Consider the following 221,269-nt stretch of genomic DNA (forward strand, 5'->3'; position numbering starts at 1 on the left):
GTCCATGTAGTAGGAGAAGCGGCCCGCGCAGCCGATGCCGCTGACGAAGACGATCTTCTCCGGCGGAATCCCGAGCTCGGGCATGAACGACTGGACGGCGGCGAGGATCGCGTAGTCGCCGCAGCCCGGGCACCAGCGCGTCTCCGCGCCGGACTGGAAGTCGGCCTTCGTGAGCTCACGGGTCTCGGGAATGGTGGACATCAGATGCGCTCCAGGATCGCGGTCTCGATCTCGGGGGCGAACAGCGGCCGCCCCTCGACCCGGCTGTAGGACTCGACGTCGACGAGGAACTTCGCGCGGAGGACCGACGCCAGCTGCCCGCAGTTCATCTCCGGCAGCAGGACGCGGTCGTAGGCCCGCAGGACCTCGGCGGTGTTCGCCGGCAGCGGGTTCAGGTGATGGAAGTGGGCGGTGGCGACGCGCGCGCCGCTCTCCCGGGCGCGCCGCGCGCCTGCCCGGATCGCGCCGCGGCTCGAGCCCCAGCCGATGACCAGCAGCGACGCGTCCTCCTCGCCGTGGACCTCGAGGTCGGGCACGTCGATCCCGGCGATCTTCGCCGCCCGCAGGTCGGTCATCCGCTGGTGGTTCGGCCCCTCGTAGGAGATCGCGCCCGTCAGGTCGGCCTTCTCCAGCCCGCCGATCCGGTGGGCGAGGCCGGGGGTCCCGGGGACCGCCCACTCGCGGGCCAGGTCGGCGTCCCGGGCGTACGGGTGGAACACCTCGTCGTCGCCGGGCGGTGTGGTCCGCTGCCGCGCGTCGATCGGGGCCAGCGCGCCGGCGTCCGGGATCAGCCACGGCTCGCTCGAGTTCGCGAGGAACAGGTCGGTCAGCAGGATCACCGGCGTGCGGTACTTCACCGCGATCCGCGCTGCCTCGTAGGCCGCGTCGAAGCACTGCCCGGGGGTGGACGCCGCCACGACCGGGATCGGCGACTCGCCGTGCCGGCCGTGGAGCGCCATCAGCAGGTCGGACTGCTCGGTCTTCGTCGGCAGGCCGGTCGACGGGCCGGCCCGCTGCACGTCGACGATGACCATCGGCAGCTCGAGCATCACCGCCAGCCCGATGGTCTCGGACTTCAGGTCCATGCCCGGGCCGCTGGTCGCGGTCACGCCCAGGCGCCCGCCGAACGACGCGCCCAGCGCGATCGACGCCGCGGCGATCTCGTCCTCGGCCTGCACCGTCCGCACACCGAGCTTGGCGTGGCGCGAAAGCGTGTGCAGCAGCTCGGAGGCCGGCGTGATCGGGTAGGCGCCGAAGACCAGCGGCAGCCCGCTCGCCGAACTGGCCGCGACCAGGCCGAGCGCCGTCGTCGTCGTGCCGTTGACGTTGCGGTAGACCCCGGGCGGGACGTCCGTCGCCTTCGGGACGTGGATCTGCACGTCGATCAGCTCGCTGGTCTCGCCGAAGCTCCAGCCCGCCTTGAAGGCCGCGACGTTGGCCGCCGCGATCTCCGGCTTGGACGCGAACTTCCCCTCGATCCACTGCTGCGTGACCTCCGTCGGCCGGTCGTACAGCCAGGAGATGAGCCCGAGCGCGAACAGGTTGCGGGCCTTCTGCGCGTCGCGCGAGCCGACACCCTCGAGGGCCTCGACGGCCGCCGCCGTGAGCGTGGTCATCGGGACCCGCCGGACGACGTAGGCGTCGAGCGACTCGTCCTCGAGCGGGTTCGTCGTGTAGCCCGCCTTCTGGATCCCGCGCACGGTGAACGCGTCCTCGTTGAGGATGATCGTCGCGCCGCGGTCCATCAGGCCCATGTTCGCCCGCAGCGCCGCGGGGTTCATCGCGACGAGGACGTTCGGACGGTCGCCGGGCGTCAGGATGTCGCGCGAGGCGAAGTGGATCTGGAAGGCGCTGACGCCGCCGATGGTGCCGGCCGGGGCGCGGATCTCCGCCGGGAAGTCCGGCAGCGTCGCGAGGTCGTTCCCGAGGGCGGCGGTCGCCGCGGTGAACCGGTCACCGGCCAGCTGCATGCCGTCCCCCGAGTCCCCGGCGAATCGGACGACGACACGTTCGGCCGTCTCCTGGCGCGTCACACCGCGCTCGAGTGTGCTCATCAGACGACGCTACAGACGCGTCGCGCCGTCGTGGTTGGGTGCGGGCGCCAGATTGCCCCCATCCGGGGCATGGATTCCCCCAAACGAAGCACGTCGTCGGTCTGTGTGGCCCGGCGCTGCGCCGACCGGCTGCGACAATCGACCGCGATGCCGCCGCTCGCGTCCCCCGTCCCCACCCTCGCGTCGCGCAACCCCGCCACGGGCGAGACCCTCGGCGAGGTCCCGCTGACGTCGCCCGAGGCGATCGACGCGGTCGTCGCCGGCGCCGCGGCGGTGCAGCCGCTGTGGTGGGCGCTGCGCTCGCGCGACCGCGCCCGGTACATGCAGCGCGCCGCGCAGGCGGTCATCGACGAGGCCGACGAGCTCGCGGACCTGATCTGCGCCGAGCAGGGCCGGCCGCGGTCCGAGGTCGAGCTGCTGGAGATCCTGCCGGCCATCGAGACGCTGCAGTGGCTCGCCGAGGCGGGGCCGAAGATCCTCGCCGGCGAGCGCGCGGGCATCATGCGCGCCCTGCGCCCGCTGACCCGCGCGCGCTGGACCTACGAGCCACTCGGCGTCGTGGCCGTGATCGGTCCCGCGACCGAGCCGTTCAGCACGCCGCTGGGGGACGTCGCCGTCGCGCTCATGGCGGGCAACGCCGTCGTCCTGAAGCCGTCGCCGCAGGCTGCGCTCGCGGGCGAGCGGATCGCGCGCGTGTTCGCCCGCGCCGGACTGCCGGAAGGGCTGCTGCGCCTCGTCCACGGCGAGGACGACACGGGCCGCGCGCTCGTCGACTCGCGCGTGGCGCAGGTGCGGTTCACGGGCTCCTACGACGCCGGCCGCGCGGTCGGCGAGGCGTGTGCCCGGGCCGTCAAGCGCAGCGTGCTGGAGCTCGGCGGCAAGGACGTCGCGCTGATCTGCGCCGACGCCGACGTCGACCGGGCCGTCCACGGCACCGTCTGGGCGGCGTTCGCGAACGCCGGCCAGGCCGGCGGCAGCGTCGAGCGCGCCGTCGTCCTGCGCGAGGTGTCCGAGCGCTTCCTGAAGGGCGTGATCGGCGCGGCGACGGCACTGCAGGTCGGCGACCCGCGGGACCCGCGCACCGCCATCGGCCCGCTGCTGACGGCCGAGCGCCACGACCGCGTGCGCGCGCTCGTGGAGGAGGCCGTCGACGCGGGGGCCACGCTGCACTGCGGCGGCCCCGTGGAGATCGCCGGCCGCGCCGACGGGACGTTCTTCGCGCCGGCCGTCCTCACCGGCGTGACCTCGGAGATGCGCATCGCGCGCGAAGAGCTGCCGGGCCCCGTCCTGGTCGTAACGACGGTCGAGACCGAGGACGACGGCATCCGGGTCGCGAACGACTGCGGCGCGGGCCTCGGGGCGTCCGTCTGGACCGCCGACCGTTACAAGGGCGCCCGCATCGCGCGCGAGCTGCACGTCGGGATGGTCTGGATGAACGACCACCTGATCACGCGCAGCGCCCCCCAGCTGCCGTGGGGCGGCGTGAAGGGGTCGGGGATCGGGCGCGCCCGCGGGGCGATCGCGCTGCGGACCTGTGCCGAGCCCAAGGTGCTGACCTGGAGCCCGCCGTCCCCGGGTGCCGCGCGGCCGTTCTGGTGGTTCCCGTACGACGCCGCGCTGGAGCGCACCGCACGCGCGATCAGCGAGCTGCGCTCGGTCCGGGACAGCGACCGCGAGCGCGCGCTGCGGCAGGGCAGCGGCCCGATGCTGGCCGTCGCGCGGCGGGTGCTGCGGCGCCGCTGAGCCGCGGCCTCAGAGCTTGAAGGTGATCGTCGCGGTCTTGCCGCCGAGGACCCCGCCCACGCTGACCGCCTGGACGTAGGCGCGGTTGCGGCCGCGCTTCAGCCTGAGCTGCCCGGTGTAGGTCCGGGTGGTCGTCGACAGCAGCCGGCCGTTGACGTACACGCGGTACCGGCGGCCCTTCTCGGTCGAGTTCCAGACCAGCTGCGCCTTGCCGCCGGCGAGTTTGACGCGCAGCGACACCGGCGCCTTCGGCTTCTTCACCGCGGTCGCCGCGGACGACGAGGACCCCGTGACGCGGTCGTCATCGTCGGACGAGGCGACGGGGTCGCTGCCGGTCTTGCCACCGGAGGAGCCGGACGAGGAGGCCGTACCCGTACCCGTTCCCGCCGAGGAGCCGGACCCGGTCACGGTCACGGGCGGCCCCGGCCGGCCGTCTGCGCTGCGGTCCGGCTCGACGCTCGTGGCGCCGGGCCCGCAGGTCGCCGCCGGGCGCTGCACGAACGGCTGGCTCGTGCCGAGCGTCGTGAAGTCCGCGGACAGGACGCGGAAGCGGTCGGTCGGGACGCCGCTGAGGCTGTCGCCGGTCACCGCGGCCGCGGTCCACGGCAGGTCGGCGCCCCGGGACTCGCGCAGGTAGAAGACGAACGCGCCGGATTGGTCGCGGAGGTAGGCCCCGTAGACCTGCAGCGTGCGGGCGATCACGCGGGCGGCGGGCAGCAGCATCGACACGTCGAGGGACGGGTCGAGCTGGATCCGGGCGCCTTCGGGCAGCCCGCCGGCCGTGCCGCCGTCGGACCCGAGCGCGGGATAGACCCAGCAGCGCCCGTCGACGTTGGGCGCGCCGAAGGACAACGCGTGCGGGATGAGGTAGCTGCCGTCGGTGATCGCCGTCAGGACCTCCGGCACCGAGATGGCCTGCGAGAGCGGCAGGTGGGAGGCCGTGGCGCTGCCGCCGCCCAGGACGTTGTCCTGGTGGCCGTCGCCCTTGAGGTTGAAGTGCCCCGCGCCGCCCGCGTTCCACGAGCCGTCCGAGTTCCGGCTCGCCTGGAAGAGGTTCCACTCCTGGCCACGTTCGGCGTCGACGAGCGCGAGGTGCCCGTCCGCGCTCGGGTCCGGGACTGCGTTGTCGGGGATCGGGACCTGGACCGTGTCGGCGTAGTCGGTCCCGCCGCCCCCGGTGTACGCCCCGCAGAACTTGCAGCGCACCGTGCGCAGCGGCGTCTGGCTCGTGACCGGGTAGACGGGCGGAGCGAACCGGTTGTCCGGCCCGTTGAGGTAGGGCGTGCTGCGCCCGAGGCCACCGATCCACTGCGACGAGCGGGCGTCGAGCGGCGCGCCGCTCGCGATGGGCGTCGTGAAGAACGCGCGGCCCCCGGAGTAGTCGGCCGCGTGGGCCGGCGCGGCGGCCAGCAACCCCGTCAAGATGCAAATACCGGCTGCGCCCCTGCGCAGCCACCTGTGCCCGCGTTCCATGCCTGGCCCCCCAGAAAAGGTCCGGCGACTGCCCCCTGCAGCGCCGTCGACGGTTCCCAACGTAGGCCGCGAATCGACCGATCGCAAGGACGGATTTGACGCACTCCGCCCGCCGAAGCCGGCCCGCGACCGCGGTACTCCCTGGAAATCGGCGGTTTCAGGGCAGGCGGAGCGGGACCGGCTGGACACCGTTCTGGCGCCCCACCGCGATCACCGTGCGCCGATACGACGCCCTCAGGGCCGCTCTGTCGCCCAGGCCGCGGCGCAGGGCGTCGCCGATCGGCAGCACCGTGAAGTCCGAGCGGCGCACCCAGGTCGGGACGTACCGGATCCCTGCCACGCGGGACCCGCGGGCGTCGACGACGACGTCGAGCTGCGCGATCAGCCCGTCCTGGCTGCCCGCCGGCGAGGACTGGTTGGAGATGAGGTTGCCCTCGCCGAAGACGACGAGCTTCCCGTTGACCCGGCGGATCGGCTGCACGACGTGCGCGTGCTGGCCGACGACCCCGGTGATCGCGCTGGAGCGGGTCAGCGCGTTCGCGAGCCGCTTCTGGAACGGGCTCGGCTCGGTCCGGTACTCGGCGCCCCAGTGGATGTTGACGATCACGACCTGTGCACCCGCGCGGCGAGCGCGCTTGGCCTCCGCGATGATGCGGGCGGCCTTCGCGACGTTGACGGACCAGGGGTTCGGCAGCGGGATGCCGTTCGTCATCTCCGTGTACGAGAGGAAGGCGACCCGCACGCCCTTCACGGTCTTGATCAGCGGCGTCCGCTGCGCCGCGGCGGACGGGAAGCTGCCGGTGTGCTCGATCCCCTGGGCGTCGAGCTTGCGGCCCGTCGCGGTCACGCCGCGCTGGCCGCGGTCGACCGAGTGGTTGGACGCGGTGCTGCACGCGTCCCAGCCGGTCTCCCGGATCGCGCGCGCGAGGCCGCCCGGGGTGTTGAACGCGGGGTAGCCACTCGGCGCACCGGGCGCCATCGGCGTCTCGAGGTGGCAGAGCGCGAGGTCCGCGGCGCTGACGTAGGGCCGGACGAGCCGCAGCATCGGCGCGAAGTCGTACCGCCGCCCGCCGCCGAGTGCGTGGGCACGCTGGTAGATCGGCGAGTGGATCAGCAGGTCGCCGGTCGCGACGATCGACAGGTGCTTCGCGCGCTTCGGTGCCGGGGCGCCCGCGGCGCCGGTCGTCCCGACCGTGAGCGCCAGCACCGCTGCCGCGGCCGACGCGACGGCGGTCCGGCGACGGCTCACGCTGCGCGCAGGGCCCGGGCGGCCTGGGCGCTCGGCACGCTGCGCACGCGGCCGGGGAGCAGCGGGATGAGGACGCGCTTGATGTACTCGGCGCCGCCGGCGACCGCCACCGCCCGGAGCGGGTCCCAGCCCAGGCGGTACTGGCGCCGGACGTCGGGCGGCAGCAGGCCGACCGTGATCTGGTTCACGAGCTCCACCAGCGGACGCGCGGCGAGCGGGACCGGCGGGCGCAGGACGATCCGCTTCCCGAGCTCGCGGGCGGTGTCCGTGACGGTGAGGTCGCCCGAGGCGAGCATGCGGTCCATGTAGTCGGTGAAGTCCACGGCGGTCTTCGGCATGTCGCGGGCCTTGAGGCCGAAGAGCCGCCCCATGATCTTGAAGTCCTGCCAGTAGGCCTCGCGCTCAGCATCGCTCAGCGTGCGGACGTAGCGCTCGTACGCCAGCTGCGAGGAGTCCGCGAGGGACGCGAGGATCCACAGCAGGAGCTCCGGGTCGTCGGCCGCGTAGGGCGTGCCGGCGGGGAACCGGCCCGCGTCCGCCGGCAGGACGCCCGTGACCTGCGCGTGCCGCGCGCGCACGTGGCGGCACATCGTGTCCGCCCGCGCCTTCGGGCCGAACGTGATGGCGTCGAGGACGTCGGCTGTCCGCCGCAGCCGCGCGTAAGGGTCGTCGAGGTCCCCGGTCGACATGAAGAAGCCCTCGAACGCGACAGGATGCGCGGCCATCATGAGCAGGGCGCGCGGGCCGCCGAGGCCCACCGCGCGCTCACCGTGCACCTGGCGGATGAGGGCGCCTTCCTTGAAGTAGGTCGCAGCAGGGCGCATCGCATACAAGGTACGACGACTACGCTAGGAAGGACCATGCCTGCCGCCGCCTATGCCGGGAAAGAGTGCGTCTGCCAGTTCAAGCGCGGGATCTGCGATCAGACCTGCGTCAAGGACATGCTCGAGACGCCGTTCTACATCGCCTGCCTGAAGCTGCGCGGCCGGCGCTGCCTCGTCGTCGGCGGTGGCGCGATGGGCCTGGAGAAGACCGAGGGCCTGCTCGCGTGCGACGGTGACGTGACCGTGATCGCCCCGGAGGCCGGGCCCGAGCTCGAGGCGCTGGCCGCCGAGGGCTCGATCAGGTGGGAGGCGCGCGAGTACGCCGGGATCGAGGACCTCGAGGGCATCTTCATGGTGATCGCCTGCACCGACGACACCGACATCAACATCCGCATCTACGACGACGCCGAGCGCCGCGCGATGCTCGTGAACATCGTCGACGTCCCGCCGCTGTGCAACTTCATCCTGCCGGCGATCGTCCGCATGGGGCCGCTCGCGATCGCGATCTCGACGGCCGGTGCGTCCCCCGCCCTGGCCAAGCGGATGAAGTCCGAGGTCGCGCAGCTCTTCGGCGAGGAGTACGCCACGCTCGCCGTGATGCTGAACGACGCCCGTGGCTGGGCGAAGGGCACGCTGCCGACCTACCAGGACCGCAAGGCGTTCTTCGAGGAGATCGTCGGCGGCGACCCGGACCCGATCGAGCTCCTCCGCGCCGGCAACCCGGGCGCGGTGGCCGACATCATCGCCAGCGCGCAGCGGGCACATCAGCCCGCCTGACCGACGGTCGGGGCCGCGCCGGCGGGTCAGCCGTCAGGGCCGAGGACGAGCATTAGGCCCACGGCCAGCAACACGCCGCCGACCACGCAGGCCGTGACCACCGACTGAAGCAGGCCGAACGCCACCCGGCGGGTGCGCGCGCCCGTGGCGGCGATCGCGGGGTCCGCCACCCGCCACAGCACGACGGCCTCGACCGCGAGGGCCGCGATCCACGCCGGTGACCCCAGCCACCGCGGGACGCCGAGGAGCTGCACGAACACCAGGCCGAGTAGGACGAGCGGCGCGACGCCGAGGGCTATGAGCCGGAAGCGGCGGTCGGCGTGCACGTGGACGAGTACGCCGCGCCCGGTGCGAGGTCACACCGGCGCGCTCAGCGGAAGCACGTGTCGCAGTCGAGGATCATGGAGAGAGGGTGACCGCACGGCCGCTCAGGCTGGTTCAGCTCAGGCACTTCTCGACGCCCGCGCAGGCGACAACGAGGACCAGGCCGAGCGCCAGATAGCCGACCATGACCCAGACCGCGGCGCCGAACGCCGCGAGCGGCACGCTGATCGCGAGCCAGGTCCGCCGCCGTGCCGCGGCCATCCGCTGAAGGCCGGCACCGCGACCGAGGACGGCGACCTGGGCGGCGAGCAGCCCGATCCAGACGGCGTCCGCCAGCGCGGCGCCGATCAACCCGCCCGCCCCGATGGCCGACAGCGCCCACGCGGCGGCGGCCAGGTGCGCCAGGCCGAACGCGGCGCTCCCGAGCAGCCAGTAGCCGGCGCCGGGGCCGTCGCTGGCGGGCTTCGCGGCGGGACCGACGGGGACTGCGACTGGCTGCGACATGGTGGTCGTCTCCTCTTCAGATGCTTGCTGACCGATGGTTGGCAGAGTAGCTGACCGATGGTCAGCAATGCAAGCACCCCGTGTTCACGCCCCGACTGCGAGCATGCGACTCATGGCCGACCGCCTCACCCACCTCGACGAGCACGGCGCCGCGCGCATGGTCGACGTCGGCGCGAAGGCGGTGACCGGCCGGCGCGCCGTCGCCCGCGGCACCGTGGCGATGAGCCCGCAGACCGCGGCGGCCGTGGCCGCCGGCGACGCGCCGAAGGGCGACGTGGTCGGCGTCGCGCGGATCGCCGGCATCCTCGCCGCCAAGCGCACCGGCGACCTGATCCCCCTGTGTCACCCGCTCGCGCTCGACCATGTCGACGTCGACGCTGTCGTCGACACTCAGGCCGGGACCGTCACCCTGACGGCCACGGCGTCCACCACGGCGCGCACCGGCGTCGAGATGGAGGCGATGACCGCCGTCAGCATCGCCGCGCTCACGGTCTACGACATGGTCAAGGGCCTCGACAAGGGCGTCACGATCCGCGAGGTCTGCCTGCTGGAGAAGACCGGCGGCAAGTCCGGCGCGTGGCGCCGGGCCGAACCGCACTGACGATGCGCACCGCGGTCCTCACGATCTCCACCTCGCTCGCCGCCGGCCAGGGCGACGACGCCTCCGGCCCGCTGCTGGCGCAGCTGGCGACCGACGCCGGGTGCACGGTCGAGCTCGCCGAGGTGGTGACCGACGCCACCGCAGCCATCGCGGCCCGCCTGCGGGACCTGGTCGCCGACGACTTCGCCGTGATCCTCACCACCGGCGGGACCGGCTTCACCCCCGACGACCACACCCCGGAGGCCACGCGCGCCATCATCGAGCGCGACGCGCCCGGCATCGCCGAGGCCCTCCGCGCCGAGGGCCTGAAGCACAAGCCGCACGCGATGCTGACCCGCGGCGTAGCCGGGCTGGCCGGCCGCACGCTGATCGTGAACTTCCCCGGCAGTCCGAAGGCCCTGAACGAGACCTTCGGGGTCCTCGCCGCCGTGCTCCCGCACGCCGTCGGCTCCCTCCGGCAGGACCATGGACGCCGCAGCACCGGCCATTGAGCTCGACGGCCTGCGCCGCCGCTACGGCCATCGGCTCGCGCTCGACGGCGTGACGCTGACGCTCGCGGCCGGCCAGACGCTCGTCGTGTTCGGCCCGAACGGCGCGGGGAAGTCGACGCTGCTGCGCGTCCTCGCGACCCTGCTGCGCCCGACGGACGGGGTCGTCCGCATCCTCGGGGAGGCGCTGCCCGAGCGCGCCTGGATCGTCCGCGGGCACCTCGGCCTGCTGACCCACGAGCCGCTCCTCTACGGCGACCTCAGCGCGCGCGAGAACCTGCGCTTCCACGCCCGCCTGCGCGGCGTCCCGCTGCAGCGCGTCGACGACCTGCTCGCCGAGGTCAAGCTCGAGCGCCGTGCCGACGAGCCGGTGCACACGTACTCGCGCGGGATGCTGCAGCGGACCGCCGCCTGCCGCGCGGTCCTCCACGACCCGGCGCTGCTGCTCCTCGATGAGCCGCGCGCGAACCTCGACCCGGGCGCGATCGAGCTGCTCGAGCCGCTGGTCGGGCGCCAGTCCGGCCGCAGCCGCGTCGTCACGAGCCACGACCCGGCTGCGGGCCTGGCCGAGGCCGACCTCGTCCTGGGCCTGAAGGACGGCCGGACCGCGTTCCTCGCCGCCCCGGACGAGCTGACGCCGGGCGCGATCACGGACCTGTACCGCACATGAGCCTCGAGCCCCGCGGCATCACGACCCGGAAGGCCGTCGGCGCGCTGCTGCGCAAGGAGCTGCTGCTCGAGCGCCGCGTGCCGCAGGTCCTCCCCGCGATGGCGCTGTTCAGCATCACCACGTTCGTCGTCTTCCGCTTCGCCCTGGACGCCACCAGCGTCGAGGGGGACACCGCCAGCGGCGTGCTGTGGGTGACGCTGCTGTTCGCGGCGATGCTCGGTGCAGGGCGTCTCTATGTGGCCGACCACGAGGAGGGCGGCATCGACGCCCTCCTGCTCGCGCCGGTCGACCGGACCGCCCTGCTGATCAGCAAGGCCGTCACGTTCCTCGTCTTCCTCGTCCTCGTCGAGGTCGTGGCGCTCCCGGCGTTCGTGATCCTGCTGCTCGGGCCGGGCCTCTCGCCGGGTGACATCGCCGCCCTGGCGCTGGTCCTGCTGATGGCGGACGTGGGTATCGCCGTGATCGGCACGCTTTTCGGTGCGTTGGCCATCCAGACCCGGGCGCGCGACCTGATCCTGCCGCTGATGGCGCTGCCGCTGCTCGTGCCCGTGATCATCAGCGCGGCGAAGGCGAGCGCGCCACTGCTCGCCGCGACTGGCGCGGACAGCCTGCCGGGGCGGTATCTGGCCCTGCTCGGCCTCTATGATCTCGTCTTCGGGCTGCTGGCCTATGCCGTCTTCGACTACCTGTTCGACGACTAGCCCGCCGCCCTCAGCGAGAGAGGTCACGTCCCGGATGTACTCCAGCAAGCTGCGCATCTACACCCTGGCCACCGTGGTCACGCTGGCGACCGCCTTCGGGCTCGCCGCGCTGTACGCGCCCATCGAGGCCGATCAGGGCTTCTCGCAGAAGATCTTCTACGTGCATGTCCCGATGGCGATCGTCGCGCTCGGCGGCTTCGTCTACGGCGGGATCGAGGGGCTGCGGTACCTGCGCACCCGCGACCCGAAGCACGACCTGCGCTCCTACACGGCGATTCACATGTCGGTGATCCTCGGGCTCGGCGTGCTGATCACCGGGTCGATCTGGGCCAAGGTCGCCTGGGACGTGTGGTTCGAGTGGCGCGAGGCGACGCTCGTCAGCTTCCTGATCGTCTTCCTGCTGTATGCGACCTACCAGCCGCTGCGCTTCGCGATCCTCGACCCCGAGAAGCAGGCGCGCTACGCCGCCGTCTTTGCGGTCACCGCCGGGGCGTTCGTCCCCCTGAACTTCATGGCGGTGCGCCTCGCCGAGCCGTTCATCCACCCGCGGGTGCTGAACAACACGACCGGCGGCGCCCTCCCAACCGAGATGAAGATCCCGTTCTACATCGCGCTCGTGGGAATGACGCTGCTGTTCATCACGCTGTGCAAGCTCGAGATGACCCACAAGCTGACGCGCGGCCGCGTCAAGGGCCTGGAGCGCCGCCTGGACGCGCTCCGCGGTGAGACGGACGACAGCACGCTGCCGCCCCGCTCGGCCGCCCCGCAGGTGGTCGCCTGATGCTGCTGGCGGCGAACTTCCCGGACGGCTCCGGATACGTCCTCGCGGCGTACCTGGTCTTCTTCGCCCTGCTTCTGATCTACCTGGGCATTACGGTCTACCGGATGCTGGGACTGGAGAAGCGGCTGACGACGCTCAGCGAGGAGCTCGACCGGGCGGAGGGTCGCACCGCCGCACCCCCTCTGGCCGAGCCCGTGGCCGACACCCCGAAGGACAAGATCCTGTGACGTCCTCCTCGTCCGAGCTGCTGACGCTCGGCATCTCCTACAAGACCGCCCCCGTGGCCCTGCGTGAGCGGCTCGCGCTCACCGAGGTCGAGATGGAGCGGTTCGTCAAGCAGCTCGTCGAGGAGTCGGTCGTCCACGAGGCGGTCGCGATCTCGACCTGCAACCGGACCGAGATCTACCTCGTCAGCCAGGACCCAGTCGAGGCGGAGACGTCGCTGCTCGGGGCGCTCGCCAAGCGCGCGGACATCCGCCCGACCGAGCTCGCCGGCCTGATCTACTCGCCGCGCAACTGCGACGCGGCGCGCCACCTGTACCGGGTGACGAGCGGGCTGGAGTCCATGATCGTCGGCGAGGCCGAGGTCCAGGGGCAGGTCAAGCGCTCGTACGACTCGGCGCTGAAGGCCGGCACCACCGGCCCGCTGACGAACAAGCTGTTCACCGCCGCGCTGCAGACCGGCAAGCGCGTGCGCTCGGAGACGGGCCTGGGCTCGTCGCGGACGAGCGTGTCGACCGTCGCGGTCGACCTGGCGGCGGACGTCGTCGGCGACCTCGCAGGCCGGGACGTCGTGATCATCGGTGCCGGCGAGACCGCGGAGCTGACGGCGCAGGCGCTGGCCGCCCGCGGCGTGAGCACGCTGTTCGTCGCCAACCGCAACGCCCACCGCGCGCTGTCGCTCGCCGAGCGCTTCGGCGGCGCGGTCGTGTCGCTCGACGAGCTGCCGGCCCGCCTGGCGACCGCGGACATCGTCGTCTCCTCGACGTCGTCGCCGCATCCGATCGTCGGCTGCGAGGAGCTCGAGCTGGTCATGCGCGAGCGCGGCGGCCGGCCCCTGGTGCTGATCGACATCGCCGTCCCGCGCGACATCGAGGCGGCGTGCGGCGAGCTGACCGGCGTGACGCTGTACGACATCGATGACCTGCAGGCCGTCGTTGCGCGCAACATGTCCGTCCGCGAGGGCGAGCGCACGCAGGCGAACGCGATCGTCGAGGACGAGATCGTCCGCTTCGCCCGCTGGATGGGGCAGCTCGACGTCCGCCCGACGATCACCGCCCTGCGCGAGCACGGGACCGACATCGTCGAAGCCGTCCTCGCCGAGAACGCCTCCCGCTGGGAGTCCGCGTCGCCCCGCGACCTGGCGCGCATCGACGCCGTCGCCCGCGCGGTGATGCAGCGGCTGCTGCACGAGCCGACGGTGCGGCTGAAGAGCATGCAGGAACACGGCACGTCGACCGGCCACGGCCGCCTGCAGCTCGTCCGCGAGCTGTTCGCCCTGGACGAGGCGGCGGACGTGGTCCCGGCCGCCGCGGACGGCTGCCCCGTGCCGGCGGACAACGTGCGGGCGCTCGGCGGGCGCCGGCGCGGCGCGTAGCCGGCGCAGGCTCACCGGCATGCGGATCGGGACGCGGGGGTCGGCGTTGGCGCTCGCCCAGGCGCAGATGGTGGCGGACGCCGTCGGCGGTGACGCGGAGATCGTGGTCATCACGACGACCGGGGACCGCAACCGCGCGCTGGCCGACAAGGCCAAGTGGGTCACGGAGCTCGAACGCGCGCTCGCGGACGGTGAGATCGACATAGCCGTGCACTCGGCGAAGGACGTTCCGACCGTGCTGCCCGAGGGCCTGGACCTGGTCGGCTGCCTGCCGCGCGAGGACCCGCGCGACGCGGTCTGCGGGCGGCTGGAGGCCGACGGACGGCCCGCCCGGGTCGGGACCGCGTCGCTGCGCCGGGCCGCGCAGCTGCGGTCGCTGCCGGCGATCGGCGACGGGCAGATCGAGGTCGTCGAGATCCGCGGGAACGTCGACACCCGGCTCGGGAAGCTCGCCTCCGGGGAGGTCGACGCGGTCGTCCTGGCGCTCGCGGGCCTGAAGCGCCTGGGCCGCGAGGCGGCCGTCGACAGCGTCCTGGACGACCTCGTCCCCGCCGCCGGCCAGGGCACCGTCGTGATCGAGGCGCGGACCGGCTTCACGCTGGACCTGCGCGACGACGCGACCTGGCGCGCGCTGACGGCCGAGCGCGCCTGCGTGCACGCGCTGGGCGCCGACTGCGCGTCTGCCGTCGGCGCGCACCTGCGCCCGGACGGCACGCTCGTCGCCTGGGTCGGCGCGATCGACGGGTCGGCCTGGCTGCGCGACGAGCTGCGCGTCGCCCCGGACGCCGACCCGCACGCGCTCGGCGTCCAGGTGGCCGAGCGGCTGCTTGCCTCCGGCGCCCGCGACCTCCTGGACAACGGGACGACACAGGTATGAGCGACGACGACATCACCGAGCGGCTCGCGCCCGGCACCGCGTACCTCGTCGGCTCCGGCCCGGGCGACCGCGGGCTGATGACCGCCCGCTCGCTGGAGCTGCTCGCGACGGCGGACGTCATCCTGTACGACAAGCTGATCCCCGACGGCGCGCTGTCGGACGTCCGCGAGGACGCGATCCTGGTCGACGTCGGCAAGATCGGCGGGGGCAAGCAGGTGCCGCAGGAGACCACGACGGCGCTGGTCGTCGAGCACGCGCTCGCCGGCCGCTCGGTCGTGCGGCTGAAGGGCGGCGACCCGTTCGTCTTCGGCCGCGGCGGCGAGGAGGCGCAGGCCTGCGCTGCCGCCGCTGTCCCGTTCGAGGTCGTCCCCGGCGTCACCGCCGGCATCGCCGCGTCCGCGTACGCCGGCGTTCCGGTCACCCAGCGCGGGGTGGCCGCGGCTGTGGCGTTCGTCACCGGTCACGAGGACCCCGCCAAGCCCGAGACCCAGATCGACTGGCCCGCACTGGCCGCGTTCCCCGGGACGCTGGTCTTCTACATGGGCGTGCGACAGCTGCCGCGGATCGCGGAGCAGCTGATCGCGGGCGGGCGCAGCGCCGACGAGCCCGTCGCGATCGTCCAGCGCGGGACCTATGGCGATCAGCGGTCGATCCGCGGCGTGCTGTCCACCATCGCCGCCGACGCCGAGGCGGCGCAGATCAAGCCGCCGTCGATCACGGTCATCGGGCCCGTCGCCGCGCTGCACGACGAGCTCGCGTGGCTCGACGCCGCCCGGCCCCTGGCCGGCGTGACCGTCGCGGTCACCCGGGCCCGCGCCCAGGCCAGCGCGCTGGCGGCCCGGCTGCGCACGCTCGGCGCGACGGCGATCGAGGCGCCGGCGATCCGGATCGAGCCGCTCGAGGCGGAGGTCCCCGACCTCACCACCTACGACCTCGTCGCCTTCACGTCGCCGAACGCCGTCGACCGCTTCTTCGCCCTGGTCCGCGACGCCCGCGTCCTGGCCGGGCCGACCGTCGCCGCCATCGGCCCCGGCACCGCGCGCGCGCTCAGGGCCCACGGCATCGCCGCGGACGTCGTCCCGCCGCGGTCGATCGCCGAGTCGCTCGTCGACGCGCTGGCCGAGGTCCCCGTCACCCGCGCCCTGATCCCCCGGGCCGAGGAGGCGCGCGACGTGCTGCCGGACGCCCTGGCCGCCCGTGGCGCCGAGGTCACCGTGCTGCCGCTTTACCGGACCGTCGCCGAGCCGCTGGACGACACGGCACGGGACGCCGCGCTCGGCGCCCGCTACGCGACGTTCACCTCCGCGAGCTCCGTCCGCTTCTTCCACGCGGCGGCCGGCACGCTGGAGGGGCCGCGGATCGTCTCGATCGGCCCGGCGACGAGCGCCGCGCTGCGGGAGCTCGGCTGCGAGCCCGACGTGGAGGCCGAGGTCCACACCCCGGACGGGCTCGTCGCCGCCCTCGTGGCCGACGCCGCCCATCACGCGCAGACGTCTGAATAGACTCGCGCGGTGCCTGTCCCACCCCGCCCGATCAGCTTCCTGTCCGACTACGGGATCGCCGACGAGTTCGTCGGGGTCTGCCACGGGGTGATGGCGCGGATCGCGCCCGGCGTGCAGATCATCGACCTCGCGCACGGCCTGCCGCGCCACGATGTCCGTGCGGGCGCGCTGATGCTGCGGCGCGCGCTGCCGTTCATGCCGCCCGGGGTCCACCTGGCCGTCGTCGACCCCGACGTCGGGACCAAGCGCCGCGCGATCGCGCTGCGCACCGCGGAGGAGGACCGCATCCTCGTCGGGCCGGACAACGGCCTGCTTGCACTCGCCGCCCAACGCTTCGGCGGCGCGATCGACGCGGTCGACGTGAGCCGCTCCCCGCATCGCCTCGAGCCGGTGTCGGCCACCTTCCACGGCCGCGACATCTTCGCCCCGGTCGCCGCGGCCCTGGCCGCCGGTGCCGAGCTGCTGGACGCCGGCGACCCGATCGACGCCGACGAGATCACGCTGCTGCACATGCCGATGGCGATGGTGGAGCCCGAGGGCCTCGCGGCGCACGCGGTCGGCTTCGACCGCTTCGGGAACATCACGCTCGACGTGGAGCACCAGGAGCTGACCGAGACCGGCCTGCGCCTGGGGCGGCCGGTGACGATCAACGGGCATCCCGCCCACTACGCGGTCACGTTCTCGGACGTGCGCGCCGGCGAGCTGCTGCTGTACGAGGACGCGTACCGCACGCTCGCGATCGCGGTCAACCGCGGCTCCGCGCGCGACACGCTGAACGTCGTCCTGGACGACGAGCTGACGATCAAGCCGGGCTGACCGTGTCGGTCCTGGGGCGACCGCGCCTGCACCTGCGGGAGACGACGTCCACGAACGAGCGGGCGCGCGCGGCGGCTGCGGCCGGCGCGCCGCACGGGCTGCTCGTGACGGCGGACGCGCAGACGGCGGGCCGCGGCCGCCAGGGCCGGACGTGGGCGGCGCCGCCCGGCCACGCGCTGCTGCTGTCCGTCCTGCTGCGGGACCCGGTCCCCCTGCTGCCCCTCTACGCGGCGGTGGCGGTGGCGGAGACGGTCGCGTCCGTCGCCCCCGATCGCGCCCCCGGGATCAAGTGGCCGAACGACGTCCACCTCGACGGCCGCAAGGTCGCGGGCATCCTGGTGGAGGGCCGGCCGCAGGAGCGCTGGGCCGTCCTCGGGATCGGCCTGAACGTGGCCGTCGACATCGAGGAGCTTCCCGCCGAGCTGCACGGGACCGCCGCCACGCTCGGCCTGCAGCCCACGCAGCGCGAGCCCGTCCTGGCGGCGCTGCTCGACCGGCTGGAGGAGGTCCTCGCGCTCACGACCTCGGACCTGCTCGAGGCCTGGCGCGCGCGGGACGTGCTGCGCGGCCGCGAGGTCCGCTGGGCGAGCGGGAGCGGGACGGCGGCGGGGGTCGACGGGGACGGCCGACTGGTGGTCGAGCTCGACGGCGGGGGCCGGACGGCACTCGACGCGGGCGAGGTCCACCTCGGTCGCGGCGCCGGCTGACACGGCGTCATCAGGAGTTCCGCCACCGCCCGGGGGCGGGAACGCGGGGTCAGCGAATGTTGGCTCAGAACGTCTGCAGGCCGACCGCGCCGAGGAGGGCCAGCGCGTCCGCGTCCGGCGAGCCCGGCGGCGCGGTGTGGATGACGATCCGCAGGTCGCTGCCGTGGACGGTGAGCACGTCGCAGTCGACGGTGATGCGGCCGACCGCGGGGTGGTCGAACGTCTTGTGCTCGGCGGTGCGCTTGGCGACGGGCCGTTGCTCCCACAGGTGGGCGAACTGCGGGCTGGCGGCGCGTAGCGCAGCGATGAGCTCGCGGAGCCCGGTGTCGGCCGGGAAGCGCCCTAGCGCGTCGTGCAGGTCGCCGACCGCACTCGCGGCGAACACCGCATCCTCGTCCGCCGTTCGCACCACCCGCGAGGGCAGCCCCAGGAAGAAGCGCCACAGGACGTTCCGCTCCAGTCCGGTGTAGTGGGACTCGTCGCCCAGCAGCGCCGCGCCCAAGGGGTTGGTGGCGACGATCCACCAGGCGGGGTCGGACACGAAGACCGGCACGTCCGTGAAGCGGTCCAGGACGCGGTGGACCGCCGGCGTCAGGTGCTGGTCGATCTGCCCGGTCCCCGGCGGCAGGTGACCCGCGAGGCGATAGAGATGGTCGCGCTCGTCGTCGGTCAGCCGCAACGCCCGGGCCAGCGGCGCGAGGACCGAGGGGGACGGGCTGTCGGCGCGACCCTGCTCGAGCCGGGCCAGGTAGTCGACGGACAGCCCGGCGAGCTGCGCGACCTCCTCACGGCGTAGGCCGGGCGCGCGGCGGCGGCGGCCGGCGGCGAGGCCCGCCGACTCCGGGTTCAGCCGGTCCCGCCACGAGCGCAGGCAGCCGGCGAGCTCGTCGTCGTCCATGCCGCCCACTATGGCGCGTGCCACACGGCGGAGGGTCGCCCTGCGAGTCCCAGGCTCCGCCATCCGCTTGTGCGGGAGCCCGCCGGGACACACCATGGGGACATGCCGAACACACTGATCACCGGAGCGAACAAGGGCCTCGGGAAGGAGGCCGCCCGCCGCCTGCTGGCGGCCGGACACGACGTCTGGGTCGGGGCCCGCGACCCCGAGCGCGGCCGCGCCGCCGCCGACGAGCTCGGCGCGCGGTTCGTCCAGCTCGACGTCACCGACGACGCCAGCGTCGCTGCCGCCGTCGCCACGATCGAGGCGGACGGGGGCCTGGACGTCCTCGTCAACAATGCCGGTGTCGCCACGACCTTCGGCGTCCCGGTCGGCGACGTCACGGCGGAAGCGGTCGAGGCGGTCCACGCCACGAACGTGATCGGCGTGGTCCGCGTGACGCAGGCGTTCATGCCGCTGCTCGAGCGGTCCGCGGCGCCGGTCGTCGTCAACGTCTCCAGCGGTCTTGGGTCGTTCGCGAGCGTCCTGGACGAGTCGCGGATCGAGAGCAAGGTGATCGACCTGGCGTACCTGTCCTCCAAGGCCGCGGTGAACATGCTCACCGTCCAGTACGCGAAGGCCTATCCCGGCGTGCGCATCAACTGCGTCGACCCGGGCTACACCGCGACCGACCTGAACCACAACCAGGGTCACCAGACGGTGGAGGAGGGGACGGACGCCATGGTGCGGATGGCGCAGATCGGGCCGGACGGGCCGACCGGGACCACGAGCGACCGCGAGGGTCCCGCACGCTGGTAGGCCGACCGACTGCGTCGGTCGCCTTGGGAGTCCTCAGTCCAGGCGGGAGCGGAGCGCGCGCGGTGGCTCGGGCGAGTCCATGAGCAGCTGCAGGCCCAGCTGACGCAGGACACCCAGCCGCTCCTCCGGGCGCAGCGAGAAGGCGTACGCGTGGGCGTCCGCCTCCGACGCGACCCCCATCGCGCTGGCCTGCTGAGCCGGCACCGCGTTCGCCAGGATCAGGCCGAGCAGGAAGCCGTCGACGTCCTCCGGGTCCAGGTCGCCGCGCAGCCCGCCGGCCTGGGCGGGCGCCGCGTCCGGCCGCGCAGGCCCGCGCAGCCCGGCCGCCGCCGCGCCGGTGGTCGGCGCCGGCGCCCGCGAGGACTCCCACTCGCGCTGCTCGGCGCCGTCGCGGCGATCGGCCGCGGCCGCGTCGGCGCCCGCCCAGCGCGCCTCGTCCAGCTGGCGCGAGAGCTCGTCGTAGTTCTTCGGCTTCGGCGGCTGGTAGCCGACCTCGCGCTTGAGGCTGTTCGTCGTGATCTCCCCCTCGACGTGCTGCTCGACGAGGTCGGCGGCGGTCGCCTCGGAGACGTCGCCGCGCGCGATCCCGCGGCGGACGACGTCGGCGACCGTGAACGAGAGGTCACCCTGCTCCACGCGCTCGATGATCGACTCCGGCAGGTCGAGCATCCGCAGTGCCTTGCGCGTCCACGCGATCGGCGCGCCGACCAGCTGCGAGACGTCCGCCGCCGTCAGCTCGTCGTCCTCGGCCATGATCGCCCGCGCCGCGCGGGCGAACTGGACGGGCTCGGGTTTGTTCTGGTGGAAGTTCTCCGCGAACTGCATCGTCAGCGCCTCGCGCCGGGAGATGCCGTCGACGAGCGTGAAGCGCCAGTCCTCACGGGCGCCCTCCGCCTCGTCCAGCAGCGCCATCGCCGCGTGCCGGCGGCGTCCGGCCAGCAACTCGTAGGGCTGGCCCTCGTCGCCCGTGGCCCGGACGAGCGGCGGGTGCAGCACGCCGCTCTCCTTGATCGACAGCGCCAGCTCGTGGATGTCGGGCAACGCGCCGGTCCGCATGTTGACCATCGTCTTCACCTTCGCGAGCGGCGCCACGACCACCTCGTGGGCCTTCGTCGCCGTGTCGCCGAAGGGCTCACGCCGCAGCTCCGCGGAGCGCTCGGCCCGCTCGGCGCGGTCCGCCTCCTGGCGGTTCTGTTCGACGGCCTCTTCGGCGTTCTGGAGCTGATCGACCTGTGACATGAGCGGGGCATGGAAGCAGACCGGCCCGACGGCGTGCAACGCCCCTGCCGATCACAAGGCGCGGATCGGCCGATTCGCTACCTTGGGGTGCATGAATCTCAAGCGCCTCACTGATCAGGCCAAGAAGGTCGTCGACAAGCGCGGCGGCAACGAGTCCGTCAAGCAGGACCTCGGCGAGCTCAAGGACATCGCGAAGGGCAAGGGCAGCTTCAAGGACAAGGCCAAGGCCGCCGGGGCCGCCATCAAGGAGCCCGGCGCGCCGAACAAGCAGCCGCCGCGCCCGCCGGCCGCCTGATCTAAGCGGCGTCGGCGGCCGGCTTCTTCGCCGCCGCCGGCTTCTTCGCGGCAGCGGGCTTTTTCGCCGCAGCGGGCTTCTTCGCCGCAGCGGGCTTCTTCGCCGCAGCGGGCTTCTTCGCCGCTGCCGGCTTCTTCGCCACGGGCTTGGCCGCGGCTCCGGCGGCCTTCGTCGCGGCCGGCTTCTTCGCCGCCGCGGGCTTCGCGGCCGCCGGCTTCTTGACCGCGGCGGGCTTCTTCGCGGCGGGCTTCGCCGCGGCGGCGGGTTCGTCCGCGGCCGCCGTGGCCGTCTTCGCCGCCGCCGGACGTTTCGCGGCTGCCGGCTTCTTCGCCGCGGCCGCCGTCTTGGCAACCGCCGTCCTGGCCGCAGCCGGCTTGCGCGGTGCCGCGGGCTGCTTCGCGGCCGTCGCAGCGGCGACCGACGACCCCTCGGCGACGACCGTCTCCTTCGACGCAGCGGCGGTACGCGGCGCAGCGGGACGCTTCGACGCGGCCGCCGGCTTCTTGGCTGCGGGCTTGCGGGCAGCGGGCTTCCTGGCCGGCGGCTTCGCCGGCGCGGGCCCCGCGCGGCCCGCGATCAGATCCACGATGTCCGGTGCATCGGCCACCGGCTCCGGCTCCTCGTTCGTCACGACCCGCCGCACACGCGGCTTGCCTGCCGGCTTCACCGGCGGGGAAGGGGAGTCCGCGTCCGCCGCCGGCGCCGGGATCGCACCCGTCGCCTCGGCGCTGCCGTCGGGGGCCGCCTTCGCCGCCGACGGCTTGGCCGACCGGGCCGAGCGGCGCGACCGCGGGCCCTTGCGGGACGAGCCCTCGTTCTCGAACGCCTCGGCCGGCGCGGACGCGGCCGCCGGTTCGTCGTCCCGCACTGCCGCCACGGGCTCCGCGTGCGCCTCGGGCGCGGGAGCGTCCGGGGCCTGGGCCTGGGCGACCGCCGGGTCACCCGTCTGCCGCGCACCGTTGCGGCGCCGGCGCCGGCGGGCGGAGCGCGACTGGCCCTGACCGGGCGGGTTCACGACCCCGCCACCGAGCGACGCGGCGGCGGCGGCGATCGCATCGCCGCCCCCGCTCGCAGCAGCGGTGGCGGTGGCGGCCGCGACCGCCGGGGTCCGCGGCGCGCGCCGGGTCTGCGTCTTCGCCTGCTCGACCGAGGTGTCGACGACCGTCTCGACGGCGACCGGCGGCTGCCCGTTCTTCTTCTGCTTGCCCCGGCGGCGACCGCGGCGGCCGCGCGCCTTCGGGAAGTTGCGCAGCAGCTCGCGCGACAGCGCACTGGGCTTGCGGGCCATGCGCGTGCGCGCCCCGCGGATGACCTCCATGGCTTCCGGCGTGTGAGCGACCGCGGCCGCGAGCAGCGCCGCCGACAGACGGCGGTCCTGCTTGCGGGAAGCGTGGACGAGCCGCCGTGCGTTGCGGGCGTGCGCACCACCGGACGAGTTCACGAGCAGGCCCAGCAGCCGCTTGGTCTCGGGCCAGCGCTGCACGGCGTACTCCTCGTGCACGTCGCGCGTCATGTCGGCGAGGTCCCAGATCCACTGCGACGCCTGGTCACGGCGGCCGATGCGCTTCTCCGCGAGCGCCTGCAGCAGGACCTTGACGCCCTCGCGGCGCTCGTCGCGCGTCCACATCCCCACGATGTCGACCGACTGCACGAACGCCTCGGGGTCCTTGGCTGCAGCGATCTCCTGCAGCGCGCGGATGCGCAGCTGGGCGTTGCGGTTGCGCTCGAGCGCGGTGATCAGGAAGCGGCGCTTCAGGTCGCCCGAGCGGTCGAACTGGAGCATCGCGCGCGCCCGGCGCCAGCCGGACGGTGCCACCCGGGCGCCGGCCAGTGCGGCCCACATGTGCTGCTCGCCCCAGTCCAGGAACTCGACGGCGATCCGCCAGAGCTCGCGCTCGAAGACCTCGTGGCGGCGGTCCTCCTCCGCGCAGACCGGGACGACGCGACGCTCGACGCGCAGCCGCCGTCCGCGTCCCCGGCGCACGGGGCCGACGACGATGGCGCCGCCGCGGTAGACGTCGCGGTCCAGGAGCGAGTGCAGCGTGACGACCGGGTCGTCGTTCTTCGTCGCGGGGTGGACGAAGTCGACGACGACGCCGGCCTCCTTCCCGGGATGGGTCCGGGTGACGCGGCCCACGCGCTGCTGGTAGATGCGCTTGGACGCCGTCGGCGCGAGGTGCATGCAGACCGTGGCGCGCGGCGAGTTCCAGCCCTCGGCCAGCAGCTGCGCGTTGACCAGGACGTCGATCTCGCCGGACTCGTAGTCGGCCAGGATCTGGGCCAGCTCGCGCTTGGGCGTCTCACCCGAAACGGCGCGGGCCTTGATGTCGAGGGCGCGCAGTGACTCGGCGACGTTGTAGGCGTGGCGCACGCCGGCCGCGTAGATGACCCCGGGAACACCGTTGAAGCGCGTCTTGTAGAGGTCGGCGATCGCCATGTTGAACGGCAGCTGGTCGAGCAGCTCGGCCAGCATCTCCTGGTCGAACTCGACGTCCACGTCGCCGCGCCGCAGGGGCACGTTGGCGATCGTCTTGACGTTCACGCCCGGGGGGATGCGGATCCCGCGCAGGGGCGCGATCACCCCGCGGCGGGCGGCCTGCGCGAGGTCGAAGCGCGAGGTCTGCGTCGGGAAGAGGTCGGTGACGTGCCGCGCGATCAGCGCGCCGGTCGCCGTCATGCCGACGAAGACGGGCCCGGTCCACTCGCGGATCGCGGCGGACGTCTTCTCGCCGAGCGCCGTGTGGGCCTCGTCGCAGATGACGATCGTGTAGGCCGGCGAGATGTTGCCGGCGTGCCGGACGAACCACTGGTACGTCTCCACGGTCACCGGACCGTTCGCCAGGTCCGCCCCGTCGCCGCCGAGCAGCGCGGGAGAGATGCGGTCCTCGTAGCCGCGCTGCTTCAGCTCGCCGTGGAACTGGTCCACGAGGTTGCGGCGGTGGGTGAGGATCAGGATGCCGCCGGTGCGCGAGGCGTCGACGAAGCCCATCGCGGCGACGGTCTTGCCCGCGCCCGTCGCGTGCTCGAACCAGAAGCGCTTGGCGGCGTTCGGGTCGTCGGCCGCGCCGGGGGCGATGTCGTCGTCGAGATCGTCGTCGGCGTCGTCCTCGTAGGAGGCGGCCTCGTCGTCGTGGTCGTCCTCGGGGAGCTCCTCGATCTCGACCGAGCCGAGGTCCTCGTCCTCGTCGTCGTCCTCGTCGGGGGCGGCCTTGGAGAGCGGGACGTCGTCCTCGTCCAGGTCGTCCGGGTCCAGCTCGAGGTCGAGGTCGTCGTGGTCGTCGTCGGCGTCGTCCTCGAGCGCCTCGGGGTCGGGGTCGGCCTCGTCGGCGGACGCGTCGGCGGCGTCGTGATCGGCGGGCGACTCGTCGACGGCGAGGACCGGCGCGGCGGACGCGCGCTCCCCGGGGGCGGCGTTCGAACCCTGCGCGGCGGCGAGCAGCGCCGTGAGCGTGCCGGACAGCGCGTCGACCTGGTGCGGGTTCAGCAGCGTGCCGTCGGCCAGGCGCGCCTCCTCCGTGTGCAGGACGCGCTCGAGGCCGAGCAGCAGCGAGTACCGGCGGCGCCACTTCGTCGACGGGACCTTGGCCCCGTCCTCCAGCTCCCGTGCCGCGCGATCGAAGGCACGCCGGCGGGCGGTGCCGGGACGAAGCGCGGTCGCGAGGTCCTCCCCGTCGTGGACGAAGGGTTCGCGCGTGAACTGCTCGACTGCCTGCAGCAACGCAGGATCGGGAAGCGGTGGGGCCTGGTGGGCCACCGACGTGGACTCAGCCATAGGCGGCTCGGGATCTCGATGGAAGGTCGCGGCGAAGGCCTGCGACCGTGGACGGGCCGGGAACCAGCCGGCAAGACGTGAGGACCTCTCCCAGAAGCGGCGCCTCATCTAGCGCGGTTCGGGCGTGAGGATATCGCACCACGCGGGTGATGCGACGCCTGCTCCCGACACGCCAGGGCAACGGCGCCGCAACGCAGAGGAACTACCCTTCGGCTCATGCGTCGCAAGCTCATCGCCGCCGCCGCCGCGGCCGCGGTCATCGTCGCCGTCGTGATCGGCCTCTCGCAGGCGCCCACGACGGACACGGACCCGGAGCCGACCACCTTCTCCCTCGCCCAGGCGCGGAAGGACCTCGCCGGTTCGCCGGTGGAGCTCGCGGCGCTGCACGTCCAGAGCTCGCAGCTGCTCGACGGCGGCAAGGACGCGGTGAAGGCGCGCCTCACCGCGCTGAAGGGCACGCCCGTGGTGGTCAACAAGTGGGCGTCGTGGTGCGGGCCGTGCCGCGCGGAGTTCCCGTACCTGCAGCGGTCCAGCACGACGTACGGCAAGGAGGTCGCCTTCGTCGGCCTGAACTCGGGGGACAACGACGACGACGCCGCGTCGTTCCTGAAGAAGTTCCCGGTGCCGTATCCGAGCTACAAGGATCCGCGCGAGAAGGTCGCGCTCGCGCTGAAGGCCAGCACGAACTACCCGATCACGATCTTCTACGACGCGTCCGGCAAGCAGGTCTACCTCCATCAGGGTGGCTACCCCACGCAGGAGAAGCTCGATGCGGACCTGAAGAAGTACCTGAAGCTCGGCACGTGACGCACGAGATCCGGGTCGACCCGCTGACCGGGCTGCGGGCGATCATCGCGCCCGCCCGCGCCGGCCGGCCGCAGGCGCTCGCCGCGGTCGCGCCCGCAGCGCCGATCGTCCGGGCCGACGACCCGTTCGCGGCCGGACACGAGGACCGCACCCCGCCGGCGATCCTCGAGCGCGGGGCGGGCGGGTCCGCGGCGCCCGGCGGCGGCTGGGCCGTGCGCGTCGTCCCCAACCTCTACCCGGCGCTGACGCCGGACGCCGCGGACCCGGAGCCCTCGCACCGCCCCGACCTGTTCGGCGCTGCCGCCGCGACGGGTGCCAGCGAGGTGATCGTCAATGCGCCCGACCCCGTCCACTCCCTGGCCGACCTAGACGCTGCGCAGGTGGCCCTCGCGGTCGACGTCTGGCGCGAGCGCATGCGGGCCCACCCCGACGCGGCGTACGTCCACGTGCACGTCAACGAGCGCGCCGAGGGCGGCGCGACGCAGCCGCACACGCACGCGCAGCTGCTGGCGCTCGACTTCGTCCCCGCCCTCGTGGCCCGCGAGCGCGAGCGCTTCGGCGCCTACGCCACGCGCACGATGGGCGGCGACCTGCTCAGCGACCTGCTGCAGGAGGAGGTCCGCCAGCGCGACCGGATCGTCGCCATCGACTCCGAGGCCGTCCTGCTGGCGCCGTACGCGTCCGCGTCCCCGTACCGGCTGATGCTGGTCCCGCGCCGCGGCCGCGACCGGTTCGAGGCGGAAGGGCCGTCCGGCGCCGCGCTGCTCCACGACGGCCTGCAGCGCCTCAAGCGGCGGTTCGGCAGCTCGCCGCCGCTGACCCTCTGGGTGCGGACCGCGCCGCAGGGCGCGACCCGCTTCTGCTGGCACATCGAGATCGCGCCGCGGCTCACGGCGCTGGCCGGCCTGGAGCTCGGCACGGGCGTGCACCTGAACCCCGTCGCACCCGAGCTGGCCGCCGCCGAGCTCCGCGACGCGTGATCCTCGTCATCGCCGGGATCCTCGCGTCGGCGGGGCTGGGCGCGGCGTTCGAGCACCGCTGGCGCGAACGGACCATCCCCGTCACCGACCGGGCGATCCAGCTCCTGCTGTACGTCCTGATGCCGTTCGTGACGTTCTTCTCGCTGGCCCGGCTGGACCTGGGCAGCGGCGTCGGACTCGGCCTGCTGGTCGGCTGGATCGAGCTGCTCGTGGTCGGCGGGATCGGGTGGCTCGTCGCGACGCGGCTGCTCGGCCTGGACCGCGCCGGGGCCGGCACGCTGACGATCTGCTGCCTGCTGGCGAACACCGGCTACCTCGGCGTCCCGCTGAACGCAGCGCTGCTGGGGCACGACGCGATCGGGCCGGCGATCGCGTGGGACGTGGCGATCAGCGGGCCGATGCTGTTCGTCTTCGGCTTCGGGATCGCCGCCGCCTGCGGGACGAAGGCCGGGGAGACGGCGCGCGAGCGGGTCCGGGCGTTCCTGACGCGCAACCCCCCGCTGCTCGCGCTCGTCGCCGGCCTGGTCGCGCCAGACGTGCTGGCCCCGGACATCCTGGTCACGATCGCCCATGACGCCGCGATCGCCCTGCTGCCCGTCGGCTTCTTCGTGCTTGGCGTGCACCTCGCCCGCGAGCAGGACGAGGGCGTGGTCCGGTTCCCGCCCCCGCTCACCCGGCCCATCGGGGCGATCATCGGGCTGCGCCTCGTCGCCGCCCCGGTCCTCTTCGGGGTCCTGGCGCTGACGCTGGCCGACGTCCCCGACGCCTACCGGCTGCAGGCCGCGATGCCCTGCGGCATCAACGCGCTGATCGCCGCGCACACCTACGGGCTCGACCTGCGGATGGCCGCGAGCGCCGTCGCCTGGACGACCGGGCTGGCCGTGGCCGCGTCCGGCGTCGCGGGTGTCGTGACGTAGCCTGCGGCGATGCGTGCCGTCGTCCAGCGGGTCTCGTCCGCCTCCGTCAGCGTCGGCGGGGAGGTCGTCGGCGCCATCGACGCCGGGCTCCTCGTCCTGCTGGGGATCACCCACGAGGACACGGCCCAGATCGCGGACAGGCTCGCGGACAAGCTGCTGAAGCTGCGGATCTTCTCAGGTGCCGACGGGCGGATGAACGAGCCGCTCGGCCCGGACCGCCGCGTGCTCTGCGTCAGCCAGTTCACGCTCTACGGCGACGCCCGCAAGGGCACGCGCCCGTCCTACGTCGCTGCCGCCCGGCCCGAGCAGGCCGAGCCGCTCTACACGCGGGTCTGCGACGCCCTCGGCGCCGAGCGGGGCGTCTTCGGGGCGGACATGCAGGTGGCGCTGGTGAACGACGGGCCGGTGACGCTGGTCCTCGACGTCGACTGAACGGCGCGCTCGATGTGCCACCACACGCCACCCGCGCACGTGGTGGCACATCGACGGTGGCGGGACGCCGTCCGCGGGCCGAACGTAGACTGCCCGCCATGCCGCCGACCGATCGCTACGTCTGCTCCTTCGCCGCCGAGCCGCCGCAGGATCCGCTGCCCTACGGCCGCTGGGGCGACCGCCTGCGGGTCGAGTTCCTCGCCGCCTGCCTGCGCATCGACGACGAGGGCGAGGACCTGGGCGAGGCCGGCGAGATCGTCTGGTACCCGGACCGCACCTACAACGGCCGCACGTACGTCCCCGCGTCGACCCGCACGACGACCGACTACGAGCTCTACGGGTACGTGTCCTTCCAGCCCGCGACCGACGGCGGGGACGCGACCGACCTGCAGGCGACCGCCGACTTCACGGCCGAGACCGCCGAGGCGAACCCCGACTGGCAGCTCGACCTGTGCGAGGACGTCATCGACGGCTGGCGCGGAGAGGGCGGGAACGTCGCTGCGATGACGCTCGTCTGGGGCCGGCCGATGGTCGGGGACGGCGCGATCGTGACGGCCGAGCTGGCAGGCCTCGCGGTCGACCAGTGCGTCCTGGAGGACGGCCGCTTCACGCTGATCGCCCCGGACAACTACCGGGGGGACATCCTCGACATCAAGCTCTTCAGCGACGCGGGCAAGGAGCTCGCGTCGGAGTCGCTCTACGAAGAGGACGACGAAGACGAAGACGAGGAGGAGTAGCCAGGCCTCCTCGCCCGTCTGACGACCAGTTCTGGTCGCTGCAACGACCAGAACTGGACGTCAGACCGCCCGGGGGACCGCCGGCGCGCAGTCCACGGCAGTCAGGCCGCTGCGGTCGGGACCTGCGCGCCGACCTCGCGGTCGGTCAGCGGGAAGTGGCAGGCGGCGATCGACCCGCCGTCCTTGACCTCGAGCTGGGGCTCGTCCACGTCGCAGGTCCCCATGACCGCCTTCGGGCAACGGGTGTGGAACCGGCAGGCCGACGGCGGATTCGCCGGGGACGGGACGTCACCACCCAGGATCTGCCGCTTCTTCGCGGCGGCGAGCACCGGATCGGGGACCGGGACCGCGCTGAGCAGGGCGCCGGTGTACGGGTGACGCGGGCGGGCGTACAGCTCGTCGGCGGACGCCAGCTCGACGACCTTGCCCAGGTACATCACGGCGATCCGGTCGCACATGTGACGGACGACCGACAGGTCGTGCGCGATGAAGATGATCGTCAGCCCGAGGTCGCGCTGCAGGTCGCGCAGGAGGTTCAGGATCTGCGCCTGGATCGACACGTCGAGTGCGGACACCGGCTCGTCGGCGACGACGATCTTCGGCTTCAGGGCGATCGCGCGCGCGACCCCGATCCGCTGGCGCTGGCCGCCGGAGAACTCGTGGGGCAGGCGGTTGTAGTGCTCGGGGTTCAGGCCGACCTGGTCCATCAGCTCCTGGACGAGCTTCTTGCGCTTGTCCTCGTCCGTCTCGGTGCCGTGGATGATGAACGGCTCGCTGATGATCGAGCCGACGGTCTTGCGCGGGTTCAGCGACGAGTACGGGTCCTGGAAGATCATCTGCATGTCGCGGCGCAGGGGCTTGAGCTCCTTGCGCGACAGCGTGGCGATGTCCTGGCCCTGATACAGGATCTGGCCGCTGGTGGGGTCGAGCAGGCGCATGATCAGCCGGGCGGTCGTCGACTTGCCGCAGCCCGACTCCCCGACGATACCGAGCGTCTCGCCCGCAGCGACGTCGAAGCTGACGCCGTCGACCGCGCGGACGGCACCGACCTGGCGCGCGAGGATGATGCCCTTCTTGATCGGGAAGTGCTTCTTGAGGTCCTTGACCTCGATGATCGGCTCGCGCTTCGGCGGGACGGTCGCGCCTTTCGACAGGTTCGCGCCCTTGCCGAGGTCCGGGGGATCAGTCATCGGTCAGCTTCTTCTCGAGGGAGGGGGCATCGGTGGCCACGGTCTCGGGCTCGGGCTCGGCGTGCTCGAGGACGAGGGTCTTCTCGAGCGGTGGCGGCGCACCCGGGTCAACGCCCTGCGGCGTCTCGCCGGCCTTGAGCGCCGCCCAGATCGCCGTCCGCTCGGCGGACGGGATCACGCAGCGCACCACGTGTGCGGGGCTGGCCGCCGACGGCTCCAGCAGCACGTCCCCGGTGTCGCACTGTCCCGGCCGCGCGTACGGGCAGCGGGGATGGAAGTGGCAGCCGGCCGGCCGGTTGATGAGCGACGGCGGACGCCCCGCGATCGGGACGAGCTCCTGGTCGCGCGGCGTGTCCAGCCGCGGGATCGACGTCAGCAGGCCCCACGTGTACGGGTGCTCGGGCCGCGCGAAGATGTCCGCCTTCGGGCCGCGCTCGACGATCCGCCCGCAGTACATGACGGCGATGTCGTCGGTCACCTCGGCGACGACGCCGAGGTCGTGGGTGATCATGATGACCGCGGTGTCGAGCTCGCTCTGCAGGCGCTCGATGAGCTCCAGGATCTGCGCCTGGACGGTCACGTCGAGCGCGGTCGTCGGCTCGTCCGCGATCAGCATCTTCGGGTCGTTGCACAGGCCCATGGCGATCATCACGCGCTGGCGCATGCCGCCGGAGAACTCGTGCGGGTAGGCGTTCATCCGCGCCTTCGGATCCGGGATGCCGACCAGCGACAGCATCTGCGCCGCCCGGTCGCGCGCGGCGGACTTGGAGACCTTCTGGTGCATCCGCACCGCCTCGACGAGCTGCGTCCCGACCCGGTACATCGGGTGCAGCGAGCTCATCGGGTCCTGGAAGATCATCGCGATCGGCCCGCCGCGGACCACGCGCATCTGCGACTCCGTCGCCGTCACCAGGTCCTGGCCCTGGAACAGGACCTGCCCGGTGATGTCGGCGTTCTTGGCCCGCGTGAGGCCCATCACGGTCAGCGAGCTCACCGACTTGCCCGAGCCCGACTCGCCCACGATGCCCAGCGTCTTGCCGGCGTCGACGGAGTACGAGACGCCGTCGACCGCGTTCACGACGCCGTCCTCAGTCCGGAAGCGGACCGTCAGATCCTTCACCTCCAGCAGCGGCGCCATGTCAGTACCTCACGCGCGGGTCGAGGAACGCGTACAGGATGTCGACGACCAGGCTCGCCAGGCAGACGGCCAGTGCCAGGAACAGGGTCGTCCCCTGGATCATCTGCAGGTCGCCGCGGGAGATCGCGTCGAACGACAGGCGACCGATGCCCTGGATCGAGAAGACCGACTCGGTGAGGATCGCGCCGCCGACGAGGATGCCGACGTCGAGCCCGAGGACCGTGATCAGCGGGGTGATCGCCGATCTGAGCCCGTGGCGGATGACCGACCGGCCCGGCAGGCCCTTGGCGCGGGCCGTGCGGATGTAGTCCTCGCCCATCACCTCGAGCATGTTCGATCTGAGCAGCCGCGCGTAGATCGCGGCGAACGCGGACGCGAGGACGAGCCACGGCATGATCAGCGCGTGGCCCTTGTCGAAGAACCCGTCGGCGTTGCCGTACGCGCCGACGCCGGGTAGCAGCGGGAACTTGCCGAGGTCGTTCGAGAAGAGGTAGGTGACGACGAGGCCGAGCCAGTAGACCGGCGCCGAGATGAGGACGAGCGCGCCGCCCATCATCAGGCGGTCGAGGATCGACCCGCGCTTGATGGCGGAGATCGTGCCGATGACGATGCCGGCGAGGAACCAGATGATCGCCGCGCCGGAGATCAGGTAGAGGGTGTTGGGCAGCCGGTCGAAGATCGTCTCCTTGACCTCGACGTTGTTCACGTACGAGCGACCGAAGTCGAAGTGGAAGACGAGCCGCTCCATGTAGTTCTTGAACTGCTCCGGCTTGGACTTGTCGAGCCCGAGCTGCTCACGGATCGCCTCGACGGCGTCCGGGGTCGGGTTCTTGCCGGCACGCAGGAGGGCGGGGTCGGCGCTCGGCAGCAGGTTGAAGATGCCGAACGTGATCGAGCTGATGAGGAACAGCAGCAGGACCGTCCAGAGGACGCGGCGGATGATGTAGGTGCCCATTGGCGTCCTAGGTCCGGCGGATCCGGCGGGCGGGGATCGGTCGACCCCCGCCCGCCGTCACACGCGCGAGTCGACCTACTTCAGCGACGTGAAGCTGTAGTCGAGGAGCGTGTAGTAGCCGTTGACCGCACCGGCCACGTCCTTGGACCAGATGATGGTCGTCTTGTCCCAGATGAACGGGATGGCCGGCGCCTGGTCGACGATCAGCTTGTCGATCGCGGCCCACGCCTTGAAGCGCTCGTCACCGGTGAGCAGCGCGGCCTTGTCCATCGCCGCGTCGATCGCCGGGTCCTGCAGCGCGCCGAGGTTGTTGTTGCCGCCGTCGGGGTTGTAGGACGACCCCTTGAACGTCGGCTCCAGCATCGACTGCGGGTCGTTGAAGTCCTTGAACCACCCAGCGGCGCCGCAGATCGCGACCTCCTTCTTCGGCACCTGGCAGTACTCGGTGTAGACCGCGTCCTGCGGCACCTGGCGGAGCCGGATCTTGAAGCCGAGCTTCTCGAGCTGCGCCTTGGCGACGAGCGCCTGCGCCTTGCCCGGGTCCGCGTTGGCCGTGATCATCAGCAGCTCTTCCTTGCCGGTGTACTTGCCCGACGGGTAGCCGGCCTTCTTCATGTACTCGGCGGCGAGCGCCGCGTCGCCGCGGGGGTTGGCCAGGAAGTCCTGCCCCGGGCCCTTGGCGCCGCCGGCCTCCTCGAAGCCGGGGACTCCCGGCGGGATGAAGTGCGTGCCGGGGTCACCGACGAACTTGCCGCCACGGGCCTTGATGGCCGCGGTGCGGTCGAAGCCGGCGAGGATCGCCTTGCGGACGTTGATGTTGTCCAGCGGCTTGATCTTCTGGTTCAGCGGGAACCAGCGGAAGCCACCGGACGCGACCTGCCCGTATTGCTCCTTGTACCGCGTGACCGCGAGCTTCAGCTCGGCCGAGGGCGGGTTCGTGTCGATCGCCATGTGCGATCCCTCGAGGATCTGCTGGGCCGCGACCGACATGTTCGACTCGTTGGTCGTGATCTTGATCTCGTCCAGGTAGGCCGGGCGGTAGTCCGTGGCCTTGTTCCAGTTCGGGTTGCGGACGAGGTTGATCGACTTGCCGGCCTGGTACCCGGTGGTGTTGCCCTGGGCGTCGTTCTTGACCATGTACGGGCCGGACGCGACGACGTGGGTGTTGTACGTCGACGGGTTCTTCGCGTCGAACTTCTCCGCGTACTCCTGCGGCACCGGCGCCGTGATCGGCATGACCAGGGCCGGGGCGACCGACGGGGCGGAGGCCGTTGAGAGCTTGAAGACGATGGTGTTGTCGTCCGGCGTCGTGATGCCGCTGATCGGCTTCACGCCCGTGGTCGGCTTCTTCGGGGCGCCGACGATGGACGCGAAGAAGAAGGTGTACTGGCCGCCGACGTTCTTGGAGAAGGCCCGCTCGAACGCGTACTTGACGTCCTTGGACGTGATGACCCGGTTCACCGGGGGCGCGAACTTGACGTTCTTCTGGAGCTTGACCGTGATGGTCTTGTTGTCCGGCGCGATCTCGGGCTCGCCGTCCGCGAGGTCGGGCACGGGGACGTCCTCGCCCGGCTTGAACGAGTAGAGCGTCTTGTTGGTCGCGTAGATGACCTGGTAGCCGCCGGTGTAGTACGAGTGCCCGGGGTCGAGGTAGTCGACATCGCTGGCGCCGAGCTGCGTGAGGACGCCGCCCTGCTTGCCCTCGGTCGGCGCCTTGGCCGGCGTGCCGGTGCTGGCGGTCGTCGCCGACCCGGCCGGGGTGCTGCTGGTGTCGTCGTCGCTTCCGCAGGCGGAGACGCCGAGCGCGAGCGCGCTGACCCCTCCGGCGAGAACGAGACGCATCATGCGACTGGTCATGGTTGTCCTTTCGGTGGTGAGGCCCGCGGGCCTCGATGCGAGACGTACGGCAAGTGCACTGCGGTGGTGCTGCGATGAGCGGTGTTCATGCGTCGCATGCGAAGGGGGCGGCCGGTGGGCCTACTTGCCGGCCTTCGAGTTGAGCGCGTCCTGCAGGCCGTCGCCCACCAGGTTGAAGGCGAGCACGGTGATGAGGAGCGCTGCTCCGGGGAAGGTCATGTACCACCAGGCGTCGCGGAAGATCCGGGACGCGTCCGAGAGCATCTGCCCCCAGGAGGCGGCGTCCGGGTCGGCGCCGACGCCGAGGAAGCTGAGCGCCGCCTCGTAGAGGACGTTCTGCGGGATCAGGACCGTCGCGTAGACGATGATCGGCGCGACCAGGTTGGGGAGGATCTCGCGGAAGATGATGCGCCGGTCGGAGGCGCCGAGCGACCGGGCCGCGTCGACGAACTCGCGCTCGCGCAGGGACAGCACCTGTCCGCGCACGATCCGGGCCATGTACGGCCAGGACGTGAGCACGATCACGAAGATCACCACGCCGAGGCCCGGCTGCAGGACGCCGCCGAGGCAGCCGTCCTTGCCGGAGCAGGCGACGCCGATGCCCACCGCGAGGACGAGCACGGGGAACGCCAGGACGAGGTCCATCGTGCGCGTCAGCAGGCTGTCGACCCAGCCGCGGTAGTAGCCGGCGATGAGGCCGACGCTGACGCCGATGATCACAGTCAGGAACGTCGCGATGAAGGCGGTCTGCAGCGACACGCGCGACCCGTACACGACGCGCGAGAAGACGTCGCGGCCGAGGTCGTCGACCCCGAACGGATGCGCGCCGGTCGGGCCGAACGGCTGGCCGAAGTCGTCGGTGAGGTCCGAGTTCGTGACGTTCGGCTTCGGCGTCCCCACGATCTTGATAATCAGCGGCGCGAGGATCGCCATCAGGATGACGAGCACGACGACGATCAGCGCGGCGAGCGCGACCTTGTCGCTGCGCAGGCGCCGCCAGAAGAGCTCGAGCGGCGAGCGCGCCGCGATGACGCTCACGCCGGGATCGAGTGGCTCCAGGCCCCCGGCGTCCCCTGCCACCTCGGTCATCGGGGTGCTCAAGAGCGATGGCTCCGAGCGGGGACGGACGAGGCGAGGGTGAGCGGCATGGGGGTGGGGTGTGGCCTGGGTACTCGGGCGCAGACCGGCGCGGCCCGCCGACTTGGTGAGCTGAGCGGACCATACCCCGCACGGTCTGGTCGCGTCACGAGAAACTCACCCTGCAACGCAGCTTGTCAGCATGCGAGCGCCAGGTGGTTGGACCATGTGGCAGAGACGGGGCGCCCTGGTTTAGCCCGTCCGGCGCGAAGGGCGCTCGAAAGGCCTGCATCACGCCGGGATTCGACCTGCACGACACCCGCCGGATCGTCGCCTCGGCGCGTCCGACGACGCCCCGGGGCGCGGTCTACTTCGGCCGGGCAGCCGGGCGGCGCGGGGTCTTGAGCTTGAGCGTCACGGTCCGCGAGACCGGCTTGATGCCCCGGTTGGTCGAGGTCACGACGATCCGGACCTTGATGCCCCGTTTGCCCGCCTTCTTCAGGCGCGCGCGCCCGATCGCGTTGATCCTTATCTTGATCGAGCGCGCCCGGAACGCCGGGATCTTGAAGCCCGCCTTGCCGAGGATGATCGTCTTGAAGGTCCGCGTCGCGCGGAGCGCGCGCACGCCGAAGGGACCGGACGGACCGCTCTTGAGCTGCTGGAGCTTCACCGCGCCGCCGCACCCGAACGCGTTGTTGCAGGCCATGGGGAACCCGAGGACCGGGTCGTTGGCCTGGATCTGGAAGACCTGCTGCCCGTTGGGGAGGACGACCGGCGCGAACTGCGCCGGTATCACCGGGGGCGGGGCCGCGGTGGTCGCGGGTTGGCTTGCCGTCGTGGTCTGGGTCGCGGTCGTCGTCGTCGCCGCCGGCTCGGACGTGGTCGTCGCGGGCGTGGTCGTCGCGGGCTCGGTGGTCGTGGTCGCCGTGGGCTCGGTGGTGGTGGTCGTCGTGGGCTCGGTGGTGGTGGTCGTCGTCGGGGTCGTCGTCGTCGTGGTCGTCGTCGGGGTCGTCGACGTCGTCGTCGGCGGCCGCGGGGTCGGCCCGTTGCCGAACAACGGGTCGGTGAGGATCGCGAGGTTCCCCGCGGGACGCTCGGCCGTGCGGCTGAACGAGCCGCCCAGGACGACGGTGCCGCCGTTGACCACGACGGCGTTGCCGGAACGCATGCCGACGGCGATGTCGATCCCGGGGTTCCAGGCCGTGGCGCTGCCGACCGACGGGCTCGGCGCGAGCGCGACGAGCGCCCGCCTTCCTGCACTGCCGGCGACCGTGAAGGTTCCGGCCGCGTAGACCGCGCCGGCCCCGACCGCGATGCCGCGGACCTCGCCGTCCGCATTCGGTGCCCAGGGGGTCGCGGTCCCGGAGAACACGTCGACGGCCGCGAGGTTGTTCCGCACCTTCCCACCGGCCTCGGTGAAGACGCCGCCGATGTAGACGGTCGACCCCGACGGCGCGATGGTGTTCACCTGCGCCCCGACGAGCGCGGGGTTCCAGCTCGTGGCGGACCCGGTTGTCGGGTCGACCGCGCCGACCCGGGCATGGGCATCACCGCTCAGCGTGCTGAACGTCCCGCCCAGGTAGACGACGCCGCTCCCGGCCGCGACGGTCGTGGCCGATCCGCCGTCGATCGCCGGCGTCCAGCCGGTGAGCGTCCCGTCGCCGACGTTGAACGCGGCCGCACCCGCGCGGGCCTGGAGGGGGCTTCCGGCTTCGGAAAAGCCGCCGACGGCGTAGAGCGTCGAACCGTCGACCGCAAGGCCGGAGACCGCCCCGGGCAGCTGCGGCGCGTCCGGCGCCGGCAGGCCGTCTGCCACGTTCAGGGTCGCCAGGCCGGCCGACCCGCCGACATACACCTTGGTCCCGGACACCGCCAGGGCGCCGCGAGCGGGGGTCCCTCCGAACTGCGGCTGCCAGGACGTGTCCAGCGCCCCGGCCGCGGACAGCTTCGCGACCTTCGCGACCGATGTCGCGGGGCCTGCGGTCCGGAACGACCCGCCCGCGTACAGCGTGGCCGTGCCGGAGGTCGCCAGCGCCGCGACCGGGCCGTCCGGGTCAGGCGCCCACGTCACAGCGTCCCCGTTGATCGGGTCGAGCTGCGCGAGCCTCGGCGCAGCCTTGCCGCCGATCGACGTGAAACCACCCCCCGCGAAGACCGACGCCCCGTTCGAGGCGATGGCCGTCACCGGCCCGTCGGCCGATGGCGTGAAGCTCGACACCGTGCCGTCCGCGGCAGCGACCGCGGCGATGTTGGCGCGGGTCTCGGCGCCGATCTTCGTGAAGTCGCCGCCGACGTACAGGGTCGTGCCCGCCAGGGAGAGCGCGTTGACGCCCGCACCGGTCACATCCGCAGCGAACCCGTCGACGGTGTTCCCAGCAAGGTCGATCGCCCCGAGGCCGGCGCGGTCGACGGCGAGGACGTCGGAATTATCGGAATCGATCCGTGTGATGACCTGCGCGAAGTCGCCGCCGACGTAGAGCTTGTCCACCGCTACCGCGAGTGCGCGCACCTGCCCAAGACTGCTGACGCGCGGGAAGTTCGGGACGGATGCCCCGCCTGTGGTCACGGCCGCGAGGTTCGTGCCCGAGGCACCGACCTTGTTGAAGTCTCCGCCGATGTAGACGACTCCGTCCGCGACAGCCAGCGCGTCCACAGAAACCATGGTTGTCGCGCCCGGGTTCCACGTCGTGCTGACCACCCCCGTGATCGCATTGACGGCGGCGATGCCGTCCCGCTGCAGGCCGCCGACCGTGAAGAAGTCCCCGCCGGCGTACACGACGCCGTTCGCGTACGCGATCGCCCGCACCTCGTCGCCGGGGGTGACGCCCGGGTTCCACGAGTCGACGCCCCCGGTAGAGGTCACATGCGCAAGCCCCGCCCGCGGCAACCCGCCGACGTGCGAGAAGTCCCCCCCGATGTACCAACCCCCCGCGCCGTCCGACGCGACTGCCAGGACCGACCCGCGCACCGGCGGGAAGCTCGCGACCGGGGTCGCGCTCCCCGGCGTCAGCTGCATCCCGCCACCCGTCAGCGTTCGTGCCTGCGTGAACTGCCCGCTGACGAAGAGCTCGCCGCTGGGCGCGCGCACCACGCTCTCGACCGGCGCGTCGAAGGCGTAGGCCCCGGCGGGAAGGTCCGCCCGGGCGGCCGGCGCGATCACCGCGGCAGCGCCCGTCGCCACCAGCGCTGCGAGGATCGCCGTGCGCAGCCGCGCGCCTGCCCGGCCCAGGATCTGAGTCATGGTCGCGACGCTACGCGGCCCTCCGCGTCCCCTCCACGCAGTCCTGGACGCTCCCAACGTCCAGTTCTGGACATCCAAGCGGCGACACCGGACGTCCAGAATTGGGTGCCCGGCGGCGCCCGGCCGTCGTAGCGTCCCGGGGATGCCGGAGGGACGCACCACCACCTGCTGCCCGGTCTGCGGCCAGGCGCCGTCGACCGCCGCGCGGTTCTGCCGGCGCTGCGGGGCACGGCTCGCCGCTCCGCCGAGCCCCGCCGAGCGTCCGGCCGTCCCGGCGACACCCCCGGAGGCGGAGCCCCGGCCGGGCGCGGGATAGCATCGGCCCGTGACGGTCCAGCGGCCCGAGCCGGGCACCTTCCTCGCGCTCCTGCCGGACGACGACCGCGAGGCGCTGCTCGCCCGCGGCGGCCGGCGGCGCTTCGCCCGCGGCGAGCGGCTCATGCACCAGGGGGAGCCCGGGGACCGCGTCCTGCTCCTCCTCGCCGGCCACGTCAAGGCCAGCGCCAGCGACCCGCTCGGACACGAGAGCGTGCTCAGCTTCCGCGGGCCGGGCGACGTCCTCGGCGAGCTGACCTTCATCCACGCGGACCCGCGCTCGGGCCACGTCACGGCGATCGAGCCCGTCTCCGCCCACGCGATCGCCGCCTCGGAGTTCCGCGGGTTCCTGCTGGAGCGGCCTACTGCCGCCCTGGTCCTGATCGACGTGATCGGCCGGCGGGTACGCGAGGCGAATTCCGCCCGCGCGCAGTTCAGCGATCTCGACACCCTGGGACGCGTCGCCGCGCGCCTGGTCGAGCTGAGCGAGCGCTACGGCACACCGACCGCGGAGGGCATCGAGATCGGGCTTCCGGTCACGCAGGAGGACCTCGGGAGCTGGACCGCGTCCTCGCGCGCCGGGGTCGCCGGTGCGCTGCGCACCATGCGCGACCTCGGCTGGATCCAGACCGAGCGACGGCGGATCACCGTGGTCGACCGCGACGCGCTGACGCAGCAGCTGCGGCCGGCCTGAGCGCCGCGCGTGACACGGCGCCCCGCGCCCCGTAGCCTCACCGGCGGGGGTGGGGAGGTCTTGACGCCGCGACATTGCAAAGACTGCGGGCACCGCGCGACCGCTCGCGCGCGGTTCTGCGAGCAGTGCGGGGCCGCCCTGACGCCGACCGCCACGCCGCTGCGGGCGCCGACCGCCCTCGAGGCCCGGATCCTCGACGAGCGGACCGCGATCCAGGGCGAGCGCAAGCAGGTGACGGTGATGTACGCGGACATCGTCGGCTCGATGGCACTGACGCACGCGCTGGACGCCGAGCGCTGGGGTCTGCTCCTGGATCGCTTCCTGAGCATCGCCGCCGCCGCCGTGCACGCGTTCGAGGGAACGGTCAACCAGTTCACCGGCGACGGCCTGCTCGCCGTCTTCGGGGCGCCGCTCGCCCAGGAGGACCACGCGCGGCGCGCCTGCCTCGCGGTCCTGGACCTCCAGCGCGAGGCGAACCGCCTCGCCACGGAGGTCGCCGGCCTGGACGGAGTGCAGTTCGCGGTCCGCTGCGGCCTGAACTCCGGCGAGGTGGTCGTCGGCGCGATCGGCGACGACGTCCACATGGACTTCGTGCCGATCGGCAACACCACCGCGCTGGGCAAGCGGATCGAGTCGTTGGCCCCGCCGGGGTCGACCGCCATGAGCGCGGCCACTGCCGCTCTCGTCGCCGGCGAGTTCGAGGTGCGGCCGCTCGGCGAGTTCGAGCTGAAGGGGGTGGAGGGACGCCAGCACCTGCTCGAGCTGGTCGGTCCCGGCGTGGCGCGGACCCGCCTGGAGGCGAGCGCGGCGACGCGCGGCCTGTCGCCGTTCGTCGCCCGGGACGCCGAGGTCGCGGCCCTGCGGCACGCGCTCGAGCGGGCGCTGGACGGGGACGGACGGGCAATCGGGATCGCCGGCGAGCCGGGCGTCGGGAAGAGCCGCCTCGTGCACGAGTTCGTCGCCGCGTGCGAGGCGCGCGGGCTGGCGGTGAGCCGGACCCACGGCGTCGGCCACGGCCGCTTCGTCCCATTCCTGCCCGTGCTCGCCCTGCTGCGCGACGTCTTCGGCATCACCGAGCAGGACTCGCCCGTGGCCGCCCGCGAGCGGATGGGCAGCCGGCTGACCGCCCTCGACCCGGAGCTGGCGATCGACCTGCCGCTCGTCCACGAGCTCCTCGGCATCGCGGGCGCCGCGCAGCCGGCGGTGGCCCTGGACGCCGCGGCCCACCGGCGCCGCCTGCTCGCCGCCGCGACCCGCGCCGTCGTCGCTCCCGGGGACTTCCGGCTCATCGTGGTCGAGGACCTGCACTGGTTCGACGACGCGAGCGACGCCTTCCTGGAGGAGCTCGTCGCGGCGGTCCGCGGCACGCGGACGCTGCTGATCGGCACCTACCGGCACGAGTACGACGCGGCCTGGGCGGCCCACGGCCCCCACGCCGAGCTGCGCCTGGACCGCCTCGACGGCGCCGCGAGCGACGATCTGCTCACCGGCCTGCTCGGCGGGGACCGCACCCTGGAAGGGCTCGTCCCGCTGATCGAGGCGCACGCCGCCGGCAACCCCTTCTTCATCGAGGAGCTCGTGCGGGCGCTCGACGAGGGTGGCCACCTGACGGGTCGCCGCGGCGCCTACCGGCTCGAGTCGCCCCTCTCGAGCGTGGTCCTTCCGACCACGGTGCAGGCGGGTCTCGCCGCGCGCATCGACCGGCTGCCCGCACGCGCCAAGAGGCTGCTGCAGACGATCTCGGTCATCGGCGGCGAGGTCCCGGGCCCGTTGCTGAGCGCCGTCTCCGGGCTGACCGCCCACGAGCTGGCCGAGACGGTCGAGTTGCTCACCGGCGCGCAGTGGCTCGTGCCCGGCGGGGTCGGCGGCATCCGCAGCCACGCGCTGCACCATCCGCTCAGCCAGGAGGTCGCCTACCGCTCCCAGCTGTCGGAGCCCCGGGCGCGCACGCACCGCGAGGTCGCCGCCGCGATCGCGCGGGCCTACCCCGCCGCCCTGGACGAGCGCGCCGCGCTGCTCGCCCACCATCACGAGGCCGGCGGCGACCCGCTCGGCGCGGCGGGCTGGCACGCACGCGCTGCCACCTGGGCCGGCGCGGCGTCCCCCGCCGACGGGCTGCGGCACTGGCGTCGGGCCCGTGACCTGGCGACCGCGCTCGACCCGTCGCCCGAGCGCAGCGCGCTGATCGCCGAGGCCGGTGTCGGGATCCTGGGCCTGGCCTGGCGGCTCGGCGTCTCCCCGGAGGAGACCGCCGCGCTGCACACGGAGTCGCAGGCGGAGGGCGAGCAGCTGCTGCCGGGCCTCTACTACGCGGGTGCGCTGCTGCACAGCGGCCGCGAGCGGGACGGGCTCGAGCAGTTCCGGAAGGTCAGCCGACAGGCGGTGGCGGCCGGCGACGTGGGGGGCGCGCTGCTCGCGTCGACCGGCGTCGCGTACGCCACGTGGGTCTCGGGCTCCCTGTCCGAAGGGGTCGCGACGATCGACCGCGCCCTCCCGGCGACGGGCGACGACCCGCTCACCGGCGCGGGGCTGGCGTTCACCTGCCCGCTCGCCCACGCGTACGGTCAGCGCGGGCTGTGCGTCGGCTACCGCGGCGAGCTCGAGCAGGCGCGCGGCGACTTCGCCCGCGCGGTCGCCCTCGCTCGTGAATACGACGACCCGGAGATCGAGTCCGCGGCCCACTCGAACCTCGCGCTCGTGGAGGCGGAGACGGGCGACACCGACGCTGCGCTGCGCAGCGCAGCGCTCGGCCTGGCGATCGCCGAGGCGGCGGGCAACGCGGCTCACGTGCTCGCCGGGGCGACGGCGACGGCGACGGCGCTGGCGGGTGCGGGACGGTACGCCGCTGCGCTCGAGCGCGCCCGCTCGACCCTCGCCGCCGCTCGCCGGGACCGCATCGGGCTCTACTACGAGCCGCTCCTGCTCGCGACGATCGCGCGGTCCGCGCTCGCGCTCGGCGACAGCGCCGAGGCGCTGGCGGCAGCCGAGGAGGCGGTGGCCATCGCGCACGCACGCACCTTCGGGAGCTGCGCGCTGTCGGCGCCGATCGTCCTTGCACAGGTTCTGATGGCGACGTCGGGCGCGGAGGCGGCCGGGCGGATCGACGCGGTGCTGGTGCATGCGCTCGAGGTCGCCCGGAGCTGCGACGCCCACGCGTTCACCCCGCTGATCGAGCGCGAGCGGACGGCGCTGGCCCGGTGGCGCGCCCCTGACCCGGCTGTCACGGCGTCGGCTGCATACCGCCCGGGGTCAGACGGGGATGACGACGCCGGCTGATGCGCCGGATCGTCTCGGGTTCGCCCGCAGCTCGACCTCGACCTCGGCATCGCCGCACGGCGCGCGGCGGCCCGGTCCGCCGATGCCCGGCGCACCTCACACGACGCGCGCCCGGGACGGCCGCGCCGCAGCGGTGGTGCGAAGGGCGTCCGCGACCTGTCGAGCGCGGGGATGATGGTCGCCCGGTGGCAACAGGGCGTAGATGTCGCGACGGCGGATCTCGTCGCGGACCGGGCGGACCGCGACGCCGTCGTAGTCACCGGCCAGCAGGCTGGGGACCCAGCCGACGCCGATGCCGCGCATGACGAGGCCGCGAGTGGCGAGGGGCTCGGTGGTCGTGGCCACGATCCGAGGCTCGAAGCCGGCGTCGCGGCAGGCCTGGACCAGGAAGCCGTCGGTGGACGCGAAGATCCAGTCCTCGCCCGCCAGTTGCCGTAGCGCGACCGGGCGGGCGCTTCGCGCGAGGCGGTGGCGCGGGGGGAGGCAGAGCAGGAAACGCTCCTGCAGCAGGTCGATGCGCTCGCAGCCAGGCAGCTCGCGACGCGTCTCGTCCGTGTCCTGGTAGGTGACGGCGACATCGAACTCGCCGCTGAGCAGCCGCTCCTCGACGGTGCCCGGCGTGACCTCGCCGATCCGCACCTGCAGCTCGGAGTCGATGCGCCGGAGCTCCGCCACCGTCGCCGGGACCAGGCTCGCCAGCGCGGTGGGAAAGGCGCCGAGGCGCAGGTGCTCGCGGCGCTCACGCGCGTATGCGGCGACCTGGGTGTCGGCGAGCGCCAGCCGCCACGCGATCTGGTCGGCGTGCACGAGGAGGACGGCGCCGGCCGGCGTCAACCGCAGACCTCCCCGGGCGCGGTCGAGGAGCCTGACGCCGACCTCGGTCTCCAGCAGCGCGACGGCGTGCGACACGGACGGCTGGGTGATCGACAGGCTCTCGGCCGCGCGGGAGAACGATCGCTCATTGGCCACGGCCCGGAAGGTCAGCAGGCGACGCGGATCCATAGATTCTATCTATAGCAGTGCAGAAAGACGTCTCGCCATCTATGGGACGGTGCGTGAAGCTGGAGGCATGAGCAAGACCTTCACGTGCAAGCCGCCGGTGACGCCATGAGCGGCCCGACCTACGACCTGACCGGCCGCGTCGCACTGGTCACCGGCGCCGCCGGCGGGATGGGGCTGGACACCGCCCGCGCCTTCGCCGCCGCCGGCGCGGCGACCGTCCTCTCCGACGTCGACGGGGACGCGCTGGACCGCGCCGCCGGCCAGCTGTCGGCGGCGGGCCACCGCGCGCTCGCCGTCCGCTGCGACGTGTCCGACGAGGACCAGGTCGCGGCGCTCCTGCAGCGGGCCGTCGCCGAGTTCGGTCGGCTGGACATGGCCTTCAACAATGCCGGCATCATGCCGCCGCTCGCCGACGCCGCGGAGGAGCCGGCCGAGGCCTTCGATCGCGTCACGGCCATCAACCTGCGCGGCGTGTGGGCCTGCATGAAGCACGAGCTGCGCGTCATGCGCGAGCAGGACGGCGGCGGCGCGATCGTCAACAACTCCTCCCTCGGCGGCCTCGTCGGGAACCCAGGTCGCGCCGCGTATCACGCCACCAAGCACGGCGTCCTCGGCCTGACCAAGAGCGCCGCGCTGGAGTACGCCGGGCGGGGGGTGCAGATCAACGCGATCTGCCCAGGCACCATCGAGACACCGATGGTCGCCCGGATGATCGCCTCCGGGCAGCTGACCGAGCAGGACGCCATCGCCGGCACCCCGGCTGGTCGCCTCGGCCGCGGTGCGGACATCGCTGCGGCCGTGCTGTGGCTCTGCAGCCCTGCCGCGAGCTTCGTCCACGGCGTCGCGCTCCCCGTCGACGGCGGCTACACGGCCCGATGACCGTGCGCACCCTCCGCATCACCGCTCTCGCGGCCGCCTCGCTCCTCGCGCTGTCGTGCGGCGAGAGCTCCCAGGCGACCTCGGCCCCAGGCGCCGCCGTCGCACCACGCGCCACCCTCACCGTCACCCCCCGCGCGCCGGCCGCACCAGCGGCGGCCCGCGCCCGTGTGCGGGGCGCCGTCGTGCGCTTCAGCGCCCGTGGCGTCCACGTCGACGTCACGATTCGCTCCGACAGCCCGACCACCCGTGACCTGCTCGCCCGGCTGCCGCTGCGCATCGACCTCGAGGAGCTCTCCGGCCGCGAGAAGATCGCCTACCTCAGCCCCGGCCTGCGCACCAAGGGCTCCCCGGGATCGGATCCGAAGGACGGCGACCTCATCTACTACAGGCCCTGGGGCAACCTCGGCTTCTACTACGACGCGGCGGGCATCGGCTACTCCGACGAGACGATCAACCTCGGGACCTATCGCGCCACCCGACGGCAGCTCGACCGGCTGCAGGGTCGCGGCGTCACGGTCCGCGTGCTCCGCCGCTGATCGCCGCGACGCGTCCAGCGCTGCACGGCGCCCGAGTACCCCCGCCAGGAGTCGAACCTGGATCCACCGCTTAGGAGGCGGTTGTCTTATCCATTGGACTACGAGGGCTGGCGGACCGGCGGCCCTGGGTAAGTCTGTCATCCCGGCGTCGCGGGGGTCAGGCGACCGGACACGTGAGCGGATCCTCACGGGCGCCGCGCACCATCGCCGACGGCGGGGGGTAGTCCACGCGATGACCGACAGACCGATCAGCCGGGATCTCCGCGCCCGGCGCCGGGGCGACCGCGTCCCCGCCCTCGTCGGGCTGGTGGTCGCCGTCGCCGGCGGCGTCACCGTCGCCAGCGCCCTCACACCCGAGCTGCCGCAGCGCTTGGACGCCGTCGACGACGTCCTGCCCCGCGACGTCGTCCTCGCCGCGCACGGCCTGTCGCTGCCGGCCGGGCTCGCCCTCGTGCTGATGGGCTACTACCTGGCCCGCCGGCGTCGCCGTGCCGCCCGCGTCGCGCTCGCGTTGCTGCTCGGGTCGGGCGCCCTCAACCTCATGAAGGGGCTCGACGTGGAGGAGGCTGCCGCGTCGTGGGCCGCCGCCGCACTCGTCTGGTGGGCGCGCGACGCCTTCTGCGCCACGCGCATCGACGGGCGGCTGCGGACCGCGCTCGTCCGGGTGGCCGCCGTCTGGGCCGGCACCCTCACCGCCGCCTCGCTGACGGCCCTCGCCGCCGGGCACTGGATCACGCCGACCCCGAGTCTGGGCTCCGCGGTGGCCGACGCGGCCCGGATCGTCGGCCTGGTTGGCCCGCGGCTCGAGGTCAGCGGGCCCGTCGCCTGGCTCAACTGGGGCCTGGCCGCGCTCGGTGCGAGCGCCCTGGTCACCAGCGCCTGGGTCCTCTTCCGGCCGCTGCGCGATCCCGTCCACCTACCCAGCGCCGGGGCCCGTGCCGCGGCCGCGCAGCTGGTCCGCTCGCACGGCGTCGACACCCTCAGCTTCTTCAAGCTCCGCGACGACGTCGACTACCTGCGCTCGGAGGACGGACGCGCGCTGCTGGCCTACCGGGTCGAGAACGGCGTGCTCCTGGTGGCCGGCAACCCGGTCGGCGCCCCGGACGCGGTGCCGCAACTGGTGCGCGAGGCGTGCGTGCTGGCCGAGGTCCGCGGGCTGCGGCTCGGTGTGGTCGGTGCCTGCGGGAAGATGGCGGAGCTGTGGGGCGCTGCCGGCCTGCGGTCCTTCTACCTCGGGGACGAGGCCGTCGTGGACACCCGTGTCTTCGCGGTCGACAAGAAGCGCCGCAAGAAGGTCCGCCAGGCGGTCAACCGGGTCGAGCGGGCCGGCTACACGATCGCGCTGGCCCGGGGCGAGGACCTGGACGACGCCGCCGTCGCCGAGCTCGAGGCGGTCAGCGACCGGTGGCGCGCCGGTGCACCGGAACGCGGCTTCTCGATGGCGATGGACTCGATCGGGGGCGCGCACCTGCCCGCGAGCCTCGTCGTCACCGCGCGCGACGAGCACGGGGCAGTCCGCGGGTTCCTCCACTTCGTCCCCACCTACGGGCGCGCCGCGGCGTCGCTCAGCTTCATGCGCCGGGACCGGGAGGACGTCCCGAACGGGCTCAACGACGCGCTCATCGTCCGCTCCGTGGAGCTGCTTCGCGACGAGTGCGGCGTCGAGGAGGTGTCGCTCAACTTCGCGGCCTTCGCCCGGCTGCTCCACAGCCCGGAGGGGACCTGGGAGCGCTGCCTCGGCCGCCTCGCGAAGGTGCTCAACCCGTTCTTCCAGATCGAGTCGCTGTACCGCTTCAACGCGAAGTTCTCCCCGCGCTGGGTCCCGCGGTACCTCTGCTACGAGGGCTCGCTCCTCGGCTGGACGCAGACGAGCCTGGCCGCCGCGTGGGCGGAGGGGCAGATCCCGAAGCCGTCACTCGGCCGCAGCTGAGCGACGGGGCCCGTCAGCGGTCGGTGCGCTCGGGGTGCACGTCGTCGATCGTCGCGAGCGGGACGTACGGCACCCCCGGAGCGGCGGCCGCGATCGCCTCGCCACCGCCGGCGAGGCGGTCCAGGACGCTGATGATCCCGACGATCGGGATCCCCGCCTCCTTGAACGCGTCGATCGCCTTGATGGTCGAGCCGCCGGTGCTGACGACGTCCTCGACGATGCAGACCGTGTCCCCGTCCTCCGGCAGCGGGCCCTCGATGCGCCGGGAGAGGCCGTGCTGCTTGACCTCCTTGCGCACGAAGAACGCCTTGCCGGGGAAGCCGCCGGCCAGCGCCGCGCAGGCGACCGGGTCCGCCCCCATCGTGAGCCCGCCGACCGCGGTCGCACCCCACGCCGTGGCCTGGGCCGCGACCAGCTCGCCGAGGGCCGCGAAGCCCGCCGGCAGCAGCGTCGCGCGCTTGGCGTCGACGTAGTACTGGGCGACGATGCCCGAGGTCAGCGTCACCTCCCCGAGGACCAGCGCGTGGGTCCGCAGCTCGGCGATCAGCCGCTGCCTGGCGTCCTGGGAGGCGTCCATCGTCGGCGGGACCCTAGTCCAAACGCTTCGTCGATCGCTCACGGTCGGCCGCCGTTCTGCCGTTACCCGCCGGGAGATGTTCGCCACCCCGCTCCGGTTCCTCTCCATCTTCTGCTCCGCCGTCGTGCTGCTGTCGCTCGGCGGCTTCGCCATCGACCAGGCGCGCGCCGGATCCAACGAGAGCCAGGCCGGCATCGCCCGCAGCGGCGAGCAGGTCGACTCCGAGGACGCGGCGAGCTACGCGAAGCCCACGCCCGCCGAGGAGAAGGCCCGCGAGACCGCGAACTCGAGCGTCCGCGAGGTCCTCGACGACGCCAACGACGTCGTCATCGCGCCGTTCGCGTCGATCGGCGACGGGAGCGACAGCGGCTGGGGCCGGCGCGGCATCCCCGCGCTGATCGCACTGCTGGTCTACGGCTTCGGCTTCGGCTTCCTGGCGCGGTTCGCGACCGGCCGCGGCTGACCCCGGGTCGTCCGGCGGCTAGCCCGCGAGGGCCGCTGCGGCCTTCGGCGGCAGCCCGTCCGACCCGAGCTCCACCCGCTGCTCGCCGATCCAGTCGTCCAGGACCTGCCACTGCGCGTAGAGCCACTCGGTCCGGCCCTGCTCGTCCGCCGGTACGGCGGACCCCGGGTGCCGCCAGAGCTTCACGCGGACCGTCGTCCCCACCAGGCCGCCGGACCAGATGTCGCTGATGTACTCGAACCCGTCGAGGCCGACGTGGCCGCAGAAGACCACGTCCGCGCGCCCGGCCGACTCGTCCAGCAGTGCCAGCGGACCACCGAGGCGCGGCGGCAGGACGTGCCGCAGCCGGTTCGCCAGGGGCGCGACCAGCGGCTGGCGCTCGGCGATCGTCGCCTGCGCCTTCGCGAGCTTCGCCGCCGTGTGGCGGGTGCCCTCGGGGTAGATCAGGATGCCCTCGTCCGGCCCGAGGTCGACCGCCAGCTTGCGGACCTGCGCGAGCTCGGCGTCCGGGTCCTTCGAGGCCCGGCGCACGAACGTCGTCGGCACCATGCGGCCGCCGACGTCGATCGTGGGGATCATCTGCAGCTCGCGCTTGAGGACGAAGCGCAGGCCGATCCCGTGCGCCTTGCCGATCACGGCGTCCGGCATCGTGTTGTCGATGATCGAGGCGTGCCGGATGAAGATGAGCACCGGCCCTGGCCCGCCGTGCTCGATCCCGTCGACCTCGAGCTTGAGGCCGAAGAGGACGCGGACGCCGCCGAAGTGGCCGCCGGCCCAGCGGATGCGCGTGCGGTAGACCCAGCGGCGCCGGCGCGGGTGATCGGCCACGAACGGGCCGCCGGTGGTGAGCCAGCTCACCAGCAGCGACGTCATCCCGAGCATCTCACCGGCCAGGAACCACCAGGCGAAGAGCAGCAGCCGGGTCGCCATCCACGGCTTGCGCCGCCGCAGCCACAGCGCGGCGTCGACGACCACGGCCGCGACCAGCAGCACCGGGAACAGGACCGTGACGAGGACGAACGCCAGCGCCTCGGCAGCGATGCCCCGGGTGCGGCGCACGTAGCGCGCGCCGGCGGGACCGTCGTCAGGCAGGAGAGGACCCACGCGGCGGAGCCTATATCCGCCGCGTCACGAGACGGCGCGTCAGCGGTAGTAGGTGTCCACGATCGTGCCGTGGTCGACCCAGTCGAAGATCGACTTGGCGTCCGGGACCGGGACCCGCAGGCAGCCGTGACTCGCGTTGTAGGTCGGCACCGACGAGTACCCGTGGATCGCGTACCCGCGGATGAAGTAGCTCGAGTGGACCATGCCCTTGGCGTTCGTCCCGAAGTCCTTGCGGTAGACGCGGAAGGTGCCGAGGATGGTCGGCGTCGAGGGGGCGCCCGAGGACGTCGGGTAGATGCGCTCGACCTTGCCGCCCTTGCCGATCAGCGCCAGCACCTGGTGGGTGATGTCGCCCTCGATGTGCCGGCCGTGGTTCGGGAACTTCACCTTGAACCCGCCGCCGCCGGCCGCCATCTTCTGGAAGAAGGGCTTGTCGGCGCTGGCGATCCGGCTCATCCCGGTCAGCTTGCGGAACGCGACGACCGCGCGGATCGTGTGGCCGTCCATCCGGCCGTTGACGTCGACGACGTACTTGAGCGCCTTCAGGCGGCTCTGCAGGATCCGGACCTTGCGGCCCTGCGACCCCTGCGGCACGGCGCGCGGGAGGACGTCGACGGCGACCTGCTTCGCGCGGGCCGAGGCCTGCGCGGGCGTCGTCAGGTGCGAGGCGTTGACGTGCAGCGTCCCGGCCGACTTCGGCTTGTAGGCGATCAGGAAGCGGCCGGCCTGGCCGTTGCCCATCTTCTGGATCGTGCGGCTGACCGACATGACCGACTTGCCGGCCTGGTCGATGCGGACCGTGACCTTCTGCCCGGGGACGTAGGGCGTGACCGTGCCGCGCAGGCGGATGCTGCTGCCGGTGAGCACGGTCGCCCGCTTGCCGACGCGCTCGGCGACGACGACGATCTTCGCCTTCTTCTGGACGACCGCCGGCTTGGCCGGCGGCGACGCCGGCGCGGGCGTCGTGGGCGTCGTCGGGGCGGGCGGGACCCCGGGGAGCTGGGCGCCGGCGGCCGCCGGGGCCAGCAAGGCAGGGACGAAGGCGAGGGGGAGCAGGCGGCGCGGAGTCATGGGCGGCGCGCATCGTATCGCGAGACGGCACGGGTTCCGCGCTGGTCGGCCTGCGATTCAGACCGGCGAGAGCTCTGGTGGTGCGGGCCCGAACCGCTGCCTGACGAGCCAGGCGAGCGACGTCAGGACCGCCATGACCGCGACGGCGAACGGCAGGATCTGCCAGTCCCAGCCCACGTCAGGGGCGCTGCCGAAGGCGACGCAGTTGTTGAGCGCGTGCAGCGCGATGCACGGGTAGAGCGAGCGCGTCCGCAGGTAGAGCAGGCACAGCAGGGCTCCGAAGACCGACAGCGGCGCGAGCGCGTAAAGCGGCGAGGAGGCGACGTGCAGCAGGCCGAAGAGCAGCCCGGTGAGGGCCACCGCGGGCCACGTCCCCTTCCAGTTGCGCAGCGCCGGGAACACGTAGCCGCGGAACAGGATCTCCTCGGCGATCGGCGCGAAGATCGTCACCAGGACCGCCGTGGCCACCAGGGCGGCGGTGCTCTCCTCGACCCCGAGCGACTCCGGGAGCTTCTCCGCCTTGGTGTTGCCGGTGATCACGCCCCACGCGAGGCTGAAGACGAAGATCGCCAGGAACGCCAGGGCCGTCCACCCGATCGCGGGCTTCAGCCGGGTCGACCGCAGGCCGAACTGCCACGCGAAGACCGGCTTGCGCAGGGACGCGAACAGCACCACGGCGACGACGAACACGATGTCCTGGGCGTAGGTCGCGGTGATGGAGACGGACGGGGGGACGTCGTCCAGGTCGGCGCCGAAGATCGCCGCGATGATCCCGATGACCAGGCCGGCGGCCAGAGAGCCGAGCAGCGCCGCGGGGATGATCGCGATCGCGGTGATCGGGGACCACAGGGGGCGGCCGCTGGCCGGCGCGACGGGGGCCGGGCGGTCGTTGGGGTCCGGCGGCAGCCAGTTGGTCGGGGCCTCGGCGGGCGGCGGCGGCGTGCTCATCGGCCTGCCGAGGGTAGAGGACGGGCGCCTGGACCGGCTCCGGTGATCGGGCCTACGGCGCGTGCCTCACGGGTGAAAGGCCGCTTCAGCGGGCGGCGCTGACGGTGCGCGAGTCGTAGAGCGAGCTCGTGACCTCGCCGGTCTCGTAGGCGACCTGCGCGAGGAAGCTGGTCGCGGGCCGGCCCTTGACGCGGCGCGGCGCGGCGACGCGGCAGATCAGGTATCCGTCCCCGTCGGTGGCCCTGGCGCAGGTGCCGGCGACGCGCCGGCCGCCCGTGCGGTCGAACGCGGTGACGGTGACCGTCACGTAGCGGCCGGGCACCGCCTCGGCGGCGGCGGCCGATGCCCCGCGGAGCGTCCGCGTGGCGGCGTAGGTCCGGACCTTGACGGTGATCTTCCCGGCGGGTCCGGCCTGCTGGACGGCGGAGACGACGCTCAGGCGGGTGGGCCACGGCGAGGACGGGACCGTCTCGTCGGCGGCGGCGGCGGCGCCCGGCAGGAAGGCGAGGACAAGAGCGGAGGTGGCGGTGATGAGAGCGGTGCGCAGCATGGTGATCCTCGGGCGGGGTGGTGTCAGCAGCCTCCTGGCGGCGGGGCGCGCGATCTGTGCGCCCGCACACGCCTGGGCTGTGCCGTCGGTCACTCAACGGCCGGTCCGCGCGGGAATTACGCGGCCGCATTCCCACCCGACACCCCGCGCGTCCGTCTTCAGACCAGGTCGAGCAGGCCCCGTAGGTCCGGAAGCACCGGCACGCCCGCCGGGACCGGTCCCCCGTCGTCCACCGACCGCAGCTCGTCCCCGTCCCGCTGGACCAGCACCGGCCGGACCCCCGCGGCCAGGGCCCCGGCCACGTCGGCCGCGACGCTGTCGCCCACGTGCAGCGCCGCCGCGGGCTCCACGCCGCCGGCGAGCTCGAGCGCCCGGGCGAAGAGCCCCGGGTGGGGCTTCGCGACCCCCTCGACCGCCGAGACCGCAGCCCCGTCCAGCAACCGGTCGAGGCCCGTCTCCGCGAGGACGTCGTGCAGAGACAGGTCCCAGTTGCTGCACACCACGAGCGCGAGGCCCCGTGTCCGCAGCGCCCGGAGGACCGTCGCCGCCTCCGGATACGCGGTGAAGCGGAAGCAGCGCAGCAGGACGTCATCCACCATCGCCGCGTCCCCGATCGCGCCGAGGTCGTGGCCCGCGGCGCCCAGCGAGCCGCGCATCACCCGGCCGCACTCGGCGCGGACGTCCGCGAGCCCGGCCGCCGTTCCCGCCCGGTGGTGCTCGGCCCGGTAGTGGCCCATCTCGGCCGCGACGGCCCGGCCCGCCTCCGCCGGGGTCACGTGCACCCCGAATCCTGCGAGCGCGGTGACCAGCGCCGGCGCCGGCGGCTCGAGGCCGACCAGCGTCCCCAGCGCGTCCAGCAGCACCGCGCGCACCGGCGCTGCCTGCTCGCGGGGACCTGAAGTACCGTCAGCGACCATGGCGCCCATCCTCGCGCAGGCGTTCCTGGATCAGTACGGCGGCGCGATCACCGCCGGCGTCACGCTGATCGCGGCGATCGTCGGCGTCGCGTTCACCAACCGCTGGATCGCCCGTCACCGCACGCAGATCGCCGCGGCCGTCTCGGGTGGCCAGTTCAGCCAGGCGACCGACACCCGCCTGCGGTTCACGCAGCGGGCCATCGACGCGGCGATCGTGATCATCGCCCTCGCGATCGCGCTCTCGCAGTTCGCGGCGCTCGACAAGATCGGGTCCGCGGTCCTCGCCTCGAGCGCGATCGCCGCGGCGGTCGTCGGCTTCGCGGCCCGCCAGACGCTGGCCAACGCGATCGCCGGCCTGTTCCTCGCGGTCACCCAGCCGCTGCGGATCGGCGACCTCGTCACGTTCGAGGGCGAGACCGGGACCGTCGAGGACATCCGGCTCACCTCGACCTGGCTGCGCAACGGCGCGAACGCCCGGATCATCGTCCCGAACGAGCGCCTGGCGGGCGGTGTCCTGCGCAACGACTCGATCGTGGAGACGGTCGTCGAGGTGGAGGCGTCCCTGTGGCTCCCGGTCGCGATCGACGCCATCGACGCCGTGGACCGGCTGCGCGGCACGCTCGACGGCGTGCGCGTCCGCGTGGCCGAGACGACCTCCGAGGGCACCCGCCTGCTGCTGATCGACACCCCCGCCCCCGCCGGCGACCGGCTCGGCCGCGAGTCGCAGCTGCGCGAGGACGCGCTGCGGGCGCTGAAGTCCTGAGGCCGGCGGACCGGGCGCCGGGGCGCTCGGCGGCGCTGCATGAATCCGTCCGCCGACGTCGAAATGCAGCCGTGAGCACCGCGTCTGGCTACCATTCATGGTCTGCCGCGCAGGGCCGCCGTCGTGCCTTTGCTCCTGCGGTCAGCGCGCGCACCCGACCCGAAGGTTCCTGAATCATGGCCTCACGCCGCGAACGCCAACGTCGCCGAAACCGCAGCAAGAACGGCTCCGGCCTCTTCATCCTGCTCACGGGCGGCGTCATCACCGCGATCACCGCGATCGTCGCGTTGTCGTTCGTCGGCTACGTCGTGAGCGTCGCGAACTCGGCTCCGGACATCTCCGAGCTCAAGCCGCTCGACCAGGGCGAGAACTCGATCGTGTACGCGTCCGACGGCAAGACGCGCCTCGGCGTGATCCAGTCGGACGTCCTGCGCACGCCGGTCAACTCGACCGACATCCCGCAGGTGATGAAGGACGCGACGGTCGCGATCGAGGACCAGCGCTTCTACCAGCACAAGGGCGTCGACTTCGAGGGCGTCGTCCGCGCGGCGATCAAGAACTTCCAGTCCGAGGAAGGCAAGGTGCAGGGCGGCTCGACGCTGACCATGCAGTTGATCAAGAACCTCTACTCGCGGGACAAGAAGCGCGACTACAAGCGCAAGATCCGCGAGGCGAAGCTCGCCGAGGAGCTCGAGAACGTCCACCCCGGCCGGCCCGGCAAGACGTGGATCCTCACCAAGTACCTGAACTCGGTGCCGTACGGCAACGACCCGTCCGGCAAGGAGGCCATCGGCGTCCAGGCCGCCGCCCGCGTCTACTTCAACAAGCGCGCGAGCGAGCTGACGCTGCCCGAGTCGGCCATGCTCGCCGGACTGCCGCAGGCGCCCTCGCAGTACAACCCGTACGTCAAGAAGGACGCCGCGCTGGAGCGCCGCAACGAGGTCCTGAAGAAGATGCTGGACCTGGGCTACATCTCGACGGCGCAGTACAGCGACGCGCTCGACACCCCGATCCAGCTGCACAAGACGAAGTACTACGCCGCCACCCGCGAGGCCTACTTCTTCGAGTACGTCCGCAAGGAGCTCGTGCGGAAGTACACCAAGAAGGTCGTCGACCGCGGCGGCCTGAAGGTCTTCACGACCGTCGACTTCGACCAGCAGCGCAAGGCCCGCAACGCGATCGCCGGACGCCTCAGCGTTCCCGGCTCCCCGCAGGCCGCGCTCGTCTCGATCAGCCCGCGCACGGGCCACATCCGGGCGATGGCGTCGTCGACGCGGTTCGCCGACTCGAAGTACAACCTTGCCACGCAGGCCAAGCGCCAGCCGGGGTCGACGTTCAAGATCATCGTGCTGATGACCGCTATCCGGCGTGGGGTCGACATCAACAAGACCTCGTACGTCTCCAAGCCGCTGAAGTTCAACGACCCGACCTACGGCAAGATCGACGTGACGAACTCCGACCGCGGCAGCGGCGGCGGGTCCAAGTCGCTGTTCCAGGCCGTCGTCTCGTCCGACAACACCGTCTTCCAGCAGCTCGACCTCGACCTCGGGCCGCCCGCGGTCACCGCGACCGCCCGGCTGATGGGCATCCGCAGTCAGCTGCAGTCGCTCCCGGCCGAGGCGCTGGGCGGCATGCGCAACTGCTGCACCCCGCTCGAGATGGCCCGCGCGTTCACGTCGATCAACGACGGCGGCTATCGCATCAGCCCCGTCGCGATCACGAAGGTCATCAAGGCCGACGGCACGGTGGACACGTCGCTCGGCAAGCCGAACAAGGTGAAGATCTTCACCGACGGCGAGACCTACGAGGCGATCCAGGCCATGAAGGGCAACGTCCGCAGCGGCACCGGCACCGCGGCGAACCTCGGCTTCTGCCCCGCCGCCGGCAAGACGGGCACGACGTCCGGCTTCAAGGACGCCTGGTTCAACGGCATGACGTCGAACCTCAACACCACCGTCTGGGTCGGCTACAAGCAGCCGCGCCCGATGACCGCGGTCCCCAACTACGGGACGATGTTCGGCGGCGACGCCCCAGCCGAGATCTGGCACGACTACATGACCTCCGCGGTCGACCGCAAGACGTGCCGCGACTGGGAGAAGCCGGTGACGCCGTTCGTCAGCCAGCCGTTCGACGGCAAGTACGCGAAGTCGAGCCCCGGTGGCCCCGCGCCCCAGGACGACACCGGCGGCTTCCAGGACCAGAACGTCGCCCCGGTCGAGCCCGGGACCGGCGTGGGCACCGGCGGCGGCGGAACGACGTACGACCCGAACGCGCAGCCCGTCACGCCCCCGGCGAACGAGCCGGTCACGCCACCCGCAGCCACTCCGGATCCGGGCACCGCCGGCGGGATCGCCCCGCCCGGATGACGGGCGCGCCGCGGCGGCGCACGGCCTAAACCCTCCCTTAAGCGCTACCCTGGAGTCAATGGCCAAGGAAGACAAGGTCGAGTTCGAGGGTGAAGTCGTCGAGGCACTGCCGAACGCGATGTTCAAGGTGAAGCTCGATAACGATCACGAGGTGCTCGGTCACGTCGCCGGCAAGATGCGGCGTTTCCGCATCCGCATCCTCCCGGGCGACCGGGTGCGCGTCGAAGTGTCGCCGTACGACCTCAGCCGCGCCCGCATCGTCTACCGCCACCGGTAGGCCGCACCGTCGTAGCGAGCCGCCGGCCCGATGGGCGAGCGCTCGCTGATCACCGCGCTCGAGGAGCTGCTGGCCCCCGGGCGCAGCCGCAACCGGCGCATCGTCCGCTGGGTCGGTGACGACTGCGCCGTCGTCCGCGCGGGCGGCACGTGCGCCGTCACGTCGGTCGACGCGATGGTCGACGGCGTCCACTTCCGCTCCGGCCGGCCCGGCACGACCTACGCCGACATCGGCCACCGCGCCCTGGCCGCCGCCGTCAGCGACCTTGCCGCCATGGGCGTGCCCGCGGGCGAGGCCTATGTCGTGCTCGGCGCTCCGCCCGGGTTCACGGAGGCGGACGGGCTGGAGCTGATGCGCGGAATGGAGGCCCTGTGCGCGCGCACGGGCATGGTCGTCGCGGGCGGAGACGTGACGCGCGCCCCGGTCCTGCTGCTCAGCGTCACCGTCGTGGGCTGGGCGGACGACGAGGACACGGTCCTGCGCCGGGACCGCGCGCAGCCCGGCGACCGCGTCGGCGTCACCGGCCCGCTCGGCGCGAGCGCGGCCGGCCTGGCGTTGCTGGACGGGGCGACGACCGCCGCCGACTGCGGCCTGGACCCCGGCACCGCGGCCGGCCTCGAGCGCTCGCACCTGCGCCCCGAGCCGCGGCTGACGGCCGGGATCGCCCTGGTCGCGGCCGGGGTCCGGGCGGGGCTCGACCTGTCGGACGGCATCGCGACCGACGTCCAGCACCTCGCGAGCGCGAGCGGGGTCGGGATCGCGATCGACGTGGACGCCGTCCCCATCGCCGCGGGCGTCGTCGCCGTGGCCGCCGCCACCGGGCGCAGCGCGCTGGACCTAGCGCTGGCCGGTGGCGAGGACTACGAGCTCTGCGTGTGCGTACCGCCCGCGCTGACCGGCGCCGCCGAGGCGGCGGGGGTCGTCGCCTGGATCGGCGACGTGACGGCGGGCCGCCCCGCGGTCCGCCTGCACAGCCCGTCGGGGCAGCCGCTCACGGCGGCCCTGTCCGGGTTCGAGCACCCGCTCGACTGACCTCGTCCCCCGCCACCGGCACGCGCAGGCGCAGCAGGACGGCAGCGGCCACGAGCTGCGGGTCGACCTCGTAGTCACGGGCCTGGACGCGGTCGCGCAGTTCACGGACCCGCTCGCGGCGGGCAGGGGCGGTGGTCGAGGAGGGCATCGTCATCGGGGTGGTGATGAGGGGGTCGGGGCCGGCGCCTGCCGGACCCGCCCGTAGCTCGCCTATCGGGCTCCGCGGCGAATCGCCTGAGCGGCGAGGTGCCTGACTGGACGCCTTGTCGACCGCTCCCTCCCCACTCTCCGGTCGCGGCGTCATGAGCGGGCCAGGTAGCCCTCGGGCTGCACCCGGACGAGGCGGGCGAACACGACGAGCCGCTCCGCCGCGCTGAACAGGGGGTGGCACGCGGTCAGCACCAGCTGGTCGTAGCGGACGCGGCGCAGCGCCGAGATCGCCTGCGGCGCCACGATCCGGCGGCGGTCCACGCGGTAGGTGAAGCGCGCGTACGGCATGTCGACGGTGATGAGATCGCCGGCGTCGAGCCGGTCCAGGTGCCGGAACGGCGAGAGGTAGGTGGTCCGGTGGCCGGCGATCGCGACCGTCCCCGGCGACCCGGGCAGCGGGCTGCCGTCGTAGACCCCGGGGCCGCGCCGCAGATCGGGGCCCTGCGACCCCTTGACGATCACGAAGTCCACGTCCGCGTCGGGGATCTGGATGCGCCCGACCGCCTGGCCGTGCTCGGTCCGGCGCCGCAGCTTCTCCGACAGGAACGCGATCCGCGCGCGCTGCGTGGCGAGCCGGGCGAGCGCGCGCCGCTCGGCGGTGCTCGGCTGCTCGCGGCGGATCGTGCCGAGCTGGTCGCGCAGGACGTTCTGGCGGTGCGCGGTCCAGAGCGAGGTCAGCGGCTCCTGCCAGACCAGCGTCAGCCCGGCGTCGATCACGAGCAGCGCGCCCGCGACGATGCAGACGGTCGACAGCGCCCGCAGCGACCGCCGCAGCGGACGGTCGTCCGGGTGGACGGGCCGCCGCCGGACGGGCTGCCCCGCCCGGCGGCGGGTGGCGCTCACCGCCGGGTCCCGGACCCGACCGCGCCGAGCGAGCCGGGCCCCACGTAGCCGCCGGGGCCGCGGATGCTGCCGGACTGCTCGGGCATCGCCCCGGGCCGGCCGCGGTCGACGGGCCGCTGGCTCGGGTTCAGCGCCACGATCGCCGCGCACGTCGCGCAGCCCGCGATCGCGCTCCACAGCACCCAGGTGACCGGCCCGACGTCGCCGCCCGCGACCAGCAGCACGGCCTGCCACGCCCCGTCCTTCAGCGAGTAGCCGAGGGCCCCGGCGTCGAGCACCGCCACGAGGGCGAACGGGACGACGCCCGCCAGGACGGCCAGCAGGCGGACCGGCCGCGGCCAGCGCCAGTCCGGGGTGATCGCCAGCATCCAGAGGTGCAGCGCCGGCGCCAGCAGCACCGCCGCGAACGGGTTCAGCACCCAGACGACGACCGCGAGCAGGCACAGCACGATCAGCGTCGCGATCGCCGGGGCAGCCGTGTCGGAGCCAAGCCCGTCCGCGACCCCGGACAGCTTCAGCACCAGGGGGCGCACCAGCAGCCAGCCGAGGACGAAGACCAGGAACAGCGCGATCGACGCCGCGAGCGCGGCCCCGTCCGGTGGCAGCGCACCCGCGGGCACGGCCATCTCGGGCGCCGGGTCGACGAGGCCGACGAGCGCCAGGACGACGGCGGCCAGCGCGGTGAGGAGGAACGGCAGGACCGTGGCGCCGACCCAGGCCAGGCGGCGGCCCACCGGCTCGCGGCGGCGGCGGGCGCGGGCGAACCCGTCGATGCTGACCAGCAGCACCGGGATCAGCAGCGCGCCGCCGAGCAGCCGGATCGACCGTCCCGACAGCACCTTGCGGGCGATCTGCAGCGACGGCTCGGGGCCCCCGCCGATCGTCGGCCCGTTGTTGAGCGCGTTGATCGACCGCAGCGCCGCGCGGCCGAAGCCCTCCAGGCGAGCGCGGGAGATCGGCGCGTTCCCGGGCGGCCCGCGCTCACCGGACGCCGACAGCAGGACGGCCGGCAGCCCGACCTCGCCGAACGCGCCCTGCTCGCCGACGGTCAGCGGGAACGCCTGCCGGGCCCATTGCACGACGGCCCGGGCCCCGCCCGGATCGACGCGCGCCTCGGCACGGAGGGCGCTCTCGATCGTGCGGCGCAGCTGCATCGGGGCGACGCCGTTGCCGCTCGAGTACGGGATGACGAGTGGCCGCGAGGTGTTCGCCGACGCCATGTCCCCCAGCACCAGGACCGCCGAGATGTTGTCCGGCAGGTCGGCGACCGCGGCCCGCGCGCCGGCGGCCCCGCCGCTGCCGCCGCTCGTCGACACGAACGTCACGGTCCGCCGCAGGCGCCCGCGGCCGATGATCTGCGCCAGCGTCAGCATCGCCGCGGTGCCCGACAGCTCGGCCTTGGCGACCCGGGATGCCGCATCCCGGTGCGCGACGATCACGATCCCGGCACCGGGCCGACCGGGCCGCGTGGCGACGACGTTCGTCAGGTCCCGCCGCCCGTCGATGGTCTGCGCGCCGCGGACCCGCGTGATCTTCACGATCGGGTCGGGCGCCGCCGATCCGGCGGGCTGCAGCGACCGGCGCAGCGAGCCGGCCACCCGCCGGGCGAGCGCCTCGTCGTCGAGGCTGCCCGGCCGGCGGTCCGGGAAGTCGATCGCGAGCTCGTCGAGGAGCGCGCCGGCGGCCCGGCCGCCGAACGCGTCGGGAGCCAGGGTGGAGCCGATGGGCCGGGGACGGTCCTGCAGGGCGAACGCGACGACGAGCAGCGCGAGCAGGACCGGCAGGAACGAGGCCCGGTAGATGCGCGGGTCGAGCATGGGGCCCACCGAGGGTAGTTCTTGGAGGTGTCACCATGTAGCGCCGGGACGCATGTGTCCGCCCCGGCGCAGGCCTGTCCCCATGTCCGACCACATCCCGCGCATCCTCCTGGCCGACGACGAGCAGTCGATCCAGACCCTGCTCAGCTACCCGCTGCAGAAGGACGGCTACGAGGTGGTCCGCGCGTCGGACGGCCGCGAGGCGCTCGACCGCTTCGAGGAGCAGGCCTTCGACCTCGTCGTCCTCGACGTGATGATGCCGCGGATGGACGGCCTCGAGGTCTGCCGGCGGCTGCGCGCCAAGAGCTCCGTGCCGATCATCATGCTGACCGCCAAGGCCGAGGAGATCGACAAGGTCCTCGGCCTCGAGCTGGGGGCCGACGACTACATCACCAAGCCGTTCTCCATGCGCGAGTTCCGCTCGCGCGTGAAGGCGACGCTCCGGCGCGCCGGGATGAGCCGCGACGAGAGCGAGGACGGGGTCGAGGCGGAGGTCCTCGCCGTCCACCAGCTGAAGATCGACGGCGGCAAGCGGACCGTCCGCGTCCGCGGCCGCGACGTCCAGACGACGTTCGTCGAGTTCGAGATCCTGACGGCGCTGGCCAAGGCCCCCGGCCGGGTCTTCACGCGGGACATGCTGCTGACGCGGATCTGGGGCGACAGCGCCTACCGGGACCCGCGAACGATCGACGTGCACATCCGCCACCTGCGGGAGAAGCTCGAGCTTGAGCCCAAGGACCCGGAGTACCTGTTCACGGTGCGCGGGGTCGGCTACCGCTTCCGGGACCGCGCGACCGGGGACTAGTGCCCGACCGCCCGGTGCGCCTGGACTCCCTGCGCCTGCGGCTGTCGGCGCTCTTCGCGCTGACCGCGATCGCCGTGCTGGCGTTCGTCTACGTCGCCGTCGTGCCGGGGCTGAAGGCGCGGCTGGTCGACGACAAGCTCGAGGACCTGACGCAGATCGCGCGCCGCTACAGCCCGCAGCTGCAGGACTCCGTCGGGAGCAGCGTCCCCGCGCCGAAGATCAACAAGCTCGTCTCGCAGATCGCCGACGCGACCTCGGCGCGGGTGACCGTCCTGCTCGTCGTCTCCGGGACGCAGCTGCAGCTGACGCCGCAGTACGACTCGTTCTCGGAGGTCCAGATCCGGGAGCTCGACTTCGCTCCCGCGGTCCTCGCCGCGCAGACGCGGCGCACCGAGACGGGGACAGAGTCGACCTCGACCGGCCAGATCGGCGAGGTGGCGATCCCGCTGACCTTCGACGCGCCGCGCGGCGGCCGCGCGGTGGGGAACGTCGTGGTCTTCTCGACGCCGCTCCGGGACGCCACGCGCGCGGTGTCCGTCGTCCGCGGCCGGCTGCTGGCCGCGGCCGGCTTCGCGCTCGCGCTCGCGATGCTGGTCGGCGTTCTGGTGGCCCAGGTCCTGACGCGCCGGGTCGCCCTGCTGGAGACCGTCGCGCGGAGCGTCGCCGCCGGGGACTTCCAGACCTCCTTCCCGGTCGACCGCGAGGACGAGCTCGGCCGCCTCGCCGCGACGCTCGAGGACATGCGCGGCCAGCTCTCGGAGCTCGACGGCGCGCGCAAGCGGTTCATCGCGACGGCGTCGCACGAGCTGCGCACGCCGATCTTCTCGCTCGGCGGCTTCCTGGAGCTGATCCAGGACGAGGACCTCGACGACGACACGCGTGACCGCTTCCTGACGCAGGTGCGCGGCCAGGTGGACCGGCTGGGCAAGCTCGCCACCGACCTCCTGGACCTCTCGAAGCTGGAGGCCGGCTCCCTCGAGCTGCGGCCCGAGATGACCGACCTGACGCTCGTGGCGAAGGCCGTCGCCAGCGAGTTCGAGCCGCGCCTGCACACCCACGACTCGACGCTCGAGCTGCGCCTGCCGCCGGGCCATCTGCGGACCGTGTGCGACCCGGAGCGCGTCGCGCAGGTGATGCGTATCCTCATAGACAACGCTTTGACGCACACGCCATCGGGTACGGACATGGTCGTCAGCGCAAGCCGTCAGGGCCCGTGGGTCCGCCTTGGCGTCGGGGACTTCGGTCCCGGCATCCACCGCACCATGCTGCCCAACATCTTCGAGCCGTTCATCACCTCCGACGACGCCCAGGGCTCCGGCCTCGGGCTGGCGATCGCCCACGAGCTGGCGGAGCGGATGGACGGCGACCTCGTCGTCGAAAGCCGACCCGGCCAGACGACATTCACCCTGGAGCTCCCGGCATGACGCCACGTCCCAAGCTCGCTGCTGCCACCCTCGCCGCGGCCGCTGTCCTGTTCACCGCCGGCTGCGGCGACGACGACAAGTCCGCCTCGACCTCGAGCCCGGCCACCGCGCCCGCCAGCGCGGTCGCCGACGCCACCCCGTCGACCTCCGGCTCCGCCGACGAGGCGGTCGCGAAGGCGACCGGCTTCGACCCGTCCGCGATCTACAAGCGCGAGGGTCCCGGCGTCGTGACCGTCATCAGCGCCGGCCTGAAGGCTGCCGCCGCCAGCGGCGACGACGACAGCGCCGGCCTCGGGTCGGGTTTCGTCATCTCCTCCGACGGCGAGATCGCCACGAACGCGCACGTCGTCACCAGCGGCGAGGGCGACAAGATCACCGAGGCCAAGCGCGTCTACGTCAAGTTCTCCGACGGCAACGAGGTCGAGGCGAAGGTCGTCGGCTTCGACCCGTTCGCCGACGTCGCCCTGCTGAAGATCGCCCCCACCGGGCTGGACCTGCGTCCGCTGCCGTTCGGCTCGGTCAAGAACCTGAAGGTCGGCGCGCCGGTCGCCGCGATCGGCTCGCCGTTCGGCGAGGAGCAGTCGCTGTCGGTCGGCGTCATCTCCGCGACCGAGCGGTCGATCCAGTCCCTCACGGGCTTCTCGACGACGGGCGCGATCCAGACGGACGCCGCCATCAACCACGGCAACTCGGGCGGTCCGCTGCTCGACGCGAACGGCGACGTGCTGGGCATCAACTCCCAGATCCGGACCGAGAGCGGCGACGGCACGGGCGTCGGCTTCGCCGTCCCGGTCGACGTGGTCAAGCGCTCGATCGACCAGCTGCGCAAGGACGGCCAGGTGCGGTACGCGTACCTCGGCGTCTCCAGCCGCGCGCTCTACCCGCAGGTCGCCGAGCGGTTCGACCTCCCGGTCGACAAGGGCGTCTGGGTGCAGGAGCTCCCGAAGTCGGGCGGCCCGGCGAAGGAGGCCGGCATCACGGCCGGCACCCGCGAGGTCACCTTCCAGGAGCTGCCGTGGACCGTCGGCGGCGACATCATCGTCGGGGTCGACGACACGCCGATCGAGGACGACGCCGACCTGGCCCAGGCGCTGCTCCCGTTCGAGCCGGGGACGACCGTCACGCTCAAGATCTACCGCGACGGCAAGCAGCAGGACGTCGAGGTCAAGCTCGGCGAGCGTCCCCTGGCGGTCCCGCCGGCCGGGTAGCAGCGACCGGGATGTGAAGCATCGGCCGCGCCGCGCTTGGCGGCGCGATCGCGGGGTACCCTGCTGGGCATGACCGACTCCGGGGCAAAGGCCCCGCTCGTCCTCGTATCGAACCGCGGACCCGTCGCCTTCCAGGACGACGGGTCGACCGTGCGCGGCACCGGCGGCCTCGTGACCGCGCTCACCGGGCTGGCCTCCCACCGGCCCGTCACCTGGATCGCGTCGACGATGACGCCGATGGACGCGGTCCGGGCGCGGGAGGCGAACGGGCCGATCACCGTCCGCTCCCCCGCCGGCGGCGAGTACCAGGTGCGCTACGTCGCCTCCGATCCGGACGCGTACGAGGGCTTCTACAGCGTGTTCGCGAACCCGATGCTGTGGTTCATCCAGCACTACCTCTGGGACCTGTCGAACGCCCCGGACATCCGCTCGAACGAGGTCGCCGCGTTCCACGACGGCTACCAGGTGGTCAACGCCGACCTCGCGCGGGTCGTGGTGGAGGAGATCGAGGGCATCGAGGACCCCGTCGTGATGGTGCACGACTACCACCTCTACACGCTGCCGGCCATGGTCCGGGCAGCGCGGCCCGACGTCTTCCTGAGCCACTTCGTGCACATCCCGTGGACGCAGTCCGACGCCTGGCGCGTGCTGCCGTCCGCCGTCCGCAACACGCTCTACGAGGGGATCCTGGCCAACGACATCATCGGGTTCCACACGACGTCGTACAAGCGGAACTTCCTGCAGTGCTGCCGCGACCTGATGGATCTCGAGGTCGACTTCCAGCGCGGCCTCGTCCACTTCCAGGGCCGGGAGGTCTGGGTCCGCGAGTACCCGCTGCCGATCGACGCGGGCGCGACCCGCCAGATCGCGTCCTCCAGCCGCGTGCACAAGTTCGAGGTCGAGCTGCTGCGCCGCCGCCGCGACCACCTGATCCTGCGCGTCGACCGGGCCGACCTCTCCAAGAACGTCCTGCGCGGGTTCAGCGCCTTCGACCTGTTCCTGGACCAGCACCCCGAGTTCCGCGAGCGGGTGACGTTCATCGCGCAGCTGATGCCGTCCCGGACGGACGTGCCGGAGTACGCCGAGTACCTCGAGAAGATCGAGGCGCTCGTCGCCGTCGTGAACCACCGTCACGGGACGCCGGACTGGATGCCGATCCAGCTGAAGCTGCGCGACGACCTCGACGAGGCGATGGCGGCGTACAAGAACTACGACGTGCTGCTCGTGAACGCGATGTTCGACGGGATGAACCTGGTCGCCAAGGAGGGCCCGCTGGTCAACGAGCGGGGCGGGGTGTCGCTGCTGTCCGAGAACACGGGGGCCCACGAGGAGCTCGGCGAGTACGCGATCAGCGTGAACCCGTTCGACATCCAGGAGCTCGCGACGTGCATCCACGCGGCGCTGACGATGGAGACCGAGGAGCGCGAGCGGCGGCTGGCGGGCCTGAAGGAGATCGTGACCGCCCGGGACCCGGGGGACTGGATCGACGAGCAGCTGGCGGACATCCGCGCCAAAGGGGCTGCGGGGTAGCGATCAGCGGCCGCCGAAGTCCTGGCCTGGCGGGACGAACTCCCGGGCCGGAGGTCGCCTGACCCGGCGGCTCGGGGCAGCCCGTGCCGGGGGCCGGGGAGCGGGTGCGGCTGCCGGCCGCGCTGGGGCCGCGGGGGTGGAGGGCGGCGGTGGGGCCGCCGCGGCAGGTGTCTGCCGGGGCGCTGGGGCCTGCCGCCGACGCGCCTGCTTCGGAGCCGCCCCGCGCTTCGGCTTGGACCGCCTCCGGTTCGGCGCGGTGCGCTTGGCCGGCTTGGATTCGGGCTTCGCGCGCGGCTCCGGCGGCGGATCCGGCTCCGTCTGCGTCACGGCCGGCGGCGCGGTGGCCGTCGTGGCGGCGGGCTCCAGGATCACCTCGGGCGCCTCGCGGGTGGCCGGGACCGCTCCCGCCGGCGGGAGCGGAGGCGGGGGCGACGAGAGGTGCGGCCACAGCAGGATCACCGTCCCGAGCACCAGGAGGGCCAGGAGCGGGACGACGTTGCCCCAGCGCACGCGGCGGGCGAGGGCGGCCAGGGCTGCAGGATCCATGCCATCCGTATAGGCCCGGGACGCGGCAACTCGCCCCCCCTTGCTACCGTCCCTTGCCGCTATGCCCGCACACAAGCCCACGTACGACCTGATGCTGCTCCTCGACACGGCGATCGACGCCGAGGTGCGCACCAAGATCCTCGCCGATGCCACCGAGCACATCACCAAGCTCGGCGAGGTCGTCAGCTCGCACGACTGGGGCACGCGCCAGACGACCTACGAGGTCGGCAAGAACAAGAAGGACGCCGAGTACCACCTGATCCAGTTCCACGGCACGCCGGAGCTCCTGGCGACGCTGAACCGGACCCTGCGCATCACGGACGGCGTCAACCGCTTCCGCATCATCAAGCTGGCCAACGGCGTCGGCGCCCCGCCGGACCTGAAGGCCACGCCGGCCGTCATCCCCTCGACTCCGGTCGAGGAGCAGCGCGAGGTCGCGCTCTAAGCAGCCGCGCCGATCCGTCGTCCCGCTCTCGGGCGACGACGGATCACTCATCTGCCGCAGTGAGACCGGGTCGGGACTGACACGGGACGCCTCCGGGCTTACGGTCGCGCCATGCGCGCTCGTGTCGCCGTTCTCGCCGTCGTCCTCCCCGCCGTTCTCGCGTCCCCGGCCCTGGCCGGGTCGGCGACGTTCCCACGGACCCGCGTCCTGCTGCCGCTTCCCGAGGGCCGGGACGCCGGGCGACTCTTCGGATTGGCAGGCGCCGCACAGCGCGGTGACGGCGCGGTCGTCGTCGCCGGCGCCCGGGACCTGCTCGTGTTCGGGACGGACGGCCGGGCGGCCGCGCTCCCGCCGCTTGCCTACACGCAGAGCATCACCCGCCTGAGCGATGGCAGCGTCGCGGTCGCCGGGCCCCCGGACATCGACCACAGCCGCGACGGGGCGGCGTACGACCTCGACGTCGCGCGCCTCGCCGGCGGCACCGCCGACCCCGGCTTCGGCGACGGGGGACGCGCCCGGCTGGCCGGGCTGAGCCGCGACTGGGGGCCGACCGGCTCGACCGTCGAGCACAACACGCACCTCGCGCCCGCTGCGGACGGCGGGGTCTGGGTCGCGTCGGCCGGGGCGCCGTCCGCCCCCGGCCAGGTCGTCCGGTTGACGCCCGCCGGCGTACCCGACCCCGCGTTCAACGGCGGCGCCGGCGTCCCGCTCACGCGCTTCGCCTACAAGGTCACGACGGAGGAGCGCGGCGTCGTCGACTGGTACGCGGCCCCCGCCGGCATCGTCCCGCTGCCGGACGGCGGCGCGATCGTCATCTCGCAGTTCGAGCAGGGTCTCGGGGACGCGCGGGGCAAGCTGTTCGTCGAGCGCTTCGACGCCGGCGGCCAGAGCGTCGCCGGCTTCGGCACCGGCGGCCTGGTCGTCCTCGACGGCGCCGGCCCGCGGACCGCCGTGCTCCAGGGGTCGCGGCTGCTGCTCGTCGATGCGGCGACCGCGACCGGGGACGAGGCCCTCACGACCAGGGTCACCGCCCTCGCGACCGCGACCGGCGCGCTCGACCCCGGTTTCGGCCGCACCGGCGTGACCACCATCCCGGCCCAGGCGCCCGGCCCGGTGACGGTCGATCCTCGCGGCCGTCTGCTCGTCGACGACGGACGGAAGCTCACGCGCCTTGACGCAGACGGCGCACCCGACCCGTCCTGGGGCGCCGGCGGCCAGACATGCACGCCGTACGAGCCGGGCAGCCACAAGGTCAGCGCGCGAGTGCCGGTGAAGGTCGGCCACGGCCCGGATCGCGAGACGCCGGCGGCCCTGCTCGCCCCGGACGACAGCGGCGTCATCCGCGTGCAGTCCGTGCGGTACGGCGACCGCGCCCTCCAGCGGATCGCTCCGAACGCGGTCGTCGTGGGCGGCGTGTCCGGCGCCGGCCGCGCCTACTGCCTCGACCTGCGGGCCGTCAGCGTCCTCGACAACGGCATCGACGAGGTGATCTACGACCGCTTCGTGACCGGCTCGTTCCGGGCGCGGACGACGGTCGCGGTCGAACGTCTGCGAGCGACGACACGCCGCGTCAGAGGGCGCCGGATCACCACCTACAAGCGACTGTCGCGTTCCACGTTCACGAGCGGCCCGGGGCCGTTCGTCCGGAAGGTGGGGCGCATCGGCGACGGCAGGATCGTGACCCGGATCACGCTGACCTCCGGCGGCAAGGTGCTGCTGCGGACGTTGGTCTGATCCCCGGCGGCGGCCGGGCGGGAGGCCGTCGGGATGTCAGAGACCGGCACTCTGCGTCGACACGGGAACAAAAGTGCGCAAGAAGCGGGCGTTCGGGCGGTTGAGGGGGCGACCCCGCCGGACCCGACCCTAGACTCGGCGACACTCTTCATCGACTGACATCTCTCCCGAAAGGAGCGACGGCACATGGCCGGCTTCACCATCAATCACGTGGTCGTCAGTGGCAATCTGACGCGCGACCCCGAGACCCGCGCACTGCCCAGCGGCATGCAGGTCTGCAACTTCAGCGTCGCGGTCAACGAGCGCATCAAGGACCGCGAGTCCGGCGAGTGGACCGACCGCCCGAACTACTTCGACGTCACCGTCTGGGGCGGCATGGGCGAGTGGCTCGGCAACAACATCCGCAAGGGCCAAGCCGTGGTCGTCTCCGGTCGCCTGAACTGGCGCTCATGGGAGAAGGACGGGGTGAAGCGGTCGGCGGTCTCGATCGTCGCCGACTCCGTGGTCCCCGAGCGCAGCGGTGGGGGTGGCGGCGGCGGCGGGTCCTACGGCGGCGGCGGTGGCGGCGGCTTCCAGCCGCGCTCCGACGTCCCGGCGGACATGGGCGACTTCGCCCCCGCGCCGGCCCCGGTCGGCGGCGGCGGCGCACCCACGGCGGACGACGACATCCCGTTCTGATCCGCACAAGCGTGGTCGCCTGACCGGCGACCACGCCGCACCACCCTTCCGTCACGGCCCGCTTCCGGCGGGCCGTGTGCGTGGAAGGACCGTCCGACCGGCCTGGTAGCCCCAGCAGCCGTCGCTCGGCCGGACCTGCCACAATGGAGGTTCGCGCGCGCCCTCGGCGCGCGCTTGATCTGTCTCGAAGAACTTCCAAGAGGACGTCACGACGTGGCCAAGCAGCGCAATGCGGGCAAGACCGCCCGCCGCAAGGACAAGAAGGGTGGGATGGGCAGCGGCCGCCGCAAGCCCTGCCTGCACTGCAAGGACAAGGTCGAGCAGGTCGACTACAAGGACATCGCGACCCTGAGCAAGTTCGTCTCGGAGCGCGGCAAGATCCGGTCCCGCCGCCTGACCGGCGCCTGCCGCCGCCACCAGAACCAGATCGCGGTCGCCGTCAAGCGCGCGCGTGAGCTCGCCCTGCTGCCGTACGTCAACGATTCCGGCAAGGACGACCGTGAGACCACGGGCCGCGGCCGGCGCGAAGACCGGGGCCGGTAGCTCATGCCCCAAGCGATCCTGCTGAAGGACGTCGACGGTGTCGGCGCACAGGGCTCCGTCGTCGACGTGTCCAAGGGCTACCTGCGGAACTTCCTGATCCCGCGCCAGCTCGCCGCCCCGGCGACCAAGGGCCTGCTGGCCCAGGCGCAGGCGAACACCGCCTCGATCGAGAAGGCCCGTGCCGAGGCCGTCGCCAAGGCGACCGAGCAGGCCGACCTGCTCAACAAGACCGTGCTGACCATGCCGGCCACCGCCGGCGAGGACGGCCGCCTGTTCGGGTCGATCACGACCCAGGACATCGCGAACGGCATCAAGGAGGCGCGCGGCATCGACGTCGACAAGCGCAAGATCCTCCTCGAGGACCCGATCAAGAACGTCGGCACGTACTCGGTCGTCGTCGAGATCGACGCGGGCGTCACCGCCACGGTCAAGACGATCGTCATCGAGGGCAACTGAGGTTCCGCGCGGCTGCGCCTCGCGCAGCCACTGCATCTGACGGAGTACGACGGGACCCGGAAGGGTCCCGTCCTCGTTTCGGCGGGGGACCTTGCGCGCTGGTGCACGCATGACATGCGCTGGTGCACAAGGTCCCCCATCACCGCAGCCCGTGCGCGGCCGCCTACCGCCGCCGCGCCGCCTCGCGCGTGCCGCCGTACGCGCCGATGTCGCGACGGCCGCCGTGGGGCCGCGGCTCGAGGCCGACCGACGACGACGGGGCGGCAGCATCGATCCCACGGCTAAGGCGGCCCAGGTGGAAGTCGCCGCCCGCCGGCCGCAGGAAGCCTGCGGACCCGCTGCGCATCCCGGCCCCGCGCCGGACGTTCACCGCCCCCGGGCCGACCAGGCTGTAGGCGATCGTGCTGGGACCGATCAGCGGCAGCTCGCCGCACTCCGCGCAGACGTAGATCTGCGACCTGGAGCCGTTGCCGGTGATGATGCTGTTGGTCACCGCGATGCGCGATCCGCCCTCGGTGAAGATCGCGGATCCCCGCGCCTGCAGGCCGCAGCGGTGGCCGGTGATCGTGACGTTCTCGAGCGTGGCCACGGACCCGCGGGCCGGATCCCCGCCGCCGTCGACGTACAGGCCCGCCCCGCCGGTCTCCGGGCAGGCGTTGCCGTGGAACAGGTCCCCGGTGATCGTCGCGACGGCGCTGTCGTCGACGAACAGCGCGCTGCCCGCGGACGGGGCGCTGTTGCCGACCCAGCGGTTGCCCCCGAAGCTCGCGCGCGGGGACGGGCCCGCGCCGCCGTAGAAGATCCCGCCGCCTCCCCAGCCGTAGCCGGCCTGGTCGCCGACGCTGTTGCCGCGGATCAGGTTGCGGCGGACGGTCATGCGGGGCGCGTTCAGGTACAGGCCGCCGCCGTGGTCGCTGCCGCCGGCGTTGCTCTCGACCAGGTTGCCCTCGATGACCGCGGGGAGCCCGATGGCCATCCCGCCCCCGCGGTGCGCCCGGTTGCCGCGGATGACGTTCCCGCGGACCACGAGCGAGCTGCGGCGCGGATCGCCGGCGGCGCCGATGCCGCCGCCGAGCACCGAGCAGTCGCACGTGCGCACGTCGGTGCCGTCGTCGTTGGCGACGATCAGGTTGCGCGTGATGCTGACGCGTCCTGACTCCTCCACCTTGATCCCGGACCCGCCGCCGCCCCGGTCCTCGTTGAGGGTGGCGCGGCCGCGGGTGATCGTGAAGCCGTCAACCGATGAGTTCCCCGCCCCCGACAGCGTGACGGCCGACCCCTCGCCCGCGGCGTCGATGACCGTCTCCTCGGCGACGGGGCTGCGCCGCGCGAAGCCGGCGGCGAACCCGCCGCGGAGGGTCAGCGTCTTGCCGCGCACGACCACGAGCTCGCGGTAGGTGCCGGCCTGCACCTGGATCGTGTCGCCGCTGCGCGCGGCGGCGACGGCTTCGCCGATGGTCGCGAACGCACCCGACGGCCCGACGCAGCGGACGCTGTGGCCACAGGGCGCACCCACGCCCGCGCCGCCGCGGTCCGGGACGAACGACAGCGCGGGCGGCGGCAGCACCGCGTGGGCCGCCGGAGCGACCGCGGACAGCACCGCAGCGGCGGCCACGAGGACGGCGGAGCCGGTGGCGATGCGCACGGCCCGGAGCCCGGTGAATCGCCATTCACGTCGGGGTCGGGGGGCGATGGCGTAGCGCACGGCTAGGAGCCTGGTGAATCGGCATTCACTCGGCGTTCGGGGGGCGGCGTAGCGGGCGGGACGCGGCGAGCGGAGCACGGCCCGATCATCGATGGGGCGTGCCCGCACGGCCAGTCCACAAAGGGATGAAGCTCCCCAGCCCTAAGGTGCCTTCCCGCCGGTCCCGCCGGCCTGCACAATCGGCTCATGCCGCTCCGCGCCCTGCTCGTCGTCGCCGCGCTCGCCGCGACCAGCGTCCTGACGACCGCCGGCCCCGGCGCCGCCGCGTCCCGCACCACCACGGTCAGGACCTTCGTCGTCACGATCAAGCCCGCCGGCGTCAAGGCGCGCTTCGCGATCGTCCGCGACGGCAAGCGGGCGTACATGACCGCCCAGGTCCGGCGCGGCGGCGCGTACACGCAGGTCGACAAGGTCCGCCTGACCTGCGCGTGGGTGACGGGGACGGACGAGGTCACGTTCGAGCCCGAGGGGGCCAGCTCCGGCAACGCGATCACGGGCCGGGTCGGGTGGGACGCCCTGAACGACCCCCAGGACCGCCGTCCGTACGCCGAGTACTGGTCGTGGCGCCTGAGGGGTGGCCAGATCCGGCTCGACGGCATCGATCCCAGCGTCGGCTGCCCGGCGTCGTAGGACCGGCCGTCAGCGGCGTTTGCCGCTGGTTGCGGCAAAGGCCGCTGCTTGCTGTCCGACGCGTCGCTAGCGTCAGTGGGCCGTGAGCACGTACGCCGCCAGAGACGACCGACCCGCCGCATCGAGCCCCCTGCAGGGCATCGCGCCGCCGCACTCGATCGAGGCGGAGCAGTCGGTCCTGGGCGCGATCCTGCTTTCGGACAAGCCGATGTACCAGTTCGTCGTGTCGGACAACCTGAAGCCGGTCGACTTCTACCGCGAGCGGCACCGGCTGATCTTCGAGACGATGCTCGACCTCTGGAGCCAGAGCGAGCCGATCGACGTGCTGACGGTCAAGGAGCACCTGCGGTCCCGCGGGAAGCTCGACGACGCCGGCGGCGAGGCGGAGATCGACGGCCTCACCGGTGCCGTCCCCGCGGTCGGCGCGCTGCGCCGGTACGCGCAGATCGTCAAGGAGCACGCGCTGCTGCGCAACGTGCTGACGACGACCTACGAGATCCAGGCCGCGGTCCACAGCCACGAGCATGCCCCGCGCGACATCGTCGAGATGGCCGAGCGCTCGATCCTCGAGGTCGCGCACGACGACCATGCCAAGGACTTCCGCGCGATCGGCGACGTGCTCGTCACCGAGGTGCAGAAGCTCGAGGAGCTGTCGCGGTCCGGCACCGCGATGACCGGCACGCCGACCGGGTTCGCCGACCTCGACGCGATCACGGGCGGCCTGCAGCCCGGCAGCCTCGTGATCATCGCCGCGCGCCCCGGCATGGGCAAGAGCTGCCTGGTGACGAACATCGCCGAGAACGCCGCCATCGAGCACAACAAGCCGGTCCTCCTGTTCAGCCTCGAGATGTCCGAATCCGAGCTGGCGGGGCGGTTCCTCGCGTCCCAGGCACGCGTCAAGGGCGACGACCTGCGCAAGGGCCGCGTCAAGGACGCCGCCTGGAAGAAGATCTTCGATGCCGCCGGCAAGCTCACGAACGCCCCGCTCTACGTCGACGACTCGAGCGACATCTCCATGCTGGAGATCCGGGCCAAGGCCCGGCGCATGCACAGCCAGCACGGCTCGCTCGGCCTCGTGATCATCGACTACCTGCAGCTGCTGCGTCCCGACGGCCGGACCGAGAGCCGCGTCGAGCAGATCGGCCAGATGTCGCGCGGCATGAAGATCCTCGCCGGCGAGCTGCAGTGCCCGGTCATCGCCCTCTCCCAGCTGAACCGCGGTGTCGAGCAGCGCGCCGACCGCCGGCCCATGCTGTCCGACCTGCGCGAGTCCGGCTCGATCGAGCAGGACGCGGACATCGTGATGTTCATCTACCGCGACGACTACTACAACCCGGACTCCGAGGACCAGGGGCTCGCGGAGCTGCTGCTGGCCAAGAACCGCGCGGGCTCGCTGGACACCGTCAAGCTGAGCTTCCAGGGCGAGTACCCGAAGTTCATGTCGTACGTCGGCGAGGAGCACTACTGATGCCGCCCGTCCCGAATCGCGCCGGCGACCACTGGTCCTGCCCGTACGACGAATGCGACGGCTCGGGGATCCGGGTGGACGAGGCCCGCCTGGTCGCCCTCGACTGCCGCTGCCGCGAGGCGCGGCAGCGGTCCGTCCGCGTGTCCGGCCTGCGCAGCTCGATCCCGCGCAAGTACCGCGAGGTGTCCTTCGACCGCGCGCCGATGCCGTCGATTGCCGCTACCGCACCGGCACAGGTCCGGGCGGTGCGCGCGTACATCCGCGACCTCGCCGACAACCTGCGCCAGGGCCGTGGCCTGTGGCTCTACGGCACCGTCGGCACGGGCAAGACCACGCTCGCGATGCTCGTCTCCAAGGCGGCGATCGACGCGGGGCACTCCGTCGCGATCTACTCGCTGCCGCGCCTGCTCGCCGAGATCCGCACGACGTACGACGACGCCAGCGGCGACACGTACACCGCCCTGCTCGACCGCCTGGCGGACGTCGACCTGCTGCACATCGACGACGTCGGCACCGAGAAGACGTCCGAGTGGGTGCTCGAGCAGCTGTACTCGATCATCAACGCCCGCTACGAGGAGGAGCGCACGGTGATCATCACCACGAACCTCGAGCGCGAGGACCTCGCGACGCAGATCCACGAGCGCACCGTCTCCCGCCTGGAGGAGATGTGCGAGGTGCTGCCGCTGTACGGCGCCGATGCCCGCCGACAGCAATACGGCCGCACCGCCTAGACTGCCGCGTTAAATGCCAGGCATCGTGATCGTCGGCGCCCAGTGGGGCGATGAGGGCAAGGGAAAGGTCGTCGACCTCCTTGCCGCGCAGGCGGACGCGATCGTCCGCTTCCAGGGCGGGAACAACGCCGGCCACACCATCGTCCGGGACGGCGAGACGTGGAAGTTCCACCTGATCCCGAGCGGCATCCTCTACCCGGGGCTGAACTGCATCATCGGCAACGGCGTGGTCGTGGACCCGTCGGTGCTGCAGACCGAGATCGACGGGCTGCGCCGCAACGGCGTGGACGTCAGCGGGCTGAAGATCAGCGCCAACGCGCACATCATCATGCCCTACCACATCGCCCTCGATCACTCGGGCGAGGCGAAGCTCGGCAAGCTCGAGATCGGCACGACCAAGCGCGGCATCGGCCCGTGCTACGCCGACAAGGCGGCGCGGCTCGGCATCCGCGTGCAGGACATGCTCGACGAGAAGATCCTCAAGAAGAAGATCATGGCGGCGCTCGTCCCCAAGCAGCTGATGCTGCGGCCGTTCGAGCGCGACCCGGAGTGGGCGCCGAAGCTCGACCTGCAGCAGATGACCGAGGACCTGCTCGCGTACGGCCACCGCCTCGAGCAGCACATCGCGGACACCGGCACGATCGCCTGGAACTCGCTGCAGGACGGCAAGCTCGTCGTCTTCGAGGGCGCCCAGGCCGCGCTGCTGGACATCGACCACGGCACCTATCCGTTCGTCACCTCGTCCAACCCGACGGCCGGTGCGGCGTGCACCGGCTCGGGCATCGGGCCGCGGGCGATCGACGAGGTCTGGGGCATCGCGAAGGCGTACTGCACCCGTGTCGGCGCCGGCCCGTTCCCGACGGAGCTGCACGACGACACCGGGACGCGCATGCGCGACGCCGGCCACGAGTACGGCACCACGACGGGCCGCCCGCGGCGCTGCGGCTGGTTCGACGCCGTCGGCCTGCGCTACGCGGCGCGCATCAACACGATGAGCGCGCTGGCGATCACGAAGCTCGACGTCCTCACCGGGTTCGACTCGATCAAGGTCGCGACCCGCTACCGCTCGACCGACGAGATCGACGGCGCGACGTTCGACACGTTCCCGTACCACCAGACGGTCCTCCATCACGCCATCGGCGAGTACGAGGAGCTGCCCGGCTGGAGCGAGGACATCACCGAGTGCCGGAGCTGGTCGGACCTGCCGCAGACCGCGCGCGACTACCTGGACTACATCGCCGACGTCTCGGGTGTCCCGGTCGTCCTGGCCGGTGTCGGCCCGGGCCGCGAGCAGATCGTCTGGAACAACAGCGCCGCCGAACACACGGCGTTCTCCCCGGCCGCTGCAGCCGACTGAACGCGCCGCAGACCGTGGGCCCGGCCGCCTGAAGCTCGGTTAGGGTTCGCGGGGTGACAGGGACCCTCACGGCGCGGGCGCGCCTCGCGCTGCTGTCGCTGGCCCTCGTCGCCGCCGCCGTCGGCGCCAGCGCGCCCGCCGCCGGTGCCGGGATCACCGAGGCGCCGTGCTTCGGCGCCGCCTCGCGGGACCCCGCCCGACCGTGCCAGAACCCCGACCTGCGGCGTGTCGTCGTCCCCAGCCCGGCCGAGGCCCGCAGCGTCCCGCCGGCGGACTGCCGGGTCGCGTACCGCAGCCGCATCCTGTTCGTCTGCGGCTGGGGGGACGAGCCCGCGCAGGCGGGCCGCACCGTCGCCTTAATAGGCGACAGCCACGCGGCGCACTGGCGCCCGGCGATCGAGGCCGTCATCCGGCACCGGGGCTGGCGGGCCGTCTCGATGTCCCGCGCCGGCTGCCCGCTGACGGAGGCCTACGCGAAGCTGCCGACGGTCGCCCGCTCGAACTCGTGCCGGCGCTGGAACCGCGCGGTGCGGGCGTGGCTCGGCCGCCACCCGGAGGTGTCGGTCGTCTTCGTGGCGCAGCACCGCATCAAGGTCGTCCCCCGCCGTGGCCTCGGCCAGAACGCGACCGTCACGGCCGGCTACCGCCAGGCGTGGGAGTCGCTGCTGGCTCGCAACGTCAAGCGCGTGATCGTCCTGCGCGAGACGCCCCGCGACACGCCGGGGACCCTGGCGTGCGTGGCCGGCGCGATGGCGGCCGGCCGGCCCGCCGGGCCCGCCTGCGCCGTCCCGCGGCGGTACGCCCTGCCGCCGGACCCGGCCGTCGCGGCCGCACGGGGGATGCGCAGCGCGCGCGTGCAGGTCGCCGACTTCACGAACGTCTTCTGCAGCGCGCGGCTGTGCCTGCCGGTCATCGGTGGCGCGCTGGTGCACCGCGACACCGAGCACATGAACCGCCAGTTCGTGGCCTCGCTCGGGCCGCTGATGGTGGCGAAGGTCGACCGGCTCGCCGCCAGCTGGCGCGACCCGAGCCGCAAGGCGGACGCGTTCCAGCAGGACGGAGGAGCGCCGAAGCCCCTGGGGATCATCCATCCCCCGGGACGGCCGGCTACCTGAGCAGCTCGCCCTCGGGCACGTCGCGCACCCGCCGTGCCGGGACGCCCATGACGACCGACCGCGGCGGGACGTCGTTCGTGACGACGGCGCCGGCGGCGACGAACGCCTCCTCGCCGATCTCGACGCCGGGGACGAGGACGGCGCCGCCGCCGATCCGGCAGCCGCGGCGCAGCGTCGGGCCGCGGAGCTCGTGGTCGGGTCCCGGCCGGCCGATGGTGTCGTCGTTCGTCGTCATCGCGCACGGGCCGACGAAGACGTCGTCCTCGACGAGGCTGAACGCCGTGAGGTAGGCCTGCGACTGGATCCGCACGCGGGAGCCGACGCGCACGTCGTTGTCGATGCCGGTCCCGCGGCCGATGACCGTGTCCGACCCGACGGTGGCCCGCTCGCGGATGTAGGCCTGGTCCCCGATGATCGACCGCTCGCCGATGCGGGCGCCGGCGAAGATGATCGCCTGCGCGCAGATGCGGGCACCGGCTTCGATGATCAGCGGGGTGAAAGGTGCGCCTGCCGCCTTGGCCGCCGCCGCGCTGCGCGGGTGCAGGGCGGGCGACTTGCCCAGGATCGCGCCGTCCTGGACGACGACGTCGTCGCCGATCACGGTCCCCTCGTGGACGACGACGTTGGCCCCGAAGAGCACTCCGTCCCCGATCCGGGCCGTCGGGTGCAGGACGAGTCCAGGCGCGTCGGCAGGCATTGGGCAGGAGTCTATGACGCCGGGTGCGTCATATGACCTCCCGGCCTGCCGCGGGACGGGCGCGTAGAGTACGCGCCTCGTGGCGAGCCAGGACACAACCTCCGCGCTGCACGGGGCGGTGCTCGGGCTCGGGATGATCGGCCGGCACCACGCCAGGCTCCTGCAGGCCGGCCCGCGCGTCCGGTTCGCAGGTGCCGTCGACCCTGGTGGCGATCGGCACGGGGTGCTGCGCGACCCCGCGACGCTGCACGCGTCCATCCCCGCGCTGCTGGCGGCCGGGCCCGTCGACTTCGCTATCGTCGCCGTCCCGACCGAGGAGCACCTGCCGGCGGTCCGCGAGCTGGCGGCGGCCGGCGTGCACGTCCTCGTCGAGAAGCCGCTCGCCGCGACCGAGGAGGACGCGCTCGCGCTCATCGCCGCGGTAGAGGACGCGGGACTGCACGGCGCGGTCGGCCACGTCGAGCGCTGCAATCCGGCCCTGCTGGAGCTGCGCCGGCGCCTGAACGCCGGGGAGATCGGGCGCCCGTTCCTGATCGCGACCGAGCGCATCGGCCCGTTCCCCGACCGGATCCGCGACGTCGGCGTGGTGAAGGACCTCGCGACGCACGACCTCGACCTGGTCCGCTGGCTCGGCGGTGCCGCGGTCGCGCAGGTCGCCGCGCAGACGCAGCACCGGATGGGCCGCGCGCACGAGGACCTGCTGCTGGCGACGGGCCGGCTGGGCAACGACGTCGCCTTCAACTGCGTCGTCGACTGGCTCTCGCCGACCAAGGTCCGCCGCACGCGCGTCCTGGGCGAGGGCGGGATGTTCGTCGCCGACACGCTGAACGCCGACCTGACCTTCTACGCGAACGCCGCGACCCCCATCGAGTGGGACACCGCCCAGCAGGCACGCGGCGTCAGCGAGGGCGACATGACGCGCTTCGCGCTGTCCCGCCGGGAGCCGCTGCTGGTCGAGCACGAGGCGTTCTGCGACCTGCTGCTCGGGGTCGACGGGGACGGGGTCGCGGTCACCCTCCAGGAGGGCCTGGAGACCGTGCGGACCGCGGAAGCCGTGCTGCGCAGCGCCCGGACCGGCACCACCCAGAGCCTCACTCCGGCCTGATGCGGGCGGTCGTCGTCGCGCTCGGCAAGATCGGCCTGCCGATCGCCGCCCAGCTGGCCCGCACCGGGCACGAGGTCATCGGCTGCGACGTCGACCAGCGCGTGGTCGACCTGGTGAACGCCGGGCAGGAGCCGTTCCCCGGCGAGGCGCAACTGGCCGAGGTCCTGGCCGACGTCGTCGGGCGCGGCCTGCTACGGGCGACCACCGACACCGCGGCCGCCGTCGCCACCGCGCCGGACCTTGTCATCGCGGTCCCGCCGCTGATGGTCGACGCCGACGCCGAGCCGGACTGGTCGATCCTGGACGCGGTCGTCGCGGACATCGCCGCCGGCCTGCAGCGTGCCGCTTCCGAGGCGGTCGTCACCGTGAGCGTCGAGACGACGCTGCCGGTCGGGACGACCCGCGCGCGCATCGCGCCCGCGCTGGCGGCGGGGAGCGGCCTGCTCGCCGGCACCGGGTTCCACGTGGTCTTCAGCCCCGAGCGGGTCTTCAGCGGCCGGATCTTCCAGGACCTCGCCACGTACCCGAAGCTCGTCGGCGGGCTCGACGCGGCCGGCGAGGCGCGCGGCGTGGCGCTGTACGAGCAGTTCCTGCCGGACGTGGAGGTCCGCGCGATGGGCGGTGCGGAGGCCGCCGAGCTGACGAAGCTCGTCGAGACCACGTACCGCGACGTGAACATCGCGCTGGCCAACGAGTTCGCCCGCCACGCCGACGCGCTCGGGCTCGACGTGCAGCAGGTGATCGACGCGGCCAACTCGCAGCCGTTCAGCCACGTACACCGCCCGGGCGTCGCGGTCGGCGGCCACTGCATCCCCGTCTACCCGCGGTTCTACCTCGCCGGGGACCCGGACGCCGTGCTGCCCGCGGTGTCGCGGTCGGTGAACGAGGCGATGCCCGCCTACGCCGTCGGGCTGCTCGGGGACGACGTGCCCGCGGCGGGCCGCGTCCTGATCCTCGGCGTCGCCTACCGCGGCGGCGTGAAGGAGACGGCGTTCTCCGGCGCGTTCGGCGTGCGCGACGAGCTTCTGGCCCGCGGCCTGCACCCGGTCGCCGCCGACCCGCTCTACGACGCCGGCGAGCTGGCCGCGCTCGGTTTCGAGCCGTGGCTGCCGGGGACGCCCATCGACGCCGTCGTCATCCAGGCCGACCACCGCGAGTACGCGACGCTGACGCCGGTCGACGTGCCGGGCGCACGCGTGATCGTCGACGGCCGCGGCGTGCTGGACCCGGCGCCGTTCACCGCGGCCGGGGTCCCGGTCCGCCGCATCGGCAGCCCGGCCCGCTGATTCCGGCGCGCTCTGGCTGCGAACCCCACGCAGACGGTCGGGTTCGCTGCCGGTCGGCCGCGGCGGGCGGGAGCGCCCGGCTCAGGCCTTCGGCTTCGTGGCCTTCAGCGTCACGGCCTTCGTCCGCGGGCGGGCGGCCTTCACGCGCGGCGTCACGGTGAGGGTCGCCTCGAGCCGGCCGGCCGTCGCGGCAGCCAGCAGCTTGCGACCCGCGGCGTTCACCTTGAGCTTCACCGTGGACGACCGCCCGGCTTTCAGGCTGTAGGCGGTCGAGGCGACGGTCGTCCGCTTCGGCTTCTTCACGGCCGCCGCCGACGGCTTCGTCGCCGCCCGCGGGCCGGCCGCGATCGTCGACCTCGGCTTCGGCTTCGCGGACCCCTGCTTCGCCGTCGCGGACGTCGTCGCCGTGAGGCTGGCAGTGCCGCTGCAGGCGACCGTCCCCAGGCACCGCAGCCGCAGGGAGGCGACCCCGGCGGCGGACACCGTGACCGACCGCGGCACGCCCGTGAGCGAGACGACGGGCAGGACCGGAGCCGACGGGGTGGGCACCGTGACGGTCGGCGGGGGCGGTGGCGGAGGGGTGTCGACGACGTAGTTGACGGTCCGCGTCGCCCCGTGGCCCGCCGCGTCGAGCGCGGTCACGGTGAACGTCGCCGGACCGGCCTGGCTCGTGTCCAGCAGCGGTGGCGCGCTGCAGGTGACGACCCGGCTGCCGGTGACCTCCGGGCGGCACGCGACCGCCGAGGGGACGGCCGCCCCCAGGGTCACCCGCTGGCCCTCGACCGGGACGGCGATGTCGATCAGCGGATCCGGGCCGGCGATGGCGTAGCGGACGAGCCGTGCGCGCAGCCCCTCGCCGAACGGCGTCGGAGTCCCGTCGTAGCGGCTGATCAGCGCGGGCCCGCCGTGACCCAGGTCGTGGCGGCCGTCGCAGAACCAGTACCCGTCGTCGGTGCCGTCGCCGCCGAACCCGACCGGCGAGACGGGGTTCGTGTCGGTCGCGTTCCACGTCCAGCCCAGGTAGGAGACGCCGTGCGTGTCCGCCCAGTCGAAGAACTGGTCCGAGAAGTCGTGGTCGCAGTCGTACTCGCCGATCTCCCCCGCGACGACCGGCACGGCCTTGGCCAGCGGGGCCAGCGTCGCGTCCCACGCCGCCAGGCGCGCCTTCACCGCGTCCGCCGGGGTCGCGTCGCCGCGGCAGTGCTCGCGGCCCTCGGCGCCGAGCGAGGTCCCCGGCACGCACTGGTAGAAGTGCAGCGACGCGACGATCTGGCCCTCGGGATCGGTCGGCCGGAACTCCAGCCAGCGGCGCAGGTCGGACGCGTAGCCGAGCCCGCCGATCATGATCGGCTGCCGCGCCCCGGTGCTGCGGACCGCGTCGACCATCGCCTGCATGCCGACCGCCGGGTAGGTCACGGGCCCCGGGCCGCCGGTCCACGTCAGCGTGCAGCCGTCCCGCCAGCAGACCTCGGGCCGGACCCCCGAGGGGATAGTGACGTCGGCCGAGTCGGGATGGGGCTCGTTGTAGACGTCGAAGATCACGTCGTCGTCGGCCGCGAACGTCTGCGCGAGCGACGTGAGGAACGGCAGCACCGTGGCGTCAGGGAGCGGCGCGATGTAGCGCGACGCGGTGCCATCGACCGGGACCGACCCGAACTGGTTGTCCAGGATGACGAACAGGCCCTTCGCCTCGAGCGCCTGGACGAAGCTGACGACCCGGTCGCGGTACTCGGCCGCCGTCCCGCTGCCGGGGGCCGGCAGGCCGTGCGTCCCGAGCCAGCAGTCCTGGTTGATCGGCAGCCGGACGGCGGTGATGTGCCAGCGCACCATCGCGTCGATCGACGCCTCGTGCAGCGGGCCGTCCGAGATCCCGCCGAACGTGCACGCGTCGCCGAGCGCGCCGCGGTTCATCCCGAGCAGCCGGACGGGCTTCCCCGTGGCGGTGTCGACCAGCTGGTTGCCGCGGACGACGACGCCGCCCGGGCGCTTGCCGGGGACGGGCGTGGCGCTCACCTCCCCGGCGCGGACCGGGGCGGGCGCGGCCGCCGCCGAGGGGGGCAGCAGGGCCGGCGCCAGCGCCAGCACCGCGATCACCGCGGCCGCGAGGCGCTTCACCGCGACCGCCCTGCGGCCGGCCGCCGGACGGTGGGCCGCGCCGCCGCCGGACGGAGGGTGAGCTGCGCCGTCCGTGGCCGTGCCGCGGCGACCCGCGGCGTGACGGTGAGAACGGCCTTCAGCCCGCGGGCCGCGGCCTTCACCCGGGCCCGTGCGGTGCGGGTGAGGCGCAGCTTCACCGTCAGCGACCGGCCGGCCGGCAGCGCGTAGGTCCCCGTGGCCAGGGTGCTCGCGGTCCGCGGCCTTGTGCCTGCCACGCGCGCCGGGCGCGGTGTCGACAGGCGCAGCGTCCCGCGGCAGGCGATCGTCCCGAGGCAGCGCAGCCGCAGCCCCACCGTGCCCGCCGCGGAGGCCGTGAGCCCCCGCGGGACGCCCGCCAGCGAGATCACGGGCAGGACGACCGGCGTCCGCGTGGGCGTCGTGGCGGTCGTGGCCGGCACGGTCGTGGCGGGCACGGTCGCGGTCGTGGCCTGAGTCGGGATGACCGGAGGCGGTGGCGGCGGGTCGTCGACCACGTAGCGCACGACCTTGGTGCTGGCCTGGCCGGCGGCGTCGAGGGCGGACACCGTGAGCTCGGCGGGACCGAGGCGCGAGGTGTCCACCGTCTTCGGCGCGGCGCACGTCGCGATCACCGCCGCGCCCCCGGTGTCCGGCCGGCAGGTGACGTCGGTGGCGAGCGTGGTGCCCATCGGCACGCGCTGGCCCTCGGCCGGGACGGCGACCTCGATCAGCGGCTTCGGCCCGGTCGCGAAGCGCTGCAGGCGGTTCTTGAGGCCGACGCCGAACGGCGTCGGCGTGCCGTCGTAGTTGCTGATGAGCGCCGGCCCGCCGTGCCGCAGGTCGTGGCGGCCGTCGCAGAACCAGAAGCCGTCGTCCACGCCGTCGCCGCCGAAGCCACCGGCGACGGCCGGGCCGGTGTCGGTCGCGTTCCACGTCCAGCCGAGGTAGCCGACGCCATGGGCGTCCGCCCAGTCGAAGAACTGGTCGGAGAAGTCGTGGCCGCAGTCGTACTCGCCGACCTCGGCGGCGACCAGCGGCACCTGGGCGGCGACCGGGGCGAGGTACGTGTCCCACGCCTTCACGCGGGCGGTGGCCGCGGCCTTGCCGGCGCTGTCCTCGGGGCAGCCCTTCGTGCCCTCGTTGCCGAGCGAGGTCCCGGCCACGCACTGGTACAGGTGCGTCGCGGCGATGAGCTGGCCCGCCGGGTCGACCGGCCGGTACTGGAGCCAGGCCGACAGGTCGCCGGCGTAGTTCAGGCCGCCGACGATGAGCGGCTGCCTGGCCCCGGTCGAGCGGACCGCGTCCACCATCTGCTGCATGCCGACCGCGTCGTAGCTGACCAGCTCCGGGCCGCCCGTCCAGGTCCGGACGCAGCCGTCGCGCCAGCACTTCTCCGCCGGCCCGCCCGACACGATGACGCCGTCCCCCGACTCCGGGTGGGGCTCGTTGTAGAGGTCGATGATGACGTCGTCGTCGTCGCGGAACGTCTCCGCGAGCGAGGTCAGGAACGGGACGACGTTGCCGTCCGGCAGCGGCGGGATGTAGTCGGCGCCGGTCCCCGGGATCGGCACGGATCCGTACTGGTTGTCGAGGATGACGACGAGCCCCTTCGCCTCCAGCGCGCGCGCGTAGTCCACGACGATGGTGCGGTACTCCGCGGCGGTCATGATGCCGCGCGGGCGGCCGTGGATGCCCAGCCAGCAGTCCTGGTTGATCGGCAGGCGCACCGCGGTGATGTGCCAGCGGATCATGGCGTCGATCGTCTCGTCGTGGATCGGGCCGTCCGAGACGCCGCCGTAGTTGCACGCGTCGCCGAGCGCGCCGCGATTGACCCCGAGCAGCCGCATCGGCAGGCCGGTGGACGTGTCGATCAGCTTGTTCCCCCGCACGACCACGGCGCCGGGCCGGCCGCCGGCCACGGGCGCGGCAGCCCGCGGCGCCGTCCTGCTGCCGGCCGCTGCGCCGTGAGCGCTGAGGACCGCTGCTGCGCTGCGCGGGGACGCGACGGGGCCGGCCAGCGCGGCAGGCGGCAGCCCGGCGGCGGCGCCGAAGAGGCCGGACACCACCAGTGCTGCGATCGCGCCCCGCTTCCCCATCGGCACAGCGTACGTGCCCGATCTCACCCGCGTCGCGCTCGCAGCCACGCGAGCGCCGCGGTCACCGCCGGGCTGCGGCGCTGCCCACGGCGGTCGGAGAGGATCGTCCCCCAGACCGCAGCCTGCAGGACCCGGGCGTCGACCAGCAGGTCCAGGTGAACGGGGTCCAGCGCCACCCGGCCGTAGCCGGCGAGCAGGGACGCCGCCTCCGCCGGGGCGTGGCCGAAGACGCGGGCATTCGCCTGGCTGCAGGCGAGGTCCCAGCCGGGCGGGCCGTGGAAGCAGTCCTCCCAGTCGTTCCACAGTGGACCACGAGCGGTGTGCAGGACGTTGCCGGGATGGGCGTCGCCGTGGACCGTGTGCCGCGGCAACGGCGTCGCGGCGAGGTCGGCCGGGACCCGTGCCGCCCAGAACCCGAGCACGGTCGCCTCGTCGGGCGTGAAGATGCGCGGCCGGCGGGCGCAGAGGCGCACGGCCAGCCGGCACGCCTCCTCGATCGGCCCGTCCGCGGGCACGGCCGGTCCGCGGGCGGCGAGCAGGTCGTGGCACAGGCGCAGCGCCCGGCCCGCCGGGGCCAGGTCGACCGGGGCGGCGACCGTCGGCACGTACCGCCAGAAGCTGATCGCCAGGCCGTCCTCCTCGTGCGGGCCGGGCGGCAGGAGGTCGGTGGGCGGGACGACCGGCGCGCCCGTCGCCGCGAGGCTTCCGGCGACCGTCAGCTCGCGGGCCAGCCACCCGCCCCCCGGCCGCACGGTCCCCGTGGTCGTGGCCACCCGGGCGACCACCGGCGCGGGCTGCAGGTGCACGAGGGTGTTCGACCCGTCGTGCAGCACGCTCGGCGCCGTGCTGCGGATCCCCGCTCGCGCTGCGACCGCCAGCGCGGCGGTGACCGCCTGCTGCCTCAAGGCCCGACGGGACCCGCAGCACCGGGGCCGCCACCGGCACCCGGAACACCCGTGGCCAGCGCGCCCAGGGCGGCGACGACCCGCTCGGCGGCGTGACCGTCCCCGTACAGCTCGGGCCGCGCTGCAGGCATCGTCCGGTCCAGCGCCGCGATCGCGGCGTCCCGGTCCAGGTCGACGAGCACGTTCCAGCCGCTGTCGACCGTCTCGACCCACTCGGTGGTGTCCCGCAGCGTGATGCAGGGGACTCCCGCCAGGTAGGCCTCCTTCTGCACGCCGCCGCTGTCGGTGAGCATCGCGCGGGCGCGGGTGAGCAGCGCGGTGAAGGCGAGGTAGCCCAGCGGCGGGGTGAGCCGGATGTGGTCGGCCGACTGCAGCGTGTCCAGCAGCCCGGCCGCGTCCAGGCGCGCGCCGGTGCGCGGGTGCAGCGGCAGGACCGCCGGCAGCGGCAGGGCCAGGAGCAGGTCGACGAGCGCCCTCAGCCGGCCCGGATCGTCGACGTTGCCGGCGCGGTGCGCTGTGACGAGGACGTACTGCCCGGGCTCGACGCCGGCGTCGCGCAGCGGGACGTCGTCCGCCGCCGCGCGCGGCTGGAACAGCTGCGCGACGTCGACCATCACGTCCCCGACCAGGACGCGGTCGCCCACGGCGTGCTCGCGCGCGAGGTTGTCGATCGCCGTCTGCGAGGAGCACAGCAGCAGCTGCGACATGTGGTCGGTGAGGACGCGGTTCAGCTCCTCCGGCATGCGCCGGTCGAACGACCGCATGCCCGCCTCCACGTGGGCGATCGGCACGCCGGCCTGCGCGGCGGCGAGGGCGCCGGCGAGCGTCGAGTTGGTGTCGCCGTAGACGAGGACGGCGTCCGGCCGCGCGTCGGCGAGGATCGGCTCGATCGCGGTCAGCATGCGGGCGGTCTGCGCGGTGTTCGACCCCGAGCCGAGGCTGAGCTGGTGCTCGGGCCGCGGGATCCCGAGCTCGGTGACGAAGATCGTCGAGAGCTCGTCGTCGTAGTGCTGGCCGGTGTTGACGAGCAGCTCCTCGTGCTGCTCGCGCAGGACCCGGGAGACGGCGGCAGCCTTGACGAACTGAGGCCGGTTCCCGATGACCGTGACGAACCTCATGCGTCGCCGTCGCCACTCGCCGCGGCGGCGCGGTGCGCGGCGAAGCGCTCCGCGGCGGCCACGGTGTGCGGCCCCGGGGCCTGCGAGAGCGCGCGGCCGTCGATCGACACGACCGCCTGCACCTCGCGCGTCGTCGACGCGAGGAACGCCTCGCTCATCGACGTCAGGTCGTCCCGGATCGTGATCCGCTCCTGCGCGCCGGTGAGGGTGATCACGTGCCGGCGCGTGATCGAGTCCAGGATGTGGTCGTCCAGGGGCGGCGTGCAGAGCCGGTCGTCGATCACGCAGAAGAAGGACGAGGTCGGCGCCTCGAGGACCCGGCCGTGCGGGGTCAGCAGCAGCGCCTCCTCGGCCCCGGCCTCGACGGCCAGCCGCGTCGCGAGCATGTTCGACGCGTACGACAGCGACTTGATGCCGTCCATGATGCGGGTAGGCGCGAACTGGACGGTCGCCAGGCTGACCGTGGCCGTGTGCTGCTTGACGGCCTCCAGCAGCGCGACGCGGCGACCGCCGCGGGTGAAGAAGACGCGCAGCTGGCCGTCGAAGCCGGGCGCGCGCGCGAGCAGCGCGTCCACGTCGGCGCGGAGCGCGTCGACGTCGACCGGGAGCCGCAGGTTGCCGGCCGACAGCTCGAGGCGGGTGAGGTGCTCGTCCCATGCGAACGGGCGGCCGGCGTAGAGGCGCACCACCTCGAACGCCCCGTCACCCCGGAGCAGTCCCTCGTCCGTCACCGGGATGGTCGCGGCGGCGGCCGGCCCGATGGCGCCGTCGATCGATGCGAGGAGCTCCACGCGCCGCACGATACCCGCGCCCACGGCACGACCTCCGGTGCCGGTGGGGTCAGGACTGGCCGACCACGACCTTCATCTTCATCCCCGGCGCGTGCAGCGAGCAGACCAGCTCGTACGTTCCCGCCTCCTGGAAGCGGTACTTGAACGACCCGTCCTGGCGGACCTTGGACGCGAAGCGCTTCGGGCCCGTCCGCAGCTGGACCGAGTGCGACTGGCGCGAGCGCCAGCGCCAGGTGACGAGCGTGCCCGGGCTGACGAGGACCGTGGGCCGCTGCTCGCCGTCGACGAACGCGTTGTCGGTGACGAAGACCGTGCTCGGCGCGTCGACTGCGTCAGGCGTGGCGGGGAGGTCCGGCTGCGCCGGGGGCGGCGCTGCCGGCGGCGCCGGGGCGGGCTTCGCCGGCGGGAGCTTCTGCCCGGCGTAGGCGACCTCGGGATCGCTGACCCGCCGGGTCCGGCCGGTGCGGCGGTCGTGGACGTAGACCGCCCGCGCCCCGTCGCCCTCGCCTGCGCCCAGGTCGGTCGCCGTCGAGCCGAACGCGATGCGGCGCCCGTCGGCGGAGATCGACGGATCGCTCGAGAAGCCGTCCGCGGGCGCCGTCCCCGTGCCGCCGGCTGCGCTCACGACACGGGCCGTGCCGCGGTTCGCGTCCCACGCCATGACCTGTGCGGCCTGCTTGCCGACGGCGGTGAAGGCGACGGTCCGTCCGCGGCGTGCGACGGCGGGATCCAGGGGCCGGGCGGCCCCGGTCGGGATGCGCCGCGTGCGGCCGCGGTCCAGGTCCCGGAGGAACAGGCCGACGCTGCCGGCCTTGACCCCGAGCTCCGGCGCCGTCGACGTGAACGCCACGAAGCGCCCGTCCGGCGAGATGGCCGGGTCGGCCGAGAAGCCGCCCAGCGCCGCGCCGCCACGGCCGTCCGCGCGGCTGGCGACCTCGACCCGGCCCGTGCGCAGGTTGCGGACCCGAATCGACGACCGGGCCTGCGCGGCGTCCGCCACCGTCCCGGTGGCCAGCGTGTAGGCGACCCGCACCCCGTCGGCGCTGACCGTCGGCTCGAACGGGTCGCGGTACGTCGCCGCGCCGGCCTTCTGCCCGGCGACGACCGTCGTCTGCGCGCCCGAAGGCAGCGTGCGCGCGATCACGACGGTCCGCCCGCCGCGCACCGCCTGGTAGATCATGCGGCGCCCATCGGAGGCGACCTCGGGACCCCACGTCGACTGCGAGTCCGCCGTCCCCCGGATCGGCGTCCCGACCGCCCGGATGCGGCCGCTGCGCGTGTCGGCCAGCAGCGTGCCGATCCGCCCGTACCGCTTGGCGAAGTTCTGGTTGCCGGTCGAGGACTCGTAGGCCACGCGGCGGCCATCCCCGGAGATCCCCGGGTTGTAGGCGGAGATCGGGTTCGGGCCGCCGGTGCCCTTGCCCGGGATGGCGCTGACGAGCCGCGTGCGGCCGGTGCGCAGGTCCGCGCGCAGGACCGCGATCTCCCCGAGCTTGACCGCGAGCGGCAGCTTCTGGCGGTAGGCCTCGTAGGCGACGAACCGGCCCGTCGCGGAGATCGCCGGGTTGGACGCGTAGTCCTTCGGCTTCTGGACCAGGTCGCCGCGATGCGTGGTCGGCGGGCCGTTGTAGCGCGCCTGGTCGAGCCAGCGCGGCAGCTGCGTCAGCTGGCGGCGCAGGAGCAGCCGGCCCTGCTCCGCGCTCATCGCACCGCCCTTCACGCCGGACTGCACGCGCTCGTGGAGGACCGCGATCGCCTGGCCCTCGACTGCCGCGGGGGACCGGCCCTGCAGCCGGCCGATCGCCAGCGGGCTGAGCTCCTGCCGGCGCAGCTCGCGGAAGGTGGCGTCGGTCACGCCGAAGATGTCCGGGGCGGCGCTGGGAATCGCGAACTGGTGCAGCGAGTGGAAGAACAGGTGCTGCGCGAGATGCCCCTGGGTGATGGTGCTGACCGCCCGGCGCCGCAGCTCCGCTGCCCGGGTGGGCCCGACCGCGGCCGCGCGGGGGGCGACCAGCTCGGCCGCGAGCTTCGCGGGATCGGGGTGACCGTGCTCGGCCGCCAGCTGCGCGAGCGTGCGCTTGTCGTCGCGGAGCTGCGCCCACAGCTGCTCGCGCGTGATCCCCAGCAGCGCGTAGAGGCGGGACTCGTCGTACGGCAGCCAGTGGTTGTAGACCCAGGCGGCGGGCGGCAGCCAGTGCGCGGGCGCCGTCGCGGGCGCCTCCGAGTCCGGGGACTTCTTGACGACGGGCTTCGCGACCGCCAGTGCGGTCGAGCTCGTCGCCGCGGGGCTACTCACCGGCGCACCCGTCGTGGACGCGCCCGTCCGCGCCTCGTCGTCCCCGCACCCGGCGAGGGCCGCCGCAACCGCCACCAGCAGCGTCGTCGTCCCCCGTCGCCTCACCTGAAGCCGTGCCATGGCGCGCGAGCCTACCGACCGCCGCGGCCCACGACGAGCAGGCTCAGCCCTCCGGGACGCCGGCCAGCAGGCTCGACTCCAGCAGGCGCAGCTGCGTGCGGACCCGGGCCGGCGACGCCAGCACGCGCGGGTCCTGCGCACGGAGCTGCGCCAGGCCCAGGTAGTGGCTGTAGGCCAGCACCGCGCGGTGCTCGGCGGCCACGGGCGACAAACCGAGCTGCACGAAGATCCGCCGCAGGAGCGCCAGGCGGGCGGCGGCGGACCGCTCGAGCGTCGCGGCCACGTCGGGGTCGTCGGCCGCCGCCATCCACTGCAGGATGATCGTCGGCTGGATGCCGACGCCGGCGTAGAGCAGCAGCTCGTGCAGCCGGCGCCGAGGGTCGGGGATCGCGTCGAAGCGGACGGCGAGCTCCGTGACCTGCCGCTCCTCCCAGCGCGCGAGCGCCGCCTGCAGCAGCGCCTGCCGGCCGGCGAAGTGGTGGTAGAGCCCCCCCTTGCTCACGCCGAGGCGGCGGGCCACCGACTGCGCCGACAGCGCCCGCACCCCCGCGACCTCGATCTCGTCGAGGGCCGCCTGCGCCCACGCCGCGGGCGTCGTGACCGTCGGGCGGCCCATGCGCGTCCTCCGGGGTCAGACGTCGAGCGCGGTCGGCGACCCGGCGTCGAGCCAGCGCACGCGATCGGACAGCGGCGAGCCGCTGAGCACGCGCTCGGCCGGGCCGCGGCCCTGGCGGAAGTGCTTCCAGCCCTCGTAGTGGATCGGCACGATCGTCGTCGGGTTCAGGAGCCCGCAGAGCTCGACGGCCTCGCTTGCGTTCATCGTGTACCGCAGCGGCCCGGAGAGCCACGGGAAGGTCACCCCTCCGAGGTGGACGATGGCGGTGCCCACGTCGAGCTTCTGCGCGACCTCGCGCACGCCGTCGTAGAGGACGGTGTCGCCGGAGATCCACAGCACGCCGTGCTCCTGGCCGTCCCACTTCAGCGCGAAGCCGATGACGTGGCCGACGATCGGCTTGCTGCCGGGCGGGCCGTGGCGGCACGGGGTCGCGGTGATCTCGATCGGCGTGCGGCCGTCGGCCTCCAGGCGCGTGGTCGCCCACGGCGCCAGGCCGCGCGCGGTCCCGCCCAGGCGCCCGGCACCGGCCTCCGTGGTCACGATCGTCCCCATCTGCGGCAGCAGCTCGCGGCCGGTCGGGTCGAGGTTGTCGCCGTGGTGGTCATGGCTGATGAGGACGGCGTCGATCGGCCCGAGCTGGTCGAACGGGATCGCGGGCCCCTGGAGCTTCTTGGACATCGTCCCCCAGCCGAAGAAGTACCGCTTGCCGGGAGGGTCGAAGGTCGGGTCGGTCAGGATCCGCCAGGGGCCGATCTCGATCAGGACGGTCGGGCCGCCGATGTAGGTGATGCGCACGTCGGACACGGGTGGACTCCTGGGCTGGGAACTCGGGACGCGGCGGGCCGTTCAGACCCCGCGGGGATTTCATACGTTTGCGTATGTTATCGGGACGGTGACACCCGGCGTCAAGGCCACGGACGGGTGCGCCGCGGCTTCTCGTCGCGCCCGGTGGACGCATGTCGACCGCTCCGGGCGCCTTCGCGCACCGAAAAAATGGGACGAAAGGCGACTTTCACGATAGTTTTAGGCGAGGGCGACGAACGGAAACGCATGTCCGGGAAGTCAGGCGGGGGCCGTACGATGCGGCCCGCGAGGAGATACGAGATGGCCGGCGGCGCGTGCGCATCGCTCGGTGGTGCCCGCGATGCGGCTGCCTGATCGCCTCGGCTCGCGTGAGCAGGCCCCTCCCGGCGACCTGATCGCCCTCCGCAGCGAGGTCGCCCGCCGCGAGGCGCAGCTGACGATCCTGGGGGCCGAGCTCGCCCGTACCGCCCGCGGCGTGCAGGTGCTGGAAGCCGAGCTGCGCGAGCAGACCGAGCGCGCCGTGGCCAAGGAGCGCGCCGAGGCCGCCGCGGCGGCGAAGGCCGCGTTCCTCGCGCAGATGAGCCACGAGATCCGGACCCCGCTCGCGGCCGTGATCGGGATGATCGAGCTGCTGCTCGAGACGCCGCTGACCGACACCCAGCGCGAGATGGCCGACACGATCCAGATGTCCGGCGGGCACCTGCTGTCGATCGTCAACGACATCCTCGACCTCTCCAAGGTCGAGGCCGGGCGGATGGAGATGACGCGGGACGCCGTCGACGTCCGCCGCACGGTCGACGAGGCGCTCAGCCTGGTCAGCGGGAGCGCCGCCCCCGGGGTCGAGCTGCTGTCGCTGATCGACAGCGCCGTCCCGCAGCAGATCTTCGCCGACGCCGTGCGGGTGCGGCAGCTGCTGACGAACCTGCTCTCCAACGCCGTCCGCTTCACGGCGTCCGGCGAGGTCGCGGTCCGGATCTGGTGCCACACGCCCCAGGCCGGGCAGGCCGAGCTGATCATCGCCGTCACCGACACCGGCTGCGGCATCGCCCCCGACCACCTCGAGCTGATCTTCGACGCGTTCAGCCAGGCCGTATCGGGCCGCGGCGGCACCGGCCTCGGGCTGACCGTCTGCCGGCGCCTGGTCGAGCTGATGGGCGGGTCGATCCAGGTGACCTCCGAGGTCGGCCGCGGCTCCACCTTCACGATGCTGCTCCCGTTCGAGCCGGTCGAGGACGTCGCCGAGTGGCCGCCCCGTGCCCCCGTCAACAGCGGCCGCACGGCCGTCGTCGCCGAGCCCCATCCGGGGGTCGCGCGCATGGTGATGGGACTGCTGGCCGACCAGGGGATCGACGTGCGCCTCGCCACCACGCCGGAGAGCGTCCAGGCCGCCGTGGCCGCCGGGCCCACGAACCTGCTGGTGGTCTCCGACGCGCTGATCGAGCACCGGGCGATCCACGAGGCCCGGCGGGGCCTGCGCGCGGACGACGAGCCCGCGCTGCCGACCGTCGTGCTCGTCGCGGCGGGCGCCGCCCAGCCCGACCTCCCGGCCGACACCATCAGCATCCGCCGTCCCGTCCGCGGCGACCAGCTGCGGCGGGCCGTCTCCGAGGCGGTCGACGGGACCGCCGCGCCGGCCGTCCGCCCTACGCCGCACCTCGACATCGAGATGGCACGCGACCACCCGGTGCGGATCCTCGTCGTCGAGGACAATCCCACGATCCGCCACGTCGCGCTGCGCAAGCTCGCCCGCCTGGGCTACGAGCCGCACATCGCGAAGGACGGGCTCGAGGCGGTGAGCGCCGCCGAGCGCGAGGACTACGACCTCGTGCTCATGGACGTGCAGATGCCGAACCTCGACGGCGTCAGCGCGACGCGGCGGATCCGCGAGGCCGGCGGGCACCAGCCGCGGATCGTCGGCCTGACCGCCTCGGTGCTGGAGGACAGCCGCGAGGAGTGCCTGGTGGCCGGCATGGACGACGTGCTGATGAAGCCGTTCGACTACGCGAGCATCCTGCCGCTGCTGCGGGACGTCGCCGCGTCCACCACCACCGCGGGTCGCTGAACGGCGGCCGTGGGCCTTGCCTGACGCAGGGACGAGCCTCGTCGTCGAGCCCGGGATGACGGTGGGCGGGGCGGTCGCTGCGTTCGCCGCCACCTGGCCGGGTCTGAGGCTCGAGCTGAACCACGGCTCGGGTGAGTTCTACAAGGGCAGCGGGCACGACCCCGTCCCGGACGACGTCCCGGTGACCGCTTCCGCCTCCGCCGCGGTGCCCGTCGTCCTCAACGGCGCGATGGACCAGCACGCGCTGCAGCGCGCGCTCTACGGGACCCTCCGCCTGGAGCCGGTCGTGTGGCTGGTGCGGGGCATCGAGATCACCGGCCTGCGCTACGAGACGCTCGACGAGGCCGTCGCGACGCTCGCCGCCGAGCGCGGCTGAAGCCGGCCGCACCGGCGGCACGGAGCGGCATCTCCCCGATGCGGGGCGCGGCGGGGGATCCGAGGATGCAGGCCGGCGGGCCTGGGACCCGGACGGGCGCCTGGTCGCGAGCCACGCGATCGCGCCGGCCGCCTGACGGGCCATCCCGCCCGATCGTGGGGCCGGTCAGGGGGCCTGGCGCAGCTGCGGGTACTGCGAGGTCCGTCCGGCGACGGTGACGGGGCCTTGGGGGCGGCAGTCCGGGTAGGTCCCGGGGATCGGCGGGGTCGTGATCGGGTTGCCGACGTTCGCGCAGTCGAACGCCTTCAGGCCGCCCTTGGCCAGCTCGTCGATCCCGCTCGGCGCCATGTACGCGTTCGACCGCGAGTACGGCGCCTTGCGCGACGCGCCGATCAGCGCCTCGGCCGGGAAGACCGCCGGCGCCCTCAGGTAGTGGACGTTGCGGCCGTTCGCGTCGGGCGCGACCGCCTGGGTGGCCGCCGCCGTCTGCGTCCAGGCCTGCACGAGCTCCTGGCGGTAGACCTGCGCGAACTGGACCATCGGCAGCAGCTGGCGGGCGAACGGGCGCAGCTGGCCGATGAGCGGACCCGCGGCGTCGAGGATTCCGCGGGCCGCGTTCAGCCCGCGCGGGGCGACACCCGTCACCGCGTCGAGCGGCGCGGCGAGCGCCCGCAGCTCGCGGCCGGCGCTCGTAGCGGCGGTCAAGGTCGCCGGCAGGCGACGCGCCGCCGGACGCAGGGCCGCGAGGACGGGGGTCAGCGGCCGCGAGACCCGCGAGGTGGCGGCCGCCGCCGACTGCAGGCCGTCGAGGAAGCCCGGGAGCGCGGCGACGGTGCGCCGCAGGTCGCGCTCGGACGACGCCGTCGTGTCCAGCAGCGCGCGCGAGTTCGTGATGAGCCGGTCGACCGACGCCTGCTGGGAGCCGATCGCGCCGAACGTCACCCCGGTGTCGCGGACCAGCGTGCTCACCGCGGTCCGCTGGCGCCGCAGCTCGCCGAGCAGGTCGCCGCTCGTCTGGACCGCGCCGGGCAGCCGCCCGACGGCGCCGGACAGGTCCGCGGCACGCCCGTCCAGGCCCGCCTCCCAGCCCTGCAGCCAGCCGCGCAGCGCAGCGCGCGTACGCGGGTCGAACGTCGAGAGGACCTTGTCGACCGCGACCTCCTCGCGGACCTGCCGCGCAGGGATGAGGCCGCCCTCGGGAATCGCAGCGGCCGTCGGGCTCCCCGGGCTGAGCTCCAGGTACGCCTCGCCGAGCAGCGACTTGCGCCGCAGGACGGCGCGCACGTCGCGGCGCAGCGGTGCGTACCGCGACTCGATCTCGAGCACGGCCCGCGTCGTCGTCCCGGAGCGTTCGGTCGTGACGACGCGGCCGATGACGACGCCGGAGATCCGCACGTCGGTCTCCTTGACGACGTTCGACGCGTCCGGCAGGACCAGCGTCGCGCGGTAGCCCTTGGCGTTCAGCGGGAGCGTGCCGCCGAACGACGTCCACAGGAAGAACAGCAGGCCGATGCACGACAGCGCGAAGCCGACGGCGATGAAGATGCGGCCGGGGCCGGCGGGGCGGGCGCCCATGGCTCAGTCCCCCGTTCCGGGTGATCGGGGACAGACGCCGGCGCGCTCGACGATCGGCCCGAGGACCTTCGCGACCGGGGACAGCGCCGTCGTCACCGTCGAGCAGGACGCGATCACGCTGCCGTGCCAGAACACGCCGTTGGCGTCCTGGCCGGAGACCAGCGAGTTGCCGTTGTGCGCGAACCAGGCCAGCGAGAACAGGTACGAGTTCTGCTTGCCGCCGGGGACGTGGGCGAGCTCGTTGGTCAGCCGCTCGAGGACGTCGAAGACGGTCTTCAGGTCCCCGGTCTGGGCGGACAGCGACCGCAGCGCGGGCTCGAGCTGCTGCAGCACAGGGACGGCGCTGCGGGTCAGCGTGGTGGTGTCCCGCAGCGCCGGGGTGCCCTTGACCAGCAGCGGCTCGACGCCGCGCAGCGCGTCGGGCAGCGCCTTGGCGGTCGGGACGAGCGACCGCAACGCCGGTGCGGCGGCGTTCGCGAAGGGGGTCAGCGCGGTCAGCGCGGTCCGGGCGGTGTTCAGCGTGCCCGGGAGCCGGGCGACCGAGGTGCGCAGCGCCGCCGACTCGCCGGCGAGCGCGGCGAACGTGCGGTCGCCGCCGTCGACGAGCTGGGCGACCGACTCGTCCTGCTCGGCGAGCGCGCCGCTGAGCAGCTTCAGGTTGTGGATCGCGCGGCCGAGCTCCCGTCGCCGCGAGGCGACGGCGGCACTCACGCGGCGGGCGCTGTCGAGCGTCGGCGCCCCGGCCTGCAGCGCCTCGCGCAGCGCGACGCCGCGATCGCCCAGCCCGCGCCCGCCGGCCTGCAGCATGGTCTGCATCCAGCGGCGGGTGTCGGTGTCGAGCGACGCCGTGATCTCGTCGAGGTTGACGTTCGCGGTCGTGCGCGACGTGTCGAGGACGACCCCGTCGGCCAGCACCGGCTTCGACGGCGAACCCGGGTCGATGTCGACCGTCATGTCCAGCAGCGGCGTGCGCGGGCGCAGGATCAGGCGGGCGTCGGCGCGCAGATCGCGGCGCGGCAGCTCCCCCGGGTCGATCTTGAGGCTGACGAGCGCGACGCCGTCGCGGAGCTCCACCCGGGAGATCTCGCCGACCTTCACGCCGGCGACTGTCGCGGTCTGGCCCTGGCCCGGGGTCAGGGCCTGCCCGGTCGGCATCTGGACGCGGACGGTGTAGTCGTCCGCGAACGGCCCGCGGACACGCTGGTTCACGAGGATGTACCCGCCGACGACCGCCGCGATGATCGCCAGGCCGACGATCGCGATCATCGGCTTCAGCTGCTCCTTGACGCGCCGGCTCACGGACGTCCGGCCTTCTGGCGCAGCTTGCGGTTGGTGCGGGCGGTCTGGGCGCGCAGCTGGGACGGGGTCAGCGGCGCCGTCCGGCGGACCGAGACCGGGGTGATCGTGCCGGCGGGCGGGGCCGTCTCCGCCTCGAGCGACGTCAGCGGCTGGTCGAGGCACGGCGCGTCGGGCATGAAGGGGGACTGGTTGTTGCGGAACGCGGGCCGCGAGCCGAGCGTCTCCTCGCTGCCGATCTGCACGAGGTTGCTCGGCCCGGGCAGCCGCGTCGCGACGCCGTCGGTCCCGAGACCGAAGCTGTAGCGCGTCGCGTAACCGTCGCCGCCGAAGTTTTGCTGCGAGCTGAGCAGACCGGTCCCGAGGCTGAAGAGCTCCTGCCAGACGGTGCGGCCCTTCGCCGTGAGCGCGCCGTCCGGGACGGTGGCGTTGAGGATCGGGACGACCCGGGTGGTGAGGCACTGCGACACCGGCCGCACGACGTTCAGCAGCGGCGGCAGCGTGCGCTCGAGCGTGCTGAGCGTGCGGGCGGTCGGGCGCAGCTCGGCCACGAGCGCGGGGAGCCGGCCGGGGCGCGTCAGGTCCCCGAGGGCGGTCAGGAACGCGGGGGCGCGGTCCAGCACCGGCGGGGCGGCCTTCAGGCCCGGACGCAGCGCGACCGCGAGCTCCCGGAGCGGCGGCAGCGTCCGGTCGAGGGCAGTGACCGCTGCGGGCGTGCGCTCCAGCAGGCCGCGGAGGGCGGGCACCGTCGCCGAGAGCGCCCCCTGCTGTGAGGCGAGCGCGTCCATCGTCCCGCGGAAGCCGGTGAGCAGCCCCTGCAGCTGGATCCGGTGCGCGTCGAGGGTGGTGTTCAGCCGGGCCTGCTCGCGGATGACGCCGGCGAGGTCCCCGTCCTGGGTGCCGCGCGCCGCCTCGAGCGCGACCGCACCCTCGCGGAACGCGCCGGGGGCGCGCCGGAGGTTGGCCCGCAGCGCGCGGTCGCCGCCGTCCTTGAGCGCCGTCGACAGGCCGCCGAGGAACCGCTGCAGCGACGTGCGGGTGTCGGCCCGGTAGGTGTCGAGGACCTGGTCGAACTGGACGGGGATCGCGGTCCGGCCCAGCGGGACGGTCCCGCCGTCGTCCACCTCGGGCGCCGCCGGCGTCCCGGGGCGCAGCTCGAGGAAGTAGTTGCCCTCGAGGAACAGCCGCGGGCGCGCCTTGATGCTTGCGTCGGCGTGGATCGGCAGGCCCTTGTCCTGGATCTCCATCGTCACCCGGACGGTGGTGCCGGGGCCGCGTCCGACCTCCTTGACCTTGCCGACCTGGACGCCGGCGATGCGGACCGGGGCGTTCGGCCGGATGCCGTTGCTCAGCGCCGAGTCGAAGACCGCGTGCAGCTTGTAGGGGTTCGCGAACGGGTTCGTCTTCGTGAAGGCGAAGTAGGTGGCGACGATCGCGAGGACGACGACGATCGAGCCCGCGGCGAGGTTCGAGACGCGGTCGGTGCGGCGCCTCATCGCTTCTCCCTCGCGACCATCTCGGCGATGGTCCCCGGGGACGTGATGTCGGTCGCGCCGGGCTGCACGCCGGGGGCCTCCCCGATGCGCTGGCCGGGCGTGTAGGGGGTGTTGCCCGACTCGCACTCGCCGCCCTGGCCGACGTCCGGGGTGGTGAGCTGGTGCAGGTCGGCGGACGGCGTCGCGCGGGGCAGCAGCTGCGACGGGTCGCTCGGGTTCAGGAAGCGGAACCACGTCCCCTGCTGCGTGCCCTCGCTGGCGAGCGAGGCGACGTTGCGCCCCCAGACCGCGAGCGCGTTGCACTTGGTCTGGAACGGGTTGACGAACGTCAGCAGCGGCGTGATCCGCTGCACGGAGTCGTCCAGGCGCTGCAGGGCGCCGGTGGTGTCCTTAGACCGCGCGAGCGTCCGCAGCCGCGCGACGAGCTCGTCGACGGGCGGCAGGATCGCGCGGGCCCGTTCGACGGCGGGACCGGACACCCGCAGCGCCCCGGCGATGATCGGTGCGGCCACCGGCAGCTGCCGCACCCCGGGGGTGGCGTCCCGCACCAGGGCGGTCGCGCCGCTCAGCACGGGGTTCAGGTCGCGGAAGCCGCGGGTGGCGACCCGCTGGGCCCCGGACGCCTTCTCGATCGTGTCGCCGAGGGCCTCGCGCTCGGCGGCGAGCGCACCGAACGTCGTGGCGCCCGAGTCGAACACGCGGCGCAGGTCGTCGGCGCGCGGCGCGATCGCGGTGACCGCCGAGTCGATGCCGCGGACGAAACCGTCCAGGCCGGCGGCGCGGGACGACAGCGTCCGGGCGACGACGTCCAGGTCGGCGAGCGTGCCGGGCAGCGGCTCGAGCGCCCGGTTCAGGCTCTCGCCCCGGCCGGCGAGGCCGGCGCCGAGGTCGGACACGGTCCCGCGCAGCGCCTTGCGCGTGCGGGGGTCAAAGGTGTTGATGACGTCCGCGAGGTCGATCGCCTCACGGGCCGCGCTGAGCGGCAGCACGCCGCCGTCCGGCAGCGTCGTGCGGCTCTTGCCGGGTTGCAGCTCGAGGTACTTCAGGCCGACGTTCGACCGCTGGCGGATCAGGACCCGGGTGTCGCGCGGGAGCGGCTTCAGCGACGCCTCCACCTGCATCGAGACGACCGCGACCGGGCGCCCGCCCCGCACCTCAGCCTCGACCTCCGTCACCTGGCCGACCCGGGTGCCGGAGACGCGAACGTCGTTGCCCGGGAGCAGCTGCAGCGCGTCGGGGACCGTGGCCTTGAACGAGTAGGTCGGGACGAACGGCAGGCCCTTGTTGGCGTTGTAGGCCAGGAAGACCGCGACGGTCACGACCAGCACGGCGATCGCCCCGACGAGGACGGGCGAGGAGTAGACGGAGCGGCCCGGGCGGCGGTTCATCCGAGCAGGTATCCCAGGAGGTCGCGGACGGTCTTGGGTGCGGCGGACGGAGCGGCCGGTGCGGCCGGCGCGGAGTCGCGGCCGCCGAGCCGGCCCAGCAGGTCCTGCACGACCTTCGGCAGCGCGTCCACGACGGGCGGGCGGGACGGGCGGGACGGGCCCGGGGCCGCGGCGGGGCCGGACGACGGCGCCGGCGAGGCCGGGCGGCTGGGCTGCGCGGCCGGCACCGGCCGCTGCGTGCGCTCGGCCTTCGACGTGGCCGTTGCTGCCCGCTCGCGCTGCCGCCGGGCCGCCGCCTGGATCGTGCCGCGGGACGCTTCGAAGTGCGCGTCGCAGCCCGGCGTGGGGGTCGTCGCGTAGAGCAGGCACGGCCCGGGGAGCAGGTACGCCGGCAGGTAGTGCGAGTTCTTGTCGAAGCGGGCGATCGCACTGTGGGCGTAGTACAGGAAGCCCTGCAGCGCCTCGAACGTGCCGCGCTCGCGGAAGCTCGCGAACAGCTCGGCGGTCAGCTTGCCCGCGGGGGCCGCGTTGGTCGCGAAGCGACGCAGGCGGCGGGTCTGGGGCGCGATGTCCGGCAGGGCCTTCGTGGTCGCGCGCGCGGTCTCGCCCAGCCGCGTGAGGGTCGGCGTCGCGCGGTCTGCGAACGGCCGCAGCTGCGTGACCAGCTGCTGCAGCCCGGGGGCCGACCGCTGCAGGTCGCGCACGAACGGGGTCCCGATGGTCGCGAAGTCCGTCAGCTTGGCGAGCGACGGCTGCGCCTGGGCCAGCAGGGCCGGCAGGTCGCGGACCGCTGCCGCCAGGCGCTCCTTGCGCGCCCCGCTGGTCTCGGCGACCACGCCCGCCTGGCGGACGAACTCCGCGACGCGGCCGCGGCCGGCGGCCAGGCTGCGCAGGACGGTGTCGCTGCCCTGCACGAGCGACCGCAGCTGCGCGCGGTCGCGCTCGAGGATCGACAGCGTCTCGTGCGTGGCCTGCAGCGCCGGGGCAGCGCGGCGGATGGCCTGGTTCAGATCGTCGCCGCGCGACGTCAGGCCCACGCCGAGCCCGTCGAGCAGCAGCGTCAGCCGCTGGCGGACGGGGAGCTGGAAGGTGTTCAGGACCTGGTCGATGTCGACCGGGGCGTGCGTCCCGTCCAGGCCGAGCGTCGGCGTGCCCTCGCGCTCGGGGACGACGGGGGCGTCGGCGGTCCCCGGCGTGCAGTTGATGAACCGCTCGCTGATCAGCGACTGCGGCGCGATCGTGCAGTCCGCGTCGGTGTGGAACGGGCCGAACTCGCCGTCGATCGTGAGCTCGACGCGGGCCTTGTGGTCGCGCGTGACCGCGAGGTCGGTGACCTTGCCGACCTTCGCCCCGGCGATCCGGACGTCGACGCCGGGGGTGACGAACGAGGCGTTGTCGAAGATCGCCGCGACGCGGTAGTCGGCGCCCGAGCCGGACCCGGATCCGCAGCCCGCGACAGCAGCCGCCGCAGCGACGGCGAGCGCCGCGCCGAGCCCGCGCAGGCGCGTGTGGCGACGGGCGGTCATGGCCGGTTCCCCGGTTCGCAGGCGTAGCCCGGGTCGAACACGTTCGACCCGTCGGCGGCCGCGACGCCCGCCCCGCCGGGGCAGCGGGCGACGTTGCCGAACTTGACCGGGGACCCCGGGAAGGAGGGCACGAGGTTGCCGAGGATCCCGACGACCGGCGTGGACGTGGAGACGAAGGCGATCCGCGCGTACTCGCCGTTCGCGTCGTAGGACCCGCCCGAGGTGCCGCCGAAGCCGTTGGTCGCCCCGAGCGCGATGTCCGGGAAGGCCGCGCGGGCGGCGCTGACGATCGGCGCCGTCGCCTTCAGCGCGTCGGTGGCCGCCCCGATCGCCGGCACCGCCGTCGATCGCAGCGCGGGCAGTCCGGCGAGCGCGCCGCGCAGGGTCGGCAGCAGCGCCCGGACCGCGGGCAGGACGTCGGCGGTCTGCCGCAGCGCCGGCGCGGCGGCGGTCAGGGTGCGGCTCAGCCGCGGGGCGACCGGAGCCGCCAGGTCGACCGTCGGCTTCAGCTCGTCGAGCGTCCCGGCCAGCCGGTCCAGCGTGCGGCCGGCGCCGCCGAGCGCGGTCGGCGCGCGGGCGAGGACGTCGGCCAGCGCGCGCCGGTCGGCGGCCAGCGCGCCCGCGGTCGTGGCGGCGGACGAGAGCCCGCCCGCCAGGTCGTCCCGCCGCGCGGCCACCGCGGACACCACCCCGGAGGAGGCGACGATGAACTGCTGCAGCGCGCCGCGGTCGGCGATCAGCTCGCCCAGCGTCCCCTGGATCTGGCTCAGCGCCGGGTCCAGGTAGCGCAGCGAGGCGTTCATCCCCTTCGCGCCGCCCTGCTGGAGCGCCGAGTCGCTGCCCTGGATCGTGGCCTGAAGCCGCTGGCGGGTGTCGGCGTCGAGGGTCGACAGGACGGCGTCCAGGTCGGTCGACGAGGTCGACGCCGACGACGGGATCGTGTCGCCCGAGGCCATCGGCTCGGCGTTGTTCGGGCCGGGCTCGAGCGCGACGTACCGGTTGGCGACCCCGGACACCGACGCGGACCGGACGATCGCCCGGGTCCCCGTGTGCAGCGGTGCGAAGTCCTCGTCGTCGATCTCGAGGGTGACGTCCGCCTCGTTGTCGTCGGCCAGCTCGATCGCCGTGACAGTGCCCACCTGCAGGCCGCCGACCTCGACGAGGTTGCCCTTGACGAGCTGGCTCGCGTTCGTCAGGCGCAGGTGCAGCCGGTAGGGGTCCTCGCCGCGGGTCAGCAGGACGAGCAGGACGACGACGGCCAGGGCGAGCGCTCCGGCGGCGAGCGCCCGCGGGTCGGCGCGCCGTGGCTCACTCCCGGATGCAGTCCCCTCGCTCGCCATCTCCCGCCCGGAACCTAACGAACTTTCGTTCACAGACGCAAATATGTTCGGTAGCGTCCGCAACGTGGCACCGTCAGCACCAGCCCCCGCGCGCGCCGCTGCGCCACGCCGCAGCCAGCAGGAGCGGAGCGACACCACCCGCAGCGCCCTGCTCGACGCCGCGCTCGACGTGCTCGCCACCGAGGGCTACGCCCGCGCGACGACGAGCCGCGTGTGCGAGCGCGCCGGCCTGTCGCGGGGCGCGCACCTGCACCACTTCGGCACCCGCGACGGGCTCCTCTCGGCCGCGGTCGAGCAACTGGCGGCGCAGCTGATCGAGCTGCACCTGGGGTCGTTCCCGGACGACGAGCAGCCGGACCCGGGCCGCGGCCTGGACACGTTGTGGGACCTCTACACCGGTCGCCTGTTCGTGACCGGGATGGAGGTGATCATGGCCGCGCGGACGGACCCGGACCTGCTCCTGCGCCTGAAGCCGCTGGAGCGCCAGCTCAACGTGCAGTCGGCGCGCCTGTGCCGGCGCCTGTTCCGCGCCCACGGCACCCAGGACGAGTTCGACGAGCTGATGCTGTTCGTGCTCGCCGCCGTCCGCGGCGTGGCGATGCTCGACACGACGAACCCGACGACGGCGGCCCGCCGGGCGCGGCGCTGGCGGATCGTCCGGGAGCACCTGCTCGCGGTCCTGTCGCCGGCCTGACGGCCCGGGGACGCCGGTGCGACGACGTGGGATAGTCGGCGCATGAGCAAGCAGGGGATCGAGCACACGGACGTCGTCGTGGTGGGCGCCCGCTGCGCCGGGAGCGCGACCGCGATCGCCCTGACCCGGCGGGGCCGGAAGGTGATCGCGCTCGACGGCGCGTCGTTCCCGTCCGACACGCTCTCGACCCACCTGTTCTTCCCGAACCACTGGGCCGAGCTCGAGCGGCTCGGGGCCCGTGATCGCGTCATGGCGCTCGACCCGCCGCTGCACACGCACGCCGGGCTCGGCACGAGCGCGGTGGAGGTCGTGGGCCCGTTCCGCGCCTACGAGGGCTTCGCCGCCGGGTCGTGCGTCCGCCGCCCCGGTCTGGACCAGGCGCTCGTCGACACCGCTCGTGACGCCGGCGCCGAGGTCCGCGAGCGCACCCGCGTCCGGGACCTCGTCCGCGACGACGCGGGCCGCGTCGTCGGTGTGCGCTACAGGACCCGCGACGGCGTCGAGGGGGAGATCCGCGCGAAGCTCGTCGTCGGTGCGGACGGGCGGGGTTCGACGATCGCGCGGCTCGTCGGCACCCGCAGCCACCACGAGTGGGAGAACCGCCGCATGATGGCGTTCGCCTACTACGACGACCCGCGCGAGGCGGACCGTCACGTCGCGATGCAGTGGCGCCAGGACGACGAGCTCGTCACCGTCTTCCCCTGCGACGGCGGGCAGTCGCTGGTCCTGCTCATGCCGCCCGCGACCCGAGCCGACGAGTTCCGCGACGACGCCGAGGCCGCGTACGAGAAGACCGTCGCCGGGGTCGCGCCGCTGGCCGCGCGCCTGGAGCGCTGCACGCGGGCGTCCAAGATCCGCGCCTCCTACACCCACCCGGCGTACTTCCGGCACTCGCACGGGCCCGGCTGGGCCCTGACCGGGGACGCGGGCCACTTCAAGGATCCGGTCACCGCGCAGGGCATCCGCGACGCGCTGCGCTTCGGGCGGCTCCTCGGCGAGGCCGCGGCACCCGCGCTCGACGACGCGGCGTCGCTCGATCTCGCGCTGCAGGAGTGGGAGGCCGACCGTGACGCGCAGTGCCTGGCGATGTACCAGTGGGCGAACGGGCTGGGCCTGGCGGACGACATCTCCCCGATCGAGAACGCGGCCTACCGGTGGTTCGCGTCGCGGCCGGGCGGCCCGAGCGACGTGCTGGACGTCTTCTCGCGGCGGCAGGCTCCCGCGCAGGTCTTCTCGCCGGCGCGCGTGGTGCGCTGGGTCGCGCAGGCGGCGCGCGACCCCGCGGTGCCGCGGCAGCAGCTGTGGTCGACGCTGCGCCGTGACGTGCGGCGCGAGCTCGCCCGGATCGCCGAGGAGCGGCGGTTCGCCCGCCGGCGTGCCGCGTCCGCCCGGCAGCCGTTCGTCGTCCCCGCGCCGTCCGTGGCGCCCGCCGACCGACCGGAGGCCGAGCCGGCGGTCGGGGTCTGACGTCCGCCGGGCGACGCCCCGGCGTGCGGCAAGCGGGCGTCGGCGTCGGCCGGTCAGGCCGGCCGCGCCCCCGGCATCGGGCGCAGCAGTGCCAGCTGCCGGGACTGGAGCAGCAGCCGCCCGTCCGCCGACCACAGCTCGCCCTGCTCGTCGAAGATCCCGCCGCCGGCCTCACGGGTGTCCAGGCGGCAGAGGACCCATGGGTGCTCGCCGTCCGGCACCGGGGCGCGCCAGTGGATCGTGAGGTCGAGCGTCGGCATCAGCGCCGGCCCGTCCAGGCGCGGGAAGACCGCCGGCCACCAGGCGTCCGAGTAGGCCGCGAGGGCGATCGCGTCCAGGGGGCGCGGGGCGATCGTGCGGATCCAGCCGCCGACGAGCGATTCCTCCGCGCCGGTCACGGGCTCCGCGCCGAACGCGTGCCGCAGGTCGTAGTTGTCCAGCAGGGCCGACGTCGAGCCGCCCGGGCGGACGCGGGTGAGCCCCGCCGGCGGCGGGGCCTGCGGGAAGCCGGTGGCCGGCTGCACCAGCGCTCCGGGCCCGTCCGCGTCCACGGCCAGCACGCCGACGCCGGTGATGAGGACGTCGTCGCCGCGGCGGCCGCGCAGGGACACGAACGTCACCGAGCGGCCGGCGCGCTCGACCGTCAGCTCGTAGTCGATCGGCCCCTCGGTCGGCGCCTTCAGGTAGTGCAGCGTCAGCGATCGCGGCGCGCGGTCGGCCCCGGCGGCGAGCATCATCGCGCGCGTCGCGTGGGCGGCGATCAGCCCGCCGTTGACGCCGATGGCGGCGTACCAGCGGCGGGAGATGATGCCGCGCCAGCGCCCGGGGCCGATCGGCTCGAGCGCGGTGTCGTCGTCGAAGGAGGGATCCACGGCCGCCAGTCCATCAGCTTTCGCCCGGGGGGCGCTCGGCTGTCAGGCGTTGAGGAGCAGGACGCCCGCGACCGCGAGGGCGGTCCCGAACAGCGCGAACCCCGCCGCGAACACCACGATGAACCCCGACACGAGCCGCAGCGCCTTCCGGTCGACCGCGACCCGGACACGGTCGGGCGCGGCCGGGTCGTAGAGGACGTCGACCTCGGCCCCCACCTTGCCGGCCGCCGGCGACGAGGACTCGAAGCTCCAGGCGTCGGCCGGCCGCCCGTCCGCGAGCGTGTACGCCAGCCGCACCCGGGCGCGCATCGAGACTTCCGGCCCGTGCCGGTAGCGCGCCTCCCACTTGACGTCGGTGATGCGCCCGCGTCCCCGGGCGGCGATGGCCTCGAAGCCCCTGCGCGACCGGCGGATCCGGCTCGCCACGAACAGGATCACGACCGCGGCGGCGAGCATCACGCCGCCGCAGCCCAGCAGGATCCGGCCGAACTGGTCCTCGATGCCCATGGTGCCCGTGACCCTTCCCCGGGGCGGCCATCCCTACGCCCGCGCACCGGTCGAGGCCGAACGAGGGGCAGCTCAGGCGAAGACCTCGGCGGCGTCGGCCGGCCAACCCGGATCGCCGCCGCGGGCGAACGCCACCCACGCTCCGTGCATCCGGGCGGCGAGCTCCGGCGGCCCGCCCGCGTCCCCCAGGAGTGCCGCATCGCCGCGCAGCCCAGGTGCGTCGAGCGTGTCGAAGACGAACGGCAGCTCGACCGCGTGCGCGGCCCCGAGGCGCCCGCCGAGCGCCCCCGACGGCCAGGCGAACTCGTACACGAAGGTCGGCGCGCCCGAGGCCCGATGAGCGTCCGCGAGGGCCGCGATGGGGTCGCGGAAGAGGCTGCGCGTCAGCGGGACGGCGTGCGCCAGGTCGACGTCCGGGCTGCCCGCGACGTACAGGTTTCCCTCCTCGGTGGTGTCGCCGATCAGGAGCGGGACATCGCTGCCGGCGCGGCCCGAGACGGCGGCGAGCGGGTCGTGCGGGACGACGTCGCCGTCGCGGACGGGGAGCAGCTGGAGCATGCCGAAGGCCGGGTCGGCGTCGCTGTCCGTCTGCAGGTCGACGGTGCCCGGGAGGACCTTGGCCTGGGCGGCGATCACGTCCGCGATCGGCACGGCACGGAAGGCGTCGGCCGTCGGCTCGACCCCCAGGTGGCCGGCGACGGCCGCGGCCACCCGCGCACCCTGCTCGGCGCTCAGGATCACGTTCTGCCCGCCGCTCTGCAGCGCCGCGCGGTGGACGAGGCCGCGGCTCACCGGGGACGCGAGCAGCGCGCCGAGCGTCATCGCGCCCGCGGACTGGCCGAACGCCGTCACGTTGCCGGTGTCCCCGCCGAACGCGGCGATCTCCCGCTGCACCCACTGCAGCGCCGCGAGCTGGTCGCGGATCCCGGCGTTCGTCACCCCGCCGTCGAGCGCGAGGAAGCCCTCGGCCCCGAGGCGGTAGGTGACCGTCACGAGCACGATGCCGTCGCGGGCGAACGCGGCCCCGTCGTAGCACGGCGCCGCCGGGCTGCCGGCCACGAACGCACCGCCGTGCATCCAGACCATGACCGGGTGCGGGCCGTCCGCTGCCGGGGTCCACACGTTGAGCGTCAGCTGGGGATCCTCGCCGGTCCAGCGCGGGCCCATGAACGAGCGCGTGTCGAGCCCCGCCAGCGTGCGCTCGGGCTGCGGCGCGGGCGGGCCGAACGCCGTCGCGTCCCGCGTGCCGTCCCAGGCAGCGGCCTCCTGCGGTTCCGCGTACCGCAGGGCGCCGACGGGCGGCGCCGCGTACGGGACGCCGAGGAACGCCGCGCAGCCGTCCGGCAGCCCCCGGCCGCGCAGCGTCCCCGCGGGGATCTGGACCTCCGGCGCACTCATGGCGCGAGCCTAACGCGGCTTCCGTAGGGTCGCTCCATGGACGTGCCCTCCCGCGCGGAAGCGTCGATGGACCTCTCGGAGGCAGCCCGCCGGCTCGCCGACGACGTCGACGTCCGGGCGATGTCGCCGCGCGTCACGGAGCGCATCGCACGGGAGGTCTTCGCCGACCGCCTCGGGGACCGCGAGTTCCTGCATGTCCTCAGCCAGAGCGTGCACGACAACGTCCAAGCGGTCCTCGACGTGATCGCCGGACGCCTGCGGGTCACGAGCGCCGAGCCGCTCGGCGCGATCGCGTTGATGGACGTGTTCGCGGAGCTCGGGGAGCCGACGGCCTCGGTCGAGCGCGGCTACCGGATCGGCCAGTGGGAGATCTGGGAGCAATGGGTCGCAGCCGCCAGGCACGAGGCGGCCGGCGACCACGAGCTGCTCACGGACCTGGTCGTCGGCCCGAGCCGCACGCTGTTCGAGTACATCGACACGATCCTCACGACGGTGCTCGCGCGCTACGAGGAGCAGCGCCGGTCCGTGGACCGCGCCCGCGACCACGAGCGCAGCCGGTTGCTGCGGGAGCTCCTGGAGAGCGTCCGCGAGCCGGCCGCCGCCGAGGCATCGGCCGTGCTCCGGTACGACGTCGCGCTGACGCACCGCGCGGTCGTCGTGCACTCCGAGGATCGCGCGGTGGCCGAGGGCGCGCTCGAGCGCCTGCGCGAGGCGATCGGCGCATCCGACGCGCTCCTGCATCCGGAGAGCGTGAACCGCTGGGCGCTGTGGCTGGGCCGGCGCGAGCCGCCGTCCGCCTCGCAGCTGCGCCAGTTCCGGCGTGAGCTCGACGCGTTCGGGCTCACCGGCGGCGTCGGCGAGCCCGCCGCCGGCGTCCCCGGCCTGCGCGGGTCGTACGCGCAGGCTCGCGAGGCGCTGCGGGTGCGTCAGGCGCTCGGGGCCGGCGGGTCGCCGGTCGCCTGGTTCGCCGACGTCCAGCTCGAGGCGCTGCTGCTCGAGCAGCCGGAGCGGGGCCGGGCGTTCGTGGCGCTGACGCTGGGGACGCTGGCCGGGGCCGACGAGCGCGGGGTGAGGCTGCGGGAGACGATCGAGGCGTGGCTCGAGGCGGGGAGCCACGTGGGTGCGGCCGCGCTGCTCGACGTGCACGAGCACACGGTCCGCAACCGCCTGCGCCAGATCGAGGAGCTGCTCGACGTCACCCTGCCCGCCCGCCGGACGGAGCTGGCGGTGGCGCTGCGGCTGCACCGGCTCCTCGGGTGACAGGCCGGGGCCGAACAGGCCCCGTTCCTGTCACCGGGCATCGCCCTGCTAGAGCAGGCTGGCGGTCATGCCGCCGTCGAGGACGTAGGACGACCCGGTGGTCCAGCCGGCGCGGTCGGACGCGAGGAACGCGGCGGTCTCCGCGACCTCGGCCACCGTGCCGAGCCGGCCCTGCTTCGCGGCCACCAGGTCGGCGAACGACGCGCCGAGCGCCGCCTCCACGGCCACGCCGGCGCGGTCGACCATCGCGGTGTCGACGAACGCCGGGCACACGCAGTTCACGCGGATGCCGGCGTCGCGCAGCTCCAGCGCTGCGACGCGGGTCAGCTGGATGACGCCCGCCTTGGAGGCGCAGTAGGACCCGAGCAGCGGGCTGCCGTTGATGCCGGCGACGGACGCCAGGTTGACGATCGTGCCCTTGCTCTCGGCCAGCGGCGCGAGCGCGTGCTTCATCCCGAGGAAGACCCCGGTGACGTTGATGTCCATCAGCCGGCGGAACTCGTCCTCGGTCTGCTCCAGGAGCGGCTTGACGATCTCGATCCCCGCGTTGTTGACGAGGACGTCGAGCCCGCCGAGGGTGTCGACGGTGGCAGCGACCGCGGCGGCCACCTGCCCCGAGTCGGTGACGTCGCAGGTGACCGCGTGCGCCCCGATCGCCTCCGCGGTGGCGGCGGCCTCCTCGCCGTTGATGTCGGCGATGACGACGCTCGCACCGCGGGCGATGAACAGCTCGGCGATCGCGCGGCCGATGCCGCGGGCGCCTCCGGTGACCAGTGCCTTGCGGCCTGCCAGTTCTTCCATGTGACCTCTCCTGTCGTGGGGGTGGGGTGAGTCAGGGTGCGCCGAGGATGTGGACCGCGCAGCTGGCGGCGGCACCGTGGACGAACGCGCCCAGGGTGTGCGTGAGCGCGACGCGGGCGCCGGCCACCTGGCGCTCGCCCGCGTCGCCGCGCAGCTGCAGCACCGCCTCGCCGATCTGCGCGCAGCCGGTGGCGCCGACGGGGTGGCCGCGCGCGCCGAGCCCGCCGGACGGGTTGATCGCGACATCGCCGTCGAGGGCGGAGCGGCCGTCCTCGACGTAGGCGCCGCCGTCGCCCGGGGCGCAGAAGCCGAGGTCCTCGGTGTGGAGGATCTCCGCGATCGTGAAGCAGTCGTGGACCTCCGCGAGGTCCACCGCGTCCGCGTCCAGCCCGGCCTGCAGGTAAGCCCGCTCGGCCGCGTGGCGCGTCAGCGCGAAGCTCGTCATGTCCCCGAACGGCTCGTGCGCGCTCGACGTCTGGGCGGACGCGAGGATCCGCGGGTCGGTGGGACGGGCGAGGTCGCCGGCGACGACGATCACGGCTGCGGCACCGTCGGAGATGCCGCAGCAGTCCAGCAGCCCGAGCGGCGTGGCGACCCGGCGGGCGGCGAGGACGTCCTCCACGGTCACGGGCTGGTCGAACTGCGCGATCGGGTTCAGCGCGCCGTTGCGGTGGTTCTTGACCGTGACCGCCGCGAGCTGCTCGGGGGTCGTCCCGTAGCGGTCCATGTGGCGGCGGGCGATCATGCCGAAGACGCCGGGGAAGGTGACGCCGAACCGCGCCTCGGCCTGCAGGTCGCTGGCCCCGGCGAGGACCTCGATCGTCAGCGGCGTCGGCGCGCGCGTCATGTGCTCGGCGCCGAACGCGATCGCGACGTCGACCTGGCCGGTCGCGACGGCGAGGTAGGCGCTGCGCACGGCGACCGAGCCGCTGGCGCAGGCGTTCTCCACGCGCGTCACCGGGAGTCCGCCGAGGCCGAACGGGCGCAGGGCCAGCTGCCCGAGGGCGCACATCTGGCCGCCCAGCTGCCCGCCGGTGACGTTGCCGACCCAGGCCGCCTCGATCGCGGACGGGTCGATGGCGGCGTCGGCGATCGCGCGGTGGACGGCGACCTCGGCGAGCGAGCGGTCGGTCTCGCCGGGCAGGCGGCCGAACGTCGTCAGGCCGACGCCGCGCACGGCGACGGTCCGCAGGGTGGTGGAGCTCATCTTCCGGCCTCGCCCGCTCCGCCGGCCATGCCGGCCGGCTCGCAGTGGAAGGGCAGGTCGCTGCCCGAGTCGTGCGCCACCAGGACGAGCGGCAGCCCGTGCCGCAGCTCGCGGTCCGGGTCGCCGTCCACGACGATCGGGGCCAGGACGCGAGGACCGTCGTCGAGGTCGACGTACCCCAGCGCGTACGGCACGGGCAGCGGCGGGGCGGCCGCGCCGACGTGGACCACGGTCCAGGTGAACAGGCGGCCGGTGCGGGGCAGCGGCTCGACGCGCAGCGCGTCCCAGGTGGAGCACGCCGGGCAGTTGCGCTGCGCGGGGTAGTAGCCCGCGTCGCAGGCGGTGCAGCGGACCCAGGTGGCCTGCGGGTGCGCGGCGGCGGTCATGCGGCCGCCGCGCCCGGCAGCGCTCGGACGAGCTCCTGCACGCGTTCGGGCGACGCCGCAGCCGCGATCCGCGGCGCCAGGACGGTCGCCTCCGCCGGCGCGTTCCAGGGTGCGCCCCACTCCGGCACGGCAGCGCCCGAGACCGCGGCGCCGATCGCGGCATGGCCGTCCGCGAACGCCCCGGCACCATCGGCGTGGACCAGCGCGAGCGCCGGCCGCCGGTGGTGCACCAGCAGGTTCAGCAGCGGCGAGCAGAGGCCGAGCTCGTCGGCCGTCGGTGCGCGTCGCTCCTCGAGGACCACGTGCCCGCCCGCCTCCAGGATCAGCTTCGCCGCGTCGCAGACCACCAGGCCGCAGGCGTCGACGAGGTCCTCGTCCTCGCCCGCAGCGGCGCGCCGCTCATGACCGGCGACGTGCTCGGCGAGGGTGAGCGGCCCCGTCAGCAGGACGCCGACCGCACCCTCGCGGGCCAGCGCGGCGACGACCTGGAGCGCAGCCGCGAGCGCCGGATGGTCGTCCGCCGCCCCGAGCTCCAGCAGGTCCCACTCGTCGGGATCGACATCGGCGGCGCCCGCCACCCGCCAGCTGCCCTGCGCGGTCTGCGCCAGCGCGCACCCGAGCGCCTCGGGCAGCAGCGTGCCGTCGCCGCCGACCAGCGTCAGGTCCCCCCGCAGCAGGTCGCGCTCCTGCCGCGTCGCAAGGATGCCGCCTGCGGGATCGGTCCGCACGGCAGCGGGATCGAGGCCCAGGAGCCGGGCGCCGAAGCCGCACGGCCGCGGGACGAAGCCGCGGCGGCCGGCGGGCAGGTAGGAGAGCGTCACGACCCGGGCCGGCCTAGAACATCATCACCGGCATGAGCGCGTCCGCCGGCATCGTGATGTCGGGACCGCCGGCGTGGATGACCGTGCGGTCCGCCCACGACCCGTAGTACGGCAGCCCGGCGGGCGGCAGGTCCGTCGTCCAGCCCGCTTCGAACTCGGCGAACGGCACGGCGCGCGCCAGGCGGGCGGCCCGCTCGGCCGTCCGCAGCCGCTCCGTCTCGGCGGCGTCGTGGCTGCCGGTCGCCTCGTCGACCGCGACGAAGTAGATGTTCCGCGCGGTCCAGGCCGAGATGAGGTCCTGGCGCAGATCGCGGACGACCGACGCGGGATCGCGGTCCAGCACGTCGCCGTACCCGCCGCCGCCGCCCTGGCTCATCGCGTAGATCTCGCCCTCGGCGGCGATCTCGAACTGCATGCCGGTGTGGGCGGTCGAGTACTCGGCGCCGGCGAACGGGCGGTCGTTCATCAGCGCGACGGGGTCGTCGACGCGCAGCGTCGTGTCGGCGCGCATCGCCTCCAGGGTGTTCACGCCCTTGACCTTCATCAGCGGCTGGCACGGGGAGCCGTAGCCGCCGAAGAGGCCGAGCGCGAGCGGGAACTTGGAGCCGATCGCGATCGTCATCCAGCCCCACAGCGGCGAGTTCTTGTAGGTCATGACCTGCTGGTGGCCGTGGCCGCCGCGGAACTGGCCGAAGCCCTGGTTGTCGCGCATGACCCGCCGGTTGGAGAGGCACAGGACCGGCAGCTCGTCCTCGATCATCTCGTTCTCGCCGAGGTCGGACATCGAGCAGAAGATCGGCGCGATCGCATGCTCCCCGTCCCGGTTCGAGCGGGCGCCGCCGCCCATGCCGTTGATGTCGGTCATGACGTTGCCGACGAAGTAGCCGTGCTGCGTGTAGCCGCCGAACAGGAAGCCGTTGATCATCGGCCACCAGGACGCGTGGATCTCGGTCGACTTCGCGAGGTTGCCCGAGTGCTTGTCGTTGAAGAGGAACTTCTGCAGGCAGTGCTCGACCGCGGAGAAGCTCGGGAAGAACGTCATCATCGAGACGGCGTTCGGGACCTCGGCCGAGCAGTCGAACGCCGACCCCTCGTCGGTGAGGACGGTGACGGGCTCGAAGGCCGCCTGGTTGCGCGGCAGGTCGGGCCAGACGAAGGTCAGGAAGACCTGGGCGATCATCCCCTTGAGCGACGCCAGGACGGTGTTGATCGCCCGGTTCATCAGCTCCGGGCCGGAGCCGCGCAGGTCGATGATCATCTCGTCGCCGCGGATCTCGATCGTGCAGTTGATCTTCAGCAGCAGCGGCTCGCGGAGGGAGTTGTCGCAGAAGCGGACCACGCGGCGCTTGCCGTCGGGCATCGCCGCCAGGCGGCGGCGGACCTCCGCACCGGTGAATTCCAGGGTCCCGCGCACGACCCCGATCACGGCGTCGCGCCCGTACTCCTCGACCGCCTCCAGCAGCCGGGTGCGCAGCCGCATGGTGCCGGCCAGGCGCGAGCGCATGTCCTCGAGCTGCAGCTTCGGGTCGCGAACGGAGTTCTGGAAGAAGGTGACGAGGTCCTCCCGCAGCTTGAAGTTCTCGCCGATCTTCATCGGGCTGATCTTCAGGCCCTCGTCGTAGGGGCTCTCGGCGGCGGACGGCATGCCGCCGGGCTCGGTCGCCCCGTTCTCGCCCTCGTGGATGATCGTCCCCACCCAGGCGATCAGCTCGCCCTCGTGGAAGACGGGCATCAGGCAGCTCTGGTCGGTGTTGTGGACGTTCCCGAAGCGGGCGTCGTTGTGCATGAAGATGTCGCCGTCCTTGATGCCGACGGTCTCCTCGTCCTGCCAGTGCTTGAGGATGTACTTGATCGGCGGGCCCGCGAGGACCGAGAAGATCAGCACCCCGCTGGAGGACGCGATCGCCAGGTCGCCGCGGGCGGTGAAGATCCCGGAGATCAGGTCGCCCCACTTCGCCGACGGCGCGGAGGCGATGTGCATCAGCATGTCCTTGGCCTCGTTGGCCGAGGTCTGCAGGCGGTTGCGGATGATCGTCTTCGTCAGGTCATCGGTGTCCACCGCCATCGCCGCCTCCTCCAGCGGCGAGCGCGGGGCGGGCTTGTGGTTGCGCATGATCTCGCGGTCGGGGCCGCGGAACAGGACGGTCTTGTGGAGGAACTCCTGCACCTCCGCGTCGAGGGCGGCGGCGTCCTCCGCCTCGGTGAGGTCTGGGCTTGAATCGATGGCCATGGGTGTTCCTCCTACGCCGTGCGGCGCATCTCGATGAAGTAGCTGTCCAGCTGGCTCAGGCGCCAGCCCGGGTTGACCACGAACGTGGTGTGCGGGGCCTCGACCAGGGCGGGGCCGTCGATGACGTCGTCCGGCCCGAGGGCGTCGTAGTCGTAGACCTGCGTCTCGGCGAAGGCGCCGTCGAACCACGCCTGGCGGGTGCCCTTGGCGAGCCGGGCCGGCGCGGTGGCGAGGGCGGTGCCGCCGTCGCCGCCATGCTGGTCCCCGCCGGTCCCGGCGGTCGCGACCGAGGACCCCGCGGCGCCCTCGTCCCCGCGGAACGTGACCTTCTCCAGCGGGACGAACGCGACGACGCGGATCTGGTTGACCTTGATCCCCGTCTCCGGCGTCTGCGTCCCCTCGCCGAACCGGTCGCCGTAGGACGCGTGGTAGCGCTTGATCATGTCCAGTACCTGCCGCGCGGACGTGAAGCGGTCGAACGGCACGATCATCGACGTCAGCTGCAGCTGGTCGCCGTAGCGCATGTCGAACTCGACGCGGAACTGCACGCTCTCCGGCGCGTGGCCCTGGCGGACGATGTCCTTGCGACCCCGCTCCCGCAGCTCGTCGATGTGCCCGTTGAGCACCTCGTAGTCGGTGAACAGCGACTGGCTCAGCGCCTCGTACAGCGACAGGTACACCGACCGCTCGTGGATGTGCAGCTGGTCCATGTTCCCCGCGCCGACGGCCGAGAAGATCGCCGAGTTGCGAGGGACCAGGACACGCTGCACCCCGAGGTCCTCGGCGAACCCGCAGGCGTGCGTCGGGCCGTTGCCGCCGTAGGCCAGGATCGTGAACTTCCGCGGGTCGTAGCCCTTCAGCGCGACCTCCTTGAAGATCCCCTGCGCCATGTTGTTGTCCACGATCTTGCGGACCTGCGCAGCGGCCTCCTGACCGCTGATCCCCAGCGGCTTGCCCAGTCGATTCGCGAACGCCTGCTCGGCCCGCCGGCGGTTCAGCTTCAGCTTCCCGCCGTGGTAGTAGTCCGGGTCCAGGTAGCCCAGGACGAGGTCCGCGTCGGTGACCGTCGGCAGGCGACCACCCATGTCGAAGCACGCCGGCCCCGGGTCCGACCCGGCGCTGTCGGGCCCGACCTCGATGCTGGCGTGCGTCGAGTCGTAGCGGGCGATCGAGCCGCCGCCCGCACCGAGCGCGACCATCGACACCATCGGGATCTGCACCCGCCACCGATCGACGATCGGATCGAACTCGTAGAACCGGATCCCGCCCCCGGTGACCAGGCCGATGTCGAACGACGTCCCGCCCATGTCGACCGTGATCAGCTCGTCGATGTCGAGCTCGTCGGACACCTGCTCGGCCGCGTTCAGGCCCGCCACCGGGCCGGCGTGGATCGTCTGCAGCGCGTGCGTGCGGTTCAGCTGCGACATGCCGCCCGAGTTGTGGACGATCTGCATCGGCCTGCGATAGCCCCGTTCGCGCAGCGCACGCTCCAGCGACCGCAGGCCGTGCTGCATCTCGCGATGCAGGTAGGCATCGAGGATCGCCGACATCGAGCGCGTGTACTCGCCCTTCTTCAGCGACACGTCGTGCGAGCAGACGATCGGGAACGCACCGAGGTAGCTGCCCGGGTACTCCTCGAGCACGACCTGCTCCACGAGGTCCTCGTGCTCGGGGTTCATGACGGAGTGCAGCAGGACGACGACGAACCCGCGGACGCCCTGCTCGACCAGGCGCTGCACCGCGGCGCGGATGTCCTCGCGGTCGGCGGGGACGACGACCTCGCCCGCATGGTCGATGCGCTCGCGCACCCCGACGATGTGCTCGGGATCGATCAGCGGGATCGGCCGGTCGGCGCCGGGCAGGTCGGACTTCTCGAGGTCGGTGAGCCCGTCCCCGTACTGCAGCCCGCGACCGAGCGTGATCGTGTGCTCGTAGCCGAGGGTGGTGATCAGCCCGAGCTTCGGCCCGGATCGCTGGATCAGCGCGTTGGTGCCGAGGGTCGTCGCGTAGCGGACGGACTCCACGCCGGCCAGGACGTCGTCCGTCTCCTCCCCGAGCTCGGCGGCCGCGGTGCTCAACGCCGCCAGGAAGCCCTCGGACAGGTTGTGGTGGGTGGTGAGGGCCTTGGCCTCCACGCGGGCGTCGTCCCAGACCAGGAAGCAGTCGGTGAATGTGCCGCCGATGTCGACGCTGATGCGCCTCATGCCGCCTCCTCCGTCTCGGTGCCGGCCGCCCGTGCTGCGGCGCGGTCCTTCAGCCACTGCAGGTCGAGCTCGATGTCGTGGGTGATCGGGTGGCCCGGCGGGAGGTACTCGACCTCGACCATGACGGCGCAGCCGGGGCAGTAGTACTCCAGGAGCTGGCACCACTCCGCGTCCGGCGCGAAGGTGAACGCATAGGCGTCCGGGTCGATCAGCGGCCGGTGGATCTCGGCGGGGTCGCGGCGGTGGACGACGAGCCCGCGCTTGTAGCTCTCGCCGGCCGGGCCGTGCTCCCGCCCGCAGCGCGTGCAGCGCCACGCCTCGGCGTCGAGGTCGACCTCGAGGTACTCGGTGATGCGTTCGATCGTGGCCATCGGTCATCCCTCCCGGGTCAGGAACAGCTGGTCGTAGGTGTCGCGCTGCAGGGTCCAGCCGGGCGGGACGCAGACGGTCACGATGTCGCCGGCGACGACCGCCGGGCCCTCGATCCGCGCGTGCCGGGCGTCGACGTCGGCTGCGGCGTAGATCGGCGTCGACGTGGCGGCGTCGCCGTCCCACCAGATGTCGCGGTGGGACGCGGGCGCGGGTGGGTCGGTCGGCCGGTCGACCTGCGTGAAGGCGATGTGGGGCAGCGCCGCGCTGGCCGTGACCCGCACGTCGACCGCGTCGCCGCCGGCTGCGGCCTGGGTGGTCGCGAAGCTGACGTCGTCCAGGGAGAAGCCCTCCCCGCGCATGTCGATCCGCGCGCGTTCGGTGAGCTCCCGCTCGGCGGCCTGCGCCGATGCGTCGTCGCCCGCGGCGACGATCCGCCCGTAGCGGTGCTCGACGTCGGCGAAGCCGATGCCGAATGCGCTGCAGACGCTGGCCAGGCCGGGGACGAGCACGCGGTCGATGCCCGCGTGCTCCGCGATCCGCGCGGCGTGGACCGCACCGCCGCCGCCGAAGGCGACGAGCAGGCAGTCGCTGCCGGAGCGTTCGGCGATACCCGCCTTCAGGTGTGCGCCGATGCGGTGCTCGAGCGCCTCCCGGACGCGGTGCGCGCCCTGTTCGACGGACACGCCGAGCGGGCCCGCGACGTGCTCGTCGACGGCCCGCCGCGCGCGCTGCGGGTCGAGGGCCACGCGGCCGGCGAAGCGCTGCGCGACGTCGAAGATCCCCAGGGTGAGGTTGGCGTCGGTGACCGTCGCCTCCGTACCGCCGAAGCCGAAGCACGCGGGGCCGGGCGCCGCGCCGGCGCTGCGGGGCCCGAGCTGCAGCGAGCCATCCTCGGTGACCTCGGCGATCGTCCCGCCGCCGCCCCCGAGCGCGTCGATCCGGCGCATCGGCAGGGAGAACTCGGTCGCCTCGATCGTCCCGCGGGGACGCTCCTCGATGTGCCCGTCCGTGAGGAACGCGACGTCCGTGCTGGTGCCGCCGATGTCGATCGTGGCCAGCTGCGCGACGTCGTAGTGCCGGGCGAACGCCGCTCCCGCCTCGACGCCGCCGGCGGGGCCGGAGTTGTGCGTCTTCAGCGCGGTGACCTTTGCGACGCGGTTCGTCGTCCCGTCGTTGCAGAACACGAACAGCGGCCGGTGCAGCCCGCGCGAGCGCAGGACCGACTCGGCCTCGTAGAGGAACGTCTCCAGCTGCGGGTGCAGGTAGGCGTTGAGCAGCGAGGTCGCGATCCTGCGGCCGAGGTCGACGTCGTCGGCGAGCTCGCCGGAGAAGAGCACGGGCAGCGCGCCCAGGATGTGGCGCGGGTACTCGCTGAAGACGATGCGGCGCACCTGGTCCTCGGCGCCGTCCTCCCCGAGCACGACGACGAGCCGCTCGGCGCCGCCCTCGAGCAGCTCCTCGACGGCGCGCAGCACGGGCTCGGCGTCCTGCTCGTCGTCGCCGCTGAGGGCGACCGTGCGCACGTTCCAGTCCAGCGGCTCGAGCAGGTCGGCCACGAGCGACCCGGCCGGCGCCGCGGCCACGGTCGGCAGGGCGTCCTCCGCGATCAGCAGGCCGAGCCGCGGGCCCGAGCGCTCGATGATGGTGTTGGTCCCGAGCGTCGTCGAGTAGCGGATCGACTCGACCCGGTGCAGCAGCTCGGCCTCGTCGATCTGCAGGCGGACGGCCGCCTCCTCGATCAGCTCGCGGAGCGCGATCGTGAGGTCGTGCGGGGTCGTGAGGACCTTGATGGGCCAGGTCTCCGAGCCCGTGCTGATGACGCCGTCGGTGAACGTCCCGCCGGTGTCGATGTCGATGGTGATGCGGTCGGCTGTGGTGGACACTCGTGACCTCCCTTTAGTTGACGGCCCGCTGAAGGCCGCTCCAGTACTCGGCGCGGAGCGCCTTCTTGTCGGTCTTGCCGACGGCCGTCCGCGGGATCTCCGCCACGAACCGCACCTGCTTCGGGGCCTTCACGGACCCCAGTGCCGCCTTCGCGTGCGCGATGACGTGACCGTCGTCGGCCCACGTCGCGTCGGTCGGCACGATCACGGCCATCACGACCTCGCCCCATTTCTCGTCGGGGACGCCGATGACCGCGCACTCGCGCACGTCGTCGAGCGCGAGGATCGCGGCCTCGACCTCGGCCGGGTAGACGTTGAAGCCGCCGCTGATGACCATGTCCTTCTTGCGGTCGACGATCGCGACGTAGCCATCCGCGTCGATCTGGCCGACGTCGCCCGTGTGGTGCCAGCCGCCGGCGTGCATCTCGGCCGTCTCGGCCGGCAGGCCCAGGTACCCGGGCGCGACGAGGCGACCCCGGGCCACCAGCTCGCCGCGCCGGCCGGGCGCGAGCAGCTCGCCGTCGTCGTCCATGACGGCGACCTGCACCGAGAACGTCGCGCGGCCGCAGCTGGCCAGTCGGTCGCGGTCGCCGGCGGCCACGGCCGCTGCGACCTCCTCCGGCGACAGGTAGGTCAGCAGGAACGGCGACTCGCCCTGACCCCAGCACTGGGCGATGCACGGCCCGAAGACGGCGACGCCCTGCCCGAGCTTGTCCGGCGAGACGGGAGCCGCCGCGATCAGCAGCATCGCGAGGCTCGACATGTCCCGCGGCCGCTCCTGCTGCGCGGCCAGCAGCGCGTAGTACGCCGTCGGCGGCAGGAACATGTGCGTGACGCGGTGGCGCTCGATCTGGTCCAGGACGTCGTTCGCGTCGAAGCCCGGGCGGATGACGACGGTCGCGCCGAGCGAGCCGAAGATGACGCCCATGACGCCGGCGGCGTGGGTGATCGGCGCGACCATGAGGTTGACGGGGGCGTCGACGGTGGGCCAGTGACGCGTCGTCAGCTCGTTCAGCGTCGCCCAGACCTGGTTCGTCCAGGTCACGGCCTTCGACCGCCCGGTGGTGCCGCCGGTCGGCCAGGCGACGCAGCGCGCGTCGGGGGCGCCGAACGGATCGGACCAGTCGGGGACCGCGGTGCCCATGCCGGCCGCGAGGAACGCCGCGAGCGACTCGGCGCCGGGGAACGCGTCCCCGAGGCTGATGACGGCAGCCAGCGTCGGGACCGCCGCGCGGATCGCGTCCACGTCGGCGGCGAAGCGCTCGTGCACGAAGAGCCAGCGGCACCCGACGTCCGCCATGAAGTCGGTGTTGGCGCTCAGCGCGTTGAGATGGTTCAGCGGGGCCCAGACGCCACCGGCGCGCCAGACGCCGAGCATCGCGAGGAAGCCCGACGCCTCGTTGGGGGCCAGGACGCCGACGGTGTCCCCGAGCGCGAAGCCCTGCGCGTACAGGCCGGCTGCGACCGCCCACGAGTGCGCGCTCGCCTCCGCGTAGCCAACGGTGACCTCGTCGGTGACGAGGAGCGGATGCTCGGGGGCGAGGGCGACGCCCTTGTCGAAGTAGTCGATGACGCGCATGCAGATGACCTCTCGCCGACCGTACGCCGGGGTCCGCCGCCGGACTTCGCCGGGATCGGCGAAGTCGACGTGCGGAATTCGTCAATCCCGGTGACGGGTTCCGCCCTGTCGCTCGGCCCGCGGTCCGCGGTAGGAGTGACAGGCATGAACGCGACGCTCCTCGGCTCCGCTCCCGGTCGTGCCCGGACGGGCGCCTACGAGGCGCTCATCCAGATCGGCAACCGGCTCCACGGCGCGTCCGCCGACGTCGACCGGGCGCTCGACCTGATCGTTACCCAGGCCCAGGAGCTCCTGGACACCGACCTCGCCTGGCTCGTCCTGGCCGACAACGAGCGCGGCGTGCTGCGGCCGGTGGTCATCCGCGGGTTCCGCAGCGACGACTTCCTCGAGGTCGAGCTGCCGTCGGGCATCGGGGTCGGCGGCTGCGCCATCGCCCAGCAGCAGCCGCTCATCGTGGACGACTACGCGAACCACGAGCACGCGACCACGCCCGCGGTGCGCGAGGCGATGCTCGCGGAGGGCACCGTCGCGCTGATCTGCGCGCCGATGCTGAGCGACGAGGAGCTGGTGGGGACGCTGTACGTCGCCAACCGCCGGGCGACCGCGTTCACCGGCGAGGACGCGTGGCTGCTCGGAGCGCTCGCGGCGCAGGCGTCGGTCGCGATCGAGAGCCGGCGCCTGTACCGACGCCTGACGGTCCAGAACGAGCTGCTCGAGCAGGCGTTCAGCGTGCATCGCCGGCTGAACCAGGCGAGCCTGGACGAGTCGGGGCTGGTCGGGCTGGCGGGGGTGCTGACCGAGCTGATCGGGTTGCCGCTCGTGATCGAGCAGGAGATCTGCGAGCCGCGGGTCATCCACGTGATGAAAGGCCCGCCCGCCCCTGGCATCCCACCGGGCGCAGCGGCGACCGGGGACGCCATCGGTGCAGCCGTCCCGACCGTCGTGCGGACGATCGCCGCCGGCCCGCGGCGGCTGGGCACGATCGAGGTCGTCGGCACCTCCGCGCTGGACCCCCTCCAGCTGAAGGCGCTCGAGCAGGGCATCACGCTCCTGGCCCTCGAGCTGCTGAAACAGCGCGCGTCGCTGGAGGTCGGCTGGCGCATGAGCGGCGAGCTGCTGGAGGAGCTGCTCGACTGCGCCGGGCCGGTACCGGCGGCCCTTGCCCGCCGGGCCGAGCACCTCCAGGTCGACGTCACCGCGGCGCACCGGATGCTCGCGATCGCGCCGGCGGACCCGCGCGGCGAGCGCCACACCACGCTGCTGGAGATCGCCCGCGGCATGATCGCCCGGCGGGCCCCGGGAACCGGCAGCCGCGCGCTGGGGCTCAAGCGCGGGCACGAGGTCCTGCTCGCGCTGCCCCCCGCACTCACCGGCGACGCCGCGGCGATCGCCCGCGCCATCCAGGACGCGGCCCGGTCGACCATCGGCGAGCTCTACGTCGGCGTCGGCCCGTGCACGAGCGACTTCGCGCAGACCTGCCGCGGGGCCGTCACGTGCCTCAACCTCGCGCGCGACGCGCACCCGTCCGCCGCGATCGTCGAGTACGACACGCTCGGCTCCCTGCGCTTCCTGCTCGATGCCCCGGACCTGCGCAACGCAGCCGACATCGCGCGCGAGCCGCTCGCCGCCCTGATCGCGCACGACGCGCAGCACCGCACGCCGCTGCTGGAGACCGCGCGCGCCTTCGTCGAGTGCGGCGCGCACTACGGCCGGGCCGCCGAGCAGTGCTACGTCGCCGTGAGCACGCTCAAGTACCGGGTCCGCAAGATCGAGCAGCTGCTCGGGACCCACCCGGCGGATCCCGAGCTCGCCTTCCGGCTGGCGCTGGCGTTCAAGGTCCAGGACCTGCTGGCGGTCGCTGCCCCGCGCGATCAGCGGGCGAGCGCGACGCCGGCGCGTGCAGGCCTCCGGCCCCAGTCAGGAGGCGCCGACTCGTAGGCGACGACCGTGGCTCCCCAAGCGCCGCACCCGAACAGGCCGCTGCGGTCCTATGTCACGCGCCCCCGCCAGACATCGACCGTCTCCCCGCCGGTGTTCTCGGTCGGTTCCAGCTTCTGCCGGCGCGTGATCGGCAGCGGCGGCCGGCAGACGAACGAGAACTCCTCGTTCGCCTCGCGCTGCGCCGGCGAGGGTGGGGCGTCGGTCGCGCATACGGCACCGGGGCTGCACGGACGCCGCCTGACGGTGACCTTCGCCGTCGTGGGGTAGCTGATCTCGTAGTTCGCGGCGAGGCCGCCCGCGCAGCGGATGGTGTGCGTCCCGACGGCGAGGCGTGCATCGGGGTCGTCGACCGGGGCGTCCTGCACCTGGCAGGTGGGCTGCTGCAGCAGGACGGTCGGCGTGTCGCCGTCGAGGAAGCCCGAGGCGATCCAGGTCAGCTGCGGGATCAGGTCCCCCGTGACCATGTCCTTGCTCTCCGGGCGGATCGTCAGCGTCGCGGGGTGCACGCGCGTGGCGACGGTCGCCTCCTGTGCCGGCGAGCCGTCAGCAGGGACGAAGCGCGCGACGAGGTTGTACTGGCCGGCGTCGAGCACCAGGTCGGGCTTCGCGACCTCGAGCAGCCCGGGGACGCCCACGTTCTCGAACGTGTAGGTCGTGGATCCGGGCCGTGAGGCGGTCGCGTCCAGGTCACCCGGGTTGATCGGCGTGCCGTACGTGGTGTCCGGCGGCGGGGTGAACCGGATCGTGGCGACGTCGGCGCCGACGGTGAGGCCGCCGGACAGCTCCGTCCGGCTCGGCGCGAATGCGCCCGCGCCGAGGAAGTCGGCGCTCACCTGGCCGATCCCGCTGCCGGCGGGGGTCGCCCGGCAGGTCGCCTGCCAGGTCACGCCCGTGAACTGCAGCGGGACGGCAGCGCAGCCGTCTGCCGGGACGCCGTCGATCGCGAAGCGGACCGCGCCTGCGCCGTCGCTCGTCCCGACGGTCGCCGTCAGCGTCACCGTCGCGCCGGGGGTGACGGCCGAGCGGTCGGCCGCGAGCGCGATGCTCGTCGGGATCAGCTGGGGCGCCGCAGCCTGGCGGAGCCGTGCGCGGAGCCCGCTGATCCGAGCGGACGTGGTGGTGGTCGGCGTCGTCGCAGCGGTGGTGCCGGTGGCCGTCGTCGGGGTGGTCGCGGTCGTCGTGCCGGTCGTGGTCGGCGTGGTCGCGGTGGTCGGCGTCGTGGTCGTGGTCGTGGTCGTGGTCGTGGACGTCGTGCCCGTGGCCGGCGGCGGCGTTGTGGTCGCCGCCGGCGCCGGCGCCGCCCCGACCGGCTGGTAGACGTAACACATGTTCCGCGTGTCGAAGACCGAGCTCGCCGCCACGTTGAGCGTCGTCAGCCGGTCGGCCGGCTTGGCCATCGTCCCGTTGGCGTTTCGCCCGGCGTAGGTGGCCGCCAGCGTCGGGTTCTTCTGCTGCCAGTCGGCCCAGAGCTTGTCGATGTAGGAGTGCAGCAGCCAGAAGAGCGGGTCGTTGGGCGAGGAGTTCTGCGCCAGGTCACCCCCGACCGCCATGTGCACGAGCCCGTGCTGGGTGGTCTCGATCGCGCTCCGGACCGCGTCGTAGGTCTTGGCGCCGGCCAGCAGCTGCACCATCTGCGCGGACGTCCGGAAGGTCGGCGGCGCGAAGGAGAAGTCACGCGTCAGCGCGTGGGCAGCGGGGTATCGCGGCTTGAGACCCGGCAGCAGCCCGGTCTTGACCACCCCGTCACCACCGAACGCCCCCGCACCGAAGACCGGGGCCGACGCCGCTTTGCTCGCGTCGAGGCCGGCGTCCCAATAGGGCACAGTGACCGATGGATCGACGAGCTGCAGCGCCTTCTCGAAGTTGCGGATGAAGCGCCGGTGCCAGGGGAGGAACTCCGCGTAGAAGTGGATGTTGCGCGCCGAGTCCAGGTGGATCTTGACGAGCTTGTCGTAGGCGGTCGGCGCCGGCCCGGTCGTCAGCGTCTTCACGGCGGCGGCGTAGCGGCTCAGCTCGTCCGCCGACAGCGTGCGGATCTCCTTCCGCAGCTGCGTGGGGCAGGTGGCGGCGTTCGCCGGTGCGGCCGCGCTCCCCCCGAGCGCGGCCAGCACGACGAGTGCGGCCCCCAGTCGTCCCGTCCTGCGCCTGCCGGCGCCGCCCCCAGAGTCGGTCACCCACCCATCCTGGGCCGCGGCCGGGCGACGAGCATCACCTGTTCTGGTGATCTTTAGCGTGTGGCCGCGCGGCCGACGCCCTGCACCGGGTTACGATCGACCGGACATGAGCTCGGACCCGATGCCCTACGACCATCTCGGTGAGGCGCTCGCCACCGACTACTTCATGGTCCGCGAGGAGTTCGACGACGCGGAGTGGGACCGGTTCATCGCGACCCGCCGCTTCGTCGACGAGGAGGTCCTCCCCGTCATCAACGGCTACTGGGAGCGGGCCGAGTTCCCGTTCGCGCTGCTGCCGCGGCTCGCCGAGCTCGGCATCGTCGGCGAGGACATCGAGGGCCACGGCTGCCCGGGCATGAGCCCGCTCGCGTGCGGCCTCGTCCATATGGAGCTGCACCGCGGCGACGGGAGCCTGGGCACGTTCCTCGGCGTCCAGGCCGGCCTGGCCATGAAGACCATCGCGCTCCTGGGGTCCGAGGCGCAGCAGGAGCGCTGGCTGCCGTCGATGGCCCGCCTCGAGACCATCGGCGCCTTCGCGCTGACGGAGCCCACCCACGGCTCGGACTCGGTCGCGCTCGAGGCGTCCGCCCGACGCAGCGGCGACACGTGGATCCTCAACGGCACCAAGCGGTGGATCGGCAACGGCACGATCGCGGACGTCACCGTCGTCTGGGCCCGTGACGAGGGCGATGGCGAGGTCAAGGGCTTCCTCGTCGACACGAAGACCGACGGCTACGACGCGTCGGTGATCGAGGGCAAGGGCGCCGCACGGGCGATCTGGCAGGCCGACATCACCCTGACCGACGTGGTCGTTCCCGAGAGCGAGCGCCTGCCCGGCGCCCGGACCTTCGCGGACACCGCCAACGTGCTGACCGCCACGCGCGGGACCATTGCCTGGGGCGCCCTCGGCCACGCCGTCGCCGCCTACGACACGGCGCTCGCGTACACCAAGCAGCGCGAGCAGTTCGGCCGCCCGCTCTGCAGCTTCCAGATCATCCAGGACCGCCTCGTCAAGATGCTGGCCGACGTCACCGGCATGCAGCTCTACTGCATGCAGCTCGCGCGCCTGCAGTCCGCGGGACGGCTCACCGACACCGTCTCCGGGCTGGCGAAGCTCAACAACACGCGCCGCGCCCGCGTCGTGATCGCCGAGGCCCGCGACATCCTCGGGGGCAACGGGATCCTGCTCGAGAACCACGTGATCCGGCACATGGGCGACATCGAGATGCTGCATACCTACGAGGGCACCGAGACGATGCAGACGCTGATCGTCGGCCGTGACATCACCGGCGTCGGCGCCTTCACGTAGCCGTCAACCGCTTGTTGCGTCCAGGTGCTGGAGCAGGTCGTGCGCGGCCAGCTCGACGGACTTGTGCCGCCACTCCGACGCACGGTAGACGCAGGCGATCAGCGCGCTCCGGTGCACCCGCCGCAGGTCCCCGACCACGAACGCGTAGCGGCCCTTGGTGCCGTCGGTCGCACCTTCGGTCAACCCGAGGTGCCAGGCGGCGTACTCGTCCCAGGAGTGCGACTCGAGGTACGCGTTCTGCTGCTCGGCGTTCGGCTGGACGGCGCCCCAGTCGCTGTCGAGCACGTACTGGCGTCCCTCGATCAGCGCCCGGGCCCGGGCGACGCAGGCGTCGTTGACGGCGTACGTGGCCATGGACGGGTGTTTCCCGCGCGGGGCGCGGCGTAGTCCCGCGTCCCCCTGCTGATCAGCCGGCTGCGGCTCAGGGCCGAAGGACCGCGGTCAGCAACGCCGGCGCAGGGACCTTCGCGAAGCTCCGGGCGTCGACGCAGACGTGGCGGATCGTCCCGTCGATGAGCCGGTCCGCCCCGCGGTCGATCGCGATGGTGCTCGTCACCGAGGAGGCGGAGGTCAGCTGGGGGTCGAGCGTGATCGCGAGCTCGTCGTCGAACCGAGCGGAGCCCCGGAAGCGGAGCTGCAGGTCGGCGACCACGAGATCGATGCCGGTCTGGTCGATGAACGCCTGGTAGCTGCCGAACCACTCGCGCCAGAGCTCGGTCAGGGTGACGTCGACGTAGGTGACGTAGTTCGCGTTGAAGACGATGCCCTGCGGGTCGCACTCGTTGTAGCGCACGCGCAGGTGATGGGCGAACGAGGGCGGCATGCCCGTCACTATCGCGTCACGCGAGGACGCGCACGATCGCGACGACACCGACCACGACGACGAGCGCCCGCAGCGCGGGCTCCGGCAGGCGCTTACCGATCCGCGCCCCGAGCAGGCCACCGCACATCGCGCCGAGGGCGATCAGCAGCGCCGCCAGGAGCTCGACGTCGGCCACCGCCAGGAAGACGATCGCGGCGGTGCCGTTCGCCGTGCCGGCGAGCAGGTTGCGCAGGGCGTTGACGCGCTGCAGGTCCTCCGGGATCGCCGTCCCGAGCAGCGCGAACAGCAGGACCCCCTGGGCGGCGCCGAAGTACCCGCCGTACAGCCCGGTGAGGCCGATCCCGCCGCGCAGGATGCGGCCGTTCGGCAGGTGTCCCGCTTCGCGCCGCGCCAGCACCCGCCTGGCGATCCGCGGCTGCAGCACGACCAGCACGAGAGCCGCCGAGATCAGGACCGGGACGACGACGCGGAACGCGCTCGCCGGGAGCGTCAGCAGCAGGATCGCGCCCGCGACCGCACCGCACGCGCTGGCCGCTGCGTAACCGAGGGCCCAGCGCCAGCGCCCGGCGAGCTGCTCGCGGTAGCCGTAGACCGCGGTCGCCGACCCGGGCGCGAGCCCGACCGTGTTCGTGACGTTGGCGACCACCGGCGAGAAGCCGATCGACAGCAGGACGGGGAACGTGATCAGGGTGCCGGACCCGATCACGCCGTTGATGGTGCCGGCGGCGAGCCCGGCCGCGAGCACGACGACGACCTCGAGGGCGCTCATCGCCCGGGGACTCTGCCACGGGTCGTCCCGCGCCGGCACGCCGCCCGCAGCCCCGCGACCGTGACGCACGACACACCGCTTGTGTGCGCGCTGTCGCCTACCGGCCGCGCGGCGACCGGCAGGCTGGCGGCATGAACAAGAACCGGCTCGTCCCTGCTCTCGCCGTCGCCATCCTCGCCGTCGCCCCGTCGGTCGCGAGCGCCGCCTGCCCCGACACGGGGATCTACCCCACGACCGCCAACGCCGAACGGGTGGAGCGCCTCGTGCTGTGCCTGACCAACGAGGCCCGCGCCGCCGCCGGCGTGACCCCCGTCACGCTCGACGCCCGGCTGCAGAAGACCGCGCGGGCGTTCGCCGTGGACAAGGTCGTCCGGGGCTTCAAGGGCCATGTCGACCCCGACGGGGACGACATCCCGGAGCGGATCGCCGCCGACGGCTACCCGGGCGGCGCCGCGGTCGGCGAGAACTGGGCCGGCGCGCTGGAGACCTACAGCGTGAAGGACACCTTCGCGCTGTGGATGGGGTCCGCGACGCACAGGAAGAACATCCTGAGCGCCTCGTTCCGGCACATCGGGGTCGGCGCGTACCTGCGCAAGAGCGGTGAGCAGGGCAGCATCGTGCAGGACTTCGGCGGCGCGTCCGGTGCGGCCCAGGCACCGGTGCCGCTGACCGTCAAGATCACGTCGCTCGGCGGCAAGCTGTTCGTCAGCGGTCACCTGGAAGGGGCGACCATCGGCACCCACGCGTCGATCGCCCTCCAGCCGACGCGGGTCGGCCGCTCGGCCCAGGCCGCGGTCGAGCCGGACAACGGGCGCTTTGCGGCGACGCTCACGAAGCCCCTCTCCGGCTCGGTGACGGTGACCGTCACGGCGCTCGTGGACGGCAAGACGGTCACGGTCACCAAGACGGCCTGACCGGGGTCGTCGAGGAGGCCCTGCACCGCCTTCGCGGCCGCCATTCGACGAGGACCGGTTCAGCGCGTGGGGAGCGGTGCCACGACCGCAGCCTCGCCGAAGCCCGCGGTCACAACGTGGCGGTGTCGATCACGAACCGGTAGCGGACGTCCGAGTCCAGGACACGCTCCCAGGCGTCGTTGATCTGCTCCGCGCCGACCAGCTCGATCTCCGCGGCGATGCCGTGCTCGGCGCAGAAGTCGAGCATCTCCTGGGTCTCGGCGATCGACCCGATCGCCGAGCCCGCGAAGGTCCGGCGCTGCATCAGCAGGGAGAACACCGGGACCGGCAGCGGCTCGGGCGGGGCGCCGACGTTGACCAGCGCACCGTCGGTCTTCACGAGGTTCAGGAAGCGACCGATGTCGATGGGCGCGCTCACGGTGTTGATGATCAGGTCGAACCGGCCGGCGAGCGCCTCGAAGGTCGCGTCGTCGCTCGTGGCGTGGTAGCCGTCGGCGCCGAGGCGCAGGCCGTCCTCCTGCTTGCGCAGCGACTGCGACAGCACCGTCACCTCGGCGCCCATCGCCTTGGCGAGCTTCACTGCCATGTGTCCCAGGCCGCCGAGTCCGACCACGGCGATCTGCTTGCCGGGTCCGGCGCCCCAGTGGCGCAGCGGCGAGTACGTGGTGATCCCGGCGCACAGCAGCGGGGCGGCGACGTCGAGCTCGAGGCCGTCCGGGATCCGCAGGACGAAGTCCTGGTCGACGACGACGTGATCCGAGTAGCCGCCGTAGGTGACGGTCCCGTCGCGGTCGACCGAGCCGTAGGTCTGCGTGTTGCCCGCCAGGCAGTACTGCTCGGTGCCGCCCTGGCAACTCGAGCACTCCCGGCAGGAGTTGACCATGCAGCCGACGCCGACCCGGTCACCGGGCGCGAAGCCCGTGACGTCCGCGCCGACCTCGGCGACCACGCCGGTGATCTCGTGCCCCGGGACCGCGGGGTAGGGGATGTCGCCCCACTCGCCGCGGGCGAAGTGGATGTCCGAGTGGCAGATCCCGCAGAACCTGATGTCGATCCGGATGTCGCCGGCGCCGATCGTGCGGCGCGGGATCTCGAGCGCGTGCAGCGGTGCATCCGCCGCGGGGGCTCCGTAGGCGCGTGCGGTGGTGCCTGCGGCTTGGGTGGGCTGGTTCGTCGTCTCCGTCATGTCGTTGACGATAGGCCCCGCAGGCCCCGGCTGAGGGGGGCTGTCGGCACCCCCCGGGTAGCCTCGACGTCAGTGGACCGCCGGCGTCAGATACGCGACTTCCTGATCTCGCGCCGTGCCAACGTCACCCCCGCGGACGCCGGGCTGCACGTGGCGGAGGACCGGTTGCGCCGCGTCCCGGGCCTCCGCCGCGAGGAGGTGGCCGAGCTCGCCGGCGTCAGCGTCGACTACTACACGCAGCTCGAGCGCGGCGACCTGGACGGCGCGTCCGACAGCGTCCTCGGTGCGATCGCCGGCGCGCTCCGCCTGGACGACGCAGAGCGCCTGCACCTGTTCGACCTCGCGCGGCCCCACACCCCGGCCCGCCTGCTCGCCTCGTCGGGGCTGATCCGGCCACCCGTCCAGCGTGCGGTCGACGCCTTCGCCGGCATGGCGCTCGTCCGCGACCGCAGCTGGAACTACCTGGCGTCGAATGCGCTCGCCCGGGCCGTCTACGCGCAGATCTTCGACGGGCGCACCGGGCCGCCGAACCAGGTGCGCTACGTCTTCCTCGACGAGCGCGCCAGGGACTTCTTCGGGGACTGGGACGCCGCGGCCCGCGACACCGCGCGGGTCCTGCGGTCGGAAGCGGCCCGTGATCCCGGCGACCCGGGCCCGCCGGCCCTGATTGCGGAACTGTCCGCGGCCAGCGCCGAGTTCTGCGCAATCTGGGCGGCCAACGACGTGCGCCTGCCGGCAGCGGGCCGCCACGTGTTCCGCCATCCGGAGGTCGGCGAGCTGGACCTCGCGTTCGAGGCGGCCGCACTCCGAGCCGACCCCGGGCTGACGCTGCTGCTGGCCACCGCCGAGCCGGGCTCGCCCACCGCCGCAGCACTCGCGCGGCTCTCCGTCGCCGTGTGACCTGCGGCGCCGGCGGTTCCTGGCGCTGCGCCGGCCGGTCCGGACCTCGGGGGCGGGCCGCGCCCACCGCGGACTGTCGAGTTCCTCGCCTACGACGCGGGCTGATCCGGCCGCGTCGGGACGGCGGCATCGCGCCGGGCGCCGAGGAGCGGGCGCAGGTCGTCGAGCCGGTCGTAGGTCCACCACAGGTAGTTCGCCGTCCCGCCTTCGCGGAGCGGATGGAGATCGGCGTGGCCCGGATCGTCCTGGAAGCCCTGGAACGCCTCGGGACTCTCCCACTCGACCAGGATCATGACCTGCCGCGGTTCCGCCCCGTCCGACACCGGTGCCCCCGCGAGCCTCCCCAGGGCGACGACCGCCCCGCCGTGCTTCTCGACCGCGGCGCGCGAGCGCTTGGAGTACTCCCGGTAGTCGTCGTTCGGCGCGAGGTCGAAGAGGTTCAGGGCGTAGAGCGAGGGCATGGAGACATCCTCGTCGATGCTGCAGCGGCGGTGGTCGCGAGGTCCCCACCTGGGGAACTAACCAGTTAGTACAGTGGGGTCGTGACCCGCATCGCCACCGACTTCAACGACACCACGACCGCCCTCCAGGTCGTCGAGGGCATCGACCTCGGCGGCCGCCGCGCCGTCGTGACCGGCGCGGCCTCGGGGATCGGCGTCGAGACCGCCCGGGCGCTGGCGCATGCCGGCGCACAGGTGACCCTCGCCGTCCGCGACACCGCCGCCGGCGAGCGCGTCGCAGCCGACGTCGCGGCAACCAGCGGGCGTGACGACCTGGCGGTCGCGCCGCTCGACCTCGCCGACCTCGCGTCGGTGGACGCCTTCATCGCGGCGTGGGACGGGCCGCTGCACATCCTCGTCAACAACGCCGGTGTCATGGACACGCCGTTCGGGACGACGAAGCAGGGGTGGGAGCTGCAGTTCGGCACCAACCACCTCGGGCACTTCGCGCTGGCGACCGGGCTGCACCAGGCGCTCGCAGCCGCAGGTGATGCGCGCATCGTCGCCGTCTCGTCGAGCGGGCACGGGCAGTCCCCGGTGGTGTTCGACGACCTCTTCTTCGAGCGCCGCGAGTACACCCCCGGTCTGGGCTACGGACAGTCGAAGACGGCGAACGTCCTGTTCGCGGTCGAGGCGACGAGGCGCTGGAGCCAAGACGGCATCACCGCCAACGCGCTGATGCCGGGCGGCATCTGGACGCCGCTGCAGCGCCACTGGAGCGCCGAGAAGCGCGCGGCCGCGGAGGAGCAGGCGCGCCAGGCCGAGGCGGCCGGCATGTTCCGCATGAAGACACCCGAGCAGGGCGCGGCGACCTCGGTCTTCCTCGCAACCTCGCCACGTGTCGCCGGCATCGGCGGTCGCTACTTCGAGGACGTCAACGAGGCCGAGGTCGTCGACCAACTGACCGGCGTCCACGGCGTCATGCCCCACGCGCTCGACCCGGACGACGCGCAGCGGCTGTGGAACGTGTCCGAGCAGCTCATCGCGGATGCTCGTCAGACGCGGAGCACCGGCTCTTAGCCCCGCCTGCAAGGGCCGGAGTTGCCGCCCGGGGTGCCACCACGGCTTTTTGACCGGCCTGGCGCGGTGATCAGCTGCGGCGGCGGCCGATGCGGCCGACCGATCCCCGCACACGGGAGGCGATCAGCGCCCGCCGCGCCCGGATGCGGGAGGAGGCGCGGCCGAAGGACGCGCCCACCCCGCCGATGCGCGCCCCGGCCGCCCGGAACGGGGCGGCCACCGCCGCGCGCCCACGGGCGAACGTCTGCCGGACGCCGGCGCTCTGCGCGCGAACCCAGCGCCCGGCAGAGCAGGCACCACGCCAACCCGCGCGGAACGGCCATGTGAGCCAGCCCGCGACGGCCTTGGCCCCGTCGGCCACGCGCGTGCCGACGCGGCCGAGCGCCTTGAACGTGGACGAGACCCAGCGGCCCACCAGCGGACCGAGGCCGGCGACCGCGGCCCAGGCCCGGCCGAGGAGCGCCCGGCCCTGCGCGAACGGCCAGGTCAGCACGCGCCACGCGGCCGCGCCCGCACGCACGACGACAGCAGCCAGGCGCGACGTCACGCCGCCGAGCCAGGCCAGCGCGCGATCGCACGCGCGCAGCAGCGCCTGGACCGGCCGGCCGAGGGCGCCGAGCACACGCACGCACGCGGCCAGCACGCGTTCGCCGGCGGCGGCCGCCCAGTCCGCGAGGTGGCTCAGACCCCGCGCCAGCGCGAGCAGCGGCCACAGCAGCCAGCGTGCCAGCTGCTCGGCACCCTCGAGGCCGTGCTCCACGAGCCAGCGGAGGCCGTCGGCGAGCAGGCCGAGCGGACGCAGGAGCCACGCGGCCGCGCGACCCGCGGCGGCCAACGCGCGATCGACGGCGGTCGTGCACCACTGCGCGAGCCGGGCCAGCGGACGCAGGACCGCGCGGACGATCCGGCCGAGCCACTCCCCGACCCCGTCGGCGATCTCGGAGAGCGTCTCCACGAGCCACTCGAGGCCGCGACCGAGCGCCCGCAGCGGCATCAGCAGCGCGCGTAGGACGGCCTCCACCCAGCGCGCGCCGGCCTCCGCGAGCCAGGCGAACAGCCGCGCGCCCTGCCGGAGCGGCCACAGCAACCATGCGAGCGCCGTCCCGAGGGCGCCGACGAGCCACTCCCCGGCGCCCTCGGCGACCGCCGCCAGCCATCGCAGCGGGACGAGCACGAGGTGATGGCCCGCCCACCGCAGCGGACCGACGATCACGCGCTCCCAGACCCAGACCCCGCCCCGCTCCAGGGCAGCCGTGCCGGCGCGAACGACGCGGACGACGGCGACGAAGGGGCTGATGACCGCGGCGATCAGCCACTCCCACCACGCCAGAGGCTGCTCAGCTTCCGGCGGCCCCGAACCGCGATCGGCCTTCTCGATGTCGATCGGCTCGTCCAGCTCGGGCATCGCCTGACCGTAGCGCGGCGGCCGCCGGGCCCCGCACGAGGACTAGGCGTCCGAGGCGACGAACCCGCACTGCTGCCCACGCCGACTGTGGCCCGCGAAGCGCTCGATGTGCAGGGCGATCATGCTGCCGAACCCCGTCCGCACGGCGGGCTGGACACCACCCGCGTCCGAGAGCGCGACCAGCAGCGGCCGGTGTCGTTCGTGGAGCGACATCACCGCTGTGAGCACGCCGACGACTCGTCGCGGCCAGCTCGGTCGGCAGGGTCGGCCGACCGGGGAAGCCCAGTGTCATCGCGACGCACCTCGATCGGGCTCTCCGGCGGCGTCGCGGAGTACCCGATCTCGCCGTAGAGCGCGCCGGGCGTCGGCTCCGACACCCCAGGCCTCCAGCGCTGCGTCGGTGTCCGGATCCGTCGGCCGTGCGCCCCCGGGCGTGCGATCGAACCGCGGGGCGGCCTGCGGCTGGACCACGCCATCGAGCTCGACGAACGTCCCGCGGGCCCGCAGGTGCGGATGGTCCGGAGCCTCGCCGAGACCGCGGACGACCGTGGCACACGCTTCCTCACCGTCGAGGATCGCCGCCCACTCGTCCGCCGACCTGCGTGCGACTGCGAGGGCGATCACCTCGCGCAGCTCGGGCCAGCGGTCCCGTTCCCACTGCGGTACTGCCTCCGGGTCCAGCTCCAGCAGCTCGAGCAGGCGAGAGTAGAACTGCGGCTCGATCGCGCCGAGCGCCACGTGGCCGCCATCTGCCGTGACGTAGACGTCGTAAAAGTGCGCGCCGGAGTCCAGCATGTTCGTCCCCGGCTGATCGGCCCACCGTCCCTCCGCGCGCATCCCGTGGAAGATCGCGGTGAGCGACGCGACGCCGTCGACCATCGCGGCATCGACAACCTGCCCGCGACCCGATCGCGCCGCCTCGTGCAGACCGCACACGACGCCGAACGCGAGGTACATCGCCCCGCCGCCGTAGTCGCCGACCAGGTTCAGCGGTGCCAGCGGGCGCTCGCCGTCTCGTGCCAGCGCGCCGAGCACGCCCGCAGCAGCGAGGTAGTTGATGTCGTGACCGGCGACCGCGGCAAGCGGTCCGTCCTGCCCGTAGCCCGTCACGCGCCCGTACACCACGCGGGGGTTTCGCTCATGCACGTCGACCGGGCCGAGGCCGAGCCGTTCCATCACACCGGGCCGGAAGCCCTCGACGAGCGCGTCCGCGCGCTCGACGAGATCGAGGATGAATCCGCGGGCGTCACCGTGGCGGAGGTCGACCGCGATCGACGGACGGCCGCGCCGGGTGACGTCGTACCGCGGCGGCACCGTGCCAACTCCGCCAGGCCGGTCGACGCGCAGCACGGTCGCGCCCATGTCCGCGAGCATCATCGCCGCGAACGGACCCGGGCCGATGCTCGCGATCTCGACGATGCGCACGCCGTCGAGCGGCCCGCGCGACGTCACTCGCCGCCGGCCCGCATGGTGAGGTAGCGCCCCACCGCCTCAGCTCGGTTGGACGCTCCGAGCTTGCGGAGCAGCCTGGCGACCTGCGCCTTGATCGTGTTGGGGGCCAGGTGGAGCTTGTCCGCGATATCGCGGTTGGAGCGACCCATGACCATCAGCTCGATGATCTCCCGCTCGCGGGGGGTCAACAGGTCGTCGAGCAGCGGCGACGGCGCCCCGTGAAGGCCCACCGCGGACGAGAACACCGGCGCGCCTGCGAAGTCGGTCGAGACCGTGACCGGTGCCGACACGGCCTCCTGAATGAGCGCGTTGGCCGATGTCGTGAGGTGCCGCATCTCGGTCGCGAGCTCGCCGAGCCGGGCCCGTAGGACGGTGCGCTCCAGCGCCGATCCGATCAGGTGGGCGAACACCTCGACGCCGTCCCGCTCGGCGTCGCTGACCACAGGGCCGGATCGGTCGACCACGAGCAGGGCGACGACGCGCGACTCGGGCACGATCGGCGCGATCACGTAGTCCTCGAGATCGAGTGCCTCGGCGAGGACGCTCCGCAGCGGCGCGTGGCACCGCGCCAGGGACTCCGCGCGCCGGATCAGCTCGGCCTCCTGGCTGTCGGTCCGCAGCGGGATCGGACCCCGCACCGCGCGCAGGCGCAGCGCGTCCGATGCCTCGTCCGGGATGGCGTGGCCCCCGTCGGCACTCAGCCACCCCTCGCCGACCGTGACGACCAGGGCGCGGGCGAAGCCGCAGAACCCGCACGCCTGTCCGCTCGCCCGGGCCAGCAGCTCGCTGACGGTGGCCGCCGAGTTCAGGCCGCGCTGCGCACGGCGGAGATCGCCGCCGAGGCCGAGCGACCCCCCGGAGACCATCGCGAACTCGCTCATGCGTCCATCCCGAGCGGTCCGGCGACATCGCCTTCGAGGAACTGCCGGACGAACGGGTCGGGCGAGTTGAAGATCGCCTCGCGGCTCCCGGAGGCGATGATCTGCCCACGCCACAAGACCGAGATGTGGTCGCTGATCAGCTTGGCCAGAGCAATGTTGTGCGTGACCACGATCATGGTCCCGCCGAGCTCTGCCTGACGCTCCAGGAGCAGCTCCCCGAGCAGGGCGGTCCGCACCGGGTCCAGCCCGGAGTCGGGCTCGTCGCAGAGCACGATCCCGGGCTCCATGACGAGTGCGCGCGCCAGCCCGGCGCGTTTGCGCATCCCGCCCGAGAGCTCCTTCGGGTATCGATCGAACGACTGCAGCAGACCGACGGCGTCGAGCTGCTCCTCGACGAGCTGGCGCACCTCACGCTCGTTCAGGTCGGTGTGCTGACGCAGCGGGAACGCGACGTTGTCGTAGATGTTCATCGAGCTGAAGAGCGCGCCGTCTTGGAACATGACGCCGATCTCGCGCCGCAGCGCGAGGATCTCGGAGCGGCTCATCGTGCTGAGCGCGCGGCCGTGGACGAAGATCTCCCCCTCGTCCGGTGAGAGCAGACCCAGGATGTGCTTGACGAGCACGCTCTTGCCAGTGCCTGACGGGCCCAGGACCGTCGAGATCGATCCCTCCGGGATCTCGATGTTCGTTCCCGTCAGGATCTGGTTCGTGCCGAACGCCTTCTTCAGGCCTTTGGTCTGGACCGCCAGGAAGTCGGCGATCGACTCCGGCGGCGCCGCCTGGAGCATGCTCATGGCGTAACGACGTGCTGGGCCTCGACAACGGCGAGCAGCCGGCGCAGGATCGGGTCGACGACGAGGTACTTGCGGATCGGCCCGCGGGCGGTGGCGCCGCCCTCGATGAGGCACGTAGAGAGCACGAGCTCCCCGCGCATGAAGCGCTGCGCCCGCTCGGCGTCGAGCTCGACGGTGATCTCGGAGTCCGTGCCCGCAGCCAGCTGCGGCGGGACCCGGTCGAGCAGGAGGGTGACGGGCTCCTGCGTCCCGCCGGCGACCGTGAACGTGATGCTGGTCCCGGCCTCGCCGAGTCGCTGGACCGCGGTGCCCTCGTTCTTCAGGACCCGTTCCACCCGCTCTCGCATGCTCATCTCCGCTCCATGTGCCGACGTGCTCACCTCCGAGGCAGTCCCTTCACCGTGCACGAGCCGCAGGCCTCCGCGGCGCCGGACCGACGGGCGATCCCCCCCGGCGGCCGGACCCGCTCCAAAGGGCCGCGTCCCGTGAATTGTCGGCTCCCCTCTCGACATGAGGCGACACTACACGAACTCCACGTGTTAAGCGAACGACTGTCTCAAAATAACTACACGAGCTGCCGGCGACTTCCGAGGAGGCGCTCGAGCGGCTCCTCGGCGGCAGCCTCGCCGGCCTCGTCACGCGCCCAGCCCGTCAGCTTCGCCAGGTCCGCATCGTCGCCGTCGAGCTGCACAACGGGCAGCGCCCCGGCGAACACCAGGCCCGCCGCGGCGTCGATCGTGACGACCTGCCCCTCGAGCCCCATGAGGGCACCGGCACCGCACCCCACGACACAGGGCACCCCGAGCTCGCGGCTGACGACGGCGGCGTGCGACGTCGATCCCCCGAGCTCCGTGAGCAGCCCGGTCGCGACCAGCATCGCGGGGACGTCCTCGGGGTCGGTGGTCGGTCGCGCGAGGATCACCGCCTCGCCGTCGGCCGCACGATCCTCGGCCGCCTCCGTGTCGGTGACGATGACGCCGCTGACGACCCCGGGGCACGCGGGCTTGCCCTCGGCCACCAGGGTCGCCCCCGCCCGCGCCGCCGGGTCCAGGTGCGGTCGGCGCACCGCGGTCAGATGCTCGACGGTGACCCGGTCCAGGGCCTCCGCCGGGCTGATGAGCCCCTCCTCCTCCAGGACGACGGCCAAGCGGATCGCCGCGGCCGCGGACCGCTTCGCGGCCCGGCTCTGCAGGAGCCACAGCCGCCCCGCCTCGACCGTGAACTCGAGGTCCTGCACGTCGCGCCCGTCCCGCTCGAGCAGTGCGGCGGTCTGCATCAGCTCCGCGTGCGCGGTGGGTAGCTGCTCGGCGAACGCGCTGAGCGGGAGGGGGTCGTGGGTTCCCGAGACGACGTCCTCGCCCTGGCCTCGCGGAAGCCACTCGCCGTGCGGCTCCCGGGCGCCGGTGAGCGGGTTGCGCGTGAAGAGCACCCCGGTCCCGGACGCGTCGTCGAGGTTCCCGAAGACCATCGCTTGGACCGTCACGGCGGTGCCCGCGTCCTGGTCCAGGCCGCGGTCGGCACGGTATGCGATTGCGCGCCGCGAGTTCCACGACGCGAGGACCGCGGCGACGGCGCCTCCGAGCTGCTCCCACGGGTCATGCGGGGCCGGCTCGCCGACGACCGCCGCGTACTGCTCGCGGAAGCGTCGCTGTAGGTCGTCTGCGAACGCCGGGTCGCCGGTCTGGCGGGCGATCGCGGCCTGCACCCCATCGTCGAGCCCGAGGTTGAGGATGGTGTCCATCATGCCCGGCATGCTCACGGCCGCCCCCGAGCGGACCGAGACCAGCAACGGCGCCTCGCCGCCCCCGAAGGTCCGCCCGGTGGGCGCCTCGAGCGCCGCCATCGCGCCCGGGAGCGCCGCCGTCACCGCGTCCGGCACGCGGCCACCGGCCTCCTCGTACAGCCGGCAGACATCGGTGGTGATCACGAAGGCAGGCGGGACCGGAACCCCGAGCCCCAGCATGCGCTGGATGCCCCACGCCTTGCCCCCGAGCCGATCGCGGTCGCCGTTCAGGTCGCCGTCGAGCGGCAGCACCGACGGGTGCACGGGCACGCTCATTCGGCGCGTCCCGCTGCCGCCTCCTCGAGCCGGGTCAGCCCCGCGAGGCCTATCAGGTCCTCGTGCAGCTCGAACCAGACCGTGTGGTAGCTGTCGATCATCGGCCGCAGGAACCACTCGCTCTCGCCCGCGCGCACGCGCGTGAGGGCCGCGTGGAAGCGGCCGGGGTACGGGCTCAGCCGCGGGACGATCCCTGCCACGCGGCCGAGCAGCGGCTCGAAGCGGTCGTGCAGGGCGTCGAGATCCGCGAGCACGCCGGCGTCGTACGCGGCGTCCGCGTGATCGTTCGGCTGTCCGTCGCGCAGCTGCCAGCGGTGGACGAGCTCCTTGAAGCCGCTATTAAGTGGCGTGAACTCCTCGTACAGCGCGGTGACCGCGGCGCGGTCCACGGCTTCGCGCTCCTCGGCCAGCGCCACGTCGAGACGGTCACGCCCCTCGCGCGTCACGCGGAAGCGTCCGTTGCGCTCGGCGACGTCGTCGGCCGCAAGAAGCTCTGTCAGGGCAGCGGTCACGGCGCCTTCGTCCAGTCCCGTCGCGGCGGCGAGCACGTCGGGCGTGCCCATCCCCTTCAGCCGCAGCGCCTGCATCACCGGAACGTTCATGAGGCCTCCCCGGGCTCGATGTACTTGAACTCGCCGTCCCGGAAGACGTCGACCTTGTGGATGTTGCCGTGGTTCGAGAAGCACGTGAACTCTTTGCCGGCCCCGTCCTCCATCACCGCGTAGTAGTCGCGCAGGTTGTGCGCCAGGCCGCTGAGCTCTGGCTCGGCGTCGTGCCAGGCCGCCGCGACCGAGGCGGCACGCCGGACGGTCGTCGCCGCGAACTCGTAGCCGTCGAGGAACTTGAGCTCCAGGCGTGCCGGCCACGCCATGCTGTCCTTGTAGTAGAGCCCGGAAACCGCGGGCACGAGGCAGCCGGTGTCCGACCGCCAGCCGGCGAGCGGCATCGGCTCGCCCTCCGGCACCTCGTTGCTGCGCAGCGCGATGACCGAGAAGACGCTGTCGTCGGGCAGCACGCCGCCGACGAGGTCGATGCCGGTGTTGAAGGTCGACTCCGTCTTGCGGCGGCCCCAGCCGCGGTCGCGCCAGCCGATCCCCTTGAACGGCACCTTCTCCGCGCCCTTCCACTGCACCCAGCCCTCCCCGGTGATCAGCTGCTCGTAGTGCGAGTACTGGTGCCCGAACTTCCCGGTCGCGTAGTACCCGGGGAACATCGTGTCCCACAGGGAGGCGTGGTGCTTGCCCGTGATCGTGAGGTCGAAGGCGACCTGCGACAGGTTCCCCACCCAGCGCAGCGTGTGTGCGGAGTCCTCACGCAGATCGATCCACTCGAGGTGCCCGAGCGAGTTCCCGCACCGGTCATCCGTGTTCTCGCCCTCGTCGCGCTGCACCTCGGTCAGGACCTTCCCGCCGGAGGCGACCGAGATCCCGACGCGCGTAGGCGGGGTCCGGTTCTCGCTGACGGTCATGTGCATGTTGATCGTCTGATCCGACGCCTCGTCGCGCATGCTCGTGTACCAGGTGTCCTTCCACGGAAAGGACGGGTCACCGGTCGGGGTGTGCAGGCGCTCGTCCTGCGGTCGCGGGATCCACGCCGCCGGGATCGGCAAGGTCGTGACGGTCATGCCGTGGCTCCGTTCGGGGAAGGGGTCTCGGTGTCGGCTCGCTCGAGGATCTCGACGGTGCCGTCGTTGCCATCGACCCGGACCTGATCGCCGTCGCGCAGGATCGCGGTGCCGTTACGGGTCCCGATCACGCAGGGGATGCCGAGCTCGCGGGCGACGACCGCAGCGTGGCTGAGGGGCCCGCCGATGTCCACGACCAGCGCCGACGCGAGGAACAGGACAGACGCCCAACTGGGGTCCGTCGTCGGGCAGACGAGGATGTCGCCGGGATCCACGTCGGTGAACGCGGGATCGTGGACGAGGCGCACGGTCCCTTCGACCACTCCGCCGCTGGCGGCGATGCCCGCGACGCTGACGGCGTCGTCGCCGGCAACGCTGTCCAGGGGGAACGCCTCCGGACTCCCGCCCCAGTGCTTCGGGATGTCGAGCTGCTGCAGCGTCTCGCGCACGGCGCGGCGCCGCGCGACGGTGGCGGCGGCGTCGGGCGGGATACCGGCGATCAGCTCGTCGGCGGTGAAGAAGAACGCGTCGTCGGCGGCCGAGAGGACACCCTGCTCGGTGAGGAGCGTGCCCATCCGGCGCCCGGTCGCCCGGACGATGTCCAGCGCGCGCATCAGCGCTTCCTTCGCGACGCCGCGGAGCGGGATGCGCTGGACGGCGAGCTTGAGGATCAGCTTTGCCACGGGACGGTGGTATGCGGGCAGTCGAGCGAGCAGTTCGCGCTCCGCGGCCTGCCGTTCCCGGGTCCGCTGGGCGTGGGCGTTGTGGGGGTGCTGTGACTCGTCGCGGTCGGCGTACTGCTCCGCGAGGCGCAGGACGGGGGTCGGATCCTCCCGCCAGACACGACTGGAGAGCTCGCCCTCACGGGGGCCGTGGTAGCCGTGCTGCGCGAGGAAGGCGTCGATCGTCATCCGCTTGCGGCCGAGCTCCCAGAGGTCGGCGATGATCTGCGTCTCCGCGTGCGATCCCTGGCCGGCCATCAGCGCGTTGGCGGTCGCGGAGTCGACGCCCGCCTTGGCGATCAGGGCCAGCAGCTGGTCGTAGACCGACTGCACGCCGACAAAGACACCGCGGGACTGGATCGACGTCATGTCGATCAGCTTCTGCGCCGCCTCTGCGAGCAGCACCCGGCACTGCTGCAGGTCTGCGGTCTCCACCTGTCGCAGGCGGTCGGTCCACCAGGCCGCAGTCGGCTCCGTGCCGGCGATGACCTGGCGCCGGATCATCGCGAGGGCGTACGGCATCTTGACCGCCACGACCGGCATGCGCTTCAGAGTGCGCTTCATGGGTAGCTCGGGCGGGACCTCTCCGAGCAGCTGCCGGGCGATCGCGTCGCCGCTGGTGCCAGGGAGCCTGTCGCCCATGGCGCAGAGGAAGCTCACGCTCAGCGCGCCGCGACCGTAGAAGATCGATAGCACGCGGTCACTCGGATCCTTCGGCATCGCGACGAGCTTCGGCTCGAGGGCGCCCATGCGGGCGAAGGTGTCGCGCATCGCAAGCTCGATCGCCGGCGCCCAGACCGACCACCCGAGGGGAGTGACGACGCCGGGGAGCGCCTCACCGACGTTAGCTGTCGACCAGAACCTGTCGGGCGCCGTGTAGGCGTGGAGTAGACCTTCGGGATCCGGGTGCGCGCGGCCTTCGGTGGACATCGGAACCTCCTGCGGAGCTGAGTCTGGCTCCGCGAGTTATTTATGAAGCTGTCCGTCTCACAATAACGTCAGGCTCGCGTGGAAGCAAGGCGCAGCGTGCTCAGCACTCAGCCTCGACGCGCGTGTACGGCAGCTCGGAGTCCATCGGGCCGCTGTCGCCCTCGCCGCCGGACGGGACGCCGCCGTCCCCCGGCTTCGGGTAGGGCTGGTAGCCGCGCGCGGTCAGCTTGTTCACGATGCCGATGTCCTGGAGCTGGTTCAGCAGCTCGCGGCCGGCGTCGGGGATGGCCGTGAAGGAGTTCTGGCCCACCAGCGCGTAGAAGCGAGCGGCGTGTCCGGTGGCGTCGTAGTAGTTCGTCGGCGAGGACATGTTGGCGACCATCGCCGAGACGTCGTTCGCGTACGGCGAGAGGAACTTCGCCATGGGGTTCAGCTCGCAGAGGGTCTTGCTCAGTGCCGGCAGTGCTTTCGTCGCCGGGTCGCCGAGGCCTCGGAGCTTGTCGGCGGTCATCGTCAGCTTCGGGGCGGCCGACGACAGGTTCCGCATGATGCCGCGTCCCTCCTGCGCCGCGGGTCGCAGGTTCGCGATGACGGGGCGCAGGTCGTCGACCGCCCTCGCCAGGTTCGCGACGACCGGGGCCGACCGGGCGGTGACCGACTTCACGAGCCCCGACGTCTCCTGCACCTGTCGCAGCGTCGGCGGAAGCTCCTCGAGCGTCGCCTTCAGACCGTCATCGCGATCCGCGAGCGCCTGGAACGTCTGCCGTCCCGCCGACGCCAGCGTCCTGATGGACGTGTCCCGATCGCCGATCTCACGCATGACGTCGCCCACATGGTCGACGACCGCGGCGACCTGCTGGCGATCCTTGCCCAAGATGGCCGTCACGTCGTCTGCCGCCGGCACCACATCGCCTGTGTCCTTGAGCATCGCGTTCAGCCGGACCCCCTGGCCGTCGAGGCCGGACCCGAAGCCCTGGATGAGCTGACGGGCGCGGTCACGCGTCTTGCCGCGCAGGACGGACAGGATCTCGTCGGCCTCGACGTAGTTCTCCGTCTGACTCACCGGCAGGATCCCGCCGCTGGCCAACGTGCGGGTCGAGCGACCCGGCAGCAACTCGACGTAGTTCTCGCCGACGAGCGTGCGCAGGCGGATCGCTGCACGGGTGTCCTCGGGAAGCGGCGTCTTCCCCTTGCCGATCTTCAGCTCGAGCACCGCGGCAGCGCCTTTGCGCTCGACCGACGTGACCTTGCCGACCTGGATGCCGGCGATGCGGACGCTGGCTCCGGGCCCCATCGACGCGGCGGTGGGGAACAGCACCTTGACCTTGTAGTCGCCGCCGCCCCAGGGGGCAGCGCCGGACCACGTCAGGAGGGTCACGAGGAACGCGAGCGCGAAGCCGCCGATCCCGAGCAGCGTGAGGAGGTGTCCGCGAAAGCTGTTCATCAGGGCTCCGATCCCTTCGGTCCGCCGCGTGCGCAGCTCGGCGACGCGCTCCGGCCCGGGCTCTTGACCCCCGAGAGGCTGTCGGCGCCGAAGCCGAAGTCACCGGTGGGGTACGCGCCCAGGGAGTCGTCGAACTTCGTGATCGACGCCGTCCACTGGAAGAACATGTAGGCGGCGACGGGGCAGCCGGCGACGTCCTTCGTCGCCAGAGCGAGGTCGGGCATCTGCGGACGCAGGGCCCGGACGCTGCTCGAGAGGGACGCGGCAAAGGGCCTGAGGTTGTTCGACAGCGGGACGAGGCGGGTGAGCGGCTCGCGGAGCGCTCGCACCGCGGGCCGCGCGTCGGCGCTCAGACCCTTGATGCTGGCGAGGCCCTTCGGCAGCGCCGCGGCCACGGGGTCGAGGCGGTCGACCGCCTGATCGACGTCGGGCAGCGCGCCACGGAGCGTGGCGAAGCTGGCATCGAGCTCGCGCAGCGCGGGCGGCAGCTCGCGCAGCATCCCGTCGAGCCCGGTCCGCTCGTCGGACGTCGCGGAGAGCACGCGGCTGCCATCGTCGAGCACACGCCGCAGGGACTGATCGCGATCGCCGAGGACCTTGGTGAGCCGACCGACGTTGTGGACCATCCGTCGGGTCCTGCCGGTCCGGAGGGAGAGCTGACGCGACATCCTCGCGACCACGTCGATGAACGGGGTGAGCTGGACGAACGCCTCGCGGAGCTTCGCGCCGCGGTCGTCGAGGCCCTGTCCGAGCTCGGCCATCAGCGTCTGCATGCGGTCGCGGACATCCGGCTGGAAGGTGTTGAGCACGTCCGCGACGTTGACGCTCGTGTCGGTGTGCGAGGCCGGGACGACATCGTTCTCACCGGTGGTGCCCGCGGTCTTCGTCCCGCGGTCGGTGATGTCCAGGTACATGTCCTGGAGCGGCGTGTTGGGCCGGATCGACGCGGTGGCGTCCTTGTAGATCGGGCCCCACTTCTTGAGGACGCTCGCGGTGACGACGGCCTTGCCGTCCTCGATCTTCACGTCGGTGACGATGCCCGCGGCGATGCCCTTGAAGCGCACCTCGGCGCGGTCGGGCACGAGGCCCGTGGTGTCGTCAGCGGCGAACTTGACGGTCTGCTTGGCGCCGCCGCCCGCTCCGATGTGGTCGTAGATGTAGTAGAAGCCGCCCAGGCCGATGGCGGCACCGATGAGGAGCACGACGAGCGGCTGCACGGCGCGCCTGACCTCGAGCTCGACGCGCGAGCGGTTCAGCTGCTCGGAGATCCGCTTCTGGGGCCGCGGGCGCTGGCGGGAGTCGTGCATCACTTGCCCTTCCTGGCGACAGGTGACCCGCCGAGGATGCTCTTGAAGGTGCTGCCCAGCGCCTGGCACTGCAGGAACGCGGCGGCGCCCGGGTCGGTGAAGAAGGCCCGGCAAGGCAGGTCGTCGACGATGCGGGCGCCGCCGTTGCCGGTGAACCGGATGTACGTCGACTCGTTGTCGTAGTGCGAGCCGATGCCGTCGAGGCCGGCGAGGGCCGGGCCGATCATCTGGTACGTCGTGTGCTTGGACTCGGGCGACATCGTGGCGAGGTCGGGAAGGATGTCCTTGTCGATGCGCTCGAGGCTCGGCGAGAGCTCGTCGAGCAACGGGTTGCCCGTCCGGGCCGTAGCGGCCAGCGCACTCGCAGTGGGTCGCAGCGTGCGCAACAGCGGCCGTGCCTGGGCGGTGAGGAGACGGTCGGCGTCGATGACCGTCCCGCGCAGTGAGCTGAGCGTCGGCGCGACGTCGTCGGCCGGTTCCCGGAGCCGCTCGATGAGCGGGGTGGCGTCGTCGAGCGTGCCGTTCAGCCGGGCGAGCGTCGAGCGCACGCGGGGTAGCGCGCCGGCGGCGATGTCGATCGTGGACTGGATCTCCCGCCCGCGTGCTCCGGTGACCTGGGTCGTGAGCGCGGCGTCCTGAATGACGCTGCGCAGCTTGTCCTGCGGCGCGTCGAGCACGGTCATCGCCCGGCCGGTCTGCTTGATGAGCTCGCGGATGTCGTCGTTGCGCCGCTGGCCGCGCAGTGCGTCGAGCCCGGGGGCGACCACCGGTGCCGCGTCCGCGATCGTCCCGAGGACGGTCCCGGGCTCCGAGGGATCGCTGAAGGACTTCGGCAGTTCGCGGAACGTCTGCTTCAGGCCGCTGCGCGCCTTGCCGTCGAGGGTACCGGTGAGGTCCTCGAGCTCGACCTGGAAGTTCGTGCGGCGCTCCGGGATGACCTGTGAGCCGAGCTCGCCCATGCCTGGCGTCCCGCGCTCGAGGGCGACGGCGTAGCTCGCGCCGAGCAGCGTGCGCCACTTGATCGAGGCGCGCGCGTTGGCGTACAGGGGACCGGCGTCGTCGTCCAGGCTCATCTCGACGGTCGCGCCGCGGCCGCCGGGGTTGACGGTGATCTTCTTGACCTTGCCGACGTTCACGCCATCGATGCGGACGGGCTCGTTCTTGTGGAGGGAGCCGGTGCTCACGAAGTTCGCGCGGACGGTCGTGCCGCCGCCGGCGAGCAGGCGCGGGATGACGCCGAGGAAGAAGAGCGCGAACAGCGCGAACCCTCCGGCCACGATCACGAGGCCGAGCAGCGCCTTCCTGTCGTCCGTCGAACGCATCGTGCTCATCGTCCTGACCCTTGGTCGCCGGCGCGGAACGTCCCGAGGGCCGAGTACGGCTTGCCCGGGGAGTGCGTGCACGGAGCCGAGTAGATCTCGCGGTTGTGGATGAACGGCCGGGAGATGCCTGGCACCAGGCTGCCGAGGGACTGCGGCCCCGCGATGACGTTGACGCGGAGCTGGTTGAAGTGCCCCGCGTCACCGCCCGGGAGCGCGCGCTCGGACGGCGCGCCATACCCAAGGACGCTGCGCCAGTTGTCGCCGAAGTTCTTCACGTCGCAGCCGTGCTTTCCGAGCGAGGTAACGAGCGGGAGCAGGTTCGTGAACGCCCGGTCCAAGGGATCGAGTTCGGGCTTCAGCGCGCGGGTCGTCTTCAGCACCGAGGGCACGGCGCCGTCTAGAGCGTCGAGCAGCGGCTCGGTGCGCTTCAGTGGCGTCGGGCTCTCCCGCAGCAGGGCGTTCGTCGCGCGCAGGGCACCCGGCGCACGAGGCAGGGTGCGGTTGACCGAGCGCAGGAGGGAGCGGGTCGACGTCAGGAGGGTGCGTCCCGCGCCCAACCCCGACTGCATCGCGTCGAGCGTGGGGGGAGCTGCGTCCAGCGTGGCGTGCAGGTCGTCCCGCGCGTCCGTGAACGGGGCAAGGCCTTTTGCCGCCGGATCGAAGAACCCGGCGATGTCCTCCCGGGCGCCGTCGAGGGCGCTCATCCCGGAGTTCACCGAGGGCACGAACGCCCGGGCGGCGCCGGCACGCGCCTCGATCGCGTCGGCCACACGCGTGAGCTCGTCCGTCACGCCCGGACCCAGTCGGATAGCGGTGTTGAGCCCCTGTCCGCGGCCGGCGAGCGACTGCCCGAACTCCCCGACGAGGTCGCCGAAGCGGCCGCGGGTCTCGGCGTCGAAGGTGTCGAGGACGTCGGCCACGCCACTCGTGATCGAGGTCTCGGCCGGCGCCCGCAGCGTGTCGCCGTCGTTGAGGAGCTCGCCGCTCTTGCCCGGGCGCAGCTCCAGGTACCGCGAGCCGAGCAGGCCGCGGGCACGGACCACGACCGTCGAGTCGGCGCGGAGGCGGCCGGTTCCAGGCTGAAGCTGGATCTGCACCCGCGCGCCGGTGCCGTCCACGTTCGGGTCCAGGACCTGGCCGACGCGGACACCGGCGATGCGCACCTCGTCGTGGCTGCTGAGGTTCGAGATGTCGGGGATCGCGGCGTAGAGCTTCTGGTACTTCACACCGGGGACCTTGGTGACCGACTGGACGCCGAAGCCGACGAAGGCGGCCGCGAGCAGCAGCACGATGAGACCGCTGACCGCAAGACGGCCCGGGGCCTTGTTCTCACTGCGGCGGCGCCGCGTCCGGCGCGGGCGGGCTCGGCTGCTCATGGCTTCAGGAGGTAGTCGAGGACGGACTGGACCGACTTGCTGCTGCCGGCGGTCGTGTCGCCCTGGGTGCGGCCAAGCGGCAGGCCCGTCAAGCTCTCGAGGGCGTCGGTCACGGCCTTCGGCAGCTCCTTCAGCTTCTTGGGGAGCTCGTCGAGCAGCTTCTTCGGGGCGTCGGTGACCTTCGGCAGCAGGTCCTTGACGGTCGGGGGGAGCGCCGGGGCGGCAGCCGTCGGACGCTCAGCGGCGGGAGCCTGCTTCTTCGCCTTCGCCGGAGCCTCGGGCGTCGGCGGCTCGAGCAGGGTCTGCAGGATGCCGGCGCCGAAGGTGACGCCGCCGTGGAAGGCGTGGCCACGGCCGTCGCGGCCCTGGATCGCGCGTCCCCAACCCTCGAGGACGCCGAGGAGGTCGGGGGTTGCGACGCCGAGGGCCTGGGTCAGCGGCACGGCTGCCTTCGCGAACGTGTCGAGGGACTTCAGCGTCGGGACAGCGTCCTTGACCACCGGCGTCGCCTCCCGGCCGAGCCGGGTGAGCGTGGGTGCAACCTCCTGCGCCTGACGGAGCGTCGGCCGGGCGGCGGAGCGGAACGGCTCGACCTCGCGCAGGGTCCGCTCGAGCTCGGGGGAGGTGGCGGAAATGTTGCGGGCGGCGGCCCCGAGCGGAGCCGCGGTGGTGCGGAGATCGGCGAGGAACGCCCGCAGCGTCGAAAGGCCGCCCGGCGACTTGCGGAGCGTCGCCCGCAGCGCGTCGCTTCGCGCAGCGAAGGTGGTCGCTGCGTCGGCGGCCTCGTCGATGAACCCGCCGAGGTCTGCGCTCTGGCGCACCGTGCGGGCCAAGAAGCGGTCGCTGTGCTGGATCAGGTCTGCGAGCGTACGGTTGTCGCTGACGACGTCGTTCAGCAGCTTCGTGGCAGTGTCGAGCGCAGGCGGGAGCTTGCCGAGGAGTGCGTTGAAGTCGGCGTGCCGCCCGGTCATCGTGACGCCGGCCTCGTTGACGAGGATCGCCAGCCGCGTGCGGGTGTCGGCGTCCAGGACGTCGAGCACCTGGTCAAGGTCGGTGGCCGAGGTGACCCGCTTCGCGGGGATGATGAGGTCGGTCACGGGCGAGCGCTGCACGTCCCCGGGATCGAGCGCCGCGTACTTCTCGCCCAGGAGGTTCAGCGACTTGACCGTCACCGACGCATCGCTGCCGAGTCGCACGTTCTTGTCGTCGATGGAGAGGTCGATTTTGACCTGGTCATCGTCGGTGAGGCTCATGTCGCTGACCTTGCCGACGAGCACGCCGCCGAGCCGGACGCCCGAGCCGTCGCGCAGGCCGAGCGCGCTCGGCATCACCATGCGGATGTGCGCCTGCTCCTCGTCGTCGCGCAGGACGATGGTGGCCAGCACCGCCACCGCGACGGCGACGAGCGCGCCCATGACGAGCTGCCGTGCGATGCCGGAACGCGCGCTCACTTCGACGCCTTCGCCGGACCATCGAGGTCGATGATCTTCTTCGACAGCGGATCGAAGGCGGTGGCCTCGGGATCCTTGTTGATGTCGAGCGAGTCCGCGGTGATGTTGCACTGCGGCTGGAACCAGGGCTTGTTCACGAGCTGCCCGGGCGGGCGCGGGAAGGCCATGCGCAGCGCGCCCTTCGGCAGGACGCTCGCCAGCGTGCCGCTGCTCACCGGGATCTCGTTCGGGTACGGCACGGCGCCGACCTGAGCGCGGAAGATCTTGTCCTGGGAGTCGCCGGCGGCGCCCCAGAGCGTCGCCCAGTTCACCGCGAGCCCGCCGATCTCCGGGCTGTACGGGCGGATGCAGGCCAGCTGCTTGGCCGCCTCGTTGCCGATCGACTCCACCTGCGGGAGCAGCGGCTTCTCGACGCGATCGATCAGGCCGTTGAGCGAGGGCGCGGCTCCGCCCAGCGTCGACAGCGCTCCGCGCGCGTCCGGGCCAACGGCGACGACGGTCCGCAGGAGGCTAGTCAGTCGCGGCGAGATCGCCCGGACCGCGTCGACGCCGGGGTCCAGGCGGTCGGTCAGCTTTTGGGCTGCCCTCAGCGTCGTGTCGACGCGGCCGGCGGTGCCGCGCGCGGCGGCGAGCGTGCTGGGCGCCTCTGCGAGGACGGTCCCGAGCTGACGGCTGCGGGAGGCCACGGCCTCGAAGGTCTGGCCGGCGTTCTCCACGAGCGCTCCGAGGCGGGGATTGGCGGTGGCGGCGGACCGGGTGACTGCGGCCGTGGACCGCAGCAGGACGTCGAGGGCCGCCGGGTCGTCGCCGAGCTGGCGCAGGATCGCCGAGGTCGAGCGGGCCGCGCGCGGGCCGTCCACCAGCGCTCGCGGCAGGTTGCGGGCGACGAGGGGCGCGGCCTGGCCGGCGGTCCCGAGCAGCGCGGTGAGGTCCTTGCGGGTCCGTCCGTCGAACGTGTTGAAAACGGTGTCGAACTCGACCGGGTTCACGAATCGCGACGCCGGGATGTCCGCGCCGTCGGCCAGCGAGTCGGTCGCTTTGCCGCGGTCGACCTGCACATAGCGGTCGGAGAAGTGGATGGTGCCGGCCTGCCGCAGCGAGAAGACCGAGTCACTCGGCAGTGGCCACGCCTCGTCGTCGATGTCCAGGACGATCTTCGCCTTGTAGTCGTCGGTCAGGTCGACGGACTCGACGGTGCCGACCGGCACGCCGGCCATTCGCACGTCGAAGCCTTTGATGACCCCGGTTGCGCCCGGGACGGTCATCTCGAGCCGGTGGCCGGAGGAGCCACCGGACAGCACGACGACCAGCACGACGAGGACGAGGAGCCCCACGCCGATCGCGGCAGGGCGGGGGACGGACGCGGAGCGCACGTCAGCCGCCGATCGGCAGGTGCGGATCCTGCCCGTAGAAGACGAGGATGTACATCGCCGTGATGACGTGGATCAGGACGATGTTCACCAGCAGCGAGCGTGCGACTGCCGCTCCCACGGCGGTCGGGCCGCCGCTGGCCTTGTAGCCGTAGTAGCAGGAGACCAGCACGATCACGATCGCCTGGATCGTGAGGTTCATGATGCACAGCAGCTGGTCGGCCAGGTTCTGGACGCCCCAGTGGTAGTGCAGGAAGCTGCCCGGCGTCAGGCCCTGGAGAACCGGGATCGCCTGCAGGTAGCTCCCGGCGGTGCCGGCGAGGAGCGCCACGACTGCGGCGATGGGGGCAAACAGGATCGCGCCGACCAGGCGGGTGCCGACGAGGTAGCTCATCGGGTTGATCGCCTCGGCCTCGAGTGCGTCGATCTCCTCGCTGATCCGCATGGCGCCGATCTCGGCGGCGAGGCCGCCGCCGACCTTGGCGGCGAAGATGTAGCCGAACATGATCGGCACCGCGGCGCGCGGAGTGGTGAGCCCGCTGAAGAGGCCCGTGTAGTCCGAGGCCCCGGCGGACTTCAGGAAGAAGTATGCGAAGTTCACCTGCGTGACGCCGATGAACATGACGAGCGCGGCGATGATCAGCAGCGACCCGCGCACGAGGATCGATGACTGGCGCAGGACCTCGGCGAAGAACCGCGGGACGGTGGGCAGCGCCTTGACCGTGTCGGCGGCGAAGTAGCCGATGTCCCCGATCTCGATCAGGAAGCTCTTGACCGCGCCGGGCCGGCGCGCGGGCGGCGGGGCTGGGGTCGGGTCCGGCAGGGTCGGCCTGGGGTCTGCGATCGCCACCGTCAGCCTCGCAGGATCTGGACGGTGGGGAAGAGCGTCGAGAAGATCGTGTTGCCCACGATGCTGACCGTCCACAGCGCGAAGAAGGAGATCAGCACGCCCTCGTTGACAGCGCGGCCGACACCCTCCGCGCCGCCCTTCGAGGTCAGCCCCTTCTGACAGCTGACGATGCCGACCACCAGGCCGGCGAGCACCATCTTCCCGATCATGTTCGCGAGCTCCCCGACGCTCGTGAAGGACCGGACGGTCTCCAGGAACGCCGCGTGGGTGATGAAGCCCTCGTGCACGATCGGCGCGGTGACATAGCCCATCAGCAGGGCGGTGAAGACGCAGATCAGGCCCAGGATGGGCGCGACGACGATCAGCGCGAGGACCCGCGGCACGATGAGCATCCGCATCGTGTCGGTGCCCAGCACCTGGAGCGCGTCGAGCTCCTCGCGGATCTTCCGGGACGCGAGGTCGGCGGTCATGGCCGATCCGGCGACGCCCGCCAGGATCATGAGGGCGACCCACACGCCGATCTCGCGGGTGACGCCGACGCTCATGCCGCCGCCGAGGCGATCCATGGTGCCAAGCACGCTGACGATGCTCGCGACGTAGTAGACGAGCAGGCCGAGGGCGAACGCGCTCACCGACAGCATCGCCGGGATCACGCACCGCCGCAGGCTCTTGGAGCACTCGATCACGAACTCGCGCGGCCAGGTGTACGGCGGGAAGATGATCGCCTTGACCGTCGCGACCGCCAGGTCGCCCATCTCCCCCGCGGACGCGAGCCGGCCGAAGCCGGGCAGCGAGCTGATGGTGCGGGCGATGCCGTAGTCGCTGGTCGTGGTGGCCATGTGGCGCCACCCTCCCCCGCCGGCGACGAGCGCCGCAAGACCCGTCCGGGTCTACTCGATGCCCGGACGGGTCGACTATCGCCCGGCCGGCTGACGCGACGCGACGCCGGAGCTAGGCTCGCGCCGCCGTCGCGCCTCCATGCGCCCGGCCCGTCGTGGAACCGACCGAAGGAAGCCATGTCCGTCAGCGCTCCCCGTCCGCCCGACCCGCTCACCCCCGAGCACCTGGTCGATCCCTGGCCCAACTACGAGATCCTGCGCGACCACCACCCGATCGTCTGGCACGAGCCCACGCAGAGCTGGCTCATCAGCCGGTACGAGCACATCCGGCCGCTCCTCCGCGACCAGACGCGCTGGTCGACCGAGCACATGCAGGACCAGCTCGGGCTTGCGCTAGGCGACGCTCCGACGATGACCGCGATGGACGGCAAGCAGCACTCCGCCCGGCGCTCCCTCGTGAGCCCGTTCCTCTTCACCGGCGGCCTGGATCTCTTCACGCCGACCATCGAGCGCCGCGCGAAGGCGCTGCTGGAGCCGGTCTTCGCGCGTGAACGCGAGGCCGTGGCGGCCGGGACGCGTGAGCGCGGCCGGCTGGACTTCGTGACCGAGTTCTCCTCGGTCTACCCGGTGGACATCATGGCCGACATGATGGGGCTCCCCGGCCGCGACTACGGCCTGCTGCGCGAGTGGTACAACGCCTTCATCACCTTCGTCGGCAACATCGCCGGCGACCCGGTCCTGATCGAGCGGGGCCTGAAGGCGAAGCAGGGCTTCGGCGAGTACATCCTGCCGCTGATCGCCGAGCGCCGCAGCGGCGACGGCGACGACTTCATCTCCCGCCTCTGCCGTGCGGAGGTCGAGGGCGACAGGATGGACGACGAGGACATCCGGTCGTTCCTCGCATTGATGCTTCTGGCCGGCGGCGAGACCACCGACCATCAGCTCGCCGCCCTGCTCCACGCTCTCGTCCAGCACCCGGATCAGCTCCAGGCGCTCGCTGACGACCGGTCGCTGATGGACGACGCGATGGCCGAGGGGATGCGGTACTGCGCCATCGTCCAGTTCATCCAGCGCACCGCGCGCGAAGACGTGGACATCGACGGCACCGTCGTCCCCGCCGGAGGCAAGATCACGCTGATGCTCGCGGCCGGCAACCGCGACCCGCGCCGCTTCGAGGACCCGGACCGGTTCGACATCCACCGCACCGACCACGCGACGTCGCGGGCGTTCACCGGCAACGCCGACCACCTGGGCTTCGGCGGCGGACGCCACGTCTGCCTCGGGATGCAGCTGTCCAAGCGTGAGGTCGAGACGGCGCTGAACCACCTGCTCGACAACGCCGCCGACCTGCGCCTGGCGGACGGCTACCGGGCAGAGCACGAGGGCTTCTTCGTCCGCTCGCTCACGAGCCTCGACCTCACGTACACGCCTCGATGAGCAGCGTGCACGATGCGGCCCGCTTCCGGCAGATCCTCGGGCACTACCCGACCGGGGTCTGCGTCGTCTGCGGCATCGACCCGGCCGGGGAGCCGGCCGGGCTCGTAGTCGGCTCGTTCACCTCGGTGTCGCTCGATCCCCCGCTGGTCGCGTTCTTCCCCGACCACGCGTCCACGACCTGGCCGCGGATCGTGCCGGGCCGCCGCTTCTGCGTGAACGTCCTGGGTCACGACCAGCAGGACCTGTGTCGCCGCTTCGCGGTGAGCGGCGGGGACAAGTTCGCAGACGTCGAGTGGCGCCCGGCCGCAGCCACGGGCTCCCCGGCGCTCCGGGACGCGACCGCCTGGGTCGACTGCGAGCTCGAGGCGGTGCACCGCGCGGGCGACCACGACATCGTGGTCGGCCGCGTGCTGGACCTCGGTCTGCGCGAAGAGCCGGCCGAGCCGCTGCTGTTCCTCCGCGGCGGCTACGGTCGCTTCATGCCGCTTTAGCGGCGCGGCTCACGGGGACTGGCCCGGCAGCCCGGAGTCCCCGCGGATCGGCATGCGGTAACCGGGCGTCCCCGGGCAGGGCCCGTACCGCGTCCCGGTCACTCCCGGTGAGTCGCAGAGCCCGTTCTGCACGTGCGCCGGCATCGCCGGCCACTGCTGCTGGTTGAACCCGAGCACCCACATCGGGGCAGTGCTCTGCCCCCAGGTCGCGATCTGGACCACCCCGTACATCGCGAGCAGCGTGATACCGGTCCGAACCCGCGGTGAGTGCCGGTCGAGCCCGCGTTCCACGATGGCCAGGCCGTTGTCGTCCTTGAAGATCCGCACCGCGGCGATCGTGCCGATCCACAGGCCGAAGACCAGGACCTCCGGCGCGAACGGGTACCGGAAGGCCTCGCCGCCGATGCTCACCGAGAGCGGGGTGCCCGGGAACGTCCAGAGGTTCAGCGGGAGCAGGACCGCCGGCTCCCCGAGCACCAGGACGCAGCCTCCGAGCGACACGATGCCGTAGAGCTGCGGTCGGGTGAGGCCCGGCCACCGCTCCTTGCAGCGGCGGGCCACGCCGCCGAGCAGCATCGCGCACCCCAGGAGCCCGAAGACCTCGAACAGGCCGAGGAAGATCATCGGGTTCGCGAAGCGGCCGCAGTCCGGGTTGACGATCAGCGGGTTGTGGCCGCAGGTGTCGTTGAGGTTCACGAACTCCGAGCTGATGCTGAACATCGGCTGGAAGAAGTTGTTGCCGCCGTTCGCCCAGAACAGCGTCGCGCAGGCGATGCAGAACATGACGTCGAACGTGAGCAGCCGGCCCTGCGCGCGGCAGTCCTTGATCAGCTTGCTGATGACCCACAGCGACAGCACGATCGCGAACGCCTCGAAGCCGCGGGCGCCCCAGAACTCCTTGCCGTGTTCGCCGGTCCGGTACTCGGTGATCTGCGACGGGCCGTCGGCCAGCCAGCTGACGACCGTCCAGGTTTCGAGGAACAGGATCGGCAACGCGAGCAACGCGAGGTAGTGAGGCCAGCCCCAGGCGCGGCGTCGCGCGGTGTCCGACGGTGCTGACACGGCACCTCGGGGTGGTTGTGCAGGGACTGTGGCCGCCATGTGCTCCTCCTGTGGTCTCCGCGGACCCGGACCCGGCGGGTGGCGAAAAATCGCCACCGCCCGAACGCGAAGTGTATTATTGAGCCGGACAGGCTCAATAATACGTCGCGAGCCGATCGGCGTGCAACACACCAAGCGGAGGGTCGTCATATGCCAGGACTTGTCGAAGGTCGGGTCGCGGTCATCACCGGAGCTGCGAGCGGCATCGGACGGGCGACCGCTCTGGCGTTCGCCCGGGAGGGAGCGGCGGCGGTGATCGTCGCTGACGTGCGGTCGGACCCGCGTGAGGGCGGCACCCCGACACACGAGGCCGTGAGCTGCGAGGGCCGCTTCGTGCAGTGCGACGTCACGCGGCCGGCAGACCTCGAGGCTGCCGTCGCCGCAGCGGACGAGTTCGGCGGGATCGACATCATGTTCAACAACGCGGGCATCGTCGTCGTCAACGACATCCTCGACACCACCGAGGAGGAGTACGACCGGTTGATGGCGGTCAACGCCAAGGGCGCGTTCTTCGGGACGCAGGCCGCCGGGCGAAAGATGGTCGAGAAGGGCGCCGGCGTGATCATCAACATGTCAAGCATCGCCGGCTTCATGGGAACCGGCGCGACCCCGGCCTACTGCGCGTCCAAGGGCGCGATCAAGCTGACGACCTATGCGGCGGCGCACTCGCTCGGCCCCCGCGGTGTGCGGGTCAACGCGATTCATCCCGGCGTGATCGCCACCGAGATGATCACGCAGGACTTCGGTCTCCCGAAGGAGGCCGTCACCTCCGTCTTTCCCATTCCGCTCGGCCGTCCCGCCGATCCGGAGGACGTCGCCGACGCCGTGGTGCTGCTCTGCAGCGACAACGCGCGCTACATGAACGGCTCGTCGATGCTCGTCGACGGCGGCATCGCCAGCACCTTCGGCTGAAGCCGAACCCCCAACTGATGACCACACGAGGAGAGACCCGATGAAGGTCAGCGTATTTGCGATGCCCACGATCCCGGCCACGCTCAAGGAGCGCCGGGAGCTCAGGCCGATCGGCCGGAACACCGAGCGCTACCAGATGATGCTGGAGGAGCTGCGCGCGATTGCGGTGCTGGCGGACGAGCTCGGCTATGACGCCTTCTCGACGACCGAGCACCACCTGCACTCCGAGGGTGGTGAGGCGATGCCGAACCCCCTGATGCTCTACGCCGACCTTGCGGCCCGGACGAAGAACATCCACTTCTACCCGATGTCGCTCGTCCCGACGGCGGACGACCCGATCCGGATGGCCGAGAACATCGCCCTGCTCGATCAGCTGACGCAGGGCCGGGTCGGCGTCACGTTCGCTCGCGGGTACCAGAAGCGGTGGATCCAGATCCTGTCCCAGGGCCGTGGCTCCACCTCGCTGGTCGACCAGGCGTCCGACCAGCGCAACCGCGAGATCTACGACGAGAACGTCGAGGTCATCCTGAAGGCGTGGCAGAACGACTCCTGGGACCACGACGGCAAGCACTACCAGGTGCCGTTCCCCTACGCCGAGGGCGTGAAGGGATTCGGCGGTATCGAGTGGACCCGGCAGTTCGGATCCGAGGACGAGGTCGACGAGGACGGCGTGATCCGCAAGATCGGCCTGACGCCGCCGCCCTACCAGCGGCCCTATCCCGAGGTCTGGGTCCCGTACACGATGTCCCCGGCGAGCATGATCGCCGCGGCGCAGCGCGGGTTCTCGTGTATCGCCACCGAGGGCCGAGCGGCGCCGTTCCGCGAGCACGCGCTGGCCTACCGCGCCGAGGCCGCCAAGCAGGGCTTCGACCTCAAGCTCGGTGAGCGCTTCGGCGCGACCCGGTCGGTGTGCATCGGCAAGACGCGCGAGGAGGCGTTCGAGATGGCCGTCCGGACGGCCGCCTACGAGTGGCACAACTACTTCAACAAGTTCGGCTTCGCGGAGATGTTCCGCACCGCCGAGGATGCGGCGGACAAGCCGGTGTCGTTCGCCGACGAGGCGGCGCTGGCCAAGCGCCTGATCGAGACGCGGCAGCTGCTGTGCGGCACCGCTGACGACGTGAAGCGCCAGCTCGAGGAGCTGCACACCTGCCACGCCGGCGAAGGCGAGGAGAAGGGCGAGCTCGACTGGCTGGTCTGGCAGTTCTTCCAGCAGGGCACGACGCCGCTCGAGGTGCAGCAGGAGCAACTGCGGGTGTTCGCGGAAGAGGTTCTCCCGGCGGTGCGGTAGTGATCGTGCGCCTGGACGTGGCTGCTGGGTTGCCGGCGGTCACGTCCCTGGTGGCGGCGACAGACTTCGGCGCCTTCCACGTCGAGGTCCGTCACGCTCCGGCGAGCACGCCGACAGGCCCCGAGATCGACGCAGCGCTGCGGGCAGCACGGGCGGGTGCCCTCGGGCCAGATCAGCAGCACGTGCTCGTGGACGTCGCGGCGCTCCGGCGGCTCGCCGTGGAGGCGGGCGCCTCGTCGCCTCAGTGGAACGCCGGGCTGGACGCGATGCTGTCGTACGCGGCCGGGCGGGGGTGGCTCAGCGCCGACGGCGCCGCCATCCAGGCGCATGTCGAATTCGCCACCGGCTGACCGACGCCGGCCATGCCCGCGGGCGCCGGGGTGCGTCGCCGGCGATCAGACGCCGGCGGCCTGCGCGATGACAGCTCGCAGGTGCTCGCTGCTGCCGCCGAACATGCGCAGCATCCGCGCGTCCGCGTACGCCCGGGCGATCGGGTACTCCGACATGTAGCCGTAGCCGCCGTGAAGCTGGACGCCCGCATCGACCGCCCGCGCCTGCAGCTCAGTCGCCCGCAGCTTCGCCGCCGCCGCGGTCGCCGCTCCTAGCGCCCCGGCGGCGTGCGCCAGGAGGCAGCTGTCGACGAAGGCGGAAGTGGCGGTCAACTCGGCGGCGACGTCGCCGAGCGTGATTCGGGTGTTCTCGAAGGCCGCCAGCGGCTGCCCGAAGGCGCGGCGCTCGTGGACGTATTGCACGGTCCAGTCAAGGGCCGCGCGGGCCCCGGCAACCGCTGCGACGGCGAGCGTCAGCCGCTGTCCCACGAGGACGGACTCGGCGGTGTCCGGCCCGAGGCAGCGCTGCGCTGGTACCCGCACACCGTCCAGGACGACATCGGCGAAGTCAGCCGCCTGAAGACCGAACCGGGCGACTCCGGGGGCCCGGGTGAGGCCACCGACCTCGGCGTCGATGACGAAGGCGTGGGCGTGCTCCCCGGCGTCTGCGATGACGACGAGGACGTCCGCGTGCACTCCGCCGAGGACAGCCGGGCAGCTGCCGTCCAGCACCCACACATCACCTGAGCGACGTGCAGTGAGCGCGCCGGGCCCGGCGAGCGCCGTCAGGGACCGGCCGCCGGCCAGGCGGGTGAGCAGGACCGGATCCTGCGCGCAGGACAGCAGCGCGGGGACGCAGACGTCGTTGTGCTGGCCGAGGGCCAGGGCGACCGCGGGCAGTCCGGCGTGCATCGCCGCCTCGACGAGGACCGCGCCGAACCGCGGGTCCTCGACACCGCTGCCGCCGTGCTCCTCGGGGATCGCCATCGCGACGAATCCGTGCTCGGCGGCCGCCGCGAAGAACGACGGCGGCACGCCGGCGCCGTCCGGCTCGCCCCAGCCGGCGTACGTCTCGGCCGTGACGCGCTCGGCCAGGAAGCGGGCGAAGCTCTCGCGGAGCGCCTCGTGCTCGTCCTCGAAGAGTCCGGGGAGCCGCCCGGCCAGCGCGATGCTCATCGCCCGCTCCACACCGGCGCGCGCTTCTCGACGAACGCCTGGGCGCCCTCGCGGGCGTCATCAGACGCCCGGATCACGTTCATGAGCGGTGCCTGAGCGGCGAACGCCTCCGCGACGGTCACGCCCTGCGCCGCGCGGACGACGAGCTTGGACATCTTGACCGCGAGCGGCGCGTTGACCGCGATGCGCCGCGCGAGCGCCAGCGCTGCCTCGAGCGCGCCACCGGCCTCGGTCAGGTGATTCACGAGCCCGAGCGCATGCGCGCGCTCCGCGCTCAGAGGCGCCCCGGTGAGGATCAGCTCCATCGCGTGGCCGTACGGGATCCGCTGCGGGAGGCGGATCGCGCCGCCGGCGGCGGCCGCCAGCCCGCGGGTGACCTCCGGAAGCCCGAAGGTCGCGCTCTCGGCCGCGACGATCAGGTCGCAGGCCAGCGCGATCTCGAAGCCGCCTCCGAGCGCATGACCCTCGACGGCGGCGACCAGCGGCTTGTCGGCGGAGCGCTCGCAGACGCCGAAGGCGCCGCGGCCTTCGACGATCGGGCGCTGGCCCGTCGCCGCGAGCGCCTTCAGGTCCATCCCGGCGGAGAACGTCCCGCCCTCGCCGGTGATCACGCCGACGACGAGGTCATCGCGGGCGTCGAGTTCGTCCAGGCAGTCCCCAAGGGCGATCGCGGTCGCCAGGTCGATCGCGTTGCGCCGCGCCGGTCGGTTCAGGGTGATGAGCGCGACGCCGTCCTCGACGGAGAAGCGGACCGGGACCTCCTCGTCGGGCGCCTTCATCTCGGCGCCATCCGGATCGCGCCGTCCAGCCGGATGGTCTCGCCGTTGAGGACGGCGTTGTCGATGATGTGCAGCGCGAGCTTCGCGTACTCCTCCGGGCGGCCGAGCCGGCTGGGGTGGGGAACGGTCGCCGCCAGCGAGTCCTTCACCTCGTCGGGGAGGCGCGCGAGCAGCGGCGTGTCGAAGGTCCCCGGCGCGATGGTGCAAACGCGGATGGCCCGCCGTGACAGGTCGCGGGCAGCGACGATCGTCATGCCGACGATGCCGGCCTTCGACGACGCGTACGGGATCTGGCCGATCTGGCCCTCGAAAGCCGCGACGGACGCGGTGAGGACGAACACTCCCCGGTCACCGTCCAGCGGGTCGTTGGCGGCCATCCGGGCGGCGGCCAGGCGGAGCACATTGAAGCTGCCCACCAGGTTGACGTTCACGACGTCGGCGTACTTCTCCAGCGACCCCGGGCTGCCGTCGCGCTCGACGACCCGGACGGGGCCGCCGCGGCCGGCACAGTGGACCACCGCCCGCAGCGGCCCGTGCGCTTCGGCGGCATCGAAGACGGCGTTCATGTCCTCGGTGCTGGTGACATCGGCCGGGACGAACTCTGCGGCGTCGCCGAGCGCCGCGGCCGCCGCAGCGCCGTCCGACCCCGGCAGGTCAGCGATGACGACGTGCGCGCCGTGGTCGGCGAGCGCGTGAACCGTCGCCAGACCGAGGCCCGACGCTCCGCCCGTGACGACGCAGGAGGTTCCCTCGACGTTCATGACAGGCGCTCCAGGATCGTGGCGTTTGCCATGCCGCCGGCCTCGCACATCGTCTGCAGCCCGTAGCGGCTGCCGCTGGACTCCATGGCCTCGAGCATCGTCACCATCAGCCGCGCGCCCGACGCGCCGAGCGGGTGTCCGAGCGCGATGGCACCGCCGCGCGGGTTGATCCGCTCGAGGTCGGCGTCGAAGTGCTTCCGCCACGCCAGCGGCACCGGCGCGAATGCCTCGTTGATCTCGTAGTGGTCGATGTCGTCCAGGGACATGCCGGTCCGCGCGAGGATCTTCTCGGTCGCCGGGATCGGCCCGCTCAGCATGGTGATGGGATCGTCCGAGGCGACGGCGAAGGCGTGGAACCGCGCCCGTGGGGTCAGCCCGAGCTGCGCGCACCGGTCCTCGCTCATGATGAGCATCGCCGCGGCGCCGTCCGAGAGCTGCGAGGAGTTGCCGGCGGTGACGCTCCAGCCGATCTCCGGAAACCGCTCGCTCATCTCGTCGCTCTCGAAGACGGCACGGAGCTCGCCCAGTCCCTCGACGGTGGTGCCGCGCCGGATCGTCTCGTCGCGGTCGACAACGGTCGAGGTGCCATCCGGCTGCGTGACGGTGATCGGCACGATCTCGCGGTCGAAGCCGCCGCCGTCAGCTGTTGCGGCCGCCCGGTCGTGCGAGCGCGCCGAGAACACGTCGAGCTCGTGCCGGGTCAGTCCCCACCGCGCAGCGATCAGCTCGGCGGAGATCCCCTGCGGCACCAGTCCCGGGGCGTAGCGGTCGTTCACGGACTCGCCGTAGATGTCCCGGCCCATCCGCGCGGTGAACATCGGCACGCGGCTCATCGACTCGATCCCGCCGGCAACGACGATGTCGTAAGTCCCGCACATCACGCCCTGCGCAGCGAAGTCCGCCGCCTGCTGGCTCGACCCGCAGCGGCGATCGATGGTGGTCGCCGGCACGTGCTCGGGGAACCCGGCGCCGAGCCACGCCCAGCGCCCGGCCGGCCCGCCCTGCTCGCCGACCTGGCTGACGCAGCCGATCATGACGTCCTCCACCTCCCCCGGATCGACGTCGTTGCGGTCCATGAGGCCCTTGATCGTCTGCGCGAGGAGCTCGACCGGGTGGAGCTCCGACAACGCCCCTCCGGGTCGATCGTCCTTCGCCGCACGCCCCTTCGCCATCGGCGATCGGACGGCGTCAACAATGACTGCGCTGCGCATGAGGCTCCTTCTACAACCCGAGGGACTTGGCGACGATGACCTTCATGATCTCGCTGGATCCGCCGTAGATCCGGCTGACCCGTGCGTCCGCGTAGGCGCGGCCCAGAACCGACGTGCGACTGCAGCCGGCGACGCCGTGCAGCTGCAGGCAGCGGTCCACGACGCGGCCCTGAAGCTCGGTGCAGTACAGCTTCACCACCGCCGCGTCCTCCGGCATGAGCTCGCCCGCTTCATGGGCATCGAGCGCACGGTCGGTGAGCGCCTGGCCCGCCTGCACCTCGGCCGCGCACGCGGCGAGCTCGAACTTCGCGTGCTGGCCCGAGGGCAGCGCACCGGACGCGACGTTCGCCACCGTGGCCTCGAGCGCCGCGACGGCGGCGGCCTGCGAGTTGAGACCGATCGAGAGCCGCTCCTGCGCCAGGTTCGCGGTGAGGTAGGCGAAACCGCGGTTCTCCTCACCGAGGAGGTTCTGGACAGGCACGTGCATGTCGGTGAAGAACAGCTCGGAGAGGTCCTGCGCCTTCTGGCCGATCTTCTCCAGCCGCGGCCCGCGCTCGAACCCCGGTGTCTGCGCGTCGACCACCAGCAGGCTGATGCCGTGGCGCCCGGCGGATCGGTCGGTCTTGACGGCGAGGATTACGAGGTCCGCGGCCAGGCCGTTCGAGATGAACGTCTTCGCCCCGTCGACGACGTAGTGATCGCCGTCCCGCCGAGCCGACGTCGACAGCGCCTTCAGATCCGAGCCGGCACCGGGCTCGGAGAGCGCCAGCGCCGACACGGCCTCGCCGCTCGTGAGAGCCGGCAGCCAGCGCTCCTGCTGCTCCGCGGTGGCGTACTCGAGGAAGTACGGCATGCAGATGTCGGTGTGGACCCGCACGCCTCCGATGGCGAGTCCGGCGCGCTGCGCCTCTTCCGTGATCACGGCACTGTGCTTGAAGCCCGAGCCGGCCAGCCCGCCGAACGCCTCGGGCACGCCGACGCCCAGCAACCCGAGCGCCCCCGCCCGATACCAGAACGAGCGGGGTGGCCGGCCGGCCTTCTCCCACTCGGGGTACTCGGGCACGACCTCGTCCTGGAAGAACTCGCGGACCACGGAGCGGAACGCATCGTGCTCCGGACGGAAGACCGTCCGGCGCATCCCGGGCGGGGCAGCCTGCATGGCGGGCACGGGCAGCCTCAGCTCACATCTCTGACGAGCCCGGCGATCGCGTCGCTGAGCTCGGCGGGGTGCGTCAGCGCGAGGCAGTGCGGCCCGCCGTCGACGACGACGACGCCGCGGCTGTCGGCGACGAGCGAGCTCATCTCCTCGGCCGCCGCGACGCCGAAGGCGGGATCCACCGTGCCGTGGACGAACAGGGCCGGGCACGTGATCTCGCCGAGGCGGTCGATGATCTCGTCGCGCCGCGTGAGGATCGTGGCCCATACCTCAGTCCACGCGGCAGGCGCCTTCGACTGCCATTTGCCGATGAAGCGGCTCCCCTCGTAGTCGCTGGGCGCGAACTGCACGCCGAGGATGGCCTCCGCGATCTCGCCGACCGGCCCCATGGCGAGCCAGCCCTGGGACAGCTGTTCGAAGCCGGCCTGCTGCTCGGGCTCCAGCAGGCGGACCGACGTCCCGGTCAGCACGATCCCGCGCACCCGGTCCGGGCTTGCGAGCGCCGCCCGCTGCGTGAGCCAGCCGCCCTGGGACATGCCGGCGAGCACGGCCTGCTCGACGCCGCATGCGTCCATCAGCGCGATGACGTCCTTCGCCGCGTCCCAGTAGTCGAAAGGACCGCTGCACTCGGACATGCCATGGCCGCGTTCGTCCCAGGTCAGGCACCGGATCGCGGGCGACAGCGCCTGCACGACGTCGTCCCACATGGTGTGATCGAGGAACGCGCCATGGGACAGGACCACGACCGGGCCGTCGCCGCCGGAGTCCTCGTAGTACAGCTTGTTGCCGTCGTGCTCGAAGAAGGGCATGAGTTGGTCTCCTGGGTGGGACGGGACGGGACGGGGGTCAGGTACCGCGGAAGACGCCGGGTCGGCGCTCCTGGAAGGCGGTGATCGCCTCGAGCAGGTCGTCGGACGCGAGCGTCGTCTCCTCGTGTGCGAAGGCGAGGTCGACGACCTCGCCGGCTCGCTGCTGGGTGACGCGGTTCAGCGCGCGCTTGGTGCCCTGCACCGCGAGCGGTGGCAACGCGGCCATCCGTCCGGCTAGGGCTCGCGCTGCGGGCAGCGCGTCATCCGGTGTGTCGACGAGGTCGGTCACGAGCCCCATCGCGTACGCACGCTCGGCGTCGATCGGGTCGCCCGTCAGCAGGTGTCGGCGTGCGCGCAGCATGCCGACAGCCTGCGGCCAGACGAGGCAGCCGCCGTCGCCGGCGACGAGGCCCAGCGCGACGTGCGGGTCCGCCAGCGTCGCGGCGCGGGCAGCGACCACCGCGTCACTGGCCAGCACGACCGTCGCGCCAAGCCCGATCGCCGCACCGTGCAGCGCGACGACGAGCGGCTGGGGCAGGTCGAGCAGGGCGCCGAGGAGCCGGCGGCCGTCGTCGACGATGCGCAGCCGGGTCGCGACGTCGGCGTTCGCCTCCCGCATGAGGTCGAAGTCGCCGCCCGCCGAGAAGACCTTGCCCGTCGAGGCGAGGACCACGGCCCGCACGTCCGGGTTCGCGCGGAGCTCCTGGACGGCGGCGGTGAGCTCGACGTGCAGGAGGTCGTCGAAGCGATTCATGACGTCCGGGCGGGTGAGCGTGAGCTCGGCGACGCCGTCGGCCCCGACGGCGACCGCCAGCGACGTGAAGGTCGCTGCGGTCATGCCCGGGCGCCGGCCGGCATGACGTCGACGACGGTGTCCGACGGCGGTCCGTAAAGCTGCGCGATCAGTGCGTCGTACTTCGCCGCGATCGGCCTGCGCTTCAGCTTCATCGTCGGCGTGAGCTCGTCGCTGCCCGGGAGCCACGTCGAATCGACGACCGCGAAACGGCGCACTTGCTCGGACGCGTTCAGCCCCTCGTTGGCACTGCGCAGCGCGGTGGTCAGTCGCGCGATGACCTCCGGGTGCTGCGCGTTCTCCCGCGGGTCCGTCCCGCCGGTGAGCGCCGCCGTTCCCTCCGGCTCGAGGGCGATCATGACCGCCGTGTACGGCTGTCCGTCGCCGAGGCAGACCACGGAGCCGACCAGCGGACACGCGCTCGACACGGCGTTCTCGACGAGGACCGGCGAGATGTTCTTCCCCGTCGACGAGACGATGATCTCCTTCTTCCGATCGACGATCCGGTAGTAGCCGGCCTCGTCGGTCCGGAAGACGTCACCGGTGAGGAGCCAGCCGTCCGCGTCGAAGGCGGCGGCGGTCAGCTCGGGCTTGCCCCGGTATCCCGCCATGACCATTGGCCCCTTCAGCAGCAGCTCCCCGTCGTCCGCAAGCTTCGCCTCCACGCCGGGGAGCGGCAGGCCGTTCGTGAGCGGACGCGGGCGATCGGCAGGGTTGCACAGGATGATGCCCGCGGTCTCGCTCTGGCCGTAGCACTCGCAGAGGTCCACGCCGATCGCGGCAAAGAAGCGGAGCGTCTCCGGCGGCAGCGGCGCCGCCCCGGTGAAAAGAAGCTCCCCGGCGTCCATACCGATCGCACGCCTGATCGTCGACAGCACCGGGTCGTGCGCGGTCCAGCGCGCGGCGAGCTCCGCGTCGACCTCGCGGCCGGCGACCCGGTCGTCGTGCAGCCGGCCCCCGAGCGCGACGGCCTCCTCCAACGCCGCGCGCTCGGCGTCGGTGGCCTCGGCCATCTTCGCGACCGCGGCGTTCTGCAGCCGCTGCCAGATCCTGGGGACGGCCATGTAGAGCGTCGGCTGGATCTCGGGCAGGAGGTCTGCGGCCGTCCGTGGGTCCGGGTGGTACGTGATGCAGGCGCCGGTCACGACCGGCATGTAGTACGCGCAGAGGCGATCGCCCATGTGCGCGAACGGCAGGTAGGAGACGGCGCTGCCGCCCTCGGGCAGACGGCCGAGCGAATGCAGTCCGCGGATCTGCTCGAGGATGTTGAAGTGCGTCAGCTCCGCGCCCTTCGGCTCGCCCGTCGTGCCCGACGTGTAGACGACGGTGATGAGATCTTCCGGCGTGAGCTGCGGCCGCACGCCCGCGGCCAGCGGCGTGCCCAGGCCGCAGAGCTCCGAGAGCGATGCGGCGGCGGCGCCGGTCGCCTCGCCGCCGTCGACGACCACGAGCAGCGGCGGCGTGGCCATGCCCTCGAATGCCTGGCGGGCCTTCGGCTCGAGCGCGGCCTCCGTCACCAGGACGTCGGTGCGTGAGTCGCTCAGGAGGTATCCGAGCTGAGCCGGGGACGAGCTGTTGTACACCGAGAGCGGGACGGCCCCGATGTACAGCGTTGCCATGTCGACGACCGCTGCCTCGTAGCGGTTCGTGAGCAGCATCGCGACGGTGCCCCCGCGCTCCACGCCGAGCGCGGCGAGGCCGCCGGCGACGTCGCGCATGCACTGATCGAACGCTGTCCAGCTCAGGGTGAGACTGCCGTCAGAAGCCCGGAGGGCAGGCGCATCGCCCCACCGCAGGACGGTGCGCGAGAAGGCCTCGCAGAGGTCCCCCGCGTCGAGCGCGGCGGGCGTCGCCGCCCCGGTCGTGATCGTCGTCGAACTCATGCCATCTCCCCTAGTTGAACTCGATCACCGCTGACACGACGTCACCTGCGCCGAGGGCGGCGATGCCCGCATTGACCTCCTCGAGCGTGAACGTCCGCGACACCAGACGATCGAGCTCGAACGACCCTGCCTTGTACGCCTCGACGATCCTCGTCACGTCGCGCTGGATCTCAGCGCTCCCGAACAGGACTCCCCGGAACGTCTTGGCGCTTCCGACCAAACCACCGAAGTGGCGCACGTCGATGCGCACATCGGGGCCGCCGGCGCCGACGAACACCACCTCGCCGCCCTTGCCCGTCATCCGGATCGCGGCATCGACGGTCGGCTGCACGCCGACGCACTCGATCACGACGTCGGCGCCGCGACCGTCCGTCAGGTCACGGATCGCGGCGACCGCGTCCTGCTCACGACTGTCGATGGTCTCGGCCGCGCCGAGGTCGGCGGCGAGCTTGAGTTTCGCCGGCACGACGTCCACGGCGATCAGTCGGCCGGCACCCGCGAGCCGGGCACCCTGCAGCGCGGCGAGCCCGACGCTGCCGCACCCGATGACTACAACGGTGTCGTCGGGCCGGATGCTGGCGGCGTTGAGTGCGGACCCGGCGCCCGTGAGGACGCCGCACCCGATGAGCGACGCGGGGACGAACGGGACGTCCGACGGGATCCGCACCACGGACATCACGGGCACGACCACCTCTTCGGCGAAGGTCCCGGTAGCCACCATCTGGTGCACCGCCCGTCCATCGCCTGCCCGCAGTCGGGTCGTGCCGTCGAGCAGCGCTCCGGTGCGGAGGACGGGGTCGCCCTGCTCGCAGAGGCTGTGCTGCCCGCGAGCGCAGCGGAAGCACTCACCGCACTGCGGCATCGCGGCGATGACCACATGGTCGCCCTCATGGATCGTGGTGACTCCGGGGCCGACGGCGGTGACCGTTCCCGCGGCCTCGTGGCCGAGGACGATCGGCAGCGGGCTCGGCAGCTTCCCGTCGCGCACCGAGACGTCCGAGGCGCAGATGCCGGCGGCACCGATCCGCACTCGCACCTCGCCCGCCCGCGGAGCGGCGAGCTCGAGGTCCATGACCTCGAGCGGTTCGCCCAGCGCAGTGCACACCGCCGCGAGCGACATCTCAGGCGGCGGCATCCGGGCCGGGCAGCGCGTGCCCCATGCGCTGCCGTTTGGCATCGAGGTAGCGCGCGTTGTCGGGCGTGCGCTCGGTCACGACAGGTACCCGCTCGACGATCCGCAGGCCGTAGGCGCTGAGACCCTCGTACTTCGCGGGATTGTTCGTCAGGAGGCGCAGCGAGCGGACCCCGAGGTCGATGAGGATCTGCGCACCAATGCCGTACTCACGACTGTCGATCGGCAGGTCGAGCGCGAGGTTCGCGTCCACCGTGTCGAGGCCGTCGTCCTGCAGGTTGTAGGCCCTGAGCTTGTGGGCGAGGCCGATCCCGCGTCCTTCCTGCCCACGGAGGTAGACCAGGACGCCGCATCCCCTTGTCGCGATCAGCTCCTGGGCGAGCGCGAGCTGCGCGCCGCAGTCGCAGCGAGCCGAGCCGAGGACGTCGCCGGTCAGGCACTCGGAGTGCACGCGGACCAGGACCGGCTCGTCGCCGGAGACGTCGCCGTAGACGACAGCGGCGTGCTCGACGTCGTCCAGGCGCGAGCGGAAGGCATGCACGACGGCGTCACCGTGCACGGTGACGACCGCTGCGCTGGAGACGGCGTCGACGAGCCGCTCGTGCCGGCGCCGGTACGCGATCAACTGCTCGATGGTGATGAGCGGAAGCGCGTGCTCTGCGGCGAACCGGGCGAGCTGCGGACGGCGGGCCATGGTCCCGTCGTCGTTCACGATCTCGCACAGCAGCCCAGCGGGATCCATCCCCGCGAGGCGGGCGAGATCGACCGCCGCCTCGGTGTGACCGGCGCGCTTGAGCACCCCTCCCTCTCGTGCTTTGAGCGGGAACACGTGGCCGGGACGGACGAAGTCGACCGGGCGGCTGGCCGGATGCGCGAGCGCACGCACCGTGTTCGCACGCTCGACCGCCGAGATGCCGGTCGTCATGCCGGCCACGGCGTCGACGGACACGGTGAAGGCCGTGCCGAGCACGTCGCGGTTGTCGCGCGCATCGGGCACCATGAGCGGCAGCTCGAGCGCGTCGAGGCGGTCGCCGGTCATCCCCACGCACGCAAGGCCACTGGTGTGCCGCACCAGGAACGCCATCGCCTCCGGGGTGATGCAGCTCGCCGCCATGATGAGGTCGCCCTCGTCCTCGCGGTCCTCGCCGTCGGCGACGACCACGAACCCGCCGCTCCGGATGGTCTCCAGCGCCGCCTCGACGGAGGACCACTCCGGGGCCTCGTCGGGCGTGTCTGCGGCGGGCGTCGACGTTTTTTGATTCATGCAGTCTCAATATAGCTCGGGGGTTTCGCCAGTGTCAACCGCGACGGTGTCGATCATCCTCGCGACCGCCTCGATCGTGTGCTCCAGACGGGCGCGGCGTTCGTCGCCGGTGGCCGCGGTGATCGGCGCGACGAGCAGCGTTCGGACCCCTGCCTCCACGAACCCGCCGAGCTGCTCCGCGCATTCCGCGGCCGAGCCGCAGACGATCAGCGCGCGCAGCAGCTCGTCCGTGACCGCCGCCATCGCGTCGGCCCGGCGGCCGTCTGCCCAGGCGTCCGCCATTGCCGAGGCCTCGGCCGCAAAGCCCTGACGCCGCAGCAGCGCGTTGTAGGCCGGCACGGTGCCGTAGCCCGTCAGGAACCGCTGCAGCATCGGCCGCAGGTCGTCAAGGTCCTCGTCGACCGCCACGAAGAGCTTGCTGACGACGTCGAGCGTTGACGGGTCGCGGCCTGCCTCTGCGGCCCCGGCGTAGAAGTCCTCGAGCAGCGCCGGCGTTGCGGCGGCCGTGTTGAAGACGGTGATGACGCCGTCGCCGATGGCGCCGGCCTGTCGGTACATCCGCGGCCCGAGCGCCCCGAGCTGGATCGGCACCTGAGCGCCCGGCAGCCCTAGCCGGAAGTCATCCATCCGCAGCGTCGTCCCCCGGTAGGCGGCCTTGTCACCGCTCAGCGCAAGCCGCACGGCCTCAACGGTCTCGCGCACGCGCGTGAGCGGGCGACTGTGCTCGCCGCCCATCCAGCGGTCGACGACGTTCGGCGACGACGAGCCGAGCCCCAGCACGAAGCGGCCGCCCGAGAGGTGGTGCAGCGAGGCCGACGACATGGCGAGCAACGCCGGCGGCCGCGTGAACACCGGGACGAGGCTGATGCCCAGGCGCAGCGTGGTCGAACGCGCGGCGAGCCAGGCGAGTGGCGTGAAGCCGTCGCTGCCGTTCACCTCGTAGGCCCAGGCGTCGGTGTACCCGAGTCGCTCGGCCTCGAGCGCGAGCTCCAGGCTCTCCGTGAAGCCGAGCCCATCGATGGGAACCGCGAGTCCGAGACGTGGCATTTGCTGCTCCTGCCCTTGACGTGACCAAGACCGGCGACGAGTATAGAGCCGGTGAGTCTCAAAAATAACCTGTCTGGGCGTATCGCACTGGTCACGGCCGCCGCCGGCGCCGGGATCGGGCAGGCGACGGCCCGATTGCTGGCCGAGTCGGGCGCCGACGTCGTTGTCACCGACCTGGACCCGGGGCGGACTGAGCGAGTAGCCGGGCAGATCGCCGAGGCCACCGGCCGGCGAGTCATCGGCCGACCGCTGAACGTCGTCGACGAGGACGCGATCGCGGCGCTCGTCGCCGAGATCCACGCCGAGTGGGGCGCGATCGACATCCTCGTCAACAACGCAGGCACGTCGGAACCCGCGCCCGTGTGGGACACGCCGACCGACTCCTGGCGGCGGGTCATCGACATCTGCCTGACCGGGCATTTCCTCACCATGAAGGCCGTCCTCCCGCGGATGATGGAGCGACGCGCAGGATCGATCGTGAACATCGCGTCCATCGAGGCGTGGAGCAGCACGACACCCGGTAATACCGCGTACCACGCCGCGAAGGCCGGAGTGCTCGCCCTCACGCGCTCGACCGCGAAGCAGGTCGCCCCGCACGGCGTGCGGGTCAACGGGGTCGCGCCCGGGCTCGTGCCGAACCCGTTCCTGAACCGGATGCTCGATCCCGAAGACCTCGAGCGTCACGCATCGCTGATCCCGCTGGGACGGCCCGTGGATCCTGAGGAGATCGCCGACGCCGTCCTGTTCCTCGCCGGCGACGGCAGCACGTCGATCACCGGGGAGACCATCAACGTCTCCGGCGGGGCCTACATGCGCGCGTGAGCCCCGATCGGCTCGCTGTGCTGCGCGAGCCAGCCGAGGATCTGGGGCACGGTGACCTTCGCCGCGGTCCGGCCGGTGGTCAGGCTCGCGTGGCCGGCCTCGAGGCGCATGTATTCGACGTCGGCACCGGGAAGCAGGTCGCAGAGGGGAGCGGTCGAGGCTTCCGGAACCAGCTCATCGCGGCTGCCTACGACGACGAGGACCGGGAGCGTTAGCTCCTCCAGCCGCACCGGCCGGTCGGCAAGCTGCAGCGTGCCACGCAAGAACGCATCGCCCTGGATCCACTGCTCGGCGATCTGCAGCCACGCAGCTCCGGCGACCGGCACCTGGTCGTTGAAGCAGCGGCTCAGCGCCTGGAACCCTTCGAGGTACTGCTCGTCGCCCAGGTGCTGCCAAAGGTTCACGTACTGCACGATGCCGGCCGTCGGCTTGATGACGCGGAAGAAGCTCGTGAGCAGGCCGGCCGGCAGGTTGCCCGAGTCGTCAAGGACCGAGGCAGGGTCCAGGCGTCCGTCGCGGACGGTGTCGACCATGACGTTCAGGCACGCGAAGTCGATCGGCGCAGCGATGCTGACAAGGGCCCGGACCGGAAGCTCGGGCTGGGCCGGCAGGCCGTGGAGCGCGAGCGTCCCGCCCATGCAGTACCCGATGAGGTTCACGACGTCCGCACCGCTCGTCCGGCAGGCGGCGCGGATCGCTGCCGGCAGGTAATCGCACAGGTACGTCTCGAGCGAGACGCCGGCGTCCTCGTGGTCGGGCTGGCCCCAGTCCAGGACGAAGGCGTCGAAGCCGGCGGCGTGGATCCGGCGCACGAAGCTGTTCGAGGCGGTCAGGTCGAAGATGTAGGACCGCCCGACCAGGCCCCCGAAGGCGACGACCGGCACGGCGTACGCCGTCTTGTCCGGGTTGGGGTAGTGGCGCAGCTGCGCCTTGCCGGACCGCCAGACCACCTGGCTCGGTGTCGGTCCGATCGGCGCGAACTCGGCCCCCGTGGCGTATCGCGCGCCGTTTCGCGCCCGCGTCAGGTTGAGCCGCGCCTCGCGGGCCAGGCCTTGCAGCATCGCCGTCGGCCGCAGGTCAGGCGTCGTCCTCACGCTCCTGCTCGAGCCGCGCGCTGAGCGAGCGGACCTCGGTCGTGAGCACCGCCACCTGGCGGTTCAGCCGTCGCACGTCGCCGACCGAGGGCAGGTGCACTGCGTGCAGCACCGTGCGCGCTCCGCGCTCGTAGGTCCGCAGCAGCCGCCGCTGGAGGCGGAACCCGCCGATGGCCACATCGGCGAACCGCCGTGAACCGGTCAGGCCCTCCAGGCGTCCGCCGAACTCGCGTTCGACCTGATCGAACGTCCGGCGCCAACCGGGTCCGGGGTTGGCCATCTCTCAGCTCTCCTCGTAGAACCCGCGCATGAGCAGCGCCATCTCCTCCGGACGCTCCAGGATCAGGTGATGCCCGCCACCCTCGACCACGTGCAGACGGCCGCGGGGGATCAGCTGCGCCATGACGCGGGCGTTGACCGACCGCGCAAGCGGGTCGTCGTCGCCCGCGACGACGAGCGTGGGCTGCCGGATGAGGGGCAGGAACGGCAACGTGGACCAGCTGGCGCAGCTGAGCATCTGCCAGACGTACCCGCGCAGGTCGGGATTCTCCTCGGTCCGCGCTTCAGCGACCTGGCGGACGAGCTCGGGGTCGTGCCGCATGCGTCCACCCAGCAGGGTCGGTGCGAGCTGTGCGTAGTAGACCGGATCGTTCAGGCGGCGCAGCGAGAAGAGCGACTTCATCCCTCGTGGGTCGCCGGGCACGCTCCCCCAGCCCATGTTGGTCGACATCACGACCATGCGCCGGACGGTCCGCGGGCAGCTCCACGCCAGCTGCTGGGCGACGAGCCCGCCGAGCGAGAAGCCCAGGATGTCGACGTCGCGGTACCCGAGCTCCCGGACCAGCCGCGCGGCCTGGCGGGCCAGCGCGGGGATGGCCATCGGCAGTCGCGTGCTCGGCGAGTCACCGGTCCCCGGAGCGTCGTAGGCGATCGTCGTCCGGCCGGCGAGATGCGGCCGGATGGGGTCCCAGGTACTGGTCGTGCCGCCGAGTCCGTTGATGAGGAGCAGCGGTGCGCCCGTCCCGTGGACCGAGACGTTGAGCGGACGCCCGTCGACCACGACGGTCGTCGGGGTGGATGCCTCGGCGAGCGGCATTGCTCAGCCCGCCTCGGCGACGAAGCCCATCAGCGCCTCGTCGAACTCCGCGCGGGCCTCGAACATCGGGTAGTGCCCGCAGCCCTCGATGGCCACCAGACGCGCGTCGGCGAGCCGCTCCTGCAGCCAGGGGGCCCCCTCCGCGACCGTGACGGGATCCTCGGTGCCGATGATCTGGAGCACCGGCAGAGTGACACGGGGAAGGAGCCCGACGAGGTCGGTGTTCAGGTAGGTGTCGTAGCACGCGACGGCGGCCCACGACGGCATGTCGAGCTGCTGCCGCACGAGCCAGTCGAGCAGTCCGGCGTCGGGCTCGCTCGCGAAGGCGGAGACGACCGTGCGCCGGCGGGTGGCGACGCGGCGCTCGCGTTCGGCGTTGACGAGCGCTGCCTGCAGCGGTGCCGGCTCGGGGCCGAACGGGAACTCGTCACTACGGCTGGCGCGAACGCCGTTCGAACAGACCAGGACCAGCTGCGCAAGGCGCTTCGGCGCAGTCGCCGCCACCTTCAGCGCGATCTGCCCGCCAAATGAGTAGCCGACGAGCGTCACGTCCTCGAGGTCGAGCGCATCCAGCACGGCGACCACGTCGGCAGCAAGCCGCTCCATGCCGTAGTCCCCGATCGGCTTGTCCGACCGCCCCGTACCGCGCAGGTCGATGCACAGCACGCGGTTCGTGGCACCGAGCGCGAGGACCGTCCCGTCCCAGACGGCGTGGTTCAGACCGAAGCCGGCGAGGAGGACCACCGGCCGGCCGGCCCCCACATCCTGGACGTGCAGGGCGACGTCCGGCTCGACGTCGACGGACGCCATCAGGCGCGCTGGTCGAAGCGGCGGCCCAGGTACTCGGAGGCGATGCGGATCCGCTGGATGTTCGGCGTCCCGCCGGCGAGCGCCCACCCGTGCGCGTCGCGGTGCATGCGTTCGACGTCGTATTCGCGCGAGTAGCCGTAGCCGCCGTGGAGCTGGACCGCGACGTCGGTGACCTTCTTCGCCATCTCGTTCGCGAAGCACTTGGCGACGGACGCCTCGAGCGGCTCGGGGAAGCCGGTGCCCGCGTTCTCCGCGGCGCGCCGGATCAGCAGACGCGCGGCGTCGACCTGGATGACCATGTCGGCGAGCGCCGCCTGCACGAGCTGGAACTCGGCGATGTCCTTGCCGAACTGCTGCCGTTCCTGCACGTAGGCCGCCGTCTTCTCGAGTGCGGCCTGCGCGACTGCCAGCGAGTTGGTCGCGTTGCCCAGGCGCTCGATCGAGAACGCCGTGAACAGGGCACGGAACCCGCCTTTGGGGATGATGAGGTTCTCGAGCGGGACGCGGACGTCGTCGAAGAACATGTCCGCCGAGTGCACCGTCCGCCAGCCCATGAGATCCTCGCGCGGGCCGAACGTCAGGCCGGGGGTCTCCTTGTCCACGATCACACCCCCTAGGCCCTTGCCGCCGAGCTCATCCCCGAGCCGGACGTAGACGAGGTACTGCTCGGCGTGTCCTGCGCCGGAGCACCAGCGTTTGGTGCCGTTGATGATGATCGTGTCGCCGTCGACCCGGGCCTTGCACATCGCGTCGGTCGCGGCCGACCCCGCGTCGGCCTCGGAGATCGCGACGGCGATCGTCTTCTCGCCGGTCACGACGGGCGGGAGGAAGCGCTCCTTCTGCGCCTCGGTCCCGAACATGTGCACGACGCGCGCCGGGCCTGTCGTCCCCTCGAATACCGGCCACGCGGCTGCCATCGACGCCTTCGCGAGCTCTTCGATCACGATCAGTGCGTCCATCAGCGGACGCCCACCGCCGCCGTACTCCTCCGGGAGCGTCATGCCGAGAAGCCCGAGCTCACCGAGCCGCCGGCGTTCCTCGTCCGGGAGCGACATCCGCTCCCGGTCCCATTCCTGTGCCTTCGGCGCGTAGTGCTCCTGCGCGAGCCGCGTGACGACCTCGCGCAGGTCGCGCTGCTCGTCGGTGAACGTCCCCACGGCGCTCATCAGCGCAGCCCCAGGGTCGCGGAGATGATCTCGCGCTGGATCTCGTTGGTCCCGGCGTAGATCGGCGGCGCGAGTGACATCCGCACGTGCTTCTGCATGTCGTACTCCGTTGCGTATCCGTAGCCGCCCATCATCTGTAGTCCTTCCAGGGCGACCTGCTTTGCGGTTTCTGTGACCTTCACCTTCGCCATCGACGTGAGACGCTGCAGCTCAGGCTCCGAGCCGCGTCCGGCCTCGACGCGGGTCGCGACGTCGTAGGTGATCAGGCGCGAGCACTCGACCTCGATCGCGAGGTCGGCGATCCGGTGCCGGAGCGCCTGGAAGGTCCCGATGGCCTTCCCGAACTGCTTGCGCTCCTTGACGTACGCGAGGAGGTCCTCGAGCGTCCGCTCGGCCATTCCGACGCCCTGCGCCGCGCAGACCAGGCGCTCGCCGTTCAGCCCGGCCATCACCTGCTTCCAGGCTCTGCCGGGCTCACCGATGACCTGACCATCGGGCACGAAGACGTCGGTGAGGAAGACGTCGTTGACCTCCTTGCCGCCGAGCGTGTCGATGGGCCGGATCTCGACGCCGGGCGCGTCGACCGGGATCTCGAGCATCGTGAGGCCGTCGTGACGCGACCCCTCGCGGCTCGTACGGGCGATCAGGAGCAGGTGCGTGGCGATCTGGGCCGATGAGCACCACGTCTTCTGCCCGTTGACGACGTAGCCGCCGTCGGCGGCCTCGGCGCGGCAGGCGATGTTGCCGACGTCCGATCCGGCCTCGGGCTCGGAGATCGCGATCGCCATGATCGTGCCGCCGGCCATCGCGCCGAGCGCTGACTGCTTCTGCGCGTCCGTCCCGAATCGCTTGTAGCAGCCGCCGACCGTGGATGCCGACCCGGCGCCGTTGATCGGGGCCAGCCCGCGCCACGTCTCCTGGAAGAAGATGCACTGGTCCACGAGCGAGCCGCCCGAGCCGCCGTACTCCTCCGGGATCGCCACGCCGGCCCAGCCGAGGTCGGCCATCCGCTGGTACAGCGCCTGGTTGTGCGACTCGGCCCCGTCGTCGGTGAGCGCGTCGCGCTGCTCGCGCGTCCCGCACTCGCGCTGGCAGAAATCGCGTATGGACTCCGCGAACGCCTGCTGCTCGTCGGTGAAGACCATGCCCTGCGTCAACGTGCTCGTCATGTCAGATCGCTCCCACGGTCGTCTCGGCGCTGAAGTGGTCGAGGTTCGGCTCGCGCGTCATGTGCCAGTAGTCGTAGTTCGTCCAAGGCATCGGCACCACGATCCGGCCGGCGCTGTTGCGGTAATAGGTCGTCATGCCGGGGTGCGCCCAGATCGTCTGGTTCAGGGCAGCGTCCAGGCGGGCCCCGTACTCCTCGTGGACGGCCTGCTTGCACTCGACGCTGCTGATCCCCCGCTCGAGCATCTGCTCGAGCAGGCGCATGACGTAGCGGACCTCCATCTCGATGCTGAGCGCCGCGCTTCCGCCGTGACCGGCAAAGGTGTTGGGGCCGAGCAGGAAGAAGAAGTTCGGGTAGTCCGGCACCGTGATGCCGAGGTGCGCGCGTGCGTCGTCCTTCCCCCACGTCTCGCGTAGCGTCCGCCCGGAGCGACCGCGCACCTCGATGGGGCCGAGTACCTCGAGTGCCTTGAACCCGGTCGCGATGACAAGGACGTCAGCGAGGTGGCGGACACCGTCGGCGGTGATCACGCCGTCGGCCTCGATCGCAGCCACGGCGTCGGTGACGAGTGTGACGTCGGCGCGCCGCATCGTCCGGAACCAGCCGTTGTCCAGGAGCGGCCGCTTGCCGTACGGCGGGTACGTCGGAACGCACTTGGGGATGAGGTCCTCGCGGTCGCCGAGCTCGGACTTGATGTAGTCGGTCAGGAAACGCCGGTGCCGGTCGTTGACCTCGTTGACGGCGCGGTCGGGATGCGGCCAGTCGGGATCGATCTGCAGCGCGGGGTGCAGCCGGTCACCGAAGTTCCAGACGTTGCGCAGCCGGTACCAGCCCAGGTAGAACGGCACCTCGCGCATGAGCGTCCGCGTGGCGGGGCTGACGTCGCGCATGGCGTTGGGATTTGGCAGACCCCACTGCGGCGACCGCTGGAACACGGTGACGTGGTCGGCCTCGTCGACGATCGCCGGGACGAGCTGCATCGCGCTCGCGCCGGTCCCGATCACGGCAACCCGCCGTCCGGCGAGATCGAGGTCGCGGTCCCACCGGGCCGTGTGCATCGTCGATCCGGCGAAGCTCTCGATGCCGGGGATGTCTGGCAGCGATGGGCGATTGAGGAACCCGACGGCGCTGATGACCGCGTTGGCCACGAACTCCTCGGGCTTCCCGTCGCTGCCTTGGGCTTGCACGTGCCATCGGGCCTCGTCCGCGTGCCAGGTCGCTGATGCCACCTCGAGCCCGAAGCGGATGTTCGCCCGCACGTCGTAGCCGTCGGCGAGCCGCTCGAGGTAGTCGTGGAGCTCGTCCCGCTTGGCGAAGTACCGGGTCCAGTCCGGGCACTGCGCGAACGAGAAGGAGTAGAGGTGACTCGGGGTGTCCACCCCACACCCCGGGTACGTGTTCTCGAGCCACGTCCCCCCGAGGTCGTCGTTCTTCTCGAGGACGACGTACGGGATGTTCGCCTGCTCGAGTTTGATCGCTGCGCACAGCCCGGAGAAGCCCGACCCGATGATGAGCACGCGGAAGTCGTCGGCAGCGCCCGGCGCAAGCGGGGTGATGTCGCGCGGCGCGATGCCCAGTTCCTCGGCGAGCAGCCCGCCGATCTCCGCCGGGATCACCTGATCGGAACCGAGCGACAGTGACAACCAGCCCGGGAGCCGGTCGGACGTGGGTGGTGCGGCGGGATCCAGCCGGCCGGCGCGCCAGTCGTCGACGATGGCGAACGCCTGCTCTCGGACCTCGGTCTGGACGTGCTCCGGCAGGCCGCCCGAGTCGTGGTCCTCCGCACCCCGCGGAGCGGTCGGGACGTACGGCTCGCGGAGCCACCGATCGTCGCCGGTCAGCTGCGCGAGCGCCAGCAAGAGCGTGGGGAGGTTCGCCTCCGCGAGGGCGGCCCGGAGCTCGCCGTCGGTGGCCGGTGGCTGCTCGCGCATGAGGAGCGACGGGCTGTCTGCAGATGCTGAAGTTGGGCGCAGCGCGTCGGCAGACGAGCGTCGATCCTGGCTCACTAGTTCCCCCGAGCTTTTTGATTCGGTGCGTCTCAATAGTACACACGGGCGGACGCACGTCAACCGTCGCCGTCTTCCGGCCGCGGTTCACTTTCGTCGGGGCGTACTCTCGTCGTGCGGGAGTCGCGATCGGCGCGCAGCAGGAGAGATATAGTGAGACTCGATGGCCCATAAATCGGCGGCGAACAAGCCCGGTGCAGCGCCGCCGACCGACGGCGAGGCAGCCCCTCGCAAGCGCGGCCGCCCGCCGCGGACGATCGACAACGACGACGTCGTGGCCGCGATCGAGCGGCTGTTCGCCGAGGGCGGCATCGACGCCGTGACGATCGAGCGGACCGCTCAGGAGATCTCGGTGTCCAGGGCGACGCTCTACCGCACGGTCCCGTCGAAGGAGCATCTGCTCGGGATCCTGTTCGAGCGCATGACGCAGGACCTGGGCCGAGCGGCGCAGGCGGCTACCAGCGCCAAGGACCAGACGACGCGGCAGCGACTCGAAGGCCTCGTGAAGGTCCAGATCCATGCGGCCGTGCAGATGCGCGACTACCTGTTCGTGTACTTCGACGGCACGTGGCTGCCGGAAGGCGTCTACGACAACTGGCGTCATTGGACGCACGAGTACGAGCAGGTCTGGTTCGACACGGTCGGCGCGGCGATCGCTGACGGCGATCTGCCGGCGGGCGAGCCCGTGATCATCACGCGGCTGATCCTCGGCATGACCATCTGGGTCGCGAACTGGTTCCGGCCGGAGGAGGGCTTCACGGCCGACCAGATCGCCGAGCACGCGGTGCAGCTCCTCGACGCCGCCGCCGCAGGCACCCCCGTGCCCGTAGCGAAGAAGAAGACGCGCAGGACCGCCAAGCGCGCCTAGCGCGGATCCGCGCGCGTCGCGGCAGCGAGAAACTCCCACGCAGCTCGCGTGACCGGATATAACAGACGCGTCGGCTCAATATTCGTTGAGCGCCCACGCGACCGAGGGAGGATCCGCACCCATGTCCACAGAAGCCTCAGGGGCCCTGAATCCGATGGACCCGGACGTGATGCGGTGTCCGTTCGGCTACTACGCGGATCTGCATGCAGACGAGGCCGGCGCGCGCGACGAGGGTCCGCTGGGATGGGTGGTCGCGGGCCACGGGGACATCGCCAAGATCACCGTCGACACGAAGGGCTTCTCCTCCAGCTTCTACGGCCCCGACGGGCCCCAGCTCACGGGCGTGAGCCCAGAGCCCTACACCGACGAGGTGCAGAAACTACGCGACGCTCTGCACCCGCTCGAGAACGCGCTCTTCTCCTGCGATCCGCCCACGCACACGCGGCAGAAGGCGATCGCGATCAAGTCGCTCAACGCCCACCGCATCCGCGGGCTCGAGCCGCTCATGCGGACCGAGGCGAACGCGCTCGTCGACGCGTTCATCGATGACGGCCGCTGCGACTTCTACGAACAGTTCGCGATCTGGCTGCCGCTGATCCTGATCTCCCACACGCTCGGCTGCGATCGCGATGACCTGAAGACGTTCAAGGTCTGGACCGACCACATCGCCGACGGCTACCTCTCTGTCCTCGACAACCCGCAACGTGTTGCCGTCCTGAAGTCCGTCCGCGAGTACCAGGACTACATGCTGCCGCGCATCGAGGCGCGCCGCAGCGAGCCGACAGACGATCTGCTGTCGGCCCTCGTCAACACGAAGATCGATCCCGACGACGAGGCACTGCAGGGCCAGGAGCTCGCAGGTCCGCGTCAGCTCACGACGGCGGAGGTTCTGGCGGCGGTGTCGCAGTTGCTGGCCGCCGGCAACCACACGACGACGAACCTGCTGGCGAACACGATGGTGTTGCTGGTCGAGCACCCGGAGGCCATGGCTGCCCTGAAGGCCGACCCCTCGCTGATCCCGCAGGCGCTCGACGAGTCGCTCCGCCGCGACGCGCCGCTGCGCGCGACCTACCGCGTCACGACTCGTGAGGCCGAGGTCGGCGGGACGACCATCCCCCCGGGCTGTCTCGTGCCCATGATGTGGGGCGGCGCCGGTCACGACCCCGACGTGTTCCCGGACCCGCAGGCCTTCGACATCCACCGGCCGAACGCCAAGAAGCACCTCTCGTTCGGCCAGGGACCGCACTTCTGCGTCGGCTCACAGCTCGCTCGGGCCCAGTCGCGCATCGCCTTCGAGGTGCTCCTGAGCCGGCTGGACGACATCTCGTTCGCCGGCGGCGTCGCGCCGGTCCGCGCACCGCAGTTCCCGTTCACGTCGTACGAGTCCCTCCAGCTCGAGTTTCACAAGGCCGGGTGATGACCGTGTCGCAGCACCTCGATCACGCGCACGACGAGTACGAGTGGCATACGGGTCTGGTGCGCCCCCATGGGATGCCGGATGCGGTCGAGTTCATCGACGTGCACAAGGCGTTCGGTCGCAACAAGATCCTGCGTGGCCTGAACATGGGCCTGCCGGAGGGCAAGATCTCGATGATCCTCGGCCCGTCGGGTACGGGTAAGTCGGTGTGCATCAAGCACATGGTCGGCCTGCTGTATCCCGATCAGGGCGATGTGTTGGTGCATGGCGAGAGCGTTCCGAACATGCCCGATGACGATCTGTTCGAGATGCGCAAGAAGTTCGGGGTGCTGTTCCAGGACGGTGCGCTGTTCGGGTCGATGAACGTGTTCGACAACGTCGCGTTCCCGCTGCGGCAGCACACCGACAAGGCGGAGGAGGAGATCATCGCGACGGTCACCTCCCGCCTGGATGAGGTCGGTCTCGGGTTCGCGGGGGACAAGTTCCCCAACGAGCTCTCCGGTGGCATGCGCAAGCGGGCGGGGTTCGCCCGGGCGCTGGTGCTGGATCCGGACATCGTCCTTTTCGACGAGCCCGACTCCGGTCTTGACCCGGTCCGCACCGCGCTCCTGGGTGAGCTGATCCAGGAGATCCACGAGGAGGTCATGGAGCAGCGTCAGCGAAGCGGCGGCCCGCTGCCGGCGTTCACGCTGATCACGCACGACATCATGACCGCGCGCCGTGTGGCGGAGCACATCTCGGTGCTGTGGAAGGGCCGCATCGTGGAGTCCGGCCCGGCGGAGGAGCTGTTCAACTCCGACAACGCGTTCGTGCGGCAGTTCCTGAGCGGGGAGTCGCAGGGCCCAGTCGGCATGGAGTAATCCCAGAGCTTCACCCTCGCCTCGAGGGTGATCCGCAGCTGCGTACGGTCGCCGAACCCTCTCTCGCCGGCGGCCGTACGCGGTGGCGCGGCGCTGCACACCAGGCCGCTCAGGTTTACTCAGCGAAGGTGTCGATGAGTACGGTCAGGGCCTCACGGAGCGCAGGATCGTCTGTCAGGGGGCCGGCGATCGCGGCGAGGGCTGCCGCGCGAAATGAGAGCCCTGCGTCTACGAGCGCAGCGGCCATGATGAGCGCTCGGGTCGAGGCGACCTCGCGCAAGCCTGAGTCCTGCGCGCGACGGATGGCCTGTCCCAGCCGGACGAGGTCGGCGGCGAGCGCTTCGTCGACCCCCGCCTCTTCGACCAGGATGCTCAGCTCGACCGATGACGGCGGGAACGACAACTCGATCGCCACCATGCGCTGGCGTGTGCTCATCTTCAGATCCTTCAGCACACTCTGGTACCCGGGGTTGTAGGAGACGACCAGTCCGAAGCCGTCGGCAGCGCGGAGCCGTAGACCGCCGAGGCGCTCGATGTTCAGCTCGCGACGGTGATCCGTGAGCGAGTGGATCGCGACCGTGGCGTCCTGGCGCGCCTCGACGATCTCGTCGAGATAGCAGATCCCGCCTTCGCGAACGGCCCTCGTCAGCGGCCCGTCCACCCACTCGGTGTCGCCGCCGTTCAGCACGTACCGCCCAAGGAGGTCGGTCGCTGTCATGTCCTCATGACAGGACACCGTGTGGAGCGCCACGCCCAGACGATGCGCCATGTGCTCGACCAGTCGCGTCTTCCCACACCCCGTCGGGCCCTTGAGCATGATCGGCAGCCCGCGACTGAACGCCGCTTCGAAGACCTGGGCCTCGTCCGCCACCTCCTCGTAGAACGGCCCGGTGGCGCGATCGAAGTTGTCGGCGTACGACATCGCTACTCCTGTCTGCCTGTCATTGATGGTGCGGCCGAAGCGTGGAACGCCCGTCCTTGCCGGCGCTTGCCGCTTGGCGCAGGCTGCGGCGAAAGAGCGGGACGACCTCACGGTGCAGATCGGCGACCTGCTCGAGCCTGAGGTACGGGACGTGACCCCAGACGCGCTCAAGGATCTCGTCGTCGGTGTCGGTCTTCACGCTGACGCATGAGCAGGCAACACCCTGCAGGACCGATTCCGAGAGCGCCCTGCGACTGTCTTCCTGCGCGTACCGATGCTCATAGTCATCGTCGTACGGACGACCGTCCCCGACGACGACGAGCAAGCGGTTCACCGTGCCGGATCCTTCGACGAGCAAATGGCTGGCGTGGCGTATCGCTGCGCCGAGCCGGGTGAACCCCCCGGGCTCAAGCGAGGCGAGGCGTTGCTGCGCGGCCCGGTCGAACCGGTCGTCGAACCGCTTGATGCGGGCGAACCGGACTCCGCTCCTGCCCCAGCCGTGGAAGCCGTAGCCGGCTACACGATCGCCGAGCTCATCCAGGGCATCGATGAGCCGCGCAGCGACCTCCCGCTGCGCGTCGAACACCTTCGCACCTTCGCCCGAGTCCGCCGTCGACCCCGTTACGTCGAGCAGCACGACCACGCCGAGGTCGTGGCTCGTGCGGGTGCGCGCCTCGTAGACCCGTGCCTCATCGGAGCTGCCAGTCGACGTGTCGACGACGTGGTCGACGAGCGCCGTCAGGTCGAGCGAGTCGCCGTCCGGCTGGCCGCGACGACGCTCGTCGGCCAGTCCAAGGCGTGCCAGCTCGCGGCGCAGGCGCGGGTCATCGCTTCGGTTGACGGCGACCAGCTCGCGAGACCGCGGGTCGTGCTCTCGCACCACGCACCAGTCTTTTCGGTGCGCCCCCTGCCTCCAGTCCCACTCCGGATAGCGATGCCCGCCGCCAGGCGGCTGGAGCATCGCGGGCATGTGGGCCAGAGAATCCAGCGCAAGCCGGGTCGTCCTGCTTCTGGCGACCGGACGCCCGGCGGCGACCATCTCGCCGCCAGCCCGTCCCGCTCCGCGCTGTCCGGCAGCCACCAGCGTCTTGCCTGTGTCGGGCGCCGGCGGTCGGAGCCCGATGGTCGAGAGGAAATCGCGCATGCGGCTCGTGCCGGACCCGTGATCCTCGTCGAGCTCTTCGTCAACCGGCGCGATCCTCACGACGAACGGCAGAGTCTCGGGCACGGACGGACCCGCACGCAAGATGCGTGACGGCTTGATCGTCCCCATCCACAGGGGCGCCTCCGGCACCGGCTCGTTGCTGCTCGCGCGCGCCAGAGACTCGCCGGCCGAGCGTGGCGCGGCGGTGGAGTAGGCCTCGCGGACGCGGCGCTTCACCGCCGGCGGCGCAAGATCCTCCAGCAGCTCGATGGCGCGGAGCACCTCCAGGGTCAGGTAGCGGAGGCGTACCCGCCGCCGCGCGGTGAGACGCCTGACGATCTGCGGCTCGAAGCTTTCCGCGGCGATGAGCGCCGCCTGGGCCACCACCATTCCGCGGCGGTCGCGCTCCGAGGCTTCCGTGAGGAAGATCGTGTGCCCGTCCGTCCATGCTCGCGCGCCGTCCGTCGCCACAAGGTCGACCGCACGCCCCGCGACCGCGTTCGCGAGGAGCTTGACTTCGTGGACGGTGTTGACCTCCTCCTGCAAGGACTACCTCCTCCATCGGCGCACACATGCGCGTGTTCCGCGACGTCCAACGGCCTCGCCGAGAGACTACCGGACCATCGGGATTATAGAGACGGTCAGTTGCTAAATACGTTGGTCGTCTCTTATGTCCCTGCCGCCTGCGAGTTGCCGATGAGAACTGGGGAGCAAGCCCCACCACTCCACGGTGTCGGGCGAGTGGCAACGTGCCTAAAGCGTTCCCTCGGGAACGCAAGCACACCGCATTGGGGCTCAGGGAGACGCACGTCAAGCGAGGCGCCGGAGGGATGCGTGGCTCACTCGTCACTGTCGAGGCCGGTCGAAAAGTGACCCTCTGGCGCCGGGCGAGAACTAACCCCTTGTGGCCCCGATGTAGTCGCTAGGTAGGGGTTCGCGGCGGGCGTCGCGAAGGTGAGTCCGTAGGGCGAGCCGGAGCGGCGCCCACCGCGCGCGATCAGTCGCGGCCGCTGCGTAACCAAGCTCCGTGCTTCTGCCCTGCGGGCCCGAGCGGTTACCGCTCGGAGTGACCCGCATGGCGGATCCCGAACTGCGCGTGTGCTGCCGGCGAAGTCGCGTTCCTAGTAATGAGACCTTCTGAACACCCCATTCCGACGCACGTTGACCGATCACGTCGGCACGCTCGCCCTTGGGATGTAGGTACGAGTGCCGCCCAGCCCCTGACCCTGATGCCGTCCTAGGGGCATGGCGCTCGACTCAAGACGGAGCAGAGTCGCCCCGGGACAGCGCGCGCCTGTTCCTGAGCGCCGCCCCAGCGGGACCACTCGTCCGGCCCGCAACCTCACCAAGGCCGACATCATGACGGCCGCCGAGGTGGCCGAGCTGCTCACCGTGGCGCCGACCACGGTGTACGAGTGGGCGCGGACCGGGATGCTGCCGGCGATGCGCCGCGGGCGCGTGATCCGCTTCCGACGCTGGGAGATCGAGGAATGGATCGCCGGCGACGTGGATGCCCGCCGTCGCAACTGAGCGTTCATCGGAGAAACGAACTGCTAGTTGCGCTCGCGACCGCCGGTAGCGCGCGCCGCGTCAGTCGAAAAGTGCGGCCAGAACGGAGGGTTTGGTAGCCGATCGTGGTAGCGGACGGCCCGTACGCCGTACGAACAACCTTGTCTCAGAACGCGAAAAGCCCCGCAAATGCGAGGCTTTTCGGTCATGCCCCCGGAAGGAATCGAACCTTCAACCTTCGGATTAAGAGTCCGCTGCTCTGCCAATTGAGCTACAAGGGCGTGACGAGCAGTGTACCCCAGGAGGTCGGTCCGGCGCGGTGCCGCGCCGGACGGTCCTTTACGGGGCGGTGGTGGTGGTCGCGCCCTTGCTCGTGGACGTCGTCTTGCCGGTCGTCGTCGAGCCCGAGCCGGTGGTGGTGGCCTTGCCCGTGGTGACGGTCGGCGCGGGGGTGACCGGGACGGCCTCGGTCGGCGTGGCGGCGGGTGCGTCGGCACCCGCTGCCGCTGCGGCCTGCTGTGCGGCCGCCTGGGTGATCTGCGTCTTCAGGTTCTCGAGCGCGGACCGGACGGACTTACGGTCGGACGCGGGGCTGAGGGCGACGGCGCGGTCGATAGCGAGGTCGCCCTTGCGGGTCTGGCTCGCGAAGAACGCCAGCTGGGCGTACTGCTTGTAGAGGTCGGCCTCGGGGGGCTCGGTCTCATCGATGATCACGTCCATGACGGCGACCGCCTTCGCCGGCTGGTTCAGACCCGTCGAGCCGTACACGTTGATCATCTGCCGTGCGACCGACAGGTCGGTCTTCGGCGGGTTCAGCGCGGTGTAGCGGTCCCATGAGCGCGAGGCCTCGCGGAACTTGTCCAGCCCGTCCTTGTCCCCGTCGAAGGCACCCTGCACGCCGCCCTCGGCCAGCTGCAGCGACGCGAGGCGGGCCCATGCCGCTGCGTCCTTCGGGTTGACCTCGATTCTCTTCTCGACCTTGTCGATGTCCTTCGAGTAGCTCGTGTTCTGGACGGTCTGGTTGTCGCTCGAGAACGCGTCGAACAGGCCGCCGTTGGTGTTCCCGCCGATGCCGAACAGGACCAGACCGCCGCCCATGAGGATCGCCAAGGCGAGGTAGATGGTCTGGACCACTCGACGTCGGCCGCGGCCCCGCAGATCAAACAGCATGAGTCGAGGTTAGAGGTCTTTGTCGTGCGGCGGCGTCAGCACGGTGCTGTCGCCGGCGCCGGTCGTGTCGTCGACCGGGCCTGGCGGCTCGTCGAATCCCCACGGGTCATCGTCGTCGTCCGCGTCCGTGTCGTCGTCATCGCTGTCGGCGAACAGGTCGGGGCCGGAGCCGGACGGCTCCAGGTCGTCGTCGTCCTCGTCGTCCTCATCCTCGTCGTCGTCGAGGTCCCAGCGGCTGGGCCGCGCCCGCTGCTCCTTGCCGCGGTCCATGAAGAACGCCATGACGAGGCTCGCCTCGTAGAGGAAATACAGGATCAGGAACTCGATGATCATCGAGACCGGGTCGGTGCCCGGCAGGACCATCGCCAGGACGGCCGTCGCGACGATCGCGTAGCGCCGCCAGGCGCGGAGCTGCCGGACCGAGACGATCCCCGTGCGCGTGATGCCGAGCAGGAAGACCGGCAGCTGGAACACCAGCCCGATCGAGGCGAGCGTCAGGACGGCGAACTTGTAGTAGTCCTTCGCCTGGACGAGCACGTTGTACTGGTCGGCGTTGAAGTTCTGCAGGAACGCGGTCGCCGCCGGTAGGACAACGAAGTACCCGAAGGCCACCCCCGCCCCGAACAGCACCGGCACCATCGCCATCAGCGGCAGCGCGACCTTCTTCTCGTCCGGACTGAACGCGGGTAGGACGAACGCGTATAACTGGAACAGCAGGAGCGGCAGCGCGAACAGCAGCGCGAAGTACGCCGCGACGGTGATCGTCTGGGTGAACGGCTCACCGATCCCGATCGTGATCGGCTTGTTGACCGGCGCGCCCTTCGGGTACTTGGCGAAGGCCTTCTTGGCCGCCGCCAGCTGCTGCGTCAGGTCGGCGCGGGTCGCCGCATCGAGGTTCCGGTCCTGGATGAGCGTCGTCAGCTCGCGGATGTGGTTGCGCGCACCGTCCAGCGCGATCTGCCGGTTGACGAAGATCTGCCCCAGCGGCCCCTTGCCGTCCTGCGTGCGCTCCTCGGTCTGGGTGGCGAGCGGCTTGCCGATGAAATCGAGCAGCGCCTGGTTCTGCCAGGCGCAGACGACGAAGCTCACGACCAGGGTGATCACCATGATCACGAGACGCTTGCGCAGCTCGTCCAGGTGCTCGGTGAGGCTCAGCCGGTCTTCGTGACCGATGGGCTTGACGACGGTGGGCATAACGCGTGCGGCCGGCCGGAGCCGGGCCTAGCCGTCCAGGCCGGAGCTCTTGCCGACCGACGAGGACGACGTCGTCGAGGTGGACGACGGGGCGGGCGCGGTGCGCTCACCCGGCGGCAGCGCCGGCGGGTCGTCGTCCTCGTCGTCGCGGTCGTGCTTCGCCGTGACGGCCTCCTTGAAGTCCTTCAGCCCGCCACCGAGCTGCTTGCCCAGGCCGGGCAGCCGCTTGGGACCGAAGATGACCAGCAGGATGACAAGGAGGATGACGAGCTCGAGGGGACCGATGTTGGGCATGCGAAGCCTTCCGTACAGGGGTGAGAGGGAGCGTACCGGCCCGATGACTCAAGGCTCGGGACCCAGCGACCGATGAAGGGTCTGTCCCCAACCGGATATTCGCAATGAGCCGCCAACGAGATCACTCCCACTCCGTCCGCAAGGTCGTCCTGCCCTCCGGCAAGACCATCGAGATCGTGTCCTTCGAGGACCAGCTCGTCGACGGACTCACCCGTCCGGCCAAGCACGTGGCCCACGAGCTCGAGACCGAAGAGGCCCTGCACCACTGCGGGTCCTGCGCCTCGGATCTCGTCTACCCGCTCGACTGGAGCGAGGCCGGCGCGCGGCACTGGGAGGTCACCCTCCGCTGCCCCAACTGCGAGTGGATCGGCACCGGCGTCTTCGCGTCGGAGGCCGTCGAGCGCTTCGACGCGGAGCTCGACCGCGGCACCGAGTCGGTCATCAGCGACCTGCGCCGCATGATCCAGGCGAACATGGAAGACGACATCGAGCGTTTCGCAGCCGCGCTGCACGCCGGGTTCGTCCTGCCCGAAGACTTCTGAGAGGGAGGCGCCGGCCCTGAGACTTGCGGGACGCTGAGATGCGTCCCGCGAATCAGGCGTATCGCGCCGGGATACCGCCCGGCGCGCAGCGCTTAGGCGTATCGCGCAACCACCCCGTCGGCCACCAAGTCCAGCGCCGCGCGCTGGGTCTGAGGGAGGCCGGACGGAAGGTCTGCCTTGGCCTCCGCCACCAGCGCGAGCGCTTGGTCGCGGGCGGTCTCCAGAGCGCCGCACGCGTCGATGGCGTCGCACAGCGCCTCCGCGGCGGCCGGCGTGGTCACCGTCCGCAGATCGAGCCCGGCGATCGTCGGGTCCCGCTCGCGGGCGATCAGGAACGGCAGCGTCACCGTGCCGTCGAGCAGGTCGGTCCCGCGGTGCTTGCCCGTGCGCTCGGACGGACCGCTCACGTCGAGGACGTCGTCCAGCAGCTGGAACGCGAGCCCGATCCGGCGGCCGAACGCCTCGAGCTCCGCGGCGCGCGCGTCGTCGCCCCCGCCGGCCAGGACGCCGAGGACGCACGCCGCCTCGAACAGCCGGGCGGTCTTCAGCTCGCAGCGGTGGGCGTAGCGCTCGTACGCGACGGTGGTGTCCCAGGCATCGGCGCGCTGCAGCAGCTCACCCTCGGCGAGCGCCGACCCGGCGCGGGACAGGGCCCGCACCTGACGGGCATCGCCCGAGCGCACGAGCTCGCAGAACGCGTCGGCGAACAGCGCGTCACCGGTCGCGACGGCAGGGCCACGGCCGGCCGCCGCCCAGACCGTCGGCGCCCCGCGGCGCAGCGCCGCGGCGTCGAGGACGTCGTCGTGGACGAGCGTCGCGGAGTGCACGAGCTCGACCGCGGCGCCGGCGCGGACCAGTCCCTCGCCGGCGGGGTCCGCCCACGACTCCGGGGGGCCGGCGGCGACCAGGACCAGCAGCGGACGCAGGCGCTTGCCGCCGGCAGCGATCGTGCCGGACGCCCAGCCCGACAGCGGCTCGGGGTACGCGGCGGCGATCGCGCCCAGCCGGTCCTCGATCCGTCCCAGCAGGCCCGGGATGTGGGGTCCCGCCGCCGCGGCGATGGGCGCGGCCTCAGGGGCGATCGTCACTGCACTGAAGCAGCGGGCTTCTCGCCGACGTGCATCGCGATGATCCCGCCGGCGGTGAGGATGTAACGCACGTTGACGAGTCCGGCGTCCGACAGGCGGCCGGCGAGGTCGTGCGGCCCCGGCCAGCGCTTGACCGAGTTCGGCAGGTACTCGTAGGCCTCGGAGTCACCCGCGACCTTGCCGATCACCGGCACGACCCGGTCGAACCAGATGCGGAAGAACGTCGACAGCGGCGGCTTGGTCGGCGTCGTCATCTCCAGGACGACCACCTGGCCGCCGGGGCGGACGACCCGCGTCATCTCCCGCAGACCCTGGTCGAGGTCGGCGAAGTTGCGGGCGCCGAAACCGACCGTCGCGGCGTCGTAGCTGTCGTCCGCGTAGGAGAGCGCGAGCGCGTCCCCCCACTCGAAGGACAGCTGCGGCGCCTTCTTGCGGGCGTGGACCAGCATCTGCTCGGAGAAGTCCGAGCCGATGACCGTGCCACCGGCGCCGACCCGGCCGGCCAGCTCGATGGCGAGGTCGCCCGTGCCCGTCGCCACGTCGAGGACGCTGCTGCCAGGGCCCACCGCGGCAAGGTCCGCCGCACGCGCGCGCCACTTGTGGTGCAGGCCCGCCGTCATCACCGAGTTCAGCAGGTCATAGAACCCGGCGATCCGGTCGAACATCGCCCGGACCTGCGGCGCCTCCAGGGTGCCTGGCTGCGCCGCGGTCTCGGTGGTCATTCTTCGGCTTTGAGCTGCGACAGGAACGTCACCATCGCGTTGAACTTGTCGGGCGCCTCTTGTTGCAGGGCGCTGAACGAGGGCATCGGGGCGGTCGGGTTGACGAGCGTCCGCGCGATGGCCTGCTTGGGCAGGTCCTTCGCGATCTCGGTCAGCTCGGGCCCGGGGCCGTCGTTGCCGTTCTCACCGAACTTGTGGCAGGCCTCGCAGCCGGACTGGGCCACGACCTGCTTGCCCTTCTCGAACTCCGCGACGAACGCGGGGCCCTGGTCGATGACCGCCTTCGGCGTCTCCATGTCGATCTGGGTCGGCGGGCCGGCCTCGGCACCCTTGAAGGTGAGGAAGCCCATCGCGCAGATGACGAAGATGCCGGTCGCCGTGGCGATCGGGCGACGCTCGGGACGACGCTCCGGGGAGCGGTCGTAGAACGGCAGCAGGAACAGCAGGATCATGCAGATCGTCGGCACGCCGATGGTGGCGAGCGGGACGAGCTCGGCGGGCTTGATGACCTTCAGCAGCTCGAAGAGGAAGAAGAAGTACCACTCCGGGCGGGGCGTGTACGTCGTCGTCGTCGGATCTGCCTTCGGGCCGAGCTCGGCACCGAGGACCAGCGACATGGTGATGATCGCCGCCATGACGACGACCGCCATCATGGAGTCCTTCGCGACGGCGTACGGGAAGAACGGCTTGCCGGCCGACTTCAGCGCCATGTACTCGCGGAGGTACGCCTCCTTCTCGCGCTGGTTCATGCGCGCTCCTCCTCAGGAGTGTCGTACGCCTCGGGGAGCTTCTGCCACGGCGGTGCCGTGGTCCCGAGCTTGGCGACGAGGTACAGGTGGGCGCCGATCAGCGCGCCGATGATGCCGGGCAGCAGCATCATGTGGATGGCGTAGAACCGGGACAGGGTGGTGGCCCCGAACTCCGGGCCGGCGCGCAGGAAGTCCGACAGGTACGGACCGACGAGCGGGCCGGTGCCGTTGATGTTCACGCCGACGACGGTCGCCCAGTAGGAGCGCTGGTCGAAGGGCAGCAGGTAGCCCGTGAAGGACATCGCCATCGTGAGGATCAACAGGACGACGCCGATGATCCAGTTCAGCTCGCGCGGGTACTTGTACGCGCCGAAGAAGAACGTCCTGGCCATGTGCAGGAAGATCAGGATCACCATCACGGACGAGCCCCACTTGTGCATGCCGTGCACGAACTCGCCGAGGAAGACGTTGTCGTTGATGTGGCGCATCGACTCGTACGCTCCACCGGCCGCGTCGGGCCGGTAGTACATCGCGAGGAAGACGCCGGTGACCGCCTGGCTGATGAAGGCGAACATCGTCGCCGAGCCGAGCGTGTAGAACCAGTTCGTGCCCTTGGGCACCTTGCGGAACATCATCCAGCGGGCGCCGCCGGACAGCGAGGTGCGCTCGTCGACCCAGTCGACGACCGAGATCCCGGCCTCGGCCGCGACCTCGAGGGGCTTCTGCTGCGGGACGCCCGGGCGCTTCGGGGCCGGCTTGGGGAAGCCGGGCGGGAGCGGCGGGGCTGGGAGCTTGAGCTTGGGCATGAGCTGTCCGAAGGTCAGGTGTTGGGGATCTTGCGAATGGACGGACGCGACGGGTACAGGTACTGCCCGACGCCGTCGAGCGGCTCGCCCGGGTCACGGGGCGAGAACCGGCGCAGCTCCTCGTTGACCGAGAAACGCGGGCCGATCTGCACCTGGCCGTTGCGGATCCGCGTGTAGAAGCGGTCGAGCGGACGGACCGGCGGCCCACCGTCTACGCGGCCGACGAAGTCGTACACGCCGCCGTGACACGGGCAGATGAAGCGCTGGGCCGCCGCGGTGAAGCGGACGGGGCAGCCGAGGTGCATGCAGCGGGTCGAGATGGCGACGAAGCCGTCGTACTCGTCCTTCTGCTTGCCGTCGATGGCGTCGTTGTGCGCACGCATGTAGACGGTCGACTTGCCGACGTCGCCGACGCCCTGGGAGATCTGGATCGTCTTCGGCACGTACGTGTCGTTCGGGAAGTCGGCGACCGGCCCGACGTCCTGCCACGACTGCTCGTGCTTCTCGAAGATCGGGCCCATGGCGAAGCCGAGGGACGGGAGGAGGAACGCGGACGCCGCGACGGCGCCGGCCGTGTGGGCCGAACCCGTCATGAAGCGTCGGCGCGTGACCGTCTCGCCCTCGAAGGCGCCCGGGATGCCCCGGTCGGCGGTGTACTTGCTTTTGGTGATCCTGCGGTCAGGCAAGGTGGTGCTCCTGGGAAGCCCTGCCGACGGCGTGTCGGAAGGGGTCGCTCCGTAGAGAAGGCCGTGGAACCTTATCGCTGAATAAGGCTACGCGGCCCTATGGTGCGTTCGCGCCAGTGCGGGCAAGCTGGCGCGCCGCATCCCGAAGAGCAGACGCTCCGGACGGATCGCCCGCGCGGGCGCTGTCGCGGGCCTGTGTCCAGGCCTCCCGCGGACCCTGGGCCACCGCCTGCGCCCCGGCGGCCCAGGCGGCCTCCGCGAGGTCCTCTGCACCGGTTGCATGGGCTTGTGCACCGAGCACGATGGTGTCGGCGAGCACGGCCACCGCGTCGAGGTCGCCGAGCTCCGCGAGGCGGGCTAAGCCGAGCGCGTAGAGCCGATCGCCGACGAGCAGGGCCAGGTCGGGGTCGTCCGTGGTGACGATCCGCGGCTGCGGCCGGACCGGGTTGTCCGTCCATTCGGCGGCGTGGGTGAGGTGGCCCTCGCGGACCGCCTCGACGATCTGCGCGTACTCGGGCGCGCGCCCCGGTCCTGCGGCGGCGACGTCGCCGTGGGGCGTCGGCGTGCCCACCGGCGGCGGGCCCACGGCCGCGGCGACGAGGCCCCCCTCGGCGTCGAGCGTGGCCGCGATGGCCTCGAGCGGACCGGTCATGCTCAGGCGCCCAGCTCGGCGAAGGCGGCGGCGGCCGCGTCGAGGGTCCGGTCCACGTGGTCCTGGGTGTGCGCGAGCGACGGGAACCACGCCTCGAACTGCGACGGCGGCGCGTAGACGCCGCGCGCCAGCAGGCCGCGGATCCAGGCGGCGTGCGCGTTCAGGTCGCAGGCCTGTGCTGTCGCGTAGTCGTGGATCGGCGTCTCGGAGAAGAAGACGGTGAGCAGGCCGGGGACGGAGACGATCTGCACCGGGATGTCGCCGGCGGCCTCCTGCAGCCCGCCGACGAGCGTCTCGGTCGTGGCGGCCAGCCGCAGGTACGCGGCCTCGTCCAGCAGCCGCAGGGTCGTGAGCCCGGCCGCGACGGCCAGCGGGTTGCCGCTCAGCGTGCCCGCCTGGTAGACCGGGCCGGCCGGGGCGACCTGCTCCATGATCTCGCGCGAGGCCCCGTACGCCGCCGCCGGGAGGCCGCCGCCGACGATCTTGCCGAGGACCGTCATGTCGGGGGTGACGCCCTCGCGCTCCTGCGCGCCGCCCGGGCCGACGCGGAAGCCGCTGATGACCTCGTCGAAGACCAGCAGCGCGCCTGTGGCGTCCGCCTGGTTGCGGAGCAGCTGCAGGAAGTCCTCGTACGGCGGGACGAGGCCCATGTTCGCCGGGTAGGGCTCAGCGAGGATCGCGGCGAACTCGTGCTCGCGGCAGGCCGCCACGACCGCCTCGCCGTCGTTCCAGGGGACGATCACGGTGTTCGCCGTGGCGCTGGCGCTGACGCCGGCGGACGCGGGGACGCCGGCCGTCGCCAGGCCGCTCCCGGCCTCCGCGAGCAGGCCGTCCAGGTGCCCGTGGTAGGCGCCGGCGAACTTCAGGAGCTTCTCGCGGCCGGTGACGGCGCGCGCGACGCGGATGGCGCTCATCGCCGCCTCGGTCCCGGACGAGGTCATCCGCAGCATGTCGATCGACGGGATCCGGCGAGCGACCTCCTCGGCGATCTCGACCTCGCCGAGCGTGGGCGCCCCGAAGGTCGTCCCGCGCGACGCCGCCTCGGTGACGGCGGCCAGGATCTCGGGGTGGGCGTGGCCGTGGATGAGCGGCCCCCACGAGCAGACGTAGTCGACGAAGCGGTTGCCGTCGACGTCGACGATCTCGGCGCCCTCCGCGCGCTCGATGAAGAGCGGGTCGCGGCCGATGGCGCGCATCGCCCGCACCGGGGAGTTGACGCCCCCGGGCAGGCGCTGGACGGCCCGCGCGTACAGCTCGGCGGACTTGGCGTCGGTCAGGGAGGCGGCCACGCCTGCGATCTTCGCAGAGCGTGGCCTGCGTCCCGAGCAACGTCAGACCTGGGCGTGCTCCCGTTCCCAGTTCTTGAAGTCGTCCGTGAAGTACAGCAGCCGGATCTTCTTGAACTCGGTCGACGAGTAGAGCGTCGCGCGATCGGTGATCCCGGTCGACTCGGCGATCGAGTCGAGCACGGCGTCGCACTCCTCCTTGGAGCGCCCGTGGGCCATCGTGAAGACGGAGTACTTCCAGTCCTCGTAGGTCGGGCGCTGGTAGCAGTGGCTGATGCCGCGGACGGCGGCCATCCGCGGGCCGAGCTCGTCGATCCGGTCCTCCGGGACCGCCCAGACGCCCATGCCGTTGGCGGAGAAGCCCGCGCGACGGTGGTAGAGGATCGCGGCGACGCGGCGCAGGATCCCGCGCTCCTGCATCTGCGCGAGGTGGTTAAGGAGCTCGTCCTGGGTCCAGCCGAGCTTCGCGGCGGCCTCGGCGTAGGGCTCGCTGACGACGGGCAGGTCGCCCTGCGTCGCGGTGATGACGTCGATGTCGGTCTGCGAGTAGGACTGCATCTGCAGCTCGATCGGAGCCTGCGCGACGCCCTCGGCGGACAGCGACTTCGTGTCGCCCTCCATCTCGAGGTCCATGCGGATCTTGAACAGCTGCAGGGTCGGGAGCTGGCGGATCGACTCCGCGCCGGTGAGCTCCTGCAGGACGTCGAGCGTCCCCTGCAGCCCGAGCTTTGAGTCCTGCTCGACCGCGAGCGTGAACCACATGTTGAACTCGTGGTTGCGCAGGTAGTTGTGGCTGACGCCGGGGTGCGAGTTGATGATCTTCGCGGGTGCCCACGGGTGCTCGGCGTCGACCTTCGCCGCGACCAGCATCGAGCCGTAGCCGAGCGCGCGCGTGTCGTAGATCGGCGTCACCTGGCGGATGATGCGGTCCTTGAGCAGGCGCGTGATGTCCGCGAGGACCTGCTCCTCCGGGATCCCGAGGACGTCGGCGACCCGTGCGTACGGGCGCTGCTCGAGCGGGAACGAGCCCTGCATCTGGTTGAGTAGCTTGCGATCGAGGTCGCTCAGCGGGACGGCGGCGCCGTCGTTGCGTGAGCGGATCTTGGGAACGGCTGTCTTGTCTACTGAAGCCATGAAGCGGCGTCCTTGGCGTGGTAGGTGATCACGATGTCCGCGCCGGCGCGGCGGATGGCGGTGAGCGTCTCGAGCACGACTGCGCGCTCGTCGATGTATCCGGCGGCGGCTGCGGCCTTGACCATCGCATACTCACCACTGACGTTATACGCGCAAACGGGCAGCCGGGACGCCTGCTTGACCCGCCAGATGACGTCCAGGTAGGGCAGCGCGGGCTTGACCATCAGGATGTCCGCCCCCTCCTCGACGTCCAGGAGCGACTCGCGGACGGCCTCGTCGCCGTTGGCGGGATCCATCTGGTAGCCGCGGCGGTCGCCGGCCGACGGCGTGGAGTCCGCCGCCTCGCGAAACGGGCCGTAGAACGCGCTGGCGAACTTCGACGAGTACGACATGATCGGCGTGTCGGTGAAGCCCGCCTCGTCGAGCGCGGCGCGGATCGCGCCGACCCGGCCGTCCATCATGTCGCTGGGGGCGACGACGTCCGCGCCGGCCTGGGCCTGGGCCACCGCGGTGCGGGCCAGCAGCGGCAGCGACGCGTCGTTGTCGACGGTGGTGATCCCCGCGGTGGTGGTGCACAGGATCCCGCAGTGCCCGTGGTCGGTGTACTCGCACAGACAGAGGTCGGCGACGACGAGCAGCTCGGGAACGTCCTGCTTGATCGCGCGGATCGCCTGCTGGACGATGCCGTCCGCCGCCCACGCCTGCGAGCCCTCCGCGTCCTTCTGCTCCGGGATGCCGAAGAGGATCACGCCGGCGACGCCGAGCCGCGCGCACTCGCGGGCCTCGGCCACCACCTCGTCCACCGAGAGGCGGTCGACCCCGGGCATCGCGCCGATCGGGCTGCGGCCGTCCTGCTCGTGGACGAAGAGCGGGAGCAGCAGGTCCCCGGCGGTGACCGCGGTCTCGCGGACGACGGCGCGCAGGGCCGGGGTGGCGCGCAGGCGCCGCAGGCGGGTGACGGGAAACGCCATGTCCGTACAGCGTAGTTGCGGGGACGCCCGGCGGAGGCGCGCGGGTAGCCTCACCGGTCGATGACCGCGAACGAGCTGCGCTCGCGCCGGGCCCTCGCCCAGGGTCTGCACCGTCCCGCCGGCCTCGACGCGGCGGGGGTCGTCCGGCGGCTGCTCGCGGTGCAGGGGCAGGAGCTGCGGTCCGCCCGCCGCGCGGTGCGGTCCCGGTCCCGCGGAACGACGGCTGCGGGCGTCGACCGGCTCCTGACGGAGGACCGGTCGCTGGTGGTGACGTGGGTGAACCGGGGCACGCTGCACCTGATCGACCGCGAGGACTACCCGTGGCTGCTGGGCCTGACCGGGCCGCCGTCCGTCGCCTTCAACCAGGCGCGGCTGCGGCAGGAGGGCGTGGCCGCGGGGGACGCCGAGCGCGGGGTCGCGGCGATCGTCGCTGCGCTGGCGGACGAGGGGCCGCTCACGCGTGCCGTCCTACGCGAGCGGCTCGAAGCCGCCAGCGTCCCGAACGCGGGGCAGGCGCTGGTGCACCTGCTGCTGCTGACCGGGCTGCGCGGGCTGACGGTCCGCGGGCCGGTCGTCAGCGCCGCGGGCCAGGCGTTCGCGCTGACGCAGGACTGGCTGGGGATCGAGCCGCCCGCGCCGCTGGCGGGGGACGCGCGGGACCGCGCGCTGGCCGAGCTCGCCCGGCGGTACCTGTCCGGGCACGGCCCGGCGACGGACGCCGACCTCGCGTTCTGGGCCGGGCTGCCGCGGCGGGATGCCCAGCGCGGACTGCAGCTGATCGCCACCGAGCTGACCGAGCTCGGGGACGGCTTCGTGGATCTCGCGCGGCGTCCGGACGCGGACGCCGCCGGCCGGCTGCAGCCGCGGCTGCTGGGCTCGTTCGACCCGGTCGTGATCGGCTGGAAGCGGCGTGACCTCGTGGTGGCACCCGAGCACCAGCCGGGGTGGTTCACGAAGAACGGGATCCTGCCGGCGTGCGCGCTGGTCCGCGGGCGGGCGGTCGCGGCGTGGTCGACGACTCGCGGGGGCGACCTTCAGCTGCGGCCGTACGCGGGTACGGCGCTGCCGGCGACGACTGTCGCGGCACTCGAGCGCGACTACGCGGGCCTGCAGCGCTTCGAGGCCGGGTAGCCAGCCCGCCCTCTGGTGCGTCAGCCCCGCCTTGCGTGCCACTCCTCGGAGGTCAGGGCGAAGATGTCGTGGTCCTCCCAGACCCCGTCGATCTGCAGGTAGCGGATCGCCGTCCCCTCGTGGCGGAAGCCGTTCTTCTCGACGACCCGCCGCGACCTCACGTTGCGCGGCATGATCGCCGGCTGGACGCGATGCAGGCCGGCGTGGTCGAACGCGAACTCGAGGACGAGCTCCAGGGCCGTGCTGGCGTGGCCGAGGCCGCAGGCGTCCTCGCTGATCCAGTAGCCGACGGTCGCGTTCTGCCAGGCCCCGCGCACGATGTTGCTCAGCGCGACGCGCCCGATCAGCCGCTCGGTCGCGTCGTCGTGGACGTGGACGACGGCGAACGCGAAGCCCAGGCCCGCGGTCCACGCGTCGCCGTCGAGCGTGATCTCGCGCGACTGCGCCGCCCGCGTGAAGAACGTCTCCTCGCGCACCGCCTCGAACGGCGCGAGGAAGTCGCGGTTCTGGATCCGCAGGGCCAGCAGGGCGTCGAGGTCGGCCCGGACGAACGGCCGCACCGCGGTCGGCCCCTCGGCGAGCCGGACCCGCGGGACCTGCAGCCTCACGTCCGCGCCCCGAAGCGCCGCAGGGCCAGCCGGGCCAGCACGCCGTAGGCGACGACCAGCAGGGCAAGGTGCAGCAGGGACTGCCCAAGCGCGGGATCCGCGTCGTTGAGCCCGGCGTCGAGCGCCTGCAGCGTGGGCTTGAAGGGGAACAGCGCGCCGACCACCTGCACCACGTCGTAGGCGGACGCGCTGATCGACCCGCTCGGGACGAGCGCCAGCGCGGCCACCGGCAGCGACAGCAGGAAGGCCAGCAGCGACGACGCGCGCACGTCGCGAGTCAGCGCGCCGATCGCGACGCCCATCGCGCCGAACCCGAGCGCCCCCGCCGCCAGCGCCGCCAGCCACAGCGGCGCACGCCCGAAGCGCACGTCCTGGAAGGTCGCCAGCAGCAACAGGAGCAGCAGGCCGATCACCGCCGCGACGAGCGCCCCCAGCAGGACCTTCTCCGCCACGAGCGCCGTCCGCCCGACGAGCCCGCGCACGAGCCGGCCGAACGCATGCTCCTCCCGTTCCAGCGCGAGCATCCCCGCCGCGACCAGCAGCCCGACGAACATCAGCGCGACCGTGACGGCCGCCGCGATCGCGTAGCCGTCGAGGGACGACGTGTTGCTGTCCCCGACCGTCTTCACCTTCACGGCGATCGGGTTCGAGATCGTCGACAGGACCGCGTCGGACAGGTCCAGGTTGTCGATCGCGAGCTGCGCGAAGCGCTGCACCCGCTCGACGCCCTCCCGCTGCTCGCTGCCTGCCGGCAGGCCCTTCGCGATCCCGTCCAGCACCTCGGCGGACCGCTTCAGCCCGAGCACGTCGAACTGCTGGCCCAGGAGCTTGAACCCGCCGCCCTGCAGCAGGATGCCGATGTACTGCCCGGCGACCTTCGTCAGCTCGTTCCCGAGCGCCTGGTTCGCCTTCGCCAGCTGGGCGTTGATCGTGTTCTCGACGTACCGCCGCTTGAGCGGGTTGTCGGCGGCGTAGTAGACCTCGAGCGTCGGCTTCTGCTTGCTGCCCGAGAGGCTGACCGCCGCCTGCAGCGCCTGGGTCACGTCGCCGGGGACGATCAGGGCGCCGACGGCCTCGCCCGACTCCACCTTCGCGAGCGCCTCCGCGCGGCTGTTCACGCGGATCGGGTCGATCGCCTCGAACAGCCGGTCGGCGTAGGTCGACGCGTCCAGCTTCTGGCCCCCGAGCGAGAAGCTGCCGCCGTCCGCCGGGACCTCGTTGAAGAACGCGACCTTGGGCTTGCTCGGCGGCCGGGACACGCCGTAGCCGACGGGCACGCCGATCACGATCGCGTACAGCGCCAGGAGCGCCAGCAGCAGCGGCGAGCGCCGCAGGATCTGCAGGTCCTTCACGAGCAGGAAGCGGAGCGCGCGCATCGGCGGTCAGTGGCCCCGCTCGCGGAGGAAGCGGACGAACGCCGCCTCGAAGTCGCGGGACTCGCCGACCTCGTCGGCCAGCTGGGCCGGCGTGCCGCCGAACAGCAGCTCGCCGTCGGCCAGGACGAGGACGCGGTCCGCGTAGCGCTCCGCCTCGCCGACGTTGTGCGTCGTGAAGACGACGGTCGTCCGCTGCTCCCGCGCCAGCCCGGACACGAACGCCCACAGCACCTCGCGCTGCCGCGGGTCCAGCGAGGAGGATGGCTCGTCCAGCAGCAGGACGGGTGGACCGGACAGCAGCCCGACCGCGATGTTCACGCGCTGCTGGTTGCCGCCGGACAGCGCGCCGAGCTCGTCCCCCGCGCGATCGGCGAGCCCGGTCTGCTCGAGCATCCGGGCGACGGTGGCCTCGACGTCGTCGACGCGCTCCAGGCGGGCGAACAGCCGCAGGTTCTCGGCGACGGACAGCTTCCGGTAGACCGCGGCCTGCTGCGGGACCCAGCCCACGTCGCGGACCCCGTGCGACACGGTCCCCGCGGTGGGCGGCAGCAGCCCCGCCAGGATCGACAGCAGCGTGGTCTTGCCGGCGCCGTTGGGGCCGATGACCGCGACGATCTCCCCGGGCTCGGCGGCGAAGCTCACCTCGCGGAGCGCGGTCCGGCCGCCGAAGCGCATGACGATGCCGTCGGCGGCGAGGAGACCGGTGGTCACACTCGAGAGGCTACCCGCCGCTCCCCGCGGGTGATCCGCTGTCACGATGGGCGCGTGTCCGACGGCCGCTCGACCCGCATCCTGTTCATCGGCGACCTGGTCGGCGGGCTCGGCCGGCGGACCCTGCTGGGCCTGCTGCCCCGTCTGCGCGAGCAGCACGAGCCGACGTTCGTCGTCGTCAACGGCGAGAACGTCGCGGGCGGACTGGGCATCACGCCGAAGATCGCGGACGAGCTGTTCGCCGCCGGCGTCGACGTCATCACGCTCGGCAACCACACGTACCACCGGCGGGAGATCTACTCCTACCTGGACGACAACGAGCGCATCCTGCGGCCCGCGAACTACCTCGCGAGCCAGCCGGGCCACGGCAGCTGCATCGTCGAGGTGGGCGGCGTCCGGCTGGGCGTCGTGAACCTGAGCGGGAACGTCTTCCTGCGCGCGGGGCGCCCGGCGTTCACCGAGATGGACGCGGTCCTCGGTCGCCTCGAGGGCAAGACCGACCACATCCTCGTCGACATGCACGCGGAGGCGACGAGCGAGAAGGTCGCGCTCGGCTGGTACCTCGACGGCGAGGTCACCGCGGTCGTGGGGACGCACACGCATGTCCCGACCGCCGACCTCCGCGTCCTGCCGAAGGGGACCGCGTACATCACCGACGTCGGCATGACCGGGCCCCGCGGCGGCGTCATCGGCGTCAAGCGCGAGCAGGCGATCGAGTCCCTGCGGACCCACATGAACGTCCGCTTCGAGACCTCCGAGGAGGACCCGTGGCTCATGGGCGTCCTGATCACCTGCGACCCGGACCGCCGCCACCGGGCCACGGCGATCGAGCAGCTGCTCGTCCCCTGGGACGGGTGAGCGCTGCCGTCAGGCGGCGGTGACGACCGGCGCCGGGACCATCGCCGGGTTCGCGTCCGGGTCGGCCCCGTCTGTCTCCTCCTCGTCCCCGAACGGCGCCAGCAGGGCGACCATGACGAGCGGGAAGAACCAGACGATGTAGAGGTAGAACCAGTGCGTCACACCCGCCTGCAGCGCGATCACGATCGCCGCCGCGCAGGCGGCCAGGCCCGTCATGTCCCGGCGCCGCGGCAGCACCGCGAGGCCGACCGCGAGCAGCACCGACAGCGCCTGCCACACGTGCTGCAGCCCGGGGATCTCGTACAGGCCCCAGATGGAGAACGGCGACCCGCGCGAGGTCTGGAAGCCGAGCGTGCGGTCGTACACGAGCGACGGCGACTGGCCGTGCCAGATGACCGGCAGCAGTGCGATCAGGGCCGTGATCCCGAACGCGACGCTGAACACGATGAACGTGCGGGCCCGCGAGCGCGCGGTGGTCGGAGCGTCCTCCGGGTCACCGGGACGGTGGCCCAGCGCATGCGTCGCGAACAGGGGTGCCACGGCCAGCGTCGCGAACTTCGTCAGCCCGCCGAGCGCGATGAAGACCGCGCGCCGGCCGGGTCTGGCCGCCGCGAGCAGCGCCGCGATCAGGAAGACCGAGACGAGCGCGTCGTTGCTGTTGCACATCTGCGCGTAGAACGTGAGCGGGAACGCGGCCCAGCAGTACGACAGGACGACCCCGAGTCCCGGCCCGCGGATCTGGCGCCCCAGCAGGAACAGCAGCAGCATGCAGAGCAGGTCGAACGCGACGGCCGCGCCGTGGGCGGCGGGCAGGTCGTCCCAGCGGCCGGACCAGCCCAGCGCCTGGGTGAACGGGATGTACGCCGCGTAGGCGACCGGCCCGTAGGTGTCCCCGTGCTCGTTGTCCTTCGGCCAGTTGCCGTAGAGCTTCTCGCCGCCCGTCAGCTTCTCGGCGCCGATGACGCCCGAGTAGCCCACGTCGATCACGTTCGAGTTGGTGATGTTCAGCCCGACGCGGAAGCCGACGAGGAACACGAGCCCGATCGCGAGCCAGGTGACCGGGATCGCGATCGGCGCCGCGCCGCGGCGGGGCGCGCCGGCCGCCGGTGGTCGCGAGACCACGCCGATCCACAGCATGCGCGCCAGCACGTAGGCGAGCAGGATGTACTCGCTCGGGACGCTGCGGTCGATCTGCGCGTCGTTGAAGTAGGCGACGCTGATCCCGAACGCGGCCAGGACCGACACGTCGAGCATCAGCCACGACGGCCGCCAGCGCCGGCGCGGCCCGAGGAACGGCAGCAGGAACGCGACCGTCATCGGGATCCAGACCCACGGCGAGTTGACCTTGCGGCCGAACGCGCCCGGGTAGCCGCGGGCCATCGACCAGGCGACCTTGTAGCCCGTGTAGGACTCCTGGACCTTCGCCGAGCGGTCCTCGATCGTGACCTGCCCGATCTCCCGCAGCGGCTTGGTCTTCGCGTAGTAGCTGATCTGCCAGCGCTGGCGGCCCTTCAGGAACACCCCGGGGTAGGCGCCGGGGTAGTCCTTCTTCATCTGGATGATCTCGGGGCGCTTGTCGGCCAGCGCCTGCGCCTGGTTGCCGGTGAGCCGGTGGCCGACGGGCGGCTGGTCCAGGGACGGCGGGGTCGTGAGCGCGTTCCCGTCCTCGGCCCCGGCGGGCTGGCCGGGGGCCGCCGTCGCGATCGGGGCGGAGTCCGCCGACGCCGGGCCGGCGACGAGCAGCAGCAGGAGCAGGACGGCCAGGAGCGCCGCCGGTAGCCGCCTCACCCCTTGAAGCTCCAGAGCTTGTTCCCCAGGAAGTTCAGGGGTGTCGCGGCGACGATCGCCACCGCCTGGGCCGGGACCTCGGCCAGATCGGCCCAGCTGACGAGGGCCTGCAGGATCCCGAAGCTGAACAGGAACGCGCCGACGCTGACGGTCAGGAAACGGGCGGCCTGGAAGCCCGCATGGCCCTCGGACGCGCCGAAGGTCCAGTGGCGGTTCCACCAGAAGTTGTTGATGACGCCGACCAGGAAGGCCAGCACCGCCGCGACCCGGTAGTCGACGTCGAGCGCGTGCACGGCGACGGTGAAGGTCGCCAGGTTGACGACGTAGCCACTCGCACCGACGGCGCCGAAGCGGACGAGCTCGAGCCAGTTCCCGGGGTGACGAAGACCGTGCCGGACGCGCAGATGGATGGGGAGCGGCGTCACGACCGCCTCGTCCGGCATCCCCTCAGGGTACCTGGGGCGCCTGGGATGGCGAAGCACGGGCCGGGTCCGGACGCGCCATCGCGCCGCGGAAGTGATCGATGACCATCGGCGCGATGTCCGCGATCGACCAGGCCCCGTCGGCGACGCGGGCGGCCGGGGCGTCGACGCCGTGGTAGACCAGCGCCCCGAGTGAGTCGACTGCGTGGAGGGACCCGTGCGACCCGCCGCCGATGTGGTGCTGGCCGCCCCAGTCGGGGAACTCCCACTCGGGCGCGGCGCTGAACAGCACGTCGCCGGACGTCGGGCAGGTGAGCGCCGCCCAGACGCGGGCGAGCGCGTCCGGGTAGGACGGCGCGACCAGCAGGCCGTCCTCCACGACGGCGCCCAGGACCTCCCGCGCGCCCTCGATCGTCCAGCGCCCGCCGCGCGCGTCGCGGACGAGCGCCGCGTCCGGGCCGCCCTCGGCACCGGCGGCGCCCGCACCGGCGGGCCGGAACCGCAGCTCGCCCGCCGCCCCGGCGATCACGCCCTGCACCGGGCGCGTGCGGTCCAGGTACAGCGCCAGGTCGATGCCGTCCGTCGCCAGGCCGGTCGCGACCAGCTGGGCCACGAGCGGCCGGCGGGCGACAGGGTCAGGTTCGAGGACGTACAGCTGCGCCGACCGCTGCGACGGGCAGAGCGCGATCCGGGCGCGATCGGCGCCGCGGCCCGAGGGCGGCAGCACGTCGTAGCGCGCGAAGGCCTCCTGGAAGGCGATCGTCTGCTCGACGGGTGCGTGCGAGTGGTCGGCGACCACGATCACCGCGTGCTCGCGCAGGAACGCGTCGACCCCGCCGCCGGCGACCATCAGCCGCTCGAGCTGGCGGTCGGCCGCCTCGATCGACTCGATCTGCATGTGCGGGCCGGCCTCGTGCGAGTGCGTGTCGTTGTCCGGCAGGCTGAAGAGGAGGAAGTCGAAGAGGTCGTGCTCGACCATGTAGGCCCCGACGCAGCCCGTGTGCTGGTCACGGAGCCCCGGCATCCCCAGGCGCGACCAGCAGCCCGTGTCGCGGCTGGCGTAGAGGTCGGCGTAGAAGAGCTCGGTCGGGCCCTTGACGGTGCGCCGCATCACCTGCGAGGTGAGCTTCGCGATCGGCGTCTCCTTGGCGGGCTTGTGCTCATGGCGCCCGCGGAACATCAGGTACGTGGTGCCGGCGGTCCGCAGTCCACGGTCGTCGAGCGTCTCGAAGACGGTCTCCACGTCGGCCGGCAGGTGCTCGGCGTTCATGTTGTAGACGGTGTCGATCAGCTGCTGGGCGACGCCGAACTTGCGGACGGCGGGGAAGCTCGAGCCGTACTCGACGTAGCGCGACTCGCTGCGGGAGTACCAGTTCATCGCCGGGATCCGGTGCTCGTCCTGGAGCCTCCCGGTGGCGATCGTCGCCGCGCAGACCGGGGTGACCGACGGGAAGGCGGCGCAGCAGGTGGGGACGTACGTGCCGGCGGCCATGAGCTGCGCCAGGACGGGTGCGCGGCCGGCCTCGACGGCGCGCTCGAGCTCGGACGGCTTCAGGCCGTCGATGACGGCCAGGACCAGCTTCTTCGTGGCCCGACCGGTCATCGACCTGCGCAGGTGGGAAGCGCGAGGCGCAGCCGAGCGGTTCCCGGCGCTGAGGCGAGGGCCGAGCCCCCCGGGCGAGGACGTCGCATCAGCGCAGGATCCGCAGGCCTGCGTACTTCTCGCCCTCGCGGCGCTTGCCGCCGCGCATCAGGACCACCGCGCCGACGACGCCGACCAGCCCGACCGGCGGCGCCGCGACGCTCAGCCCGGCCAGCGCCAGGGCGATGCCCTCGGCGTAGTACGGGAGCGTCGCCTGCGTGGAGGCGTCCAGGCGCGCGCGGACCCGGCCGAACAGGCCGCTGACGGCGAACGTCGCGAGCACCGCGAGCAGCGGCCCGGCCAGGAGGCCCGGCCACCACACGTCGAAGCGGTCGTCGAGCTGTCCCGCGAAGGCGAGGGCGGCGAGGATCGCGCCGAAACCGGTGATGAACAGGGCGCCGCTGCCGTCCTCGAGCGCCTTGCGCCCGGCGATGCTCGCCACGAACGCACCCGCCATCGCGCCGATGAAGACGGGCGACTCGAGGAACGCGAAGTCCGTCCCGTCGAAGTCGACGCCGAGGTTCGCGGCGGCGAGGACGCCCAGGAGGAGCGCGGGCAGGAACGGGCGCACGCCGATGGCGGCAGCGACGCCGGCCGCCTGGAGGATGTCGAGAAGGAGGTTCATGGTGTCGGGGGAGGACGGTAGTGGCCGGACGCGCGGGCGGACCGCCAGGAGGGGTCCGATACCGTTCCCGGTCACATGATGACCGACGGCAGGCCCCCACACCCGGGCGGCGAAGAGCGCAGGATGACGCCTCGCCGGCCGGGCCGGACCCAGGCACGCGACCTCGAGCGGTACGCGTCGCTGTTCGCTGACCGCACCACGGTGATGAAGTCCTCCCCGATGCGGGACCTGATGGCGCTGACCGCCCGTCCGGAGGTCATCTCGCTCGCCGGCGGCCTGCCGGACACCTCGACGTTCCCCGCCGAGGACTTCGCGAAGCTCATGTCCCACCTGGGCGCGCGCGAGACGGCGCGGGCCCTGCAGTACGGCCCGACCGAGGGCGTGACGGAGATCAAGCGGGCGATCGTCCAGGTGATGGCGGCCGAGGGGACGGAGGTCGACGAGGACGACATCCTCCCTACGACCGGCGGCCAGCAGGTCATCGATCTGGTGTGCAAGACGCTCGTGGACCCGGGCGACGTGATCATCGCCGAGGCCCCGACGTATCCGGGCGCGGTCCCGACCTTCGCCGCCTACCAGGCCGAGGTCATCCAGATCGAGATGGACTCGGACGGGATGCGCATCGACGTCCTCGAGGAGACGCTCGAGCGCCTCGACCGCGAGGGCCGCCGGCCCAAGTTCATCTACACGATCCCGAACTTCCAGAACCCCGCCGGCGTGACGATGTCGCTGCCGCGGCGCCGGCGCCTGGTCGACATCGCGCACGAGCGCGAGCTGCTGGTCCTGGAGGACAACCCGTACGGGCTGCTGCGCTACGAGGGCGAGCCGATCCCGTCGCTCTACTCGATGGACGGCGGCGAGTTCGTCATCTACCTCGGCACGTTCTCGAAGATCCTCTCGCCCGGCGTCCGCGTCGGCTGGTCCGCGGCCCCCCGTCCGGTGCTGCAGAAGATGAACATCGGCAAGGCGTCGACCGACCTCTGCTCCTCGCCGCTGAACCAGCTGTTCGTCGCCGAGTACTTCGCCTCGGGACAGTGGCCGGTGTACATGGACGAGCTGCGGGCGCTCTACCACCGCCGGCGGGACGTGCTGCTGGACGCGCTCGCCAAGAACCTCCCGGCGGAGGCGTCCTGGACGCGGCCGGACGGCGGGCTGTTCATCTGGGCGACGCTGCCCGACGGCCTGGACACGACGGACCTGCTGGCGAAGGCGCTCTCGCGTAACGTCGCCTTCGTCCCCGGGCGCGCCGCGTTCATGGACGGCCGCGGCGGGACGTCGATGCGGCTGAACTTCTCCGGGGTCAGCGACGAGCGCATCGTGGAGGGCGTGCGGCGCATCGGCGAGGTCGTCCACGAGCAGGTCGACCTGCTCGGGTCGCTCACCGGCCGCCGGCCCGGCGCCGTCCCGCGTCCGGCGCAGCCCGCCGCGGAGCCGGCCGGGCAGCGGCCCGCGGACCCGGCGCTCGAGAACGTCCTGCAGCTCCCGCGTCGCGACGGTGACGACGCGGCGACGCGCCGCTCGAGCTCATGAGTGGCGGCGGCGCCCGGCGGGTGGTCGTCCTGAAGGGCGGGCGATCGCTCGAGCGCCAGGTGTCGCTGGCCTCCGGCGCGCGGGTGCAGGACGCCCTCGAGCGCCTCGGCCACGAGGTGCACGGCCTGGACGTGGGCCACGACCTGGTCGCCCGCCTGCGCGAGCTCGCGCCCGACGCCGCGTTCATCGCGCTGCACGGCAGCGACGGCGAGAACGGCACGATCCAGGAGCTGCTGGAGATCCTGGGCATCCCCTACACCGGCTCGGGCATCAGCGCGTGCGTGCGCTGCTCGGACAAGATCCTCGCCAAGCACGCGATGGTCGACGCCGGGCTGCCCACGCCGGACTTCCTGTCGTTCAACGAGACCGCGTTCAAGGAGCTCGGCGCCGCGGAGGCGCTGCCCGCGGTGGAGGAGCGCCTGGGCTTCCCGCTCGTCGTCAAGCCGTCCGACCAGGGCTCGGCGCTCGGCATCAAGTTCGCGGCGGCGGCGACCGACGTCCCTGCCGCCCTGGTCGCCGCGTTCTCCTACAGCGAGAAGGTCGTGCTCGAGCAGTACGTCAAGGGCCGCGACCTCGCCGTGTCCATCCTGGACGGCCGGGCGCTGCCGGTCGTGGAGGCGGTCCCGGACGACGGGGAGTTCTACGACTTCACGTCGCGGTACACCATCGGACGTACGCAGTTCGTCTGCCCGGCCGCGCTGGACGACGCGACGACCGCGCGGGCGCAGGAGCTCGCGCTGGCGGTGCACGACCTGCTCGGCTGCCGGCACTTCTCCCGCGTGGACCTGATGTGCGACGCCGTGACCGGGGAGCTCACGGTCCTCGAGGTGAACGTCATCCCGGGGATGACCGAGACCAGCCTGCTGCCGATGGCCGCGGACGCGGTGGGCATCGACTTCGACGCCCTCGTCGGGAAGATGCTCGAACTGGCGCTCGCTGCGCCCTGAGCGTCAGCCCTTCGCGAGCGTGAAGTCGCGGAAGCTCGCCTTGCCGCGGTTGCGGGCCGCGTCGCGTGGCTCCGCGACGACGCGGTAGCGCCCCGGCTTGAGGACGGTGGTCCCCGCTGCCTGGCCGCGGATCCGGCCGCTGAACGGGACGGCGTTCGCCCCCGCGACGGCGTCGCGCGAGATCGAGCGCGACGTGAAGGCGCGGTCGACGGCCCCGCACGCCCGCTTGGCAAGCGCCCTGGCGAGCGCGGCGGTCCGGGCCTTGCCCTTGAGCCGGCGGATCGCCGCGGTCCGGGCGAGCCGGGCGCGGAGCTTCGCGACGTTCGTCGCGGTCCGCGGGGTGCAGCCGGCGGCGTCGAGCCGCAGCCCGGGGACCAGACGCAGGAACTTCAGGCGCACCTCCGCGGGCTCGGAGAGCGTGAAGCGGATCGTCGCCCCCCGCGGCGCGAGCCGGAGCTGCACCGGCGTGAGAGCCGTCCCGAGCCGGAACGTCGCGGGGATGGTCAGGCCGCTCAGGACGGGTGCCGTCCGGTCGGCCGGTCCGCCGCCACCGCCCGGGGTCACCCCCGGCACAACCGGCCCGCCGGGCCCTGCACCGCCGCCCACGGGCCCGAGCTCGAGCAGCGTCACCGGGGCGGTGCTGCCGTTCTGGACGCCGAACATCGCCCATCCATGACCGTCCGCCGTCATCGCGAGGCCGTCGCGCGAGAACCCGGCGGCCGGCCGCGTCCCGCGGTACACGGGGACGGGGGCCGACCACGTGACGCCGTCGGTGGACGTGCGCCAGTGCAGCTCGAAGGCCTTCGTGTCGTCCGGCTGGTCGACGTCCGCGCCGTAGACGACGTGCAGGTTCCCCGCCGGGTCCTGGTGGATCTCGGGACGTTGCAGGTCGGTGCCGAGCTCGACGGGTGCCCCGGCCCCGGCTGCCCCGATCCGCCTGACGGTCGTCCGCGAGCCGATGGCGCTCTCGGTGCCGAGCCGCTGCGTCTCCATCAGGAAGACCCCGCCGGGCCCGCCGACGAAGCCCTCCCGCTCGGTCAGCGGCGTGGTGGTCAAGGGGACGGGCGGGCCCCACGTCGCCACGTCGTTCGGGTTCCCCGTCCCGCTGTGGCGGCGGATCGACGTGCCTTCCGAGGAGGACGAGCCGGAGCTCGCTCCCTGGAGCAGGGCGACGAGCGTGCCGCCGTCCAGCGCCAGATCGGCCGACCCGACCACGGGGTCCTGGGGCTTCAGCATCGCCCAGGTCGTCGGTGCGGGGCCGGTCAGCGGGTGATGCTGGAAGTTGCCACCACCGCTGATCGTGGAGATCGCGTCGCCCGGGCCCAGGATGGCCTGCGAGGTGCCGCTCGGCAGCGGGCTCGCCGGCTGCGGATCCGAGACGACCCGCACAGGGCCGAACGTCCCGCCGCCGTCGGTCGAGGTCGCCAGCCGTCCCTGGGACAGGTGGGAGTAGACGTGGATGGTGGACGGGGCCGCGGCCAGGACGTACGGCCCGCCGACGGCACCCGTCATCCCGACCTCGCGGGCCGCCCCGCAGGCCGTCGCCCCACGGTCCGCCCGGCAGTAGCGGACCTGGCCGGGACTGCCCCCGAGGTGCACCAGGTGCGCGTTGCCCGCGGCGTCCATCGCCAGGTCCTGCTGGCGGCCCTCGAAGGCCACGAACGGGGTGGCGGCACCCGCCGGCGCCGCTCCGAGCAGCGCACCCAGCGCCGCGACGATGATGACTGCCCGTGCCCGCATGGTCGCGAGCGTAGACCAGCCCCGCGGCGGTCAGGAGCGGGATGCGTCGCATGACGCAGCCCGCTCGGGCGGCTACTCCCCGGACTCCCCCGCGAAGTCCTCGGGGGTCACCTGGTCGAGGAACTCCTTGAAGCGGTCGACGACCTCCTCGGTGTCCTCGACGTCGTGCTCGAACTCGATCGCCGACTCGGCGATGACGTCCTCGGCGGCGAAGATCGGCGCACCGGAGCGGACGGCGAGCGCGAGCGCGTCGCTGGGACGCGAGTCGATCTGCAGCGTCCGGTCGCCCACCGTGAGCGTGATCTGGGCGAAGAAGGTGTTGTCCTTCAGCTCCGTCACCGCGACCTGGGTGCACTTGACCTCGAGCTCGCCCAGCATGTCGACGAGCAGGTCGTGCGTCATCGGCCGTGGCGTGGTCTGGCCCTGGAGCTTCATCAGGATGGCAGCGGCCTCGGGGTGGCCGATCCAGATCGGGAGGAACTTATTGGAGTCGACGGTCTTGAGCAGCACGATCGGCTGCTTGCCGACCATGTCGAAACTCACTCCGTAGATGACCATCTCCTGCACGCGAGAGCTCCTCGGCTTCCATGGGGTTGCACGAGTATAGGTGGACGCCAGGGGCCACCCCGGCGCGCCCCGGGCGCCCTCGCCCCTCCCCCGGGACGGCTGCATTCCGACTAGGATCGACGGGTGTCGGCCGCTGACCAAGGCGTTATCACCGTGGTCCTCTGCGACGACGTCCCGCAGTTGCGCACGCTGCTGCGCTACGCCATCGACGAGCACGCGGACCTCGAGGTCGTGGGCGAGGCGGGTGACGGGCAGGCGGGTGTCGACCTGATCGAGAGCCTCACCCCGGACGCGGTCGTCCTCGACCTCTCGATGCCGGGCCTCGACGGGCTCGAGGTGATCCCGCGGATCCGCGAGCGGTCGCCCGGGACGTCGATCATCGTCTTCAGCGGGTTCACCGCCGACCGCATGGCGCGCGAGGCGCTCGAGCTGGGCGCCGACCGCTACCTGGAGAAGGGCGAGGACATCGACACCGTCGTGGCCTCGATCCGCGACGCGGTCGAGCACCGCCGGGTCGCGTGATGCCGGTGGCGCGGCCGTCGCTGCGCCTGGCCCTCGGCAGCCCCGACGGCGCGCTGGCCCTGTTCCGGCTCGCGCTGACGGTCGCGCTGGTCGCGTTCGGCCTCATCGACCACATCCACTCCCCGGTCTACTGGATCGCCTGCGGGGTCGGGGCGACGCTGTCGGTGAGCCGCCTGGCGATCACCGTCCAGGGTCGAGTCGCGGCGGAGCGCCAGCTGGCTTCGAGCGTGCTGCTGGGCGGGGTCCTGCTGGCGACGCTGGCCACCAGCGGCGGGATCGAGAGCGACGTCCGCTGGCTGCTGCCGCTGATCCCGCCGGTGTTCGCGTCCTACTACGACCACCGCCGGGTCGCGCTGGTCGGCTCGGGCCTGCTGGTCGGCTACGTCGCGATCAGCGTGCCGGACCTTGCCGTGTCCGGCGACGCGGACGCGCACGACGAGGTGCACGCGGTCCTGCTCACCTCGGTCGCGATCGGGCTGTCCGCGGTCACCGCCGTGGCCGCGGCGGTCATCCGGCACGACAGCGTCCGCCGGATCCGGCACCTGGACCAAGCGCGGCGCACGCTGCTGCGGCGGGCGCTGAGCGCGGAGTACAGCGCCCGCCGGGAGATCAGCGCCGGCCTCTACGACGAGACGCTGCAGCTGCTGCTCGGCGCCCGTCAGGACATCGTCGAAGCGAGCGCGGGCGACCGTGACGGGCTCGTGCTCGCCGGTCATCAAGTGGACGCGGCCATCGACGCCGTGAAGGCGATCGCGGCGTCGCTGCATCCCGTGGCGCTCGAGCATGGGGGTCTGGCCCCTGCCATCAACGCGCTCACCGAGCCGCTGCGCGAGCTCGGCGTCGTCATCGAGCTGCAGGTCGACGACGCGGCGTCGGGCATCGCCGACGACGTCGTCGTCCCGATCGTCCGCGAGCTGCTTGGCAACATCGCCCGGCACGCGTCCGCCACCACCGCGGCCGTCTGGGTCGTGGCCGGGGTCACCCTGCTCGAGCTGGACGTCAGCGACAACGGCACCGGCTTCGCGACGGGGGACGGCGACAGCGGCAGCGGCCTCGCCTTCGCCGCCGAGCGCGCCGCCATGGCGGGCGGGACGCTGACCGTGGCGACCAGCGCCGGGGGCGGCACGACGGTCAGCGTGCGCCTGCCCCTGGGCGCAGATTGGGCCCCCGCCGCCGGCGTGGCCGGCTGATCTCCCGCGCGGTCGCCCGACGCGCGAACGAAGCCGGGACTGATTGCCGGTCGGTCGATCGGCGGACCGCTCAGGCCGGTGCGAGGATCGCGCGCAGGTCGGCGCGGGAGCGGACGTCGAGCTTGCGGTAGGCGTTGCCGAGGTGCGCCTCGACCGTCTTGATGGTGACGAACAGCTCCTCGGCGACCTGCCGGTTGGTGTGCCCCGCGACGACGAGATCGACGATCCGGCGCTCGGACGCGGTCAGCGAGTCCACGCCGCTGAACGCGAGCTTGCGCGGGCGGGCACCGAGGGCGACGAGCTCCTCCCGTGCCCGGCCGGCGAGCGGGCCGGCCTGGCACGCCGTCGCGAGGTCGGCGCCCCGCTCCAGCGCGCCGCGGGCGTCGGTCCGCCGGCCGGCCCGGCGGAGCGCGACGCCGAGGTCGATGTGGGCGCGGGCGTGCTCGAGCCGCATGAACCCGGCCGAATCGTGCAGCGCGAGCGCCTCCTCGAGCAGCGCGATCGACCGGGACGGGTCGACGCGGGCAAGGATCCGCAGCGCAGCCGCGATCCGTGCCGGCACGCCGAAGCGGCGCTCTTCGGCCAGCCACTTCTGGGCCTCGGCGAGCGCCTCCGCGGCCTCACCGGCGGCGCTCAGCGCAAGCGGGAGCGCGCCTTCCCAGGAGACGGGCAGCACGTGTCCCTCATGTCGCTCGACGAACGCCCGGTGCTCTCGGGCCGCGGCGAGCGCTTCGGGGGCGCGGTGGCAGGCGAGGTGCACGAGCGCCCAGCTGGGGAACCCCCACATCGCGACCAGCTCGCCGGCGCCGGCGCGCTCGCGCGGGTCCACCTCGGTCGCCATCAGGGCGTCGGCCGCCTCGGCCCCCTGGTGCGCCAGGACCGTCTCGAGCCGGTAGGCGAACGCCATGCGGCCGACGTGCTTGCCCTCCGAACCCGGCGAGGCGGCCACGAACCGGTCCATGCTCGCGACGGTCTCCAGGGCCGCCGGGAGGTCGCCGGCCTGGACCTGCGAGGCGAGGCGCATGATCTCGGCCTGGTGCATGGCCGACCCGGACGCGGTGGAGCGCGCGACGGCCTCGACGTGCGCGAGCTCGCGGTCGAACTCCTCGAGGTGCCCGGCCATGAGCAACACGTCGAGCGGGTTCGCCGCCAGGCCCGCGAAGCTCGGTGCCTCCCAGGCCAGCTGCCCGTCGGCCAGCGCGCGGATGGCGATGTCGACCGACTCCTCGCGCGTGGCGATCGCCGTGTGGAACGTGGTGTGGGCGGCGAGCGCGAGACGGCCCGCGGTGGTCTCTGCGCTGAGCTCGGCCGGGGGCGGCAGGTCGAACGGACGCCGCTCGTTCGGCGGCAGCCACCAGCTCCAGTAGTGCGCCAGCGACCGGAGCGCCAGGCGGCGGTCGGCGTCGTCCGTCGCGTGATCGGCGGCGTCGTGCAGGACCTCGACCATCGCACGGCGCTGGCCCCCGAAGCCGGCAGCGGTCGCGTAGGTGGCCACGGTCCGCAGGCGCGCGGTGGTGTCGTGGCTCACGCCGGACAGGTTCTCGACGGCCTCGGCGAGCTGGCCCACGCGGAACTGCGCGACCCCCAGCTGCTGGCGGACAGCCGCGGCGACGTCCGGGGCGGGCGGCTCGTCGAGCGCCCGGGTGAGGTAGGTGATGGCAGCGGCGGGCGCACCGCGGCGGTCGGCGTCCTCGGCCGCGGCGACGAGCAGCGCGGCGATCTCGGGGTCCCCGGCCGGAATGGTGCGCAGGAGGTGGCTCGCGACGCGCTCGGGCGGGGCGGCGGCCTCGCGCAGGATGGTCGCCGCGCGGTGGTGCGCGAGCGCGAGCGCGCGGGGGCCCCCGTCGCCTCGTAGTGCCTCGGCGATCAGCGGGTGCGAGAGGGCCAGGCGGGTTCCGGCGTCGAACAGGCCGGCCGCCGCCAGCTCGTCCGCGGCGGTCAGCACCGCTGCGATGTCGAGCTGGGTGAAGCGGGTCACGTGCACCGGCGGGACGTCGTCGCCCAGGACGGCCACCGCAGCGGCGACCGCAGCGGCGTCGCGGCTGAGGCCGCCGATCCGCGCGAGCGCCACCATCGACACCGCGCGCACGGACCACGGCTCGTCCGGGTCCTCCATCACCTGCTCGCGGCTCATGCGCGCGGCCTGCAGGACGAACATGGGGTTGCCGCTGGTCGCCACCTGCAGCGCCGCAGCGGCCTCCGGACCGGGCTGCTCGCCGGTGCCCTCCGCCAGCAGCAGCGCGACGGCCTCGCGGCTGAGGCCCGCGAGCCGGATCACGAGCGCGCGATCGACGATCGCGTCAAGGGCGGGCTCGTCGTCGCACGGCGCGCCGTCGCGGATCCCGAGCACCAGCACCAGCGGGTGGTCGCGTGCGCGGTTCGCCACGAACGCCAGCGTCCGCAGCGACGGTGCGTCCGACCAGTGCACATCGTCGACGAAGAGCGCGACCGGGGCGCGGTCGCACAGCCCGGCCACGACCCAGTAGAGCGCGTGGAAGAGGACCGGCGAAGCGTCGACAGCGCTCGTGGTGTCGAGCCCGAGCGCGACGGCGGCGGGGGCGGCCGCGCCGCCCAGCAGGCTTGCCTGCTCGTCCGCGGTGGCCGCCCGCACCGGCGGCTCCAGGAGCGTGCGCACGACCCCGAACGTGAACGACCGCTCGAGCTCGGCGCCACGGGCCCCGAGGACGCGCAGCCCCTGTTCCTCCGCGTCGGCCCGCGCCTCGGTCAGCAGCGCCGTCTTGCCGATCCCGGCCGGTCCGCGGACCACCACGACCGATCCGCGGCCGTCGAGCGCGCCCGCGAAGGCGTCGCCGAGCAGGCGGCGCGGTCCCTCGCGATCCAGCAGGCCCGTCGGCGGGCGTTGGTCCCCCATCGCGCGCGATCGTACGGTCCGCCGCCGTGCCGGGCCAGCGAAATGTGACGGTTAGCGCTGGCGGCGACGCGCCCGGATCGCTGCTCCGGGACGTTGCCGCGCGCGGCTTTCGGCGATGAGCTCGCGGTGCGCGCCGCAGGCCCAGGGTGAACCCGCGCCGTCCCGGTCGCCCGGAAGCGCGTCGAGCAGGAGGGCCCCGTAGTCGAGCCCGGGCAGCGGTTCGAGGTCGACGTCGATGCTGATGCCCTGGGCGGCCCAGCCGCTGCGGCGGCGCTCGCGGAGGAGCTTCGGCGTGATGTGCACGACCAGGAACTCGCTGTCATGCGCGATCCGCAGCATGGCGTGCGCGTCGGCAAGGACCTTCGCAGTGCGCTCGATGTTGCGGGCGAACGGGGCGATGCACACCTGTCCGGGCTCGAGGATGACGAGGACCACCCCCGCCTGCTCCAGGAAGCCGACCCCGGGATCGCGGCGGGCGCGGCCGTGCCAGGCGTCGAGGTCCGAGGGGTGGATCTGGGTGGCCACGCGGTCAGTGTCGGCCCGCCGCTCGGCGCCCGCAAGGCTTGGGACGAATCTCCCGCTTTCGCTATCCGGCGGCGACTTCCTTCCCGGTGGCCGGATCGACCTGCACCGTGGCGCCGGCGGTCGTGCGGTAGCCGACGATCCCGTCGTCGAAGGCGACGGACGACGGGATGACCGTTCCCCGCCGCTCGTCGTAGGCGAGCTTCCAGTCGCCGTACCGGGACGACCCGAAGCCGTTCGCGAACGCCTTCCTGTACGCGGCGACGTAGAGCGCCTGGGCGCTGCCCTGCTTGCCGATGATCGTCGCGAGCGAGCCGCTGCCGGGGTCGATCACGTACCGGTGGGAGGGACGGATCGGTCGGACGAAGAGGAAGTTCTTCTGCACCTTGCCGGTGCGCGCGTCGACCCAGCCGATGTTGTAGTTGGTCCCGGCCCCAGCGACCCCGGACGCCGACTGGACCCCGGTCACCTCGAAGCCCACGTACTTCCCCGTCGTCCGGAAGGCGCCGAAGGCCACGAGGCTCGGCGGGCCGGCGGCGAGCACCTGCGGCGTGCGGCGTGCCGTACTGCAGGCCAGGAGCGTGACGCGGGTCTTGCCCTTGACCTTCTTGCTGGTCGAGTAGAGGCGCACGCCCTGGTCGGTGACCCGGGTGAGCCCGTCGCCCCCGCACCCGCCGGTCCGCGCGCCCGACGCCCCGCCGGCGGCTGGGCCGCCGATGCCCACGACGAGGGCGATGGCTACTGCGGCGGCAACGCTCCGTTTCATGGTGCGCAGCGTACCGACCGCCGGCGGAGTTCGCCCGCGTCCTGATCGCGCGATCACGGCCCCGCTGGCCGCTGCCCCCGAGAGTCCTTGCGGACGATCCTGCGAGTGGCGATAGGCGCGCTGAGGACGCTGCCCGCGCGGGCGGCGTCCTCAGGCACCAGGCCGCCCTACTGGCTAGCGCTTCTTGGCCGTCAGGGTGAGGCGGCGGCTCGAGAACGCCGCCCTGCCGGACATGTCCCGCGCGAAGGCGCGGAACTGGACGTAGTTGCGGGCCTTCGCGACGCGCGCCTGGGCGGCCTTGCTGAGGGTCGCCGTGACATTCGCCGAACGGCCGCCGGTCAGCAGGAACGTCCGGCTGATGATGGCCCCGCCCGTGGCGGTGACGGCGCTGACCCTGCCCTCGCAGAGACCGGCCAGAGCCGGGCAGGACACGGTGTACTTGACGGACTTCTTGCCGACGACGAGCTTGGAGAGCGTGACGCCCGCGAAGCTGCTCTGGGCGCCGACGGGCGCCTGGCCGGCCGAAGCGGCGGGGCCGGTCGCACCGGCAGCACCGGCTGCGCCCGTCGCACCCTGAGCGCCTGCAGCGCCGGTCGGACCCGCGGGCCCGGCTGCCCCCGTCGCGCCCTGCGGACCGGCCGGACCGACCGGGCCGCCGGCCGGACCGGCGGGGCCGGCCGGACCCTGCGCGCCGGTTGCACCCGTCGCGCCGGTCGCGCCGGTCGCACCGGTGCTCCCGGTCGGACCCGTCGGGCCGCCGGAGCTCTCGAGACGCACGTTGTCGACGAGGAAGCCCTCGTTGGCGGCCACCGTCGCGGCCGTGTTCAGGCGGAAGCCGAGCTGGTCCACCACCGGAACCGTGTTGGACGGACCCTGCTCAGGGTTGTTGCGGTAGTAGTTCTCCCAGGTCGTACCGGTGTGGACCAGGTTGCCATCGACGAAAACGCGGACGACGTCGTTGTTCACACCGTCGATGAACTGTGTCGACATTCGCAGCGTGTGGGTCGTCGTGCGGCTAAGGCCGGTCGCGACGTCGGTGCTGACGAACTGGTACGTGGGGTTCGTCGCGGGACCCGGGACGTCGAAGAAGACAACGGCGAGGCCGGCGGGCCGGTCCTCGATGGCGACGTAGCCACCTTGGCGGTCACCGCTGCCGCCGTCCGGGCCGCCCGTGAGGCGCAGGCCCGTGACCGGGGTGCCGCTCCGCGAACGGAACGAGAAGCTCGTCTCGAGGTTCGGCTGCCGCACGCCGCCGGCGTTGCCCTTCTCGGAGGACCCCGTCTCGCCCGCGCCGTTGACCAGGCTGCCGGAGAACGGCCCGACGAACCCTCCCGTTGCGACAGTGTTGGCGATCCGCAGGCTCTGGCCGCCGAAAGCTGCCGCGTTGTCGCCAGTGTTGGCAACGACGCCCGCATCGATGTTCGCCTGCGTCTTCGTCCAGCCCTGCTGGCCGTTGATGTCGCCAACGGTGAACGCCGGGGACTCGAAGTCCCAGGTCCGGACGTCGGCGGAGGCGCTGGATGTCACGAGTCCGGCGGAGATGAGCGCGGCCAGGGCGGCCGCGGAAAGTACGTTGCGCATTGAGGAACCTCAGGGTTGGGGAAGGGCTCGCCGGCAAGTGCCGTCCCGAGCGTGAGGTCCTAGTCGGGAGCGAAGGCCGAAATCCGACATGGTCGGAGCCATGCGCGTCAGTATGGACACGAGCGGCCGTGTCCGACATACGTCCAGGCCGAGCCCGATGCCTCAGCAGGTGGGGCCAGTTCCGGTGCGGCCCATCTCAGGCGCAGGTGCCGCGAGCCACCACGGCTGACGCCTTGACGACGCCGCCCGCGCTCACGTAGCGCACCGTCGCCCGCCGGCCCAGCGCCGAGGCAGGGACGCCCTTGATCGCGTGGAACCCCCAGCTGACGAAGTCGGACCGGGCGACGTCCATGCGCGCGTAGCGACGCAGCTTGTAGGTCTTGCCGCCCACGGTCAGCGAGCCGTCGCGGGTGGGCTTGTAGCGCTTGGCCACGGCCTTCGCCTGCCCGTCGCTGAGGTTCGGGAGGTAGGCGAACACGCCACCCATGAGTTCCGCGCGATTGCACGGCGGGCCGCCCGTGAAGAGGTCGAACCCAGCCCTCATGTTGGGTTTGTACGCGGCTTCGGCCGTGGTTGCCGCCATGGCGACGGTGAACACGGCCACGAGAACGGCAAGCGTGCGAGCCATGGGCAGACGCTAGCGCCGTGTTCGCCTGCACACAAGCGGAGGTCGGCGGCTGCGGCTCACGCGACGTCCTCAACCGCGCTTCAGGTCGAGAGGCACGCGGGGTACACACGCGTGCCGATGGGCGATCCAGGATTCGAACCTGGGACCTCTTCCTTATCAGAGAAGCGCTCTAACCGACTGAGCTAATCGCCCGGGGCGGTGCAGTGTAGCGAGCATGCGGCGCGCGTGATCCCTCGCGCGTCGCGCGCAAGCAAGCGGGTCCGTCAGCGCTCGCTGAGTCGGGCGGCGAGGGCCTCCGCTTCGTCCGAATCGGCGAACACCAGTTCGACCTTGTAGCCGGTGCCGCGCGGGCGGACGCGGACATCCGTGCCCAGCGCGCTGCCCAGCCGCTCGGTGATCCGGGCCATCGCGGCCTCCTGATCAGGGTGGATCGCAGCTGCACCCGCCGACCGCGGGACCGGGCCGTCGTTCGCCTCGCGGGCGCGCTGCTCGGTGACACGGACGGACCAGCCCTCACCTGCGGCGCTGCGGGCCAGGCGGCGCCGGTCGGCGTGGTCCTCGGCCATCAGCAGGGCCCGACCGTGACCTTCGCTCAGCGCACCCGCCTGCAGCGCGTCGAGGACCTCGTCCGGCAGGTCGAGCAGGCGCAGCAGGTTGGAGACGGCGACACGGCTGCGGCCGACCTTCTTGCCGACGGCCTCGCGCGTGAGCCCGAGCTCCTCGACGAGGGCGGCGACGGCGCGCGCCTCCTCGACGGGGTTCAGGTCCTCCCGCGCCATGTTCTCGATCAGCGCGTCCTCCAGCGTCTTCGCGTCGTCGCGGTCCTGGACGATCGCGGGCAGCGTCGTCAGGCCCGCCAGCTGCGCCGCTCGCCAGCGACGCTCACCGGCGACGAGCTCGAACGTGCCGCCCTCGACCGGCCGCACCAGGACAGGCTGCAGCACGCCGCGCTCACCGAGGGAGTCGGCGAGCGCCTGGAGCGCCTCGGCGTCGAACTGCTTGCGGGGCTGGTCCGGGTTCGGGCGGACGACCTCGACCGCCAGCTCCCGCAGCTCGGTGTCGCGCGGCCCGCCGGCGGTGGAAGCAGCTGCGCCCGCATTGGGATCGGTCACGGCCAGGATCGCCGAGAGACCACGCCCCATCCCCGTCTTGCCGGTCTTGCGCGGCGGCGTCGGGCTAGCCACGGGCCGCCACCTCCTTGGCGAGCTCGAAGTAGGCGTCGGCGCCGGAGCTGTGGGGATCGTGGTGGATGACCGGGACGCCGAAGCTCGGCGCCTCGCTGATCCGCACGTTGCGGGGGATCACGGTGTCGAAGACGAGGGCGGGGAAATGCTCGCGCACCTCGCGTTCGACGTCGCGGGCGAGGTTCGTGCGCGCGTCGTGCATCGTCAGCAGCATCCCGGCCACCGTCAGGCGCGGGTTCAGCTCGCGCTGGACGAGCGCGAGCGTGTCCAGCAGGCCCGCCAGGCCCTCCAGGGCGAAGTATTCGGTCTGGACCGGGACGATCACCCGATCGGCGGCCACGAGGGCGTTCACCGTGAGCGGACCGAGCGACGGCGGACAGTCGAGCAACGTGAAGGCGAAGCGGTCGCGGACGCCGGCCAGGGCGTCGCGTAGCCGGTTCTCCGACCCCGGGATCCGGGGGAGCTCCACGCTGGCGCCGGCCAGGTCCGGGTGGGACGGCAGCAGCGACAGGCGGCCGATGGGCGTCTCGCGCAGCGCCTCCTCCACGGTGGCGTCGCCCATCAGGACGTCGTAGATCGAGGGCTCGCCGTCCTTCGGCAGGCCGATCCCGACGGTCGCGTTGGCCTGGGGGTCGACGTCCACGAGGAGCGTCTCGTACCCGGCCTCGGCGATGCAGGCCGCCACGTTGACGGCGGTCGTCGTCTTGCCGACGCCGCCCTTTTGGTTCGCTATCGCGTAGATGGTTCCCATCGGCCGTGGACGGTAGCGACGGGGCCGACGGACAGCCGCCTCGATCCCCGCACGATGCGGGGATTTGGAGCTCCGCCGACCGGCCGGCGGAGCGATCCCGCGATCAGGACGCGGTTATGGGGCGCTTCCGGGCCATTCCCTCACGCCTGGGATAGCGCTCGGGGGTGGGCGCGATCTTGCGGAACACGTGCAGGTGGCGCTGGTCGGCGCCCGGGCGCGGCGGGACCGCGCGCACCTCCACAAGCTCGAGACCGGTCGCGGCGGCGGCCGCGGCACCATCAGCGTCCTCCGTCGCGTCGCGGGCGCCCTTCCAGGCCACAAGGTGTCCGCCGTCGCGGAGCAACGGGGCGGCGTACTCGACCAACGCGGTGAGCGGCGCCAGCGCACGGGCCGTGACGACGTCATGAGCGCCGATACCCGCCGGCCACGCCTCAGCGCGTGCGTGGACAGGAAGCGCGTTGGAGAGGCCTGTGGCTGCGATGAGCCGGCCCATGAACTCGCACTTCTTGCCGACCGACTCGACGAGCGCGACCTGAGCGTCAGGAAGACAAGCGGCAAGCACCAACCCTGGGAATCCGGCGCCGGCGCCGATGTCCGCCACCGCCCGCGCGTCGCGGACAACGTCGAGAGCGAGCCCGTCACAGGAATCGGCGATGTGCGCCTCGACTGCGGCGGCTGGAGCGGTGACCGTGGTCGGAGCGGTGGGATCAGCCGCCAGGACGTCGAGGAAGAGCCGGAAACGTGGGAGGACGGTCGCGGGCTCGATCCGAGCGGCAGAAGCGATGGCGACGAGCCGCCGCTCGATGTCGGTCATTGGGACGTTCCACGTGAAACGCTCGGCGAGCGGTGTTCCACGTGAAACGCTCCGCTCAGGCCGTGGGAGCGGCGGGGCTGATCACCAGATGGCGATCGGGTTCGGCGCCCTCGCTATGCGTCTCAACGCCGCCGCGCTCCCGCAGGAACTCATGGACCAGGCGACGCTCGCTGGCCGTCATCGCGTCGAGCGCGACGGGGCGCCCGTCACGCAGGGCACTCACCGCGGCTTCGTCGGCTTGCTGTTCCAGCATCTCGCGGCGGCGGCCACGGTAGCCCTCGGCGTCGATGATCACGCGGCGCAGCTCGCCCGTTCGCGCATGGACGATGCGCTGCGCGAGGTGCTGCACTGCATCGATCGTCTGGCCGTGCCGGCCGATGAACAGCCCAAGGTCCTCGCCGTCGAGCGTCCCGGTGAGCTCACCGTCGACCTCCACGACTCGGATCTCTGCCGTCAGTCCAAGCGCAACAGTCACGCGCTCCAGTAGATCGGTCACCAGGTCCTGCGCGGTCGCGGTCGCCATCAGCGTCGCCTACCTGAGCGCTTCTTCTTCTTCGCTCTCGGAGGCGGCGGCGGTGCGGCGGTGCGGGCGCCGGCCGGCTTGGCCGCGCCCTTGCTGGGCCCGTCACCGGGCTTGGACTTCTTGGTGGTGTTCACCTTCGTTCCGGTACCCGTGGCTGCGGCAGCCGCATCGGCGTCGGCCTGCGCCGTCGCGCGCGCCGTGAGCTTGCCGAAGAGACCCGGCATCCCCGGCGATCCATCGCCCCGCGGCGGCGGCGGGACCAGGTCGCCCTCAAGCATCTCCTTCGGGCCCTTCAGGATCCCGGCACGCTTGCGGAGGATGAACTGCTGGCCGACGGTCCACAGGTTGGTCGTGATCCAGTAGACCAGGAGGCCGGTCGGGAAGCCGATGACGAAGACCGTGAAGACGAACGGCAGGGCCAGCATCATGTAGCGCTGGTTCTTGTCGGCGGTCGCCGACATCATCAGCAGGCTCGAGAGCAGCTGCGACCCGATGTACAGGACGATCAGGATCACCAGCACGCCGCCGGTGGCCTTGTCCGTCAGGTCGTTGATGAAGAGGAACTGGTGGTTCGTCGCCTGCGAGACGTCGCTGCAGCTGGTGTTCTGCAGCGCGCTGCCCGTCGACTTGCCGGCCGCGACGAGCGCGTCGCGGCAGATGTCGAGCTTCAGGTCTGCTCGCAGCATGTAGAACAGCGAGATGAAGACCGGCATCTGCGCCACGAGCGGCAGGCAGGACCCGAACGGGTTCACCTGGTGCTCCTGGTACAGCTTCATCATCTCCTGATTCAGCCGCTGCCGGTCGTCCTTGTACTTCGCCTGGAGCTTCTTCATCTCCGGGCCCAGGCGCTGCATCGCCTGCATGGACCGGAACTGCTTCACGGTCAGCGGGAGGAGCAGCAGCCGCACGAGGACGGTCAGCGCGATGATCGAGGCGCCCCAGCCGAAGCCGAACGAGTCGTGGAAGAACCGGATGACCGCGTCGAAGACGTCGATCAGCTGCTTCAGGACGGGGATGATGGCGACGTGGGTCATTCAGCTCACGGGATCGACGTTGGGGTGTACGACGGTTCTGGGATCACGGCTCACACGGGCCGGCACGTGTCCGGAAGAGGTGCTGATCGGCTACCTCGTCGAAGCCGCCCTTGCTCCACGGGTTGCACCGCAGCAGGCGCCACGCGCCGAGCACGAGCCCGCGCAGTATGCCGTACTGCTGGACGGCCTGGACGGCGTACTGCGAGCAGGTCGGCTCGTACCGGCAACGTCGCGGCAGCGCCGGTGAGATCAGGCGCTGGTAGAAGCGGATCGGGGCAAGAACGAGCACGCGCATCCGGTCACGCCTTCGGTGCCTCGTGCGAGACCTTGCCGATCAGCTCGCCGAGGGCGTTCTGCACGCCGGCGAGGCCTTCGCGTTCGGCCAGTTCACGCGCGGGCGGGCGGGCGACGATGACGACGTCCTGGCCGGCCGGGAGGCGCGGGCCCTCGACGCCGAACGCCTCTCGGAGGAGGCGCTTGACCTGGTTGCGCTCGACGGACCCGCCGACGCGCCGGGATACCGAGAGGCCCAGGCGCGGGACGTCGTCCGACGACGGGGACGCATCGACCGGAGCAGCGACGGTGGCGGCCGGAGCAGCGCCACGCGGGAAGACGTGCAGGACGAAGTAGCGGTTCCCGTGCGACCGGCCCTGCCGGTACACGCGCTCGAACTCCGCCGACCGCGAAAGGCGGCCACTGCGTTTCCGACGACCTCCTGCGGGAGTGGCGGGGCCGTCGGTCACGGCGGGGGTCAGACGGTGAGGCGCTTGCGGCCCTTGTCGCGACGGCGCTTCAGCACCGCGCGGCCGGCGCGGGTCTGCATCCGCTCGCGGAAGCCGTGGGTACGTGCGCGCTTGCGCTTCTTGGGCTGATAGGTGCGCTTCATGGCTCTCAGACTTCGGGTCGCCAGGCTGGCGACGGGCGATCAAGGGTAGCGAACGGCGGCGTCCGAGGCGGCCCGAGGCAGCTGGGGCGGCCCGGAGTTCCGGGAGAGGCACACGGACCGGACGGACTTTTGCACGCGATTTGCGAGATGACGTCCGAGCGGCCGCTCGAGGCCCGGTCCGCGCCGTCGGCCCTTTGGTATGTTCGCCGCTCGGAGCCCCCGGAGGAGGCTTCGGCCCTCGCCGTTCGTCCCAACCCGCTTCATCAAGGAGTCGTTCGTCGCTGCC

206 protein-coding genes, 3 tRNA genes and 2 pseudogenes (1 of these 211 only partly in view) are annotated in these 221,269 nt (G+C 72.5%); 73 read left to right on the top strand and 138 right to left on the bottom strand.

Features of this window, described 5'->3' with window-relative positions; genetic code table 11:
* On the bottom strand, positions 1-201 hold the 5' end (the start) of the coding sequence (locus DSM112329_RS26315) for a 2-oxoacid:ferredoxin oxidoreductase subunit beta (protein ID WP_354699545.1). Its footprint begins 819 nt before the window's first position; only the first 201 of its 1,020 coding nucleotides appear in the window; the start codon lies at positions 199-201; its stop codon lies off the left edge, out of view.
* Complete coding sequence (locus tag DSM112329_RS26320) at positions 201-2,054, bottom strand: 2-oxoacid:acceptor oxidoreductase subunit alpha (protein ID WP_354699546.1); 1,854 nt, start codon at positions 2,052-2,054, stop codon at positions 201-203. The genes DSM112329_RS26315 and DSM112329_RS26320 overlap by 1 nt, the downstream gene beginning before the upstream one ends.
* Before the next feature lie 147 nt (positions 2,055-2,201).
* On the opposite strand from DSM112329_RS26320, the gene DSM112329_RS26325 reads away from it, so the two are divergent.
* Positions 2,202-3,797: an aldehyde dehydrogenase family protein gene (locus tag DSM112329_RS26325; RefSeq protein ID WP_354699547.1), complete on the top strand. Its 1,596-nt coding sequence runs from the start codon at positions 2,202-2,204 to the stop codon at positions 3,795-3,797.
* 9 nt (positions 3,798-3,806) lie between these two features.
* Here the strand turns inward: DSM112329_RS26325 and DSM112329_RS26330 are convergent, their stop codons facing one another.
* The 3 genes from DSM112329_RS26330 to DSM112329_RS26340 all read right to left on the bottom strand — a co-directional run bounded on the left by DSM112329_RS26330 (position 3,807) and on the right by DSM112329_RS26340 (position 7,343).
* A complete protein-coding gene (locus tag DSM112329_RS26330) occupies positions 3,807-5,219 on the bottom strand; it encodes a hypothetical protein (protein WP_354699548.1) in 1,413 nt (470 codons plus the stop codon).
* A gap of 208 nt (positions 5,220-5,427) precedes the next feature.
* Positions 5,428-6,519 carry a CapA family protein gene (locus DSM112329_RS26335; RefSeq protein WP_354699549.1) on the bottom strand — a complete coding sequence of 364 codons (1,092 nt, stop codon included), beginning with the start codon at positions 6,517-6,519 and terminating at the stop codon, positions 5,428-5,430.
* The gene (locus DSM112329_RS26340) at positions 6,516-7,343 is read right to left on the bottom strand and encodes an oxygenase MpaB family protein (RefSeq protein ID WP_354699550.1); all 828 of its coding nucleotides are present in this window, start codon (positions 7,341-7,343) and stop codon (positions 6,516-6,518) included. The genes DSM112329_RS26335 and DSM112329_RS26340 overlap by 4 nt, the downstream gene beginning before the upstream one ends.
* Positions 7,344-7,379: 36 nt before the next feature.
* Here DSM112329_RS26340 and DSM112329_RS26345 point away from each other — a divergent pair, with 36 nt between their 5' ends.
* Positions 7,380-8,120: a bifunctional precorrin-2 dehydrogenase/sirohydrochlorin ferrochelatase gene (locus tag DSM112329_RS26345; RefSeq protein WP_354699551.1), complete on the top strand. Its 741-nt coding sequence runs from the start codon at positions 7,380-7,382 to the stop codon at positions 8,118-8,120.
* Between the two features lie 26 nt (positions 8,121-8,146).
* On the opposite strand, the gene DSM112329_RS26350 is transcribed toward DSM112329_RS26345, so the two are convergent.
* Positions 8,147-8,446: a hypothetical protein gene (locus DSM112329_RS26350; RefSeq protein ID WP_354699552.1), complete on the bottom strand. Its 300-nt coding sequence runs from the start codon at positions 8,444-8,446 to the stop codon at positions 8,147-8,149.
* Positions 8,447-8,558: 112 nt separating this feature from the next.
* Positions 8,559-8,948, bottom strand: coding sequence for a hypothetical protein (locus DSM112329_RS26355; RefSeq protein WP_354699553.1), 390 nt, complete (start codon positions 8,946-8,948; stop codon positions 8,559-8,561).
* A 112-nt stretch (positions 8,949-9,060) separates the two neighbouring features.
* Between DSM112329_RS26355 and moaC the strand changes: the two genes are divergently transcribed.
* Genes moaC through DSM112329_RS26410 form a run of 11 tightly spaced genes read left to right on the top strand, consistent with a single transcriptional unit; the run spans position 9,061 to position 17,688 of the window.
* On the top strand, positions 9,061-9,549 hold the full coding sequence (gene moaC / locus DSM112329_RS26360) for a cyclic pyranopterin monophosphate synthase MoaC (RefSeq protein ID WP_354699554.1): 489 nt from the start codon (positions 9,061-9,063) through the stop codon (positions 9,547-9,549).
* Positions 9,550-9,551: 2 nt separating this feature from the next.
* A complete protein-coding gene (locus DSM112329_RS26365; RefSeq protein WP_354699555.1) occupies positions 9,552-10,040 on the top strand; it encodes a MogA/MoaB family molybdenum cofactor biosynthesis protein in 489 nt (162 codons plus the stop codon).
* A complete protein-coding gene (locus DSM112329_RS26370; RefSeq protein WP_354699556.1) occupies positions 10,015-10,707 on the top strand; it encodes an ABC transporter ATP-binding protein in 693 nt (230 codons plus the stop codon). Before DSM112329_RS26365 ends, DSM112329_RS26370 begins: the two co-directional genes overlap by 26 nt.
* Positions 10,704-11,408, top strand: a complete 705-nt coding sequence (locus DSM112329_RS26375; protein ID WP_354699557.1) for a heme exporter protein CcmB — start codon at positions 10,704-10,706, stop codon at positions 11,406-11,408. Before DSM112329_RS26370 ends, DSM112329_RS26375 begins: the two co-directional genes overlap by 4 nt.
* A 34-nt stretch (positions 11,409-11,442) precedes the next feature.
* Positions 11,443-12,189 carry a cytochrome c biogenesis protein gene (locus tag DSM112329_RS26380; protein WP_354699558.1) on the top strand — a complete coding sequence of 249 codons (747 nt, stop codon included), beginning with the start codon at positions 11,443-11,445 and terminating at the stop codon, positions 12,187-12,189.
* A complete protein-coding gene (locus DSM112329_RS26385) occupies positions 12,189-12,416 on the top strand; it encodes a hypothetical protein (protein ID WP_354699559.1) in 228 nt (75 codons plus the stop codon). The genes DSM112329_RS26380 and DSM112329_RS26385 overlap by 1 nt, the downstream gene beginning before the upstream one ends.
* Positions 12,413-13,786 carry a glutamyl-tRNA reductase gene (gene hemA / locus DSM112329_RS26390; protein ID WP_354699560.1) on the top strand — a complete coding sequence of 458 codons (1,374 nt, stop codon included), beginning with the start codon at positions 12,413-12,415 and terminating at the stop codon, positions 13,784-13,786. Before DSM112329_RS26385 ends, hemA begins: the two co-directional genes overlap by 4 nt.
* 19 nt (positions 13,787-13,805) lie before the next feature.
* Positions 13,806-14,663, top strand: a complete 858-nt coding sequence (hemC, locus tag DSM112329_RS26395) for a hydroxymethylbilane synthase (RefSeq protein ID WP_354699561.1) — start codon at positions 13,806-13,808, stop codon at positions 14,661-14,663.
* Positions 14,660-16,165: a uroporphyrinogen-III C-methyltransferase gene (gene cobA / locus DSM112329_RS26400; RefSeq protein WP_354699562.1), complete on the top strand. Its 1,506-nt coding sequence runs from the start codon at positions 14,660-14,662 to the stop codon at positions 16,163-16,165. Before hemC ends, cobA begins: the two co-directional genes overlap by 4 nt.
* Positions 16,166-16,174: 9 nt before the next feature.
* Positions 16,175-16,981, top strand: a complete 807-nt coding sequence (locus DSM112329_RS26405) for an SAM-dependent chlorinase/fluorinase (RefSeq protein ID WP_354699563.1) — start codon at positions 16,175-16,177, stop codon at positions 16,979-16,981.
* 2 nt (positions 16,982-16,983) lie between these two features.
* The gene (locus tag DSM112329_RS26410) at positions 16,984-17,688 is read left to right on the top strand and encodes a biotin--[acetyl-CoA-carboxylase] ligase (RefSeq protein WP_354699564.1); all 705 of its coding nucleotides are present in this window, start codon (positions 16,984-16,986) and stop codon (positions 17,686-17,688) included.
* 64 nt (positions 17,689-17,752) lie between these two features.
* Here the strand turns inward: DSM112329_RS26410 and DSM112329_RS26415 are convergent, their stop codons facing one another.
* Positions 17,753-18,586 carry a helix-turn-helix transcriptional regulator gene (locus DSM112329_RS26415; protein ID WP_354699565.1) on the bottom strand — a complete coding sequence of 278 codons (834 nt, stop codon included), beginning with the start codon at positions 18,584-18,586 and terminating at the stop codon, positions 17,753-17,755.
* A 102-nt stretch (positions 18,587-18,688) separates the two neighbouring features.
* On the opposite strand from DSM112329_RS26415, the gene DSM112329_RS26420 reads away from it, so the two are divergent.
* On the top strand, positions 18,689-19,384 hold the full coding sequence (locus tag DSM112329_RS26420; RefSeq protein WP_354699566.1) for an SDR family NAD(P)-dependent oxidoreductase: 696 nt from the start codon (positions 18,689-18,691) through the stop codon (positions 19,382-19,384).
* A 33-nt stretch (positions 19,385-19,417) separates the two neighbouring features.
* On the opposite strand, the gene DSM112329_RS26425 is transcribed toward DSM112329_RS26420, so the two are convergent.
* Positions 19,418-20,623: a ParB/RepB/Spo0J family partition protein gene (locus DSM112329_RS26425; protein WP_354699567.1), complete on the bottom strand. Its 1,206-nt coding sequence runs from the start codon at positions 20,621-20,623 to the stop codon at positions 19,418-19,420.
* 91 nt (positions 20,624-20,714) lie between these two features.
* Here DSM112329_RS26425 and DSM112329_RS26430 point away from each other — a divergent pair, with 91 nt between their 5' ends.
* Positions 20,715-20,918 carry a hypothetical protein gene (locus tag DSM112329_RS26430; RefSeq protein WP_354699568.1) on the top strand — a complete coding sequence of 68 codons (204 nt, stop codon included), beginning with the start codon at positions 20,715-20,717 and terminating at the stop codon, positions 20,916-20,918.
* Position 20,919: 1 nt separating this feature from the next.
* On the opposite strand, the pseudogene DSM112329_RS26435 reads toward DSM112329_RS26430, so the two are convergent.
* Together DSM112329_RS26435 and DSM112329_RS26440 are read right to left on the bottom strand one after the other, a co-directional pair.
* A pseudogene (locus tag DSM112329_RS26435) lies at positions 20,920-21,474 on the bottom strand (hypothetical protein); the annotation flags it as partial.
* Between the two features lie 1,572 nt (positions 21,475-23,046).
* Positions 23,047-24,798 (bottom strand): annotated as a pseudogene (locus DSM112329_RS26440) (DEAD/DEAH box helicase family protein); the annotation flags it as partial.
* A 108-nt stretch (positions 24,799-24,906) separates the two neighbouring features.
* Here DSM112329_RS26440 and DSM112329_RS26445 point away from each other — a divergent pair.
* The 5 genes from DSM112329_RS26445 (at position 24,907) to DSM112329_RS26465 (ending at position 28,563) form a co-directional block, all read left to right on the top strand.
* Positions 24,907-25,497: a TlpA disulfide reductase family protein gene (locus tag DSM112329_RS26445; protein WP_354699569.1), complete on the top strand. Its 591-nt coding sequence runs from the start codon at positions 24,907-24,909 to the stop codon at positions 25,495-25,497.
* Complete coding sequence (locus DSM112329_RS26450) at positions 25,494-26,477, top strand: DUF4921 family protein (protein WP_354699570.1); 984 nt, start codon at positions 25,494-25,496, stop codon at positions 26,475-26,477. Before DSM112329_RS26445 ends, DSM112329_RS26450 begins: the two co-directional genes overlap by 4 nt.
* Positions 26,474-27,394, top strand: a complete 921-nt coding sequence (locus DSM112329_RS26455) for an AEC family transporter (protein ID WP_354699571.1) — start codon at positions 26,474-26,476, stop codon at positions 27,392-27,394. The genes DSM112329_RS26450 and DSM112329_RS26455 overlap by 4 nt, the downstream gene beginning before the upstream one ends.
* Before the next feature lie 9 nt (positions 27,395-27,403).
* Positions 27,404-27,826 (top strand): D-aminoacyl-tRNA deacylase, encoded by a 423-nt coding sequence (dtd, locus tag DSM112329_RS26460; protein WP_354699572.1) that lies wholly within the window; start codon positions 27,404-27,406, stop codon positions 27,824-27,826.
* Between the two features lie 98 nt (positions 27,827-27,924).
* The gene (locus DSM112329_RS26465) at positions 27,925-28,563 is read left to right on the top strand and encodes a hypothetical protein (RefSeq protein ID WP_354699573.1); all 639 of its coding nucleotides are present in this window, start codon (positions 27,925-27,927) and stop codon (positions 28,561-28,563) included.
* A 101-nt stretch (positions 28,564-28,664) separates the two neighbouring features.
* Here the strand turns inward: DSM112329_RS26465 and DSM112329_RS26470 are convergent, their stop codons facing one another.
* From DSM112329_RS26470 to DSM112329_RS26495, 6 genes are all read right to left on the bottom strand, one after another.
* Positions 28,665-29,753, bottom strand: coding sequence for a dipeptide ABC transporter ATP-binding protein (locus tag DSM112329_RS26470; protein ID WP_354699574.1), 1,089 nt, complete (start codon positions 29,751-29,753; stop codon positions 28,665-28,667).
* Positions 29,746-30,891 carry an ABC transporter ATP-binding protein gene (locus tag DSM112329_RS26475; protein ID WP_354699575.1) on the bottom strand — a complete coding sequence of 382 codons (1,146 nt, stop codon included), beginning with the start codon at positions 30,889-30,891 and terminating at the stop codon, positions 29,746-29,748. Before DSM112329_RS26475 ends, DSM112329_RS26470 begins: the two co-directional genes overlap by 8 nt.
* Before the next feature lies 1 nt (position 30,892).
* On the bottom strand, positions 30,893-31,846 hold the full coding sequence (locus tag DSM112329_RS26480) for an ABC transporter permease (RefSeq protein ID WP_354699576.1): 954 nt from the start codon (positions 31,844-31,846) through the stop codon (positions 30,893-30,895).
* A 75-nt stretch (positions 31,847-31,921) separates the two neighbouring features.
* Positions 31,922-33,691, bottom strand: coding sequence for an ABC transporter substrate-binding protein (locus DSM112329_RS26485; RefSeq protein WP_354699577.1), 1,770 nt, complete (start codon positions 33,689-33,691; stop codon positions 31,922-31,924).
* A 132-nt stretch (positions 33,692-33,823) separates the two neighbouring features.
* Positions 33,824-34,804 carry an ABC transporter permease gene (locus DSM112329_RS26490; RefSeq protein WP_354699578.1) on the bottom strand — a complete coding sequence of 327 codons (981 nt, stop codon included), beginning with the start codon at positions 34,802-34,804 and terminating at the stop codon, positions 33,824-33,826.
* Between the two features lie 343 nt (positions 34,805-35,147).
* Positions 35,148-38,021: a hypothetical protein gene (locus DSM112329_RS26495; RefSeq protein ID WP_354699579.1), complete on the bottom strand. Its 2,874-nt coding sequence runs from the start codon at positions 38,019-38,021 to the stop codon at positions 35,148-35,150.
* Positions 38,022-38,346: 325 nt separating this feature from the next.
* On the opposite strand from DSM112329_RS26495, the gene DSM112329_RS26500 reads away from it, so the two are divergent.
* Together DSM112329_RS26500 and DSM112329_RS26505 are read left to right on the top strand one after the other, a co-directional pair.
* Positions 38,347-39,030 (top strand): Crp/Fnr family transcriptional regulator, encoded by a 684-nt coding sequence (locus DSM112329_RS26500; protein WP_354699580.1) that lies wholly within the window; start codon positions 38,347-38,349, stop codon positions 39,028-39,030.
* A gap of 60 nt (positions 39,031-39,090) precedes the next feature.
* The gene (locus tag DSM112329_RS26505) at positions 39,091-42,306 is read left to right on the top strand and encodes an AAA family ATPase (protein WP_354699581.1); all 3,216 of its coding nucleotides are present in this window, start codon (positions 39,091-39,093) and stop codon (positions 42,304-42,306) included.
* Positions 42,307-42,402: 96 nt separating this feature from the next.
* Here DSM112329_RS26505 and DSM112329_RS26510 read toward each other — a convergent pair whose 3' ends face one another.
* Positions 42,403-43,308, bottom strand: coding sequence for a LysR family transcriptional regulator (locus DSM112329_RS26510; protein ID WP_354699582.1), 906 nt, complete (start codon positions 43,306-43,308; stop codon positions 42,403-42,405).
* Between the two features lie 105 nt (positions 43,309-43,413).
* On the opposite strand from DSM112329_RS26510, the gene DSM112329_RS26515 reads away from it, so the two are divergent.
* Together DSM112329_RS26515 and DSM112329_RS26520 are read left to right on the top strand one after the other, a co-directional pair.
* On the top strand, positions 43,414-44,187 hold the full coding sequence (locus DSM112329_RS26515; RefSeq protein ID WP_354699583.1) for a glucose 1-dehydrogenase: 774 nt from the start codon (positions 43,414-43,416) through the stop codon (positions 44,185-44,187).
* The gene (locus DSM112329_RS26520; protein WP_354699584.1) at positions 44,184-44,723 is read left to right on the top strand and encodes a cyclophilin-like fold protein; all 540 of its coding nucleotides are present in this window, start codon (positions 44,184-44,186) and stop codon (positions 44,721-44,723) included. The genes DSM112329_RS26515 and DSM112329_RS26520 overlap by 4 nt, the downstream gene beginning before the upstream one ends.
* A gap of 36 nt (positions 44,724-44,759) precedes the next feature.
* Here DSM112329_RS26520 and DSM112329_RS26525 read toward each other — a convergent pair.
* Positions 44,760-44,831: transfer RNA gene (locus tag DSM112329_RS26525), tRNA-Arg, on the bottom strand.
* A 124-nt stretch (positions 44,832-44,955) separates the two neighbouring features.
* Here DSM112329_RS26525 and DSM112329_RS26530 point away from each other — a divergent pair.
* The gene (locus tag DSM112329_RS26530) at positions 44,956-46,653 is read left to right on the top strand and encodes a phosphatidylglycerol lysyltransferase domain-containing protein (RefSeq protein ID WP_354699585.1); all 1,698 of its coding nucleotides are present in this window, start codon (positions 44,956-44,958) and stop codon (positions 46,651-46,653) included.
* Positions 46,654-46,666: 13 nt separating this feature from the next.
* Here the strand turns inward: DSM112329_RS26530 and DSM112329_RS26535 are convergent, their stop codons facing one another.
* Complete coding sequence (locus DSM112329_RS26535; RefSeq protein WP_354699586.1) at positions 46,667-47,230, bottom strand: phosphoribosyltransferase family protein; 564 nt, start codon at positions 47,228-47,230, stop codon at positions 46,667-46,669.
* Between the two features lie 76 nt (positions 47,231-47,306).
* Between DSM112329_RS26535 and DSM112329_RS26540 the strand changes: the two genes are divergently transcribed.
* A complete protein-coding gene (locus DSM112329_RS26540; RefSeq protein WP_354699587.1) occupies positions 47,307-47,693 on the top strand; it encodes a hypothetical protein in 387 nt (128 codons plus the stop codon).
* A gap of 18 nt (positions 47,694-47,711) precedes the next feature.
* On the opposite strand, the gene DSM112329_RS26545 is transcribed toward DSM112329_RS26540, so the two are convergent.
* The 5 genes from DSM112329_RS26545 to DSM112329_RS26565 form a co-directional block, all read right to left on the bottom strand.
* A complete protein-coding gene (locus DSM112329_RS26545) occupies positions 47,712-48,797 on the bottom strand; it encodes a 1-acyl-sn-glycerol-3-phosphate acyltransferase (protein WP_354699588.1) in 1,086 nt (361 codons plus the stop codon).
* A 39-nt stretch (positions 48,798-48,836) separates the two neighbouring features.
* Positions 48,837-49,868 (bottom strand): L,D-transpeptidase, encoded by a 1,032-nt coding sequence (locus DSM112329_RS26550; protein ID WP_354699589.1) that lies wholly within the window; start codon positions 49,866-49,868, stop codon positions 48,837-48,839.
* A 57-nt stretch (positions 49,869-49,925) separates the two neighbouring features.
* Positions 49,926-50,816, bottom strand: a complete 891-nt coding sequence (locus DSM112329_RS26555) for a type II CAAX endopeptidase family protein (protein ID WP_354699590.1) — start codon at positions 50,814-50,816, stop codon at positions 49,926-49,928.
* Positions 50,817-50,901: 85 nt separating this feature from the next.
* A complete protein-coding gene (locus DSM112329_RS26560; protein ID WP_354699591.1) occupies positions 50,902-51,366 on the bottom strand; it encodes a hypothetical protein in 465 nt (154 codons plus the stop codon).
* A gap of 158 nt (positions 51,367-51,524) precedes the next feature.
* A complete protein-coding gene (locus DSM112329_RS26565; protein ID WP_354699592.1) occupies positions 51,525-52,283 on the bottom strand; it encodes an HAD-IA family hydrolase in 759 nt (252 codons plus the stop codon).
* On the opposite strand from DSM112329_RS26565, the gene DSM112329_RS26570 reads away from it, so the two are divergent.
* The 4 genes from DSM112329_RS26570 to thiL all read left to right on the top strand — a co-directional run bounded on the left by DSM112329_RS26570 (position 52,282) and on the right by thiL (position 56,721).
* Positions 52,282-53,046 (top strand): mechanosensitive ion channel domain-containing protein, encoded by a 765-nt coding sequence (locus DSM112329_RS26570; RefSeq protein ID WP_354699593.1) that lies wholly within the window; start codon positions 52,282-52,284, stop codon positions 53,044-53,046. The two genes, DSM112329_RS26565 and DSM112329_RS26570, sit on opposite strands and share 2 nt — an antisense overlap.
* 176 nt (positions 53,047-53,222) lie before the next feature.
* On the top strand, positions 53,223-55,412 hold the full coding sequence (locus tag DSM112329_RS26575) for a transglycosylase domain-containing protein (protein ID WP_354699594.1): 2,190 nt from the start codon (positions 53,223-53,225) through the stop codon (positions 55,410-55,412).
* 58 nt (positions 55,413-55,470) lie between these two features.
* Positions 55,471-55,689 carry a translation initiation factor IF-1 gene (infA, locus tag DSM112329_RS26580; protein ID WP_254571248.1) on the top strand — a complete coding sequence of 73 codons (219 nt, stop codon included), beginning with the start codon at positions 55,471-55,473 and terminating at the stop codon, positions 55,687-55,689.
* 30 nt (positions 55,690-55,719) lie between these two features.
* Positions 55,720-56,721: a thiamine-phosphate kinase gene (gene thiL / locus DSM112329_RS26585; RefSeq protein ID WP_354699595.1), complete on the top strand. Its 1,002-nt coding sequence runs from the start codon at positions 55,720-55,722 to the stop codon at positions 56,719-56,721.
* Here thiL and DSM112329_RS26590 read toward each other — a convergent pair.
* The 3 genes from DSM112329_RS26590 to DSM112329_RS26600 all read right to left on the bottom strand — a co-directional run bounded on the left by DSM112329_RS26590 (position 56,681) and on the right by DSM112329_RS26600 (position 59,591).
* A complete protein-coding gene (locus tag DSM112329_RS26590) occupies positions 56,681-56,875 on the bottom strand; it encodes a flagellar biosynthesis anti-sigma factor FlgM (protein WP_354699596.1) in 195 nt (64 codons plus the stop codon). The genes thiL and DSM112329_RS26590 overlap by 41 nt on opposite strands.
* A 146-nt stretch (positions 56,876-57,021) precedes the next feature.
* A complete protein-coding gene (locus tag DSM112329_RS26595; protein ID WP_354699597.1) occupies positions 57,022-57,774 on the bottom strand; it encodes a sortase in 753 nt (250 codons plus the stop codon).
* Positions 57,771-59,591, bottom strand: coding sequence for a hypothetical protein (locus DSM112329_RS26600; protein ID WP_354699598.1), 1,821 nt, complete (start codon positions 59,589-59,591; stop codon positions 57,771-57,773). The genes DSM112329_RS26595 and DSM112329_RS26600 overlap by 4 nt, the downstream gene beginning before the upstream one ends.
* Before the next feature lie 82 nt (positions 59,592-59,673).
* On the opposite strand from DSM112329_RS26600, the gene DSM112329_RS26605 reads away from it, so the two are divergent.
* The 4 genes from DSM112329_RS26605 to DSM112329_RS26620 all read left to right on the top strand — a co-directional run bounded on the left by DSM112329_RS26605 (position 59,674) and on the right by DSM112329_RS26620 (position 64,558).
* Positions 59,674-60,396, top strand: coding sequence for a response regulator transcription factor (locus DSM112329_RS26605; RefSeq protein WP_354699599.1), 723 nt, complete (start codon positions 59,674-59,676; stop codon positions 60,394-60,396).
* A complete protein-coding gene (locus DSM112329_RS26610; protein WP_354699600.1) occupies positions 60,396-61,820 on the top strand; it encodes a HAMP domain-containing sensor histidine kinase in 1,425 nt (474 codons plus the stop codon). Before DSM112329_RS26605 ends, DSM112329_RS26610 begins: the two co-directional genes overlap by 1 nt.
* Positions 61,817-63,028: a trypsin-like peptidase domain-containing protein gene (locus tag DSM112329_RS26615; protein WP_354699601.1), complete on the top strand. Its 1,212-nt coding sequence runs from the start codon at positions 61,817-61,819 to the stop codon at positions 63,026-63,028. Before DSM112329_RS26610 ends, DSM112329_RS26615 begins: the two co-directional genes overlap by 4 nt.
* A 69-nt stretch (positions 63,029-63,097) precedes the next feature.
* On the top strand, positions 63,098-64,558 hold the full coding sequence (locus DSM112329_RS26620) for a trehalose-6-phosphate synthase (protein WP_354699602.1): 1,461 nt from the start codon (positions 63,098-63,100) through the stop codon (positions 64,556-64,558).
* Positions 64,559-64,561: 3 nt separating this feature from the next.
* Here the strand turns inward: DSM112329_RS26620 and DSM112329_RS26625 are convergent, their stop codons facing one another.
* Positions 64,562-65,104, bottom strand: a complete 543-nt coding sequence (locus DSM112329_RS26625; protein WP_354699603.1) for a hypothetical protein — start codon at positions 65,102-65,104, stop codon at positions 64,562-64,564.
* A gap of 61 nt (positions 65,105-65,165) precedes the next feature.
* On the opposite strand from DSM112329_RS26625, the gene rpsF reads away from it, so the two are divergent.
* The 5 genes from rpsF (at position 65,166) to rplI (ending at position 68,960) form a co-directional block, all read left to right on the top strand.
* Entirely contained in the window at positions 65,166-65,549 is a 384-nt protein-coding gene (gene rpsF, locus DSM112329_RS26630; protein ID WP_354699604.1) for a 30S ribosomal protein S6, read from the top strand.
* Between the two features lie 111 nt (positions 65,550-65,660).
* Positions 65,661-67,283: a hypothetical protein gene (locus DSM112329_RS26635; RefSeq protein ID WP_354699605.1), complete on the top strand. Its 1,623-nt coding sequence runs from the start codon at positions 65,661-65,663 to the stop codon at positions 67,281-67,283.
* A 186-nt stretch (positions 67,284-67,469) separates the two neighbouring features.
* Positions 67,470-67,961 (top strand): single-stranded DNA-binding protein, encoded by a 492-nt coding sequence (gene ssb, locus DSM112329_RS26640; protein WP_354699606.1) that lies wholly within the window; start codon positions 67,470-67,472, stop codon positions 67,959-67,961.
* 213 nt (positions 67,962-68,174) lie between these two features.
* Positions 68,175-68,504: a 30S ribosomal protein S18 gene (gene rpsR, locus DSM112329_RS26645; RefSeq protein WP_354699607.1), complete on the top strand. Its 330-nt coding sequence runs from the start codon at positions 68,175-68,177 to the stop codon at positions 68,502-68,504.
* 3 nt (positions 68,505-68,507) lie between these two features.
* Positions 68,508-68,960, top strand: a complete 453-nt coding sequence (gene rplI / locus DSM112329_RS26650; RefSeq protein ID WP_354699608.1) for a 50S ribosomal protein L9 — start codon at positions 68,508-68,510, stop codon at positions 68,958-68,960.
* A gap of 163 nt (positions 68,961-69,123) precedes the next feature.
* Here rplI and DSM112329_RS26655 read toward each other — a convergent pair whose 3' ends face one another.
* Positions 69,124-70,605 carry a right-handed parallel beta-helix repeat-containing protein gene (locus tag DSM112329_RS26655; protein WP_354699609.1) on the bottom strand — a complete coding sequence of 494 codons (1,482 nt, stop codon included), beginning with the start codon at positions 70,603-70,605 and terminating at the stop codon, positions 69,124-69,126.
* Between the two features lie 246 nt (positions 70,606-70,851).
* Between DSM112329_RS26655 and DSM112329_RS26660 the strand changes: the two genes are divergently transcribed.
* The 5 genes from DSM112329_RS26660 to DSM112329_RS26680 all read left to right on the top strand — a co-directional run bounded on the left by DSM112329_RS26660 (position 70,852) and on the right by DSM112329_RS26680 (position 75,966).
* Positions 70,852-71,295, top strand: coding sequence for a hypothetical protein (locus DSM112329_RS26660; RefSeq protein WP_354699610.1), 444 nt, complete (start codon positions 70,852-70,854; stop codon positions 71,293-71,295).
* 82 nt (positions 71,296-71,377) lie between these two features.
* Positions 71,378-72,763, top strand: coding sequence for a replicative DNA helicase (gene dnaB / locus DSM112329_RS26665; protein ID WP_354699611.1), 1,386 nt, complete (start codon positions 71,378-71,380; stop codon positions 72,761-72,763).
* On the top strand, positions 72,763-73,494 hold the full coding sequence (locus tag DSM112329_RS26670) for an ATP-binding protein (RefSeq protein WP_354699612.1): 732 nt from the start codon (positions 72,763-72,765) through the stop codon (positions 73,492-73,494). Before dnaB ends, DSM112329_RS26670 begins: the two co-directional genes overlap by 1 nt.
* Before the next feature lie 13 nt (positions 73,495-73,507).
* Positions 73,508-74,851: an adenylosuccinate synthase gene (locus tag DSM112329_RS26675; RefSeq protein WP_354699613.1), complete on the top strand. Its 1,344-nt coding sequence runs from the start codon at positions 73,508-73,510 to the stop codon at positions 74,849-74,851.
* Between the two features lie 53 nt (positions 74,852-74,904).
* Positions 74,905-75,966: an SGNH hydrolase domain-containing protein gene (locus DSM112329_RS26680; RefSeq protein WP_354699614.1), complete on the top strand. Its 1,062-nt coding sequence runs from the start codon at positions 74,905-74,907 to the stop codon at positions 75,964-75,966.
* Here DSM112329_RS26680 and DSM112329_RS26685 read toward each other — a convergent pair.
* Positions 75,959-76,663 carry a DapH/DapD/GlmU-related protein gene (locus tag DSM112329_RS26685; RefSeq protein WP_354699615.1) on the bottom strand — a complete coding sequence of 235 codons (705 nt, stop codon included), beginning with the start codon at positions 76,661-76,663 and terminating at the stop codon, positions 75,959-75,961. The two genes, DSM112329_RS26680 and DSM112329_RS26685, sit on opposite strands and share 8 nt — an antisense overlap.
* Before the next feature lie 79 nt (positions 76,664-76,742).
* Between DSM112329_RS26685 and DSM112329_RS26690 the strand changes: the two genes are divergently transcribed.
* Entirely contained in the window at positions 76,743-77,768 is a 1,026-nt protein-coding gene (locus DSM112329_RS26690) for a Gfo/Idh/MocA family oxidoreductase (protein ID WP_354699616.1), read from the top strand.
* A complete protein-coding gene (locus DSM112329_RS26695; protein WP_354699617.1) occupies positions 77,768-79,054 on the top strand; it encodes a nucleotide sugar dehydrogenase in 1,287 nt (428 codons plus the stop codon). Before DSM112329_RS26690 ends, DSM112329_RS26695 begins: the two co-directional genes overlap by 1 nt.
* Before the next feature lie 81 nt (positions 79,055-79,135).
* Here DSM112329_RS26695 and DSM112329_RS26700 read toward each other — a convergent pair whose 3' ends face one another.
* Genes DSM112329_RS26700 through DSM112329_RS26735 form a run of 8 tightly spaced genes read right to left on the bottom strand, consistent with a single transcriptional unit; the run spans position 79,136 to position 89,915 of the window.
* The gene (locus tag DSM112329_RS26700) at positions 79,136-81,169 is read right to left on the bottom strand and encodes a cellulase family glycosylhydrolase (RefSeq protein ID WP_354699618.1); all 2,034 of its coding nucleotides are present in this window, start codon (positions 81,167-81,169) and stop codon (positions 79,136-79,138) included.
* Positions 81,166-83,265, bottom strand: a complete 2,100-nt coding sequence (locus DSM112329_RS26705) for a cellulase family glycosylhydrolase (protein WP_354699619.1) — start codon at positions 83,263-83,265, stop codon at positions 81,166-81,168. Before DSM112329_RS26705 ends, DSM112329_RS26700 begins: the two co-directional genes overlap by 4 nt.
* Positions 83,266-83,288: 23 nt before the next feature.
* Positions 83,289-84,170 carry a phosphotransferase gene (locus tag DSM112329_RS26710; RefSeq protein ID WP_354699620.1) on the bottom strand — a complete coding sequence of 294 codons (882 nt, stop codon included), beginning with the start codon at positions 84,168-84,170 and terminating at the stop codon, positions 83,289-83,291.
* Complete coding sequence (wecB, locus tag DSM112329_RS26715; RefSeq protein WP_354699621.1) at positions 84,167-85,288, bottom strand: UDP-N-acetylglucosamine 2-epimerase (non-hydrolyzing); 1,122 nt, start codon at positions 85,286-85,288, stop codon at positions 84,167-84,169. The genes DSM112329_RS26710 and wecB overlap by 4 nt, the downstream gene beginning before the upstream one ends.
* Positions 85,285-86,079: an aminotransferase class IV gene (locus tag DSM112329_RS26720; protein WP_354699622.1), complete on the bottom strand. Its 795-nt coding sequence runs from the start codon at positions 86,077-86,079 to the stop codon at positions 85,285-85,287. The genes wecB and DSM112329_RS26720 overlap by 4 nt, the downstream gene beginning before the upstream one ends.
* Positions 86,080-86,128: 49 nt before the next feature.
* Positions 86,129-88,495: a hypothetical protein gene (locus DSM112329_RS26725; protein ID WP_354699623.1), complete on the bottom strand. Its 2,367-nt coding sequence runs from the start codon at positions 88,493-88,495 to the stop codon at positions 86,129-86,131.
* Between the two features lie 43 nt (positions 88,496-88,538).
* Entirely contained in the window at positions 88,539-89,111 is a 573-nt protein-coding gene (locus DSM112329_RS26730) for a helix-turn-helix domain-containing protein (protein WP_354699624.1), read from the bottom strand.
* Positions 89,112-89,126: 15 nt separating this feature from the next.
* Positions 89,127-89,915 (bottom strand): MBL fold metallo-hydrolase, encoded by a 789-nt coding sequence (locus DSM112329_RS26735; RefSeq protein WP_354699625.1) that lies wholly within the window; start codon positions 89,913-89,915, stop codon positions 89,127-89,129.
* 340 nt (positions 89,916-90,255) lie between these two features.
* Between DSM112329_RS26735 and DSM112329_RS26740 the strand changes: the two genes are divergently transcribed.
* Positions 90,256-91,977, top strand: coding sequence for an ATP-binding protein (locus DSM112329_RS26740; protein ID WP_354699626.1), 1,722 nt, complete (start codon positions 90,256-90,258; stop codon positions 91,975-91,977).
* A gap of 16 nt (positions 91,978-91,993) precedes the next feature.
* Complete coding sequence (locus DSM112329_RS26745; protein ID WP_354699627.1) at positions 91,994-92,353, top strand: hypothetical protein; 360 nt, start codon at positions 91,994-91,996, stop codon at positions 92,351-92,353.
* Positions 92,354-92,518: 165 nt separating this feature from the next.
* Here the strand turns inward: DSM112329_RS26745 and DSM112329_RS26750 are convergent, their stop codons facing one another.
* Genes DSM112329_RS26750 through DSM112329_RS26775 form a run of 6 tightly spaced genes read right to left on the bottom strand, consistent with a single transcriptional unit; the run spans position 92,519 to position 100,974 of the window.
* A complete protein-coding gene (locus tag DSM112329_RS26750; protein ID WP_354699628.1) occupies positions 92,519-93,928 on the bottom strand; it encodes an MlaD family protein in 1,410 nt (469 codons plus the stop codon).
* A 3-nt stretch (positions 93,929-93,931) separates the two neighbouring features.
* A complete protein-coding gene (locus DSM112329_RS26755) occupies positions 93,932-95,227 on the bottom strand; it encodes a hypothetical protein (RefSeq protein ID WP_354699629.1) in 1,296 nt (431 codons plus the stop codon).
* Positions 95,224-96,720: an MlaD family protein gene (locus DSM112329_RS26760; RefSeq protein ID WP_354699630.1), complete on the bottom strand. Its 1,497-nt coding sequence runs from the start codon at positions 96,718-96,720 to the stop codon at positions 95,224-95,226. The genes DSM112329_RS26755 and DSM112329_RS26760 overlap by 4 nt, the downstream gene beginning before the upstream one ends.
* Complete coding sequence (locus DSM112329_RS26765; protein WP_354699631.1) at positions 96,717-98,108, bottom strand: MlaD family protein; 1,392 nt, start codon at positions 98,106-98,108, stop codon at positions 96,717-96,719. Before DSM112329_RS26765 ends, DSM112329_RS26760 begins: the two co-directional genes overlap by 4 nt.
* Positions 98,105-99,634 (bottom strand): MlaD family protein, encoded by a 1,530-nt coding sequence (locus DSM112329_RS26770; RefSeq protein ID WP_354699632.1) that lies wholly within the window; start codon positions 99,632-99,634, stop codon positions 98,105-98,107. Before DSM112329_RS26770 ends, DSM112329_RS26765 begins: the two co-directional genes overlap by 4 nt.
* The gene (locus DSM112329_RS26775) at positions 99,631-100,974 is read right to left on the bottom strand and encodes an MlaD family protein (RefSeq protein WP_354699633.1); all 1,344 of its coding nucleotides are present in this window, start codon (positions 100,972-100,974) and stop codon (positions 99,631-99,633) included. Before DSM112329_RS26775 ends, DSM112329_RS26770 begins: the two co-directional genes overlap by 4 nt.
* 64 nt (positions 100,975-101,038) lie before the next feature.
* On the opposite strand from DSM112329_RS26775, the gene DSM112329_RS26780 reads away from it, so the two are divergent.
* Together DSM112329_RS26780 and DSM112329_RS26785 are read left to right on the top strand one after the other, a co-directional pair.
* Complete coding sequence (locus DSM112329_RS26780; protein ID WP_354699634.1) at positions 101,039-101,668, top strand: helix-turn-helix domain-containing protein; 630 nt, start codon at positions 101,039-101,041, stop codon at positions 101,666-101,668.
* Between the two features lie 42 nt (positions 101,669-101,710).
* Positions 101,711-103,135 (top strand): NAD(P)/FAD-dependent oxidoreductase, encoded by a 1,425-nt coding sequence (locus DSM112329_RS26785; protein WP_354699635.1) that lies wholly within the window; start codon positions 101,711-101,713, stop codon positions 103,133-103,135.
* A gap of 53 nt (positions 103,136-103,188) precedes the next feature.
* Here the strand turns inward: DSM112329_RS26785 and DSM112329_RS26790 are convergent, their stop codons facing one another.
* The 3 genes from DSM112329_RS26790 to DSM112329_RS26800 all read right to left on the bottom strand — a co-directional run bounded on the left by DSM112329_RS26790 (position 103,189) and on the right by DSM112329_RS26800 (position 105,912).
* On the bottom strand, positions 103,189-104,007 hold the full coding sequence (locus DSM112329_RS26790) for a thioesterase family protein (protein WP_354699636.1): 819 nt from the start codon (positions 104,005-104,007) through the stop codon (positions 103,189-103,191).
* Between the two features lie 42 nt (positions 104,008-104,049).
* Positions 104,050-104,514 carry a DUF3592 domain-containing protein gene (locus tag DSM112329_RS26795; protein ID WP_354699637.1) on the bottom strand — a complete coding sequence of 155 codons (465 nt, stop codon included), beginning with the start codon at positions 104,512-104,514 and terminating at the stop codon, positions 104,050-104,052.
* Positions 104,515-104,586: 72 nt separating this feature from the next.
* Positions 104,587-105,912: a carboxylesterase family protein gene (locus tag DSM112329_RS26800; RefSeq protein WP_354699638.1), complete on the bottom strand. Its 1,326-nt coding sequence runs from the start codon at positions 105,910-105,912 to the stop codon at positions 104,587-104,589.
* A gap of 36 nt (positions 105,913-105,948) precedes the next feature.
* Between DSM112329_RS26800 and DSM112329_RS26805 the strand changes: the two genes are divergently transcribed.
* A complete protein-coding gene (locus DSM112329_RS26805; protein WP_354699639.1) occupies positions 105,949-107,172 on the top strand; it encodes a helix-turn-helix domain-containing protein in 1,224 nt (407 codons plus the stop codon).
* Between the two features lie 48 nt (positions 107,173-107,220).
* On the opposite strand, the gene DSM112329_RS26810 is transcribed toward DSM112329_RS26805, so the two are convergent.
* The 9 genes from DSM112329_RS26810 to DSM112329_RS26850 are packed head-to-tail and all read right to left on the bottom strand — an operon-like array spanning position 107,221 to position 118,655.
* Positions 107,221-107,973, bottom strand: a complete 753-nt coding sequence (locus DSM112329_RS26810; protein WP_354699640.1) for a glucose 1-dehydrogenase — start codon at positions 107,971-107,973, stop codon at positions 107,221-107,223.
* A 31-nt stretch (positions 107,974-108,004) separates the two neighbouring features.
* Positions 108,005-109,180 (bottom strand): beta-ketoacyl synthase N-terminal-like domain-containing protein, encoded by a 1,176-nt coding sequence (locus DSM112329_RS26815; RefSeq protein ID WP_354699641.1) that lies wholly within the window; start codon positions 109,178-109,180, stop codon positions 108,005-108,007.
* Positions 109,177-109,566, bottom strand: a complete 390-nt coding sequence (locus DSM112329_RS26820) for an OB-fold domain-containing protein (RefSeq protein WP_354699642.1) — start codon at positions 109,564-109,566, stop codon at positions 109,177-109,179. The genes DSM112329_RS26815 and DSM112329_RS26820 overlap by 4 nt, the downstream gene beginning before the upstream one ends.
* The gene (locus tag DSM112329_RS26825; RefSeq protein ID WP_354699643.1) at positions 109,563-110,387 is read right to left on the bottom strand and encodes a hypothetical protein; all 825 of its coding nucleotides are present in this window, start codon (positions 110,385-110,387) and stop codon (positions 109,563-109,565) included. The genes DSM112329_RS26820 and DSM112329_RS26825 overlap by 4 nt, the downstream gene beginning before the upstream one ends.
* A 13-nt stretch (positions 110,388-110,400) precedes the next feature.
* The gene (locus DSM112329_RS26830; RefSeq protein WP_354699644.1) at positions 110,401-112,617 is read right to left on the bottom strand and encodes a hydantoinase B/oxoprolinase family protein; all 2,217 of its coding nucleotides are present in this window, start codon (positions 112,615-112,617) and stop codon (positions 110,401-110,403) included.
* Between the two features lie 11 nt (positions 112,618-112,628).
* Positions 112,629-114,821 (bottom strand): hydantoinase/oxoprolinase family protein, encoded by a 2,193-nt coding sequence (locus tag DSM112329_RS26835; protein WP_354699645.1) that lies wholly within the window; start codon positions 114,819-114,821, stop codon positions 112,629-112,631.
* Positions 114,818-115,192 (bottom strand): acetone carboxylase subunit gamma, encoded by a 375-nt coding sequence (locus DSM112329_RS26840; RefSeq protein ID WP_354699646.1) that lies wholly within the window; start codon positions 115,190-115,192, stop codon positions 114,818-114,820. Before DSM112329_RS26840 ends, DSM112329_RS26835 begins: the two co-directional genes overlap by 4 nt.
* 3 nt (positions 115,193-115,195) lie before the next feature.
* Positions 115,196-117,076, bottom strand: a complete 1,881-nt coding sequence (locus DSM112329_RS26845; protein ID WP_354699647.1) for a hydantoinase/oxoprolinase family protein — start codon at positions 117,074-117,076, stop codon at positions 115,196-115,198.
* A gap of 13 nt (positions 117,077-117,089) precedes the next feature.
* Positions 117,090-118,655: an AMP-binding protein gene (locus DSM112329_RS26850; RefSeq protein ID WP_354699648.1), complete on the bottom strand. Its 1,566-nt coding sequence runs from the start codon at positions 118,653-118,655 to the stop codon at positions 117,090-117,092.
* A 144-nt stretch (positions 118,656-118,799) separates the two neighbouring features.
* On the opposite strand from DSM112329_RS26850, the gene DSM112329_RS26855 reads away from it, so the two are divergent.
* Entirely contained in the window at positions 118,800-120,593 is a 1,794-nt protein-coding gene (locus tag DSM112329_RS26855) for a GAF domain-containing protein (protein WP_354699649.1), read from the top strand.
* A gap of 50 nt (positions 120,594-120,643) precedes the next feature.
* On the opposite strand, the gene DSM112329_RS26860 is transcribed toward DSM112329_RS26855, so the two are convergent.
* Positions 120,644-122,770: a tyrosinase family protein gene (locus DSM112329_RS26860; RefSeq protein ID WP_354699650.1), complete on the bottom strand. Its 2,127-nt coding sequence runs from the start codon at positions 122,768-122,770 to the stop codon at positions 120,644-120,646.
* 106 nt (positions 122,771-122,876) lie between these two features.
* On the opposite strand from DSM112329_RS26860, the gene DSM112329_RS26865 reads away from it, so the two are divergent.
* Entirely contained in the window at positions 122,877-124,079 is a 1,203-nt protein-coding gene (locus DSM112329_RS26865; RefSeq protein WP_354699651.1) for an acyl-CoA dehydrogenase family protein, read from the top strand.
* Positions 124,080-124,082: 3 nt separating this feature from the next.
* Here the strand turns inward: DSM112329_RS26865 and DSM112329_RS26870 are convergent, their stop codons facing one another.
* The 3 genes from DSM112329_RS26870 to DSM112329_RS26880 form a co-directional block, all read right to left on the bottom strand.
* Positions 124,083-124,433: a hypothetical protein gene (locus DSM112329_RS26870; RefSeq protein ID WP_354699652.1), complete on the bottom strand. Its 351-nt coding sequence runs from the start codon at positions 124,431-124,433 to the stop codon at positions 124,083-124,085.
* Positions 124,434-124,500: 67 nt separating this feature from the next.
* Positions 124,501-124,902, bottom strand: coding sequence for a thioesterase family protein (locus DSM112329_RS26875; RefSeq protein ID WP_354699653.1), 402 nt, complete (start codon positions 124,900-124,902; stop codon positions 124,501-124,503).
* 16 nt (positions 124,903-124,918) lie between these two features.
* Positions 124,919-125,671, bottom strand: coding sequence for a sulfite exporter TauE/SafE family protein (locus tag DSM112329_RS26880; protein WP_354699654.1), 753 nt, complete (start codon positions 125,669-125,671; stop codon positions 124,919-124,921).
* Between the two features lie 131 nt (positions 125,672-125,802).
* On the opposite strand from DSM112329_RS26880, the gene DSM112329_RS26885 reads away from it, so the two are divergent.
* On the top strand, positions 125,803-126,585 hold the full coding sequence (locus DSM112329_RS26885; protein ID WP_354699655.1) for a CAP domain-containing protein: 783 nt from the start codon (positions 125,803-125,805) through the stop codon (positions 126,583-126,585).
* A gap of 109 nt (positions 126,586-126,694) precedes the next feature.
* On the opposite strand, the gene DSM112329_RS26890 is transcribed toward DSM112329_RS26885, so the two are convergent.
* Positions 126,695-127,771, bottom strand: a complete 1,077-nt coding sequence (locus DSM112329_RS26890; protein ID WP_354699656.1) for an NAD(P)-dependent alcohol dehydrogenase — start codon at positions 127,769-127,771, stop codon at positions 126,695-126,697.
* A 72-nt stretch (positions 127,772-127,843) separates the two neighbouring features.
* Between DSM112329_RS26890 and DSM112329_RS26895 the strand changes: the two genes are divergently transcribed.
* Positions 127,844-128,671: a helix-turn-helix transcriptional regulator gene (locus tag DSM112329_RS26895; RefSeq protein WP_354699657.1), complete on the top strand. Its 828-nt coding sequence runs from the start codon at positions 127,844-127,846 to the stop codon at positions 128,669-128,671.
* A gap of 89 nt (positions 128,672-128,760) precedes the next feature.
* On the opposite strand, the gene DSM112329_RS26900 is transcribed toward DSM112329_RS26895, so the two are convergent.
* Positions 128,761-129,132, bottom strand: coding sequence for a DUF1330 domain-containing protein (locus DSM112329_RS26900; RefSeq protein ID WP_354699658.1), 372 nt, complete (start codon positions 129,130-129,132; stop codon positions 128,761-128,763).
* A gap of 81 nt (positions 129,133-129,213) precedes the next feature.
* Here DSM112329_RS26900 and DSM112329_RS26905 point away from each other — a divergent pair, with 81 nt between their 5' ends.
* A complete protein-coding gene (locus DSM112329_RS26905; protein ID WP_354699659.1) occupies positions 129,214-130,191 on the top strand; it encodes an SDR family NAD(P)-dependent oxidoreductase in 978 nt (325 codons plus the stop codon).
* Positions 130,192-130,261: 70 nt separating this feature from the next.
* Here the strand turns inward: DSM112329_RS26905 and DSM112329_RS26910 are convergent, their stop codons facing one another.
* The 18 genes from DSM112329_RS26910 to DSM112329_RS26995 all read right to left on the bottom strand — a co-directional run bounded on the left by DSM112329_RS26910 (position 130,262) and on the right by DSM112329_RS26995 (position 150,017).
* Entirely contained in the window at positions 130,262-131,596 is a 1,335-nt protein-coding gene (locus tag DSM112329_RS26910) for a hypothetical protein (RefSeq protein ID WP_354699660.1), read from the bottom strand.
* Positions 131,597-131,638: 42 nt separating this feature from the next.
* Entirely contained in the window at positions 131,639-131,824 is a 186-nt protein-coding gene (locus DSM112329_RS26915) for a hypothetical protein (protein WP_354699661.1), read from the bottom strand.
* 60 nt (positions 131,825-131,884) lie between these two features.
* Positions 131,885-133,021, bottom strand: coding sequence for a CaiB/BaiF CoA-transferase family protein (locus tag DSM112329_RS26920; RefSeq protein ID WP_354699662.1), 1,137 nt, complete (start codon positions 133,019-133,021; stop codon positions 131,885-131,887).
* 23 nt (positions 133,022-133,044) lie between these two features.
* A complete protein-coding gene (locus tag DSM112329_RS26925) occupies positions 133,045-133,929 on the bottom strand; it encodes a LuxR C-terminal-related transcriptional regulator (protein WP_354699663.1) in 885 nt (294 codons plus the stop codon).
* The gene (locus DSM112329_RS26930) at positions 133,926-134,723 is read right to left on the bottom strand and encodes an ATP-binding cassette domain-containing protein (protein WP_354699664.1); all 798 of its coding nucleotides are present in this window, start codon (positions 134,721-134,723) and stop codon (positions 133,926-133,928) included. Before DSM112329_RS26930 ends, DSM112329_RS26925 begins: the two co-directional genes overlap by 4 nt.
* Positions 134,720-135,076, bottom strand: a complete 357-nt coding sequence (locus tag DSM112329_RS26935) for a hypothetical protein (protein ID WP_354699665.1) — start codon at positions 135,074-135,076, stop codon at positions 134,720-134,722. Before DSM112329_RS26935 ends, DSM112329_RS26930 begins: the two co-directional genes overlap by 4 nt.
* 212 nt (positions 135,077-135,288) lie before the next feature.
* Positions 135,289-136,782 (bottom strand): pyruvate, phosphate dikinase, encoded by a 1,494-nt coding sequence (locus DSM112329_RS26940; RefSeq protein ID WP_354699666.1) that lies wholly within the window; start codon positions 136,780-136,782, stop codon positions 135,289-135,291.
* A complete protein-coding gene (locus DSM112329_RS26945; protein WP_354699667.1) occupies positions 136,779-137,384 on the bottom strand; it encodes a MarR family transcriptional regulator in 606 nt (201 codons plus the stop codon). The genes DSM112329_RS26940 and DSM112329_RS26945 overlap by 4 nt, the downstream gene beginning before the upstream one ends.
* Complete coding sequence (locus DSM112329_RS26950; protein WP_354699668.1) at positions 137,381-138,406, bottom strand: hypothetical protein; 1,026 nt, start codon at positions 138,404-138,406, stop codon at positions 137,381-137,383. The genes DSM112329_RS26945 and DSM112329_RS26950 overlap by 4 nt, the downstream gene beginning before the upstream one ends.
* A complete protein-coding gene (locus DSM112329_RS26955) occupies positions 138,403-140,058 on the bottom strand; it encodes a PEP-utilizing enzyme (protein WP_354699669.1) in 1,656 nt (551 codons plus the stop codon). Before DSM112329_RS26955 ends, DSM112329_RS26950 begins: the two co-directional genes overlap by 4 nt.
* A gap of 100 nt (positions 140,059-140,158) precedes the next feature.
* Positions 140,159-141,502, bottom strand: a complete 1,344-nt coding sequence (locus DSM112329_RS26960; RefSeq protein WP_354699670.1) for an MlaD family protein — start codon at positions 141,500-141,502, stop codon at positions 140,159-140,161.
* Positions 141,502-142,809: an MlaD family protein gene (locus DSM112329_RS26965; protein ID WP_354699671.1), complete on the bottom strand. Its 1,308-nt coding sequence runs from the start codon at positions 142,807-142,809 to the stop codon at positions 141,502-141,504. Before DSM112329_RS26965 ends, DSM112329_RS26960 begins: the two co-directional genes overlap by 1 nt.
* Positions 142,809-144,140 (bottom strand): MlaD family protein, encoded by a 1,332-nt coding sequence (locus DSM112329_RS26970; protein WP_354699672.1) that lies wholly within the window; start codon positions 144,138-144,140, stop codon positions 142,809-142,811. Before DSM112329_RS26970 ends, DSM112329_RS26965 begins: the two co-directional genes overlap by 1 nt.
* On the bottom strand, positions 144,137-145,507 hold the full coding sequence (locus DSM112329_RS26975) for an MlaD family protein (RefSeq protein ID WP_354699673.1): 1,371 nt from the start codon (positions 145,505-145,507) through the stop codon (positions 144,137-144,139). Before DSM112329_RS26975 ends, DSM112329_RS26970 begins: the two co-directional genes overlap by 4 nt.
* Positions 145,504-146,958, bottom strand: a complete 1,455-nt coding sequence (locus tag DSM112329_RS26980) for an MlaD family protein (RefSeq protein ID WP_354699674.1) — start codon at positions 146,956-146,958, stop codon at positions 145,504-145,506. The genes DSM112329_RS26975 and DSM112329_RS26980 overlap by 4 nt, the downstream gene beginning before the upstream one ends.
* Positions 146,955-148,331 carry an MlaD family protein gene (locus DSM112329_RS26985; protein ID WP_354699675.1) on the bottom strand — a complete coding sequence of 459 codons (1,377 nt, stop codon included), beginning with the start codon at positions 148,329-148,331 and terminating at the stop codon, positions 146,955-146,957. Before DSM112329_RS26985 ends, DSM112329_RS26980 begins: the two co-directional genes overlap by 4 nt.
* 1 nt (position 148,332) lies before the next feature.
* Positions 148,333-149,178 carry an ABC transporter permease gene (locus tag DSM112329_RS26990; RefSeq protein WP_354699676.1) on the bottom strand — a complete coding sequence of 282 codons (846 nt, stop codon included), beginning with the start codon at positions 149,176-149,178 and terminating at the stop codon, positions 148,333-148,335.
* A gap of 2 nt (positions 149,179-149,180) precedes the next feature.
* Positions 149,181-150,017, bottom strand: a complete 837-nt coding sequence (locus DSM112329_RS26995) for an ABC transporter permease (RefSeq protein ID WP_354699677.1) — start codon at positions 150,015-150,017, stop codon at positions 149,181-149,183.
* Between the two features lie 177 nt (positions 150,018-150,194).
* Here DSM112329_RS26995 and DSM112329_RS27000 point away from each other — a divergent pair, with 177 nt between their 5' ends.
* Positions 150,195-151,454 carry a cytochrome P450 gene (locus tag DSM112329_RS27000; protein ID WP_354699678.1) on the top strand — a complete coding sequence of 420 codons (1,260 nt, stop codon included), beginning with the start codon at positions 150,195-150,197 and terminating at the stop codon, positions 151,452-151,454.
* Positions 151,451-151,945, top strand: coding sequence for a flavin reductase family protein (locus tag DSM112329_RS27005; RefSeq protein WP_354699679.1), 495 nt, complete (start codon positions 151,451-151,453; stop codon positions 151,943-151,945). Before DSM112329_RS27000 ends, DSM112329_RS27005 begins: the two co-directional genes overlap by 4 nt.
* Positions 151,946-151,954: 9 nt before the next feature.
* Here DSM112329_RS27005 and DSM112329_RS27010 read toward each other — a convergent pair whose 3' ends face one another.
* Positions 151,955-153,007, bottom strand: a complete 1,053-nt coding sequence (locus tag DSM112329_RS27010; protein ID WP_354699680.1) for a spirocyclase AveC family protein — start codon at positions 153,005-153,007, stop codon at positions 151,955-151,957.
* 189 nt (positions 153,008-153,196) lie between these two features.
* Here DSM112329_RS27010 and DSM112329_RS27015 point away from each other — a divergent pair, with 189 nt between their 5' ends.
* From DSM112329_RS27015 to DSM112329_RS27025, 3 genes are read left to right on the top strand one after another with little or no spacing between them, the layout of a single operon-like run.
* A complete protein-coding gene (locus tag DSM112329_RS27015; RefSeq protein WP_354699681.1) occupies positions 153,197-153,958 on the top strand; it encodes an SDR family oxidoreductase in 762 nt (253 codons plus the stop codon).
* A gap of 40 nt (positions 153,959-153,998) precedes the next feature.
* The gene (locus DSM112329_RS27020) at positions 153,999-155,249 is read left to right on the top strand and encodes an LLM class flavin-dependent oxidoreductase (RefSeq protein WP_354699682.1); all 1,251 of its coding nucleotides are present in this window, start codon (positions 153,999-154,001) and stop codon (positions 155,247-155,249) included.
* The gene (locus DSM112329_RS27025) at positions 155,249-155,599 is read left to right on the top strand and encodes a hypothetical protein (RefSeq protein WP_354699683.1); all 351 of its coding nucleotides are present in this window, start codon (positions 155,249-155,251) and stop codon (positions 155,597-155,599) included. Before DSM112329_RS27020 ends, DSM112329_RS27025 begins: the two co-directional genes overlap by 1 nt.
* Before the next feature lie 45 nt (positions 155,600-155,644).
* Here the strand turns inward: DSM112329_RS27025 and DSM112329_RS27030 are convergent, their stop codons facing one another.
* From DSM112329_RS27030 to DSM112329_RS27080, 11 genes are read right to left on the bottom strand one after another with little or no spacing between them, the layout of a single operon-like run.
* Complete coding sequence (locus DSM112329_RS27030) at positions 155,645-156,754, bottom strand: acyl-CoA dehydrogenase family protein (protein WP_354699684.1); 1,110 nt, start codon at positions 156,752-156,754, stop codon at positions 155,645-155,647.
* A complete protein-coding gene (locus DSM112329_RS27035) occupies positions 156,751-157,533 on the bottom strand; it encodes a crotonase/enoyl-CoA hydratase family protein (protein ID WP_354699685.1) in 783 nt (260 codons plus the stop codon). Before DSM112329_RS27035 ends, DSM112329_RS27030 begins: the two co-directional genes overlap by 4 nt.
* Positions 157,530-158,294, bottom strand: coding sequence for an SDR family NAD(P)-dependent oxidoreductase (locus DSM112329_RS27040; RefSeq protein ID WP_354699686.1), 765 nt, complete (start codon positions 158,292-158,294; stop codon positions 157,530-157,532). The genes DSM112329_RS27035 and DSM112329_RS27040 overlap by 4 nt, the downstream gene beginning before the upstream one ends.
* On the bottom strand, positions 158,291-159,505 hold the full coding sequence (locus DSM112329_RS27045; RefSeq protein ID WP_354699687.1) for a thiolase family protein: 1,215 nt from the start codon (positions 159,503-159,505) through the stop codon (positions 158,291-158,293). The genes DSM112329_RS27040 and DSM112329_RS27045 overlap by 4 nt, the downstream gene beginning before the upstream one ends.
* Before the next feature lie 10 nt (positions 159,506-159,515).
* Positions 159,516-160,643, bottom strand: coding sequence for an acyl-CoA dehydrogenase family protein (locus tag DSM112329_RS27050; RefSeq protein ID WP_354702531.1), 1,128 nt, complete (start codon positions 160,641-160,643; stop codon positions 159,516-159,518).
* A 38-nt stretch (positions 160,644-160,681) separates the two neighbouring features.
* Positions 160,682-161,470, bottom strand: a complete 789-nt coding sequence (locus DSM112329_RS27055) for an alpha/beta hydrolase (protein WP_354699688.1) — start codon at positions 161,468-161,470, stop codon at positions 160,682-160,684.
* A 37-nt stretch (positions 161,471-161,507) separates the two neighbouring features.
* Complete coding sequence (locus DSM112329_RS27060) at positions 161,508-162,308, bottom strand: enoyl-CoA hydratase/isomerase family protein (protein WP_354699689.1); 801 nt, start codon at positions 162,306-162,308, stop codon at positions 161,508-161,510.
* A complete protein-coding gene (locus tag DSM112329_RS27065) occupies positions 162,305-164,146 on the bottom strand; it encodes an AMP-dependent synthetase/ligase (protein WP_354699690.1) in 1,842 nt (613 codons plus the stop codon). The genes DSM112329_RS27060 and DSM112329_RS27065 overlap by 4 nt, the downstream gene beginning before the upstream one ends.
* Before the next feature lie 10 nt (positions 164,147-164,156).
* Complete coding sequence (locus DSM112329_RS27070) at positions 164,157-165,281, bottom strand: Zn-dependent alcohol dehydrogenase (RefSeq protein ID WP_354699691.1); 1,125 nt, start codon at positions 165,279-165,281, stop codon at positions 164,157-164,159.
* Entirely contained in the window at positions 165,268-166,542 is a 1,275-nt protein-coding gene (locus DSM112329_RS27075) for a bifunctional 3,4-dihydroxy-2-butanone-4-phosphate synthase/GTP cyclohydrolase II (protein WP_354699692.1), read from the bottom strand. The genes DSM112329_RS27070 and DSM112329_RS27075 overlap by 14 nt, the downstream gene beginning before the upstream one ends.
* A 6-nt stretch (positions 166,543-166,548) precedes the next feature.
* The gene (locus DSM112329_RS27080; protein WP_354699693.1) at positions 166,549-167,589 is read right to left on the bottom strand and encodes an LLM class flavin-dependent oxidoreductase; all 1,041 of its coding nucleotides are present in this window, start codon (positions 167,587-167,589) and stop codon (positions 166,549-166,551) included.
* A 51-nt stretch (positions 167,590-167,640) separates the two neighbouring features.
* Between DSM112329_RS27080 and DSM112329_RS27085 the strand changes: the two genes are divergently transcribed.
* Positions 167,641-168,411, top strand: coding sequence for an SDR family NAD(P)-dependent oxidoreductase (locus DSM112329_RS27085; RefSeq protein WP_354699694.1), 771 nt, complete (start codon positions 167,641-167,643; stop codon positions 168,409-168,411).
* Here DSM112329_RS27085 and DSM112329_RS27090 read toward each other — a convergent pair.
* From DSM112329_RS27090 to DSM112329_RS27120, 7 genes are read right to left on the bottom strand one after another with little or no spacing between them, the layout of a single operon-like run.
* Positions 168,396-169,505 carry an alpha/beta fold hydrolase gene (locus DSM112329_RS27090; RefSeq protein ID WP_354699695.1) on the bottom strand — a complete coding sequence of 370 codons (1,110 nt, stop codon included), beginning with the start codon at positions 169,503-169,505 and terminating at the stop codon, positions 168,396-168,398. The genes DSM112329_RS27085 and DSM112329_RS27090 overlap by 16 nt on opposite strands.
* Positions 169,489-169,785: a hypothetical protein gene (locus DSM112329_RS27095; RefSeq protein ID WP_354699696.1), complete on the bottom strand. Its 297-nt coding sequence runs from the start codon at positions 169,783-169,785 to the stop codon at positions 169,489-169,491. The genes DSM112329_RS27090 and DSM112329_RS27095 overlap by 17 nt, the downstream gene beginning before the upstream one ends.
* Positions 169,786-169,788: 3 nt before the next feature.
* Positions 169,789-170,601, bottom strand: a complete 813-nt coding sequence (locus DSM112329_RS27100; protein ID WP_354699697.1) for an alpha/beta fold hydrolase — start codon at positions 170,599-170,601, stop codon at positions 169,789-169,791.
* A 3-nt stretch (positions 170,602-170,604) separates the two neighbouring features.
* Positions 170,605-171,411 carry an alpha/beta hydrolase gene (locus DSM112329_RS27105; protein WP_354699698.1) on the bottom strand — a complete coding sequence of 269 codons (807 nt, stop codon included), beginning with the start codon at positions 171,409-171,411 and terminating at the stop codon, positions 170,605-170,607.
* A complete protein-coding gene (locus DSM112329_RS27110) occupies positions 171,411-172,577 on the bottom strand; it encodes an acyl-CoA dehydrogenase family protein (RefSeq protein WP_354699699.1) in 1,167 nt (388 codons plus the stop codon). The genes DSM112329_RS27105 and DSM112329_RS27110 overlap by 1 nt, the downstream gene beginning before the upstream one ends.
* Positions 172,577-173,746 (bottom strand): acyl-CoA dehydrogenase family protein, encoded by a 1,170-nt coding sequence (locus DSM112329_RS27115; RefSeq protein WP_354699700.1) that lies wholly within the window; start codon positions 173,744-173,746, stop codon positions 172,577-172,579. Before DSM112329_RS27115 ends, DSM112329_RS27110 begins: the two co-directional genes overlap by 1 nt.
* Before the next feature lies 1 nt (position 173,747).
* Entirely contained in the window at positions 173,748-175,676 is a 1,929-nt protein-coding gene (locus DSM112329_RS27120) for an NAD(P)/FAD-dependent oxidoreductase (RefSeq protein ID WP_354699701.1), read from the bottom strand.
* A 238-nt stretch (positions 175,677-175,914) separates the two neighbouring features.
* Here DSM112329_RS27120 and DSM112329_RS27125 point away from each other — a divergent pair, with 238 nt between their 5' ends.
* The 3 genes from DSM112329_RS27125 (at position 175,915) to DSM112329_RS27135 (ending at position 178,896) form a co-directional block, all read left to right on the top strand.
* Positions 175,915-176,619 carry a TetR/AcrR family transcriptional regulator gene (locus tag DSM112329_RS27125; protein ID WP_354699702.1) on the top strand — a complete coding sequence of 235 codons (705 nt, stop codon included), beginning with the start codon at positions 175,915-175,917 and terminating at the stop codon, positions 176,617-176,619.
* A gap of 121 nt (positions 176,620-176,740) precedes the next feature.
* Positions 176,741-178,036, top strand: coding sequence for a cytochrome P450 (locus DSM112329_RS27130; protein ID WP_354699703.1), 1,296 nt, complete (start codon positions 176,741-176,743; stop codon positions 178,034-178,036).
* On the top strand, positions 178,036-178,896 hold the full coding sequence (locus DSM112329_RS27135) for an ATP-binding cassette domain-containing protein (protein ID WP_354699704.1): 861 nt from the start codon (positions 178,036-178,038) through the stop codon (positions 178,894-178,896). Before DSM112329_RS27130 ends, DSM112329_RS27135 begins: the two co-directional genes overlap by 1 nt.
* Before the next feature lie 115 nt (positions 178,897-179,011).
* On the opposite strand, the gene DSM112329_RS27140 is transcribed toward DSM112329_RS27135, so the two are convergent.
* Together DSM112329_RS27140 and DSM112329_RS27145 are read right to left on the bottom strand one after the other, a co-directional pair.
* Positions 179,012-179,818 carry a CbbQ/NirQ/NorQ/GpvN family protein gene (locus tag DSM112329_RS27140; RefSeq protein WP_354702532.1) on the bottom strand — a complete coding sequence of 269 codons (807 nt, stop codon included), beginning with the start codon at positions 179,816-179,818 and terminating at the stop codon, positions 179,012-179,014.
* A gap of 19 nt (positions 179,819-179,837) precedes the next feature.
* Positions 179,838-181,508 (bottom strand): VWA domain-containing protein, encoded by a 1,671-nt coding sequence (locus DSM112329_RS27145; protein WP_354699705.1) that lies wholly within the window; start codon positions 181,506-181,508, stop codon positions 179,838-179,840.
* A gap of 813 nt (positions 181,509-182,321) precedes the next feature.
* Between DSM112329_RS27145 and DSM112329_RS27150 the strand changes: the two genes are divergently transcribed.
* A complete protein-coding gene (locus tag DSM112329_RS27150) occupies positions 182,322-182,492 on the top strand; it encodes a helix-turn-helix domain-containing protein (protein ID WP_354699706.1) in 171 nt (56 codons plus the stop codon).
* A 187-nt stretch (positions 182,493-182,679) separates the two neighbouring features.
* On the opposite strand, the gene DSM112329_RS27155 is transcribed toward DSM112329_RS27150, so the two are convergent.
* The 4 genes from DSM112329_RS27155 to DSM112329_RS27170 all read right to left on the bottom strand — a co-directional run bounded on the left by DSM112329_RS27155 (position 182,680) and on the right by DSM112329_RS27170 (position 185,129).
* Positions 182,680-182,752: transfer RNA gene (locus DSM112329_RS27155), tRNA-Lys, on the bottom strand.
* Between the two features lie 58 nt (positions 182,753-182,810).
* Entirely contained in the window at positions 182,811-183,641 is an 831-nt protein-coding gene (locus DSM112329_RS27160) for a hypothetical protein (RefSeq protein ID WP_354699707.1), read from the bottom strand.
* 9 nt (positions 183,642-183,650) lie between these two features.
* A complete protein-coding gene (tatC, locus tag DSM112329_RS27165) occupies positions 183,651-184,835 on the bottom strand; it encodes a twin-arginine translocase subunit TatC (RefSeq protein ID WP_354699708.1) in 1,185 nt (394 codons plus the stop codon).
* Between the two features lie 27 nt (positions 184,836-184,862).
* Positions 184,863-185,129: a twin-arginine translocase TatA/TatE family subunit gene (locus DSM112329_RS27170; RefSeq protein ID WP_354699709.1), complete on the bottom strand. Its 267-nt coding sequence runs from the start codon at positions 185,127-185,129 to the stop codon at positions 184,863-184,865.
* 104 nt (positions 185,130-185,233) lie between these two features.
* Here DSM112329_RS27170 and DSM112329_RS27175 point away from each other — a divergent pair, with 104 nt between their 5' ends.
* Positions 185,234-185,671 (top strand): hypothetical protein, encoded by a 438-nt coding sequence (locus DSM112329_RS27175; protein ID WP_354699710.1) that lies wholly within the window; start codon positions 185,234-185,236, stop codon positions 185,669-185,671.
* 92 nt (positions 185,672-185,763) lie between these two features.
* Here the strand turns inward: DSM112329_RS27175 and DSM112329_RS27180 are convergent, their stop codons facing one another.
* The 9 genes from DSM112329_RS27180 to hemB all read right to left on the bottom strand — a co-directional run bounded on the left by DSM112329_RS27180 (position 185,764) and on the right by hemB (position 193,765).
* Positions 185,764-186,759 carry a polyprenyl synthetase family protein gene (locus DSM112329_RS27180; protein ID WP_354699711.1) on the bottom strand — a complete coding sequence of 332 codons (996 nt, stop codon included), beginning with the start codon at positions 186,757-186,759 and terminating at the stop codon, positions 185,764-185,766.
* The gene (gene ubiE, locus DSM112329_RS27185; RefSeq protein ID WP_354699712.1) at positions 186,756-187,481 is read right to left on the bottom strand and encodes a bifunctional demethylmenaquinone methyltransferase/2-methoxy-6-polyprenyl-1,4-benzoquinol methylase UbiE; all 726 of its coding nucleotides are present in this window, start codon (positions 187,479-187,481) and stop codon (positions 186,756-186,758) included. Before ubiE ends, DSM112329_RS27180 begins: the two co-directional genes overlap by 4 nt.
* Positions 187,478-188,230 (bottom strand): c-type cytochrome, encoded by a 753-nt coding sequence (locus tag DSM112329_RS27190; protein WP_354699713.1) that lies wholly within the window; start codon positions 188,228-188,230, stop codon positions 187,478-187,480. The genes ubiE and DSM112329_RS27190 overlap by 4 nt, the downstream gene beginning before the upstream one ends.
* The gene (locus tag DSM112329_RS27195) at positions 188,227-189,036 is read right to left on the bottom strand and encodes a cytochrome b N-terminal domain-containing protein (protein ID WP_354699714.1); all 810 of its coding nucleotides are present in this window, start codon (positions 189,034-189,036) and stop codon (positions 188,227-188,229) included. The genes DSM112329_RS27190 and DSM112329_RS27195 overlap by 4 nt, the downstream gene beginning before the upstream one ends.
* Before the next feature lie 14 nt (positions 189,037-189,050).
* Positions 189,051-189,722, bottom strand: a complete 672-nt coding sequence (locus tag DSM112329_RS27200) for a ubiquinol-cytochrome c reductase iron-sulfur subunit (protein ID WP_354699715.1) — start codon at positions 189,720-189,722, stop codon at positions 189,051-189,053.
* Between the two features lie 97 nt (positions 189,723-189,819).
* Positions 189,820-190,374, bottom strand: coding sequence for a hypothetical protein (locus DSM112329_RS27205; RefSeq protein ID WP_354699716.1), 555 nt, complete (start codon positions 190,372-190,374; stop codon positions 189,820-189,822).
* Between the two features lie 2 nt (positions 190,375-190,376).
* Positions 190,377-191,663: a glutamate-1-semialdehyde 2,1-aminomutase gene (gene hemL, locus DSM112329_RS27210; RefSeq protein ID WP_354699717.1), complete on the bottom strand. Its 1,287-nt coding sequence runs from the start codon at positions 191,661-191,663 to the stop codon at positions 190,377-190,379.
* A 42-nt stretch (positions 191,664-191,705) separates the two neighbouring features.
* A complete protein-coding gene (locus tag DSM112329_RS27215; RefSeq protein ID WP_354699718.1) occupies positions 191,706-192,794 on the bottom strand; it encodes an Lrp/AsnC family transcriptional regulator in 1,089 nt (362 codons plus the stop codon).
* Positions 192,782-193,765, bottom strand: coding sequence for a porphobilinogen synthase (hemB, locus tag DSM112329_RS27220; protein WP_354699719.1), 984 nt, complete (start codon positions 193,763-193,765; stop codon positions 192,782-192,784). The genes DSM112329_RS27215 and hemB overlap by 13 nt, the downstream gene beginning before the upstream one ends.
* Before the next feature lie 60 nt (positions 193,766-193,825).
* Here hemB and DSM112329_RS27225 point away from each other — a divergent pair, with 60 nt between their 5' ends.
* Positions 193,826-194,896 (top strand): winged helix DNA-binding domain-containing protein, encoded by a 1,071-nt coding sequence (locus DSM112329_RS27225; RefSeq protein ID WP_354699720.1) that lies wholly within the window; start codon positions 193,826-193,828, stop codon positions 194,894-194,896.
* A 20-nt stretch (positions 194,897-194,916) separates the two neighbouring features.
* On the opposite strand, the gene DSM112329_RS27230 is transcribed toward DSM112329_RS27225, so the two are convergent.
* Genes DSM112329_RS27230 through DSM112329_RS27240 form a run of 3 tightly spaced genes read right to left on the bottom strand, consistent with a single transcriptional unit; the run spans position 194,917 to position 197,591 of the window.
* The gene (locus DSM112329_RS27230) at positions 194,917-195,504 is read right to left on the bottom strand and encodes a GNAT family protein (RefSeq protein WP_354699721.1); all 588 of its coding nucleotides are present in this window, start codon (positions 195,502-195,504) and stop codon (positions 194,917-194,919) included.
* Positions 195,501-196,880, bottom strand: coding sequence for an ABC transporter permease (locus DSM112329_RS27235; RefSeq protein ID WP_354699722.1), 1,380 nt, complete (start codon positions 196,878-196,880; stop codon positions 195,501-195,503). Before DSM112329_RS27235 ends, DSM112329_RS27230 begins: the two co-directional genes overlap by 4 nt.
* 6 nt (positions 196,881-196,886) lie before the next feature.
* A complete protein-coding gene (locus DSM112329_RS27240) occupies positions 196,887-197,591 on the bottom strand; it encodes an ABC transporter ATP-binding protein (protein WP_354699723.1) in 705 nt (234 codons plus the stop codon).
* Between the two features lie 54 nt (positions 197,592-197,645).
* Between DSM112329_RS27240 and DSM112329_RS27245 the strand changes: the two genes are divergently transcribed.
* Positions 197,646-198,449, top strand: a complete 804-nt coding sequence (locus DSM112329_RS27245; RefSeq protein WP_354699724.1) for a TIGR00282 family metallophosphoesterase — start codon at positions 197,646-197,648, stop codon at positions 198,447-198,449.
* A 9-nt stretch (positions 198,450-198,458) separates the two neighbouring features.
* Here DSM112329_RS27245 and DSM112329_RS27250 read toward each other — a convergent pair whose 3' ends face one another.
* From DSM112329_RS27250 to DSM112329_RS27265, 4 genes are all read right to left on the bottom strand, one after another.
* Positions 198,459-200,237: a hypothetical protein gene (locus tag DSM112329_RS27250; RefSeq protein ID WP_354699725.1), complete on the bottom strand. Its 1,779-nt coding sequence runs from the start codon at positions 200,235-200,237 to the stop codon at positions 198,459-198,461.
* Positions 200,234-200,680, bottom strand: a complete 447-nt coding sequence (locus DSM112329_RS27255; RefSeq protein WP_354699726.1) for a GtrA family protein — start codon at positions 200,678-200,680, stop codon at positions 200,234-200,236. Before DSM112329_RS27255 ends, DSM112329_RS27250 begins: the two co-directional genes overlap by 4 nt.
* A gap of 4 nt (positions 200,681-200,684) precedes the next feature.
* A complete protein-coding gene (locus tag DSM112329_RS27260) occupies positions 200,685-202,262 on the bottom strand; it encodes an alkaline phosphatase family protein (RefSeq protein WP_354699727.1) in 1,578 nt (525 codons plus the stop codon).
* 88 nt (positions 202,263-202,350) lie between these two features.
* Positions 202,351-202,926: a DUF4126 family protein gene (locus DSM112329_RS27265; protein ID WP_354699728.1), complete on the bottom strand. Its 576-nt coding sequence runs from the start codon at positions 202,924-202,926 to the stop codon at positions 202,351-202,353.
* 123 nt (positions 202,927-203,049) lie between these two features.
* Here DSM112329_RS27265 and DSM112329_RS27270 point away from each other — a divergent pair, with 123 nt between their 5' ends.
* Positions 203,050-204,456 (top strand): PLP-dependent aminotransferase family protein, encoded by a 1,407-nt coding sequence (locus tag DSM112329_RS27270; protein WP_354699729.1) that lies wholly within the window; start codon positions 203,050-203,052, stop codon positions 204,454-204,456.
* The gene (locus DSM112329_RS27275) at positions 204,453-205,403 is read left to right on the top strand and encodes a D-alanine--D-alanine ligase (protein WP_354699730.1); all 951 of its coding nucleotides are present in this window, start codon (positions 204,453-204,455) and stop codon (positions 205,401-205,403) included. Before DSM112329_RS27270 ends, DSM112329_RS27275 begins: the two co-directional genes overlap by 4 nt.
* A gap of 3 nt (positions 205,404-205,406) precedes the next feature.
* Here the strand turns inward: DSM112329_RS27275 and DSM112329_RS27280 are convergent, their stop codons facing one another.
* Entirely contained in the window at positions 205,407-207,143 is a 1,737-nt protein-coding gene (locus tag DSM112329_RS27280; protein WP_354699731.1) for a hypothetical protein, read from the bottom strand.
* Positions 207,144-207,215: 72 nt separating this feature from the next.
* Entirely contained in the window at positions 207,216-207,701 is a 486-nt protein-coding gene (locus tag DSM112329_RS27285; RefSeq protein ID WP_354702533.1) for a bifunctional nuclease family protein, read from the bottom strand.
* Positions 207,702-207,833: 132 nt separating this feature from the next.
* On the opposite strand from DSM112329_RS27285, the gene DSM112329_RS27290 reads away from it, so the two are divergent.
* Complete coding sequence (locus DSM112329_RS27290; RefSeq protein WP_354699732.1) at positions 207,834-208,232, top strand: response regulator transcription factor; 399 nt, start codon at positions 207,834-207,836, stop codon at positions 208,230-208,232.
* A gap of 5 nt (positions 208,233-208,237) precedes the next feature.
* Complete coding sequence (locus DSM112329_RS27295; RefSeq protein ID WP_354699733.1) at positions 208,238-209,422, top strand: ATP-binding protein; 1,185 nt, start codon at positions 208,238-208,240, stop codon at positions 209,420-209,422.
* A 70-nt stretch (positions 209,423-209,492) separates the two neighbouring features.
* Here DSM112329_RS27295 and DSM112329_RS27300 read toward each other — a convergent pair whose 3' ends face one another.
* The 14 genes from DSM112329_RS27300 to rpmH form a co-directional block, all read right to left on the bottom strand.
* On the bottom strand, positions 209,493-212,294 hold the full coding sequence (locus DSM112329_RS27300) for a LuxR family transcriptional regulator (RefSeq protein WP_354699734.1): 2,802 nt from the start codon (positions 212,292-212,294) through the stop codon (positions 209,493-209,495).
* A gap of 51 nt (positions 212,295-212,345) precedes the next feature.
* Entirely contained in the window at positions 212,346-212,819 is a 474-nt protein-coding gene (locus DSM112329_RS27305; RefSeq protein ID WP_354699735.1) for a hypothetical protein, read from the bottom strand.
* Between the two features lie 61 nt (positions 212,820-212,880).
* Positions 212,881-213,582 (bottom strand): hypothetical protein, encoded by a 702-nt coding sequence (locus DSM112329_RS27310; protein ID WP_354699736.1) that lies wholly within the window; start codon positions 213,580-213,582, stop codon positions 212,881-212,883.
* A gap of 174 nt (positions 213,583-213,756) precedes the next feature.
* Positions 213,757-215,163: a hypothetical protein gene (locus DSM112329_RS27315; protein WP_354699737.1), complete on the bottom strand. Its 1,407-nt coding sequence runs from the start codon at positions 215,161-215,163 to the stop codon at positions 213,757-213,759.
* A gap of 196 nt (positions 215,164-215,359) precedes the next feature.
* Entirely contained in the window at positions 215,360-215,791 is a 432-nt protein-coding gene (locus DSM112329_RS27320) for a hypothetical protein (RefSeq protein WP_354699738.1), read from the bottom strand.
* Between the two features lie 118 nt (positions 215,792-215,909).
* Positions 215,910-215,983: transfer RNA gene (locus DSM112329_RS27325), tRNA-Ile, on the bottom strand.
* Between the two features lie 71 nt (positions 215,984-216,054).
* The gene (locus DSM112329_RS27330; RefSeq protein WP_354699739.1) at positions 216,055-216,975 is read right to left on the bottom strand and encodes a ParB/RepB/Spo0J family partition protein; all 921 of its coding nucleotides are present in this window, start codon (positions 216,973-216,975) and stop codon (positions 216,055-216,057) included.
* Positions 216,968-217,726 carry an AAA family ATPase gene (locus DSM112329_RS27335; RefSeq protein WP_354699740.1) on the bottom strand — a complete coding sequence of 253 codons (759 nt, stop codon included), beginning with the start codon at positions 217,724-217,726 and terminating at the stop codon, positions 216,968-216,970. Before DSM112329_RS27335 ends, DSM112329_RS27330 begins: the two co-directional genes overlap by 8 nt.
* 103 nt (positions 217,727-217,829) lie before the next feature.
* Positions 217,830-218,540 carry a 16S rRNA (guanine(527)-N(7))-methyltransferase RsmG gene (gene rsmG / locus DSM112329_RS27340; protein ID WP_354699741.1) on the bottom strand — a complete coding sequence of 237 codons (711 nt, stop codon included), beginning with the start codon at positions 218,538-218,540 and terminating at the stop codon, positions 217,830-217,832.
* Positions 218,541-218,595: 55 nt separating this feature from the next.
* Positions 218,596-219,063: a R3H domain-containing nucleic acid-binding protein gene (locus DSM112329_RS27345; RefSeq protein WP_354699742.1), complete on the bottom strand. Its 468-nt coding sequence runs from the start codon at positions 219,061-219,063 to the stop codon at positions 218,596-218,598.
* The gene (locus tag DSM112329_RS27350; protein WP_354699743.1) at positions 219,063-220,097 is read right to left on the bottom strand and encodes a YidC/Oxa1 family membrane protein insertase; all 1,035 of its coding nucleotides are present in this window, start codon (positions 220,095-220,097) and stop codon (positions 219,063-219,065) included. Before DSM112329_RS27350 ends, DSM112329_RS27345 begins: the two co-directional genes overlap by 1 nt.
* Positions 220,098-220,140: 43 nt before the next feature.
* On the bottom strand, positions 220,141-220,392 hold the full coding sequence (yidD, locus tag DSM112329_RS27355) for a membrane protein insertion efficiency factor YidD (RefSeq protein WP_354699744.1): 252 nt from the start codon (positions 220,390-220,392) through the stop codon (positions 220,141-220,143).
* A 4-nt stretch (positions 220,393-220,396) separates the two neighbouring features.
* Entirely contained in the window at positions 220,397-220,840 is a 444-nt protein-coding gene (gene rnpA / locus DSM112329_RS27360) for a ribonuclease P protein component (protein WP_354699745.1), read from the bottom strand.
* An 8-nt stretch (positions 220,841-220,848) separates the two neighbouring features.
* A complete protein-coding gene (gene rpmH, locus DSM112329_RS27365) occupies positions 220,849-220,983 on the bottom strand; it encodes a 50S ribosomal protein L34 (protein ID WP_254571309.1) in 135 nt (44 codons plus the stop codon).
* Between the last annotated feature and the right edge of the window lie 286 nt (positions 220,984-221,269).

The sequence above is a fragment of the Paraconexibacter sp. AEG42_29 genome, assembly GCF_040581415.1.
GTDB lineage: Bacteria > Actinomycetota > Thermoleophilia > Solirubrobacterales > Solirubrobacteraceae > Paraconexibacter.

What these genes read in the sequence shown, in the direction of transcription:
- DSM112329_RS26320 (WP_354699546.1), bottom strand. Translation starts at nt 2,054, where the DNA reads ATGAGCACACTCGAGCGCGGTGTGACGCGCCAGGAGACGGCCGAACGT.
- DSM112329_RS26325 (WP_354699547.1), top strand. Translation starts at nt 2,202, where the DNA reads ATGCCGCCGCTCGCGTCCCCCGTCCCCACCCTCGCGTCGCGCAACCCC.
- DSM112329_RS26340 (WP_354699550.1), bottom strand. Translation starts at nt 7,343, where the DNA reads ATGCGCCCTGCTGCGACCTACTTCAAGGAAGGCGCCCTCATCCGCCAG.
- DSM112329_RS26345 (WP_354699551.1), top strand. Translation starts at nt 7,380, where the DNA reads ATGCCTGCCGCCGCCTATGCCGGGAAAGAGTGCGTCTGCCAGTTCAAG.
- DSM112329_RS26355 (WP_354699553.1), bottom strand. Translation starts at nt 8,948, where the DNA reads ATGTCGCAGCCAGTCGCAGTCCCCGTCGGTCCCGCCGCGAAGCCCGCC.
- moaC (WP_354699554.1), top strand. Translation starts at nt 9,061, where the DNA reads ATGGCCGACCGCCTCACCCACCTCGACGAGCACGGCGCCGCGCGCATG.
- DSM112329_RS26365 (WP_354699555.1), top strand. Translation starts at nt 9,552, where the DNA reads ATGCGCACCGCGGTCCTCACGATCTCCACCTCGCTCGCCGCCGGCCAG.
- DSM112329_RS26370 (WP_354699556.1), top strand. Translation starts at nt 10,015, where the DNA reads ATGGACGCCGCAGCACCGGCCATTGAGCTCGACGGCCTGCGCCGCCGC.
- DSM112329_RS26375 (WP_354699557.1), top strand. Translation starts at nt 10,704, where the DNA reads ATGAGCCTCGAGCCCCGCGGCATCACGACCCGGAAGGCCGTCGGCGCG.
- DSM112329_RS26380 (WP_354699558.1), top strand. Translation starts at nt 11,443, where the DNA reads ATGTACTCCAGCAAGCTGCGCATCTACACCCTGGCCACCGTGGTCACG.
- DSM112329_RS26385 (WP_354699559.1), top strand. Translation starts at nt 12,189, where the DNA reads ATGCTGCTGGCGGCGAACTTCCCGGACGGCTCCGGATACGTCCTCGCG.
- hemC (WP_354699561.1), top strand. Translation starts at nt 13,806, where the DNA reads ATGCGGATCGGGACGCGGGGGTCGGCGTTGGCGCTCGCCCAGGCGCAG.
- cobA (WP_354699562.1), top strand. Translation starts at nt 14,660, where the DNA reads ATGAGCGACGACGACATCACCGAGCGGCTCGCGCCCGGCACCGCGTAC.
- DSM112329_RS26415 (WP_354699565.1), bottom strand. Translation starts at nt 18,586, where the DNA reads ATGGACGACGACGAGCTCGCCGGCTGCCTGCGCTCGTGGCGGGACCGG.
- DSM112329_RS26420 (WP_354699566.1), top strand. Translation starts at nt 18,689, where the DNA reads ATGCCGAACACACTGATCACCGGAGCGAACAAGGGCCTCGGGAAGGAG.
- DSM112329_RS26425 (WP_354699567.1), bottom strand. Translation starts at nt 20,623, where the DNA reads ATGTCACAGGTCGATCAGCTCCAGAACGCCGAAGAGGCCGTCGAACAG.
- DSM112329_RS26430 (WP_354699568.1), top strand. Translation starts at nt 20,715, where the DNA reads ATGAATCTCAAGCGCCTCACTGATCAGGCCAAGAAGGTCGTCGACAAG.
- DSM112329_RS26445 (WP_354699569.1), top strand. Translation starts at nt 24,907, where the DNA reads ATGCGTCGCAAGCTCATCGCCGCCGCCGCCGCGGCCGCGGTCATCGTC.
- dtd (WP_354699572.1), top strand. Translation starts at nt 27,404, where the DNA reads ATGCGTGCCGTCGTCCAGCGGGTCTCGTCCGCCTCCGTCAGCGTCGGC.
- DSM112329_RS26465 (WP_354699573.1), top strand. Translation starts at nt 27,925, where the DNA reads ATGCCGCCGACCGATCGCTACGTCTGCTCCTTCGCCGCCGAGCCGCCG.
- DSM112329_RS26470 (WP_354699574.1), bottom strand. Translation starts at nt 29,753, where the DNA reads ATGACTGATCCCCCGGACCTCGGCAAGGGCGCGAACCTGTCGAAAGGC.
- DSM112329_RS26475 (WP_354699575.1), bottom strand. Translation starts at nt 30,891, where the DNA reads ATGGCGCCGCTGCTGGAGGTGAAGGATCTGACGGTCCGCTTCCGGACT.
- DSM112329_RS26480 (WP_354699576.1), bottom strand. Translation starts at nt 31,846, where the DNA reads ATGGGCACCTACATCATCCGCCGCGTCCTCTGGACGGTCCTGCTGCTG.
- DSM112329_RS26485 (WP_354699577.1), bottom strand. Translation starts at nt 33,691, where the DNA reads ATGATGCGTCTCGTTCTCGCCGGAGGGGTCAGCGCGCTCGCGCTCGGC.
- DSM112329_RS26495 (WP_354699579.1), bottom strand. Translation starts at nt 38,021, where the DNA reads ATGACTCAGATCCTGGGCCGGGCAGGCGCGCGGCTGCGCACGGCGATC.
- DSM112329_RS26510 (WP_354699582.1), bottom strand. Translation starts at nt 43,308, where the DNA reads ATGGATCCGCGTCGCCTGCTGACCTTCCGGGCCGTGGCCAATGAGCGA.
- DSM112329_RS26515 (WP_354699583.1), top strand. Translation starts at nt 43,414, where the DNA reads ATGAGCGGCCCGACCTACGACCTGACCGGCCGCGTCGCACTGGTCACC.
- DSM112329_RS26520 (WP_354699584.1), top strand. Translation starts at nt 44,184, where the DNA reads ATGACCGTGCGCACCCTCCGCATCACCGCTCTCGCGGCCGCCTCGCTC.
- DSM112329_RS26530 (WP_354699585.1), top strand. Translation starts at nt 44,956, where the DNA reads ATGACCGACAGACCGATCAGCCGGGATCTCCGCGCCCGGCGCCGGGGC.
- DSM112329_RS26535 (WP_354699586.1), bottom strand. Translation starts at nt 47,230, where the DNA reads ATGGACGCCTCCCAGGACGCCAGGCAGCGGCTGATCGCCGAGCTGCGG.
- DSM112329_RS26540 (WP_354699587.1), top strand. Translation starts at nt 47,307, where the DNA reads ATGTTCGCCACCCCGCTCCGGTTCCTCTCCATCTTCTGCTCCGCCGTC.
- DSM112329_RS26550 (WP_354699589.1), bottom strand. Translation starts at nt 49,868, where the DNA reads ATGACTCCGCGCCGCCTGCTCCCCCTCGCCTTCGTCCCTGCCTTGCTG.
- DSM112329_RS26555 (WP_354699590.1), bottom strand. Translation starts at nt 50,816, where the DNA reads ATGAGCACGCCGCCGCCGCCCGCCGAGGCCCCGACCAACTGGCTGCCG.
- DSM112329_RS26560 (WP_354699591.1), bottom strand. Translation starts at nt 51,366, where the DNA reads ATGCTGCGCACCGCTCTCATCACCGCCACCTCCGCTCTTGTCCTCGCC.
- DSM112329_RS26570 (WP_354699593.1), top strand. Translation starts at nt 52,282, where the DNA reads ATGGCGCCCATCCTCGCGCAGGCGTTCCTGGATCAGTACGGCGGCGCG.
- DSM112329_RS26565 (WP_354699592.1), bottom strand. Translation starts at nt 52,283, where the DNA reads ATGGTCGCTGACGGTACTTCAGGTCCCCGCGAGCAGGCAGCGCCGGTG.
- DSM112329_RS26575 (WP_354699594.1), top strand. Translation starts at nt 53,223, where the DNA reads ATGGCCTCACGCCGCGAACGCCAACGTCGCCGAAACCGCAGCAAGAAC.
- infA (WP_254571248.1), top strand. Translation starts at nt 55,471, where the DNA reads ATGGCCAAGGAAGACAAGGTCGAGTTCGAGGGTGAAGTCGTCGAGGCA.
- thiL (WP_354699595.1), top strand. Translation starts at nt 55,720, where the DNA reads ATGGGCGAGCGCTCGCTGATCACCGCGCTCGAGGAGCTGCTGGCCCCC.
- DSM112329_RS26590 (WP_354699596.1), bottom strand. Translation starts at nt 56,875, where the DNA reads ATGACGATGCCCTCCTCGACCACCGCCCCTGCCCGCCGCGAGCGGGTC.
- DSM112329_RS26600 (WP_354699598.1), bottom strand. Translation starts at nt 59,591, where the DNA reads ATGCTCGACCCGCGCATCTACCGGGCCTCGTTCCTGCCGGTCCTGCTC.
- DSM112329_RS26605 (WP_354699599.1), top strand. Translation starts at nt 59,674, where the DNA reads ATGTCCGACCACATCCCGCGCATCCTCCTGGCCGACGACGAGCAGTCG.
- DSM112329_RS26615 (WP_354699601.1), top strand. Translation starts at nt 61,817, where the DNA reads ATGACGCCACGTCCCAAGCTCGCTGCTGCCACCCTCGCCGCGGCCGCT.
- DSM112329_RS26620 (WP_354699602.1), top strand. Translation starts at nt 63,098, where the DNA reads ATGACCGACTCCGGGGCAAAGGCCCCGCTCGTCCTCGTATCGAACCGC.
- DSM112329_RS26625 (WP_354699603.1), bottom strand. Translation starts at nt 65,104, where the DNA reads ATGGATCCTGCAGCCCTGGCCGCCCTCGCCCGCCGCGTGCGCTGGGGC.
- rpsF (WP_354699604.1), top strand. Translation starts at nt 65,166, where the DNA reads ATGCCCGCACACAAGCCCACGTACGACCTGATGCTGCTCCTCGACACG.
- DSM112329_RS26635 (WP_354699605.1), top strand. Translation starts at nt 65,661, where the DNA reads ATGCGCGCTCGTGTCGCCGTTCTCGCCGTCGTCCTCCCCGCCGTTCTC.
- ssb (WP_354699606.1), top strand. Translation starts at nt 67,470, where the DNA reads ATGGCCGGCTTCACCATCAATCACGTGGTCGTCAGTGGCAATCTGACG.
- rplI (WP_354699608.1), top strand. Translation starts at nt 68,508, where the DNA reads ATGCCCCAAGCGATCCTGCTGAAGGACGTCGACGGTGTCGGCGCACAG.
- DSM112329_RS26660 (WP_354699610.1), top strand. Translation starts at nt 70,852, where the DNA reads ATGCCGCTCCGCGCCCTGCTCGTCGTCGCCGCGCTCGCCGCGACCAGC.
- DSM112329_RS26670 (WP_354699612.1), top strand. Translation starts at nt 72,763, where the DNA reads ATGCCGCCCGTCCCGAATCGCGCCGGCGACCACTGGTCCTGCCCGTAC.
- DSM112329_RS26675 (WP_354699613.1), top strand. Translation starts at nt 73,508, where the DNA reads ATGCCAGGCATCGTGATCGTCGGCGCCCAGTGGGGCGATGAGGGCAAG.
- DSM112329_RS26685 (WP_354699615.1), bottom strand. Translation starts at nt 76,663, where the DNA reads ATGCCTGCCGACGCGCCTGGACTCGTCCTGCACCCGACGGCCCGGATC.
- DSM112329_RS26695 (WP_354699617.1), top strand. Translation starts at nt 77,768, where the DNA reads ATGCGGGCGGTCGTCGTCGCGCTCGGCAAGATCGGCCTGCCGATCGCC.
- DSM112329_RS26705 (WP_354699619.1), bottom strand. Translation starts at nt 83,265, where the DNA reads ATGGGGAAGCGGGGCGCGATCGCAGCACTGGTGGTGTCCGGCCTCTTC.
- wecB (WP_354699621.1), bottom strand. Translation starts at nt 85,288, where the DNA reads ATGAGGTTCGTCACGGTCATCGGGAACCGGCCTCAGTTCGTCAAGGCT.
- DSM112329_RS26725 (WP_354699623.1), bottom strand. Translation starts at nt 88,495, where the DNA reads ATGGCACGGCTTCAGGTGAGGCGACGGGGGACGACGACGCTGCTGGTG.
- DSM112329_RS26730 (WP_354699624.1), bottom strand. Translation starts at nt 89,111, where the DNA reads ATGGGCCGCCCGACGGTCACGACGCCCGCGGCGTGGGCGCAGGCGGCC.
- DSM112329_RS26740 (WP_354699626.1), top strand. Translation starts at nt 90,256, where the DNA reads ATGCGGCTGCCTGATCGCCTCGGCTCGCGTGAGCAGGCCCCTCCCGGC.
- DSM112329_RS26750 (WP_354699628.1), bottom strand. Translation starts at nt 93,928, where the DNA reads ATGGGCGCCCGCCCCGCCGGCCCCGGCCGCATCTTCATCGCCGTCGGC.
- DSM112329_RS26760 (WP_354699630.1), bottom strand. Translation starts at nt 96,720, where the DNA reads ATGAGGCGCCGCACCGACCGCGTCTCGAACCTCGCCGCGGGCTCGATC.
- DSM112329_RS26765 (WP_354699631.1), bottom strand. Translation starts at nt 98,108, where the DNA reads ATGAACCGCCGCCCGGGCCGCTCCGTCTACTCCTCGCCCGTCCTCGTC.
- DSM112329_RS26770 (WP_354699632.1), bottom strand. Translation starts at nt 99,634, where the DNA reads ATGACCGCCCGTCGCCACACGCGCCTGCGCGGGCTCGGCGCGGCGCTC.
- DSM112329_RS26775 (WP_354699633.1), bottom strand. Translation starts at nt 100,974, where the DNA reads ATGGCGAGCGAGGGGACTGCATCCGGGAGTGAGCCACGGCGCGCCGAC.
- DSM112329_RS26785 (WP_354699635.1), top strand. Translation starts at nt 101,711, where the DNA reads ATGAGCAAGCAGGGGATCGAGCACACGGACGTCGTCGTGGTGGGCGCC.
- DSM112329_RS26795 (WP_354699637.1), bottom strand. Translation starts at nt 104,514, where the DNA reads ATGGGCATCGAGGACCAGTTCGGCCGGATCCTGCTGGGCTGCGGCGGC.
- DSM112329_RS26800 (WP_354699638.1), bottom strand. Translation starts at nt 105,912, where the DNA reads ATGAGTGCGCCGGAGGTCCAGATCCCCGCGGGGACGCTGCGCGGCCGG.
- DSM112329_RS26805 (WP_354699639.1), top strand. Translation starts at nt 105,949, where the DNA reads ATGGACGTGCCCTCCCGCGCGGAAGCGTCGATGGACCTCTCGGAGGCA.
- DSM112329_RS26810 (WP_354699640.1), bottom strand. Translation starts at nt 107,973, where the DNA reads ATGGAAGAACTGGCAGGCCGCAAGGCACTGGTCACCGGAGGCGCCCGC.
- DSM112329_RS26815 (WP_354699641.1), bottom strand. Translation starts at nt 109,180, where the DNA reads ATGAGCTCCACCACCCTGCGGACCGTCGCCGTGCGCGGCGTCGGCCTG.
- DSM112329_RS26820 (WP_354699642.1), bottom strand. Translation starts at nt 109,566, where the DNA reads ATGACCGCCGCCGCGCACCCGCAGGCCACCTGGGTCCGCTGCACCGCC.
- DSM112329_RS26830 (WP_354699644.1), bottom strand. Translation starts at nt 112,617, where the DNA reads ATGGCCATCGATTCAAGCCCAGACCTCACCGAGGCGGAGGACGCCGCC.
- DSM112329_RS26835 (WP_354699645.1), bottom strand. Translation starts at nt 114,821, where the DNA reads ATGAGGCGCATCAGCGTCGACATCGGCGGCACATTCACCGACTGCTTC.
- DSM112329_RS26840 (WP_354699646.1), bottom strand. Translation starts at nt 115,192, where the DNA reads ATGGCCACGATCGAACGCATCACCGAGTACCTCGAGGTCGACCTCGAC.
- DSM112329_RS26850 (WP_354699648.1), bottom strand. Translation starts at nt 118,655, where the DNA reads ATGCGCGTCATCGACTACTTCGACAAGGGCGTCGCCCTCGCCCCCGAG.
- DSM112329_RS26855 (WP_354699649.1), top strand. Translation starts at nt 118,800, where the DNA reads ATGAACGCGACGCTCCTCGGCTCCGCTCCCGGTCGTGCCCGGACGGGC.
- DSM112329_RS26865 (WP_354699651.1), top strand. Translation starts at nt 122,877, where the DNA reads ATGAGCTCGGACCCGATGCCCTACGACCATCTCGGTGAGGCGCTCGCC.
- DSM112329_RS26870 (WP_354699652.1), bottom strand. Translation starts at nt 124,433, where the DNA reads ATGGCCACGTACGCCGTCAACGACGCCTGCGTCGCCCGGGCCCGGGCG.
- DSM112329_RS26875 (WP_354699653.1), bottom strand. Translation starts at nt 124,902, where the DNA reads ATGCCGCCCTCGTTCGCCCATCACCTGCGCGTGCGCTACAACGAGTGC.
- DSM112329_RS26880 (WP_354699654.1), bottom strand. Translation starts at nt 125,671, where the DNA reads ATGAGCGCCCTCGAGGTCGTCGTCGTGCTCGCGGCCGGGCTCGCCGCC.
- DSM112329_RS26885 (WP_354699655.1), top strand. Translation starts at nt 125,803, where the DNA reads ATGAACAAGAACCGGCTCGTCCCTGCTCTCGCCGTCGCCATCCTCGCC.
- DSM112329_RS26890 (WP_354699656.1), bottom strand. Translation starts at nt 127,771, where the DNA reads ATGACGGAGACGACGAACCAGCCCACCCAAGCCGCAGGCACCACCGCA.
- DSM112329_RS26900 (WP_354699658.1), bottom strand. Translation starts at nt 129,132, where the DNA reads ATGCCCTCGCTCTACGCCCTGAACCTCTTCGACCTCGCGCCGAACGAC.
- DSM112329_RS26910 (WP_354699660.1), bottom strand. Translation starts at nt 131,596, where the DNA reads ATGCCCGAGCTGGACGAGCCGATCGACATCGAGAAGGCCGATCGCGGT.
- DSM112329_RS26925 (WP_354699663.1), bottom strand. Translation starts at nt 133,929, where the DNA reads ATGAGCGAGTTCGCGATGGTCTCCGGGGGGTCGCTCGGCCTCGGCGGC.
- DSM112329_RS26930 (WP_354699664.1), bottom strand. Translation starts at nt 134,723, where the DNA reads ATGAGCATGCTCCAGGCGGCGCCGCCGGAGTCGATCGCCGACTTCCTG.
- DSM112329_RS26935 (WP_354699665.1), bottom strand. Translation starts at nt 135,076, where the DNA reads ATGAGCATGCGAGAGCGGGTGGAACGGGTCCTGAAGAACGAGGGCACC.
- DSM112329_RS26940 (WP_354699666.1), bottom strand. Translation starts at nt 136,782, where the DNA reads ATGAGCGTGCCCGTGCACCCGTCGGTGCTGCCGCTCGACGGCGACCTG.
- DSM112329_RS26945 (WP_354699667.1), bottom strand. Translation starts at nt 137,384, where the DNA reads ATGAACGTTCCGGTGATGCAGGCGCTGCGGCTGAAGGGGATGGGCACG.
- DSM112329_RS26950 (WP_354699668.1), bottom strand. Translation starts at nt 138,406, where the DNA reads ATGACCGTCACGACCTTGCCGATCCCGGCGGCGTGGATCCCGCGACCG.
- DSM112329_RS26955 (WP_354699669.1), bottom strand. Translation starts at nt 140,058, where the DNA reads ATGTCCACCGAAGGCCGCGCGCACCCGGATCCCGAAGGTCTACTCCAC.
- DSM112329_RS26960 (WP_354699670.1), bottom strand. Translation starts at nt 141,502, where the DNA reads ATGAACAGCTTTCGCGGACACCTCCTCACGCTGCTCGGGATCGGCGGC.
- DSM112329_RS26965 (WP_354699671.1), bottom strand. Translation starts at nt 142,809, where the DNA reads ATGCACGACTCCCGCCAGCGCCCGCGGCCCCAGAAGCGGATCTCCGAG.
- DSM112329_RS26970 (WP_354699672.1), bottom strand. Translation starts at nt 144,140, where the DNA reads ATGAGCACGATGCGTTCGACGGACGACAGGAAGGCGCTGCTCGGCCTC.
- DSM112329_RS26975 (WP_354699673.1), bottom strand. Translation starts at nt 145,507, where the DNA reads ATGAGCAGCCGAGCCCGCCCGCGCCGGACGCGGCGCCGCCGCAGTGAG.
- DSM112329_RS26995 (WP_354699677.1), bottom strand. Translation starts at nt 150,017, where the DNA reads ATGGCCACCACGACCAGCGACTACGGCATCGCCCGCACCATCAGCTCG.
- DSM112329_RS27000 (WP_354699678.1), top strand. Translation starts at nt 150,195, where the DNA reads ATGTCCGTCAGCGCTCCCCGTCCGCCCGACCCGCTCACCCCCGAGCAC.
- DSM112329_RS27005 (WP_354699679.1), top strand. Translation starts at nt 151,451, where the DNA reads ATGAGCAGCGTGCACGATGCGGCCCGCTTCCGGCAGATCCTCGGGCAC.
- DSM112329_RS27015 (WP_354699681.1), top strand. Translation starts at nt 153,197, where the DNA reads ATGCCAGGACTTGTCGAAGGTCGGGTCGCGGTCATCACCGGAGCTGCG.
- DSM112329_RS27020 (WP_354699682.1), top strand. Translation starts at nt 153,999, where the DNA reads ATGAAGGTCAGCGTATTTGCGATGCCCACGATCCCGGCCACGCTCAAG.
- DSM112329_RS27030 (WP_354699684.1), bottom strand. Translation starts at nt 156,754, where the DNA reads ATGAGCATCGCGCTGGCCGGGCGGCTCCCCGGACTCTTCGAGGACGAG.
- DSM112329_RS27035 (WP_354699685.1), bottom strand. Translation starts at nt 157,533, where the DNA reads ATGAAGGCGCCCGACGAGGAGGTCCCGGTCCGCTTCTCCGTCGAGGAC.
- DSM112329_RS27040 (WP_354699686.1), bottom strand. Translation starts at nt 158,294, where the DNA reads ATGAACGTCGAGGGAACCTCCTGCGTCGTCACGGGCGGAGCGTCGGGC.
- DSM112329_RS27045 (WP_354699687.1), bottom strand. Translation starts at nt 159,505, where the DNA reads ATGCGCAGCGCAGTCATTGTTGACGCCGTCCGATCGCCGATGGCGAAG.
- DSM112329_RS27050 (WP_354702531.1), bottom strand. Translation starts at nt 160,643, where the DNA reads ATGCGCCGGACGGTCTTCCGTCCGGAGCACGATGCGTTCCGCTCCGTG.
- DSM112329_RS27055 (WP_354699688.1), bottom strand. Translation starts at nt 161,470, where the DNA reads ATGCCCTTCTTCGAGCACGACGGCAACAAGCTGTACTACGAGGACTCC.
- DSM112329_RS27060 (WP_354699689.1), bottom strand. Translation starts at nt 162,308, where the DNA reads ATGACCGCAGCGACCTTCACGTCGCTGGCGGTCGCCGTCGGGGCCGAC.
- DSM112329_RS27065 (WP_354699690.1), bottom strand. Translation starts at nt 164,146, where the DNA reads ATGAGTTCGACGACGATCACGACCGGGGCGGCGACGCCCGCCGCGCTC.
- DSM112329_RS27070 (WP_354699691.1), bottom strand. Translation starts at nt 165,281, where the DNA reads ATGCCGCCGCCTGAGATGTCGCTCGCGGCGGTGTGCACTGCGCTGGGC.
- DSM112329_RS27075 (WP_354699692.1), bottom strand. Translation starts at nt 166,542, where the DNA reads ATGAATCAAAAAACGTCGACGCCCGCCGCAGACACGCCCGACGAGGCC.
- DSM112329_RS27080 (WP_354699693.1), bottom strand. Translation starts at nt 167,589, where the DNA reads ATGCCACGTCTCGGACTCGCGGTTCCCATCGATGGGCTCGGCTTCACG.
- DSM112329_RS27095 (WP_354699696.1), bottom strand. Translation starts at nt 169,785, where the DNA reads ATGGCCAACCCCGGACCCGGTTGGCGCCGGACGTTCGATCAGGTCGAA.
- DSM112329_RS27100 (WP_354699697.1), bottom strand. Translation starts at nt 170,601, where the DNA reads ATGCCGCTCGCCGAGGCATCCACCCCGACGACCGTCGTGGTCGACGGG.
- DSM112329_RS27105 (WP_354699698.1), bottom strand. Translation starts at nt 171,411, where the DNA reads ATGGCGTCCGTCGACGTCGAGCCGGACGTCGCCCTGCACGTCCAGGAT.
- DSM112329_RS27110 (WP_354699699.1), bottom strand. Translation starts at nt 172,577, where the DNA reads ATGAGCGCCGTGGGGACGTTCACCGACGAGCAGCGCGACCTGCGCGAG.
- DSM112329_RS27115 (WP_354699700.1), bottom strand. Translation starts at nt 173,746, where the DNA reads ATGACGAGCACGTTGACGCAGGGCATGGTCTTCACCGACGAGCAGCAG.
- DSM112329_RS27120 (WP_354699701.1), bottom strand. Translation starts at nt 175,676, where the DNA reads ATGCGCGAGCAGCCACCGGCCACCGACGGCGAGCTCCGGGCCGCCCTC.
- DSM112329_RS27125 (WP_354699702.1), top strand. Translation starts at nt 175,915, where the DNA reads ATGGCCCATAAATCGGCGGCGAACAAGCCCGGTGCAGCGCCGCCGACC.
- DSM112329_RS27130 (WP_354699703.1), top strand. Translation starts at nt 176,741, where the DNA reads ATGTCCACAGAAGCCTCAGGGGCCCTGAATCCGATGGACCCGGACGTG.
- DSM112329_RS27135 (WP_354699704.1), top strand. Translation starts at nt 178,036, where the DNA reads ATGACCGTGTCGCAGCACCTCGATCACGCGCACGACGAGTACGAGTGG.
- DSM112329_RS27140 (WP_354702532.1), bottom strand. Translation starts at nt 179,818, where the DNA reads ATGTCGTACGCCGACAACTTCGATCGCGCCACCGGGCCGTTCTACGAG.
- DSM112329_RS27150 (WP_354699706.1), top strand. Translation starts at nt 182,322, where the DNA reads ATGACGGCCGCCGAGGTGGCCGAGCTGCTCACCGTGGCGCCGACCACG.
- DSM112329_RS27160 (WP_354699707.1), bottom strand. Translation starts at nt 183,641, where the DNA reads ATGCTGTTTGATCTGCGGGGCCGCGGCCGACGTCGAGTGGTCCAGACC.
- tatC (WP_354699708.1), bottom strand. Translation starts at nt 184,835, where the DNA reads ATGCCCACCGTCGTCAAGCCCATCGGTCACGAAGACCGGCTGAGCCTC.
- DSM112329_RS27170 (WP_354699709.1), bottom strand. Translation starts at nt 185,129, where the DNA reads ATGCCCAACATCGGTCCCCTCGAGCTCGTCATCCTCCTTGTCATCCTG.
- DSM112329_RS27175 (WP_354699710.1), top strand. Translation starts at nt 185,234, where the DNA reads ATGAGCCGCCAACGAGATCACTCCCACTCCGTCCGCAAGGTCGTCCTG.
- ubiE (WP_354699712.1), bottom strand. Translation starts at nt 187,481, where the DNA reads ATGACCACCGAGACCGCGGCGCAGCCAGGCACCCTGGAGGCGCCGCAG.
- DSM112329_RS27190 (WP_354699713.1), bottom strand. Translation starts at nt 188,230, where the DNA reads ATGAACCAGCGCGAGAAGGAGGCGTACCTCCGCGAGTACATGGCGCTG.
- DSM112329_RS27195 (WP_354699714.1), bottom strand. Translation starts at nt 189,036, where the DNA reads ATGCCCAAGCTCAAGCTCCCAGCCCCGCCGCTCCCGCCCGGCTTCCCC.
- DSM112329_RS27205 (WP_354699716.1), bottom strand. Translation starts at nt 190,374, where the DNA reads ATGACCGGTCCGCTCGAGGCCATCGCGGCCACGCTCGACGCCGAGGGG.
- DSM112329_RS27215 (WP_354699718.1), bottom strand. Translation starts at nt 192,794, where the DNA reads ATGGCTTCAGTAGACAAGACAGCCGTTCCCAAGATCCGCTCACGCAAC.
- hemB (WP_354699719.1), bottom strand. Translation starts at nt 193,765, where the DNA reads ATGGCGTTTCCCGTCACCCGCCTGCGGCGCCTGCGCGCCACCCCGGCC.
- DSM112329_RS27225 (WP_354699720.1), top strand. Translation starts at nt 193,826, where the DNA reads ATGACCGCGAACGAGCTGCGCTCGCGCCGGGCCCTCGCCCAGGGTCTG.
- DSM112329_RS27235 (WP_354699722.1), bottom strand. Translation starts at nt 196,880, where the DNA reads ATGCGCGCGCTCCGCTTCCTGCTCGTGAAGGACCTGCAGATCCTGCGG.
- DSM112329_RS27255 (WP_354699726.1), bottom strand. Translation starts at nt 200,680, where the DNA reads ATGCCGGACGAGGCGGTCGTGACGCCGCTCCCCATCCATCTGCGCGTC.
- DSM112329_RS27260 (WP_354699727.1), bottom strand. Translation starts at nt 202,262, where the DNA reads ATGACCGGTCGGGCCACGAAGAAGCTGGTCCTGGCCGTCATCGACGGC.
- DSM112329_RS27265 (WP_354699728.1), bottom strand. Translation starts at nt 202,926, where the DNA reads ATGAACCTCCTTCTCGACATCCTCCAGGCGGCCGGCGTCGCTGCCGCC.
- DSM112329_RS27270 (WP_354699729.1), top strand. Translation starts at nt 203,050, where the DNA reads ATGACGCCTCGCCGGCCGGGCCGGACCCAGGCACGCGACCTCGAGCGG.
- DSM112329_RS27275 (WP_354699730.1), top strand. Translation starts at nt 204,453, where the DNA reads ATGAGTGGCGGCGGCGCCCGGCGGGTGGTCGTCCTGAAGGGCGGGCGA.
- DSM112329_RS27280 (WP_354699731.1), bottom strand. Translation starts at nt 207,143, where the DNA reads ATGCGGGCACGGGCAGTCATCATCGTCGCGGCGCTGGGTGCGCTGCTC.
- DSM112329_RS27285 (WP_354702533.1), bottom strand. Translation starts at nt 207,701, where the DNA reads ATGGTCATCTACGGAGTGAGTTTCGACATGGTCGGCAAGCAGCCGATC.
- DSM112329_RS27300 (WP_354699734.1), bottom strand. Translation starts at nt 212,294, where the DNA reads ATGGGGGACCAACGCCCGCCGACGGGCCTGCTGGATCGCGAGGGACCG.
- DSM112329_RS27310 (WP_354699736.1), bottom strand. Translation starts at nt 213,582, where the DNA reads ATGAAACGGAGCGTTGCCGCCGCAGTAGCCATCGCCCTCGTCGTGGGC.
- DSM112329_RS27315 (WP_354699737.1), bottom strand. Translation starts at nt 215,163, where the DNA reads ATGCGCAACGTACTTTCCGCGGCCGCCCTGGCCGCGCTCATCTCCGCC.
- DSM112329_RS27320 (WP_354699738.1), bottom strand. Translation starts at nt 215,791, where the DNA reads ATGGCTCGCACGCTTGCCGTTCTCGTGGCCGTGTTCACCGTCGCCATG.
- DSM112329_RS27335 (WP_354699740.1), bottom strand. Translation starts at nt 217,726, where the DNA reads ATGGGAACCATCTACGCGATAGCGAACCAAAAGGGCGGCGTCGGCAAG.
- rsmG (WP_354699741.1), bottom strand. Translation starts at nt 218,540, where the DNA reads ATGACCGACATCGAGCGGCGGCTCGTCGCCATCGCTTCTGCCGCTCGG.
- DSM112329_RS27345 (WP_354699742.1), bottom strand. Translation starts at nt 219,063, where the DNA reads ATGGCGACCGCGACCGCGCAGGACCTGGTGACCGATCTACTGGAGCGC.
- DSM112329_RS27350 (WP_354699743.1), bottom strand. Translation starts at nt 220,097, where the DNA reads ATGACCCACGTCGCCATCATCCCCGTCCTGAAGCAGCTGATCGACGTC.
- yidD (WP_354699744.1), bottom strand. Translation starts at nt 220,392, where the DNA reads ATGCGCGTGCTCGTTCTTGCCCCGATCCGCTTCTACCAGCGCCTGATC.
- rpmH (WP_254571309.1), bottom strand. Translation starts at nt 220,983, where the DNA reads ATGAAGCGCACCTATCAGCCCAAGAAGCGCAAGCGCGCACGTACCCAC.